This is a genomic window from Bacillus sp. UNC322MFChir4.1 (genome assembly GCF_000746135.1).
Lineage (GTDB): Bacteria > Bacillota > Bacilli > Bacillales > Bacillaceae_G > Bacillus_A.
Genome location: NZ_JQKQ01000013.1, coordinates 1 through 184,811, shown reverse-complemented (window position 1 = coordinate 184,811; position 184,811 = coordinate 1). Strand labels below are relative to the sequence as shown.

The 184,811-nt window shown below is 34.1% G+C and carries 180 protein-coding genes, 1 tRNA gene, 16 pseudogenes, 1 riboswitch and 1 other annotated feature; of the genes and pseudogenes, 95 read left to right on the top strand and 102 right to left on the bottom strand.

Annotated features, from left to right (window positions below; all coding sequences use genetic code 11):
- Both BR72_RS07235 and BR72_RS07230 read right to left on the bottom strand, forming a co-directional pair.
- Nucleotides 1–232 (bottom strand): annotated as a pseudogene (locus BR72_RS07235) (IS5/IS1182 family transposase); the annotation flags it as partial.
- A gap of 648 nt (nt 233–880) precedes the next feature.
- Nucleotides 881–1,837 (bottom strand): DMT family transporter, encoded by a 957-nt coding sequence (locus BR72_RS07230; protein WP_035431434.1) that lies wholly within the window; start codon nt 1,835–1,837, stop codon nt 881–883.
- 486 nt (nt 1,838–2,323) lie between these two features.
- Between BR72_RS07230 and BR72_RS07225 the strand changes: the two genes are divergently transcribed.
- From BR72_RS07225 to BR72_RS07215, 3 genes are all read left to right on the top strand, one after another.
- Nucleotides 2,324–2,394 (top strand) — tRNA-Cys (locus BR72_RS07225).
- A gap of 25 nt (nt 2,395–2,419) precedes the next feature.
- Nucleotides 2,420–3,313, top strand: a complete 894-nt coding sequence (locus tag BR72_RS07220; RefSeq protein ID WP_051957247.1) for an LPD16 domain-containing protein — start codon at nt 2,420–2,422, stop codon at nt 3,311–3,313.
- 217 nt (nt 3,314–3,530) lie between these two features.
- On the top strand, nt 3,531–4,682 hold the full coding sequence (locus BR72_RS07215) for a cysteine desulfurase family protein (protein WP_035431432.1): 1,152 nt from the start codon (nt 3,531–3,533) through the stop codon (nt 4,680–4,682).
- A 326-nt stretch (nt 4,683–5,008) separates the two neighbouring features.
- Here BR72_RS07215 and BR72_RS07210 read toward each other — a convergent pair whose 3' ends face one another.
- Together BR72_RS07210 and BR72_RS07205 are read right to left on the bottom strand one after the other, a co-directional pair.
- Nucleotides 5,009–5,491 carry an SMI1/KNR4 family protein gene (locus tag BR72_RS07210; protein ID WP_035431430.1) on the bottom strand — a complete coding sequence of 161 codons (483 nt, stop codon included), beginning with the start codon at nt 5,489–5,491 and terminating at the stop codon, nt 5,009–5,011.
- Between the two features lie 347 nt (nt 5,492–5,838).
- Nucleotides 5,839–6,225 carry a hypothetical protein gene (locus BR72_RS07205; protein WP_035431428.1) on the bottom strand — a complete coding sequence of 129 codons (387 nt, stop codon included), beginning with the start codon at nt 6,223–6,225 and terminating at the stop codon, nt 5,839–5,841.
- A gap of 241 nt (nt 6,226–6,466) precedes the next feature.
- Between BR72_RS07205 and BR72_RS07200 the strand changes: the two genes are divergently transcribed.
- The 6 genes and pseudogenes from BR72_RS07200 to BR72_RS27010 form a co-directional block, all read left to right on the top strand.
- Entirely contained in the window at nt 6,467–6,856 is a 390-nt protein-coding gene (locus tag BR72_RS07200) for an immunity 22 family protein (protein ID WP_035431425.1), read from the top strand.
- Between the two features lie 22 nt (nt 6,857–6,878).
- Nucleotides 6,879–7,097: a bacteriocin immunity protein gene (locus BR72_RS07195; protein WP_156107912.1), complete on the top strand. Its 219-nt coding sequence runs from the start codon at nt 6,879–6,881 to the stop codon at nt 7,095–7,097.
- A gap of 65 nt (nt 7,098–7,162) precedes the next feature.
- Nucleotides 7,163–7,894, top strand: a complete 732-nt coding sequence (locus tag BR72_RS07190) for a DUF4261 domain-containing protein (RefSeq protein WP_035431423.1) — start codon at nt 7,163–7,165, stop codon at nt 7,892–7,894.
- A gap of 49 nt (nt 7,895–7,943) precedes the next feature.
- Nucleotides 7,944–8,558 carry an immunity protein Imm33 domain-containing protein gene (locus BR72_RS07185; RefSeq protein WP_035431421.1) on the top strand — a complete coding sequence of 205 codons (615 nt, stop codon included), beginning with the start codon at nt 7,944–7,946 and terminating at the stop codon, nt 8,556–8,558.
- Between the two features lie 435 nt (nt 8,559–8,993).
- Complete coding sequence (locus BR72_RS07180) at nt 8,994–9,536, top strand: DinB family protein (protein ID WP_197059927.1); 543 nt, start codon at nt 8,994–8,996, stop codon at nt 9,534–9,536.
- Between the two features lie 30 nt (nt 9,537–9,566).
- Nucleotides 9,567–9,698: pseudogene (locus tag BR72_RS27010) on the top strand (IS3-like element ISBce13 family transposase); the annotation flags it as partial.
- 318 nt (nt 9,699–10,016) lie between these two features.
- On the opposite strand, the gene BR72_RS26305 reads toward BR72_RS27010, so the two are convergent.
- Nucleotides 10,017–10,235 carry a DUF8189 domain-containing protein gene (locus tag BR72_RS26305; protein ID WP_141771610.1) on the bottom strand — a complete coding sequence of 73 codons (219 nt, stop codon included), beginning with the start codon at nt 10,233–10,235 and terminating at the stop codon, nt 10,017–10,019.
- Nucleotides 10,236–10,564: 329 nt separating this feature from the next.
- Between BR72_RS26305 and mtnN the strand changes: the two genes are divergently transcribed.
- The 19 genes and pseudogenes from mtnN to BR72_RS27610 form a co-directional block, all read left to right on the top strand.
- Nucleotides 10,565–11,269 carry a 5'-methylthioadenosine/S-adenosylhomocysteine nucleosidase gene (gene mtnN, locus BR72_RS07170; RefSeq protein WP_035431419.1) on the top strand — a complete coding sequence of 235 codons (705 nt, stop codon included), beginning with the start codon at nt 10,565–10,567 and terminating at the stop codon, nt 11,267–11,269.
- Nucleotides 11,270–11,338: 69 nt separating this feature from the next.
- Entirely contained in the window at nt 11,339–11,737 is a 399-nt protein-coding gene (locus tag BR72_RS07165) for a DUF3221 domain-containing protein (protein WP_035431417.1), read from the top strand.
- 18 nt (nt 11,738–11,755) lie between these two features.
- Entirely contained in the window at nt 11,756–12,340 is a 585-nt protein-coding gene (locus tag BR72_RS07160; protein WP_035431414.1) for a GrpB family protein, read from the top strand.
- 216 nt (nt 12,341–12,556) lie between these two features.
- Nucleotides 12,557–13,069 (top strand): DUF6933 domain-containing protein, encoded by a 513-nt coding sequence (locus BR72_RS07155; RefSeq protein ID WP_035431475.1) that lies wholly within the window; start codon nt 12,557–12,559, stop codon nt 13,067–13,069.
- A 196-nt stretch (nt 13,070–13,265) separates the two neighbouring features.
- Complete coding sequence (gene murB, locus BR72_RS07150; protein WP_035431411.1) at nt 13,266–14,189, top strand: UDP-N-acetylmuramate dehydrogenase; 924 nt, start codon at nt 13,266–13,268, stop codon at nt 14,187–14,189.
- Nucleotides 14,190–14,475: 286 nt separating this feature from the next.
- Nucleotides 14,476–14,988, top strand: coding sequence for a cysteine hydrolase family protein (locus BR72_RS07145; RefSeq protein WP_035431409.1), 513 nt, complete (start codon nt 14,476–14,478; stop codon nt 14,986–14,988).
- A 484-nt stretch (nt 14,989–15,472) separates the two neighbouring features.
- A complete protein-coding gene (locus tag BR72_RS07140) occupies nt 15,473–16,108 on the top strand; it encodes an NAD(P)-dependent oxidoreductase (protein ID WP_035431407.1) in 636 nt (211 codons plus the stop codon).
- A 73-nt stretch (nt 16,109–16,181) separates the two neighbouring features.
- The gene (locus tag BR72_RS07135; RefSeq protein WP_035431405.1) at nt 16,182–16,430 is read left to right on the top strand and encodes a hypothetical protein; all 249 of its coding nucleotides are present in this window, start codon (nt 16,182–16,184) and stop codon (nt 16,428–16,430) included.
- A 15-nt stretch (nt 16,431–16,445) separates the two neighbouring features.
- Nucleotides 16,446–18,140: a M3 family oligoendopeptidase gene (locus BR72_RS07130; RefSeq protein WP_035431403.1), complete on the top strand. Its 1,695-nt coding sequence runs from the start codon at nt 16,446–16,448 to the stop codon at nt 18,138–18,140.
- A gap of 35 nt (nt 18,141–18,175) precedes the next feature.
- A complete protein-coding gene (locus BR72_RS07125; RefSeq protein WP_035431401.1) occupies nt 18,176–18,595 on the top strand; it encodes a DUF5412 domain-containing protein in 420 nt (139 codons plus the stop codon).
- Between the two features lie 756 nt (nt 18,596–19,351).
- Nucleotides 19,352–19,948: a hypothetical protein gene (locus tag BR72_RS07120; RefSeq protein ID WP_035431399.1), complete on the top strand. Its 597-nt coding sequence runs from the start codon at nt 19,352–19,354 to the stop codon at nt 19,946–19,948.
- 429 nt (nt 19,949–20,377) lie between these two features.
- A complete protein-coding gene (locus BR72_RS07115) occupies nt 20,378–21,196 on the top strand; it encodes an alpha/beta fold hydrolase (RefSeq protein ID WP_371261865.1) in 819 nt (272 codons plus the stop codon).
- 407 nt (nt 21,197–21,603) lie between these two features.
- Complete coding sequence (gene tnpA / locus BR72_RS07110; RefSeq protein ID WP_035431394.1) at nt 21,604–21,933, top strand: IS66 family insertion sequence element accessory protein TnpA; 330 nt, start codon at nt 21,604–21,606, stop codon at nt 21,931–21,933.
- Nucleotides 21,885–22,082, top strand: a pseudogene (locus tag BR72_RS25395) (transposase domain-containing protein); the annotation flags it as partial. The gene tnpA and the pseudogene BR72_RS25395, both read left to right, overlap by 49 nt.
- A gap of 48 nt (nt 22,083–22,130) precedes the next feature.
- A pseudogene (locus BR72_RS07105) lies at nt 22,131–22,367 on the top strand (FAS1-like dehydratase domain-containing protein); the annotation flags it as partial.
- Between the two features lie 187 nt (nt 22,368–22,554).
- Nucleotides 22,555–23,148, top strand: coding sequence for a MarR family winged helix-turn-helix transcriptional regulator (locus BR72_RS07100; RefSeq protein ID WP_371261863.1), 594 nt, complete (start codon nt 22,555–22,557; stop codon nt 23,146–23,148).
- Between the two features lie 131 nt (nt 23,149–23,279).
- Nucleotides 23,280–23,780 (top strand): hypothetical protein, encoded by a 501-nt coding sequence (locus tag BR72_RS07095; protein WP_156107911.1) that lies wholly within the window; start codon nt 23,280–23,282, stop codon nt 23,778–23,780.
- The gene (locus BR72_RS07090) at nt 23,777–24,643 is read left to right on the top strand and encodes an SDR family oxidoreductase (RefSeq protein ID WP_035431392.1); all 867 of its coding nucleotides are present in this window, start codon (nt 23,777–23,779) and stop codon (nt 24,641–24,643) included. Before BR72_RS07095 ends, BR72_RS07090 begins: the two co-directional genes overlap by 4 nt.
- Before the next feature lie 155 nt (nt 24,644–24,798).
- Nucleotides 24,799–24,936, top strand: a pseudogene (locus BR72_RS27610) (IS3 family transposase); the annotation flags it as partial.
- A 252-nt stretch (nt 24,937–25,188) separates the two neighbouring features.
- Here the strand turns inward: BR72_RS27610 and BR72_RS25385 are convergent.
- Together BR72_RS25385 and BR72_RS27605 are read right to left on the bottom strand one after the other, a co-directional pair.
- Nucleotides 25,189–25,344: a hypothetical protein gene (locus tag BR72_RS25385; protein ID WP_197059926.1), complete on the bottom strand. Its 156-nt coding sequence runs from the start codon at nt 25,342–25,344 to the stop codon at nt 25,189–25,191.
- 128 nt (nt 25,345–25,472) lie between these two features.
- Nucleotides 25,473–25,586: pseudogene (locus BR72_RS27605) on the bottom strand (GNAT family N-acetyltransferase); the annotation flags it as partial.
- A 385-nt stretch (nt 25,587–25,971) separates the two neighbouring features.
- On the opposite strand from BR72_RS27605, the gene BR72_RS07085 reads away from it, so the two are divergent.
- Both BR72_RS07085 and BR72_RS07080 read left to right on the top strand, forming a co-directional pair.
- The gene (locus BR72_RS07085) at nt 25,972–27,003 is read left to right on the top strand and encodes an alpha/beta hydrolase (protein ID WP_035431390.1); all 1,032 of its coding nucleotides are present in this window, start codon (nt 25,972–25,974) and stop codon (nt 27,001–27,003) included.
- A gap of 105 nt (nt 27,004–27,108) precedes the next feature.
- Entirely contained in the window at nt 27,109–27,933 is an 825-nt protein-coding gene (locus BR72_RS07080) for a VanW family protein (protein WP_035431388.1), read from the top strand.
- 520 nt (nt 27,934–28,453) lie between these two features.
- On the opposite strand, the pseudogene BR72_RS07070 reads toward BR72_RS07080, so the two are convergent.
- Nucleotides 28,454–29,157, bottom strand: a pseudogene (locus BR72_RS07070) (DNA alkylation repair protein).
- A gap of 119 nt (nt 29,158–29,276) precedes the next feature.
- Here BR72_RS07070 and BR72_RS07065 point away from each other — a divergent pair.
- From BR72_RS07065 to BR72_RS07050, 4 genes are read left to right on the top strand one after another with little or no spacing between them, the layout of a single operon-like run.
- On the top strand, nt 29,277–29,606 hold the full coding sequence (locus tag BR72_RS07065) for a PadR family transcriptional regulator (RefSeq protein WP_035431384.1): 330 nt from the start codon (nt 29,277–29,279) through the stop codon (nt 29,604–29,606).
- Nucleotides 29,599–29,913: a DUF1048 domain-containing protein gene (locus BR72_RS07060; protein ID WP_035431382.1), complete on the top strand. Its 315-nt coding sequence runs from the start codon at nt 29,599–29,601 to the stop codon at nt 29,911–29,913. The genes BR72_RS07065 and BR72_RS07060 overlap by 8 nt, the downstream gene beginning before the upstream one ends.
- Before the next feature lie 11 nt (nt 29,914–29,924).
- Nucleotides 29,925–30,848, top strand: coding sequence for an ABC transporter ATP-binding protein (locus BR72_RS07055; RefSeq protein WP_035431380.1), 924 nt, complete (start codon nt 29,925–29,927; stop codon nt 30,846–30,848).
- Nucleotides 30,848–31,615 carry an ABC transporter permease gene (locus tag BR72_RS07050; protein WP_090996516.1) on the top strand — a complete coding sequence of 256 codons (768 nt, stop codon included), beginning with the start codon at nt 30,848–30,850 and terminating at the stop codon, nt 31,613–31,615. The genes BR72_RS07055 and BR72_RS07050 overlap by 1 nt, the downstream gene beginning before the upstream one ends.
- 411 nt (nt 31,616–32,026) lie before the next feature.
- Here the strand turns inward: BR72_RS07050 and BR72_RS07045 are convergent.
- Nucleotides 32,027–33,052: pseudogene (locus BR72_RS07045) on the bottom strand (M14 family metallopeptidase).
- Between the two features lie 641 nt (nt 33,053–33,693).
- Between BR72_RS07045 and BR72_RS26300 the strand changes: the two are divergent.
- The 3 genes and pseudogenes from BR72_RS26300 to BR72_RS07035 form a co-directional block, all read left to right on the top strand.
- Nucleotides 33,694–33,833: pseudogene (locus BR72_RS26300) on the top strand (transcriptional regulator); the annotation flags it as partial.
- Nucleotides 33,834–34,261: 428 nt separating this feature from the next.
- A complete protein-coding gene (locus BR72_RS07040) occupies nt 34,262–34,639 on the top strand; it encodes a hypothetical protein (protein WP_035431467.1) in 378 nt (125 codons plus the stop codon).
- A 116-nt stretch (nt 34,640–34,755) separates the two neighbouring features.
- A complete protein-coding gene (locus BR72_RS07035) occupies nt 34,756–35,025 on the top strand; it encodes a hypothetical protein (protein WP_035431378.1) in 270 nt (89 codons plus the stop codon).
- 375 nt (nt 35,026–35,400) lie between these two features.
- Here BR72_RS07035 and BR72_RS07030 read toward each other — a convergent pair whose 3' ends face one another.
- Nucleotides 35,401–35,841: an Lrp/AsnC family transcriptional regulator gene (locus BR72_RS07030; RefSeq protein ID WP_035431376.1), complete on the bottom strand. Its 441-nt coding sequence runs from the start codon at nt 35,839–35,841 to the stop codon at nt 35,401–35,403.
- A gap of 121 nt (nt 35,842–35,962) precedes the next feature.
- Here BR72_RS07030 and BR72_RS07025 point away from each other — a divergent pair, with 121 nt between their 5' ends.
- Entirely contained in the window at nt 35,963–36,376 is a 414-nt protein-coding gene (locus tag BR72_RS07025) for a carboxymuconolactone decarboxylase family protein (RefSeq protein ID WP_035431374.1), read from the top strand.
- 74 nt (nt 36,377–36,450) lie between these two features.
- On the opposite strand, the gene BR72_RS07020 is transcribed toward BR72_RS07025, so the two are convergent.
- Complete coding sequence (locus BR72_RS07020; protein WP_035431372.1) at nt 36,451–37,383, bottom strand: DMT family transporter; 933 nt, start codon at nt 37,381–37,383, stop codon at nt 36,451–36,453.
- A gap of 129 nt (nt 37,384–37,512) precedes the next feature.
- Between BR72_RS07020 and BR72_RS07015 the strand changes: the two genes are divergently transcribed.
- The gene (locus BR72_RS07015; RefSeq protein WP_035431370.1) at nt 37,513–38,856 is read left to right on the top strand and encodes an aminotransferase-like domain-containing protein; all 1,344 of its coding nucleotides are present in this window, start codon (nt 37,513–37,515) and stop codon (nt 38,854–38,856) included.
- Nucleotides 38,857–39,059: 203 nt separating this feature from the next.
- Here the strand turns inward: BR72_RS07015 and BR72_RS25380 are convergent, their stop codons facing one another.
- The gene (locus BR72_RS25380) at nt 39,060–39,200 is read right to left on the bottom strand and encodes a YjcZ family sporulation protein (protein ID WP_081904810.1); all 141 of its coding nucleotides are present in this window, start codon (nt 39,198–39,200) and stop codon (nt 39,060–39,062) included.
- A 331-nt stretch (nt 39,201–39,531) separates the two neighbouring features.
- On the bottom strand, nt 39,532–40,461 hold the full coding sequence (locus BR72_RS07010; protein WP_035431368.1) for a GNAT family N-acetyltransferase: 930 nt from the start codon (nt 40,459–40,461) through the stop codon (nt 39,532–39,534).
- Nucleotides 40,462–40,813: 352 nt separating this feature from the next.
- Here BR72_RS07010 and BR72_RS07005 point away from each other — a divergent pair, with 352 nt between their 5' ends.
- From BR72_RS07005 to BR72_RS27005, 3 genes are all read left to right on the top strand, one after another.
- Nucleotides 40,814–41,371: an isochorismatase family protein gene (locus BR72_RS07005; RefSeq protein WP_035431366.1), complete on the top strand. Its 558-nt coding sequence runs from the start codon at nt 40,814–40,816 to the stop codon at nt 41,369–41,371.
- A gap of 164 nt (nt 41,372–41,535) precedes the next feature.
- Entirely contained in the window at nt 41,536–42,012 is a 477-nt protein-coding gene (locus BR72_RS07000; protein ID WP_035431364.1) for a DinB family protein, read from the top strand.
- Between the two features lie 46 nt (nt 42,013–42,058).
- Complete coding sequence (locus tag BR72_RS27005; protein ID WP_231559681.1) at nt 42,059–42,487, top strand: hypothetical protein; 429 nt, start codon at nt 42,059–42,061, stop codon at nt 42,485–42,487.
- Between the two features lie 92 nt (nt 42,488–42,579).
- On the opposite strand, the gene BR72_RS06990 is transcribed toward BR72_RS27005, so the two are convergent.
- The 5 genes from BR72_RS06990 to BR72_RS06970 form a co-directional block, all read right to left on the bottom strand.
- Entirely contained in the window at nt 42,580–44,808 is a 2,229-nt protein-coding gene (locus tag BR72_RS06990; RefSeq protein ID WP_035431362.1) for a transglutaminase TgpA family protein, read from the bottom strand.
- Complete coding sequence (locus tag BR72_RS06985) at nt 44,805–46,019, bottom strand: DUF58 domain-containing protein (RefSeq protein WP_035431360.1); 1,215 nt, start codon at nt 46,017–46,019, stop codon at nt 44,805–44,807. Before BR72_RS06985 ends, BR72_RS06990 begins: the two co-directional genes overlap by 4 nt.
- Complete coding sequence (locus BR72_RS06980; protein WP_035431358.1) at nt 46,019–46,981, bottom strand: AAA family ATPase; 963 nt, start codon at nt 46,979–46,981, stop codon at nt 46,019–46,021. The genes BR72_RS06985 and BR72_RS06980 overlap by 1 nt, the downstream gene beginning before the upstream one ends.
- A 437-nt stretch (nt 46,982–47,418) precedes the next feature.
- On the bottom strand, nt 47,419–48,786 hold the full coding sequence (locus tag BR72_RS06975; RefSeq protein ID WP_035431356.1) for an alanine/glycine:cation symporter family protein: 1,368 nt from the start codon (nt 48,784–48,786) through the stop codon (nt 47,419–47,421).
- 107 nt (nt 48,787–48,893) lie between these two features.
- Nucleotides 48,894–49,014, bottom strand: a riboswitch (glycine riboswitch).
- A gap of 196 nt (nt 49,015–49,210) precedes the next feature.
- On the bottom strand, nt 49,211–49,663 hold the full coding sequence (locus BR72_RS06970; RefSeq protein ID WP_035431354.1) for a PH domain-containing protein: 453 nt from the start codon (nt 49,661–49,663) through the stop codon (nt 49,211–49,213).
- 227 nt (nt 49,664–49,890) lie between these two features.
- Here BR72_RS06970 and BR72_RS06965 point away from each other — a divergent pair, with 227 nt between their 5' ends.
- From BR72_RS06965 to BR72_RS06950, 4 genes are all read left to right on the top strand, one after another.
- Nucleotides 49,891–50,769, top strand: coding sequence for an SDR family oxidoreductase (locus BR72_RS06965; RefSeq protein ID WP_035431352.1), 879 nt, complete (start codon nt 49,891–49,893; stop codon nt 50,767–50,769).
- Between the two features lie 192 nt (nt 50,770–50,961).
- Nucleotides 50,962–51,381 carry an SRPBCC family protein gene (locus BR72_RS06960; RefSeq protein ID WP_035431349.1) on the top strand — a complete coding sequence of 140 codons (420 nt, stop codon included), beginning with the start codon at nt 50,962–50,964 and terminating at the stop codon, nt 51,379–51,381.
- Nucleotides 51,382–51,753: an ArsR/SmtB family transcription factor gene (locus BR72_RS06955; protein ID WP_035431347.1), complete on the top strand. Its 372-nt coding sequence runs from the start codon at nt 51,382–51,384 to the stop codon at nt 51,751–51,753. It abuts the gene before it with no gap.
- Between the two features lie 140 nt (nt 51,754–51,893).
- The gene (locus tag BR72_RS06950; protein WP_035431345.1) at nt 51,894–52,391 is read left to right on the top strand and encodes a DUF421 domain-containing protein; all 498 of its coding nucleotides are present in this window, start codon (nt 51,894–51,896) and stop codon (nt 52,389–52,391) included.
- Between the two features lie 15 nt (nt 52,392–52,406).
- Here the strand turns inward: BR72_RS06950 and pdxR (BR72_RS06945) are convergent, their stop codons facing one another.
- A complete protein-coding gene (pdxR, locus tag BR72_RS06945) occupies nt 52,407–53,843 on the bottom strand; it encodes a MocR-like pyridoxine biosynthesis transcription factor PdxR (RefSeq protein WP_035431343.1) in 1,437 nt (478 codons plus the stop codon).
- 148 nt (nt 53,844–53,991) lie between these two features.
- On the opposite strand from pdxR (BR72_RS06945), the gene BR72_RS06940 reads away from it, so the two are divergent.
- The 4 genes from BR72_RS06940 to alr all read left to right on the top strand — a co-directional run bounded on the left by BR72_RS06940 (nt 53,992) and on the right by alr (nt 58,854).
- The gene (locus tag BR72_RS06940) at nt 53,992–54,909 is read left to right on the top strand and encodes a DMT family transporter (RefSeq protein WP_035431341.1); all 918 of its coding nucleotides are present in this window, start codon (nt 53,992–53,994) and stop codon (nt 54,907–54,909) included.
- A 350-nt stretch (nt 54,910–55,259) separates the two neighbouring features.
- Nucleotides 55,260–56,717: a MocR-like pyridoxine biosynthesis transcription factor PdxR gene (pdxR, locus tag BR72_RS06935; RefSeq protein ID WP_035431339.1), complete on the top strand. Its 1,458-nt coding sequence runs from the start codon at nt 55,260–55,262 to the stop codon at nt 56,715–56,717.
- Nucleotides 56,714–57,628: a D-alanine--D-alanine ligase gene (locus tag BR72_RS06930; RefSeq protein ID WP_035431338.1), complete on the top strand. Its 915-nt coding sequence runs from the start codon at nt 56,714–56,716 to the stop codon at nt 57,626–57,628. Before pdxR (BR72_RS06935) ends, BR72_RS06930 begins: the two co-directional genes overlap by 4 nt.
- 47 nt (nt 57,629–57,675) lie before the next feature.
- Nucleotides 57,676–58,854 (top strand): alanine racemase, encoded by a 1,179-nt coding sequence (alr, locus tag BR72_RS06925; protein WP_035431337.1) that lies wholly within the window; start codon nt 57,676–57,678, stop codon nt 58,852–58,854.
- Nucleotides 58,855–58,885: 31 nt separating this feature from the next.
- Here alr and BR72_RS06920 read toward each other — a convergent pair whose 3' ends face one another.
- The gene (locus tag BR72_RS06920) at nt 58,886–59,989 is read right to left on the bottom strand and encodes a sensor histidine kinase (protein ID WP_035431335.1); all 1,104 of its coding nucleotides are present in this window, start codon (nt 59,987–59,989) and stop codon (nt 58,886–58,888) included.
- Nucleotides 59,980–60,699, bottom strand: a complete 720-nt coding sequence (locus tag BR72_RS06915; RefSeq protein ID WP_035431333.1) for a response regulator transcription factor — start codon at nt 60,697–60,699, stop codon at nt 59,980–59,982. Before BR72_RS06915 ends, BR72_RS06920 begins: the two co-directional genes overlap by 10 nt.
- Before the next feature lie 163 nt (nt 60,700–60,862).
- Here BR72_RS06915 and BR72_RS06910 point away from each other — a divergent pair, with 163 nt between their 5' ends.
- From BR72_RS06910 to BR72_RS06900, 3 genes are read left to right on the top strand one after another with little or no spacing between them, the layout of a single operon-like run.
- Nucleotides 60,863–61,786: an ABC transporter ATP-binding protein gene (locus BR72_RS06910; protein ID WP_035431332.1), complete on the top strand. Its 924-nt coding sequence runs from the start codon at nt 60,863–60,865 to the stop codon at nt 61,784–61,786.
- Nucleotides 61,779–62,483, top strand: a complete 705-nt coding sequence (locus BR72_RS06905; protein WP_035431330.1) for an ABC transporter permease — start codon at nt 61,779–61,781, stop codon at nt 62,481–62,483. The genes BR72_RS06910 and BR72_RS06905 overlap by 8 nt, the downstream gene beginning before the upstream one ends.
- Nucleotides 62,484–62,536: 53 nt before the next feature.
- Nucleotides 62,537–63,403, top strand: a complete 867-nt coding sequence (locus BR72_RS06900) for a DUF4097 family beta strand repeat-containing protein (RefSeq protein WP_035431327.1) — start codon at nt 62,537–62,539, stop codon at nt 63,401–63,403.
- Between the two features lie 189 nt (nt 63,404–63,592).
- Here BR72_RS06900 and BR72_RS24895 read toward each other — a convergent pair whose 3' ends face one another.
- The 4 genes from BR72_RS24895 to secY all read right to left on the bottom strand — a co-directional run bounded on the left by BR72_RS24895 (nt 63,593) and on the right by secY (nt 68,112).
- On the bottom strand, nt 63,593–64,444 hold the full coding sequence (locus BR72_RS24895) for a creatininase family protein (RefSeq protein WP_051957243.1): 852 nt from the start codon (nt 64,442–64,444) through the stop codon (nt 63,593–63,595).
- Between the two features lie 452 nt (nt 64,445–64,896).
- Nucleotides 64,897–65,457, bottom strand: a complete 561-nt coding sequence (locus BR72_RS06890) for a hypothetical protein (RefSeq protein ID WP_035431325.1) — start codon at nt 65,455–65,457, stop codon at nt 64,897–64,899.
- A gap of 332 nt (nt 65,458–65,789) precedes the next feature.
- Entirely contained in the window at nt 65,790–66,341 is a 552-nt protein-coding gene (locus BR72_RS06885; protein ID WP_035431323.1) for a nucleoside/nucleotide kinase family protein, read from the bottom strand.
- A gap of 466 nt (nt 66,342–66,807) precedes the next feature.
- Complete coding sequence (secY, locus tag BR72_RS06880) at nt 66,808–68,112, bottom strand: preprotein translocase subunit SecY (RefSeq protein WP_035431321.1); 1,305 nt, start codon at nt 68,110–68,112, stop codon at nt 66,808–66,810.
- Nucleotides 68,113–68,407: 295 nt separating this feature from the next.
- Here secY and BR72_RS06875 point away from each other — a divergent pair, with 295 nt between their 5' ends.
- The 4 genes from BR72_RS06875 (at nt 68,408) to BR72_RS06860 (ending at nt 73,877) form a co-directional block, all read left to right on the top strand.
- Complete coding sequence (locus BR72_RS06875) at nt 68,408–69,886, top strand: amidase family protein (RefSeq protein ID WP_035431320.1); 1,479 nt, start codon at nt 68,408–68,410, stop codon at nt 69,884–69,886.
- 61 nt (nt 69,887–69,947) lie between these two features.
- Entirely contained in the window at nt 69,948–71,165 is a 1,218-nt protein-coding gene (locus BR72_RS06870) for a MerR family transcriptional regulator (RefSeq protein WP_035431318.1), read from the top strand.
- A gap of 117 nt (nt 71,166–71,282) precedes the next feature.
- A complete protein-coding gene (locus tag BR72_RS06865; RefSeq protein ID WP_035431317.1) occupies nt 71,283–72,578 on the top strand; it encodes an MFS transporter in 1,296 nt (431 codons plus the stop codon).
- A 171-nt stretch (nt 72,579–72,749) separates the two neighbouring features.
- On the top strand, nt 72,750–73,877 hold the full coding sequence (locus BR72_RS06860) for an NAD(P)/FAD-dependent oxidoreductase (RefSeq protein ID WP_035431316.1): 1,128 nt from the start codon (nt 72,750–72,752) through the stop codon (nt 73,875–73,877).
- A 645-nt stretch (nt 73,878–74,522) separates the two neighbouring features.
- Here the strand turns inward: BR72_RS06860 and proC are convergent.
- Nucleotides 74,523–75,341 (bottom strand): pyrroline-5-carboxylate reductase, encoded by an 819-nt coding sequence (gene proC, locus BR72_RS06855; RefSeq protein ID WP_035431315.1) that lies wholly within the window; start codon nt 75,339–75,341, stop codon nt 74,523–74,525.
- Nucleotides 75,342–75,611: 270 nt separating this feature from the next.
- Nucleotides 75,612–75,822 (top strand) — a binding site (T-box leader).
- Between the two features lie 171 nt (nt 75,823–75,993).
- Here proC and proB point away from each other — a divergent pair.
- The 3 genes from proB to BR72_RS06840 all read left to right on the top strand — a co-directional run bounded on the left by proB (nt 75,994) and on the right by BR72_RS06840 (nt 79,077).
- On the top strand, nt 75,994–77,097 hold the full coding sequence (gene proB / locus BR72_RS06850; protein ID WP_035431312.1) for a glutamate 5-kinase: 1,104 nt from the start codon (nt 75,994–75,996) through the stop codon (nt 77,095–77,097).
- A gap of 129 nt (nt 77,098–77,226) precedes the next feature.
- The gene (locus BR72_RS06845) at nt 77,227–78,474 is read left to right on the top strand and encodes a glutamate-5-semialdehyde dehydrogenase (RefSeq protein ID WP_035431310.1); all 1,248 of its coding nucleotides are present in this window, start codon (nt 77,227–77,229) and stop codon (nt 78,472–78,474) included.
- Between the two features lie 228 nt (nt 78,475–78,702).
- Complete coding sequence (locus BR72_RS06840; protein WP_035431308.1) at nt 78,703–79,077, top strand: nucleotide excision repair endonuclease; 375 nt, start codon at nt 78,703–78,705, stop codon at nt 79,075–79,077.
- A gap of 404 nt (nt 79,078–79,481) precedes the next feature.
- On the opposite strand, the gene BR72_RS06835 is transcribed toward BR72_RS06840, so the two are convergent.
- Nucleotides 79,482–79,748: a hypothetical protein gene (locus BR72_RS06835; RefSeq protein ID WP_035431306.1), complete on the bottom strand. Its 267-nt coding sequence runs from the start codon at nt 79,746–79,748 to the stop codon at nt 79,482–79,484.
- A 206-nt stretch (nt 79,749–79,954) separates the two neighbouring features.
- On the opposite strand from BR72_RS06835, the gene BR72_RS06830 reads away from it, so the two are divergent.
- The 5 genes from BR72_RS06830 (at nt 79,955) to BR72_RS06810 (ending at nt 84,398) form a co-directional block, all read left to right on the top strand.
- Nucleotides 79,955–80,734: an undecaprenyl-diphosphate phosphatase gene (locus BR72_RS06830; protein WP_035431305.1), complete on the top strand. Its 780-nt coding sequence runs from the start codon at nt 79,955–79,957 to the stop codon at nt 80,732–80,734.
- A 227-nt stretch (nt 80,735–80,961) separates the two neighbouring features.
- Entirely contained in the window at nt 80,962–82,281 is a 1,320-nt protein-coding gene (locus BR72_RS06825) for an NAD(P)/FAD-dependent oxidoreductase (protein WP_035431302.1), read from the top strand.
- A gap of 77 nt (nt 82,282–82,358) precedes the next feature.
- The gene (locus BR72_RS06820; RefSeq protein ID WP_035431300.1) at nt 82,359–82,859 is read left to right on the top strand and encodes a GNAT family N-acetyltransferase; all 501 of its coding nucleotides are present in this window, start codon (nt 82,359–82,361) and stop codon (nt 82,857–82,859) included.
- A gap of 24 nt (nt 82,860–82,883) precedes the next feature.
- Nucleotides 82,884–83,402, top strand: a complete 519-nt coding sequence (locus BR72_RS06815; protein ID WP_035431298.1) for a YfiT family bacillithiol transferase — start codon at nt 82,884–82,886, stop codon at nt 83,400–83,402.
- Nucleotides 83,403–83,528: 126 nt separating this feature from the next.
- On the top strand, nt 83,529–84,398 hold the full coding sequence (locus BR72_RS06810) for a pentapeptide repeat-containing protein (RefSeq protein ID WP_231559680.1): 870 nt from the start codon (nt 83,529–83,531) through the stop codon (nt 84,396–84,398).
- Between the two features lie 78 nt (nt 84,399–84,476).
- On the opposite strand, the gene BR72_RS06805 is transcribed toward BR72_RS06810, so the two are convergent.
- Entirely contained in the window at nt 84,477–85,670 is a 1,194-nt protein-coding gene (locus tag BR72_RS06805) for a bacillibactin exporter BcbE (protein ID WP_051957242.1), read from the bottom strand.
- Between the two features lie 300 nt (nt 85,671–85,970).
- On the opposite strand from BR72_RS06805, the gene BR72_RS06800 reads away from it, so the two are divergent.
- Nucleotides 85,971–87,644, top strand: coding sequence for a ribonuclease J (locus BR72_RS06800; RefSeq protein ID WP_035431293.1), 1,674 nt, complete (start codon nt 85,971–85,973; stop codon nt 87,642–87,644).
- Between the two features lie 174 nt (nt 87,645–87,818).
- Here the strand turns inward: BR72_RS06800 and BR72_RS06795 are convergent, their stop codons facing one another.
- Entirely contained in the window at nt 87,819–88,196 is a 378-nt protein-coding gene (locus BR72_RS06795; protein WP_035431290.1) for a PH domain-containing protein, read from the bottom strand.
- Between the two features lie 434 nt (nt 88,197–88,630).
- Between BR72_RS06795 and BR72_RS06785 the strand changes: the two genes are divergently transcribed.
- The 5 genes from BR72_RS06785 to BR72_RS27000 all read left to right on the top strand — a co-directional run bounded on the left by BR72_RS06785 (nt 88,631) and on the right by BR72_RS27000 (nt 92,497).
- On the top strand, nt 88,631–89,479 hold the full coding sequence (locus BR72_RS06785; protein WP_035431288.1) for a patatin-like phospholipase family protein: 849 nt from the start codon (nt 88,631–88,633) through the stop codon (nt 89,477–89,479).
- A 215-nt stretch (nt 89,480–89,694) separates the two neighbouring features.
- The gene (locus tag BR72_RS06780) at nt 89,695–90,141 is read left to right on the top strand and encodes an NUDIX domain-containing protein (protein WP_035431286.1); all 447 of its coding nucleotides are present in this window, start codon (nt 89,695–89,697) and stop codon (nt 90,139–90,141) included.
- Nucleotides 90,142–90,174: 33 nt separating this feature from the next.
- On the top strand, nt 90,175–90,660 hold the full coding sequence (locus BR72_RS06775; protein ID WP_035431284.1) for a dihydrofolate reductase: 486 nt from the start codon (nt 90,175–90,177) through the stop codon (nt 90,658–90,660).
- 208 nt (nt 90,661–90,868) lie between these two features.
- Nucleotides 90,869–92,062 (top strand): alpha/beta hydrolase, encoded by a 1,194-nt coding sequence (locus BR72_RS06770; protein WP_035431281.1) that lies wholly within the window; start codon nt 90,869–90,871, stop codon nt 92,060–92,062.
- A 21-nt stretch (nt 92,063–92,083) separates the two neighbouring features.
- On the top strand, nt 92,084–92,497 hold the full coding sequence (locus BR72_RS27000; protein WP_035431278.1) for a DnaJ family domain-containing protein: 414 nt from the start codon (nt 92,084–92,086) through the stop codon (nt 92,495–92,497).
- 2,020 nt (nt 92,498–94,517) lie between these two features.
- Here BR72_RS27000 and BR72_RS06755 read toward each other — a convergent pair.
- The 6 genes and pseudogenes from BR72_RS06755 to spoIIP form a co-directional block, all read right to left on the bottom strand.
- A complete protein-coding gene (locus BR72_RS06755; RefSeq protein ID WP_035431275.1) occupies nt 94,518–94,937 on the bottom strand; it encodes a hypothetical protein in 420 nt (139 codons plus the stop codon).
- A 21-nt stretch (nt 94,938–94,958) separates the two neighbouring features.
- Nucleotides 94,959–95,195, bottom strand: coding sequence for a hypothetical protein (locus BR72_RS06750; protein WP_035431273.1), 237 nt, complete (start codon nt 95,193–95,195; stop codon nt 94,959–94,961).
- Nucleotides 95,196–95,205: 10 nt separating this feature from the next.
- Nucleotides 95,206–96,405 carry an iron-containing alcohol dehydrogenase gene (locus BR72_RS06745; RefSeq protein ID WP_035431270.1) on the bottom strand — a complete coding sequence of 400 codons (1,200 nt, stop codon included), beginning with the start codon at nt 96,403–96,405 and terminating at the stop codon, nt 95,206–95,208.
- Nucleotides 96,406–96,738: 333 nt separating this feature from the next.
- On the bottom strand, nt 96,739–97,116 hold the full coding sequence (locus tag BR72_RS27600) for a DUF7018 domain-containing (lipo)protein (protein WP_442852842.1): 378 nt from the start codon (nt 97,114–97,116) through the stop codon (nt 96,739–96,741).
- A 68-nt stretch (nt 97,117–97,184) separates the two neighbouring features.
- Nucleotides 97,185–98,114, bottom strand: coding sequence for a DUF3994 domain-containing protein (locus BR72_RS06740; protein ID WP_035431268.1), 930 nt, complete (start codon nt 98,112–98,114; stop codon nt 97,185–97,187).
- Between the two features lie 32 nt (nt 98,115–98,146).
- A pseudogene (gene spoIIP / locus BR72_RS06735) lies at nt 98,147–98,970 on the bottom strand (stage II sporulation protein P).
- Between the two features lie 984 nt (nt 98,971–99,954).
- Here spoIIP and BR72_RS06730 point away from each other — a divergent pair.
- On the top strand, nt 99,955–100,881 hold the full coding sequence (locus tag BR72_RS06730; RefSeq protein WP_035431266.1) for a serine hydrolase domain-containing protein: 927 nt from the start codon (nt 99,955–99,957) through the stop codon (nt 100,879–100,881).
- A 313-nt stretch (nt 100,882–101,194) separates the two neighbouring features.
- Here the strand turns inward: BR72_RS06730 and BR72_RS06720 are convergent, their stop codons facing one another.
- Together BR72_RS06720 and BR72_RS06715 are read right to left on the bottom strand one after the other, a co-directional pair.
- Entirely contained in the window at nt 101,195–102,226 is a 1,032-nt protein-coding gene (locus BR72_RS06720; protein ID WP_051957249.1) for a hypothetical protein, read from the bottom strand.
- A gap of 93 nt (nt 102,227–102,319) precedes the next feature.
- Nucleotides 102,320–102,826 (bottom strand): DUF1648 domain-containing protein, encoded by a 507-nt coding sequence (locus BR72_RS06715; RefSeq protein WP_035431263.1) that lies wholly within the window; start codon nt 102,824–102,826, stop codon nt 102,320–102,322.
- 149 nt (nt 102,827–102,975) lie between these two features.
- On the opposite strand from BR72_RS06715, the gene BR72_RS26290 reads away from it, so the two are divergent.
- Complete coding sequence (locus BR72_RS26290) at nt 102,976–103,140, top strand: hypothetical protein (protein WP_156107908.1); 165 nt, start codon at nt 102,976–102,978, stop codon at nt 103,138–103,140.
- A gap of 81 nt (nt 103,141–103,221) precedes the next feature.
- On the opposite strand, the gene coaW is transcribed toward BR72_RS26290, so the two are convergent.
- The 6 genes from coaW to BR72_RS06685 all read right to left on the bottom strand — a co-directional run bounded on the left by coaW (nt 103,222) and on the right by BR72_RS06685 (nt 109,307).
- Nucleotides 103,222–104,046 carry a type II pantothenate kinase gene (gene coaW / locus BR72_RS06710; RefSeq protein WP_035431261.1) on the bottom strand — a complete coding sequence of 275 codons (825 nt, stop codon included), beginning with the start codon at nt 104,044–104,046 and terminating at the stop codon, nt 103,222–103,224.
- A 324-nt stretch (nt 104,047–104,370) separates the two neighbouring features.
- The gene (gene nadE, locus BR72_RS06705; RefSeq protein WP_035431259.1) at nt 104,371–105,192 is read right to left on the bottom strand and encodes an ammonia-dependent NAD(+) synthetase; all 822 of its coding nucleotides are present in this window, start codon (nt 105,190–105,192) and stop codon (nt 104,371–104,373) included.
- Between the two features lie 53 nt (nt 105,193–105,245).
- Complete coding sequence (nadD, locus tag BR72_RS06700; protein WP_035431256.1) at nt 105,246–105,947, bottom strand: nicotinate (nicotinamide) nucleotide adenylyltransferase; 702 nt, start codon at nt 105,945–105,947, stop codon at nt 105,246–105,248.
- Nucleotides 105,934–107,412 carry a nicotinate phosphoribosyltransferase gene (locus BR72_RS06695; protein WP_035431253.1) on the bottom strand — a complete coding sequence of 493 codons (1,479 nt, stop codon included), beginning with the start codon at nt 107,410–107,412 and terminating at the stop codon, nt 105,934–105,936. Before BR72_RS06695 ends, nadD begins: the two co-directional genes overlap by 14 nt.
- Nucleotides 107,413–107,500: 88 nt before the next feature.
- Entirely contained in the window at nt 107,501–108,277 is a 777-nt protein-coding gene (locus BR72_RS06690) for an NUDIX domain-containing protein (protein WP_035431248.1), read from the bottom strand.
- A 148-nt stretch (nt 108,278–108,425) separates the two neighbouring features.
- Complete coding sequence (locus tag BR72_RS06685) at nt 108,426–109,307, bottom strand: GNAT family N-acetyltransferase (RefSeq protein ID WP_035431245.1); 882 nt, start codon at nt 109,305–109,307, stop codon at nt 108,426–108,428.
- Between the two features lie 366 nt (nt 109,308–109,673).
- On the opposite strand from BR72_RS06685, the gene BR72_RS06680 reads away from it, so the two are divergent.
- Together BR72_RS06680 and BR72_RS06675 are read left to right on the top strand one after the other, a co-directional pair.
- Nucleotides 109,674–111,053, top strand: coding sequence for an aldehyde dehydrogenase (locus BR72_RS06680; protein ID WP_035431243.1), 1,380 nt, complete (start codon nt 109,674–109,676; stop codon nt 111,051–111,053).
- A 185-nt stretch (nt 111,054–111,238) separates the two neighbouring features.
- Nucleotides 111,239–111,808, top strand: a complete 570-nt coding sequence (locus tag BR72_RS06675; protein WP_035431240.1) for a hypothetical protein — start codon at nt 111,239–111,241, stop codon at nt 111,806–111,808.
- 102 nt (nt 111,809–111,910) lie between these two features.
- Here BR72_RS06675 and BR72_RS06670 read toward each other — a convergent pair whose 3' ends face one another.
- The 3 genes from BR72_RS06670 to murQ all read right to left on the bottom strand — a co-directional run bounded on the left by BR72_RS06670 (nt 111,911) and on the right by murQ (nt 115,223).
- Nucleotides 111,911–112,753 carry a CBF family alpha/beta fold macrolide esterase gene (locus tag BR72_RS06670; protein ID WP_035431238.1) on the bottom strand — a complete coding sequence of 281 codons (843 nt, stop codon included), beginning with the start codon at nt 112,751–112,753 and terminating at the stop codon, nt 111,911–111,913.
- Between the two features lie 144 nt (nt 112,754–112,897).
- A complete protein-coding gene (locus BR72_RS06665) occupies nt 112,898–114,316 on the bottom strand; it encodes a PTS transporter subunit EIIC (protein ID WP_081904808.1) in 1,419 nt (472 codons plus the stop codon).
- 19 nt (nt 114,317–114,335) lie between these two features.
- Nucleotides 114,336–115,223 (bottom strand): N-acetylmuramic acid 6-phosphate etherase, encoded by an 888-nt coding sequence (murQ, locus tag BR72_RS06660; protein WP_035431233.1) that lies wholly within the window; start codon nt 115,221–115,223, stop codon nt 114,336–114,338.
- A gap of 394 nt (nt 115,224–115,617) precedes the next feature.
- Here murQ and BR72_RS06655 point away from each other — a divergent pair, with 394 nt between their 5' ends.
- Complete coding sequence (locus BR72_RS06655; RefSeq protein ID WP_231559679.1) at nt 115,618–116,673, top strand: hypothetical protein; 1,056 nt, start codon at nt 115,618–115,620, stop codon at nt 116,671–116,673.
- Nucleotides 116,674–117,168: 495 nt separating this feature from the next.
- On the opposite strand, the gene BR72_RS06650 is transcribed toward BR72_RS06655, so the two are convergent.
- Nucleotides 117,169–118,380 (bottom strand): helix-turn-helix domain-containing protein, encoded by a 1,212-nt coding sequence (locus tag BR72_RS06650; RefSeq protein WP_231559678.1) that lies wholly within the window; start codon nt 118,378–118,380, stop codon nt 117,169–117,171.
- Nucleotides 118,381–118,531: 151 nt separating this feature from the next.
- Here BR72_RS06650 and BR72_RS06645 point away from each other — a divergent pair, with 151 nt between their 5' ends.
- A complete protein-coding gene (locus tag BR72_RS06645) occupies nt 118,532–119,302 on the top strand; it encodes an alpha/beta fold hydrolase (protein WP_035431228.1) in 771 nt (256 codons plus the stop codon).
- Nucleotides 119,303–119,506: 204 nt separating this feature from the next.
- Here BR72_RS06645 and BR72_RS26995 read toward each other — a convergent pair.
- The 7 genes and pseudogenes from BR72_RS26995 to BR72_RS06625 form a co-directional block, all read right to left on the bottom strand.
- Nucleotides 119,507–119,721, bottom strand: a pseudogene (locus tag BR72_RS26995) (IS4 family transposase); the annotation flags it as partial.
- A gap of 156 nt (nt 119,722–119,877) precedes the next feature.
- Nucleotides 119,878–120,210 carry an RICIN domain-containing protein gene (locus BR72_RS06640; protein ID WP_156107907.1) on the bottom strand — a complete coding sequence of 111 codons (333 nt, stop codon included), beginning with the start codon at nt 120,208–120,210 and terminating at the stop codon, nt 119,878–119,880.
- A gap of 151 nt (nt 120,211–120,361) precedes the next feature.
- Complete coding sequence (locus BR72_RS06635) at nt 120,362–121,021, bottom strand: protein kinase family protein (protein WP_035431222.1); 660 nt, start codon at nt 121,019–121,021, stop codon at nt 120,362–120,364.
- A 99-nt stretch (nt 121,022–121,120) separates the two neighbouring features.
- Nucleotides 121,121–121,318: pseudogene (locus BR72_RS26990) on the bottom strand (recombinase family protein); the annotation flags it as partial.
- 126 nt (nt 121,319–121,444) lie between these two features.
- A complete protein-coding gene (locus BR72_RS06630; RefSeq protein WP_035431220.1) occupies nt 121,445–122,089 on the bottom strand; it encodes a hypothetical protein in 645 nt (214 codons plus the stop codon).
- Nucleotides 122,090–122,116: 27 nt separating this feature from the next.
- Nucleotides 122,117–122,395: a dihydrofolate reductase gene (locus tag BR72_RS25370; RefSeq protein ID WP_081904815.1), complete on the bottom strand. Its 279-nt coding sequence runs from the start codon at nt 122,393–122,395 to the stop codon at nt 122,117–122,119.
- Nucleotides 122,283–123,170: a YwqG family protein gene (locus tag BR72_RS06625; protein ID WP_035431218.1), complete on the bottom strand. Its 888-nt coding sequence runs from the start codon at nt 123,168–123,170 to the stop codon at nt 122,283–122,285. Before BR72_RS06625 ends, BR72_RS25370 begins: the two co-directional genes overlap by 113 nt.
- Nucleotides 123,171–123,460: 290 nt before the next feature.
- On the opposite strand from BR72_RS06625, the gene BR72_RS06620 reads away from it, so the two are divergent.
- Both BR72_RS06620 and BR72_RS06615 read left to right on the top strand, forming a co-directional pair.
- On the top strand, nt 123,461–123,898 hold the full coding sequence (locus BR72_RS06620) for a DUF5065 family protein (protein ID WP_035431215.1): 438 nt from the start codon (nt 123,461–123,463) through the stop codon (nt 123,896–123,898).
- A 101-nt stretch (nt 123,899–123,999) separates the two neighbouring features.
- Nucleotides 124,000–124,527 carry a hypothetical protein gene (locus BR72_RS06615; RefSeq protein ID WP_035431213.1) on the top strand — a complete coding sequence of 176 codons (528 nt, stop codon included), beginning with the start codon at nt 124,000–124,002 and terminating at the stop codon, nt 124,525–124,527.
- 292 nt (nt 124,528–124,819) lie between these two features.
- Here the strand turns inward: BR72_RS06615 and BR72_RS06610 are convergent, their stop codons facing one another.
- The 6 genes from BR72_RS06610 to BR72_RS27325 all read right to left on the bottom strand — a co-directional run bounded on the left by BR72_RS06610 (nt 124,820) and on the right by BR72_RS27325 (nt 131,004).
- On the bottom strand, nt 124,820–125,608 hold the full coding sequence (locus BR72_RS06610) for a hypothetical protein (protein WP_035431210.1): 789 nt from the start codon (nt 125,606–125,608) through the stop codon (nt 124,820–124,822).
- Nucleotides 125,609–125,685: 77 nt separating this feature from the next.
- Entirely contained in the window at nt 125,686–126,504 is an 819-nt protein-coding gene (locus BR72_RS06605) for a DUF2785 domain-containing protein (protein ID WP_035431208.1), read from the bottom strand.
- 295 nt (nt 126,505–126,799) lie between these two features.
- Nucleotides 126,800–128,002: an L-lactate MFS transporter gene (locus BR72_RS06600; RefSeq protein ID WP_035431205.1), complete on the bottom strand. Its 1,203-nt coding sequence runs from the start codon at nt 128,000–128,002 to the stop codon at nt 126,800–126,802.
- A gap of 617 nt (nt 128,003–128,619) precedes the next feature.
- Nucleotides 128,620–129,621, bottom strand: a complete 1,002-nt coding sequence (locus BR72_RS06595; protein ID WP_035431450.1) for a serine hydrolase domain-containing protein — start codon at nt 129,619–129,621, stop codon at nt 128,620–128,622.
- Nucleotides 129,622–129,793: 172 nt separating this feature from the next.
- The gene (gene speD / locus BR72_RS06590; protein WP_035431202.1) at nt 129,794–130,630 is read right to left on the bottom strand and encodes an adenosylmethionine decarboxylase; all 837 of its coding nucleotides are present in this window, start codon (nt 130,628–130,630) and stop codon (nt 129,794–129,796) included.
- A 248-nt stretch (nt 130,631–130,878) separates the two neighbouring features.
- On the bottom strand, nt 130,879–131,004 hold the full coding sequence (locus BR72_RS27325) for a hypothetical protein (RefSeq protein ID WP_269320423.1): 126 nt from the start codon (nt 131,002–131,004) through the stop codon (nt 130,879–130,881).
- Between the two features lie 155 nt (nt 131,005–131,159).
- Between BR72_RS27325 and BR72_RS26675 the strand changes: the two genes are divergently transcribed.
- The gene (locus tag BR72_RS26675; protein WP_197059925.1) at nt 131,160–131,312 is read left to right on the top strand and encodes a hypothetical protein; all 153 of its coding nucleotides are present in this window, start codon (nt 131,160–131,162) and stop codon (nt 131,310–131,312) included.
- 5 nt (nt 131,313–131,317) lie between these two features.
- Nucleotides 131,318–131,641, top strand: coding sequence for a hypothetical protein (locus tag BR72_RS06585; RefSeq protein ID WP_035431448.1), 324 nt, complete (start codon nt 131,318–131,320; stop codon nt 131,639–131,641).
- Nucleotides 131,642–131,789: 148 nt separating this feature from the next.
- Here the strand turns inward: BR72_RS06585 and BR72_RS27595 are convergent, their stop codons facing one another.
- Nucleotides 131,790–131,897 carry a hypothetical protein gene (locus BR72_RS27595; RefSeq protein ID WP_442852841.1) on the bottom strand — a complete coding sequence of 36 codons (108 nt, stop codon included), beginning with the start codon at nt 131,895–131,897 and terminating at the stop codon, nt 131,790–131,792.
- Nucleotides 131,898–132,316: 419 nt separating this feature from the next.
- On the opposite strand from BR72_RS27595, the gene BR72_RS26280 reads away from it, so the two are divergent.
- Nucleotides 132,317–132,532, top strand: a complete 216-nt coding sequence (locus BR72_RS26280; RefSeq protein WP_141771609.1) for a hypothetical protein — start codon at nt 132,317–132,319, stop codon at nt 132,530–132,532.
- A gap of 95 nt (nt 132,533–132,627) precedes the next feature.
- Here the strand turns inward: BR72_RS26280 and BR72_RS26670 are convergent, their stop codons facing one another.
- The 7 genes from BR72_RS26670 to BR72_RS06550 all read right to left on the bottom strand — a co-directional run bounded on the left by BR72_RS26670 (nt 132,628) and on the right by BR72_RS06550 (nt 141,023).
- Complete coding sequence (locus tag BR72_RS26670) at nt 132,628–132,771, bottom strand: hypothetical protein (protein WP_035431200.1); 144 nt, start codon at nt 132,769–132,771, stop codon at nt 132,628–132,630.
- Nucleotides 132,772–132,996: 225 nt separating this feature from the next.
- Nucleotides 132,997–134,568, bottom strand: a complete 1,572-nt coding sequence (locus BR72_RS06575) for a SagB family peptide dehydrogenase (RefSeq protein ID WP_035431197.1) — start codon at nt 134,566–134,568, stop codon at nt 132,997–132,999.
- A gap of 22 nt (nt 134,569–134,590) precedes the next feature.
- Nucleotides 134,591–136,534: a TOMM precursor leader peptide-binding protein gene (locus BR72_RS06570; RefSeq protein WP_035431194.1), complete on the bottom strand. Its 1,944-nt coding sequence runs from the start codon at nt 136,532–136,534 to the stop codon at nt 134,591–134,593.
- Nucleotides 136,531–138,456, bottom strand: a complete 1,926-nt coding sequence (locus BR72_RS06565) for a putative thiazole-containing bacteriocin maturation protein (protein ID WP_035431191.1) — start codon at nt 138,454–138,456, stop codon at nt 136,531–136,533. Before BR72_RS06565 ends, BR72_RS06570 begins: the two co-directional genes overlap by 4 nt.
- 186 nt (nt 138,457–138,642) lie before the next feature.
- Complete coding sequence (locus tag BR72_RS25365) at nt 138,643–138,936, bottom strand: heterocycloanthracin/sonorensin family bacteriocin (RefSeq protein ID WP_081904806.1); 294 nt, start codon at nt 138,934–138,936, stop codon at nt 138,643–138,645.
- A gap of 346 nt (nt 138,937–139,282) precedes the next feature.
- Nucleotides 139,283–139,714 carry a GNAT family N-acetyltransferase gene (locus tag BR72_RS06555; protein ID WP_035431186.1) on the bottom strand — a complete coding sequence of 144 codons (432 nt, stop codon included), beginning with the start codon at nt 139,712–139,714 and terminating at the stop codon, nt 139,283–139,285.
- A gap of 85 nt (nt 139,715–139,799) precedes the next feature.
- Nucleotides 139,800–141,023, bottom strand: coding sequence for an MFS transporter (locus BR72_RS06550; RefSeq protein ID WP_035431184.1), 1,224 nt, complete (start codon nt 141,021–141,023; stop codon nt 139,800–139,802).
- A 590-nt stretch (nt 141,024–141,613) separates the two neighbouring features.
- Here BR72_RS06550 and BR72_RS06545 point away from each other — a divergent pair.
- The gene (locus tag BR72_RS06545) at nt 141,614–142,318 is read left to right on the top strand and encodes a hypothetical protein (protein WP_035431183.1); all 705 of its coding nucleotides are present in this window, start codon (nt 141,614–141,616) and stop codon (nt 142,316–142,318) included.
- A 45-nt stretch (nt 142,319–142,363) separates the two neighbouring features.
- Here the strand turns inward: BR72_RS06545 and BR72_RS06540 are convergent, their stop codons facing one another.
- The 8 genes from BR72_RS06540 to BR72_RS06505 form a co-directional block, all read right to left on the bottom strand.
- On the bottom strand, nt 142,364–142,870 hold the full coding sequence (locus tag BR72_RS06540; protein WP_035431181.1) for a DUF3189 family protein: 507 nt from the start codon (nt 142,868–142,870) through the stop codon (nt 142,364–142,366).
- Between the two features lie 90 nt (nt 142,871–142,960).
- On the bottom strand, nt 142,961–143,560 hold the full coding sequence (locus BR72_RS06535; protein ID WP_035431179.1) for an undecaprenyl-diphosphatase: 600 nt from the start codon (nt 143,558–143,560) through the stop codon (nt 142,961–142,963).
- 182 nt (nt 143,561–143,742) lie between these two features.
- Nucleotides 143,743–145,164 carry a sensor histidine kinase gene (locus BR72_RS06530; RefSeq protein WP_035431177.1) on the bottom strand — a complete coding sequence of 474 codons (1,422 nt, stop codon included), beginning with the start codon at nt 145,162–145,164 and terminating at the stop codon, nt 143,743–143,745.
- The gene (locus BR72_RS06525) at nt 145,161–145,835 is read right to left on the bottom strand and encodes a response regulator transcription factor (protein ID WP_035431176.1); all 675 of its coding nucleotides are present in this window, start codon (nt 145,833–145,835) and stop codon (nt 145,161–145,163) included. The genes BR72_RS06530 and BR72_RS06525 overlap by 4 nt, the downstream gene beginning before the upstream one ends.
- Nucleotides 145,836–145,846: 11 nt before the next feature.
- A complete protein-coding gene (locus tag BR72_RS06520) occupies nt 145,847–146,377 on the bottom strand; it encodes a hypothetical protein (RefSeq protein WP_035431174.1) in 531 nt (176 codons plus the stop codon).
- 420 nt (nt 146,378–146,797) lie between these two features.
- Nucleotides 146,798–147,868, bottom strand: a complete 1,071-nt coding sequence (locus BR72_RS06515; protein ID WP_035431173.1) for a CHAP domain-containing protein — start codon at nt 147,866–147,868, stop codon at nt 146,798–146,800.
- A 499-nt stretch (nt 147,869–148,367) separates the two neighbouring features.
- A complete protein-coding gene (locus tag BR72_RS06510) occupies nt 148,368–150,104 on the bottom strand; it encodes a PAS domain-containing sensor histidine kinase (protein ID WP_035431172.1) in 1,737 nt (578 codons plus the stop codon).
- Nucleotides 150,105–150,656: 552 nt separating this feature from the next.
- On the bottom strand, nt 150,657–151,511 hold the full coding sequence (locus BR72_RS06505) for a Cof-type HAD-IIB family hydrolase (protein WP_035431170.1): 855 nt from the start codon (nt 151,509–151,511) through the stop codon (nt 150,657–150,659).
- Between the two features lie 466 nt (nt 151,512–151,977).
- On the opposite strand from BR72_RS06505, the gene BR72_RS06500 reads away from it, so the two are divergent.
- The gene (locus BR72_RS06500; protein ID WP_035431168.1) at nt 151,978–153,210 is read left to right on the top strand and encodes a cytochrome P450 family protein; all 1,233 of its coding nucleotides are present in this window, start codon (nt 151,978–151,980) and stop codon (nt 153,208–153,210) included.
- A gap of 285 nt (nt 153,211–153,495) precedes the next feature.
- Here BR72_RS06500 and BR72_RS06495 read toward each other — a convergent pair whose 3' ends face one another.
- The 6 genes from BR72_RS06495 to BR72_RS06475 form a co-directional block, all read right to left on the bottom strand.
- The gene (locus BR72_RS06495) at nt 153,496–154,191 is read right to left on the bottom strand and encodes a YqeB family protein (RefSeq protein WP_051957241.1); all 696 of its coding nucleotides are present in this window, start codon (nt 154,189–154,191) and stop codon (nt 153,496–153,498) included.
- Between the two features lie 317 nt (nt 154,192–154,508).
- Nucleotides 154,509–155,102 (bottom strand): TetR/AcrR family transcriptional regulator, encoded by a 594-nt coding sequence (locus tag BR72_RS06490; RefSeq protein WP_035431167.1) that lies wholly within the window; start codon nt 155,100–155,102, stop codon nt 154,509–154,511.
- A 564-nt stretch (nt 155,103–155,666) separates the two neighbouring features.
- On the bottom strand, nt 155,667–155,822 hold the full coding sequence (locus BR72_RS25355) for a DUF1540 domain-containing protein (protein WP_081904805.1): 156 nt from the start codon (nt 155,820–155,822) through the stop codon (nt 155,667–155,669).
- 71 nt (nt 155,823–155,893) lie between these two features.
- Nucleotides 155,894–157,117: a cytochrome P450 family protein gene (locus BR72_RS06485; protein ID WP_035431164.1), complete on the bottom strand. Its 1,224-nt coding sequence runs from the start codon at nt 157,115–157,117 to the stop codon at nt 155,894–155,896.
- A 173-nt stretch (nt 157,118–157,290) separates the two neighbouring features.
- Nucleotides 157,291–157,644 (bottom strand): hypothetical protein, encoded by a 354-nt coding sequence (locus tag BR72_RS06480; RefSeq protein ID WP_035431162.1) that lies wholly within the window; start codon nt 157,642–157,644, stop codon nt 157,291–157,293.
- A 20-nt stretch (nt 157,645–157,664) separates the two neighbouring features.
- On the bottom strand, nt 157,665–158,459 hold the full coding sequence (locus BR72_RS06475; RefSeq protein WP_035431159.1) for a DUF817 domain-containing protein: 795 nt from the start codon (nt 158,457–158,459) through the stop codon (nt 157,665–157,667).
- A gap of 178 nt (nt 158,460–158,637) precedes the next feature.
- Here BR72_RS06475 and BR72_RS06470 point away from each other — a divergent pair, with 178 nt between their 5' ends.
- Nucleotides 158,638–159,480 carry a CPBP family glutamic-type intramembrane protease gene (locus BR72_RS06470; RefSeq protein WP_035431157.1) on the top strand — a complete coding sequence of 281 codons (843 nt, stop codon included), beginning with the start codon at nt 158,638–158,640 and terminating at the stop codon, nt 159,478–159,480.
- 183 nt (nt 159,481–159,663) lie between these two features.
- On the opposite strand, the gene BR72_RS06465 is transcribed toward BR72_RS06470, so the two are convergent.
- From BR72_RS06465 to sleB, 9 genes are all read right to left on the bottom strand, one after another.
- Nucleotides 159,664–160,560, bottom strand: coding sequence for a DUF1835 domain-containing protein (locus BR72_RS06465; protein ID WP_051957240.1), 897 nt, complete (start codon nt 160,558–160,560; stop codon nt 159,664–159,666).
- A gap of 139 nt (nt 160,561–160,699) precedes the next feature.
- Nucleotides 160,700–161,155 (bottom strand): DUF6155 family protein, encoded by a 456-nt coding sequence (locus BR72_RS06460; RefSeq protein ID WP_231559677.1) that lies wholly within the window; start codon nt 161,153–161,155, stop codon nt 160,700–160,702.
- A 220-nt stretch (nt 161,156–161,375) separates the two neighbouring features.
- Nucleotides 161,376–162,512 carry a hypothetical protein gene (locus tag BR72_RS06455; RefSeq protein ID WP_035431154.1) on the bottom strand — a complete coding sequence of 379 codons (1,137 nt, stop codon included), beginning with the start codon at nt 162,510–162,512 and terminating at the stop codon, nt 161,376–161,378.
- Nucleotides 162,513–162,722: 210 nt separating this feature from the next.
- Nucleotides 162,723–163,481, bottom strand: a complete 759-nt coding sequence (locus BR72_RS06450) for a DUF3959 family protein (protein WP_035431151.1) — start codon at nt 163,479–163,481, stop codon at nt 162,723–162,725.
- 215 nt (nt 163,482–163,696) lie between these two features.
- Nucleotides 163,697–164,719 carry a homoserine dehydrogenase gene (locus tag BR72_RS06445; RefSeq protein WP_035431147.1) on the bottom strand — a complete coding sequence of 341 codons (1,023 nt, stop codon included), beginning with the start codon at nt 164,717–164,719 and terminating at the stop codon, nt 163,697–163,699.
- Between the two features lie 25 nt (nt 164,720–164,744).
- The gene (locus tag BR72_RS06440) at nt 164,745–165,236 is read right to left on the bottom strand and encodes a GNAT family N-acetyltransferase (protein ID WP_420482271.1); all 492 of its coding nucleotides are present in this window, start codon (nt 165,234–165,236) and stop codon (nt 164,745–164,747) included.
- Nucleotides 165,237–165,864: 628 nt separating this feature from the next.
- Complete coding sequence (locus tag BR72_RS06435; RefSeq protein ID WP_035431144.1) at nt 165,865–166,470, bottom strand: YhcN/YlaJ family sporulation lipoprotein; 606 nt, start codon at nt 166,468–166,470, stop codon at nt 165,865–165,867.
- Between the two features lie 18 nt (nt 166,471–166,488).
- Nucleotides 166,489–167,829, bottom strand: a complete 1,341-nt coding sequence (gene ypeB, locus BR72_RS06430; protein WP_035431142.1) for a germination protein YpeB — start codon at nt 167,827–167,829, stop codon at nt 166,489–166,491.
- An 18-nt stretch (nt 167,830–167,847) separates the two neighbouring features.
- Entirely contained in the window at nt 167,848–168,615 is a 768-nt protein-coding gene (gene sleB / locus BR72_RS06425) for a spore cortex-lytic enzyme (RefSeq protein WP_035431139.1), read from the bottom strand.
- A gap of 292 nt (nt 168,616–168,907) precedes the next feature.
- On the opposite strand from sleB, the gene BR72_RS06420 reads away from it, so the two are divergent.
- Complete coding sequence (locus BR72_RS06420) at nt 168,908–169,243, top strand: YqzG/YhdC family protein (protein ID WP_035431136.1); 336 nt, start codon at nt 168,908–168,910, stop codon at nt 169,241–169,243.
- A gap of 183 nt (nt 169,244–169,426) precedes the next feature.
- Here BR72_RS06420 and BR72_RS06415 read toward each other — a convergent pair whose 3' ends face one another.
- Complete coding sequence (locus tag BR72_RS06415; RefSeq protein WP_081904804.1) at nt 169,427–170,350, bottom strand: serine hydrolase domain-containing protein; 924 nt, start codon at nt 170,348–170,350, stop codon at nt 169,427–169,429.
- An 889-nt stretch (nt 170,351–171,239) separates the two neighbouring features.
- On the opposite strand from BR72_RS06415, the gene BR72_RS06405 reads away from it, so the two are divergent.
- From BR72_RS06405 to BR72_RS25350, 3 genes are all read left to right on the top strand, one after another.
- Complete coding sequence (locus BR72_RS06405; protein WP_035431128.1) at nt 171,240–171,440, top strand: hypothetical protein; 201 nt, start codon at nt 171,240–171,242, stop codon at nt 171,438–171,440.
- Nucleotides 171,441–171,453: 13 nt separating this feature from the next.
- A complete protein-coding gene (locus BR72_RS06400; protein WP_035431126.1) occupies nt 171,454–171,906 on the top strand; it encodes a spore coat protein in 453 nt (150 codons plus the stop codon).
- A 137-nt stretch (nt 171,907–172,043) separates the two neighbouring features.
- Nucleotides 172,044–173,185 (top strand): IS3 family transposase gene (locus BR72_RS25350; protein ID WP_156107906.1). Its coding sequence is split into 2 segments (ribosomal slippage): nt 172,044–172,278 and nt 172,278–173,185, totalling 1,143 coding nucleotides; the frame shifts between segments, so codons are not numbered across the junction.
- Nucleotides 173,186–173,224: 39 nt separating this feature from the next.
- Here the strand turns inward: BR72_RS25350 and BR72_RS06385 are convergent.
- The 4 genes and pseudogenes from BR72_RS06385 to BR72_RS06370 form a co-directional block, all read right to left on the bottom strand.
- A pseudogene (locus tag BR72_RS06385) lies at nt 173,225–173,401 on the bottom strand (ribonuclease J); the annotation flags it as partial.
- Between the two features lie 153 nt (nt 173,402–173,554).
- Nucleotides 173,555–174,583, bottom strand: coding sequence for a spore photoproduct lyase (gene splB, locus BR72_RS06380; RefSeq protein WP_035431118.1), 1,029 nt, complete (start codon nt 174,581–174,583; stop codon nt 173,555–173,557).
- Nucleotides 174,580–174,843 carry a transcriptional regulator SplA domain-containing protein gene (locus BR72_RS06375; protein ID WP_035431117.1) on the bottom strand — a complete coding sequence of 88 codons (264 nt, stop codon included), beginning with the start codon at nt 174,841–174,843 and terminating at the stop codon, nt 174,580–174,582. Before BR72_RS06375 ends, splB begins: the two co-directional genes overlap by 4 nt.
- Before the next feature lie 213 nt (nt 174,844–175,056).
- Nucleotides 175,057–175,269: an alpha/beta-type small acid-soluble spore protein gene (locus BR72_RS06370; RefSeq protein WP_035431114.1), complete on the bottom strand. Its 213-nt coding sequence runs from the start codon at nt 175,267–175,269 to the stop codon at nt 175,057–175,059.
- A gap of 284 nt (nt 175,270–175,553) precedes the next feature.
- On the opposite strand from BR72_RS06370, the pseudogene BR72_RS06365 reads away from it, so the two are divergent.
- Nucleotides 175,554–176,049: pseudogene (locus BR72_RS06365) on the top strand (YndM family protein).
- A 35-nt stretch (nt 176,050–176,084) separates the two neighbouring features.
- On the opposite strand, the gene BR72_RS06360 reads toward BR72_RS06365, so the two are convergent.
- Nucleotides 176,085–176,600 (bottom strand): DUF3231 family protein, encoded by a 516-nt coding sequence (locus BR72_RS06360; protein ID WP_035431111.1) that lies wholly within the window; start codon nt 176,598–176,600, stop codon nt 176,085–176,087.
- A 313-nt stretch (nt 176,601–176,913) separates the two neighbouring features.
- Nucleotides 176,914–177,126, bottom strand: a complete 213-nt coding sequence (locus tag BR72_RS06355; protein ID WP_035431108.1) for an alpha/beta-type small acid-soluble spore protein — start codon at nt 177,124–177,126, stop codon at nt 176,914–176,916.
- 282 nt (nt 177,127–177,408) lie between these two features.
- Here BR72_RS06355 and BR72_RS06350 point away from each other — a divergent pair, with 282 nt between their 5' ends.
- Nucleotides 177,409–178,542 carry a zinc-dependent alcohol dehydrogenase gene (locus tag BR72_RS06350; RefSeq protein ID WP_035431105.1) on the top strand — a complete coding sequence of 378 codons (1,134 nt, stop codon included), beginning with the start codon at nt 177,409–177,411 and terminating at the stop codon, nt 178,540–178,542.
- A gap of 99 nt (nt 178,543–178,641) precedes the next feature.
- Here BR72_RS06350 and BR72_RS06345 read toward each other — a convergent pair.
- Nucleotides 178,642–179,190 (bottom strand): annotated as a pseudogene (locus BR72_RS06345) (spore coat protein).
- 132 nt (nt 179,191–179,322) lie between these two features.
- Here BR72_RS06345 and BR72_RS06340 point away from each other — a divergent pair.
- Nucleotides 179,323–179,724, top strand: a pseudogene (locus tag BR72_RS06340) (Ku protein); the annotation flags it as partial.
- A 22-nt stretch (nt 179,725–179,746) separates the two neighbouring features.
- Here the strand turns inward: BR72_RS06340 and kynA are convergent.
- Genes kynA through kynU form a run of 3 tightly spaced genes read right to left on the bottom strand, consistent with a single transcriptional unit; the run spans nt 179,747 to nt 182,542 of the window.
- Nucleotides 179,747–180,586: a tryptophan 2,3-dioxygenase gene (gene kynA / locus BR72_RS06335; protein ID WP_035431103.1), complete on the bottom strand. Its 840-nt coding sequence runs from the start codon at nt 180,584–180,586 to the stop codon at nt 179,747–179,749.
- Nucleotides 180,587–180,623: 37 nt separating this feature from the next.
- Nucleotides 180,624–181,253, bottom strand: a complete 630-nt coding sequence (gene kynB, locus BR72_RS06330) for an arylformamidase (protein ID WP_035431099.1) — start codon at nt 181,251–181,253, stop codon at nt 180,624–180,626.
- A gap of 2 nt (nt 181,254–181,255) precedes the next feature.
- Nucleotides 181,256–182,542 carry a kynureninase gene (kynU, locus tag BR72_RS06325; RefSeq protein WP_035431096.1) on the bottom strand — a complete coding sequence of 429 codons (1,287 nt, stop codon included), beginning with the start codon at nt 182,540–182,542 and terminating at the stop codon, nt 181,256–181,258.
- Between the two features lie 161 nt (nt 182,543–182,703).
- On the opposite strand from kynU, the gene BR72_RS06320 reads away from it, so the two are divergent.
- The 3 genes from BR72_RS06320 to BR72_RS06310 form a co-directional block, all read left to right on the top strand.
- Nucleotides 182,704–183,315 carry a TetR/AcrR family transcriptional regulator gene (locus BR72_RS06320; protein ID WP_035431093.1) on the top strand — a complete coding sequence of 204 codons (612 nt, stop codon included), beginning with the start codon at nt 182,704–182,706 and terminating at the stop codon, nt 183,313–183,315.
- A 249-nt stretch (nt 183,316–183,564) separates the two neighbouring features.
- Entirely contained in the window at nt 183,565–184,404 is an 840-nt protein-coding gene (locus tag BR72_RS06315; protein WP_035431090.1) for an oxidoreductase, read from the top strand.
- Between the two features lie 187 nt (nt 184,405–184,591).
- On the top strand, nt 184,592–184,811 hold a 220-nt coding region (locus BR72_RS06310), incomplete at its 3' end, for a transposase (protein WP_035431086.1).

The following is a 184,811-nucleotide window of genomic DNA, read 5'->3' as shown; positions in this document are numbered from 1 at the left end:
CATCTACATCGGATAAATCAAAAATGGATTTCAACAATAAATATTTGAACATACGAACGGGCGGCACTGCATTGCGACCGTTATCGAGACAATATTTATTCTTTAATTCCTCTAACACAAAAGAAAAATCAACCATTTCATTAAATTGACGAAGCATATTATCTTTTGGCACGACGATATCGTAAATCGCCATGAATGGGCTAAGGTTAAGAGGTTGTTGTTTTGAAATCATCCGAGACACCACCTAGAGTTAGTACAACCATTATACATAAAAAAAGTGAAAGCTTCCTCGATTTCATCGGGGAAGCTTTCACTTTTTGAACTATGAGGACTTTTTCAGTGGCCTCGTCGGGGGCGTGGGTGTCCTGCGATTCTGAGCAAGCCGCTTCCGCTTTTTTAGGGAAGATAGATAGGTAGGGGATAACTGCCCGTAAAAGCCCGATTGGGCGGGCTAACCATCAGTGGGAGATGAAAAAACTCTCCACTGATGGAAATTTCACTTTATGACGATAAAGATAAAGAAGGAGAAAATTTCAAAATAGAGCGAGTTGTAGCTTTGAAATAAAGTTTCTTCAAAAATACCTCGCAAACTGTAAATCAGGAGTTTGTATTTGATACTTCTACAATACATACGAATCCTCATACAAACGAAGAGGATGAAATTAACGTCGAGGTAACTTTGAGATGAAATCCAAAAGTATTTATTTAATAAAATTAAGAAGCATAACTTCGCATTTTATGCAGGTTTATGCTTCTTTTTATGCAAGAATGTGTTTTTCAAAAGTTATGTAAAAAAGACTCTTGTTATTGTTTTTAAATTCTTATTGAAGATATCGCGTATTAAGTGGGTATAAATTTGTCATTTAATTTGCATTCAAACTCATGCATCAGAACTCATATTTTCGTTCCTGCTTTTTGGAAATATTTCATTACTTGTAACTGTACTTTTACTTGAAGAGTTCGTAATCACAAAAATCCCCCCCATAACCAATAGCATACCGAAAATATGATACCAGAAAAGAGGTTCATGTAAGATAAGGGCTGATAAAACGACGGTGCTTATCGGCATTAAAGCAGTAAATACTGCTGCGGTTCCCGCTGATACTACTTCTAATCCTTGGTTCATTAATAGAACTGCTAGCACAGTAATTACAATCCCTGTATATAGTACTAGCGACCATATCAATGGAGAGACAATAAAAAAGTTAAAATGTAAGGACTGATACATTGCCAAAGGCAAAAATAATACGGCGCCTGTCAAACTCATAATTGTCGTTATTGTTAAAGGTCTTAAAGATGTGGAAATTAATTTTCCAAATGAAAAGAAAACTGCTTCTCCAATAACAGCGCAAAAGATTAGTATATTTCCTATTAATGAATGGGAGTTTTCATTAAAATTTAAAAACTGTCCAAAAACATTAATAGATAATGTACCTAAAATGGTTAAAAGAATTCCTCCTATTTTATGAATTCCTAGTTTTTCTTTTAGAAAAAAATAAGAGATTAAAGCCATTATTGCAGGTGTACAACTCATAATAATGCCGCTGTCTAAAGCTGTTGTTTTTCTTAGTCCATATAACGTGCATATGCTAAATAAGAACACACCTATAAAACTTTGAAGAAAAAATATGATGTAATCCTTTTTTACGAGTTTCGGCATTTTTTCTCCTTTATATAAAAATAAAGGAAGTAGTATGAGGCAAGCAATTAATAATCTAAGCTCAGAAGCAATAAATATGGGAAGTTCTTTAATAATGAATTTATTAACAACCACAAAGCTTCCAATTGCAATCATTGCAAATGAAATTTGAATATAAGCAAGTGTTTGTTTAGACATAAAGAATTCCTTTCTTAATAAATTTTCACTATTAAGGATTTTTATTTGTAATGTTGCTTGTTGTTGTTTTGATATTTAACTGTTTACATACGATTAAATTATTTTTGGATTTCTATAAGTTGGAAAATTCTTTCGCGTATATAAACCAAAAATTTCTAAAAATCATAACTAACCGTAGCATAATATAGCTTAGATTTGCAAAATAAAAAGTTGAATATAATTTGAGAAATTTATCCAGAGTAATTACTCATAAAACAGAAAAAATGTTATGTGGTTATATTTTTAAAAAAACTCCTATTTTAGAATCGTATGTATATCCCTTTGTTTTATTTGAATGCTTTTATTTTCAATAGATTTTCTAGGTATTCACTTTAATGTTGAGAAAAATAATTATATTCAAAATATTTATTGACGATTCGTTTTACTAATAATACCATTAACAACGTGATAGGCAAGTTTCAAATTGGCAGCTAAACTTTATGAAATGGCAGTGTAGCCAAGTGGTAAGGCATAGGTCTGCAAAACCTAATTCCTTGGTTCAAATCCAAGCACTGCCTCTATCCATTTTAAGGGGGATAACATATGTCAAATTCAATTCATGTAAAAAAGAAAGGAATTCATCAATTAGTTGCATCAGAAGAAGAAATGATCAAATTAATCAGTGAAGAATTAAAAAATACCACTCAAGAAAAATTAGTAATTATGTCAGGACATTTTATGCTTTTCTTTAATGAAGAAACGAATAACTTAACTCCTGGAATTACCGAAGAGCAGAAAACAGACGTAATGAAAGAGAGAATTTCACGCAGAGTAGGTATATTCCCTATGTATACTTGGGATATTGGAATTCAGTTAGGGGAGCAATTTTATGAACAATTTAAAGACATTAAATTCCTGTTATTAATTAATGATTGGCAATATGTCCCTTCTACAAATGCAAGTGTTAGCGATCTTCGTAAAGAATTTTATGAAAGATATACAGAAATTCCAGAGGCTTACGTTACAAGTTTAGAAAAGAGTAAGTATTTTAATCAACAAAGTATTTTGTCTAGCCGAAAAAATCCAATCTTTTTTCCGGAAACTTGGCTTAAATATAGATTTCAAAAAAGCGCTAGTAAGCTAGTAAAAGAAGGAAAATTAGAAAAAAGAATGTTAAATGATCAAGACAATCAATCTGAAGTATCGTTTTTAGATGAAGATGGAAATTATAAAACATTAATTAGTTGCGGTGTAACTGGATGTGCAGGAGAAATTACAGAAATGATTGCTGAGGTATATAAGGCAGGTTATAGAGCATTGTTGTTATTCGCGCCTGGGGAGTGTTACCAGCCAGTACGTACAGGGATTGAAATTGCTCTTAATCTATATAATTTAACAGGTATGAAAGTTATCGTTGCAGATCCGGGAGGAAGCGGTGAAATGTCCAAGGAAGAAATCTATGAAAAGCCTATTAATTTCTCTGTGTTTTCTTCTTAATAAAGTGAAACTTTAATCAGTGGGGGTTTTCTTCATCCCCCACTGATTATTAGCCCTCACCAATCGGGCTTTTACGGGCAGTTTATCTCCCGCCTAATTTCTTAAGAAAAGCGGAAACGCCGGAGATTCTAGCCGCTAGAGCTGGACAATGCTTTTGCTGAATTTTGAGGCGGGAGTATTACTGCCCGTTAATGCGGGATAAAGGAGGACAATGTTTATGAGACAAGTGTACTTAGATTATGCTGCTACCACTCCATGTCATAATAAAGTGGTTGAAGTGATGGAGAAGTACATGAAAACAGAATTTGCAAATCCATCGTCTCAGCATGTGATGGGAAAAAAAGCACAGTATGCAGTTGATCAAGCGAAAAGTAAAATTGCCACTTCTATTGGTGCCGATAAAGAAGAAATAATATTTACTTCAGGTGCAACAGAAAGTAATAACTTGGCATTATTAGGAGCCATTGATTATTATGAACAAGAACCGGTAAATGTAATTCTCTCTCCTATAGATCATAAATCGATTCTAGGAGTCGGAAAAGAGTTACAAAGAAGAGGGATTATCGTAAAATATGTGGATATTAATCGTGATGGAACGATTTGTTTAGATTCATTGCGATACTTGTTAGATGATCATACAAGAGTTGTTAGTTTTGCATATGTTAATTCTGAAATTGGGACAATTCAGCCTATCAATGAAATCTCTGCTCTGTGCAGAAAGTATAAAACATTGATACATGTAGATGCTGTTCAAGCTTTTGGAAAAATACCAATCGATGTAAAAAAATTAGATATCGATGCTCTATCATTATCGGGACATAAAATCTATGGACCAAAAGGCATAGGCGTTTTATATGTAAATGGACACAAACAGAAAGACTTCCGGCCTTTACTATTTGGTGGTGAACAAACATATTTACGCAGTGGGACATTACCGACTTCACTAATAGCTGGTCTGGGAGCAGCAAGTGATATTGCTATATTAGAACTAGAAGAAAATTATGAAAAGGTAAAGAGATTAAGAACAATTGTTGTAAAGCGAATTCAACAAGAAATACCTCATTCTTGCGTAAATGTATGCATGGAAAATAGTATACCTCATATTATAAATATAATGATTCCAAACATTAGTTCAGAAACACTTATAGCAGGTATGAGAACTGTTTCTATCTCTTCAGGATCTGCTTGTAACTCAAGTAGTTTAGAACCGTCATATGTGTTACAAGAGATTGGATTAACAAAAGAAGAAGCAAATAGTTCCATTCGTATATCAATTAGTCCATATTTAAGTGAAGAAGAAGTCTTGTACGCTGTTGATGAGATTGTAGCGAAGATTAACGATATTTATTGTGTACAACAGGGTTTTTAATAATACTATCAATGAGACTACGTTCTCAAAATAAAAAAGGAAGATTCCTTATGAAGTAAGGTTCTTCCTTTTTATTTGCTACAGATAATAGTACGTTATTTTAACCTTACCTGTATATAATTAAAAAAGAGAGATAAAGTGAAACTTTAATCAGTGGGGGTTTTCTTCATCCCCCACTGATTATTAGTTGAACCAATCGGGCTTTTACGGGCAGTTTATCTCCCACCTAACTTCTTTGCTTTCGCTGAATTTTGAGGTGGGAGTATTACTGCCCGTTAATGCGGGATAAAACTCTAATCAGGGTATATTATTTTACTAACCCACTCCTAATAACATTCTCCCTGTGCCACAATCATTCTATCTAACCAGGTTTGAAAATCACATCGAAAATCAATTAATTCAATACCATTTAACATCATATATTTATCATTATTTTGTTGGCATCTTGCATTACTTATTACAATATATCCTCGATCTGGACAATTACCAATAGGATACCTATCTCCATGTAACTCTTTATCATAGCGTTTTAGAATTTCCATAAGCGAATAAAAATGAAATGCAGTTCCATATTCGTAAGAAAAGAAATAAGCTCCGTTATGCAATAATAAAAATTCTTTATAATCATTTGGCACAATCCAACCTGTTTCACGAATGAATGTATGTATTTCTTCCTGTGTGGCTGGTTCATTAAACGTACATTCAGCAGTATAATAATATCCGTTAAAAGATTGAACCACTATTTCGTCTTTTTCATTTAAACGACTTTTTAATGTATCAAGTGTATTTTTAACACTATACTCTTTCAAATTTTTACCTCCTTTCCTTTATTATAAAAATACTATTCATCACTTGGGTCAATATCTTTTGAGCTTTTATCATAGTATCCAGCAAACCATCCAGATATCTTACTATGTTCCGCTTCAGGAATTGGTAAAAAAATTATCTATATCATTTGTACCACCAAATTCTCTAGGTTTTATATGATGCATTTGTTTGTAACCAGGAATTTTCCCATCCCATATATAGTTTGGATTACCATATTTATAAATTCTCTTATTGCAGTGCCGCTTTCTGTGCCTCCGTACACAACTCTTTTATCAGCAGGTACTAGAACCCAATCAGTTCTAAGTCCATCAGATGCTTTTTTCTTAGATCATGGATCTTGGTAATCAGGCAATGGCCTTCCTGATCTATTCACTGCAACATAAGGTTCTGACCAATTAGTTGTTGCTGGGTTTTTAAAATCAGTTGTATAATATGCTACAGCTTGTCCAAAATAACTCCAAAATTTAGTTTCAGCTGGCACCTCTTCGAATTTTGAATTTCCTACACGAATTTCGGGGCCTGTCCATATAACACCTAAATTATCAAAGATATTATCGTGATACCAATGTCCAAAATAAGGATATGCAAAGTCTGTTACAATACTACATAAAGATTTCTTGATAAAATTCAAAATTGAGATTTTTTTATTTCTGGTAATATTTACATTATGAAAAAACCTCTTGGGAATAAAATGCTTTTTGAGCGAAAAATTCAATTATTCAATAAGTTTTTCCTAATAATAGGAATGTTTGCTTTGATAAATAGGAAATGAATTATATTAAAATTGACATGTTTGAAATGGAAGAATTATATCCGATTGATAAAAAAGATAAAAAATGTTAAAAGTGTACTTGTATTATAGGAAGTGTTATAGCGCTACAGAAATAGCGATTATGTTCGTTTACGCGAGAGAAGAAGTTTTTATACGATGGATAGTATGGATAAGGAGAGACGGTATGGAATATAAAGGGATGGCTTCGTTATGGCTTGGAACGAGTCAATCATTTAATCAGCTTCAAGAATATGTTGATACGGAATATACAGAAGATGGAGATAGTATAGATTCAAAATTTGGAGTCAATTTCGGTTTTGGTTACTATGATGAAGATAATATAGAAATTATGTTTTATGAGGAACCTAAAATACATATAGAAGAGATTTTACAGGATTTCTCTTATAGTGAGATTATTATTCCGAGATTTAAAGATTTAATGAAAAAGGTAAATGTAGGGGACAGTACGAATTCTGTTATATTACTGTATGATTTTCGTTACGATGCAGAGAGAGTAAAAGATACATATGAGGATCTAGAATTTATATTTGTTGGTGCTGTATCTTATTATTAATAGCTTTGAGGTGTTGAACAATGTGGAAAGTAAAATGAACAAAGAGGAACTTATTGAACTTGTAAAAAAGATCTATAATCTTGATTTACCAGAAACAGAACATAGCGAATATGTGAATGAATTCAATAATAGCGGTGTTCCACATCCGGCACCTAGTGATTTAATATTTTGGAATGATATAGAATTAACACCTGAAGAAGTAGTAGAAAGTGCATTAAGTTATAAGAAAGAAAAAGAATAACTGAAACAATTGGATAAGAAATTGTACTTGTTTTTATATGAGGCTGTGGGTAGGGGGAGAATGAGATGGAAAGTTCAAAAGTTGTATTATGTATACCTGGTTTATGGAAGAATAGAAGTGAACTTATTGAAGCGATTGTAAGAAAAAGCGAGGGATATATGTTCGCTGGGAATTATATTAGTAAACTAGGGGATCCGAGTATGTTTTTTGAAGTTGATATATATGAGCATGATGAACGAGTAGCAGAAGCTTTTGAAATTGCTGGATACAATTCATTTACTGAGGAAGACCTTGATTTTATTAGAAAACATTCTTTAACTCTGTATTTAATTGGGGATGGAGGTTCGATTGAAAAGATAAGAAAGTTAGTTGATGCTGCAAATGCACTTGTAAAATCTGGAGGACTTGGCGTGAAGGTTGAATCTTCAGGTACTGCAAATACAATTGAAAACTGGAATCGTATGTATCATACAGATGATGCGGTAGAATTATTTCAAGCTTTTGTGACAGTGATTGAAGAAGATGATTTTTACTATACATGTGGTATGCATTGCTTTGGGCTCCCGGATGTAATTACTTTTAAAGATCAAATAACGCCGCAATATGCTCAAGAATTAATGAACGTTTTTTGTTTGTATAATCTCATTGAAAAGCCTAGCCTAACGGATTATTCTACATTCAGCCTAGATGAAAATAATCCTCATTTTATATTGCAACATACGGAGTGTAGACATTTTGCAGAAGATGAACTGTTTTATAATCAGTATGGAATTTGGGCTTTAGTAAAAAAAGAGTAGTATAAAATGATTACGTATATTGCAGATAAATGAGTACAGGAGAACGTAAATGGAAAAGTTTATTAAAAATATCGGGGATAAAACTTTCATTACTCAGGCAGAAGAGTATTTAGCGGTGCAGGTAGAGGGGTTATTTCATTTTCTATCTGAGGTAGAAAATGATCGATTAATAGATGGGTTTTCTATGCAAGTTGGGTGGTCGATTTACTTTCTTGATCAAAGGGAAGATGGATATCATATTATTGTACATGATTATACAAAGAATCCATTTGAAGATATGACGGATGATTTAACAATTTCTTTATGGATTCTATTGAAACAAGTTCGTTGTGTAAAGCAATTAAAAGTTGAAGGGGAATTGCTGCGTTTTTGTGACAAAATTGTCGCTGCAAAAAATGTATTGCAGTTAGATGATATTTACTTAGAGAGAACAAAAAATTGTGAAACAGGTGACTCCGGTTGGTATATAGGCCCTGTTAATGATGAGGACAATACAGAAGAGTTAGAAGCGTTTTATGCATATGAACTTTTAAAGTTGAGGCCTTCTATTGTTCAAGTTTTAACATTGCCTGCTGAATACCTTGTAGTATTTGAAAAAGATCAAATAAAAGCAATTTTAGATGAAAATGATATTAATATTTGGGATGAAGTTGTCGATGTGTAATCTAGTATAGAAAATGGAAGCTATCATGTTACTACTCTTGGTACAGGGCGAATAGACGATAAAATATTAACTTTAAAACTACATTAGGATTTAGAAGACTCGTACACTTGTAAGAGTCTTTTTATTTATTATTGTACGAAATCATAATGAAAATCTTTAAGTAGAAATAACTTTATTATAAAACGACAGCATACCATAATTGAATTATGGAATGTTATAATTTAGGAGAATATGGTTTCATGATCTTACCATTTAAGTAAGAATTCAAATAGAGAGGTGAGTAGATGATGATTTCGTAAACGATCCAAATAATTTAGTAGTATGTGATTTTAATACAGTAGCCTAAATTGAACCAGTAATAGTAATATTGCTAAAGTTGAATTGTATTATCGTAGAGCAAAAGCTTTCATTTCATTTTAAGTGAGGTGGGGATTAATGATTTTAGATTTAAAAGGTGAATCCCAAATGGACCCTATTGTAGGTATGCTTTATTCTGTTGTAGATGGTAATTATAAGCGGTTAATATCCATTGTTGCAGGTATGTCACAGGAAGAATTAGATTATAAGGGGCCAAATCAGAAATATAACAGTACAGCACAATTAATAAGGCATTTGACATATGTAGATCTTAATTGGGCTTTTAGGATTAAAGGTGAGCTAGTACCAAAGCTTTTTGAAGATAAGTACGGACCTATGTTGGATAAAAATAATGAAATTCCATTGATTTATGGGGTTTCATTGGAAAGAATTCTATCGGATTATGATGAGGTATTCAACATGTTTAAATCTATTTGCTTACAGTTAACTGACAAACAATTGAATAAACTAGTTAATTATGAAAATGGAGAAACAGCAACTATCCGATGGGGCATTTGGCATATAGCAGATCATAATAGATATCATCAGGCTCACATTAATCAACTTCGCAAATGGTATAAAGAGGAGAAAGAGGGAATGATTAAGGAGCAAGTTTACTAAAATGCCATTAATTAGAAGGGAAAAGAAGCATACAACATACAATATGTCATGTTTGAAAAAGTAAATCTAGCACTATTTTCATACATTGAGGAATTTTATAACCGTAAGCGAATCCTTAGTAGCATTGGTTATAAAATTCCCCAAGCAATAGAAGTAGGTTAGATTTAACTATTTTGTGTCCGGAAAATTGGCTTAAAGGCAGTTTTCAACACTCATGTTACTTAAAAGTTAGACATACGCATGCAACAATTGATTATTGGTTCCACGTGCAAAACAATCGATGTAATCATATGTCCGAGAAACAGCTGCTGGGCTAGAGGCAATAATGGGACCACCAATTTCTTGCCACTCGGGCCACCATTGCCCATCCCAATGCCTAGTCCGTAATTTATTATCGCCTCCGCGCCCAAAAACATATAGTGAATCTCGTCCCCAGGACGAGATTGCGGGTGCACCGATGATAAAACCTCCAAGATCTTTTCAATCACTCCACCCATAACGATCAAAAGATTTATGATACACATGACCATCCATTCCACGTACAACACAGTCGATTAAATTTTCTGCCCGAGAAACAGCTGCTGGACCGGCGGAAAGGGTACCACCAAGATCTTCCCAGTCGCTCCAACTTGAACCATTCCTATACTTATGCCACAAATGATTATCGGTTCCGCGCCCAAAAACTTCTAGGTTGTTCATATGCTTGGACGTGACCGCAGGTGCATCAATGATAACTCCACCAAGGTCTTCCCATTGCCAGGTGACTCGCTGACTACTATTTCTGTAGTTCGATTTGGTTAGATAATATGGATATGATGCTGTTGGTTCAAAGAAATTTTGTCTTTTCAACGTTCATCACTTTTAATATCAAAATAGCTTGAAGGATTCATTTTGTTTATTGGTGGGCCCGCCCTGTCAATAAACAAAAAATAATTATAACATTAAAAAACATAATTAAATTATCGTTAACTATATTTCGGATATGTGCTACATTTAAGAAAAGAAAAAGTAGGAAAGGACTTATATCCATGAACCGAATTGCTATCGTGGCAGCATGGGAACCAGAGCTTACGTATTTACATAAATATTATCCAAGCTATCGGAAAGAAAAACGAGCAGCTTGGGAATTTCATTTTCATAATCTGAACGGCATTGAATTGATTTCTGTCATTACTGGAGTCGGGAAAGTACAATGTGCAAGCTGTGTTCAGCTTTTGATTAGTGAATTTCAACCTGAGCAGCTATTTATGACCGGAATTTGCGGCAGTTTATCAAACAAGGTGAAAAATGGTGATATTATTGTCGCTACTAAAGTGATGCAACATGATGTTACAGGAGCAGGAACGGGGATGGATCCGTTTGATTTGTATACAGGCAGAGCAGCAAGTATTCAACCTTCTAAACAATTGATAAAAGAAATGAAAAAGTTGCAATTAGTTTACAACTCTCATTATGGGACATTCGTTTCGGGTGACCAGCGTATTCGTAGTTCAGAAACGAGGGAACTACTTCAAACAGTATACGGAGCCCTTGCGGTCGATCAAGAAATTGCTGCATTTTCTTACGTTTGTTATGTGAATGAAAAACCATTTCTTTGCTTAAAAGCTGCTTCAGATCAAGCAAATGATAAAACAGTAGAAGAACAAAAAGTGTTCAAAATGTTAGCTTGTGAGAAGGCATGCGAATATATAGTTGCATTTTTACTGCATGTTACAAAAGAAATGAAAGTGTAGGGATTACACTTATAGTATTCCAACTATTTGTTAATAAGTTTTTTAGAAAAGTCATTTTGGGTGATGAAGATGAAAAATAGTATAAATTTTGTTGGTATAATTATAGTTTTTTTAATTATTTTCATGATTGTTTTAACATGGAAAATAGATACAAATAGTGAATTAACAAGATCTACAATGAAAACAAGTAATAGTGCAGTTTCTAAAGGGATAGATGGTTATATTTTACTTAAGGGAGATACCGTTTATTTCATTGAAGAGAAACATATAAAAGATGCTTACGATAGAAAACATTTGGAAGAACGATTAAAAAGAAAAATTCCCGCTGACGCTATTTTACACTTTAATAATGCAAGTATAGAAAAGGGATTACAAACAGGTGATAAAGTGGAAATATGGTATAGTGAAATACTTGAATCTTATCCTGCGAAGATACAGGTTACAAAGATAGAAAAGATTCAGGATTAAGAGATGGAGGATTGCATAGTGGGGAAGAGTTTATCAGAAATGTCACTTGAGGAATTGTGGGAACTATTTCCGATTATACTGAAGAAACATAATCCAATATGGAAAGATTGGTATTTACAAGAAGAAAAATTGCTTAGCGCTATAATTGGTAATCAATATATCGAACGAATAAATCATATAGGGAGTACTTCTGTTAACGGATTATTAGCAAAGCCAACGATAGATATTTTGCTTGAAATAACAGAAGACTGCGATTTGAAATTTTTAGTTAGTATGTTGGGGAAAAACGGATATATTATGGAAAAGCAATCACAAAAGCCAGCACCTCATATGATGTTTATGAAAGGTTATAACGAAAATGGATTTGCTGAAAAAGTATTTCATATTCATGTTCGGTATATAGGTAATTGGAATGAATTGTATTTTAGAGATTATTTACAACTACATAAAGATGTTGCCAAAGAATATGGTAACTTGAAAATGAGCTTAATAGATAAATATAAACATAACAGAGACGGATATACGGAAGCAAAAACAGAGTTTGTTAACAAATATACTGAAATTGCAAAAACGGAATTTAAAAATAAATATAATCCGAGCTAATGAACATTTTGTTTCAAATCAAGTTTTTTGATAAGTCTTTGATTACCTGATGAAGAATTCATTAAGTTACTGATTGTGACTTTTTGTTCACTTTTATTTCAAAGCTACAGTTACAAAAAGTGTATAATTTAAGAACAAACCAAATAGAAGTAATGGTTTTTTCACAGAATAAAGATGAAAAATAAAAAATTAATTTTAAAAAAGAATGAGGAATATATGCAACTAATCCAATGTACAAAAAAATTAGCTGATGAAATGAAAATAAAAGTACAGAAAGTAGATGCTGCTGATTTCAACCCACTATATTGTTGGCATGCGAATCTTTTTAAGATTGGCCGAAAAAAATGTGTAATGATTATGAATAATGCTACAAGATATCACTTTGTTATTTACGGGGTATTAAAGAAAGACTTGCAAAACTTAGATCTTTTATTTAAGAAGAATTTAACAACAATCTTATTATTAGATGGAATCGAACCTGAGATAATTGAACAATACTTAAATCAAGATTCAACTGTACAATATGCTGCAACAAATAATCGCAGTATTATTTCACAAATAAATGAGTCTATTTTCGCTGTAGATCATTATTTTTATCATGAATTAGTAGAAAAAAAGGAAGAGTTTATAGATTTAGCGGCAATGAATCAATGGCTGAACGATCAAATTATGCTGAAGTTACCGAAGTATCCAGTTGAAATGATGAGAGAGGCACTTGTAGTAAGATAGAAGTTATCCTATAAATTTGCAATACATTCAAAGAAGAGTTTACAGTATATCCACTGAAAAAATTGATTATTTTCACAAAATAGTTAGGCCTTTCCTAACCACGAACTATTGTTTGAATCTTTTCAAAAATAATACATTAGTCTTTTTGAAAAGAAATGCATTATAATGGATAAGACAGATTCTAGGTAAAGAGGTTATGGAAATGGACAAAGTATACAACGATTTATTGAATATATTAGATAATACTAAAATTAAAAAAGACGAACCGTTAAAAAAGTACACTTTCACTAAAACGGGTGGAAATGCGGATTATTTTGTTTTGCCTACTACGTATGAAGAGGTACAAGAAGTAATAAAATATGCAAGTCAAAATAATATCGATTTTACTATTTTAGGTAATGGTTCAAACTTAATTATTAAAGACGGCGGCATTAGAGGGATTGTACTGAATTTAACTAAATTAACTAATATCGCATTGAAAGATAATAAGATCATTGTTCAAAGCGGAGCAACTATTATTGATACTTCTAGATTTGCATTGGAAAATCATCTAACTGGTTTAGAATTTGCTTGTGGCATTCCAGGAACAGTTGGCGGAGCAGTATATATGAATGCAGGAGCATATGGTGGCGAAGTATCACATGTGATTGAAAGTGTATTAGTGTTAACTAGAAATGGCGAAATTCTGAATTTAACTAAAAATGACTTAGAATTAGAATACAGAAACAGTTCTATTTCTAGAGAAGGATATCTTGTGTTAGAAGCAACATTTGCTTTACAAGAAGGTGAATACAATATAATCAAAGAAAAGATGGATGAATTGACATTTTTGCGTGAATCAAAACAACCATTAGAATATCCTTCTTGTGGCAGTGTATTTAAACGTCCTCCAGGAATGTTTGCTGGTAAGTTAATACAAGATAGTGGATTGCAAGGAAAACAAATAGGTGGTGCCCAAGTATCTACTAAGCATGCTGGATTTATGGTGAATGTAGATGAAGCTACAGCAAGTGATTATGTAAACCTTATCCGATATGTGCAGGAAACGGTAAAATCTAAATTTAACGTAGAATTAGAAACTGAAGTTAAGATTATTGGAGAAGATTTAAAATCTAATTAGTAAACGTCTCTAGAAATGTTTTGGTAACTCGTGATAAAAAAGGCTAATTATGTACGAATAATAACGTAATTAAAAAATAATAAAATTATTTAACAAATAAAATAGTTATTTAAAAAGATGATATGAAATTGGATATTCATATCATCTTTTTATGTTGTCTAGTATACTGAATGTAAGGTTTTTGATTTTTTGTATTTTTCTACAATTTATTACGAAATAAGAGTGTATAATACATTCTCAAATGATAGAATTATTAACATACTGTAAAATGAAAGAGGTAAAAATAATGGAGACTTGTGCAGATGTTTTAATTGTTATCGATTTACAAAATGGTGTATGTTACAGTGGAGATCATTTATTTGATTTACAAAATTTACTCACTAAAGTAAATAATAGAATTACTTTATATAGAAAATTACATAAACCGATTATTTTTGTTCAACATTGTGATGAAGAATTAGTACCTGAAGAAGAACCATGGGCTATTAATGCCAATCTAGATGTTCAAGAGCTAGATTTTTTTGTAAGGAAGATACATGCAAATTCTTTTTACAAAACGAACTTAAAAAATCTTTTAGACCAATTAGCTGTACAGCGTATTGAATTTTGCGGTGCCCAAACAGAATACTGTATGGATGCTACAATTAAATTTGCTCATGGATTGGGATACGAAAATTTCATGGTACAGAAAGCAACTTCTACTTTGAATAATCCATTTATGTCTGCAAAAGAGACGATTGATTTTTATGAAAATATATGGAACCATAGATTTTTAAAATTGATAGGAGATGAATCTTAGAATGAACGATTGTATAAAGTGAAACTTTAATCAGTGGGGGTTTTCTTCATCCCCCACTGATTATTAGTTGAACCAATCGGGCTTTTACGGGCAGTTTATCTCCCACCTAACTTCTGAACGAGCCGCTAGAGCTGGACAATGCTTTCGCCGAACTTTGAGGGGGGAGTATTACTGCCCGTTAATGCGGGATAAAAATCGTAAAACGAGGATTCATCAGTGAAAATTAAACATCTTTATTCTTTTTATACACAAATTATTAATTAAAGAAGTACGTAAGAAATAGGAACAAATTAACTTAGGGTACTTGCTTATCTTGAGTGGTACATTAGTTACGATTTTATCGAATTTTGCTTTAAGAAGTGAGATATTACATTGTCAAGTTGGCAAAATGAAAAGTGTGCAACAAGAAGAGAGATACGAATGTATGTCTCTTTTCTTTATATACAATAGAGTATTTAAAACAAAAAGGGGATTGATTTGTTACATGCAAAAGCAAAATAAAATTGCAGTAATTGGTGGAGCTGGGAAAGCAGGCCGATACGTTGTGGAAAAAGCTTTAGAAGCAGGTTATCAAGTTCGAGTTCTGACAAGAAATCCAAAACAATTTAAGGCGTTTTATAAACATGTTGAAATTATAAAAGGTGATGTGAGAGATGTAGAAGTGATTCGAACTTTATTTAATGGTTGCCATACAGTAATTAGTACTCTAGGTAAACCGAAGAAAGAGTCATTCATTTTTAGCAGTGCAACCAATAATATTCTTACTGTAATGAATGAGTTACATATTTTAAGATATATTGTGGTCTCTGGTGGATCAGTCGATGTACCAGGAGATAAAAAGAGTTTTCTAAATAAAATGGGAGCAAGGATGTTTCGAATTCTTTTTCCAAATATGATGAAAGACAAGTATAAAGAGTTAAATCTGTTGTTAGAAAGTAACCTTGATTGGACATTTGTCCGTTTACCATTTGTAGTGGAAGGAGTAGCCACTGGTAGCATAAAAGAGAGTTTAAGAGATATTCCTGGTTTGAAGATTTATAATAGTGATATTGCTGATTTTCTTATTAAGCAAATTGCTAGTCCTTTATATATAAGAAAATGTCCTTTTATTGCGAATTAATGTGAACTGTATATTTTTGTATCTTCTTATATCCTTTTATTGTAAAATTTTATTAAGGATGGGAGGAATATATATGAAATTTGAAGATAATAGAGAACTAGGCATTCGGTTAGGTGCATTACTAGTGACAGAAGATCATAGATATTTGGTGATTAAGAAAAATGATCATTATTCTCTGCTTAATGTGGAAACGATGGAGTGCAGCATATTAGAAGTCGCTTTAGAGTATATTGAAGAAGTGATGGCAGAGGATTTGCAGGAAACAGTGAAGCATATTATTCCTGCTGAGCATTTGAAACTTGTTGCGAACAATATCGTATGAAAGGGTGTCTTACACATGGTTAATACTGAATATTTCGTTATTGGAGATTTGGAAACGCTACAAAAACAATTTGAAGATTTATTACAAACAGAGATTCAATGTAGCGGGGAACTTGAAGAGTGGTTGAAGCGACAGTCGCGGCTTTTAGATGAAGTAGAAGAACAACTTAAACAACATTATATTCAATTTCAGTGTAACACTGATAACAAGCAAGCAAAAGAAGCTTTTGACTTTGATCAAAAGCATGTGCAGCCATTAGTGAAACGCTACAAAAGTTTACTAAACAATAAATACTATGAATCTCCATTCCGTATGGAGCTAGATCCTGAATTTTTTAGTTTGTTGAATAAAAAAATAGAAAATACGATTAGTTTGTTCAGTGAAAAAAATATAGTTTTAGAAATTGAAGAGGATGAGTTAGTGACGAAGTATTTTGAGATTACAGGTAACTTAACTGTAATGTGGGAAGGTAAAGAAAAGTCATTAAGCGACATGCGGGTGTATGTTCAAAATCCTGATCGTACGGTTAGAAAAAATGCAATGACTCTTATTCATGAAAGTATGTTATCCGTTGAAGATGATCTTCAAATCATAATGGATAAGTTAATTGTACTACGGCATCAAAAAGCTCAAAACGTTGGTTTGCAAAATTATCGCGATTATATGTTTAAAAAATATGAACGGTTTGATTATACGGCAGCGGATTGTCTTGAGTTAACAGAAGCAATGCGTCAATATGTTGTTCCGTTACAGAAGAAGCTTCAAGAAAAACAACAAAAAATATTGGGATTACATACTTTTAGACCTTGGGATATTAGAGCAGTTCCAATAAACGAGGAACCTTTACAACCAGTACAAAATGTAAACGAGTTAGTAAAAGGGTGTTTTCATATTTTAGAAAATGTTGATTCTCATTTTTCGGCATTACTACATGAAATGAAAGAAAAAAATCTCTTAGATTTAGAAAGTCGTAAAGGAAAAGCCCCAGGAGGTTTTTGTGAATCCTTACCTGCTTCAAAACAATCGTTTATTTTCATGAATTGTTGTAACACACAAGATGATGTCGTGGTACTGTTACATGAAATGGGTCATTGTATTCATCATGAACTTATGAAAGACATTGAACTAGAGCCATATCGAAATGTCCCAATGGAATCAGCAGAATTAGCCAGTACAACAATGGAACTCCTAACGATGGATTATTGGAATACATTTTACCCAGATCAAGAAGATTTCAAAAGAGCAAAGCGTGAGCAACTCCGATTGATGATACAATACTTACCTATAATTACTGTAGTCGATCAATTCCAGCATTGGATGTACGAAAATCCAAACCATACACATGCGGAAAGAAGAAGGAAATTCAAAGAACTAGCAAGAACATATGACTCTAACCTTGTGAATTGGGAAGGGTATGAAAATTGGCTAGAGACAAATTGGTTGTCTATTTTACATATTTTTGAGGTTCCATTCTACTACATTGAGTATGCAATTGCACAAATAGGCGCTCTGCAAATGTACAAGCAATATAAAGAAAATCCAAAACAAACTTTCATTCATTATAAAGAAGCGCTATCTTTAGGTAGTACAAAATCAGTAAAAGAAGTATATGAAGCGGCAGGTATTCGTTTTGACTTTTCGGCGCAAACAATTAAAGAGTTGATGGAGTTTGTGAAGAAAGAGTTGGAGTTACTTGAGGAAGAGGAATAAGGTGCAAGGGATTTGGACAAGTAGTTACGGGGGAAATGGTGTATTCAATAAGGAGGACATACTGTGACTACCAACTTAATAAAAAAGAAAAGTGGGAAAAGGCATTACAAATATTTCTTTTTGGTAGCCTATTATTTGTTGGCCTTATTGGATATGGGGTATATTGGGCGTTTTTTGATATGAATAGATTGCCAACTGGGGATTATCTTACAGAAAAAACATCTCCAGATGGAAACTACACTTTAAAAACTTACCTTACAAATGGGGGAGCCACGACTTCATTTGCTATAAGAGGCGAATTAGTATTTAACAACAGAAAAAATAAAGCGAAAAATATCTATTGGAACTATCGTGAGGAGACTGCAGATATTGAATGGATAGATAACGATACTGTAATTATTAACGGAAAAACCCTACATGTCCCTAATGAAAAATTTGATTTCAGAAATCAATAGTTAGATAGCTATTTTACTAGAACTAACTAATTCTATATACATATAAGTTAAAAAATGGCATAAAATCCCCTTTCTTATTAAAGGAAGGGGAGAGCATTTGGCCGTGTTTAGAAGCGGTCAGGGGCTATTCCATCACATGCGAAGTTGAAAATAAAAGGGGGATGCGAGTACAGGTTATGTTGTATTCTGCATAGCAGCGACTTATATGACGGAAAATTAATATAGATTTATATAATTGAGACCTCTTACTTGAGGTCTTTTTTATGAACTTCTTAACAAGTCAATTGTAATATGATTGGATTTTTAACACTTTAAAAATGCATTGTCTCTACCTTTTCATCAAATGTTTTATTGTTTCCTTATTCAAGCTAATAGAACCAATATAGGCAAGTTCCTATCCTTTGAAAAAGTTCCATCTAGCTCTTTAAGTGACTGTGAAATATATTATCGCGCTGCATATGATATTTCTCTTTTCTCCACTTGAAAAAGATCTTCATTGTATTAGAGGCTTTCTTATACTCTTTTTAAGGTTAGGGAAGTGTTAGCAATACCATATTTTGATGTGGAATAAAATATTAACAGAGGCTGACACATTCATCATAACACTGTTAATAATGTGATTTTTTTCTAAAAATTAAATAGAAAACAACGAATATTCTGCGTTTTATTTCTAAAAATTAATAATATTTACAAAATTACAAAAACAACTTACATTTTAGTTGTACCAAAAAATCCAAGCTAAGAGGAGATGGTTGTATGTTCAAGAAGTTAGTAGTAGGAGCACTAGCAGCTGGTTTTGCATTAACTGGAGGGTTGGGAACGATATCAGCAAGTGCGGAAAAAGATAATACGATTAAATCTTTCGACTATGTAACTGTAGATGAAAAGAATGTAGATTCCGTGGCTAAATTGAATAATAAGTTCAACGAAGACATAAAAGTAACTATGGTTCTGCCTAAACAGAATAAAAATGGAGATTGGCTAGCATATGGGTTTACGAGCAGAGAAACATTGGAAGCTTTCATCGAAAAAGATAAACAAAGACTTAAAAATCAAATAAACCCTCTAGGTAGCGGCCCTGGAAGTACCGATTTCTATGAGCATGCAAATAAAGGTGGACAATATATTTATTGGAGTTCTGGCTTTAAAAACTTACCTTCTAGCTGGAATGACAGAATTTCTTCCATAAGTACGGCATCACCTTCTGCAAGTTATTCGACTACGCTATGGGAGCATACTTCAACTCAAGGGTATGGCAAAGGAGTCTTATTTAGACACTCCGATTGGTATGGTAAAACTGCAAATCTAGCTGCGGATTGGAACGATATAACTTCAGCAATTGAAATCAAGTAAGAGATTTCAATTGATCAGGTGAATAAGTTTCAGAATCACTATTCTCTCATCGATTTAGAAGAAATGAGAGAATAGTGATTTTTTTGTACAATAACAAACTACCTGGTAAAGGCCTGCGCTAAATTTTTTTGTTTCTTCTGGAACATTTTTTCTAAGCATTCAATTGGAATTTCCTTAATGTTGTAAATCCACAGTTTCTAGATAGTGACTCTAATAAAAAAATAAAATAGCTTCTCAGAAAACTTTTTACAAGTAAGCATTTAATAGGAAGTATATAGTAATCACATAATTATATTATGTGAACTTCATTCAGAATGAAAAGAGATATAAGTTTTAACTAACAATAAGAATCATAAGATTAATTGCTTGGAAATAATTAGCCTTTATCTTATTATAGTATTAAAAATATTGAGATTTTCGAGGTGGATAATTATGGAGTGCTTAATAGGGGATGTCAAAGTTCATTATGAAATTTATGGTTCTGGGAAACCGATAATCATGCTTCATGGTTTTACTCCTGATCATAGACTAATGTCAGGTTGTATGGAGCCTGTTTTTTCACAAAGAGAAGGTTGGAAACGAATTTATATCGATTTGCCGGGTATGGGAAAAACGGAGGGACACGCATCTATTCAAAACTCAGATGGAATGTTAGATCTTGTTTTAAAATTTATAGATACAATTATTCCAGATGAATCTTTTTTAATCGCAGGTGAATCGTACGGAGGTTACATAACTAGAGGTGTTATATCTAAAAGAAAGGAAAAAATAGATGGCGTTGCATTTATTTGTCCACTGATTATTCCGGATGCAAGTATGAGGCAGGTTCCACCGCATACGGTTATTTACCGAGATAATAAATTTTTATCTCAGTTAAATACGGAGGAACGTGAAAATTTCAGTTCGAAATTTGTTGTGCTTAACGAATATAATTGGCAGCGCTATCTTGAAGAGATTATTGCAGGTATTAAGTTAGCAGATGAGGCCTTTTTAACAAAAATATTGAAGCAATATGCTTTTTCGTTTGAGGTGGATAGCCAGATATCGCTGTATGAAAAACCAAGCCTTTTTTTATTGGGTAAACAGGATTCCGTAACAGGCTATAGAGACGCTTGGAATCTGCTTGATAAATATCCACGAGCCACTTTTGCAGTTTTAGATAAAGCAGGACATAACTTGCAGATCGAGCAAGATGCTTTATTTCATTCGCTAATAAATGAATGGTTAGATAGAGTAGAAGAAAAGTGATTATAGAAAGACTTATATATAAGTCCAACTTGACTTTCCAACAGACAATTCGTCGCCATGCAAAGCAAAAAGTAACCTGCTACTTTTTTTCTCTTTGTTTGAATATCGCATGTGGAAGAAAACGGAACTGACCGCTTCTACGCATAGCCAGACACTCTCTACCATATAAAAAGAAAAGGGTTTTATGTCAGGTTTTTAATTTGGATTTATATATAATTAAAGGATACGGGATATAACATATTATCCATGATTAATATGTTATATCCTGTTACTAAGATTTTAGTGCGTTTACTTGATAAAGAGGTATCATCGATGCGAATCTACGTAAACGTCAAATATTCCCCACCTACTATTTGTAAATAACCCATGAGATAATCTCCTTACATACTTTATATGGAGGTTTTTTTATGAAAAGACACCGATTAAAGAAAGAATGGGAAACTTATATTCAAGACTATAAAAACAGTGGATTATCAAAAGTTCCCTGGTGTCAAAAACAGAACCTACCGGTTCATCGGCTATATTACTGGCTGCAAAAATTATCGCCTGAAACGGAAGCGCAAAATGTAAATGAGCGTGTGAATTGGCTTTCTATGAATGTCCCTGACGTAGAAGAAAACATACATGCTACGATTCGAATTCACATGCAAGAAGCAACCATTGAATTAGATACGCCTTTTACTCCGCAAGTGCGATCATGTATAGTGTGGTGGAAATCGCAAAAGAGAACAATCTAAGTCCCTATCATTATCTTCGTTATTTGTTTGAAACACTTCCCAACATCAATTTAAACAATAAAGAAGAAATTGATAAAGTCTTGCCGTGGTCAAAGGATTTACCATCTAGCTGTAGAGTGCCGAAAAAAAGTGAAGCAAACAAAAAATAACTCCAAAATCAACTTCTATTGTATATTTTGGAGTTACTTGACGTTTACTTATTAACTGCAAGTATAGGAACGAAAATTGGTGGTGATGTAAATTACATCGCAAGAGAAATGGTAACTGAATTTATTCGACCTGTTTTTACTGGAGATACCATTACATGCGAAATAACTCTTACAAATGTTGAACAAATGGAAGGTTTTAAAAAGGTAGAAATAAAGTCAGTATATCGCAATCAAAATGGGAAAGAAGTAATGCTAGGGTCAAGTTATGGAATCATTCGAGACTGAACATTTTAAAATTGAAAATATGTTAATAAAATTTGTTGACATAAAAAATGATTAGGTGCCATACTATATATAATTATAATGCGGGCTAGTAAAGCTAGCCTATTTTCATCACTATATAATTAACTCCCTAATTATGTGTACTAAAAGTAACTGCTTAACGATTTAAAAGAAGAAAGAAGGTACATACATGAGCAATATGAAAGATTCGGAAAAAACGGAAGATGTTTATGTTGTTCCGCCTGCTGTTTCCGATACTAAAGTAATAAATTACAATGATGCGGTTCCTACACTTATACAATCTAAGCGTCAAATTGATCGTTATAATTTAGATATTGACGCCCAAGCTGTTCTCGTTGCGGTTAGGCTAATGGCAGCAGGAACTAAGCTTGGACATGCTACGGAGATTCATTTCTCTAGATTTGGTTTATCAACAGGACGCTATCGTTTACTGGCAGACCTTGAAGATAACGAAGGAGAAGCGTTACCTTCGCAATTAGCTGAACATTTAGGTGTGACACGTGCTACAGTGACAGGTCTAATTGATACCCTTGAGCGAGATGGCCTCGTATCCCGTCGACCTAGCTCAAAAGATGGGCGTCAAAAATCGGTCATTTTAACGGAGCAAGGAGCGAAGAAGCTTCGTGAAATGGCTCCAGAGCATTTCGCAAGGCTAGAAGCTATGGTCGGCTTACTTAGTATCGAGGAGCGCAGTGTATTTCTTGACCTGCTTGGCCGAGTGACAGAAGGCATCTCAGCACTTACGGATGAACTAGACGAATAGAAGAAACTTATGAACAACAGCTAAAAAGGGCTAGTAAAGCTAGCCTATTTTCATTCTCATATGGTTAGGTTCCTAATTATATGATATGAATAGATTGCTAAATGATTTCAAAAAAGAAAGGAGGTGAATATATGAGGGACATGAAATATCTGGATAAAACAGAAGGTGTATATGCTATTACGAATGTGGATTCCAATGTAAAGCCTTTTGTATTGTGGCGTGAAGTGTTGATGGCTTATGTTGCCCCTGCCATCATGGCAGGGATTGGGGGATTGATCACTGCCGACAAGGGTCTACAGATTGGGGCACTAACAACGATTGGAGGAACATCAGCCATAGTAGCCTGGATGTTTGGCCTTTGGTTACGAAGCCGAGGGATTCATAATCGCTGGATTATCGGTGCAAATCACTTAGTTGTTGTGGGGATTTTTACTTTGATAGGGACTATGTTTGGACTGTTCGCTGCGTGGTCGGCATCTTGTTTACTAGGGCCGTTTAATCATTTTATTTGGTTCGATCGGGTATGGATTGATTTTCCGCTATCTGCAATGATTGCGAGCACAATCATAACATGGCGATGGCGTCTTAATGTTAAAAAAATTTTTGTATTCAAAGGAGAGGATAGAAAATGATTGTCATTATTGGGGCATCGGGTACAATTGGTAGAGCACTTTTGAAACGTTTAGTTAATTTTGGTGTTCCTGTTCGAGCGCTGAGCAGGGATCCTGAGAAGGTATTTATGCAGATTGGCGATTTAGACCAGTCACTTATTGAAATCGTATCGGCTGATGCAACTGATCCTGAATCGCTGCGCCGTGCGTTTACAGGAGCAAGCCAGCTCTTCCTTGCGATGTCCAACAGTCCAAGACAAATTGAATTAGAGACTTCTATTATTCATATTGCCACGGAAGTCGGAATAGAGCACATCGTAAAGATATCCAGTCCAGTTTTTGACCGAAATGCTCCAGTGGCAGTAGCAGGTTGGCATCATGAAATTGAGAGAATTTTGTTCGAATCGGGTATTAAGCATACGGTGTTACGCCCGTATGCGTTTATGCAGAACTTACTGCGCTTCGCACCGACAATTATAGCCCAGAATGTTTTCTATGGTTCCATGGATGATATCGCATGTAACTTCATTGATTGCCGAGATATTGCAGATGTTGCTGCCGAAGCTTTGACTAACAGTAGGGTAACTGGCAAAGTATACACACTTACCGGTTCTGAGATATTCAGCTATCCACAGATTGCAAGTAAACTATCCGTTCTGCTGGGGAGGCCAATTCGCTATATCAACATGGATTCTCAAGTATTACGACGCAATCTAATCGAACATGAACATATGCCTCCTTGGCTCGCAAATCATATTGTGGAAATTCAGGCTATGTCGGTGGCGCTACCGGAAAAACCTATGGACACTGTGAAGCATTTGCTTGGTAGAGAGCCCCGCACGCTAGACGATTTTCTGTGTGAGTATGTAGAAAACTTCCGGTAATGGCGGAGTTTACCGAACCAAATAAAGAATTTTTTCTGAAAAGTTGTCGATGGCATTCAACCTTTTGGAATAATGAAAAAATAACACTGGTTATAACAGTATTATAGTCGGAATAATCTTTTAAACCTGCATTTTATCAACACGAAGAATTCTATACCCAAAAAAGGGTACGCCTTACAAATTCTATTGTACTAGAAAAAGTGAATGATTTCATGCATTATTATAATTACATGCGACCGTTTAAAAAATTAAACTACCTGTCCCCGATTGAGTATCGGGAACAGGTAGCATAGGTGTTTTATTCCTGTCTCACATCAGTGGTCCAGTTCATCGTAGACACCTCTTATATGTCGTGACAACTACTACGTTAAAACTTACGAGTTTGTACGAGTTCATTAATTTAATATACAATCCATGTGTTTATATTCGTCGCCCCGTAAAATGTCATTTCGCCTAAGCTCGTACTTCGTTTTCTATTCTATTATAATTGTATCTATTATCTTTCTTGATTAATTATCTTTTATATGTTAATTACCTTATTCTGATTAGTTATTATCATTTGTATATGAATATTCCGACTCCATTTTAGACCAATCTTCAATATTGCTTCCATCCTTAGTTAATTCAGCAATTAATTTTTTATCTCCGAATTTATCGCCTGTTATAATTTCCTCAGAATTATTCAATACATCATCTTTCACCAATGATTCTTTATATTTTTAATACAAATATGAGTCAGATGCAGAACCTTCTTCAACATTTCTAGCTTTCCCTACCCCCTTAGTTTCACTCTTAACAGCATCGACATTCCCGTTCACGAATCTACAACGTTAAGGATAATACGTTCCATTCTTACTTTCATTTCATCTAGTGAACTAGGATAACCTAAATCTGGCATTAAATCTGTAAATTGTTTGATGTCATCAGAATTATATTTTCTTATCTTATCTCCACTAAAGATCCCCTCCACATTTTTTCTCTAATTGTATCATTTTCAATAATTACAGGACCTTTAATCCACAAATAAAGGTTTGCTTACACAATGTTTTATTTGTGTTTTTGAGATAAAGCCACGGTTTGTATAAAAGATGCGACGTATGTGAAAATATTGTGATACTTTTTCCTTAGGTATTTATTTTTTAAAGGAACATGGCAACTATTTCCAAAAAGCAGTAATCTTTTTGTTGGATGTTAATGGGAAATTTTATAGATAATGTAACCTATTTTTGTTTCAACTATGTTAAAGTAAAGAGGGAGAAAATCCTATGAATAAAGGTAATAAATTACTTTAACCAAGACTAATAAATACATTAAGAAGGAAGGGGCATATGAAAAGTATAATAAAATTAATAAAATTTGTCGGATTAATTGTTTTAACAGTATTAATCATAGCACTTTTTTTCCCAACATGGACTTCACATATAAAAGGTAATAACAGTATAAGTGTATTAGAACAAGTAGAGATAAATGGAAGTAGTCATGAAATTATGATACGTGGCAAAGTTAAGGATAATCCAGTTATTATTTTTGTACATGGAGGACCTGGATGTTCAGAAATACCGTATGCCGATAAGTACCAAGACTTATTGGAAAACAATTTTACGGTTGTAAATTACGATCAAAGAGCATCTGGAAAATCATATCACTTTTTTGAGGACTATTCTAATCTTTCAGCAGACTTACTGGTGAAGGACTTATTGGCCATGACGGATTATATATCGGAACGATTTGGAAAAGAAAAGGTAATTTTAATTGGTCATTCTTATGGTACATATATTGGAATGCAAGCTGCTTATAAAGCTCCTGAAAAATTTGAAGCATATATTGGTATTGGACAAATGAGTGATACCGTAGAAAGCGAGATTGACAGTTTGAACTACACCATTAATCAGGCTCAAAATAATGGTAATACGGATGATGTTTTATATTTACAAGGGTTAACTGAAAAAATCAAAAATGGCGATACATTTACCCCGCGAAATTATGTTAACAAATATGGTGGGGGTTCAAGGCTTATTGACAATCCTGATGGTAATAACATAGGTATGTTGTTTAGTAATGAGTATAACTTATTAGATGTAATTCGTTATAACTATGGAGTATCCTATTCGCAAAACAGTTTGTTAAAGGAAGTTTTAAATAAACCATTACCTACATTAGTAACAAAACTTGAAATACCGTGCTATTTTATCATGGGTAAATATGATTATATGACTTCCTCTAATGCAGCAAAAAAATATTTGGATATAGTTGAAGCTGATAAAAAAGAATTTATTCCTTTTGAAAAATCAGCTCATTATCCACAATTTGAAGAGAAGGAAAAGTTTAATAAATGGATGTGCGATACATTTATTAAATAGATACACCTATTATTCTATATGATTATCAGCCAACAAGGACAGACGAACATCCAAATTTTAAATTTAATAAATAGATGAATAATGTATAAAGGAGCTCTACTCTCAATGGCAAGAAAATTATTAACACAAAGATTTCCTCTTTTAATTCCTATTAGAATCAGACAACGTAGGCTGTTTAAAAAAATAAGTGACGGTCTTGCAGGTCATAAGTTTTCAAAAACATTTGAGAAAAATCCATTACCTTACAGGATTTATAAACATAAATCTTTGCTTATTAGAAAATTAGGTGATACGGATATGCAGCTGCAATATAACAAAATTACCAATCTGAAGCTAGCAATCTCCAAAATAAATCAGGTTGTAATTAAACCGGGAGAAACATTTTCATTTTGGCATCTTGTTGGAAATGCCAGTGAAAAGGCTGGATATAAAGAAGGAATTATTTTAATGAATGGCGAAGCGATAAAGGGAATAGGTGGAGGCCTCTGTCAGTTAGGAAATCTTCTCTACTGGATGTTTCTTCATTCAGAGTTGGAAACAGTGGAAAGATATCGTCATAGTTTCGATCCATTCCCAGACTATGGACGTGTGATTCCATTTGGAACAGGTGCTACTTTGATGAATGGTATTATTGATCTTAAATTGAGAAACAATTCAAATATTACCTATCAAGTTAATCTACATCTTGACGAAGAATACATATACGGAGAAATTAGAGCATCCCAGTATCCTCCATATAAGTATTCTATTGTTGAAGAAGATCATCGTTTTGTAAAAAAAGCAGATGGGCAAGTATATAGGCAAAATAAAATTTATAAAAAAATAGTTGATCGTGTCACAGGTAATTTAGTTGGCAAAGAGCTAGTCATGGAAAATGATTGCTTAGTAAAATATGAAGTAGATGATCAGAAAATTGTGGGTTCTTTATAGATAACGTTTTTTACTCTTCTAAAGATATTTGAAAAAACTGGATAAGTAATTTTAAAATAAAAGCCTCTAAGGCAAAAAATATGATTGAAATGGACTTTTCATTTACTCAGCTACATATGTATCAACTTGAAGTACCTATGATAATAGGTGCTTTTTATTATGTAGAATTTACATAATAAATGTGGGTTTATTAAAATAAACATTCAAGGTTGGTGGACTAACTTACAATAATGAAATGTAAGGGAAATGAACTTCTACATTGAAACAAAAGGGTTAAACTAACATTATAAGAATCGACTAAAAGATAAGGAGTGAGCACATGGTTTGGTTAACATTAATACTCGCATATGGAATGTTTTTATTATATTGTGTTCGCACTCTGAAGAAATGGACGAGTCTTTGGTATTGTGACGAAACAAACGAAGACAATCTAGATAAAATATTTGCCCGTCAGTTCAGTAACTTCAACAAAAAGAGTGTTAATCCTTCTTGGATCAACACCCCAATACTAAGCTAATTTTTAACATCTTACATATTTACGTTTGAAACCAATCCGCCCTCTATCAATTTCTTTATGAATACTTTCGTAAGCATTTAGGAAACTGCTTTTTTTCTTGTCCCGTTTTACTTCTACTGTACCTATTTCCTTTGCGCTCTCGACTGCCTTTTCATGTAGCGGCAAATATGAAATCCCTACGGTGTATAGAAAATTATTTATAGCGGATTTCGTTCGTTCTGGCGAATCATGAATCGTATTTTTCACAATTTCAACCATATTGGAAATTTTGCTTTCGGAAAATTCATTGTCTAGGCGATTCCCTAAAAGCCAGCAGTAGCAACTCCAGCCGGCTGACGTTCTCAGCTCGTCACCGCTTGCAATCCATTTATCAGCAACGTCTTGTGCAAAATCTGATTCTGCTAAAGTTACTGCCACCACAAAATCAGACAGCATATAAAAATACGCCCCATCCATCCAACGATCAAAATCCGACTCACTCATAGCTTTTGGGTCTGCAATAATGCCTGCAAAGTACATTGCATCATAGTTACCTGTGGAATATAGTTCTTCAGCTAAACGTTGATTTATTTTTATTTTCTTTGCGATTGGTTTCATTGCACCTGTAGCTACGCCAAAAAGCGGCTCCTGCGCACCATTGGATATGTATATTTTTTTCGTTCCTTACCGAGGGCTTCAAGCTCCTGCATAACTGTTTCGAATTCCATAGTTTTGCACTTCCTTCCATACTTTAATTATAACTAAAAAAATAATAATTCACACATAAACTACTCCGTAATACTATATAGTAGTACTAAGTAATGCTAAGTAGATGCGAGGAGGAAATATGAAGGATTTAACTGAAATGCTTAAGGGAGTTCTTGAAGGAGTTGTACTTCAAAAGATTCAAACAGGTGAAACCTATGGGTATGAAATAACTAGGTATCTAAATGAGTTAGGTTTTGATGATATTGTGGAAGGAACTGTCTATACCATTCTTGTTCGAATAGAGAAAAAAGGACTCGTGAAGATTGAGAAGAAAAAATCTGAGCTTGGACCCGCGAGAAAATTCTACACACTAAATGCGAAAGGAGAACAAGAATTAAATGATTTTTGGCAACGCTGGTCATTTTTAGAAGAAAAAATGAATGAAATAAAGGAGCAAAAAAATGATTAAAAAAATGATTCAAGAAAAACGGGAATTTCGTGCATATCAAAAAAGAGTGAATGAATTACCTGGAGAATACAAAAAGGCTATGAAAGCAATTGAAAATTATATGTGGAACTTTGCTAAGGGATCAGGCATGTTGGAGCTATTAAAGAATATATTAGAGATGTTCGAGAATAGTGCCAGTGATGGATTAAGCGTACGAGATGTAGTAGGAAATGATATAGCAGAATTTGCAGACTCATTCCTAGCCGAGTTTCCAGAAGAAACATGGATTGACAAATTAAGAAAGAAATTAAGAGATTCTATTGAATAAAGGAGCGAGCCATGAATCCAACTGTGCTTGAAATCAAAAATGTAAAAAAGAGTTTTAAAGGGAATGAGGTTTTAAAAGATGTCAGTATCACTGTGAAGCAAGGCTCCATTTATGCCTTATTAGGGGCGAACGGTGCTGGGAAAAGTACCCTACTAAAAATTGTTACGGGGCTACTTAATAGTGATGGCGGCAAGGTGACCATTCATGATATTAATGTTGCTGACAATCCTATGGCGGTAAAAAAGTTATTTAGTTTTAGTTCACAGAATACCACAGTTGACGGTGTTCTTACTGGATATGAAAATCTTCATTTGATTGCAAAACTGCGACATGAACAAAATCCTAAAAAAGCTGTAGAAAGCCTGTTAGATAAGTTTGATCTGACTGAAGCCAAAGATAAAGCAGTTTCAACGTATTCAGGAGGAATGCGACGCCGCCTTGACTTAGCAATGAGTTTAGTTGGGAATCCAAAATTCATTTTTCTAGATGAACCTACCACAGGATTGGACCCTAAAAGCAGACAGGATCTTTGGGATACGATTAAAGAAATGAAGTCGCAAGGGAAAACAATTTTCTTAACGACCCAATATTTAGAGGAAGCAGATTATTTAGCCGATCAAATAGGTTTTTTACGTGAAGGTAAAATTGTTGCAGGAGGGCCCCCAGATGAAATGAAACGTATTGCTGGAGCAGATAAATTACTACTTGTATTTAATCGAAATCAAGACGCTGAGAAAGCTTTAAAACTTTTAGAATCATATTCTCCTGTAAAAAGAGTAGATTATGAGATTTCCATTGATTTAACAGAGGAGATAACAACAACTTTAAACGTATTAAATGCCCTCACAACTGAAAATATTGAACTCAAGACCTTCAAAATGATAACCTCAACCCTTGATGATGTATTTATTACCCTTACGAAAGGAAGAAAATAATGCAAATCATACAGAGTTTTGGAGATACATTAGCACTTGCCAATAGAATTATTAAACATAATATGCGAAGTATCGACACGCTTATTACCGTTATTGCTATGCCAGTTATGATGTTATTAGGAATAGTTTATATATTTGGAGGAGCCATCCAAATTCAAGGAGTGTCTCAAGAGGATTATATAAATTATGTGCTTCCTGGAATCTTATTAATGACGATTGCCAGCGGATCAGCTTATACTTCATTACGAATTAACTTAGATAAAACATCAGGGATGTTTGACAGATTTAAGTCAATGCCTATATCAAAATCATCCGTATTAGGTGGCCACGTTTTAGCTTCTGTTATCTTTATGTCAGTTTCTATAATTGCAGTTTTAATAGTAGGTTTTTTAGCTGGATTTAGAAGTAATGCGACATTTTCTGAATGGCTTCTTGTAGGATTTTTAATTATTCTTTTTTCTCTTACATTAACATGGCTTTCAGTACCTTTTGCGTTGGCCGCCGGAAGTATTGAAGGAGCCAGTTCCTTCTCTTACATCTTACTGATGATGCTTTTTGTCAGTTCTGCATTTGTGCCTGTCGATGGAATGCCAAAGTTAGTTCGTCTCTTCGCAGAAAATCAACCAATGACGCCAATTATTCAAGCAATAAGAAATCTACTTCAATCACATGCTGCTGGAAATGATTTATGGATTTCAATTGGTTGGATGGTACTAATCATAATAATTTCATATATTTTTGGAATGAAAGTTTATAAGAGAGTATAAGTAATTAATAATATGTATTTCAATTTTTGTGGATTTGAAATAAAGTCGTACCGGTTATAAAAAAGATGTACTGTTTTGAAATTATCAAGACATAAATTCAAAAAAACTTAAAATATAAGGGGTCCAGCATATTATTTATGCATAATATGTTTGGCCCCTTATTCTTTGATGATGATTTTGAAACTGAATTTGCATTGTATTTTTCTTTATTTGGATATAAGTAAATAAAGCCCCATAAATGTTCGTTTATGGGACCTATTAGATAGAATTCAACACTAAAAAAGTATCTAAAAACATGAAATATCAATATACTTTAAATTGAGTATTGGGGTCTGTGTAGCAATGGAACCAAATCACGCAACAAGTATTTACATTTTGTTGAATCTTCTCTTTGTTTATTTATGCGTTATTTTAGATAGTGTAACAAAGCTCTGTCATTGCAGCATTTACATCTTTTATAATGAGTAACATTTCCTCGTAGGGTGGGATAAATTCTTGACCAAATTCTATTGTAAAAGCATAAACTTTACTTTTATTTGAATCAATAATATGACGACTATAGGCGTAATCTTCCGAAGTTGCTGACGTTGCATATAGTTCTATTCCTTGTTGAACATTATAAGACTTACCACGTACAGCATGAAGAGCGTTATTCATTTGTGTGGCCAAATTGACTAAAGTATTTTGGTCTATACTAGATATATATTCTCGATACTCTGTATCGTTTGCTATTCCACGTTTTCCGTCAAAAATTGGATTATGGAAGTTTTGGTTCGGATCCGTTTCTTGATTATCATCGTCACCCTAAGGACATAATATCATTCCCCCATGACTATGGATATCCACATAATATTGAATATTAGGGTAAGTATCTAAGAGATACTTCACATTTTTTGTTTCAGGTTCCGAAAAAGGTACTGTGCCTTTATAAATCTCTTTTGCTGGATCATTCGATGTTCCGATTCCACTATTCCAGAGAAAATCAAAGTTCCGATTGATATCTACTCCTAAATTCTGACCACCTGTACTTGTATTTGGATTTCGATTTTTTCGCCACATTGTCTCTGCTGTCTGTGAATAATTTTTCCCATCTGGGTTTACATCAGGAAATACAAAAATGTCAAGTTTCTCCATAAAATTACGAATTTGGTCAAATGTATATGTTTTGTTCCCAAAGGTAAGTGGAGTGTGAGATTGATAAGCTGTAATTAACTGCCGTAAAAAGTTGATACATATATCGGAACCGCCCCATTCTCTGGCGTGCACACTACCTGTAAACAAAACTCCCGTTCTATTTGAATTGGTTCCAGCTTTTAAACATATAGCATGTGAAGTACGTCCTTCCCATGTTTGATTAGGAAGTTTAATCAAGGTTACTAAGTTTGGAAATTGGTTGGCTAGTTGTTTGAGTACAGTTTCTATCTCGTCTACTGTCATATAGCCTCCACGAACTGTTTCCGCTTCTGACATGAGATTAGAAGTAGCAAATCGATTGCCAGAAGATATTTCTTTTTTTCTGTCCTTGGTAATGGTATTCAAATCATCAATAACTTCTATGTGATAACCAGCCTGTTTGACTTTATCAATTTGATTATCTGTTAGAATTCCGGGGACTTCATAGGAATCCGTGTCTATTTTCTTCGCTACACGATATTGTAAATCTAAATTGAATTTTTTTAACAAGAGTAATTTTTCGTGTGAATTACCACGTATACGAACAGAATATAAATTCATATATTCATCTCCTAATTACATTTTTGATACAGAAAATAATTTACGTATGTAGTATAGACATTGATTAGACTCAAAAAAACATCCAATATATGTAATTTTAACAGAAATTATTTATATTCCACTACAAAATTCCACCCCTGTTAATTATAAAAAATTTCTGCGCTACATTATGTTGTTTGTAATTAACAGGGGGTGTTTTCGTTAGAAGATGATATGTACAAAAATTAAAACATTAGGTGACCGTCGATTTTTTAAGGTCTAGGAAAAAATTGGGTTGAAAAAGGAACAATGATGGTGTAAAATTACACTGAACAATACGCAAGTTACTTTTTAGGGGAGGGGAAGTGAATAAGGAGCTTATAATCGAAATCATTTCAACGAAAATAAAGTTAATTCGTACTGAAAAAGGTATACGCAGGATAAAATGGATGAAGTTCTCGGCATTTCAAAGAAAAAGCTTGTTCAAATCGAGAAGGGGAATACATAGATAAAAATATTTTATTAATGTTGTTAACTCTGACCTTATTATTAGGATGTGCTTATTTTATCCCAAAAACTTTTGCTAGGGATATAGGAAAAACAACTGCTAAAGATACATGAAAAGTAAATGGAATTATGTAAAAATAAATAATTACATATGAAGTACATTCCTAACATACCTACATTAGGAGGGTTTTCCCTTTCTTTGAGCGTACAGTAATGATTACATGTAGCATAATCTGTCACTCAATTAACCTGTTGTACGTTGGAAGGTGTGGAAACACCACTCTTGCTCTTAAACGGACTATGTTATGCAATTAAAAAGTCCTATTGTTCCTATGAAGTAGGATGCAGCGCTTTGTCTTATTATTATGTATCATTTAACAATTTCCGAAATACAATTTATCAACTAGAAGGAGATTATATATGTACATCTTGAGTCTACTTTGGATTTTCTTTATGCCTATTCTCGTATTATGTGGAATTTTCGGTGGGATTTTCCTAATTGTTACAGGGATTAAATATCGTAAATTATTCTCGGTTATAATGGGATTACTTACTCTTTCCTTTGTTGTGCTACCTTTTGTTTTTTGGGGTATGGGGATTGATGGAGAAAAAATTATTTCTATTCCAACCATTCTATACTGGATCCTATTCTCTTTAACAGGGTTATTAGCAGGATTCAATGGACTACAGGCAAAAATTAAAAGCATACGCAATATGGGATTTATTATTTTTACTACTGGAATATTAGGGGCTATTTTCTATTATTTAATGTCAGTATCTCATGATTCATTTTATATCAATTAGTTTTTTCTAAACTCATATCATCTACTACTTAATAAATATAATTAAAGAAAGTTGTAGCGTTATAAATACAAATAATGTATTACAACATAACGTTAATAAATGGAAAGAAGGATATTATGGAAGTTATTGAGCCAATAGACCCTTTTATTATGCAGTTGGTCATTATTCCACTGATAGTCATTGGATTAGGTGTTTTAGCATCTGTTCTTGTAAAAAAGATATTTATTGGCCCTTTAATAACATTATTTTTAAATGCTTTATATGAAATTTGGTATTTCAAACACTATTATCCTGAAAATGGATTTTTTTTGTCCTCTTGGAATATTATATTCCCTGTAATTTCATTAGTGATTTCTGGGGTTGCAGCAGCAATTCGAAACGAATAGACAAAATTAGGCTCTGTTGCAAAGTTTGAAAAAAATATAAACAGATTGGCAAATGAGGAAAAAGGATTAGGAGTATGTCTAGGTCAATTAAACCTAAACATACTCCTATATTTCTTAATGTACAATGCCTAATAGCGAATTATAGTACTCATCAACTTGTGAATGGCATAATAAAATAGATTTAGACACCCTTGCCACATTAATCCCATCGATAGATTCTTGCAATTTTATTACTATCTGAGAAGCATAATTGAAGTTGTGCTTAAATTGAAACAAAAAAACACATTTTTTCGTTTTGGGGTCGGTCTATTTTCTTAGCTTGATGGTGATGTAACGCTACTCCGTATTAAACTTTATTAATTTTTAGGCAGATGTTTAGTCGGTATTTATTCGTAAATTTGTTTGAATCGGTGAAAAAATAAAATGTGTAACAGTATGTGCAATTGGATTTACATTATCAATGAATTCCTCAGCTTGGGCGAAATTTTCAAATTGCATTTTTAACATATAACAAGCATTTCCTGCTATACGATAACAAAATTCTACGTTTGGAAGTTTCTCTATATAATTTTTAAATGATTTATAGTCTCCATTTTTAACCGTTGCTTCTATGATACATTGGATAGGTAAACCTAATTTCTCATAATCAACTTCTAAAGTATATCTTTTTATTATTCCAAATGATTCCATTTGTCTTACTCGTTCTGTTACGGAAGGTGAAGATAAATTAATTCTTCTGCCAATTTCACTCATTGATAACCGACTATTTTTATGTAATTCATCTATTATTTTTCTATCAATATTATCTATTTTCATTTTTAAAATAAATCCTCTTTTTTCGTTAATTATTTAAAATATTTTTCGTTAATTCGTTATTGATTTAATGTAATTTAATGATTTTATTTTCTATTATTAATATAACAAGGGGGGATTTTAAATGGCAAGAATTATTGAATCAAATTTCGGAGAAACACCATTTCAGAGACTGTTAGGGCATAACATAGAAGTGATGAAAGGGTGGTCTCAATTAGGAGATGTATTAGAAAAGGAGGGATTGCTATCTGTTGAGTTAAAGGAACAAGTAAGGAGAACGTTAGCACAAAGTAATGGTTGTGAGTATTGTAAAGCAAAAGGAAAACCTGAGTTTGATAAGTTTAATGAAAAAATATCTATGGCCGTAGGATTCGCAGAGGTATTTTTGAAGCAAAAGGGAGATATATCGAATGCAACTTTTGATATTTTGAGGGAATATTTTAGTGAAGATGAATTAAGTGAGCTTTGTGCATTTATTGCTTTTACGACTGCTTCGCAATATTTTGGAGCGATACTTAAATTAGAGGCACAAGAGTAGTTATAAAATAATGAATAGAGCAGCTAACATCGTTGAAAGCCTGTTTTGATTAAAGTCAAAACAGGCTTTTTCTTCTACAAACTAACATTTTTCTTCTTCGCGGACACAAATTTTTCATCTAAAAAATTTGTACCTAATACGCCGAGAATAATCATGATCGCTCCAATAATATGGTAATATGCGATCTCTTCATGTAAGAAGATTACACCAGCGAACATTGTAATTAAAGTAGACATATTGCTAAATACACTCATTTTTGATGCTTCTACAATGGATAAAGCATAATTTGATAAGAATGCTGTTAAGAGTGAGGATAGAATTCCTAAATATAAAATGGAAGCGAGAAATAACGGGCTTGTAAAGGGTTTAAAATATAGATGCATAGTTCCAGTTGCAATATGGTTCCCGATTGATAATGTATTAAAACAAATAAATCCAATTACAGTCATCATATACGTTACATCAATTAATCGAATTTGTTTTGTCATTTTTCGTGCTAGAACGTTATAACCAGCTGACGATAATGCTGATAGGAGAATCAGTATAACACCGGTAAAACTAGTAATATGAGAGCCTAGTCCTTTCATCGCAAAAATATAAATGACCCCAGATACGGATAAAAGAAGCGAAATCTTTTGCCAAATTGTTGTTCGCTCTTTTAAAAAGTAAGAGGCGCATACCATTGTGAAAATTGGAATGGTTGCTTGAATAATTCCTGCTTCCGAAGAAGATGTATACACTAATCCAAATGCTTGAAATGTAAAGAATAGTGCTGGATAAAAAATGGCAACAGGTAAAATAGAAAGCATATTTTTAAGTGTAACATTTAATTTGATAAAACCGAATAGTACTGGAATTGATGCGGTTAGAAAAGAAATAGTAAACCGATGAGCTAATGTATCTAGCGGCCCTGTAATGGTAAGGGTTAATTTTACAAACATAAATGAAAAACCAATAATAGATGTATAAAGAATTGCAGCGGCGTATGCTTTTTTTGTTTGAGTCATAGTCACACCTCGTATCATCAATTTTCTTACTGACCAGTATATGTAAATGGTAATGTTTTCTTGTGGGTGCTACAATACAAATATATACAATCTGTACCGGTACAAAAATATTAGGAGAGGGGTGTAAACGTGTATAAGTATGTAATTATTTTTAATGATTTAGAAAAGTTAATTCAAATTGGTGAATTTAAAGAAGGCGATAAATTACCTTCTATTCGCTCTTTAAGTGCCCGCTATCAATGCACGAAAAGTACCATTATTCGTGCCCTTCAAGAGTTAGAAAAAAGACATTTGATATACTCCGTTTTGAAAAGCGGATACTATGTTGTGAAAAAAACAAATGAAAATCATGCTAGGCATAGTAGTGTCATAGACTTTGCATCATCTGCACCTGATCCAGATATTTTTCCGTATTTAGATTTCCAGCATTGTATAAACAAAGCAATTGATACATATAAAAATGACTTGTTTATTTACGGGACTCCGAAAGGTTTGCCATCGTTAATTCGAATTGTTCAAAGACAACTAACAAACTATCAAGTATTTACGAATGAAGAAAATATTATTATAACATCAGGTGTGCAGCAGGCATTATCTTTGTTAACTTCTATTCCATTTCCAAATAAAAAGAAAACAATTCTAATTGAACAGCCCAGTTATCATTTGCTTATCGAATATTTAGAAACGCATGGTATACCTGTAATTGGTATCGAACGATCAGCCGAAGGAATCAACTTGATCGAATTAGAATATATATTTAAAACAGAAGATATTAAATTCTTTTATACAATGCCGAGATTTCAAAATCCATTAGGAACATCGTATTCTAAGAAAGAAAAGGAAGCTATCGTCCGTTTAGCAAAGAAGTATGATGTTTTTATTGTGGAGGATGATTATTTGGCAGATTTAGAAAGAGATGCTAAAGCAGATCCAATGTATAGTTATGATGATTCCGCCCATGTTATTTATTTGAAAAGTTACTCTAAAGTTATTTTTCCTGGGCTCCGCGTTGGTGTTGCTGTTATACCTGATTGTTTAACTGAAAGTTTCTTAACATATAAAAAATTACAAGATATTGATAGCTCGATGATTTCACAAGCAGCTCTAGAAATTTACATAAAAAGCGGGATGTTTGAACGGCATAAGCAAAAAATTCGTGCTTCCTATTATGAAAGATCCAAGAGGCTAGCTGCTTCTTTGAAAGAATGGAATAGTATGAACAAACAGCTGTTTCAATATCATGATGCCAATTTGCCGTGTGTGCATACCCACATCATTTTAAATAAGAAGGTTATCGTTCAACCGCTTATCCGAAAGTTGCTACAGAATAAAGTATTAGTAGATTCGATTGAGAAAAATTATTTATCTTCGTTTCCAAAAGAAAAAATATTGAAGTTGAATGTGTCGAATGTAAAAACAGAATGGATTGAAGAGGGAATATGTAAAATTATCGATGAAATGAAACGTATATAATTCAGAGGCAGGCTTATTTTAACTTTTTTACTAAACAATTTGGTTAATAAAGCTATTTTATCAATGTAGAGTTTGAACTCAAAAGACATCAAAAATGAGCGTACAGCAAATCGCTCTTTTTATTTCAATATTTCATTTTGTAGCGAAGGGAGGGCGAAGATACTAGACAAATAAATAAAGACACTCGAATTGAGTGCCTTCTCTTAGCAGCATCCGTATCCGTATCCGCCACCGCCATAACCGCCGCCCCAACAAGAGCAACCGATTATGATTAATAAGATAAATAACACAATTAGTAAGGCGAATCCACCCCGGAAGCCTCCACAACCACCGTCAAAACCCATACTACATTCCTCCTTTTGATAAGGAAACAAACAATAAGAGTCAAACTTGAAATAACACAGCGGATTTACATTACATTATGTGTTGTGGAGTTAAAGAGTGCATGTACATTGTCAATTGGAAATCGGCTTATTAAACAAAACAATTCTTTTAAACACCGTGAATCAAGTGTAATACAAAAAGAGTAAGATTACGTGTTCATTGATTGGAAATCTTTTAGTACGTTTTTTAACGTTTATAACATACTAAAAAATATAGGATTAATGTAATACGGTAAAGGAATAAATGAGATACCGCCAGTGAAACGGAAAAACCGCATGCTTCATTAATTGATTACTTTCTATATACTCGATTATACAATTCAAGAAGATCTGCAACAGGGATATTATTTATCTTCATACCTGTTATATCACTATGCTGTATTTCCACGTTCCTAAGATTACTATGAGTGATTTTACTACCTTTAAGATTGCATCTATTAAACGTAATTGGATTATCTTCATCTTCAAGATTTGTATCAGCGAAGCGAACCCCATCTAAAGTCACTAAAGCCATTTCGCTGTTAGAAAAATTTAAATCAGCAAATAATGTGTTTCTAAAATTTATATTGTGAAACTTTGAATGACTAAGATTACAGTTATTAATATGGCTGCTCATCATGTTACTGTTGCTAAAAGAACTCCCTTTTAGAGTTACTTGATAACACTCTGTCTTAGCCATATTACAGTTTTCATATTGGGTATCTGAAATATCCTTATTTTCAATTAAGTGTTCTACTTTCACTGAAGCGTCTATTCTCTTTATGTAACAATATTCATCTTCTGTTTTAAAGGTTGCTTTATATCCCACTTTTTCATAAAAGTAATGGTTTTTGATTTGTCTACTAGATGTTTCAAGATCCCAAGTTCTCACATTTGAAAACTCTTTTTCTATTAAAGTTATGACTTTTGATCCTATGCCTTTCCCTTGATAGCTAGGATCTACAAAAATACGGTCTATTCGCCCGAAAGACTGACCTGAAATCGTGACAATAATTCCACCCACAATCGTTTCGTTGTATATAATTTTGAAGCAATTTAACTCCTTGATCATATACTTAGTCATTTCAATTGAAGCATATCCTGGTGGTTGAATGTTATAGTCCGTTATGCGCCCTTTGTCTGGGAGCCATTTTTTTGCTTCTTCATTAAAGGTCTTTTTTGATATCTCTGTTAATGTTTCAGCTTCTATAATAGATGCTTTCTTAATCCTTATTGTTGCCATTTAAACGTCCCCTTTAGAATAAAGTAAATTACTTCCTCTTCCTCATATTACCATAAAAAGATATACTTTGGTTTTTAGTTGGTCTGATTGGATCGTTTAAACATCCTGTTTCTATTTTTATTGAGTATAAATTATGCTATGTAAAAATTACTAAAAATTATTTATGAACGAAACCAAACATCAAGATAATTTAGTCATTGTATTATGGGCGCATATTTTTATTGAAAAAGAGGATTTTTTAGTTCGATAACGAAATGAGATTAACAGATAAAGGGGGCGATATTATGAATATTACAGTGAAGAAAGTTATGGAAAACATGTGTAAAAATTATTAAGAAAAGGGGTTTTTCTATTGAAACAAGCTTTGCTTATTATTGATGTACAACAAGAATTAGTTGATGGTAATAATGAAACAAAAAGTGTGTTTAATAAAGAAGTATTATTAGATAACATTAATTTAGTTGTTAATAAGGCATTAGAGTCACACACTTTAATTGTCTTTATTAGGGATAAGGATGTTGCTGAAGGAAAAGGTCCCGGGTTTCAAATACACCCGAAAATAAATGTACCGGTAGATGCAAAGATATTTGATAAAGCAGCTACAAATGCCTTTTATGATACACCATTAATGGATTATTTAAAAGAAAACGAGATTGAACATCTTGTTATGATGGGATGTAAAACAGAACATTGTATTGACACGGCGGTTAGAACTGCAACGGTGAATCATTTTGACGTAACTTTAGTTGGGGATGGCCATTCAACGACAGATTCTTCAATTCTATCTGCTGAAAAGATAATCAGTCATCACAATAAAATACTTCATGGTCATTACAATGTTGATAATTTTTCTGTTGTTCGGACTACCGAAGAGGATTTGTTTCAACCAAATCATGACACTTACCGCTAAGTAGCCATTCATTCATTTAACTTGAAAAGTGCGACAAAAATTATTGATTTCTGGCAAACAGGCGTTATTGTTATAGTTTTAAATATGGTGAAGTAAAACATGTATAACCCTGTTCTAAAATTAGAACGGGATTATACGTGTTTAAGACAAAGGAGAAGAGAATTTTGAAAAATTCAACTCATTCTGTTATTGGGGAACTAAATCAGTTAATCGCTTTTGTTAATTCATTAGATGTAGTAAGTGAAAAGATATTTTTTAGTCCTATTTACGAAGGGAAATGGTCACCGGCTGCAATTATCGCTCATTTCATGTATTGGGATCGATATATATTAGAAGAACGCTTTGAGGGAATGATGAATGGGGAGTTACTTCAAAAATCTAACATGAATGTAGACAATATGAACAGATTGGCAAAGGAGTATGCACATTCAGGAATTAATAAGGTACAACTAATTCAAGAGGTCTGTAAAACAAGACAAAGATTATTTGATTTGTTAGTAGATAGAAATTTAGGGATTACTTTCAAAATAGGGTCAAATGAAATGACAGTAAATGAATATTTCAAAGGAATGGTGGAACATGACAACCATCATATTAAGCAAATTATGGAGTTTTTAAAACTTGTAGGAAATAAAATATAGTTATTATTATTGATGAAGTTAATGATAATGAAACATGAGGGGAAATATGAGTAAAAAAAGAAAAAGAAAACAAAAGAAATATAATCAAAGGCAGAAGAAAATTAGAATGCAAAAAATGGCCTCGGAAACCAATTCGTATAATAGAATAAAAAGATTGATAGCTAAAATAATATATGGAGTAATAGCAGCGTGTATATGGAGTGTGTTATTTATAGAAATTAAACCTACTAGTTTTTTGGATTCGATGCTGCTTTTTCTAGTAATGATAGTATTGTTATTTCTATATTTAGCATTGTTTGTACTGTTCGAGGAGGAAGATCGGATTAATAAGCAGACGAACAGAAGAAAAAAATCAAGAAATAGTTCTTCAGATTCATCGTGGGGATTTGGGGACAATGATAATAGGTGTGATAGTAGCAGTGATAGCGGATGTGGTAGTTCCGGAGATGGTGGGGGAGATGGCGGAGGAGATTAGAAGTTAGCTATCTCTCCACTATGTTAACTTAAAAAGAATGCCTCAAAGAACATAGTCTTTGAGGCATTTTCTTTCAACTCACTTTATCAAAGTTAAATCACTACATCGAAGTCAGTTGATTTCGGCTGAGAGGCCGATTTTTTCATAAGTACTTCCCATAAGTGTACAGATTTTTCCCACTCGGCTGTGGCATGCTCTTTTTGATACATGTCTTTTTCATAACTGAGAGTTAGTTGTTGCATATCAGTCGAGTTGTAAAGTATGTCGATGCGCAGTGCGTACTCTCGTAATGTTTGACTTTCATTACGGGGAATACCGATTCTTGCAAATTGTTTTAAAAGTGCATTGTAGGCTTTCGGATATACTGTATCACTTTTTCGGTATTTATAGAAATGGATTATAAAAAATGTAATCCATTTCATTCTAATAATAAAGAGAATATATCCCAGGATACTAATCGGTATCGCAAGGAGGAATACGTACCACCAAGAAAATCCATTATTAGAATTTGTGATTTTTTTAGTAGAGACTACATCTGTATCTTCTATTAAACTTTTGAGCCTTGCCTCATTGTTCCGCTTCTGTATTTGCCCGTTGTTAGAATTAGTTTCTTCCCTATTTTGTGAAGTAGATGCAGGAGTATTATTAATAAAATTATAGGGATTGGTAAATCCTTTTGTTGGTTCGAACGGAATCCATCCGTATCCCGGAAAGTATACTTCGACCCAAGAGTGTGCGTTATTGTTTGCAATTAAATAAACGTTATCACCTTCTAAGCCGGTAAATGTATTGTCAAGAGTTCCTTCTGTATAGCCTTTTACCCAACGAGCGGGAATCGAGGCGGCACGAAGTAAGACGATCATGGACGTCGAAAAATTATTACAGTAGCCGCTTTTTGTATCGAAAAGAAATTGATCTACATAATCTTGACCTTTAGCAGGCACCTTGACATTCATTGTTTCGTATACAAATGAATTGTTTGTGAAGTAATTTTCGATAGCTAATACTTTATCATATCGATTATCTCTATCATTGGTAAGGGTGGCAGCCAAGTCCTTTACTCGCTGTGGTAATGATTCGGGAAGTTGTGTGTACTTTGTTAGGAAGTAAGAACTTGTTTCATGACCTTCATTCGGTTTTACAGCTTTTAAATCTTCTATAGAAAACTGCGGAGTTTCATATGTTACTTTATACGAATTTATAGCAGTAGGAGAGTCTCCGTTAAACGTATAAATTTTTTCTGACAACGAGTCAACTCTGTATGATACATCAGTAGCAGCCTCAACTGATAGTAAACCTGCCGGATAAATTAGATGAGGGTAACTTTTTTGTATTGTAATTGATGCTGTAGATACTTCTGTTTTTGTATTTTGTTCATACCATTTCACGACGTCATTCTTCTTTTGAAAAGAAAGCTTTTTGGGATTTTCCGAAACTTCCCAGCCTTTTCCTGTATAAAAATCTTTTGTTTCCACTCTCCAATATTGTTTGTTTTGCGTTTGCGCTGTAAAAACAACTGTATTATCTGGCTGAAATGGCCCACCTAATTGCGAGTCATTTAAACCGTATCCGATTTTAGAAATTTCTTGTTTTTTACTGTCTTCTGATGTGTTGAATTTCAAAAAATTTAACGGATTGGTCCATTGAGGACCGAATTTTGGAGCAAAGTATGCAACAGATGTTGATAATACAATAAATATCGCAAGAGGTCTAAGTAATTTTGTGAGATGTCTATCATAATGTTGTAATTGTTCACTTGCCTTTATCCGTTCAATTTGCAAAAGGCTCAGCATAAAAAAGCCGATGACAACCGTACGAATAATCGCATATTTTGAGTTGTATAAATAGAAGTTATGAAAAGTCGAGATATAAATGATAGTCACAAATAGAAATAACAACCCACGTTTTTTATGAATCATCCAATAAGAGATGAGTGAAGATAAAAACCAAAATGATAGAAAAAATAACAATGTCGGGAAAACTGGAGAAATATCCAGTAAATTACCTTGAAAAAATAGAGACGTGTTTTGAGAAATATCAGTAAAGAATGCTGTCAGCCAAGATGGATTAAAAAAAGCTTTTTTATAATATAGAGAATTAATGATGATGAAGATTGTTACAATCTTCATCGGGATTTTCCATTTTATTTGAAAAAAAGAGAGAGTGAAGCAAATCCCTATAAATATTACAAAAATATCTAATCTACCTACATTTGTAATACCTATAAGCGGTCTTACCCACTCTAGTAAAAGAAGAAATCCGCATATATGTATAAAGAGTCTACTCATGTTCCGTTGATTTTCCGCTTGAAATATTGTCATTTGCTCACCTCAAAAAACACGTTCGTATAATGGTTTTCATGAACCACTTTTACAATTATTTTTCGTTTTTGTAGAGTTTCTAGCATACTTAGTTCTCGATGTGAAAGTTGGTTTGCTTTTTCTTTTACGACAAACACCATTAATTTTCTATTTCTTATTGCTGCACAATCAGCCGCTTTTTGAATATCGGGAGAAAGATCACTTGTTACAAGTAAAATTGTGATTGGCTGATACATTTTTCTTAATTCCATTTCTACACTTTTAGAGAACGGGAATATGCTGTCTGCTTGTACTTTCGCTAAATGACAAAAGATTTGTTGCAATTGAATATCTCCATTATCTAAGGGGAAAATCGTTCGCTCTTTGCCGACAGACACAAATGAGGCTGGTGAATTTTGCTTTAGAACAGCCTTCACAATCGAGGCGGTAAACGAAACGACTGATTCGAATAGAGGAGATGGAGTTCTGTCCATAAATATCATGATATTATTGCTACGCTGTTGCTCAAACTCTTTTGTCATAATATTATTTGTTCGTGCAGTTGTTTTCCAATCAATCCAAGAAAAACGATCACCAGGTATATAGTCTCTGACACCGACAGAGACTGTAGAGTCCTTTGCTAAATGTATATTTGCTGAAAGTGCTCCTTGTTCGAAATTATTTTCTAATTGTCGATACTTTATATCTACATATCGAGGATAGACTAAAAACGTATCAGAAACTGAAAAAGTTGTTTCTATTTTAGTAATACCAAATAGATCGCCTGTTTTTATACGTACGCTCGAAAAAGTGTGCTCTCCTCTAGGAATTGTGTCAATGACATATTGACACGAAATATGGCGCTTAAATCCAGGGAAGAGAATTACCTTATTCGCCTTTGTTTGTTTACAACTTGTAAAGTGTGGTGGTAGTTCATCTTCCACAATTAAATAAAGGATAGGAAAAGGAAGTTTTCTTTTTAGTGTAATCGTGCTTAAGAATGCTTCACCGGCCATGTATTCCTTTTGATTTGTTATTCGACTCACTTCAACGTCCCGTAATGCAAAGAAGGGAAGTAGTAATGAATAAAGGCAGAAAGGAATTGTACTGTAAAACAAAAACCAGCTTACAAAACCTCCCTGCAGCATGGCATACACAAATGTTAAGACAAGGCAGAAAGGGATTAGTAATAACTTTGCAACATGATAAACTGTTTCTAGTAGTCGTTTCATCAAAAATTCATCGTCCTTTGAGTTGGAACAGTGGTTCGAGCAACGATTTTTGCGATGATTTTTTCTCCCGTTATACCTTCAAATTTCGCTTCCATTTTTAAAATGAGTCTGTGAGCTAAAACGTAAGGAGCTAAAAATTTTACATCGTCTGGAATAACATAATTTCTGCCATGGATGAATGCATAAGCTTGTGAAGCTTTCATTAAAGCGATTGAGCCGCGTGGACTAGCACCTAGCTGTATAGAACTATAAGAACGAGTCTGATTAACAAGCTTTACAATGTAATGTTTAATTGATTTGTCTATGCTTACGTCCTGTACACATTGTTGTAAATTTAGTAATTCCTCTATTGTAGTAATAGCTTGTAAACGAGAGAGTGGATTTGCTTTTTGCATACGGTTCAAAATTTCAAATTCTTCTTCAGGTGTAGGATAGCCCATTTTTAACTTCAACAAGAAACGATCGAGCTGAGCTTCCGGTAAAGGATATGTTCCTTCATATTCGACCGGATTTTGCGTAGCCATTACAAAGAAAGGTTTTGGTAACGGTCTTGTGATGCCATCTATTGTGATATTGCCTTCCTCCATGCTTTCAAGTAAGGCAGATTGTGTCTTCGGTGATGTGCGATTAATTTCATCAGCAAGCACAAAATTCCCCATAATTGGTCCAGGTTTAAATTCAAATTGCAGTTCTTTTGGATTATAAATAGAAACACCTGTTACATCTGACGGCAGTAAATCAGGTGTGAATTGAATTCGCTTGTAATCGGCATCGATTGATTTAGAAAGAGCCCGTACTAGCATTGTTTTCCCGACACCGGGAACATCTTCTAATAATACATGACCTTCAGCTAAGAGAGCTGTCAAGGCTAGGATCGTTTCTTTTCGCTTTCCGACCATTAATGTTTCAATATTGTTGATTATTTTTTCTACAATGGGATGTAGTGAATCAAGCTGCGTCATCGGAATCCTCCTAATTTTATTATCGTTTTCTAGTTCATTCACTTTGATAGGTAGAATGTATGTTAATAATTTATCCAAAGTAAGAATCGGTTCCTTCGTTTTATTTCAGTAGAATAGTAATCTCGGAGGTAATCAGTATTTGTAATGTTGAGGGATTTAATTCTTACTATTATATTAAGTATAAATTGAAAGAGCACCTTCATTTTTGTTATGTGAAAGCCTCTGACTATGCATGGCAGTAACTTATGTGTCGAAAAATCAAAATGAATTTATATACTGTATACTTCTAGGTTATTTAGGGAAATCCTACTCTTAAAATTAAAAAAATTCAGTCTTTATTTTCTAGGTTAGATAGAGATGAATATTTTTTCGGTAAAGCCTTCGATTTAAAGAAAAAGGCTGTATAGTATTCCATCACTATACAGCCTTTTTCCAATTTAACTTGCGATCCTATTGTTGGAATTGTTTGTTTTTTCTACTTGTAAAAACCGCTTTGTTTCTGAAACAACAATCCCGCTTAATCCAATTAGCCCAATTAAATTAGGAATTGCCATTAGTCCATTTGCAATATCAGAAAATGTCCAAACGAGACCTAATTTTAAGTTTGCTCCAAACATGATTATACTGATAAAAATGAGACGATAGTAACGAACCGCATTATGGCCAAATAAATATTCAACGCATTTCTCGCCATAATATGACCAACCTAACATTGTTGAATATGCAAATAAAATAATCGCAATACCAAGGATTATACTTCCGGCGCTTCCAAATACAGTTTGAAATGCAAACGTCGTTGCTTCAACACCTGTTTTACCAGAATTCCAAGCACCTGTTGTAATAAGTACTAAACCAGTGATAGTACATACGACAAATGTATCAAGAAAAGTTCCCGTCATAGATACGAGTGCTTGTTTAGCGGGGGAATCAGTCTTTGCTGCTGCGGCAGCAATCGGTGCACTTCCAAGTCCGGCTTCGTTTGCGAACACACCTCGTGCCATCCCGATTTGAATAGCGGAAGCAACGGTTGCTCCGGCAAAGCCTCCAGCAGCTGCAGTGCCATGAAAAGCACCTGAGAAAATGAGCTGGAATGCTGTAGGAATTTGATCTATATGATAAAAAATAATAATAAGTCCAGCGATGATATAAAAGAAAGCTTTAATTGGAACAAAAAAACCAGTCACTTTTCCAATTTTTTTAACTCCGCCTAAAATAACAACTGCGATGAAAAGAGCCATTCCGATTCCTGTTACGACAGGGGATACGGAAAAATTAATTTTCATGGCCTCAGCCACTGAATTCGATTGAACCATATTTCCGATTCCAAATGAAGCTGTTGTTCCGAAAATAGCAAATAATGTAGCAAGCCATTTCTTTCCTAATCCATGTTCTAAATAATACATCGGACCACCAGAGTACTCCCCGTTAGTGCCATGCATGCGATATTTAACGGCAAGAATCGCTTCAGAATATTTTGTTGCCATTCCAAACAAGGCGGTAATCCACATCCAAAACACTGCACCAGGTCCCCCGATAGACACGGCGGTTGCAACGCCAGCTATATTGCCCATCCCGATAGTAGCAGACATGGCGGTCATTAACGCTTGGAAATGGCTAATATCTCCTTTAGATGAGTTGTCCTCTGATTTTCTGAATGCTAGCTTATGAGCATATAATAGTTTGGTAAATTGTAGGCCTCGTAGACGTACTGTAAGGAGGATTCCTGTCCCAACAAGCAGCACGAGTGTCGGCAGCCCCCATACGTAATGATTGATTACTTCTAATACTTGATTCACTGTTTCCATCTTTACTCTCCTTTAGAAAAAATAAAAAACCATTTCATGTAAACGAAATGGTCTCTGGAGATACAAGGAATAGAAAAATAAACCGATTCGGGAATCGGTATTTTCTGTCGCTTGTCTCTGTCCTTTTACCTGAGAGATTATCCGCTGTAATGGCGGATTTGCTCCTTCGGTGCCCTGTTTCCTTCATGTTGCTATGCAACAGAAGGGAGTCTCTCCAGAGATTCGTCCCCATACAGTTCTACTTGAATACAAGACCTGAGAGTTTCAAAGCTGTCCGACCAGCTTTTTGCCCCATCGGTAGATCAAAAGATCTTCTCCTGTATGGTTCATCCGAATGCTATGAAATTAACATGAGTAATTATAGTCATGGATTATATGGTAAGTCAAGAAAGAAATTTCTGTGTAAGAGTAACTACATTTTGAATTAGTGCTGTTTCATTTTACTATTTTGTAAATGCGGACACTTAGCAAGGATAGTTTGTATGAACAGTTCTTCATTTTCTGGTGACAATTTAACACTGCCAAGCAAAGCTTTTGGATAGTGGATTTCTACACCGTGAAATGCAGCTGCTAGGCGAAAACCGATAAGCATATCATCAGTTGGATGAACCCCTGTAATATTTTCATAGGGAACATTACAATAAAAAGGACCACATCTTGCATATAAACTCTTTTCTCGTAATTCATAACGAATGCCGAAAATAATCCATAGCATAAATAAATCAAATATTAAAATGAAACTAGGAATGATAAGCCAATCAACAGAGTTCAATGTTTTATCTAACAAAAGTGGAAGAGAGAGGAGTGTATTAGATAACAGGATAGTTCCAATCATCATATACCAATATCCTCGGTCTCGTCTTATTTTCCAATTCATTACACCACTTCCTTTATTGTGTGAGATGTTCTCCTAACAGAATTGAGGAATATTTTATTCATATACAAATATTACCACATTTCCGTGTGTATATTAAGAATATATTATTTTTATAGAAAAATAATGAAAATAAAGTAGTTTATGTTGAATTTAAATGGCAGAATGAAGAAGAAAGGGACTCGTTCTTGAAATGAAATGTAAGTAAATAATATGTAAAGGAGAAATATATGAAACCATTACAAGGGAAAGTTGCAGTAGTAGCAGGTGGAACACGCGGTGCTGGTAGAGGCATTGCGATGATGCTCGGTGAAGCTGGTGCTACTGTTTATGTGACAGGAAGAAGTACAAAAGGAAACTTATCATCAATGGGAAGAACGGAGACGATCGAAGAAACGGCTGAACTTGTAACGAAACAAGGTGGAAAAGGAATTGCTGTTCGCGTTGATCATACTGTGAAAGAAGAGGTTGAAGCTTTATTTGTAAAAATTGAAAAAGAGCAAAATGGACAGTTAGATATTTTAGTGAATGATGTATGGGGAGGCGATCCACTGACAGAGTGGAATGTCCCATTTTGGGAACATAATTTAGATAATGGAATTCAAATGCAAACAACCGCTGTACATTCTCATATTATAACAAGTCATTACGGTATCCCGCTTATGGTAAAAAATAAGAAAGGGCTCGTTATTGAGATTACAGATGGTGTTGATTACGAATATCGAGGGAATATGTTTTATAGCCTCGCTAAAATTTCCACAATTCATTTAGCTCAGGCAATGGCAAGAGACTTAGCTCCCTACAACATCACATCTGTTGCAGTAAGCCCCGGATTTTTACGCTCTGAAGCGATGTTAGATATATTCGGTGTGACCGAAAGTAATTGGCAAGAAGGAGCAAAAAAAGATCCGCATTTTATTGCATCAGAAACACCATTTTTTATTGGAAGAGCAATTGCCGCTTTAGCGAGCGATTCTAATGTTCATAAGAAAACGGGAAAAGCACTTAGTTCGTGGGGATTAGCAAGAGAATATAAATTTAAAGATATAGATGGAAGACAGCCTGACTGGGGAAAATATTTTGAAGAACATGTAAAACATACTTTATAAAGAGTTTTGATGAATGTAGGAAAGAATAAACATAAATTGTGTTTATTCTGTTTTATAGTTATTACATTCCGTTTTCGATATTTACAGGATTATAAGATTAATGAACATTGACATGTAACCAAAAGGTGTTATATTATATTGAAGTGAAACCAAAAGGTTGTATTTTGAAATTAAGAAAGAAGGAAAAGTAATATGAATACATTACAAGATATTAAGCAAACAATCGTGCTAGAAGCGCCTATTCAAAAAGTATGGGATACAGTATCAACTGCAGAAGGTATTGCATTATGGTTTATGCCAAATGATTTTCAACCAAAAGTAGGACATGAATTTCATATCCAATCTCCTTTTGGACCATCTCCATGTAAAGTATTAGAATTTGATGCTCCTCATCATCTTTCATTTGCATGGGATACAGATGGCTGGATCGTTTCATTCATTTTAAAAGATTTAGGCGATAAGACTGAATTTACACTTATTCATGGTGGCTGGAAAGAGCCTGACTTTATCCTTCCAAAGCCGAATGAGAAAAGTTCTGTTATTCGTGAGAATATGGCATTTGGTTGGATGGCCATCGTGAACGAAAAACTTAAAAAGGTTATTGAAGGCTAAATGTCTCCATCAGCTGAAAATTACGATGTATTCCAAGCGATTGCTGATCCAACTCGTAGAGAAGTACTTCGATTACTGGCTGAAAAAGAATTGCCTATTTCAGAAATAACATCTCATTTTCCGATTAGTCGAACAGCTGTTACAAAACATCTTCACATTCTTTCAGAGGCGAAGTTAGTTAGTGGAAAGAAGGTAGGAAGAGAAAAAATTTATCAGCTGCAACCAGAGCCTTTAAGAGAATTAAAGCAGTGGCTCTCGTTTTACGAACAATTTTGGAATAATAAACTCTCCATTTTGAAACATGTAGTTGAAAATGGGGAGAATAGTGTCTTGAAAATTGTTGAAACAAAATTGAATAGACAAGAGGAATAAAATCATTTTCTTCTATATGAAAAAGAGTATGTTTGGAACAATTCGTTTTGAACATACTCTTTTTCAATTGATAAACACGATTAAAATTAATTTGAAGATGGTAATACTGTGTATAAATTGCTGTAAAAGGAATGGACTATATGAATATTGTTCTTGAAAGCATGATATTAATTGTTACAGGTGTTATCGTTTTAAAATTTGCGGGAAGTAAGTCTCTTAGTCAAATGTCAAGAGCTGAAATTATTGTCATTGTAGGTATTGGACGCATTATAGTAGAACCGGTGTTAAGTAAGAAGGTAGGGACAACAATATTAACCGCGTGTACATTTTCTATTGTTTTACTGATCATTCATTATTTAGAAGTGAAATCACGAAAAGTGGAACGATTTCTAGATGGTAACAAGATTGTTATTATAAAAGATGGAAAAATCTTAAAGAATAACTTAAGCCGCGCTAAACTGACAGAGCAGCAATTATATATGCATTTACGGGTACAAGGAATTCATGACATTCAAACTTTACAGCAAGCAACTGCAGAACCAAACGGGCGCATTGGTTATCAATTAACCGCTCAAGCACAGCCGGTTACACGTGAAGTGTTGGAAAGGGTACTGCGGCAATATATTTCTAAAGAATAAGGAGTATTAATGTGTCTATTTTTGAAAATCTAAAATTATTTCATGTAGCTTTTGTAGTCCAACAATTAAATCTTGATTATTTAGCATGGAGTAACTGATACGCATATATTCGTGTTTCGGTTCATGAACAAAGCAAGCTGCTCCGGGTAAAAAAGAAATGTCAGCTTCATTTGCTTTTTTTAGTAATGTAAATGAATTCATTGAATTCGGAAGGGAAATCCATAAATTAAAGCCGCCTTTTGGTATTTGAAAATGAATTATACCTTTTAAGGAAGCAAGTATTTCTATTGTAGTATCACGACGTATTTGTAAGGCAGTTCGTAGTTTTGCTATATGATTCTTCATTCTTTCTGTCCGTAAAAAAGGTAAAATAGCTTTTTGCGTTAACTGCGGACTTCCTATATCCATTAATGCTTTTGTGGCATATAACCAATCAAATACAGGTCCTTCGGCTAGAATTGCTGCAATACGAATCCCAGGTGCTAACGTTTTGCTAAATCCTTTTAAATAAATCACATGACCATTTGTGTCGAAATATTTAAGGGGAGGCGGAAGTTTAACATCATCAAAATAAATCTCACTAAAAGAGTCATCTTCTATAATAAAAAAGTGATAAAGTTCTGCTAACTCTATAAGTTCTTTTCGTCTTTGTTCACTCATTAATATCCCAGTAGGGTTATGAAAGGCAGGATTTACGTATAACAAAACTGGTTTATTCTTTTGACATACCTCATCTAATAAATCAGAACGGATGCCTTGTTCATCAAGCACAATGGAAATAACGTTGATTCCTTTGTTAACAAACACATCAATGGCTGCACCGTAGCACGGACTTTCTACAATTACCGTGTCCCCTGGTTTTAATAATGTTTGAGTGATTAAATCAATTCCTTGCTGGGCACCACTTGTAATTAATAAATAAACAGGATCAGCGTTCAATCCTTGATAGTCTTTTAAATATGTGCAAATTTCCATGCGAAGCTCTTCATCACCTTGTACAGGTCCGTATGTGGCTAAAATCATTTTGTCTTCGTCTAATATTTTTTGCATTTCGCCTGATAGAAACGGATTAGGTAAAAGGCGTGGGTAGAGAATGGCCTGAGAAAAATCATAATACTTTTTGTGGCGATTGATGATATATTGAGATCTTATTACATTAACAGCTTTCATATGTTGCCAGTCATAAGGAGCATGTATGTTTAGAGGCGTATTTCTTTTTCCTTTTATGTAAACCCCTTTTCCTGGTTGTATGTATACATAACCTTTTGACTCAAGATGTTTATATGCTTTACGAACCGTCAATATACTTATTTTTAAATCCTCTGCCATGGTACGTAGAGAAGGGAGAGCGTCTCCATCCGCTAACATGCCACCTTGAATACGCTGAACGATTTGCTCGCATATTTGCTGGTAGAACGGTATATTAGATTCTTTTCGGAGTACAATCTTCATTATCTCACCTAATCTTCTTTTTATTTTCATTTAAACTGAAAAAAACTTTATAATCAACATAAAATACATACAACTGTTATATAGCTTGATGTACTGTTATACACTGTTTCCTCTATACTCACTTCAAGAATGAAAAGGGGGAAGCAGCATGGTTATTTTTAATTATCTTCTTATTTGTGTCATTTTTGGGACGACATTTTTAACAATTAAAATAGGGATTGTAGCAGGGGCTCCGCCGCTTTTTTCAGCGGGTATTCGTTTCTTTCTCGCAGGCATAATTGTCATCATGTTTTTTATCGTGAAACAGAAGCAAGTCATACCATACCTTTTAACAAAAAGAATTATATTTGCTGGATTTTGTCTTACATTTATGACTTTTGCCACATTATATTGGGCAGAGCAGTACATCTCATCAGGATTAGCAGCTGTTCTTTCGGCTACAGGCCCAATGATGATTTTATTGCTTCAAACGAAACGAACGAAAATGAAATTGAGAAGGGAACAACTTTTTGCCCTTATACTTGCTCTTATAGGAGTTGTATGCATTTCTTTACCAGGGTTACAACAGCAATTTTCTTATACTTGGAGCATTGCTTGCCTTGTTATATTAGTAGGAGAATTTTTCTACGGAATGGGCACTATTCATTCAAAGGAAATTTTAGCAGATTTACTAGATGTCTCGCCATTTTTGATTAATGGTATTCAAATGTTATATGGAGGTCTATTACTAATTGTTTGTTCTCTCTTATTAGAACATCCGAATTTATCTGTCTTAACTACATGGAGCGTTCAATGGCCAATTCTGTATTTAATATTTATAGGTTCAATAGGTGGGCATGGCCTATACTATTGGCTATTATCCAAAACCAATCCTGTATTTCCATCTACTTGGCTTTATGTTTCGCCATTAATCGCTGTTATAATAGGCTATATGTTTTTAGATGAACCAATCAAACCAGTGATGGGAATTGGAGCTTTCTTCATATTAATCGGTGTTTTTATGGCGAATCGATCCACACTTGAGTTGTATTGGAAACATGGAAAGCTATTGAAAAAAGAGATGTAAGGTTTTTATATTTCATTCTTAAAAATGAAAGGACGTTTTCAGACTTATTGTCTGATTGACGTCCTTTTTTCGGTAAGAAAATATTGAATGCTGTCCCATTTTAAGGTCCGCTTTTGACAGAGATTGTCCCATCTACTAATGTATTATTTATAATGAAGATTGATAATTAAAAAGTCTTAATTATTATTGGATAAGAAGCTGAAGTGAATTCAAACTTGCAACATTCTTCATTACAAAGTGGTATGAATGGTACTTTAGACCACCATACCACTGGTTAAAGAAAATACATACGTTGTGGACCTTTTGAGATAGATATAGTTATGTAAAAATGATAACAAGGGGGCAAGGAAGTGTTTAATGATTTTAAAATTATGGATGATCGTCCTGTGTATGTTCAATTAAAAGATTATTTAAAAAAGATGATTATGAAAGGACACTTACTGGAGCATCAAAAGCTTCCATCTACCCGAGAACTTAGTAAATTATTATCGGTCAGCAGAAATACTGTTCTGACTGCTTACGCGGATTTAGAGCAAGCTGGTCTAATATATGCAATAAAGGGAAAAGGAAATTTTGTAGGAGAAATTGAAACGTCCAAAACTCCATCCATCGAACTAAACTGGAAAGAAAAGATAAATGAAGCTACTTTGCTAGCTGATGAATTAGATTTAATGAAGCACGGCGTTCGTTGGGAAAAAGGTATGATTTCCTTCAATAGCATCGCTCCGGACGAAAAGCTGTTTGATGTTGAAAATTTTAAACGGGCTTTTCTGACTCGAATGTCTATTGAAGGAGACATCGTATTGAACTACGGATATGCCAAAGGCTATAAACCTCTAATTGATTACCTTCTTCACTATATGGAAATGAAAGGAGTAGACATTTCCAATAAAGATATTCTTATTACGAATGGATTCACCGAGGGCTTGGATATTTTATTGTCTTCTTTAGCTAAAAAATCTAGACGTATTATTTGTGAAAACCCTACTCATCATGCGGCACTAAAACTTTTTCGTTTACATGGATTTGATATACACGGGATAGAAATGAAGGATGATGGTATTGATATTGATCAAGTTGAGAAAAGCTTATCCGAAACGGACTTTGATTTTGCATACTTAATCCCGTCTTATCACAATCCGACTGGGATTGTCACATCCTCGGAAAAAAGAACTGAGATTATGAAACTTTTTTCAAAATATCGAATTCCTATCGTGGAGGATGGGTTTAATGAGGAATTACGTTATTCAGGTTCTCATTTAGCTCCTTTAATGACTTTTGCTGGACCTGGCAACAATGTTGTCTATATTAGCAGTTTTTCAAAAATTCTTTTTCCAGGGTTACGTGTTGGATGGATTTTAGCAGATAAGGAATTAATCCACTGTTTGGAAAGTGTGAAAAGGGCGCGAACGATTCATACATCAACACTGGATCAGGCAGTGCTTTATCAATATTTACATGATGGTTATTTCGAAAAATATTTAAAAAAGGCGAGGTCAGTTTATAAGAAAAAATATGAGCTAGCCGTTCATACTTGCAATCAATATATTCCTTTTAAAAGAATGACTGGAAATGGTGGACTACATCTTTTTATAGAATTAGAAAAAGGACTGGATTCACGTATGCTTTTGAAAAAATGCTATCAAAAGGGAGTTGTTTTTTCTCCAGGAGATGTTTTTTACTCAGATGGAGGAGGAAGTAATACATTTCGATTAGGATTCTCGCGGTTAAAAGAAGAGGATATTGTTCATGGAATTAAAATAATTGGTGATACCTTAAAAAATGAAAATTGGGAGTTGGAAAAATGAAAGTTGGCGTGATTATGGGAGGCGTATCTTCCGAAAGACAAGTGTCCCTCATGACTGGGGAAGAAATGATTGCACATTTGGATAATAGTAAGTACGAAGTTGTTCCTATTAGACTTAATGACAAAAAAGAGCTTGTTGAAAAGATAAGCAACCTTGATATTGCGCTGTTAGCACTTCATGGAAAATACGGAGAAGACGGCACGATTCAAGGTACACTAGAAACTCTCGGCGTTCCATATACCGGAAGTAACATGCTATCAAGCGGTATTTGTATGGATAAAAATATGTCAAAAAAAATGATTCGTTATGAGGGTATTCAAACACCGGATTGGCTTCATATTTCAAATATGGAAGATCTTCAACTTGAAGAAATAGACAAAATGGGATATCCATTAGTTGTAAAACCAAATTCAGGTGGTTCTAGTGTAGGAGTAAAAATCGTATATGATAAGGATGCTTTATTATCCTCGCTTGTGGAGGTATTCAAATGGGATTCTGAAATTGTAATTGAAAAATATATAAAGGGCGAAGAAATTACTTGTTCCATTTTGGACGGAAAACTTTTACCGATTATTTCAATTCAACATACGGCAGAGTTTTTTGACTATCATGCAAAATACGATGATGCGGCTACGATTGAAGAGATTGTGGAACTTCCAGTCACAACTCAAAAACGTGTCGCTGAGGCTGCAATGGCATGCTATAAGGCATTAAAATGCAGTGTTTATGCTCGAGTTGATATGATTATAAAAGATGGAATCCCATATGTCATGGAAGTGAATACATTGCCAGGGATGACAAAAAATAGCTTACTACCAAAAAGCGCTCAAGCGGTGGGAATCTCTTATAGCAAGCTATTGGATATGATTATTGAAGTCTCTTTACAGACTAGGAGAAACGAAGGTTTTTAAACTAGAAATAGAATGGAAAGCAACTATTGAGTTAGGAGTTTAGACCGATGAGTTCGAGATATGGAAGAGATACAATTGTTGAAGTGAATTTAGATGCTGTAAAACATAATGTGAGTGAATTTAAAAAGCGTGTGAACGATGAAAATATTACAATGATGGCAGCTGTCAAAGCGAATGGGTATGGCCATGGAGCAGTTCAAGTGGCGAAAGCAGCAATTGAAGCAGGAATTCATCAACTTGCTGTTGCATTTGTAGATGAAGGAATTGAACTGCGCGAGGCAGGAGTGACTGTACCGATTTTAGTTTTAGGCTATACGTCGGTTGAAGCTGTTAAAGATGCTATTGAGTATAATATCATGATAACGGTATATAGAATAGAGGATTTAAAGGGTATCAATGATATTGCTAATCAGCTTGAAAAGAGCGCACGCATTCAAGTGAAAATCGATACAGGAATGAGCCGTATTGGTCTACAAGAAGATGAAGTCTTGCTGTTTTTAGAAGAACTAAAAAACATGAAACATATAGAAGTAGAAGGTATGTTTACACATTACTCTACAGCTGATGAAGCTGATAAAACATATACAAATATGCAAACGGGTTTATTTGAGCAAGCTGTAAATACAGCAAAAGAGCTAGGAATTCATCTTCCTTATATTCACAGTTCAAACAGTGCTGGATCAATGGAGCTTGGTAATACGTTTCAAAATATGGTTCGTGTTGGAATTGGTATTTATGGTATGTATCCTTCAAAAGAGGTAGATCATACAGCCGTGTCTTTAAAGCCTGCATTATCATTAAAGTCGAAAGTAGCTCATATTAAGCAAGCGAAAAAAAATCGTGGTGTAAGTTACGGGAATAAGTATGTAACAACGGGTGAGGAATGGATTGTGACTGTACCAATTGGATATGCGGATGGTTACAATCGTCAATTATCAAATAAAGGATATGCATTGATTAACGGAATTCGTGTGCCTGTTCTTGGCCGTGTTTGTATGGATCAATTAATGTTGGATGTTACAAAGGCAATGCCTGTACATGTTGGTGATGAAGTGGTTTTTTATGGAAGTCAAGGCAAGGAATCGCTTAATGTAGATGAGATTGCAGATACATTAGGTACGATTAACTATGAGGTTACTTGTATGTTAAGTAGAAGGATACCTCGTATTTATATAAAAGATGATAAGCCAATTGAAATAATAAACGAACTACGAAAAAGTCTATAATACAGATAAGGACGTCTTAAGACATGTTGTCTTATGGACGTCCTTTTTTCGGTAATACAATATTGAATGATGTACCTTCCGAAAGTTCGCTTTCGACAGAAATTGTGCCATTATGAGCAAGTACAAGTTTATAGACAATCGCCATTCCAAGTCCAGTACCTTCAGAGGAAGAATCAGTTGTTGTTCCACGGTAATATTGTTGAAAAAGATTTTCTAGCATATGAGAGGACATGCCAACGCCATTGTCCATAATATGGATTACTACATTTTTGTCATCGTCAGAAAGTGTTGTGTATATATCGGTGTGTTCAGGATTGTGTAAAATTGAATTCATTAAAATGTTTTGTAAGATACGCTGCATAAATTTATAATCAAATTCAGCGTGAATGACATGTGTTTTCGTTTTAAAATGAAGACTATAGTTCGTCGCTTGTGGATCGTGACTAATATCGGCAACAACTCGTTTTGTAAATTCAACTAAATCTTGATTCGCCTTATTTAACGGTAACTTACCTTCAGTACAATTTAATTGTAAGACGAGGCTTAAATCTTGAATTAATTCTTCCATATGTTTTCCTTTATCATCAATTTCTTGGATAAAAGATTGAACCTCTTCTTTTGACCACTCATACTGATCATTTAATAAAAGTGCCGAATATCCCTTAATATATGTTAGTGGTGTTTTTAAATCATGCGAAATACCAGCAATCCATTCTTGTTTGGCGTTCTCTATTTTTTCTCTTTCTATTTCAGAAGCTTGTAATTTTCCAGCTAATATTTGGAGCTGTTGAAGTACCTCTTGATATAGTAGATAACGCTTACGAAGTTTTCCTTTTCGTGTATAAACCCTTTGCAAATCTATAGGTTGCTTATAGTTTTCTTGTGAGAGTTGATGGATCCAAGTCATTATGAATCCAATTGGACCACCAAAATACCATCCAAATAAGACAATACAAATAATTGTACTAATAACAAAAATCCCGGCTACAAACAAACCTTCAGTGTTTTCATTAACAATGATACCGAACAGCGGAAGAATACCTTCAACAATAATGACAATGCAAAAACCGGTTACAAGCATCCAAAGAATAAGTCCTATTGCTAAATGGAATGTAAATCGAGTTTTTATTCGCATATAAGTGCCTCATTTGGAGGAATAAATTTATAGCCAATTCCTCGTAAATTTACAATGATTTTTGGTTTGCGTGTATCATCCCCAAGTTTTTTTCGCAGTTTGGATATATGGATCGTGACGGTTTTTTCTTCTCCAAAAACATCGTTTCCCCATACAAATTCGTAAAGCTGAGCAGTCGTGAAAATACGATTCGGATTTTTGCAAAAGAAATGTAGTAATTCCAGTTCTTTTGCTGTGCATTCTACCGAATGATTTTTAACTGTTAATGTCGCAGATTCAGGATTAAAAGTGAAGTAGTCATAATTGTATAAAGTACTTTGTTGTTGTGAACTCTCATACATTTTTTGACGACGAAGGATGACTTTAATTCGAGCTATTACTTCTAAAGGATTAAAAGGTTTTGTAATATAATCATCTCCGCCTATTCCTAAACCGGTCAATTTATCGAAGTCAGTTGAGCGCGCACTAATAAAAATGATGGGTGTACTTGTATTTTTTCGAATTTCCGTACATAGTTCAAATCCACTTATATCTGGGAGCATGATATCAAGCAAAATAATATCATATACATTTTCTTTGATACGTTGCAGCGCATCTTTGCCTGTTGAGGTAGTTTCTATATGAATGAAATTCTCTTTCCTTAGTATTATTTCTAATAATTTCAATATACCAACTTCATCATCTATTACTAATATTTTTGCAGATTCCATTTCAAATTCCCCTCATTTCAAATTCATCATATCAATTTATTTTCTGTAGATGTGTATCCTAATAAAAAAATATTACAAGCATTTTCCATAGAGTTTACTTTGATTTTACTTTCATTCGTTATGCTTATTTTAACATATCGATATAAAGTAGGAGGGACAATGAGTGGAAACTATTATTAAAATTAACAAATTAAGTAAGTCGTTTAAGGGAACTGAAACGGTTTCTAATGTCAATATGAAAATTAACAGAGGAGAAATTTATGGTTTTCTAGGACCAAATGGGGCTGGAAAAACAACTATTATGAAGATGATCTTAAATTTAGTAAAACCATCTTCAGGTGAAATCATTGTATTAAATCAGCCTGTTTTACCAACATCTTATCAATATTTAGAAAAAATAGGCAGCATCATTGAATACCCAGTGTTTTATGATCGGTTAACAGCAAAGGGAAATTTAGACTTTCACTGTGAATACATCGGATATCATGATAAAAGAGCGGTGGGGGAAGTTTTAGAAATTGTTGGACTTAAAGAGGTGGCAAATAAAAAAATTCATGAATTTTCTTTAGGGATGAAGCAACGATTAGGGATTGCGCGGGCAATTGTTACGAAACCAGAAATTTTAATTCTTGATGAACCTATCAATGGACTTGATCCAATTGGTATTAAAGACATTCGAGAGCTCTTATTACATTTAAAAAAGGAATATAGAATTACCATTTTAATTTCAAGTCATATTGTCTCAGAAATTGAATCTATTGCAGATACTATAGGCATTATTAATCAGGGTGAATTATTAAAAGAAGTAAAAATGGAAGAGATCAGAAAAGAAAATATCGAATATCTTGAAATTGAAGTAGACAATTTGAAGAAAACGACACAGGTGTTGGAAGGTAAATTGGGAATTAAAAAGTATGAAATAGTGAACCAAAATACGATTCTGATTTTTGAACAAGCCATTTCTCAATATCAAATCAATAAAGAATTGATATTGGATGAAGTCATAGTAAAGAGAATTGAAAGAAAACAACACAATTTAGAAGAGTACTTTTTAAACCTTATTAATGGAGGCGGTCAACATGTTTAAACTTATGAAACTAGAATGGAAAAAACATCTCTTATCCAGCTATTTTAAAGGACTAGCGATTTGTATTGTAGGAATTTTCGTTGCTGTCGGTCTTATGGCAGTGGGTTCTAAAGGTGAGAGTGAACAAATGTTTCCAGATTATGCCGGATTTATGACTTTAACGAATACTCTTATTCGAATAACATTTATAATTTTTTCAAGTGTAATTTTGTCGCGTTTAGTAATTGATGAATATAAAAGCAAAACGATTCAATTCGTGTTTACCTATCCACTACAACGGAAAAAATTACTTCCAGCTAAATTATCAATTGTATTTGCATTTTGCTTTTTTAGCATAATTTTCACTACTTTTATTATCAGTATGTTAACTTTTTTCTTAAACCTAATTATAGGATTCTTCGAAACACCTGTTAGTATGAATGAAATAATTGCTACAATTCCAACTACTATTATTCATGCATTTATGATGGCGGGAGTAAGTTTGATTCCTTTATATTTTGGTATGAGAAAAAAATCAACAGCTACAACAATTACCTCAGCTGTATTAATGAGCTTTTTAATAAACTCAACTGTTACAAATAACGGTAGTTCGACTAGTTTATTCGAATTTATTGGAGTACCAATTGCATTCTGTCTACTCGGTCTATTAATAGGCTACCTATCTTATTATAAAATTGACGAAATTGATGTTGCTTAAATAAAAAAGAGATGGAATAATACTCAAATTCAGTAAGGGATGGCGAATAAAAATTGAAAAAAATGATACTAACTTGCACTGCATTAATTGTAACTGGAGGATTAATTTTTAGTTTTAAAGAAGTAAGAGGAAAGAGTTTTGAAAAAGAAAACTCCTTAGATGCAGATAGTATTGAAGAAATAGAGATAAACAACGAATCTTGGGATATTGAGTTCAAAAATACGAAATCAAAAAAAATAACAATCGAAGTTAAAGGAAAACAAAAGGACAAGAAAAGAGATCCTGTAACAATTAATAATGATGGAAAGAAAATAAAAATTAATCAGAAAGACCAAAAGGGAATACTTGAAGGATTCAGTTTTGGGAAGAAAGGTACTATCTATATTTCTATCCCAAAGAATGAAATAGATACAATTACATTAAATAATAGTTTCGGTGATATAAAAATGAATGATGTAGCCACTAAAAATATTGTAATTTCAAATGACTCTGGTGCTGAAAAAATTGAAGGACTGTCAGCAGATAACGGTAAATTCACATCAAAAGATGGGGAATTAAGTTTGAAGGATAGTTCGTTACAGGAATTAACAGTAGCTTCTACTACTGGTGATAATTATATTTCAAATGTGACTAGTCCTAGAATAAAAGTTACCTCAACAGATGGTGAAATATCAATTAAAAATGCAAAAGAAGAAAAATCATTGTTTGTAGAAACAAAATCAGGAGATATCGCTGTATCTTATAAAGAATCTCCAACTTCATTAATGCTTACTGTTAATAGTCTTTCATCTGATACAACAGTTAATCTAGGGAGTTTTAAGAAAAAAAGGGATACTGAAAAATCAAAAGAAGGAACCATTGGTGATGCAGCGAATAAATTAGAGGTTTTAAGTAAAGAAGGAACTATAAAGATAAATTAACATATTTGCTGATTTGAAATAAAGCTTGGCTCAAAAGATTAATTGTATTTGGAAACAAACAATAAGAACCCATTTTGAACAAATTTTTAAATGGGTTCTTATTGTTCAAATCATATTTAAGTTTTATAAAAAAGTTCGATCATTTTCTTTGTTCTTTTTTGTTGAACTTACATTACAATGATAAAAAAATTAAACTTCTTTTTTTGCCTGTATTCTTAGATAATGAAGTAACTCCCTTGATGCAAACTCAACAAACCCGCTGATAAAATCTAATTTATCCTCTGCTAAAAAGGGAGTATAACCTTGAGGATTTCCAACATAACCTTTGGGAGCAATCGATTTAGTTCTTTCGCCTCCTTTTTGCCACTCTTCCTGATCTTCCTTACTTAATAGCCTAGGGGATAGTTCCTTGATTTTTTCTTTTCTCACCAAATCGGGAAAATATTTTAGGAATCGTGCTGTCCCCTGCGCTCCTGCGTGAAAATCTGGATAGTGAGGAGGGGGCTCGAACGAACCAAAGGAAAAATCGATATCAAAAATCAAAAATTCTTCTTGATCTTTTGTGATCCCTAGCTGATTCGCTAACAAATTAGCAATAACCGAACGAACATCAATATTTAGTGTTTGCCTTGTCTTTCTAATTGCTCCTATCAGCGCATCACCATGCTGTTGATCTCCGTGTATATCAACGACAAATATATGCTTTGCTCCCCATCTGAATAGGGATTCCCACATATCGAATAAGACTGCATGTACGGTTTCCTTTCTTGATGTAAAAGAACCGGGAAATGCACCCGTAACATGATTTACACCAAAATAATAAGGAGGTGCTATTATAGCTGGAATGTTCTCTTTTTCTAATCTTTTCTTTATATAACGACAAATATAATGGCTCTCGTAAATATCTACCCCCGTAGGTAAGTGGGGCCCTTGTTGTTCAATTACACCAGTCGGTGACAGCACCACTGCACCTTTTTGTAATGCCTCTTCAATTTCTAGCCATGTCATATCAGCAACAGTATCTTTGAAAATAGAATACATGAATCTACCCCATTTCATATATTTGAATTAAGTTATTCAATTTGTAGGCTGTAATTAAGGGGAATAACTTAATTATATAGTTAGAAATTCACCTTCTATAATCATTATTCCTTTTGCATACCTTGTTCTGTTAATATTCAATTAGAAAAGAAAAATTTCGTATTAAATCTGAAATAAAACGAAAAACATGTATTTGCAGTTAGAGAGATTATATCTAATATGAGAACGGATGACGAAAAACTTAAGTTTGCAGCTGACCATTATGAAAAGATTTTTCGATCCATTAAGAATATTCTCTATTATCGTTTTGGGGAAGAATGTGTTTCTTAACTTGATAGCGATGTGGCGGGAACCCTAAATCAGCATCTCCAAAACAAGGAGACGTGCAGAATTAAAAAGAACAGACTTTTCTTTTTTGAAAAGTCTGTTCGGAAATAAATAAATTTAAGTAATTACCATCCAAGCCAAACAGTACCTTGGTGCCATGAACCATCTGTATTTACTAGAGTTACAACATAGTTTCCTGCTTTCATAGGACCAAAGTAGTTATAAACATAATTGCCACCACTCATTGGTCCTCCTGTTACAGTATGGGTTACGGTGTTTCCTGATGATAAACTTTTTACTACAACTTTAAAATTAAAATTTTTATTGTTTTGAATAGCTACTCCAATAGTTCCGTTGGCTGCTACAGATACAGTTTTTTGCACTTGAATTGATGTAGAAAAATTATACTTACCGGAATATCCCCAATCAAATGCTGTAGCTGCTTTTTCTCCAATAAGATTATTTTTATCAGAAAAATTTGGTGCAAATGGTCTTTCGGCTTCATTTGTATTTTCAACTATACTTTCAATTCTATCTGAAATATACTGTTGGTTTTCTGAATAAGCTGTTTCAGTTGCTTTATTCGGAGAACTCACAGGTTGTACTGTATCAGCTGATGCTGCACCAATCCCCCCAGTTAATGCAATACCTGTCGCTAATGCCCCGACTACTAATTTCTTGAACATAAAAAATCCCCCTTTAATAGTTTTGTAACTTATACCCCAAATGTATCATCTTTTTAAAAAAAGTAAATATTTAGAATTTATAGAAATATTTATTTCATTATTAGAAATATTCAGTCTTAATTTTATCAAAATTTATTGAAAAAATATTCATTCATAAATTACTGTAAAATAATAAAATTTTCGTTTTGGGGACACTTTAAATTACTAGCTTGATGGGCATGTGGCGGTACCTCTTATAATAACTTTTCCCTCTTTATTTTCTGCATGATTCCATTCAACTTGTATTTCGAATGTTCCATCTGTAGCGTTGGAATAAAGTTTGATAATATATGCTATAAAGCTCTATCTCTTATTTCCTTTATGATAAACTCAACAATTTTATCAGGAGAAAATGTTCCGTCTATTACAGCATCTGAATTGGGTTTTATTGTAGTTTCCATTTCTAAATAAGCTATTCTTCCATACTTCAGATAAAAACTTAAATCATTGTGTATTTCTGTCATTGTATTATTTTTGTAATCCCTAATTAAACGTCTGGCCATTGCTATGTCTAAAGGAGTGTCAATATAAATTGAAAGATCAATAAGTTTTTTCATTCTATCATTCTTATATGAGAACGGATAGTCAAGCAATATGTATGAGGGTGCTTCCTTAGAATTTATTAAATAATCAATATCAGAGAGCATAGGTTCCAAATTCCATTGGTTATAATCAGATCCTTCTTTCACCCAATTAATTAAATCTTCTGGTGAATCTTCAAAGTCATAATCATCAAAGAACAATTCTTTTGAATTCTTCAATTTATGGCTTAATTTCTTTGTTATTGTAGTTTTTCCTCCACCAGACACAGCTGCAATTGAAATGATTTTTGGCCTTATTGTCATTATAAAAACCTCCTATCTATCTGTATAACTCCTTAATCTTACCCAAGTGCTTAAAACAAATATTTCAAAATTATGGAGTTATCTCAAATTTTTTATTTTATTAAAGAGACACTTACCATACTTAGGAAAAGCGCCCTCAATAAGCCTTACTTCATTAAATGGCCCGATTGTTGAATAGAATGACGCACATTTTTTAAAACAACTTTATTATCACTTTACAAAATTCGCGTTTTGTTGACGGTCATGGAGAAATTTCATATAAAAGATCATGAATGGAAATAAAAACAGCTTTTGACCCATTTGAACCCCATGAAGCGCTAATTGTATGATAACTAGAAGAAAAGGATGATACATTTTAAATCGAAACAGGGAAAGATTTGAAAAAGAGATATAAGGGAGATTACAAAAGAAACCCTCTTATATATCGATGTTTCTTACGATAAATAAGAGGGTTTTGTATAAAATGTTAATTCACTTTCTTAATAAATCCTTTATAGTGACGTTTCACAAGCTGGCTTTCTAACGTTTTCATCGTTTCTAGTGCAACACCGACGATAATGAGTAAGCTTGTCCCGCCAATTTGAGCAGAAGCTGGCAGGTCAGAAATTTTTGTGAATATAATCGGCAAAATAGAGATTGACCCTAAAAAGATTGCGCCGATAAAAGTTAATCGATATAAGATTTTTGTTACATATTTCTCTGTCATGATTCCTGGGCGAATGCCTGGAACATACCCATTTTGCTTCTTCAAGTTTTCAGCCATTTGTTCAGGGTTTACTTGAACGAACGCATAAAAATATGTAAATGCAATAATGAGTCCAAGGTATAAGCACATTCCAATTGGGTGCCCAGAATCAAAATTTGTATTGATCCATTTGGACACTGCAGAGCTTGGAAATAGCTGCGCAATTGTTCGCGGCGTCATTAAAAATGCGGAAGCAAAGATAACAGGGATGACACCTGCACTATTTACCTTAAGAGGTAAGTGTGTATTTTTTGCTCCTTGATACGGAGTGTTCCCATTAGAAGCTTTTGCATATTGAATAGGAATTTTCCGATTTGCTTGTTGTATGTAAATGACACCAACGATGATAGCTAAAACAACTAAAATAATTAATGCAATTTTTATAATATGCATAAAGAGTTGATCTCCAGCACTATGAATTTGTTGTAAGTATATTTGATTCATAATACTTGGAATTCCTGCCACAAGCCCGGCAAAAATAATAATTGAAATTCCGTTACCGACTCCATTTGCTGTAATTTGTTCGCCTAGCCACATTAAAAATGCAGTACCAGCAGTTAATACGGTAGCAATTAATAAGTAGGTTTTCCAACCTGGATCCGTTATTAATTGTCCACTTGCCATATTGTTAAAGCCAATAGACATTCCTATCGACTGAATGAATGCAAGAACAATTGTAAAGTAGCGGGTAAATTGAGCTGATTTTTTACGGCCCATTTCACCTTGCTTTGCCCACTCTGCAAATTTAGGAACGACATCCATCTGTAATAACTGCACGATGATGGAAGCTGTAATATACGGTGTAATGCCTACTGCGAAAATTGAAAAGTTTTGTAAGGCACCTCCGCCAAATACATTGAGCATTCCTAAAATATTTGTTTGATCATGTAGTTTTAATACCTCAGCATTAGTATGAGGAACTGGAATGAATGTGCCAATCCGAAAAACGATTAACATCGCTAAAGTAAAAAGGATTTTGCTCCTGATCTCAGTTACTCTCATAAAGTTTGAAATTGTACGAAACATCATTTCGCCTCCTATTTGTTTACCAGTTATGTAAAGTAAAACTAGCTTTTATATCCTCACGTATAAACTGTAAACCTCCTTCCGATTAAAATTCATTATGACAAATGGATTTTCAAACAGTTTACGGATATAAAATAGAGAGATGTTTATGTTTTCGTAACAACTTGTTAACCATAATATAACTATAAAACAAATATTTGTACAGAGGGAAGGATAAAAAGATACATACAAGGGATTGTTACTAGATTATAGATGAAATAAATTGTTATAATTTTCTTAAAAAGGGGTTCACTTTATGGAATTTCAGTTATCTAATATAGATGGGGAAGAGTTAACGATTGCAAAGATTCAAGAAGCAATGGAAGCTGGTAAGTTAACATCAAGAGAACTTGTTATGTATTATTTGTATCGAATTGCAAAGTATGATAAAGCAGGACCTAATATAAACGCTATACTTGAAATGAATCCGGATGTGATTTTCCTTGCTGAATCATTGGATTATGAGCGAAAGAAAAAAGAAAAACGAGGACCTCTTCATGGGATTCCAGTTTTATTGAAAGATAATATAGAAACAGGAGATAAAATGCATACAAGTGCTGGTATGCTTGCTTTAGAAAATCATGTGAGTCAAAAAGATGCGTTTCTAGTGAAAAAGCTTCGAGACGCAGGAGCTATTATTTTAGGAAAAACGAATATGACAGAATTAGCTAATGGCATGTCTCTAAAAATGTGGGCTGGATATAGCGCAAGAGGAGGTCAAACTTTGAATCCTTATGGTCCTGGAGAATTTTTTGTAGGTGGGTCCAGTTCTGGTTCCGCTGCTGCAGTTGCTGCAAACTTTACAGTATTATCAGTTGGTACAGAGACTGATGCCTCTATTTTAAGTCCAGCAATACAAAATTCAGTAGTTGGTATTAAACCGACTGTTGGACTTATTAGTAGATCTGGCATCATTCCGTTTACGTATTCACAAGATACCGCAGGGCCCATTGCTCGAACTGTAGAAGATGCTGCGCTTTTATTAAGTGTACTGAGCGGCAAAGATGAACTAGACCCAGCAACTTATCGCTGTGAAGAAGATGCTGTACAAGATTATACGGCATTTTTAGATAAGAGTGGGTTAAAGGGAGCGCGCATTGGTGTGTTTCAGCAAGTTTCTGAGGAGAATTTTCTACCAGGTGAGTTCGATGAAAAATTATTCTTTAATGTAATTCACATTCTAAAAAAAGAGGGAGCAGAAGTCATAGAGAATATTGAAATTCCTTCTTTTCATAGAAAATGGAGTTATGAAGTGCCAACGTATGAGATAAAACATAGTTTAGGAAATTATTTGTATCAACTACCATCACAGGCTCCTGTTCATAATGATCATGAATTAATAGAATTTAATAATAAACTTGGTGATACAGCATTAAAGTACGGACAAAATATGCTTGAATATAGAGAGTCTTTACCAAATACATTAAGTAATTCGGAATACATAATGGCGAGATTAGAAGATCTTTATTATTCACAAAATGAAGGAATAGATTTTGCGCTTCAAACATATAATCTAGATGCCATTTTATTCCCCGCCTATGCCGGAGCTACTCTTTCTGCAAAAGCAGGTTATCCATCAATTGCTTTACCAGCAGGATATATGGAAAACGGGCGTCCATTTGGCATTACTTTTGCTGGAACGGCATTTACTGAAGGGACTTTAATTAAGATTGCTTATGCTTTTGAGCAAGCAACAAGATTTCGGAAACCTCCTAGTTTTATAGAGAAAATATAGTTGTTTTTGATGTAAGAAAAGCAGAACTGATGAATAAAAAATATGTACGGGTAGTGATATAGTGAAGATTGGTAAATTTGGAGAAGTCAATAAATTAAGTATCGATACAATTAGGCATTATATGGACTTAGGATTGATTGTACCTGAAAAGAAGGGCGGGCATTATTTTTTTGATGAGCGCTGTCAAAATGATTTAGAGACTATTTTAGAATTTAAAGGGATGGGCTTTAGTTTAAACGAGATTAAACAATTTTTTCTATATAAAAATTTTGGGGAACTTACGGATTATGAACATGATTCGTACTATCAATCTTTATTTATGGATAAATATAAGCGGGTTGAGCAGGAAATAAATAATTTAGTAGAAATAAAGGACAATTTAAAGACGAAATTAGATGAAATATCAGCGAAATCTAAAGGTTCAAGATTAATGACGGGAATTGATTTAAAAGTACTTGATTTGCTGAAATGTTTAAGGTGTAGCGAAAAACTTATTATTCAAGATGGGATCATTCATAGAAATCAAATTATGGAAGGAAAGTTAATTTGCGATTGTGGTGAAGAATATCTTGTTGAATCAGGTATTTTAAAGGTTGGTAATTCATGTCAAGCAACTACTAGCCCCCATCTTGAAGAATTTGTCCTTGAATATATACATGAAACTGATCCAGCTTATTTGGAAAATATCCAAAAAGTTGGAGGATGGTCAAAGAGGAAACTCGGTCAATTAGACTTAAATAATAAAGTATTACTTGAGTTAGGATCCGGAGTTGGTTTTTTTCTGCGAAATATTTTTCGGGATTTACCGGAAAGTTGCTTGTATATTGCTGTTGATCGCAACTTAGAGCGGCATCGACTTTTAAAAGGTGTATTAGAGAGAACAGGTTTAAAGAGAAACATGCTCTTTATTTGCGCTGATTTCTTACATATACCTTTACAGGATCACTCTGTCGATGTCGTGATTGATTATTCAGGTACTAGTAATTACAGCTTCGAACATGAGGAGTTTTTGCTTCGTGAAGTGGATTTTCTATTCAAGCCTAATTGTTACATATTGGGATCATATATTGCTTTTAAAAATTTTAGCATCAAAAGCAAAATCGAAGCTAGATTTAGAGACAACTTTATAGCTAGAAAAATTAAGGAAAACATCAACGGTTTAGAGTATATAGCTCTTGAGGAAAGGACTTCAAAATATATTGATAGAGGTGGAAAGTACGAAAATTTCTTTGTGCAGGGGGAAGAAATTTATTCATATTCATTTTTTGGTAAAAGATAGGGTTAACCCTATCTTTTTTCATTTTCCTTTAAAAATTTATGGATTATACCTATTGCTATTGGGTTCACTCGGCAGCTTAACCTTATTGTATAAAAAGTTAAGTGAGGTGGAGGATTAATGGAAGCACTACAAATGAGTGTAAGTAATGAAAAGAACAAAAAAGAAATGAAAAACCTATTTCTTTATTCTACAGGAAAAACTGTATCGATATTTGGTACAGCTATTTATAACTTTGCGTTAGGATTATACGTTTTAAAGCAGACGGGCTCGGCATTAAGCTTTGCAGTTACTCTTATATTAGGAATTATTCCGATGGTTATCATCAATCCGTTTGCTGGGGTGATTGTGGATAAGGTCAATAAAAAGACGTTAGTCGTTTGTATGGATCTTCTTAGCGGAATCTTGTTGGTTTCGGTTTATATATTATGTATGAAATATGAATTGAATTTACTCATCATTTACGTCACTACCTTCCTTTTGACGGTGTTTACTACTTTCTTTGGAATAGGTTTAGAAGCTGCGAAGCCAAACATTGTATCTGAAAAAATGTTGATGAATATTAATTCCATTGGTAAAATAATCGACTCAATCTCTTCAATTATGGGACCTATGTTAGGCGGAATTGTTTTTGCAATCTTTGATATGAGAACTTTTATTATCATAAATGGAATTTCTTTTATCCTTTCCGGACTATCGATGATGTTTATTCATTTTAAGCTTTTTAATTCCCAATCAGATAAAGATCATTCGGCTGAGAAAATTCATTTGATTAGAGATATAAAAGATGGATTTAACTTTCTATTTGAAAGAAAGAGTATTAAAAGCATGTTTATGATCTTAATATTAATTAATTTTTTTCTCGGCTTTTCTGTGACTGTTCCATTACCGTATATGATTAATACAGTCCTAAAGCTAGGGTCAAAAGAGTTTGGTATGATCCAAGGGGCTTTTCCAGTGGGGATGATTCTAGGAGCTTTATTGGTAAAGAAAATTACAGAAAGAATTTCCTATTCCATTCTTTTAAAATATATTAGCATTGCTTTATCGATTCTTATGATTTTATTAGGAGTTCCAGTTATGCTGAAAAGCTTACAATTGAACTCTATCGTTTTTACCTGTTATTTCATTGCTGTCTTGTTCTTGTTTGGGTTGTTCATAGCGCTAATTGATATCCCTCTCGCTTATTTTATGCAAAAAGAGATTCCAGATGAATATAGAGGTAGAGTACTAAGCATTGGCATTAGTATCGCGAAAATCATGCTTCCTATAGCGATGATTTCATCAGGAGCTCTATTAAATATTCTTCCTTCTTATGTCATGCCTATTGCAGGAGGCGTGTTATTCTTTCTATTAAATGTGCGTTCAATGAATAAGGAGAACTTTGAACTAACTTCAAAAAATATAAGTGTTTAATTTGTTATAGCGCGGATTATTGCGTAATAAAAGCAGCGTTATAGTTGAAAAAAACTCCTCTTCCAGTATACTGAATAAAGAAATTTATCTTAAAGGTAAAAGTGTGTTTGATCATTTATAGATCAAATTTCTGAAACGTATAAAAGAATGAAAAAGGAAAAGGTGTTATTAATGAAAACGTATATTGTAGTTGGGGCTGGGATTCTCGGAACATCTACTGCCTATCATCTTGCAAAAGAAGGAGCTCGTGTTACATTGGTTGATCGTCAAGATTTAGGGCAGGCAACGGATGCAGCAGCAGGAATTGTCTGTCCTTGGCTATCACAGCGCCGGAACAAAGCTTGGTATCAAATGGCGAAAGGTGGAGCTCGTTACTATGCTTCTTTAATTGAACAATTAGAAGCAGATGGTGAAACAGATACTGGTTATAAACGTGTAGGTGCAATTAGTCTCCATACAGAAGAGAAAAAATTAGATCAGATGGAGGAACGAGCGTATAAACGACGTGATGATGCTCCGGAGATTGGGGAAATTACACGTTTATCACCAGCTGAAACAAAAGAGCTTTTCCCACCATTATCAGTAGAATATAGTGCTGTATATATTAGCGGTGCTGCGCGTGTGAACGGTAGAGCACTTCGTCAGGCTCTTGTAAATGCAGCAAAGAAACATGGTGCTGTATATATGAAAGGAAATGCATCATTAGTTCATGAAGACAATCGAGTTATTGGTATTGAAGTAAATGGTGAAACGTTAACAGCTGACCAGGTAATTATAACTGCGGGTGCGTGGGCAAATGAGTTATTACAACCTCTTGGCGTTAATTTCTTAGTTACATTCCAGAAAGCGCAAATTGTTCATCTTCATGTACCAGACGTGAATACAGACAATTGGCCAGTTGTAATGCCGCCAAATGACCAATATATTCTTGCTTTTGAAGGTGGCCGTGTAGTAGTAGGCGCAACGCATGAAAATGACACTGGATTTGATTACAGAGTAACAGCCGGTGGATTACATGAAGTTTTTGATAAAGCACTATCTGTTGCTCCTGGTTTATCGAATAGCACGATGATGGAAACGAGAGTTGGATATAGACCGTTTACACCAGGATTTCTACCGGTAATTGGTGAATTACCTAACTTTGAAGGCATACTCGTTGCCAATGGACTTGGAGCTTCTGGGTTAACGGCAGGACCTTTTCTAGGTTCTGAACTTGCGAAACTTGCTCTTGGAGAACCGACTGAGCTGGATCTTAGTTATTATGATGTGGCAGGGGCAATTGAACAACTAAAGAATTAGAGAATACATATAGGGATAGCGCTACATGCCCATCAGCCTAAAAAATAAAATAATTGTAACGACTCAGCCATACATTTCATTTAGAAGTTTGGTAAGGGGTAATATTCCAGTGAAAATACGCTTACCTAGAGAAAGTTATTTTCGTTTTTCAGCATATAGATTGCTGCCATGAAGATAAAGTGAAATTTTCATCAGTGACGCTTTTCTCACTGATGGAAAGCTCTCACCAATCGGGCTTTTACGGGCAGTTGCCCCCATCTATCTTCTTCGTTTTTCTCTCAATCTTGAAGTTGGGGGCTTACTGTTTGTTAATGCGGGATAAAAACGGACCTACACCTAGGAGGCCACTGAAAAAGGAGTCCATCACCTACTATATACAGGTGATGGACTCCTTTTCACTTTCAATATACTGATAAAATATGTCTTATTTTTTCGAAACAATCACTTTTTCAGTGCCTCCACACCTTGCTGCTTTTCTTTGTTTTAAAACTTTGCGCGTGACAGGAAAAGGCCTTGACCGCTCCTATACATAGCCAGTCCTTCTCGACCATTTAAAAAAATGCTTTTCTGCCTTTTTTCATAGAATGACTGAGTAGTTACAAAATTTAAAGTGATGGATGTAACGGTACCCCTAAACGTAGTTTCTTACTTATTAGTTAAACTGGACATTTCAACAGATTTTTGTGTACAACGTTTCATAGCTGAAATGATAGCTGTTCGTAAGCCTTTTTCCTCTAATGTTGCTACAGCTTCTATTGTCGTTCCACCTGGAGAACAAACCATATCTTTAAGTGTGCCTGGATGTATTCCTGTTTCAAGTACCATTTTTGCAGAACCTAATACAGCTTGAGCTGCGAACTTATATGCTTGAGTTCTTGGCATACCATCTAGTACAGCCGCATCTGCCATGGCTTCTATAAACATATATACATATGCTGGAGAAGAACCACTTACAGATGTTACAACATCCATTAATTTTTCATTTACGATCTCTGTTTGGCCAAAACTATTAAATATATTTAGTATGTCTTCTAGATCTTTTTCTGTAACCATTTCATTCGCACATAACGCAGACATTCCTTCTCCGACAAGAGCAGGTGTATTTGGCATTACTCTAACAACTTTTAACTTTTTGCCGAAAGCATTCTCAGTACTCTTAATACTTTTTCCAGCAGCAATCGTTACGACTATTACATCGTTTTTTATCTGCTCTTTTATTTGGTTAATTACTGATGAGTATAGGTCTGGTTTGATTGATAAAATTAAAATATCAGCATTGTTAGCTACTTCATTGTTGTCAGTAGTTGTAGTTATGTCATATTTTTCACTAGCATTTTTTAAATGAATGACACTTATATCTGAACAAATTATCTTATCTGAAGAAACTATATTTTTGTTAATCATTCCACCTATCATAGCGATACCCATATTTCCGCATCCGATGAATCCTATTTGTTTGTTCATAATAACTCGCTCTTGCTCCTTTTATTATAAATTTTATTGGCTTGAAATTATTATTCTGAAAAAATAATATCCCGTACAGAAGAAATAAACATTATAAACTATATCGAGAGTAGTATAAAAAAACATTTTAAGAGAGTACGTTACTTTTTGCAATACAAAAAATATATAGAAATTACTTATTAACCGGAATTAAACTTGTCACCTTCCTTACTTTTTAAATATCTCTTGACATAAAAATGCGTTATATTGCATACTATATAAAAATTAAAGTGAAAATCGTTGAAGGGAACTAGTACATATATCTTCTTACGTAAGAGAGTGGAATTCGCAGGCTGAAAGATTCCTCGTATAGAAATTATCGAACCTATCCCTGAGTCCTAGACGAAAGTTTAGGCGTATGCCTGCGTTACAGGCGACAAGCGGATATAGATTTATATCAATGAAGGTGGTACCGCGGAACAATGACCGTTTCGTCCTTTTTTTAAGGACGGGGCGGTCTTTTTTATTTGGCTCTTTATTGCGAGATAGGCATCATTAGTGAGGGGTTCTTTGCTGCAAAGTGCACGTGGTAGAAGAATCGTTTGTCTCCATTTGAAAAAAAGAAGTAGCACAATTCACAAAAAATTTTTATTTTAGACTAGGAGGTACAAAAGTGAAAAAACAACGAATAGTCGTAAAAATTGGAAGCAGTTCCTTAGCAGCAAATCATGGCGGTATCTCTAGCGAACAGCTTTCAGATCACGTCGCCGCATTGGCAAGGCTGAAGCAGGAAGGACATGAAATCGTGCTGATTACATCTGGGGCCGTCGCCGCAGGTTTTTCCGCTCTCGGGTACCCCGGCCGACCTGTGACAATTAAGGGGAAGCAGGCTGCCGCCGCTGTCGGACAAAGTCTTTTGATGCAGGCGTATACGGAGGAATTCCGCAAATATGAGATTGTTACCGCGCAGCTTCTGCTGACAAGAAGCGATTTTTCCAGAAAAGAACAATACAGCAATGCCTACGCCACTTTATCGGAGCTACTAAACCGCTCCGCTCTTCCTATAATCAACGAAAACGATTCCATTTCTTTGGAGGAGCTGACGTTTGGTGATAATGACATGCTGTCAGCTTTAGTAAGCGGGCTTGTCTCGGCGGATATGCTTATGATTTTTACGGATGTGAACGGTTTGTATGACCAGAACCCCCAGAAAAATCCGGATGCGAAAAAGTATTACTTTCTACCTGAAGTTACGGAAGAAATCACTTTTCTTGCTGGAGATGCTGGTTCAAAACTTGGTACCGGCGGCATGAAATCGAAAATCGATGCAGCAAAGACGGCACTATCTCTCGGTGTGAGTGTATTCATCGGAACCGGACGTGGACAAGAGAAATTTTTAGATGTGTTGAAGGGGAAAGGTGATGGAACGTATATCGGCAATGCGCCTCAAAAAGTGATCAAGATGAACAAACAATGGATCGCGCTTCATTCGCTTGTCAGCGGACAAATTGAAGTGGATGCCGGAGCAGCCACTGCCATCATTCAGCGTGGAAAAAGTCTTCTGCCTGCCGGTGTTACTGATGTGCTTGGGATCTTTCAAGCCGGCGAAGTAGTGGAGGTCATCACACAAGAGGGACGCGTAATAGGGAAAGGACAGTGCAGATATAGTACAGAGGAATTGCGAGAACTAAAAGGTATGCAGAGCCACGACATTCAAGCGCGAGGTGAAAGGCATAGCTACGAGGTCATTCATAGGGATAATTGGATTTCATTTTAAGAATAGAGAGATGGATCGTTCAAGTGAAGAATAATCTATGCAGGAGAGTCGTGGATGGTAGTGTCTAGTTGGCGGAGTTGGACACGTATCAAATTTTATACTTTTTATCTCTAAAAGGAGGAAACGAAAATGAATGAAGTGTTAGCAAAGGGACAAAAAGCGAAACAGATTGCAGGAGAGCTTGTGACCAAATCGACGGATGAAAAAAATAAGGCACTGGCGGCTGTCGCTGAGCAATTGATAGTAGAGACATCTTATATTTTGGAGGAGAACAAACGGGATATCGAACAAGGGAAAGCGAAAGGAATGTCCGCTTCTCTTCTTGACCGCCTCATGCTGAATGAGCAGCGCATTATTGATATGACAGAGGGTATTCGGCAGCTGATTGATCTATGCGATCCTGTCGGAGAATGTGTAGCTGCATGGGAACGGCCGAACGGATTGTCTATTCAAGAAATGCGCGTGCCGCTTGGTGTTGTCGGAATGATTTACGAGGCGCGGCCGAACGTGACGGTAGATGCGGCTACAATTTGCTTGAAAACAGGTAACGCAGTGATCCTGCGTGGTAGTTCTTCCGCTTCTTATTCCAACAAAGCCATCGTCGCTGTCATTCATCGTGCGCTCAAACAAACGAGCTTACCTCCAGAAAGCGTCCAGCTCATTGAAGATAATTCACGAGACAGCGCAAAGCAGCTGTTTACATTGAACGAGTACTTGGATGTTCTTATTCCAAGAGGTGGCAAGCAACTGATTGATACTGTAGTGAGAGAAGCGTCTGTTCCTGTATTGGAAACAGGTGCGGGAAATTGTCACATGTTCATTGATGAAACAGCGGAAAAACAGATGGCATTCGATATGATCGTAAACGCTAAAACACAGCGTCCTTCTGTATGTAATGCGATTGAAGCAATTATACTTCATGAAAATTGGGCGCAGCGATTTGGTGCCGAGCTGTTTTCTTTTTTGAAGGGAAGAGGAGTGGAACTGCGCGGAGATAAGAAAGCACTAGCAATTGATTCTTCTCTTATACCCGCCTCAGAAGGAGACTGGGAAACAGAGTTTTTATCTCTTACGTTGGCAGTCAGAATCGTTTCCTCTGTTGAAGAAGCAATTCGCCACATCAATACTTATGGCTCCATGCATTCCGAAGCGATCATTACAGAGAACGAGGAAAATGTCAGCAAATTTTTCACATCCGTCGATGCCGCAGCGCTCTATCATAATGCTTCGACACGCTTTACTGACGGTTTTGAATTTGGCTTCGGCGCAGAAATTGGTATCAGCACGCAAAAGCTGCACGCTCGTGGACCGATGGGACTACCTGCATTGACTTCCACAAAATATGTGATTCGTGGGAATGGGCAGATTCGGGAATAAGAAGTAGAAGGACATTTGCAAAGCTCCTCTTGTTGTATTTTCGCTTTTAGTTTCTATCACTTTTTTCGTATTAAAGTGGTTTCTAAAAAACTCAAACTTAGCTTGATGGACATGGGGGGCACGACATGTCCATCACCTTAAGAATTTTTTTGTTTTAACTTGTAATGGTTTTTTTTACATAATTGTGATACTATTTTCCTTTATAACAAAAAAAGGACGTGACATATAGTGATTAAAATTGAAATACCAGCACCAAACGTTACGATTACACAGCGCAAACAAGTAATTAAAGGTGATGAACCGATAATTACTCCAATTAATGGATTTATTGATTTTCACATGATTCCAAGAGATAAAGGCGGCATTTTTATGTTTTTTGATATAAATGATGAGCTTCTGTTTGTTGGAAAAGCACGTAAATTACGTCAAAGAATTAAAAAACATTTTGAAGATAATGTTTCACCAATGAAAGCATATAGAGATGAAGTATATCGAATTGATGCATGTATCGTAGAAGATCCGATGGAACGTGAAATTTACGAAACTTATATTATCAATGAGTTACAAGCGAAATATAATGTAGATAAAGTATTTTTTAAATAAAATGGGCTCAACCTTATGCTAACGGGTTCTCTTGGTGGGGACAAAACGGTAAAATAATATATAAAAAATGACCTGCTCGAATTATCGTGTAGGTCATTTTTTATTGATATATATCCATTTGTTTAGATGATTATTTCAATGTGATTCTTGTTTTTTTAGAGGAATGAATTTTCATGCTCACTATTTGTGAGTTTCAACCAGGAGAGATTCTTTGTGAACAAGAGCAAATGGCAAAGGGCAAATTACGGTTGCATATTTATTGTAGATATTAAATTTCCTAAGGGATTAAATTGTATTATACATTTTAATCCCTTAGGAAAAAGCATATGAATGTTTTTGTGTCAGTACTTTGGTATGTCAACACAGAACTAGACAATTTGTTCGAATTTGAACTTGATCTTTTATTATTTATTTTTCAAAATTCCATTAAGTTTTTTTCGATAATATTTTTGATAACTATCTTTATTAATTTTTTTTATATTAAATTTACCAATACTTCGTCTTACTTTTAAATCATATATTATAAGATGAGCATTCTTTTCATCTTTATATAAATCTTTAAACCATTCATATTTCTTCAATTCATTTATGTTTCTAGTTACGTCTTCTTCACTTGGTTTAAAAAAAGGAAGATATATAGAAAAGTTAAGTATATCTAATAAAAACCACAAATTTATTTCAACTCCTTATAAAGTTAAGCAATCATTTTTTATTCTTTTTTAATACCAATACACATATATTAACTTATTCTTCAAAAAGAAAGAAAGTCCTACCAATTATTATTACCTTATTGAGAATCTATTAAAACTGGATAACTTCACATAACCAAAAAAATACAAACATATACTGGTACAAGCAAACTTGAAAGGAGACAATCATGAATTGGTTAGAAGCCTTTATTTTAGGAATTATTCAAGGATTAACGGAATTTTTGCCAATTAGCAGTACTGGTCATTTGTATTTAGGGAGACACCTTTTTGGTTTAGATGAGGCAGGTCTTTTTTTAGATACGATGCTTCATATAGGGACGTTAATAGCAGTTTTTATTTACTATAAAAAAGAATTTCTGTATTTAATCAAAAATCCATTCTCAAAGTTAACGTATTTATTAATGATCGGAACAATTCCTGCAGTGGTAATTGGTTTATTGTTTAAAGATTTCTTTGAAGAAATTTCAAAAACGGGTATTACAGTCGGATGGGAATTTTTAGTGACGGGTTTATTCTTATACATGGCAGAGAAACAAAAAAGCGGACGGAAGAAGATGGACGATATTACATATAAAGACGCATTTATTATCGGTTCATTTCAAGCTGTTGCGATTTTCCCTGCAATTTCAAGGTCGGGGATGACGATTGTTGCTGCGTTATGGAGAAAGTTAGACCGTGAAACAGCAGCTTATTTCTCCTTTTTATTATCGACACCTGCAATTGTTGGAGCAATTATTTTACAGTCATTTGATGTTTTCCAAGGGAAAGCTGAAGCAATTTCTAATACGTCACTTATCGTTGGTACGCTATCGGCAGCGTTTTTTGGATATATTGCAGTTACCTGGATGATTCAATATTTAAAACATCATTCTCTTAAAATGTTTGCGTATTATGTATGGGCTCTTGGCATTTTAATTCTTACTTTACAATTTTCTGGTGTCTTTTAAGGGTGAAAGATTATGAAAAAATATGAGCGTTTATTTTATGGAGGATTTTTGCCGGAATTGTCTATGGATTAATTACGTACGCAGTCCTCGTTATGAAGGATAAAAATGAATGAATACATCACTGAAAATCAAAATCTTGTATTATCGTTATGATACAGGATTTTTTTAGTTTGTTATAAGTTTTAACATACATAGTAAAATAGGTGAAAAATTCAGGAGGGATTGTTTTGGAGACTGCAATTGTAATCGGAGGAAGCATTGCTGGAAAACTTGCTGCAAAAGCTTTATCACATTATTTTCAGCAAGTAATCGTTTTAGAAATGGGAGAAGAATGGACAGAAAAGACTCCTAGAAAGAGAGTTCCGCAAAGTTATCATCCCCATGTTTTATTAAAGGGTGGAGAAGAAGCAATTGAGAAATTATTTCCTGGCATTTCGGAGCAATTAATTGAAGATGGAAGTATTGTAAATAACTTTACGGGGGATTTAAGGTGGCATCATTTTGGTTTATGGAAGAAACCTTTTGTTGGAGAATTGAAAATGGTCCAACAGAGTCGGCCGATGCTCGAGTGGCATTTGCAAAGAAGAATCAGTGAAGTTACTAATATTAGCACGAAATATGAAACAAAGGTGAAACAATTGCTAATAGATCAGCAGCAGAACAAAATTCTCGGAGTGAAAATACAATGTTTGAAAACAGGAAAAGAAGAGGAACTTCATGTAAATGTAGTTGTTGATGCAAGCGGATTTGGTTCTAAAAATATAGATTGGTTACAAACACATGGTATAGGGGTGAAAGAAGAAAAAGTATGGATTCAGTTATTTTATGCAACGAAATTAGTTTGTCTAAAGCATAAAGAACGTCCTGACTGGTGTAATTTACTTGTTTCTCCTAGTTTTCCAGAAAACCCATATGGTGCATTTATTCAAACCATTGAAGATAATCGTTATTTAGTTACGTTTAGTGGTTACGCCAATGAGACTGCACCACAAACTGATAAAGAATTTCTTATCTTTGCACATAAATTACCTATTCCAGATGTGCTTGGTTTTCTTACACAAGCAGAATCGATTACAGATATAAAAATACATAAGATTCCTTGTCAAGTGCGGCGACGTTTTGATTTAGCGAGAAATATTCCCGAAGGTTTCTTAGTCATTGGAGATGCTCATTGCCGTTTTGATCCTGTGTTTGGGCAAGGAATTTCTGTCGCGGCAATGGAAGCAGTAGAATTACAGTTATGCCTGCAGCAAGGAAATCCGCTAGAAAAAGGATTTACTAGAAAATTTTATAAGCGAATAGCCAAGATTATTGCAACGCCATGGGATATGACTACTACAGAATCATCTCGTCATCCAAAGATTAAAGGAAGTAAACCTATTATGCAGCCTTTTCAACAGTGGTATACGAAAAAAATATATCAACTTTCCGCAAGCAATTCAGAAGTTTATATTCGATTAGTTCGAGTTATGAATCTCATTCGTGGCCCTTTACACCTTTTTCATCCAAAAGTATTGTTTGCTGTATTTACAAATCGAAGGAAATAGACTTTCACTAGCAGGATTTTATGAATAAATAGCAAAATGTATATAGTTGATAGATTTTGAAAAGGGATGATTAGCGTATGGAACTCTATATAGAAAAGTTAAAGGAACAAGATGCAGAAGAATTATTTGCTTTTGAATGTAGTAACAGAGATTTCTTTGAAAAGACGGTGCCAAGCCGCGGTGAGGATTACTATATATTTGAAACGTTTCAAAAGATATTTTATGAATTATTGCAAGAGCAATTTGAAGGTATTTCATATTTTCATCTCATAAGGAATCATGAAGGAACAATTGTTGGTCGAATTAATTTAGTAGACATTGAGAAAGATAAAGAATTGGGTTATCTTGGATATAGAATAGGAGAAAAATATGTTGGAAGAGGTATTGCTACTAAAAGTGTAAAACTCCTTTTAGAGGAAGCTGAAAATTATCACGTTACGGAAATTCATGCGAAAACAACAATGGATAATATTGCTTCTCAAAAAGTATTAGAAAAGAGTTATTTTTCACGTATTCCAATGGATACAAACATAGATCAAACTGATTTTATTCATTATGTTTGGAAATATACTAATTAATACAAAAAGGAGAAGGATACATTTATGGACTTACGTTACCCGATTGGTCATTTCACTTATGATGAAACGGTTACACAAGAAACGATTGAAAATTGGATAAGACAAATTGAAGACCTTCCAAATGAATTAACGCAGGCAATAAAAGATTTAGATGAAAATCAGCTAGAAACGCCATATCGTCCTGATGGATGGACAGTGCGTCAAGTTGTTCATCACATTGCCGATAGTCATATGAATAGTTATATTCGTTTTAAATTGGCGCTGACAGAACATAATCCAACGATAAAACCATATATGGAAGAGAAATGGGCAGATCTTCCGGATTCTGAACTTCCAGTAGATATATCTTTAGCACTTTTAGAATCGTTACATAAGAGATGGGTTACTTTGCTAAAAGCAATGAAATCTAGTGATTTTGAAAAGACGTTCCATCACCCTGAATCAGGGGCTAATAAATTAGATGTAACGATTGGGCTTTATGCATGGCACGGCCGGCATCATACAGCACACATTACTTCTCTTCGTAATCGATTAGGATGGTAATAGTTAAAGAGACTGTAAATTAGTCATTTGGAATTTTTTATACTATAACGATTGTGGTAACCAATTGAAGCAAAAGTGTAGGTATTCATTCATGTAAGACACATGGAAACAAAGGGGATGCACACATTGTTTGAGAAACATAATGATCCAAATATAAAGCATGATATTCGTTTTCATAGTTTGCGCGCTGACTGCGAAAATTGTTTCGGTTTATGTTGCGTTGCACTGCCTTTTGCTGCTTCCGCAGATTTTGCAATTGATAAAGACGGTGGAACGCCATGCAAAAACCTTAAATTGGATTTTCGGTGCGGTATTCATAAAAATCTTAGAGAAAAAGGGTTTAAGGGATGTACAGTTTTTGAATGTTTCGGAGCAGGTCAAAAGGTTTCACAAGTGACTTTTGAGGGCGTTGATTGGAAAGAAAGTACCGATACGAAAAAGAAAATGTTTGCTGTGTTCCCGATAATGCAGCAACTTCATGAAATGCTCTCGTATTTGACGGAAGCTTTAAAGTTGGAAGCGACCCATTCGATTCACAGCGAGCTGAGACGTGCGCTTGACGAACTGGAACGACTTTCGCAACTTAGTCCTGATTTCCTTTTAGAACTAAATGTTCCGTCACACCGAACGAATGTAAATGAGTTACTTTTACAGACAAGTGAACTCGTGTGGATGGAATCACGACGCCAGCGTAAGGGTTCTCAAAAAAACAAGCGAATCAATCATCGAAGTGCTATTCTAATGGGCGCTAATCTTAAAGGAGTAGACTTTAGAGGAGCTAATTTAAGGGGAGCGTACTTGATTGCTGCTAACCTTCGCGGTGCAGATTTGCGAGCAGCTGACTTAATCGGTGCGGATTTACGAGATGCTGATCTTAGTGGAGCAGATCTCACAGGAAGTATCTTTCTTACTCAAGTGCAGATTAACTCGGCAAAGGGAGATGCTCGTACAAAATTACCTCGTATGCTTACTCGTCCAGCGCATTGGTCTAATTAAGACAAATAAACGAATTGAACAAATGAAAACGAGGATATAAATAACCAAAGCTCCGTTTCACAGCGGAACTTTGGTTATTTAATTATGTTCCGGTTTAATAAATTTAAGAGCTAATATAGCTCCTAAAAGAGCAAGGGAAATGGAAAGATAGAAGATATAATTATCTGGTCCCTTCATTAATAAAGCAAATAAAGGCGGACCAGCCGCTACACCTACAAAACGCATCGAACTATAAAGAGATGTGATAGATCCCCTTTGTTCTTTTTCTACACCTTCTGTTACTAAAGCATCTAGGCTTGGAAGAGCCACTCCGATTCCGATACCACTTATCACAAGACTAATGATAATAATATAAATACTTTTAAAGAATATCGGAATTGTTAATGTTATTCCTAATAAGAAAAATCCAATACATATACACCATTTCATAACACCTTTTTTATCTCCAATCTTTTTTCCCGTTATATAAGAAGTAAGGGAGAGAGAAGCTAAAGGAATTGCTAGTACAAGACCTTTCCACACGCCTTCTAAGTGATAGCGTTTTTCTAAAAGTGAGGACAAATAAAAAAGAATACCAAATAAAATAAACATTATAATGCCACCCAGTAAAAAAATAGGAAGTAGCCAACGTCCTTTTTCCATTAAGATACCTTTTACATTTTTTAAAAAGACTTTTAATGGAGGTGCTTCTTTAGTGTGTTCCGGTGGTTTAACAAGAAATATAATTAAAACAATTGAAACGATGCACAAAATAGGGATAAACCAAAAAGGCAGAAACCAGACAAATGAAGCTAATAAAGAGCCTAAAATTGGGCTTAAAACTTTCCCTAATGTATTGGATGTTTCCACGAGTCCTAGACCAGAACTGACTTGTTCTTCATCTTGAAACATATCACCTACACAGGGAATAACAACAGGCATGGCACCAGCTGAACCAATTCCTTGAATGATTCTTCCGATTAAAATCCACGTATAAGGATTGTCTACCTTCCATGATACCCAACCAGTAAGAGCGCCCCCAATAGCTGCTATAAATAGGCTAGGAATAATTACTTTTTTTCTTCCCCATTTATCAGACAAATATCCAGCTACAGGAATCAAAACAATAGCGACGATGGAATAAATGGTAATAATAAGAGATACTTGTAAGTCAGTAATATTCAATTTTTTTTCGATTAATGGAAGGACTGGAATTAACATGGAGTTTCCAAGTGTCATAACTAATGGCACAGATGAAAGAGCCCATAAACTCCATTTGTCCTTTCGATCTATATTTATAAGTACTCACTCCTTAATCAAATGCATGTAGTCTTTAAAAATCTACACATGTGCTGCAAAAATAAATGATTCAATTTAATTAAAATTATTTACCTTTTATTAAATCTGTATGCAAATTGTTGGTTTGAAATAAAAACTCATTATTTAAGCTTTTTCAAACAGTTCATCTGATTAATTAACAAAAGAAAAGTCAATTATTGATTCACGATAAATTAGAATAACATTGACTTAGTTGGGTTAATCATAATAAGGAAATCCGTATTTTTTATAACGTGTAAAAGGAGGATTTTGATTTTGGATACAGCAGAAAATACACTATCTATTTTTGCTTTAGGTGGTGTAAATGAAATAGGAAAAAATATGTATGTAGTACAATACGCAGATGATATCGTCATAATTGATTGTGGTTCGAAATTCCCTGATGAAAGTTTATTAGGAATTGATTTAATTATCCCAGATATTACATACTTGCAGGAAAATAAAGATAAGGTCCGAGCATTAGTTGTAACTCATGGACACGAAGATCATATTGGCGGTATACCATATTTATTAAAACAATTGAATGTACCAATTTATGCAACACGTTTAACGCTAGGTTTAATTGAAGTTAAATTAAAAGAACATGGATTAAAACACGTAACTGATTTATTTGTTATTGACTCTGAATCGTTAATTGAACTTGGCCAAATAAGCCTGTCTTTTTTCAAAACGAATCACAGCATTCCCGATTGTCTTGGCATTGCTTTTCATACACCTGAAGGTACGGTGGTGCATACAGGAGACTTTAAGTTTGATTTGACTCCTATTAATAATCAATATCCTGATATTCATAAAATGGCGAAAATAGGCGAAAGCGGTGTTTTAGCTTTACTATCTGAAAGTACAAATGCAGAGCGCTCTGGATTTACTCCGTCGGAACGGTTGGTAGGTAACCATATTGAAGAAGCATTTTTCAAAGCTTCTAGAAAAGTTATACTTTCTACCTTTGCTTCTAATGTTAATCGCGTACAACAAGTGGTAGATGCTGCTATTAAAACAAATCGAAAGCTTGCTTTGCTCGGAAGGAGTATGGTAAACGTCGTAACAGTTGCATTAGAACAAGGATATTTGAATATTCCAGAGGGAATGTTAATTGAAGCGCATGAAATTAATCAAATGGAGCCAGAAAAGGTAGCGATTCTTTGTACGGGTAGCCAAGGTGAGCCGATGGCCGCTTTAGCCCGTTTAGCTAGCGGAAGTTATAGACAGGTAGATATCCTTCCCGAAGATACGGTTATTATCGCTGCGACTCCTATACCAGGAAATGAACGTAGTGTATCACGAATTGTAGACAACTTATTTTTATTAGGGGCTAATGTGATTTATGGATCAGGGAGTTCAACAGGGATGCACGTTTCTGGACACGCTTATCAAGAAGAACTAAAGTTAATGCTTACATTAATGAAACCGAAATATTTCATTCCAATTCATGGTGAATTTAGAATGTTGCATCATCATCGTCTTTTAGCGGAATCTGTCGGTGTTGAGAAAGACAACATTTATGTTATGAATAACGGGGATGTTGTTGACATAAGAAATCAAGTGGCTTATCAAACTAGACGAATACCTGCAGGAAATGTATATGTAGATGGATTAGGTATTGGAGATGTCGGAAATATTATTTTGCGTGACCGCAAACAGCTTGCTGAGGACGGTATGCTTGTTATAGTCATAACTCTTAGTAAAACAGAGGGGAAAATGATTTCTAGTCCAGACATTATTTCACGTGGATTTGTATATATGCGTGATTCGGAAGACTTCATGAAGAAAATTAATCAATTAGTTACAACAACCATCCACAATTTACAAAAGAAGGACATTAACAATTGGAATGTTGTAAAAAAGCAGACAAGAGAAACACTTGGGCGATTTTTATACGAACAGACAAAAAGAAAACCGATGATTCTGCCGATAATCATTGAAGTTTAGACGAAATTAAGTAGTGTAATTTTATTTCACTTAAAGGGATAGATTAAGATGATGGAATACAAAAACAGACTATCATAGAAAAGTCTGTTTTTGTATTTTTAATCAAATATATTGTATGTTGTTCCAAAAATAACGGGGTTAATACTTTTTGTTTTGTATAAAAATACAAAAACGTTATTTCGTTGTATATGCTACGAGCGCCTTTTGAATGCTGTAAATACTATCGTCTTTTCTAAATTCTTTCGTAATCGGAGTAGACATACTTGATACCCAAATTTTTAATTCAGCATCTAAATCAAAGTGACCAGCTGTTTCGATGCTAAATTGTGTAATACTTTTATATGGAATAGAATGATATTCCGTTTTTTTACCAGTCATACCTTGCTTATCTACTAAAATCAGACGACGATTTGTAAATACGATTAAATCGCGAATTAATTTATAAGCGTGTTCTACTTGCTCATCGTCTAACATAATCGCTTGTAGATCACGTTCTACGCTACTTATATCTGCATCAGATGCATTTCCTAAAAAACCGCTAAATAAACTCATTATGAATTCCTCCTTTAGGAATAATCAATTCTTATTTTACCATGCTGTTTTATATGGAGAGAAGATACACTTCTTACTTTTTTGTATAAGGTTTTATACGAAAAGACAATATTATTACCAGTTTAATTCTCCAACATAAGGTTGAATAAATTTTCCGGAACTCTCTTGTTCATTGTTTAAAATCCATAAATATATATTATTCGCCCCTTGAAATGAAGGTGTATCAGCGTCATGTGCAGCCATTGCTGTTTTTAGTTGTCCAGGGTGAATTGCAGTAACTGAGATGCCCCAGTTATTAATACTTTCATTTTATATGCCTCCTAGTAAGGGTATAAGATAAATTTCTACCTGCGCACAGTATTTCCTTTATCTCTGCGAGTCATTGTTTGGTACAATATGAAAATACAAAAACTTATAAATTAGAGGGAAAATACATGAACAATGTTGGGCTAGTTTTAGAAGGCGGAGGAATGAAAGGGCTTTATACAGCAGGTGTATTAGAATTTTTTATGGAACAAAATTTATATTTTCCGTATGTAATTGGTGTTTCAGCAGGAGCTTGTATGGCTGCTACGTATTTATCACGTCAAAAAGGACGAAATAAGAAAGTAAATACAGAACTTGTAAGTGATCCACGCTACATCTCATTTCGAAATTTTTTACGAAAACGTGAATTGTTTGGCATGGATTTTTTATTTGATGAAGTACCTAATAAAATTGTACCATTTGACTTTCAAACGTTTCATGATGGAGCAGAACAGTTTGTTATTGGTACAACGGATTGTGAAACAGGAGAAGCTATGTATTACAATAAGCATGAACATGGAGATGATATTTTAAAAATTATCCGTGCATCAAGTTCTGTGCCATTCATTGCGCCGGTAGTTCAATATGATAATAAAAAGCTACTTGATGGAGGAATAACTGATCCAATTCCAATTCAGAAAGCGCAGGATGATGGATATCAAAAAAATGTTGTAATTATGACAAAGCCAGCAGGATATAAAAAAGAGTCTAATAAGCTTTCTTCCATTGCAAAATGGTTATACAGGCATTATCCAAATGTAGCAGATCGTCTTACTCAGCATTCTGAAATATATAACAATGCTATATCGTATCTTTACTCAAAAGGACAAAAAGAAAATTTCTTTGTCATACAACCAAGTGTGCAATTACCTGTAAGTGGTTTGGAGCGTAATCAAGAAAGATTAGTGCATTTATATGAACTTGGTTATAACGATGCGAAAAATCAATTTGAGCAGTTGAAAGAATGGCTTAAATAAGCTGTGAATGAAAGAACGTTTGAAATATGAGTTAGTAGCAGACGTAATGTTACAAAGGTGAAGGTGATTATTGTTCAATCTAATTTCATTTACCGTATTTTTACAACAAAAAAATAAATCTTTATCAAGATATACATCTATATGCAACTGAAAAAGGAATTTGACTACTCATATTAGAATTTAGTATCTGCTGTGTAAAAAAGGAGGACTATGATATGAAAACTCAATTTCACCACATTGTAAGAGGAATACTTATAAAAGACGGAAAACTTTTAGTAGCACATTATAAAGGGCATCATTGTTTTTTACCAGGAGGACACATTGAATTAGGTGAATCAGTTGAAAATGCACTTATACGCGAATGGAAAGAAGAAATAGGTACTTCTTGTTCAATCGAAAAATTTCTTGGTGTGATTGAAAATCAGTGGAGAGACGGAGACACTTTGCATTATGAAATTAATCATGTATTCAAAGTAAATAGTGAACAATTGAAAGTGGAAACACCTCCTAAATCTAGGGAATCTCATCTGGATTTTCATTGGATTGCACCTACTGAAGAAAATTTAAAAAGATATAATGTAATGCCGGAAAGTGCCGTGCAAATATTAATGAAAAAAGTTCAAGAACATGATATAGAAACATGTTGGGTTAGCACACTTTAATTTTTGATTTAAATCCGTAAAGGCGATGAGAACATGATAATATACGCAATGGTTGCTGTAGGGGAAAATAATGTAATTGGAAAAGATAACGATCTTCCTTGGAGACTCCCGAATGATTGGGCATATTTGAGACGAATTACTATGGGACATTCTATCATTCTAGGAAGAAAGAATTATGAATCAATAGGAAAACCTTTAGATGGACGTAAAAACATCGTCCTAACAACAAATAAAGACTTTAAAGCTGAAGGCTGTCATATAGCTTATTCGATCGAAGACGCTCTTTCTAAATGTGAAGGAGAAGAAGTATTTATTCTTGGGGGAGAAGAGATCTATCGACAATTCCTTCCTTACACTCAAAAGTTGTACATAACTAAGATTCACGCTCCTTTTGAAGGAGATCGTTTTTTCCCAACGATTGATTATTTGTCGTGGAAAGAATTATCAGTCGAAAAAGGAATAAAAGACGAAAAGAACCATTATGATTATTACTTTCATGTATTTGAGAAAATAAAATGATTTCGTGAAGAACTATCGATAATTAGGGGTATGTTAAAAAAGGTGTTTTCTAGACAGGAAAACACCTTTTTAAATACTTTATTCTATATAGACCTAAATATAAATTTTGTTCACAAAATAGACACTATACACACAGTAAATAACAAGGGAACAATCAATCTATTATTGAAGTAAGTATTGAGTTAGAAAGAGAAAAGGGAGGTAAAAGATGAAGGAACTAACGAGTCCGATTATGCATGATTTGGCGAAGCGGTTAAACCAAGGGAACCATTATGCTCTTACATTGTTTTTAAAGAGCATAAAAAAACATGAAACACCTATTGTGGAGACTTGTCCAATTGATGATGAGTACAATCTTGTTACATATATTTGGTTAGGTGATGAACAAACCGAAAATGCATATGTATTTGGAAGTTTTCCTGGTTGGGATATAGAAGCGAATGAAATGGATAAGCTCTTACATACAAACATATGGTTTAAAACGTTTCGAACGAAAGAAACGTTTGCTTCGACGTATTATTTTTCTATTAATGATAACTTTGAACAAAATTGGGTAAAACGAAGTGAAAATTATAAGCATGATCCATTGAATTCTAAAATATTTGGGCATGAAGCAGAACCAATGTCTTTTTTAGAATTAGGCCTATCAACGCAAAGTGATAAAACAAAGCAACAAACTCACATTCCAAAAGGAAAAGTAGAAACGCATCAGTTCTATAGTTCAATTTTAAAGAATGAACGACAAATTTGGATATATACTCCACATAATTACTCACCTGAACAATCTTCTTATGACCTTCTTATCATGTTTGATGGCAAATCTATGCTGCAGACGTTATCAGCAGCTGCAACACTAGATCATCTTATACATACAAAAGAAATTCCTCCGTGTATTCTAATTGGTATTGATCATGTAGATCGATTTACAGAACTCACATTTTATAAGGAAATGAATATGTTTTTAACAAAAGAACTACTTCCTTGGATTCAAGAAAGATATCACGTTCATGCAGATCCATATCATACAACAATTGGTGGATTCAGTCTTGGTGGTTTAGCAGCTTTTTATGCAGCGTTGCAATATCCAGATATCTTTGGAAATGTTTTATCGATGTCTGGCTCTGTACATCGGAAAAAAGAAAACTACAATGGAGCACACCATTGGATTGAAAATCAATTTAAAAGAAGCAGCAGATTACCATTACAAATTTATATGAGTGCCGGGCAGTTAGAAAATAAACCATTGTTAGAAGCAAATAGAAGGTTATCACAAGTACTTAAAGAAAAAGGATATCAAAGTACCTATACTGAATTCCTTGGTGGTCATGATGTACTGTGGTGGCACAAACAGCTTGCTGATGGATTAGTAGCCTTACAACAATTAAAAATACCTATGAAATAATAAAAAGGGAGGAGAAAACATATGAAAGATCGAGAAAAAGAATTAGATAAAGCATTAAAGAAACAAGAAATTTTAGCTAAAGATGAGAAAGTATGGTCATATACGTACGAAGATCATATTAGTTCGATTATTAAAAGATCGCAAAAAGAAGGCGTATTTGATGACTTAGTAGGAAAAGGAAAACCACTGCAAATTGATAAAAATTTATCTTATAATCCAGAAAAACAACTATATAAAACAATGAAAGATAATCATATTTTGCCGGGGTGGATTGAGCTTTCGAAAGAGATTGATACCTTAAAGGAGAAGTTGCATACATGCACGGATAAGGAAGAAGCTAGTGCATTGATTGAATTGATTAATAAAAAGATTCATGAGTACAATTTAACTTGTCCGCCGTCAGCACAAAAAATGAAAATAAGTAAACCGAGTTAATATCTTCGGAAAAAATGTTTTAGCATGGTTAGCTAAATTTGATACAGTTCTTGATAGAAGAGAATTACCTGATTGAATGTAAAATTAGTTCCAGATTTGACATAGCATGATTACAGTTAAAATAGTATGAAAAGGAAGATACTATGAACCTATGGAGCAAATGAAGGAGATGATTATACTGAAAATCTTTTTCTATTTCATACTCATTTTGTTATTTCTTCTGGTTGATTACTATTGGTTAGATATAGATACCAAAAGATGGGGATGGTTTAAGAATAGAAGTAAAAAGCAAAAAACAATCTTTTTTACCGTAATTCTTCTTTTAACTTTCATAGGATACATACTTATTGATGCTAAATACTTTAAAATCTGACACCTTTAAAAGTGCTTTTATGTACAGAAACACCTAGAAAAGTAAAAAATAAATTTCAAATTGCTAAAAAGATTACAATAGTAACCATAAAAATTACAAAGAAATTGACATTGAAAATCTCCCGAAAAATAATAAGGGGGATTTTTGTTTTATATTATAAAAATATTATGTTAACTAAAAGTTGTGAATTGAATAAAAGAAAGATAGGTTAGAGTCGAATTATAAAGAATTTTTATATACAGCAAGTTTCTGTGTATATTTAAAAAGTAAGATATTAATGAATATAAAATAAAACGAAATTTCATAAATGAAATTTCTAGTGTGATTCAATATAAACTATGACTGTGTAATGATTTAAAATAAAATTTCTGCGGCTGGATGTAATGAATTGTTGTGTATAGATTTTTAGCGTTTATTTAAATTATTTATGAAGTTTTAAACCGGTATGTAAATATGTTGTAGATTGTTTCAAAAATCTCTGTTTCATCTCAAAATGTATAGTTTACTTAGTTATAGAGATAGAAAACAATTTTATTTTACAACTGCCCATAATTTATATTATGTTAACTAACAAAAAGGAATAAACTAAAATAAAGTTAGTATTTAGTAAGTTAAATCCTTCTACCCTTTCGATGTTAAAATGCCAATTCTTTTTGTGCATTTGCTGTTTAAGTTTGATACAGTAACTCAGAGAAAAAGATCAGCACACTAATAACGTGCCGATCTTTTTTTGCTAAAGTAGAAATTTTTAATCTAGAATCGTATTAAGTGTGTTTTTTAATCCATTCATGTATAAAGTTGCTGTCGTCTGAAGTAAAGGAAAAATCTCCATAACGGATTTTTTCGTACAATCCTACTATTTCATGTGAACAACCAATACGTGTAAACCACTGTTGAATAGTTTCATAGGAACGTCTTTGTTTGGATGGTGGTAGCTGTCGTCCCATGTCACTAATTCAGCACGTATAGGATTATTAGGCACCCAATCGGTTTTTATCTTTGCAGAGGTTGATGGAGTTGATTTGGGAGGGATTTTTTCTCATCTATTGTACCTTGTTGTAATTGCTTTTTATTTGCCCCTTTTTTAATGCCGAATCCATTTGTTTTTGTTGTTGATAAGAATATTTTAAGATTTCCCCCTTAATGTTTTACGTCTGTTGCTCCCACATAAGACTTTTCATAGTCCCATCTCTACGGTATCTAGTTATTGCTACAATGATAGAACCAGTGAAACCTAAACACCACATGAAGATATCCATGTTTATCTACCCCTTTATGAGCCTAACACACCTGTACGGTTTATGTTTATACTACCAAAGTAGGCTAGTGCTATTAAACTATACCCCGTTAAAGCTAAACGACCTAGGCTGTCTTGTTTCTTTTTGTTTAGGTTTCCTATGATTATAAGTAGTAATCCTACCACTATTAGAAATAGTAAACATAATACTAACAAGTCTTTCACCTCTCAACTTGTTTCTTAGATTGATGAGAACATAAAACCCATTACAATAACAAAAATCATTAGTAGCTAACCAATTAATCCTAAACAACCTATACCGAAACCGTTTAGTCTTGTTACTCGTTCTACTGCAACAAATAGTAAACCTACTACAAACAATACACATAACATGAATATAGGCATGTCTTCTACCCCTCTCTTACATTATTTAATACAGTCTGCACTTCAAATTTCGTTAACATACAATCAATTGTGAAGTGTGCTTCAAGTGGCTCATAGTCTATATGTATAATTAGCTTTTGACCCAATAGTTCCAGTTTTGTTATGATTGACTGTAACTCATCAAACTTGTTAACATAAAAACTACATAGGTTATCTCCCAATCTCTTCTGTAAATAGACGTAACCATCGTCTCTACGCTCGTTTGAATGTGTAATACTCTTAAGTTTGAAGTCTAAGATGGGAGTATGCAGTTTACCTGGTATATACTTACCTAAGAAGATTGAACCTAAAGTTACACCAGGAGTATAATCATAGTGGAATGGTACTTCTATCGGTTCTTTGTTTAGAATGCTGTGTTGGATGTTATTATCGTTTGATGAAATCAAAGTCTATCTACCCCTCTTTTATTATTTACCACCAAAAATGAAGTCTTTTACATCTTCATAGCCGTTTTCTAAGATTGTCTCTGCTAAACGAATGTCAAAGCGAATACCGTCATCTTTCTCATCGTCTTTTAACAGTTGAGTTGCTTCATCGTACTCTAAACCCATAACTTCTACCATGTTTAACTGTGCTTGTCTGTTACCTTCCGTTGCAACTACTATGCTTGTTGCTTGTTTTAAAGCTAATTTGTCTTTACCCATTGTAACATTTCTATTCTTTTATCATTTGATAAAGCTGAACCATGTCTACTTTTGAAAAAATTTTGGGAACGGGATAGAGCGGATTTGCCTCTTTTAAAGCCCGGTTTACCATAACAGGAATATCTTTATCAAGAATGCAGCTGACCTTTTTGGGTATACTCATGTCTTCACTGAGTTTCTTTATTGCTTCTATAAACTTTTTTGACTTTTGTTCATCGGTGTCTGATGAATTACTGATCCCAATTAAATCCGCTAGTTCAGCTAACGGTTTATATGCTGATTTTCCATAATACTCCAAAACATAAGGCAAGATTATAGCATTAGCTAACCCATGAGGAACGGAATAAAATCCTCCTAATGTATGTGCAATAGCATGAACATATCCAACATATGCGCGGGTAAACGCTACACCGGCTAAATATGACGCTTTCTGCATGTTTTTGCGTGCATTAATATTTGAACCATTTATATAGGATTCATAAAGGTTATTAAATATCAATTGAACCGCCTCTCTACTGTTCTGTTTTGTTTCTTCTGTATTACTTTTTCCAATGTATGCCTCAACCGCATGTGTCAAAGCGTCCATTCCAGTAGTTGAAGTTATATGAGGAGGTAGTTTAACGGTAAGCATTGGATCCAGTACAGCTAATTGCGGGATAAGTGCATGATCGTTAATTGCATACTTTTCATGTGTCTCACTATTAGATACAACAGTAGCGACTGTAGCCTCACTTCCTGTACCTGATGTTGTAGGGATCGCGAATAAGGGTGGAATCTTTTTTCTGACCTTTAAAACCCCTTTCATTTCAGAAATACTTTTTTTCGGTCTAGCAACACGCGCCCCGACCGCTTTTGCACAATCAATCGGTGATCCACCACCAAATGCAATGATACCTTGACACTTACTTTCGTGGTAAAGAGATAGTGCATCTTCAATATTATAAATTGTAGGGTTTGAAACGGTTTTATCATAAATAAAATATTTTACTCCTGCCTCTTTTAGTTGTTTAAGAAATTCATCTAATAATCCAATTGACGTAATCCCCTTGTCTGTCACTATTAACACTCTATCGATATTGTTGCTATTTAAATGAATTGGAAGTTTACTCAAGCTATTTTCTCCAGTTAATAATTGAGGTTCACGCCAAGGTAAAAAGTGGGAAACCAACTTAAACGTGTTTTGATATAATCTACAATACAACTTGTACATATTAAGACCTACCTTTCCTTTTTTCATAAGTATTAAGATACATAGCTATAAATGTAGTAGCAAGAAGACCACAAATATGCTGCGCTCTCCCGCGTTAAGAAGAATGAACCGTCTTATTATCTATATTTTTTCTTTTAAGATGATCTTTTTACTTTTGTATTCATCTGCTGATTACTAGGAGTATATTTCCGTAAAAAAGGAGAATGGATTCAGAAGGTTTTTCAATACTTATAAGTCTGTTAAATCAACGGCTGCTTCTGGATTCATTTGTTCTATGGTTTTTATCGATTTGTTTTCCATTCTTTTTCTAAAAGTGGTAAGTCTAATAAACCCTCATTTTGAATGTGTTAGTTCATTTTTCAGTTCTTTGTGAACTACACCCCAGTACTCGTCTCCTTCTTCAGTGAGTTGGTATGCTGTTTTACCATCTTCCTTAGGAGATGACTTCTTTCCTGTACGAACGTCTTTTATTAATGAGAATGCTTTCTTATACTTTACCATCGCTTTTTCAATAACCTTTTGTTGGTCTACATGTTCACTAGGTGGGTCAATTGCTAAAAACTTATCAGTTACCTTATCGAATCTTTCGATACCATCTAAGACATCCTGGTTTGTTTTCTTACCATTATAGTATCCTGCTGCAATATCAGCGAAACTTTTAAATTCTTTGTCTAACTCTTCACCTAAGTCTACTACATATACTTCCTTAATAAAAAGGGACTAGGTTTCTACACCTAATCCCTTTACTTTCTTATATTACTGTTTCATGAAGCGATACATTATTTATGCTTTACATTTCTAGTTGTAGTTTCTGGTCCACCGTTGTATAGTTGTAAAAAGTTTTCATTGTAGTTTTGTACCATATAAAATATGTTTCTCTTTTTATGGCTAACGAATACCCAGTTTGTTACTTGTTTTGTGATATGAAGTTTTAACATCACACTTTCTCTATCATATTCCCACGTACCTTCTATTATGTTTCTCTTACTTGGATAGTCGTCTTCTGTGTACATCTCAAACGTCTTAGGATTCCCGTCTTTTAATACAAATGTTGTTATAAACTTATCTTTGCGTATGATACCCCAATTCCCTACTAACTCTGTACCATCTACTATGTCTTTCTTCATTTTTTCATAGTCTATTACATTTTCTGTTTTCGTATTTTTAAAGTCCTCAGAGTCTAGATAACCACCTTTTGTCATTGTAATTTCTGTCTTCAACTCATTATATACGGTAGTCCAATAACCATCACCGTCTTGTAAATAAGGTTTCATTTTTTCAAGGACTTCTCTACTTATCTCTTTATCGTTTACCTTGTCTTGCGAATACAAGTCTCTAACAATAGAGAATGCTGTTCTATAAGATGAGGTTGATTTCTTTATATTCTTCTGTATGTCTTCGTATTTATTAGGAGGGTCAATAGAATCAAATTTCGTTAAAACTTTATCTACCCTTTTTAACTCATCTAACACTTTTTTACTTGATTGCTTGTTCTTTACTGTTGGAATAAAAGTCTCATATGCTTTTGTAAATTCAGTACCTAAATCTAATACGTATTCAGCGTATTCTTCTTCTGAAACCCTTACTTTTTGATTCCCTTTTTCGTTTACTTCAGTCTTTGTTTCTTTTGAAGTCTTATTTTCTACCCCACAACTACTTAATAATATCATTACGGGTATTGCAAAACCTACAAGTTTCTTCACTTTCACAACTTACACCCCTTTAATCAATCAGTCTCTCCTTATCCGTTCACCTTTTCATTTTGCCAATATTGCTCACTAATGATCTCGGCTAGTGCTTCAACAGAGTTGTTTAGTTCTTCCATAGTGTTATCTACCCCACCGATTTCAATTAGCAATGAATTAGAGGATAAATCTTGATTATATACACCATTACCATTGTAATAGTACTTTGGAAATATCCCTCTACTGATACCTGTATATTTCTGCTCTAAAGCAGTGTTTATTTTCTTTACCAATTCCATATTTTGTTGCTTATTTTTATTTTCCATACCTACTATAAAAACAATCTTGCATATGACTTACCATTTATTATTTTTGTTGTTTGCTTCTTACGGGCATCATCACGATGTAGATCAATTAAGTACTTAATATCTTTATTTTGAGCTAAAGTAGCTTGTACAATTTGCCGAGATCCTTTGTAAGCTGTTTCCCAATTCAATCCTTTTGTAGCTAGATACTCACTCATATTGGTTGAATCGTGCACTACAGGAATGTTCTTTGCTTCTAAAAGTTCTTTTAGTTTATTTCCTAATAACGACACATTAACTTCAGGACTAGAGGCTTCGTTTAGTTTCGTTGCACCAGGAATTAATGGTAAAAATGATTCCCAACTATGCGAATGATAAACTAATACAGAGTGCGTTCCTTTAGGTGATGAGGTTTTATTTTCAGTTGTGGGGTGCTTTTTTAGTTCATCCAGTTTGCTAGTATCAACTTCTCGTTTTTTTGTAATGTCTTCCATGGGAATACTAGATTCATTTGGGATATTAGTGAAATCTGTCCCTTCTCCGGCCACTAAAATTCCAGAGTAGTATTTTGACATTCCAGGAATTTCTCGACTAACTAAAGTTCGAATATCTTGTAGTTTTATATCACTTATTGAAGAAAACAACAATGAGTCAAACGAATCTCTCTTGTTTTCTAAAAAGTAATCATGAGCAAAGTATCTATTTTCGGATTCAAATGCATGCATATAACCATTGAGAGAAAACTTACCTAACCACTGGTTTATATAATAAAATTTAAAACTTTGCAGGCTTGTAGCAATAATAATAGCAAGAATAGTAGATAATAAGACGGATAATATAAGCAAAGTTATGATTTTATTCATTTTGACAGTCTTTATAAATATAGAATTTCTTTTCATTTTCTCCTCCCTTCTAGAAAATAAATATGCTAGAATGTGGGAAAAAGACTAGTTCTCTTTTAAAGACGGAGAATTTAAAAGAAATTTGTCCTTTTATCTAAGTTTTTAATTGCTTGTTGTATAGGGTTTTTATGTTCATTATATATTGTTTTATTTTTAAGTATCATACAAAGTCTTGCTTCTCCAAAGAATGAAACTTACTGCTTTATTTCTTTGCAGCATTCTTTTTGACCATAAAATATAATTTTACTATTATGTTTTTTGGTGATTATTTCCATGAAAATGGTACAGCTAGAAGGATTTCAAAATTTTGAATCGAAGACATTAATTAATACATATGGATTGGAGTGATAACAATGATGAATATTAATAACACTTTCACATTGAAAATAGAGGTAGATACTTTATAAAGGGAGGAACGTTATTTGCTACGTACGTCTGAAACTACACAAAAACTTTTTGATGATTGGGCGCGAACAATGGAAGATGCGAAACAACGAATTTTGATAACATTGGTATGAAGTGTGTGAAGCATTACATTTAAACAAGTTATCACTAATGTTATAATTTATCTATTTCAATACATTTAAAACTACTCATAAGTAGGATTATACGAATTAAGGATTGTTAAGAAATATATATTTAATGGAGAGAGTTACAATGAATAATGAAATATTGAATGATTTGATTTTATCTGTAAATAGTAAGAATCTTCATGTTCTGAATGTAGTTGTTAGGAAAAATGGAAATATAATTGCAAAACATGATTTTGAAGAAGAAAAGCCTGCTCTTTTATATTCAGTAAGCAAAACATTTACATCAATGGCAGTCGGTATTGCCATTAGAGAGGGTTACTTTAAAATTAATGACCATGTTATAGATTTTTTCTCAGATATACAACATGATCCAATGAATGAATACCTAAAAGAGATGACTATTCATGATTTGCTTTGCATGGGAACTGGACATGCAGAATGCCCAGTTATGAAGGCTGATTGGAGTAGTGGTCAGGAATGGGATATTTCACAATTATTCTTTGATGAACCGATTGTATTTAAACCAGGTACTCATTTTACATATAACAATGCCGCAACCTATATGCTTTCCAAAATAATAAGTATTACTACAGGAAGTAACTTGGATGAATACTTAGATAGAAGAATATTTAAACATTTAGACATACCAAAACCTAAATGGGATACATGTCCAAAAGGAATTCCACAGGGATTCTCAGGTTTATATTTAACAGCAGAACAATTATCCAGATTTGGGCAATTAATTCTCGATAAAGGTGTCTGGAAAGGTAAGCAACTGATTCCTTCAAGTTACATTGAACAAGCAACATCTGTCCAAATAAAGACCAACGATTTTAATCCTTATTTTGCTACGGCAGACCATCATCAAGGATACGGCTATCAAATATGGATGAACTCTTGCTCTCATTCATATCGCATGGATGGTTTATATGGTCAATATGTTGTAATGCTGCCAGATAAAAATGCAGTTATAACATATATTTCAAATGAACCACAAAATATGGTGAGTGTTCTTGAACTTACATGGGAGACATTAATCGATAAACTATAATCTTATCGAGGATTATGTGTTGTTATGTTAATACGCATTCTTCTTATTACATGTAACAAAGATATTTTCTTGTTCAAGTAAACAAGCTTTGAGTAATGAAAAAAGCCTAATTTCTTCGCATTAAATTGAGAAATTAGGCTTTTTAATATTGAAATTTCCTTAACGTTGTAAATTCGCATTTTCCTGACGCTACCCCATTTTGGTATTTTTAATTGCACTTTGCTACTTTCCAATTTAACTACCTCCATATTATATGAATAGTCTTATCCTTCATAAATACAATGGTCTATTTAATATGTACTCAACATTTTTGTTACTGTAAAACCAAATATGTTTGATTTTCTTGATCGAGCTTTTTTATTATGTCATTTTTAATTAATTCATCAGTTACTTTTGTATAGAAAAAGTGATACCACCATATAAAAAACTCTTCATATGTTATTTCTTTAGCGTAAGAACTTGATAAGTAATATCTTTTCAGATACTGTTCATTTTCCTGAAATAAAGTGATAAGATCTTCGCTAATTGTACTAGCAATCTCATCTAGTATTATTAAGTCAGCTGTTTTGAATAATGGGGTCATAGGTTTTGAGTCCTTGTGTAATCCTACTTTTTCATAGAATAAATGAAGTGGTACATCTATTTGTGTGTTCGAAGAAACAAATTTTTGAACTAGTTGTTTTTTAAATTGATTAACATCGAGTACGGGCTGTTGAAAGTATTCTTCTAACATCTCTTTATTAGCAGTTATTAGATTAGTTGTTGTATATCTTTTATTTCCATAGAGACAAATTCGAATTTCACCTAAGTCTAAATAATGATTTCCATATATCCCAAAAGCTTCTTCGTTTATTTTTTCTTTTTCTTGAATGGAATAGTAATACCTTTTATTGTTTCTAAGAGGTCGCTCACTTTTTAAATAATTATTCTCCACATTATTGATTTGTCCAAAATCCAATAAAATACCGCTATATAGTAAGAGACTGCAAGTTTCTATGGATAATTGTTTAAATGTATCAATTTTTTGGCAAAGAGTAATAATTTGTTTTGAATGTTTTTCAATGATTTGAAGTGTTTGTGTAATTAGAGGCTCGCATAGATTATATAACTCCTTTCCTTCATGAGCTGTTATTATCATACATGCAGGAAAATAACTACCTTTTCTTTCTTTTAATAACCCTTCTTTCAATAATGTGTTGATATGTTGATCTAGCTCTTTTGTAGTCCAATTCATTTCTTTCTTTACACTCTGTATGTCTATGCCTGAACGGATCATTATAAGTAGATAATGGAGTCGTGATTCAGATATATTAATACTTGGAAAGTTGTCTCCAGATGAAATCATTTTTATTTCATAATCCGTATGTGTTATTTTCTCTTGAGAATAAATATGAGATGACACTTTATTTCCCCCTTTCTTAGTAATACTTTGATTTTCTTATAAAATTTTTCTCTGTTTTATAATACCTAATACAATAGGAATACCTAAACCGCTAATTGTAAGCGGTAAAAACCATTTTCCAAAACCGCTACCCCAACCCAATCCAATAAAAGTAGATTCAAATACAATGAAAGAAAAGATAATTAAACAGATGTTTTTTAATTGATTAATTATTTTTCGACTTATTAAATAAAACTGTCTTGCATTTGATTCATTAAATCTTTCAGGATAATTATGTGATTCTGGGTGTTTTTCTAAAATTTTCATTAATAATATAATAAATAATCCAATACCAGGTAAAATTAATAATTGCCATTTTGAATCCATTCGATCCACTTCACCAAGCCCATTAAAATGTGTAGGTACTTTTTCAGGTAATTGATTCCAAACAGATATTAAGAAGATTATAGAACCGATATAAAATAAAAAACCTATTATGTCCCAAATCCATTCACTTTTTGTTTTTGGAATCTTAATTTTAGGCCTATCTAGCATATTTAACATATAATCACTCCCTTACATAATCATAGCATTTTTATTAAAAAAGCCTGTAATATTCAAAAAAATATAAGAATGGAATAATAAGAAAAAATGAAATATAATATTGCCTCTAACATGGGCATACTACACTTATTCTAATTAGGAGGTGCTCCATGAAAAATCAATCGAACGACTCTCATCGCAATGGAGATGAGAGATTCAACACAGCTGGACCTACTACTGATGAAGCAACTACGGGTTATGTTCGGGCGAAAGATACTTCTCAGTCCAAAGGGGAATCTAGCAGCGAATTATCAAGTAAAAAAGATGTTCTATAGTTATTAATGAATTTTTTAGTGGATGTTATAGAAAGATTTATGCAAAAAGCATGGTAATTTACCATGCTTTTTCGGTGCGTTTTATGAACTAGTTTTACTTAATAATGCACCGATAGCACCGCTAAATCCAGGATCTTTAAAGAAAATAGGATTTTTATTGTTCTGTAGTGTATAACCGCTTATGATATCTTTTAACGGTTCATTACTTGATAAAGTAGATCCGATATAAACAATATTATCTATGCTTTGCGCCTCTGCAATTTGAAGACTTAAAGTTGTAATAACCTCTCCAACAAGCCCTTGAACAGTTGCGATTAAATCTGATTTATTATTAACCCCTTTACTAATAGCGGCATTTCCAAAGTTACTGGCAGTTAGATCTCCATCAATAGGAGATTTTATTTCGTTATAAATATCACTAACTTTTATATCTAAGTTTGTCCTAGAACCAGTTTTTGAATATTTTACGATTTCATCAAAATTTTCGATACCAGTTAATAGTGTAGACAACCCTTTCAATGTGCCACCACCTATTCCAGTTCCGCCTATACGATTGTATGTATTTCCGAACATTATATGTATGGAAGTACCTGTTCCAATATTGGCAACTACATAATTCTCAAGGGAATAATTACTTTTATGCAGTAGATAATTAACCCCTCTACATGTAGCATCGAACTCTAGAATATAATGAATATACTGTTTCCCTAAAATAAGCTTTTTTAACTGTTCAGCTTTGCCGCCAGTAATACATATTTCATTTTTAAAATCGTTCGTATTCATCCACCTTGCTACTTTTTCAAGTTCATTGGAAGAAAATTGATGAAGTTGTAATTCATTATCTTTATCAAAATAAGCAATTTTGGTTAATGTGCCTCCAACATCGATACCGACAGTTCCTTGCATTTGTTCACTCGCTCCTTATTTAGATTCATTCGTGTGCTTACTATAAGATACTTTCCTGTATATTAGATTTTCATTTGGGCTTTCTTTATTATTTTACTTTATTTTGGGAATTTTTCCAATTTTGAATGTTATACATACCATACTTTCTATTTTGAGCTACTAGAATTACATTGAAATAAAAGTATGGAGATAACATGAATATATACAAACAAAAAGAATGCACATATTAGATGTATCTATATGCGCATTCTTTATTGGGCTTGTTATTGAATTAATCTATCTCATTAATAAAGAAGTATTATTTACTTCATACTATTGTTTTTATTATTTCCACCAATCATCAAACATAGTTGTAGGAAGTTGTCGTTTATGTTCTGTAACTAAATATCGTTTTTCAATTGCTTCTGCTACTTCTTTAGATACTTGCTTACCTTCTAAATAATCATCTAGTTCTTCATAAGAAATTCCTAACTCTGTTTCATCTGCTTGTTGTGGTTTATTATCTAATAAATCAGCCGTTGGAACTTTTAAATACAATCTTTCAGAAGCACCTAAAGCTTTTAATAGTTCTCTTCCTTGTCTTTTTGTTAATCCAGATAACGGAAGAATGTCGGCACCACCATCTCCGTATTTCGTGTAGAAACCTGTAATAGCTTCTGCTGCGTGGTCTGTACCGATTACAAGTAGACCATTTTGCCCACCAACTGCGTATTGTGAAATCATTCGAACTCGTGCTTTTACATTTCCTTTATTGAAATCTGTAAGCTCTTCTTTTGCATCTTTTTCATATTGCTCTGCGAAAGCGTCTACTGTAGTTTTAATATCAAGTGCAAGTTCTTCATCTGCTTGAATGAATTGTAATGCTGCTTGTGCATCATCTTCATCTTTTTGAACTCCGTACGGTAGGCGAATAGCTACAAATTTTACATTATGTCCTTCGGTTCTCAATTCTTCTACCGCTAGTTGAGCGAGTCTTCCAGCCAATGTTGAATCTTGACCACCGCTAATTCCTAAAACGAATCCTTTTGCTCCTGTTTTAAGTACATACTCCTTTAAAAAATCGACTCTTTTTCGAATTTCTTGATTAGGTTCAATGACTGCTGACACATTTAAGTCTGACATGATTTTTTGTTGTAAATTTGTCATTTCAAAATCTTCCCTTTCAGTTTTTTTGCGTTTTATATGATATGTAATCTCTATTATTGATACAAACCTCGTTCTTTAATGTAATAGTAGCAGCTATCCGGAAGTAGGTAACGCGGTTCACCGCCCTTAGAAAATTCTTCGCGTATATATGTAGAGCTAATTTCCATAGCTAATCCTTTATCGATTAATTGAAACCTACCATCGTCATAATTACGAAGGAGAGCAGATCGACTAATCGTTTGGAGCATATCGATACCATTGCGAGCCATAACGATAAAATTATTTTCACTAATCAATTCTTTATCCATCTTCCATTTTCCATCAGCGATATCTACTAAAAGGTCTGCACCCATGATAAAGAATAATTCCGCTTCTTTAAATATAGTCCTAAAATGCTTCATTGTATAGTATGTATAATGTTCGCCTGGTAATACGTTTAATTCATGAGTGTCCAGAATGAACTTCGGGTTATCTTGTATGGCTAAACTAATCATCTTAGTACGATGATCCCCGGTCGTCTTTATTTTCTTATCAATGCGCATGTTTGTAGAAGGTAAAAAGATAATGTAATCTAGTTTTTTACGATGCGCTACAGTTGAAGCAGTCCACAAATGAACATTTGTAATGGGATCAAATGATGAACCGTATATCCCAATTCGTCGCCCTTTTTTAAACAGCTCACTAATATCTTTTTCTGGATTCAATTTTTGAAGATACTCCATACTTTTCGTTGATTCGATTTCATTTATTTTCATTTTCAATCATCTCCGCAACTTTTTGTTTTACTTCCTCAATATTCTTCATTTTGTTGTCCCAACACTTTTGACTAAGGTCCATAGGATATTCTTCTGGATTTAATCCACGTTTATATTCATCCCAAAGTAAATCTAAGTTTTCTTTTGTGAATTGCTGGATTTCCTGCAGTGATGGAGATTGATATACACATTCACCCTCTAAGAAAATATCGTGATGCAGCTCTTTAGCCTCAAAGTTAGTTACAAATTTACTAATGAATGTATGCGTTGGATGAAACATTTTTAATCGATCTTTTTCAGCTGGTTTTTCTGTCTCTAACGCGATGTAATCTCCTTCTGATTTTTTGTTTATCGTATTAATAATACGGTACACTTTCTTAAGACCCGGAGTAGTTACTTTTTCTGGATTGGAACTGATTTTAATTGTATCCACCATTTCACCGTTCTTATCTTCGATGGAAACAAGTTTGTAAACGGCCCCAAGTGCAGGAGAATCAAATGCTGTAATTAATTTTGTTCCAATTCCCCAAATATCAATTTTCGCTCCTTGTGATTTTAAATGAGTGATCGTTTTTTCGTCTAAATCATTAGATGCAATAATTTTTGTTTCTGTATATCCGGCAGCATCTAACATTTTTCTTGCTTCTTTAGATAAATAAGCTAAATCTCCACTATCTAATCGAATTCCCTTAAAGTTAATTTGATCGCCGAGTTCTTTGGCAACTTTAATAGCATTTGGTACCCCTGATTTTAATGTATCATAAGTGTCTACTAAAAATACGCAATCCTTATGTCTACGAGCGTATTTATGAAAAGCTGTGTATTCATCGCGGTATGCTTGAACCATTGCATGTGCATGTGTACCAACTACGGGAATTCCAAACAATTTCCCAGCACGTACATTAGATGTAGCTTCAAAACCACCGATATATGCAGCTCTTGTACCCCAAATCGCTGCATCCATTTCATGAGCCCGGCGAGTTCCAAATTCCATTGCAGTTTGTTCTCCTACTACTTGTTTCATCCGCGAAGCTTTCGTTGCAATCAATGTTTGGTAATTTACAATGTTTAGAATAGCTGTTTCAATGAGTTGGGCTTCTACTAAAGGTGCCTCTATTCGAAGTATTGGTTCATTCCCAAAAACTAATTCTCCTTCTTTCATTGAGCGGACAGTTCCGGTAAACTTTATCCCTTTTAAAAACTTCAAAAAATCCTCTTGATACCCTAATTCATCGCGAAGATATGCAATATCACTTTCAGTAAATCGGAAATTTTTTAAGTAATGTATGATTCTTTCTAAACCAGCGAAGACAGCGTACCCATTTCCGAATGGAAGTTTTCGAAAGAATACCTCAAATACAGCTTTACGATTATGCATTTTATCTTCCCAGTACGTTTCCGCCATATTTATTTGATAAAGATCAGTATGTAGTGCTAAGCTATCATCTGTATATGTATGATTCATTATAAATTCCTCCCGGTATGTAAACATATATTTTATTCTCGATAATATTTAACAATTAACAAATTGTTAAATATTTATTTTAAAAAAATTAATATCTAGCCGTGTATATTGGTTGTACTATGTCCATCTCTACAAAACGATATAATTGTGCGGACTTTTTCGATGTTCGTTGAGTCGTTTGACCCGTAATTTCTTGAATAAACGGCAACGTTTTTATTTTTCTCGCGAATGCCTGTCCACTCTTAATTGCTGGATCCTCAGTAACAGTTAACAATACGGCTTGTAACTCAGAATATGTGAAACTCTTTGGTAAGAAGTTTTTTGCGACAGTTGTTTGAAGTAAATCAATTGTAATGACTTTGATTGCTTCACTTATGATCTGATAATGATCAAAAGCTAAATCTAATTTCAAGACTTCATCAATTGAAAATAATGTAACTTCTGCAGCATCGTCATTTGCTTGACGTTTTTCTAAATAATACTCTGGTACAATCGCATAATGGGCGTTAGAAATAATCCAACCACGTGGATCACGGCCAGGTTTATCATATACACCATAATGCTTAATATGTATACCTTCTACACCTGTTTCTTCCTCTAACTCTCGCTTTGCTGCTTCAAACGCTGTTTCATCCTCCTGTACAAAGCCGCCAGGTAACGCCCATTTCCCTGCTTCAATATTAGGTTTTCCTTCTGCATTTGTTAATGCCCGTTTTATCAGCATTAATTTCAGAGCCATAACAGGAGGTTTATGTTCTTCTTTTTCTTCAGTAACAATAGTAAATACTGCAATATCTGATGTATATCCATCAGGTGTGTGATATTTTTTTACATCATATTGTTTTAGAGCTTCTTGGTTTGACATTTGTCCCCCTCCTAAACGGTTAGTATTTCTCTTTACGTATTTCTTTCTTCTTAATAATTAACAATACGTTAATTATTAATTACAATTATGCACGAATTATTTTTAATTGTCCATAAAAACTTTAAAAAAATTCTGTTCAGTTACAACTCTATGCTTGAGACGTGATTGGATGCTTTATATGTATAGGAAAGTCCTCATTACTAGCGGATTTTACAAATAATACTTCACTTCCATTAAAGATACTACTTTCTATTTGAATATTTTCATAGTCTGGGGTGTAATGAAATACTATTTTTTTCGTAGAATGATCAGCAATTTTTGTTAAAATGTGCTGAATTTCAAGTCCTCTTTTACTAACAATATCAAAAATATGAATTTGTTCTAGTTCTCTTTTAAATATAACAATCACATCTTCAGGTTCAAGATAGTAAATATCATGAGGAAAAACATGTAGACAGTAAAACATAAATATGTGTTGTGCATTTTTTGTGCTAAATATTTGAGAAACAGGAACTCTTTTGGTTGCAAATTCATATATGAAATGTCTATCTTTTATGTTAGTTATATCTAATTTATGAATATTTGTATTTAAACTCTCTTTTAAAGAGAAATCCATTGAAAATTCATATTCATTAACTGCTTTGAAACCAAATTTCGGATAAAAATCTAAGACATTTTTATTTGCGAATAGATATATAAAATCATAGGTTCCATCGTATTCTTCTAAAACTTTATTCATTAAAGCAGCCGAAAGCCCTTGATTTCGATAATTTGGATGTGTCATAACGGTGCCAATTTGTATGGCCTTCTTGTTTTTACCATCTATCACTAAGTCAAGAACGTTAACTGAAACATTAGCTATTACTGTGTCTTCATGAACATAAGAAAAAGGAATATATCGATTATTCCAGAATCCTTTTAGATAATACTCCTCAAAGCTTATACCGAATATATTATTAGTAAGTTCACAATAACTTTTTCTAAGAGCTTCATTATGCTTATAATCTTTTATAAAATATAGTTGACTCATTTAATCGTTCTCCCTTTATTTTGTTATCTTTATTATAGCAAGGAAATTAATACTTAAAGGGATAAATATTCCATGTAATTGTAAACGCTCCTTTTCAGCAATCATTATCAATTTCCCACTTACATAACTGACACCAGTAAATTTAAATTTCGTTTTATAAGCATCACACTCCTTGTATATTAACTGCTTTTTAAGAATATAATTTCAATACGTATTATTAGAAATTTATTGCATGTTTTAAAGCTTCTTTTTTATAGGGAATACATAACTTTGGTAGATCGCATGGTCTAAGATGAATTAATGAGTACTATCTCAATTGATGTACATAGTATGTAAATATTTTCTTTTTATTGGAGGGATTCCATAATGGTTGATAATATACAACAAATAATTCAAGAACATAGACAATTTTTCCATAATGATCATACAAGAAGTTTTCACTTCCGTCTTGAACAGCTTAAAAAACTAAAAAACTCTATTCAAAAATATGAAAATCAAGTGCTGAGCGCATTATATCAAGATTTACACAAAAGCGAGTTTGAATCATATGCTGCAGAAATTGGTTTCGCATATAACAGTATCAACTTTATAATGAAATACCTAAAACAGTGGATGAAACCTCAAAAAGTAAAAACACCTATTCACTTTTTCCCTTCCAAAAGCTACATAATAAAAGAACCATATGGTACAGTGCTCATTGTTGGACCTTTTAATTATCCATTTCAATCATTAATTGAACCTCTTATTGGGGCAATTGCAGCAGGGAATTGTGTAGTTCTCAAGCCTTCAGAAAATGCACCAAACGTTTCAGCTATAATGAACAAAATAATAAGTGAAACGTTTGATAAGCAATATATTCGTGTAATTGAAGGAGACAGAGACACAACTTCTTTATTGATTCATGCACCATTTGACCATATCTTTTTTACTGGTAGCGTTCCAGTTGGAAAAATTGTCATGGAAGCTGCGGCGAAAAACCTTGTACCAGTAACATTAGAACTTGGTGGAAAAGGGCCAGCTATTGTCGATGAAACAGCTAACCTCGATATAGCAGCCAAACGTATTATCTGGGGAAAATTCATAAATGCTGGGCAATCTTGTATAGCGCCTGATTACGTTATTGCACACAGATCTATCAAGGGAAAACTGATTTCAAAAATGAAGGAAGTTATCACAAGTTTTTATGGATCAGATGTATCAAAAAGCAATGATTATGGTCGAATTGTAAATGAGAGACAGTTTGATAGACTTCTTTCTATATTAGAACAAGACCAAAATCATATACTATTTGGTGGGAATTCATCTAGAGGTCATTTATATATTGAACCGACACTTCTTGAAGTAAAATCATGGGATGATGCAGCTATGAAAGAAGAAATTTTCGGACCAATTTTACCAATTATGGAGTACAGTAATTTAGATGGGGTCATTCACATGATTAACAACTATCCCAAACCGTTAGCTTTATATGTGTTTACTGAAAGTAAAAATGTTGAAAGACAAGTATTAGGACGAGTTTCTTTTGGAGGAGGATGCGTCAATGATACAATGTCACACATGGCTAATCTCCATTTGCCTTTTGGTGGAGTAGGAAGTGCAGGGTTCGGTGCCTATCATGGCAAACATAGTTTTGATACTTTTACACATCATAAAAGCATTTTAAAGAAAAGCTCAAAGGTAGACTTTGGATTGGTATTTCCACCGTACAGGAACAAAATTAAAATTCTGCGAAAGATTTTTAAGTAATAGATCGTTGATTTTTGGATTTTAGGGAGTCCGGTTACAGGGGAAAAGCCAATCTCTAAAACAAGAACTTTATGGCATATTGAGAAAGAAATATAATACATCGCCTGATTCTTATTCAGACGGTATCCCTATTTTAAGATAATCTGTAACTTCTTATCTAAGTACAAACGAAAAAGGAGAATGCTATGTATTGGCTTAGCGTTTTGTCACAAGAGTCATATAAACTTCACGATTATTTTAAAACATTTTCTTATTCTAAAAAACTCGTGCTCACTGCCATTTTTTCCGCACTTGCAGCGATCCTGCAGTCAACCGGAAACCTTCTTCCAGGGATCGGATATCTCATTAGTCCTTTTGCTACTGCTCCTATTTTAATTTGTACTATTGTATCGATTCCCTTTGGAATTCAAAGTTATGTTTTAACCTTTCTTTTACTGGTTCTGATCCAACCCGGTGAATCTTTTGTTTTTCCGTTCACAACAGGAATAGTAGGTTTAGGAATTGGATTATCTCTTTTTAGTTTAAAAAGACGAATCAACATTATCGTTTTTACATCATTCTTATTGCTAGGTGGAATCTGTTTCCTTCTCTATATTCTCCAATTCCCTGTTTTAGGTCCAGTCGTCAGTACATCAATTTCATTAAAAATCATAGGATATATTTATATTTTTTCTTTTGTGTACAGCTGGATATGGGTGGAATTGAGCCGGGTATTCTTTAAGAAATGTTATAAACTGATAGGAATAAATAGATAACGAGTAAAGCCGACCTCCTTAATATTGTGATGGTCGGCTTATATATTTAAACCATTTCCTCAAGATTCATTGAGAGCCATTAAAATTATTAACTACATCTTTTCATTGGGAACCAAATTTTACAATTGATTCTATCATTTGTTCCCAATCTTCACTATGAATCTCATGCCCTGATCCTTCAAGAGTCACTAATTCAGCATGGGGAATGGCTTTCGCAAGAGCAAGTCCATGCTCGTATGGCAGAGCTGGATCTTCTGTTCCGTGAATAATGAGTACCGGTATGCTGATTTCTCTCATCCTATCGTAATAATCACCTCCACCTTGCAACATGGCATGATTAAATCTACTTGGAAGTTGTTTAGCGCGGATCACTTCTCTTTTCGCCAGTTTATATATTCTTTCCCTCTCATAAGGTTTGGAACCGGCTAAAGTTTTCCATACACCCGCAATATAGGAAACAGCCGCTTCTTGATTTGACCAATCTACTGAAGTACTCTTTGCATGGTAATTTAGGATATTCTCATCCATCGGAGGAAGTTTTTCCATCTCAGTCCCGAACACACTTGATGCAATTAAAGTAAGCGTAAATATACGATTCGGATATCTCAGGGCAAGAATTTGACCAATCAAACCACCTAAAGACATTCCAACGACATGAGCTCGCTTTATGGAATAAGCATCCAGGACTCCAACTGCATCAGTAGCCATGTCTAATATTGTGTAGTTGGAAGTACCAGGTTCATAAGTAGTCGATCTCCCGAGATCACGATGATCGTATCGAATGACAAATCTTCCTTGATCAGCGAGGCGGAGACAGAAGTCCTCATCCCACCAATCTAATGAAGACATAGCTCCCATGATTAAAAGTACAGCAGGGTCCTTAGGATTTCCAAAACTTTCTGTACAAATCTCTACTTTATTTATTTTCAGTATTCGTTCAACCATGTTCCCCCTCCTTTAACATTAATTACCTACTATTATAAGATATCAGGATGTATTAGGTCATGTATGTTAGCTTTTAAATATTTCTCAAATTTTATTAATCATGAAGACTCTGAACCGCTTGTTTTGTCTTCTTTTTAAGATATATTATTCTTGTTCCATCATCGCTTCCTTTGGTACACCGAAGAAATAGGTTACGATAAACCCACCGACGTATCCTGCAAATAATCCAATGACGTATTTCCACCATACTCCACCAGCAATCAAAGGAATTAATGCTAGACCAGATGGTCCGATCGTAATTGTACCAACGTTACTAAGTAATCCGATGACTGCTCCTCCAATACCTCCACCGATACATGCGGTGATAAAAGGATGGCCTAATGGTAATGTGACACCGTAAATTAATGGTTCCCCAATGCCAAGAATTCCTACTGGGAGTGAACCTTTGATTACATTTGTTAAAGATTTATTTTTACGACAGCGAATCCATAATGCGATTGCTGCTCCAACTTGCCCAGCCCCTGCCATCGAAAGAATAGGAAGTAATTGTGTCATACCTGTTGAATTGATCATTTCAATATGAATTGGTATTAATATTTGATGTAATCCTAACATAACAAGTGGTAAGAATGTTGCGCCAAGTACAAATCCAGCAAATGCACCACCGCGTAATAATACCCAATTGATAGCATCAATTAAGTTATTCGAAACGAAACCTGCTAATGGCATGAGTAAGAAAATTGTTACAAGCCCTACTATTAATAATGAAATTGTAGGTGTCACAATCATATCAATTGCATCGGGAATCACTTTACGTAATTTCTTTTCTACAAATGCTAAGATCCAAACAGCCAATAATACACCAATAACTCCACCTTGTCCTGGTGATAACGGCTGACCAGTAAAGATATTAAGAATTGGATGTTCTGACGTCATGCCAGTTAAAAGTGTAATACCACCGATTACTCCGCCAAGTGCTGGCGTTGCATCGAATTCTTTTGCCGCATTAATGCCGACATAAATTACTAAATAACTAAATAGTGCATTTTTAATCACATTTAAAACTGTTACGTATTGTCCCCAAGTTTCTTTGTCTAAATTTCCAGCAGTAATATTATTTAATAGGATAGAAGCAATACCAGCAATTAACCCTACTCCAACGAATGCTGGTATAAGAGGAATGAAAATGCTTCCAACTTTTCTTAAAAATTTTTTAAAAGGTGTATGATTCTTTTTCTTTAATTCTGCCTTAATTTCTGCACCTTTTGCTTGTAGTTCTTCTGCAGAAGAAGCTTTTGAAGAACCACCTTTTCTCTCTGCTAATAAAATACCGAATTGTTCTGCTACTTTTGTTACAACACCTGGTCCAAGAATAATTTGGTATGTTTCATCATCAACAGTACCAAGAACCCCATCAATCTTTTTTAATACTTCGCCATTAATTAAATTACGATCTACAGGTGTAACACGAAGACGTGTCATACAGTTTGTATATGCTGAAACATTGTCATTACCGCCAACCGCATCCAAAATTTGAGATGCCATGCTATGATATTTATTCATCATGTCTCCCTCTTTTCGGTTATTTTATTGCTTGTCTAACAAATCCTTGCGTTTCTGCTAATTTCTGTATTGTTTCTTCTTTCGAAATTCCTGTTAAAATCATTACAATTGCAATTTTAGGCTTATGATCTGCTTTTACTAAGTAGGTTTCAGCTGTTTCATAATCGCAAGATGTTGCTTCCATCACGATAAGCTTTGCGCGCTCAACTAACTTTTCATTTGTTAATTGAACATCAACCATTAAATTCCCATACACTTTCCCGATTCCTACCATAGAAGCTGTTGAAAGCATATTACAAATTAATTTTTGTGATGTGCCTGCTTTTAAACGGGTGGAACCAGTTAATATTTCTGGTCCGTTTACTACTTCAATGGCAATGGTTGCAACTTTTCCTACTGCCGAGCCTTTGTTACAACATATTGCGACTGTTTGTGTCCCAATTGAATTGGCATATTCTAATCCACCAATAACGTATGGAGTTCGACCACTCGCTGCAATTCCTACTACAATATCTTTGTTTGTTAAATTAATATTTTTTAAGTCTTGAATACCTAATTCTCTACTGTCTTCTGCACCTTCTACTGCTTTCATGAAGGCTTTTTCACCGCCAGCGATTAATCCGATTACTTCTTCTGAATCTGTTCCGAATGTTGGAGGACATTCAACCGCATCTAACAAACCAATACGTCCGCTCGTTCCAGCTCCTATATATATGAAGCGGCCGCCTTTTCTTTTTGCTGTAACAATCGCTTTCACTGCCTTAGTGATTTGTGGAAGTTCTTGTTTCACTGCTTCTGCGACTTTTGCATCTTCTTCATTCATGATTGTTAAAAGTTCAATTGTTGACATTTCGTCTAAATTCATTGTTTTTTTATTGCGTGTTTCAGTTATTAAATGTTCTAGCATATTCATCACCCTCATTTATTTTGAAATATATCAAATAGTATTCATGCACTCGATGATGTTTCATCTTCTCCATGAATACTATTTATTTTATATTGCTATGCCAAACGCTTAAAAAAGAGTCTTAAATTGTTATTTCTCGCAAATTGTAAATAATCTTGATGTTATTAGATCCGATGTACTAATGAAGCACCTTGATGTAATAAAGGAAAATGGGATATGAGTCCCTGCTATGCCGGAACCGAAAAATAATTTTTTAATTTAACGAGAGATTACTTGGACAAGAAAAAAATGGTAAAATCGACAAAGAACTTTATGGGAGGTGAACCAATTAAAAGGATTATTCCATCTTGGAGTATTCGTATTTTAATAAGAAAGTAGCTTTAAGGAGGGTGAAATGGAACCGAAAATAAATATCAATCATTCAGCACATTTTTCTTGGCTGTCACGCTGGCCGCAATGGACCGGGTATGCTGCAGCTATATGGTCTCTACTATACGGGTTACTCGGGCTGTATTGGTTATTTGGAGGAACTAGATTTCCTTTTGGTAAAAGCGATTTACGTGGAAAAATGATGGGCTCGTTTTTATCAGATCTTAATGTAGAGGTCGGAGGAACAGTCATTGCCACTGCTGGATTAGTGGGAACAGTGGTAGCTTTTGCGATGATAAGTACATGGGGACGCCGAATTCCTATTGTGATATTGCTCTCTTTTGCATGGATAAAGAGTGTTACGCTTGTATTGATAGTTCCCGATGCTCGAATTGTGCAGAACTTTGCTTATTTATTTTTGCTTCATTTCGATCTGATTGACTGGAGAGTTGCTAATCAAGTCTTTTGTATAGTGGGCGGCTTCATATGGGGTGCTTCTGCTTTAGTGTACTTTCGTCTCACACGGAATGCTTGTGTCAACTGCGGCAGGAAGGACGTTTCTGAAGGATCATCAGCAAAATCTGCTGCTCCTCAGTGGGGAAAGTGGTTTACCTACCTAGCGGTCATTTTGGCGTTTCCATATGGTATCGTCCGCTGGGCATGGGCCCTAGGTATTCCATTGGGGACAAATAACATAGCAATAGTTGGGAATGAAGACATTGTAATAACTGAAGCCATCTTAGGAGGGTTATGTATTGGCGGTGGAATCCTAACCCTAGGGCTTATTCAGAGATGGGGAGAAATTTTTCCACGTTGGTGTTTATTTCTAGCAGGTAAACAAATTCCAATCTGGATTGTAGTAGCTCCTGCCACGTTTATTTCGGCTATAATCACAATAACAGGTCTGAAGCTTAGTCCCTCAATCATATATATGATGGTTAATGGTACAATCACTATCGAAAATTGGGGAAAACTTGTTCCCTTTTTATCCTGGCTGCCTTGGGGAATATCACTAGGGATCGCAATTCTGGCCTATTATTTAAGAAGACGCGGTCGATGTAAGCATTGTGGTAAACTTTAGTACTCATCGTTTTTCTACCAGGACTCCATGGAGCGTTAATATAGATAATACCAAAGAATAAGTTTAGATTATAACTAATCCTAGAATAATTACTATTTTGTGATTCAATCGAGATACGTGTAAAACTAGGTCATAACAATACATTTATTTCATTTGACTGCTTATATCGGCTCTATAAGATGATTTGAACATTCTGATACCAACTGTATTATTATGGACGTTAAAATTCATTACAAGCTAATCTGAAGTGTCGATTTTTTATACATCTGTACGATTTTTCGTTCAAATGTATAAATATAGAAAAAGTATCCTTTATAGTGTAAGGATACTTTTTTATTCTTGCTATGTTAGGTCCCACCACATGCCCATCAAGCTAAAATTTTGAGACACTTATGAGAGTTCAGCTCATTTTTTTCTTTTTGCGGTAGTCGCTTTTCTTAAATTGGAATTCTCTTCTTTATTTCCTATAAATTGTTCATTTTTTCGGAAATACTATTATAAGTTTTTATTCACTAACTCTAAGGTGCTACTTATAAAAGCTTGATAAGGCGTTTTGGGTAGCGAATCTATTTTACTAGCTGCTCTCTGAGCATAGATAAGTGCTTCCTCTACTCTTCCAAGTTGCAAAAGACAATTTGCCCTATATGCATCTGCAGTGTAGAGAATACATAATTCAAGTGGGTAAATAATCGTATTTGGCAGCTTGAATTGCTCAAATGCTTCAAGAGCTTCTTTTACATACCCTTTTCCTAATAATGCTTTCCCTTTTTCAAGATAATAATAGTCACTTCCGATATTCCCCTTTACTAGGGTAGCAAACCTATCTAAGTAATAAAGGGCCTGTTCATAATTCTTTGATGTTTGATTATGGTAATGTGCTTGAAGTAACAGTGTAAAACCTAGAGACTCATCATTTTCACTAAAAATAGCAAACTGTTCTGACTTCTTGATAAAATAAGCATAATCATTTTCATTGTTATGAATAAGGGCTTGGAACGCTGCAATTCGAAAAATATTATCCATCTTATAAAAGATCATTTTCCTCTTGGATAGTTCAATTAATTGATTAAGCTTACTCTTTCCTGCTTTATAGTCACCTATCCCAAAGAGTAAAACCATTTCAACGTAATTTGCTTCTATTTCAACGACCATATCGATCACTGTTGCTTTTTCATGATACTCTTTTCTTATATTTCGCAACATTATTAGGGCATTATAATAATTCTCCTCTTTTGCATGGTATTCCACTATATGCACTTTAGCAGCTACACAGTGACTATAGAGAGATAACCGTTCATAGATCGCTATTGCTTGTTCTATCAACATTTCTCCACGTTTTTTCTCGGATTTCACAATTACCCTTCCAGAAATTTCTAATATCCTAGCAGATTCAAATGAAATGGGAAACTGTTGGTCCAACATGTCTTGTGTCAAATTAATTATCTGTTCATCATTATTTTTTTCAAACGCTTCTTCTACCTTATTAAATAAGTCCTTTAGCCCATCGGATGTAGGGCTTCCTAACAAATATTGGGGATCGCAGCCCAACTGGTGCGCGATAAATTTTAAACTATCCATCGAAGGGTTCGAGTGCCCATTTTCAATCATGCTTAACATCCCTTTTGACATTTTATTACCAGCTAACTCTACAAGTGTCATACCTCTTTCTATTCTTAATTTATTTATTCGTTTTCCTAACTCATTCATATTCAACATCCTTTGTAATTCAATTTACTAGTTCAATTATATTAAACCTTAGCTTGAAAAGAAAATCAGTACATGTTACGATAAGTTCAATTAAATTGAACTTACTTAATTTGGATTTTCAAATGGATAAAACAAAGAATGGGGATTAGATATGAGTGAATTTATTGTGAATGAAATAGGACAAAAACAAGATATAGGCGGTATTGAATTATACTATGAATTGTTAGGGAGAAATAATGAAGGTCCAACCCTAGTTTTTGATTCAGGATATGGAGCCACTTTAGAAAGCTGGAATCCTATTAGAGATGACATTTCAAAGTTCTCAAAAATGTTTATTTATGATAGAGCCGGTATTGGCAAAAGTGGAATGAATGAAACCCCTCGCCATAGTCAACAAAGTGTCGAAAATCTACGTATCTTACTTAATAAAGCCGGTATAAAACCTCCATATGTATTAGTTGGGCACTCATTTGGAGGATTAAATACAAGATTATTTGCAAGCACTTATCCAGAGGAAGTAGTAGGAGTAGTTCTCTTAGACTCAACTCATGAGGATCAAAACAGAATATTGCCCTCTTTATTTACAAAAGGGGTTCAGGAGGCTTATTATAATCAATTTACTTTGGAAGGTTCTCTTAATGAGGTGGAAGAAAGTTTAGAACAAGTTCGTACTTCTAAATCACTTGGAAATATTCCACTCATTGTTGTAACAGGAGGTCTGCAACCTTTTCATACGGCAGAATCTATGGCTACTTGGATGAAATTCCAGAGAGAGCTTGCTAACTTGTCAACTAATAAAAAACATATTATTGTTGAAGATGCTGGACACGCAATACATATTGATAAACCTCAAGTTGTTGTTGAGGTAATAAGGGATATATTAGATATAGTGAAAAATAACAATAAACGCTCTACTCTGTAATTTTATGTTGTTGAATCATTATTACGGGCATTAATAATTTAAGTTTAAATTCATGTTAGATATCCTCTTATATTAAACGTATCACCTGTACAATAACGACACATTTAATATAAGAAACGATACTTTTTCTTTCTAAAATAGTAATTGGTTAGCGGAGAAAAGTAGTTTTTCATCCCAAGGGTAATTCTAGGATATGTTTTTCCTATTTTTAAAATATTCGGCTTCAGGATTCTTCCGATAAATCCGAGTGTTTAATTTTAAGCGAGAGATGTAAAAGGATCCTCTCACATCCATTTGATGTAGATCTTTCAACCTAAATCACGTATACATAAATCATCTCTTTGTACCGTTTGCAAACAAGTGGAACTATAGGTTCGGTCATTTTGTGTATCGGGTTCTAAATGAATATGTAAAAATTCATTTACACCTTTTTGAAGGGATTTTTCTACTACGTCATAAATAGCAAAAAGGGACCTGGAATAGATTCCTTTTTGCTATTTTATAATACCTATTTTATCTTCATCATGTTTTCTCTAACCTATAGAATAAGTTTGAAATTTACATAGCATTTGGCATTATGATCTCACTATTAGCGGCCATTTTTGATTATCATTACCGGTTTTCGGGTATGCAGTCACATTCGTTCTATTATCATATGAGCTTTCGGAAACATCTAACACATAATCAGAGAATTGTTCATTTTTCACATAATAGTATTCATCTTCAGCATGTTCAAGTATCCAACCTTGTGAATCTAAACCTTCATCATAAGAGTCAATAAGAGATTTAAGCTTGTTTATGTTCTGCTTCCTAATTGTTTTAAACTCAAACAATTTTACACTGACAATAAGAGCCATCATAGGGTTAATCCTGCATCCGTTAATAAGCAAAAGGTCTGAAATCCTCAATATAACAAAACCTGTATTATAGACTTTTTCGTAGTTCGTTTATTACTTCAATTGGCATTAGGACCGTACATATTAGACATATCTAAAATGTACGGTCCTTTTGTTTACTAGTGGTTCACTTATCTAACCTAAAGATAAGTATGTGGTCCTTTTACAATTTGAATTTCTTTTTAAGCTTCTTATATTTTCTATATGAACGTCTAACAATGTTTAACATGAAATACGGTATTTTAACAGGGAAAGGCAATTTATAAATGAAAGGCAAGTAAAATGTAAAATATGCCTTTTCTAGGTCTCTCCACTTACTATCTTCTTTTGTTTTTAAGAAATCAGATACATCGACTACATATCCTCTTCCGTTTTCCATCATCACATTTTTCCCGTGAACATCACAAGGAGTTAATCCTTGTTCCCTCGCATACTCTAAAGCTTCATTGATATCAAGGATTACCTGCTTAGGAATTTTAATCCCCTTATGAATAGCATCGTATAAGGTAATTTCTTTTAAACGTTTCAATACTATGAAATTTTTCCCTTTATATATAAGCTTCGAATAAGAAGGATGATTTCCGATTCTTCGGTATACTTCTGACTCTTTTTCAATTCCTTCTCCTTCTCGCGCGTAAACTTTCACTACCCAATCATTGTATTCTTTGTGCATAAATACTGCGGCATAATTACCTGTCCCTAAACACTTCCAAAGTCTAGGAATATCTTTAACTACTACAGGCTCGAATTCATCCTCACTTCTTATGCTTACCTCTTTCAATAATTCGTCCTTTATCAATCCCACAAAACTATTTATACTCATCATTTCCACTCCGGTTTTTCTAAAAGGGGTCCCACCCACATTTTAACGAATGTTGGTGCTACCTCAATTACTATCTTAACAAATTAAAATTTTGTCTCTCTATGCTTTCATTCTTTCCTCATACTGTTTAGCAAGTTTATAAAATGAAGATCGTTTGATGTCATACTTTTTCATAGCTCCTACTGCTGTAATTGAACCAGATTTCCATTCTTTATAAGCCTCAATAAATTTTTCTGTTATTTCGACAGGAGGACGTCCTAAATGTTTACCTTGTTTTCTGGCAAAAGCAATTCCTTCAAACAGATTTCTGTAAAGTGAGAAATCGATATTTACAGACGTGGTTTTTTATAGTTTTCTATGTATCTGTAAAGGTATACTTTAAGTTGATGGATGTGTAGCGATCCCCCACCAGTCACTTTTGTATTAACAATTATGCGTAACTTCTAGCTCATTATTAGCATAGATTGTTCCGTAAGTAGCACAAAGTAACATTCCACCACAAACCTCGCTACTCACTTGAAAGTTTATGCTATCTTCATATGTATCTATGCTATTAGCTCTAATTGTATCTACAAGTTTTTTGAAATCAAGAACCGGTAAATATTTCGTTATAATTTCATAGCTTGATAAATGATCTTCATTATTATATGCATTATATTCCTGAATTTCTTTATAAATCGGACTTGGACTATACGGATCATGTTGCAATTGTCCATTTTCATCTTCGAATTTTTTTATTTCTTCTTTAACTATATAATCTGGATAATCTTCACTACCTTCATCTTCATCACCAAATTCCCAAAATGGATATTCTATATCACATAAGTGCGATATAATCCACATTAGAAATTGCTCATTTATAAAACCCACATTTGCTTCTAACTCCTTGAATCTATTACCATAATATTTTGTAGCCTTTTCTATCTTCTCTTCTTGGGACATATCATCCGTCGCCCCTGTTATATCGCATCCATCTAAATTTATAAAAATGCTATTGAATTTACCTAAAACGCCTAAATCAACGGTTTCACTCCAGTAGGCTTCACCATCTCTATCGCTTTTTATCATAATATCCTCCATTCTGCTGCTATCGACTCAAACCCACGTTTCAATTAGCCTTTTACATCCATCTAAAGATTTTCCTATCGACCCATAATTCTTTTTTCCTAGAATTATAGAATGTCCCCTAGTAACTCGTCTTAAATACACCCAGTCATTTGGAAGTTCCCATGGGAAATTATAGGTATTCCTATTATTTGATTTAACTGGAATAAAGAGAACAATAGGTACGATCAAATCGTCTAGCAACCAAATCTTCCTTACGAATAAAGAAGTGCAGTACCCCTGCGTCCCACCAGCAGAAGCCAACGTCATCATCAGTTTCCAGCTCCAACAACATCTGCATATCCGCGACTTCCTGCTTCGCCTTTTCCTTATCACCACCGAAATGTGTCGCGAGCTTCTCCAATGTTTTATCCGTATTATACTCGTATTCTTCACCAGTCAGCAACATCAATGCTGCTTCGTATTCCGAGTCATCATGCTGTCCTATCGGATAACCAAACAGTTGAATAATATCGTCATCTTCTTCGTCTCGAATTTCATAAAGCAAATCATCATAATCATCTAAGGTAACTTTATCACTCTCTATCTGCTCATTATCAATGTAGGCGAAACCTGGTGGCTCCAGTGATGGACGCGCTTTCAATTCATAGCCAACATAAGTAGTTTCCAACGCAGTCTCACTTAGCGGTTCACGACGGACAACAGATAGTACCTCTGTTTCATCAAACCATATAACTCGATGTTCAATATTGTAAGCTGGCTCATCGATTCCAAGAAAAAAAGACAATATCCCTGTCTTTGGCAATAATGCGTTAGCATCGTTCTTCGCCACATCACACATATTCAATTGAACTAAGAAGGTCATTGGTGTCCCATCTGTTGTAAGCGGCCATGCAAATTGTGGAGGCAGATCTGGATCGCCACCAACACGCGAACACCCCGTCTTTGTGTAATCTGTCTCGCCCACTTTTGCACAACGCACCCCGTGCCGCGATGTCTCCATCAAATAGTTTATCGCATGTTCAAAACCATTATCCTTCAATTGCTGCTTCAGCTTAATTCGACTCTGCTCCTGTAATTGCACGCTAATCCTCTCCCTATTCTCTCATCTAAATAAGTGCATCTACAACATATTCTACCATTTCATACGACACTATACACCATCAGATACGTGATAAAATTCACCCCAATAAACCCAATGAAAATGTAAAAAGAAATCCATTATGGTTTTTTTGTATTACTGTAATAAAAATAAATCTTACTTTTTCTGGACAAAAAAACAAAACAACACAATAATTGGAACTATTTACCGTTTAATTATTTTATACTTAACAAGTATTCGAAAAATCATTTTATAGTGGAGGGCAATACAAAATGAAATTAGGTAAATTAGTACTTATTGGAGCATTAACATTCGGAAGTTTTACAGCTATAGAAATGACTATGCTAACAAAACAAGCTTCAGCAGCTACACAAGATAATTTCACTGTTGTTTCTACAGCAAATTCATATTATCAAGGGCAAAGTTTTTTATTCAAAGCTACAAATGATAATCCATATAGCGTATGGTATCAAGTGAGCATTGAAAAATTAGTCAAAGATAAATGGGAATATTATGATGCAGATGGATTCCATTCGGAATTACCTGCCAACACAGATGAAGGTTTTGATATTTGGACCGGTTGGGGTGGACAAATTGTATCCCCTGGTATGTATCGTCTAAAAGTGGAAACAAAACATTCTGATGGAAAAACAGGCGTTTTTTATACTGAACCAATTGAATTAAAGAAAAGCAGTTGGATGGAAGAATAAAGTACGGTTTGGAAATGAAAGCCGTTTTAATAGTAAGGTATATAGCGCCCTACTTCAAATAGCAAGTCTATAGAGAAAACAACAAAGAAATGGGGGTTCAAATGAAAAAAAGTGTAATTACATTTATTACTTTCACCCTTTTTTGTGTGTCTTGTAGCCATAACACAGATAGTTCTAAAGAAATAGAGAGTACTGGTGCTGCAATCGATGATCCATCTTTAAATTCGCCTGAAGGTAAAAAATTAATGGAATTAGGTAAAAGAGCAGACGAAATGGCACTGGAACAAGAAAAGAGGGGATTTTATAGAACAGGAACAATAGAAAGAGGTAAAATTAAAACGGAAGAGAATAGCTTAGGAATTAGACGATGTGAAGGCTTCATAGGTGAAATAGGCCAATTTATGAAAGTAAAGAAAGATGCAAATTGGTCGTTCTCCCTAAATGAAGAAACCCAGAGAGGCATTATAACAGCATACATTATCGATTCTCATGAGAATATTGTTTTACAGTTAAATCATGAACAGAAAGAAAAAGACATTCAGATCCCCCAAGATGATGTGTATCAAGTAAAAATAACTGGTGAAGATTTTAGTGGTAAATTTTTTTTATCATATAGACAAAAATCATAGATGAATGCATGAACTGGGGTTCGACTGAGATACAGGTAATTTCGGGTCACAAGCTTTAGTTTAATTTCTACTCAAATCTGGAACTAAGCCTACATGGAGATTATTTTATTTACACTGCTATGCTAAATACTCAAAAAAGAGTCTTGATAATCAAGACTCCTTTTCGAGTAACAATTTGTATTTCTTTTTATCGGTTATTTTTCATCACGGGAAAATATTTACTAAATTGATAAGTGGACAATAAGCTCTTTAGTTTCTTTTATCCACTTCATTGAGCAAATACTTTTTTTAATCACTTTGACGTAGACTCAAAATGAGCGGCAATAGTTATCGCATCTTCGATAGAACCGCTTGTCTCTATTCCATATAAAGTATTTCCATTTTGCCAATATACACGGTTTTGTTTGTGTCTGTTATCCACCTCAACAACTGCGTAAGAGTTTGGAGTTGGTAATTTTGTTTTTTCCATTTGTTTCACAATAGATTTTGCTATAGGTATATTTTCATCTTTATTTGTCGATGGACTTTTCACAAAAATTGCCCAATGATCCTTAACAAAATTCAAATACATTGTTCCTGCTGCTCCTTCAGTAAAACCTTTAATCCCATTCCCTACATCTATTGCAGTAGGATCATCTTTGCTTGGAACATCTTTTTCGTAATCAGGATTTAATACAAATGTTGAACATAAACTTTTACCGGCTTCTTCCTTTGTCTCATACTGTTTGACAGATAGTTTTGCGATTTGCTTAGCTTGATTAGAATCCGAAAGTGCAGCGGAATCGACAGGGATTGGACTGTTGCTTTCAAAAAATGTAACAGTGTAATTTTTATCTTGCCCTTCTGTGTGTGCAGATAAAGCCTTTTTTTCATTAGACAAAGGGATTTCTGTTGGTAAGAAAATATTTATTTTTGTTTTTGCTTTTAAAGCCGTTTGAGTCGCTGCAAATACATCTTTTTGTTTCGGTGCATGAGACTCTTGTTGTTTTTCTGTTTGATCCTTAGATACAATAGATTCTTTTTTGTCACATGCTCCTAGTAAGAGTAGGGAAACACACATGAATGCTGAAAGTTTTTTCATTTCTTTTACCTCGAGTTTATTAATTTTGTAAAAAATAACATTATGAATTTAATTATAAAGTGACCTCAAAACAAAACCTATGACATTTGTTTTAAAGTCTCTAGTATAGCAACCGTAAACGCAGAGTTTTCTTCTTGTTCTAAAGCTCGGAAATACAAGCTTCTTAAGAAGTTTCTAATGTTTTGTACTAAAATATCATTTCGAGAAGTTGACGCTTCTTCAATTTTTGTAAGGCTATGAAGCCAATTGTTCCATTCTTCTTGAGTTAGGAGATTTTGGTTCCATATAGACGTTACTGCTGTCACTAATCTCTCATCTTCAAAGTTTATGTATACGTAATCATGCAGACGAACCTTATGAAAAATAACAGTTAGGATTCCATGTGAAAATTCGCGATTTCGTATCGTACGAGCTAAAGCGTCTAGCGCATCTGCGGCATGTGCAGTAGAATGAGCCCAGCCTTTTCCATCTACAAAGCCCCTTACATCTTGTTCAAGATATACATATTCAAGAACTTGTTCTGCTACGCTGTAGAGTTGTTCTTCAGATAAGAACGGTTCTTTTTCATGAACAGATAAAATAAGCGGTGGGATTAGAACTGAGAAAGCCCGTTTAAAAACGGAGTCTGTTCCTTTTTCACCGATTTTATAAAACAAATAATCAGGACTTAGCGCCTGCAAGAGTAGGCCGCGTAATTCTTTTTCTCTAAATACTTCACCAGTAATCCATCGCTCAAGCGTACTGTAAATCAATTCATCACGAAACTCTGCATCAGTTGAACCGATATAATCCATCATCCATTGTGCATATGGATATGCGTCCACATCTTCTGGTACAGCGAAATTGTTATTTTTGATTTGTTTCAGTTCTTCTTTCAATTCTTGTTCATCCATCATTGCACTTTCTATCCCCTTTTTAAATTTTTCTATCTCGCTTATATACTACCTTATATTTATCTTGATATACCATCCTCTTTTTATATTTACCCCTTATTATATACGAATTGTATCAACTATTTGCATATAACTGTACCTCTAAAATTAAATTTGATCAATTTATAATTTTTCTAGATATTGCAAATTATATTTTTTTTCAGAAATACATGAGTCCTTCATAAAAAACGAAAAGAATCGACTCTATATGTTAGAGGATTCTCTTCGCTTTAAAACTTGAAATAAGTCCCTTACACAATCAGGCTACTCTGCGATAATTATTTTGTTTTTCTCTTTGCTGATTAGGTGGACCAATAAAAATAGCGATAAAAAATGAAACAACACACAGTGCACCAATTACAATAAAGGTTGGTTTAAATCCACCTAATATTGCACCGATAAAGGCACCTGTGAGTGCTCCTAAACCAAAACCTTGGTAGACGATACCGTAGTTTTTACTATGATTTTTTAGACCGAAGAAATCACCAACAATGGCTGGGAAAATAGTGATATTTCCGCCAAAGCAAAAAGCAACGCTTGCTACACAGGCGAAATAAATCCCATAATTTAAGTCCACAAAACTAAGAGTAAAAACAGATATAGCTATAACGACAAAAGTTGCCGACACAATTTTCAAACGGCTGATTTTATCTGACAACGACCCTAATATAATTCGACCAACAGTATTAAAGATAGCAATCATAGAGACTGCATTGGCTGCTGTTGCTGCACTAAGTCCTACGAGTTGAACACCAATATCCTTTACCATGCTAATTAAGTATAGTCCACTCATACATGATGTGAATAACATGATAAATAATAGATACACTTCTTTTGTGCGAAGCATTTCTCTTGTTGTATAGTCATGACTCTTTGTTTCCTGAACTATATCTTGTTCAGCGGCTTGATGGATAAAACACGCGCCTATAACTATCATAATTGCTACAATTAAGCCCCAGTACAAAAACGCTTGTGATACACCAACTGAATCGATTAGCTTTCCATTAATGAATTTAAAAATTAAACTGCCCGTTCCGTATGCTGAGACAGAAATACCAGAAATCAAACCTTTTCGCTCTGGAAACCACTTTATTAAATTGGAGAGTGTAGTGATATATGCTGTACCATCTGCGTAACCTACAACAACACCTGCTAGCACATAAAGCATTGGTAATGAGGACACTTGCGAGCTAAGCATTAAGCCAATCCCTAGGGATAAACCAGATATAATAATGAGTTTACGAAGTCCCCATTTCTCTTGTAATTTACTCGCAAATAAAGTTGAAAACGCTAAAAAAAAGCTAGTGATTGAGAAGGTTATCGCGACAGCGTTAAGATTCCAGGCGTATTTACTCACTAAAGGCTGATTGAATAAGCTCCATGTATAAATTGTTCCAAGGCCCATTTGGACAATGATTGTACCGAGAATTACGAGCCATGGATTACCAGATGAATGTTTCATTACGCCCTTCCCTTTCTTTTCCTATTTCAATAATTGTCTTACAATGCTTATTATGTCCACAATGCTTTGTGAGATGCGAATATTGAAATGAAAATAAATGCAGAGTATTACCATCCAAGCTATCATTTGAAACAATAAAAAAACACTTATCGATGAAGTGTCTTTTTATTGTTTCAATATATTTTATTTTTTGGTGGTAAAACTGTATCTTCAATACTTTACCCCGCTATTCGTGGGCAGTAATACTCCCACCTCAAAATTTAGCGAAAGCATTGTCCAGCTCCAGCGGCTAGAATCTTCGGTCGTTTCGTCCCCTCGGACGAGGCAAAAAGCGCCTCTCTGTCAGGGGCGTGGGCGTCCTGCGATTCTGAGCGAGCCGCTTCCGCTTTTCTTAAGAAGTTAGGTGGGAGATAAACTGCCCGTAAAAGCCCGATTGGTGAGGGCTGATAATCAGTGGGGGATGAAGAAAACCCCCACTGATTAAAGTTTCACTTTATGTACATACCGTATGAAACAATCTGATTTTTTAAGACTTCAGATAAATGGTTGCAAATCAACCAGCGTTTTTTCAGATCCCCACTTAATTATGCGTATTCCTTTAAATGATGGGCTGCTGACTAAGCAAATGTATCAGCCACTAAATTGCTAAAGTCTCTTAAATATTGAAGATAATTGGTTCCTCCATAGTTATACCTCTTGTTATACATCTTTGCGACAACGACATTATATTTAGGAATAACTAAAATTGTTGGCCCTGTCACGCCTAATATTTGATAAGATCCTTTTGGAACTCTTTCACCTATTTCATTTTGGAGTGCTGGTGTATTTTGAACAAACCAAAATAATCCGTTTTGTGGTAAATTTGTATTTTTAAAATGAGGAGAATGCAATTGTGTTGCAATTTCAATAACTTCTTCTGGTACAATTTGTTTTCCATTCAAATAGCCCTTATTTAGATGAAGATTTCCCCAATAAGCAAATTCTCTAGCAGAGACAAAAAGATTCGATTCTGTCCCGTCATCTGATTTACCTAACTTACTTCCAGCTTCTTCTTCAGGATTTATGACTACTTTTACTAAGTTGTCATGATCTGTTATTTGCCAAGCCGTTTCTGTAAAACCTGCGGGTATAAAGACTCGTTCTTTCAGTAATTCCGGAAAACTTTTATTATATAGCTTATAAATTAGCTGCGTCATCATTTCGACATTGATACCTCTGTAAGCCCATCCTTCTCCAGGTTCAAATTCTCGGTACATGATTTTGCTGTCACTCACATTAAGACCGTGCGAATGAGTTACTAAGTGCCTGATGCTTGTTTTACCAAGTAAAGTTTTGTCATACTCTTTAAAGTAATCTACAGCATAATCGTCTAAACTTTTTATTTTCCCTTCATAAAGCGCATAGGCGATCGCAAGTCCTAAATAACTTTTTCTTGCAGAAGCAACGTTAAACTGTGAAGTTGCTGTAATAGGAAAACTATTTTTTGTATTAGAATGAGTTCCGCTATAATGCTCCAATACAACTTTATTATCTTTCATAATATAAAGTGCTGCTGCGGAGCTATGGTTTCGTTCTTTTATATGTTCTACCCATGAAATTATTTGCTCGTATTTTTTCATTTTTATTCCTTTCTTTATTGAATCTATACCCAATTTCAAATTCGACAAAAAATGAAAAATACCTTTCTTCAGTACTATGAGTTCGGATCTTATATACTGAATGATTTTCATATTGAAAAAATAAGAAAGCAGGAGAAGGTTTTCCTGCTTTCTTAGTGATACTTTGGATGTATTATTCAATTGAATTCTCTTCTATTGAGCCATTGTTCATATTCTTCCCATAAAATATTTCGTCCATTTCCAATTTTAATTTCTTTGTAATTTCTTGTTGTTCATCAACAGACAATGTTTCTTGTGTATATCCAAACAAATAGTTATTTAAGTCAAATTTTTTTAGTTTGCATTTTGTGTGAAAAATATGTTCTTGATATACATTAACATCAATCATGTCATACAATTTTTTTACATTCTCTGGGATGTAATTTTGGATGGAATTTATTTCGTGGTCAATAAATAATTTGTTGCCCGTTATATCCCTTGTAAAGCCACGAACTCGGTAATCAATCGTCATTATATCTGTATCGAATGAATGAATTAAATAATTGAGTGCTTTAAGCGGAGAAATTTCTCCGCATGTAGACACATCAATATCTGCTCTAAAAGTGCTGATTCCTTCATCTGGGTGATATTCAGGATATGTATGAACCGTTATATGGCTTTTATCTAACTGTATAACGACTGAACCTGGAAGAGGACCTGGTGATTCGTTAAATGATTCAGTTGGAACTTCTACAACCGGGCCTTCAGAAACTAATATTGTTACGCTCGCTCCTTGTGGGACGTAGTCTTGTTTGGCAACGTTTAATACGTGTGCTCCTATAATATCAGATACATTTTTTAAAATATTTGTTAATCTCTCTGCATTATATTGTTCATCTATGTATTCTATATAAGCTTCTCGTTCTTTTTTTGTTTTTGTATAGCAAATATCATACATGTTAAAACTTAATGATTTTGTAAGATTATTAAATCCGTGCAATTGAATTCTTTGCTCCGGTGTTAGTTTCATGGTGAATCCCCCTCTATTTTATATCCAATTAGGATTTATGCACCTTTTATGATATAGAGTTCCATCCTATAATTTTTTTCATGCATACGTTGTTTACTTAGAATTGTTTACAAATTTTTTCAATGTAACGTTTTGTTTTTACCAAAATACGGTAAGTGAAATTCATTCGTTTTCATGAAACATGCGTTTAAATTTCTATCATTTGAAAAAAGCTTAGAGTCAATTAAATCTAAGCTTTTTTCAATACATTATTTTTTTAAATCTCTTTTTGTTACTTCGCTTCTAATATTTACATCTTTTGAGAACTCTGTATCGTTTTTTAAACTGTTAGGATATTTGTTTTTACGTTCTCGATTATCATTTCTGTTTGTCATAAATGCCCCTCCTTTTGTTAAGGTTTGTACCTATTTTTTACGAAAGGAACCATTTCATACAGGAGAAATTATTATTTCTATTCCATTTTTTGCGAGATCTCTTTTAGAAAGAATACATTTTGATTCGCACATACTATTCATTGGAGGTGACAAATATGGGAAACAATCAAAACCCGTTCACAATAAAGAAACGTAATGCTAATGGACAATATGATAAGGAAGCGCATAGCATTGACAGTCATGGGAATTATGTACCAAATACCCCAACAAATGATGCAATTCTTCGTGCTGAAAGAGCAAAAAAATGACTGTTCTGAAGGCTAAAATATTAGAGTTATTACCGGTATCGGTAAAAAAGCTCCTTCAACAAGAAATGCTAAATGGAAATCGATGTCTTATTGATTTCATAGCAGATGATGCGATTGCTTATGAATTTGAACCAGAACAAGTAGCTCCCTGTATTATGGCAGCTTATTATGTTTACGAATCAACTGCCTACCCAAGCGAAATGGAAGAGGAATGGAAGTTGATGTTAGTTTTTCACGCAGCTATTCGTTCGGCGATGAAGCTTCTGTCTTACGGTAAATATAATGCTAAACGATCTGAAAGTGGATGGATGAGTTATACAAATTTATAAAGTTTCATTTGAAGTAAAAAAGTCCGATTGTAACCGTATTAAGGTTATATCGGACTTACAATAAACATAATTTTGGAAGCAATAATAACGCATTATAAAAATTCAGCTCACTAGCTCCAAATAAAGCGTCAAGTTCCCCATTGATTCTTTACAGCAGCAGAATTACCTCTTTCAGTTTTGTCCACGTCAGCTGGTACAAAATTAAGCTATAGTTTTTTATTAGATCAGGATGATTCGTATCGACACCTCTGTCGATTACACCGACTGTTACTCCTTTTCCTACCCCTCCAATAAATTACCTATATGAATATGTTTTTTACTCCTAACTAAGTAGCTCCAGATTAGCAAATGATCTAGGAGAAATTGTTATTTCAATGCATGCCAAGGAGAACGAGCCTATATATTATTTTTTTTACGCTAGGTAATTTCTTCAACCAAATAATTACTACATACGTTATTTTTTATAAATAGATAACCTGTCCAAGCAAGAGGAGATATCTGTAAATAGAATGGTATGAGAACTACCTTTAAAGATGTAATAAAAAAGATAGCCAACATATTTTGTAGCTTTCTATTCAATATTGTTCTTACAAACGCTACATTATGTGCCTATCTACATATAAAAAGGGGAGATGTACAATCGCTTACGTATTCGAACGATGCATAAATATATGTTTGGAAATTATAATTGCTCCAGGTGCAAATATAGAGCTGTCTATAAGTGACTTCGATACATGTCCATCAGGGGTTATAATTGATGATGACGTAATTATTATTTCGTTACCGTTTGTTGCATGTGTAGAAATTACGATTACTGATGATAACACCATCACGATTGAACTAATTGATTCATTAGCCTTTCTTTCTTTTCCGCCTCCTAATTGGAAATAGTACGTGAAAAGTGTATATAGTGAATAACCACTAACTGCTCAGTAACGAAAAAAGGAACAAAAACGAAATTGTTTTTGTTCCTTTTTTCTACTGTATTAATACTCTATTTCATCATAATCTTTTGGTTGTGGTAGTGGTTGTATATTACTTGCATCTTTTGGATCACTATAAATAGCATTTTCTTCTGTATTTAATTTTTTTATGTTTTGTTTTATATTTTCATTAGGATGTTTGTTCATTTTCGTTATCTCCTTCACATCTTTATAAATGTAGTCATGCCCTATAGTATTCTTTTTACTCTATTGGAGCCATGAAACATGAATTAATATCATTAAATGTAAAAATACGGTAAATGAAATTACTTTGATCTTTGACAACAAAACATTTTCAATCAAATTACATAAAAAAAACTTGAATTCATGCGAATCCAAGCTGTCTCATATTCCTTATAAATTACATGGTTTTTAACTACGCAAATTCCCTCTCAACCAAGGACGCTGACGATGGAAACCAATCGGAATTTGGATAAGACTCGTTTCTTCTTCTGCATCCAACCTATAAAGTTCGTCACACAAATTTACATCGAACCCAAGAAGCGGGTGTCCCCCTAGCCCAAGGCTAGAAGCTACTAACAATAATTTTTGTACAAGGATTCCTGCTTCCATCTGTTGAATACGGTATCCTCTATATCCTAGTTCAGTTTTAAGATGATTTTTATCCCCCACTACATGTAGACATAGCGGCACTTGAAAAAGATTCACATTGTGAAGTGTCATCCCGCTTTGTAGTAAGAATCTATGATCTCCAAGATGTACTTGTCGTAATGTATGAGCATTACTGTCATAATGATAAGCGCCGTTTGGGATACCTTCAACGCCAAATAAACATACGTATATGGAAACACGGGATGCGATTTCTTCATAATTTGAATCTAAATCATTTTGATAGGCAAAAGAATCAGTCACTTCATGCAATAACGTATTCAATTGTTCTTGACTCATTTTCTTAAAAGTAAAATCCATTTCCGGTGAAAATCGATTTTGGCACGCTGCTGTTAAGTCATACGACATTCGCTTTATACGAGGAAGAACTAACGCTTGCCCACCATGCATTCTATTCATTTCACTCTTGATTGTTTGAAATGATTGTGTTGATTCAAGCATAGATGCTTCATTCATTTGAATCAACATCGGATACTCTGCAATCTTTCGTGATCGGACATAGTGATTATGATGAATAATTGGTAATTCTTCACATAATTGAGTGGCGGAGACTTCTATATTCGTATCATCATTTTCATGATTGAACTTTTGGTGTTCAGAATTTATCGATAGAGGGATAACTGCATATACACTCTCCTCTTGTTCCGATAAGCCGAGTAAATGATTGATGGCCCGGTCTAGAAATTGAAAATGCACGCTTGAGTTGAACTGAAATTGTTTTGCTACTTCAAACAATTGTCCGATTAACACGCCTGCATCCAATCCTTGCAAACGATAAGAAAAGTTATGGTACTTAAAGAAATTTTTCCAAAACATTGTCGATACAAAAATAACACCGAAACAAGCGGATGTGTCACAACTATTACCAAGAGTTCGGTCTACATATGAATCAAAGTTCCCTTCTCTTAATAACACTAAGCGGTGGTGTGCTACATCATAGTGATAAATCCCAGCAGGGACATTTTCCATCTTTAAATATATATATAATTCATTTGGATATAAAGCTCCGCCCGAGGGAACAAATCTCCGATACGACTGCATAACATTTACTTCTGGTGTTGGTCCGGTTGACTGATAAAATTGAGTAATCCCAAATACGTACCAGAGAAAATGACCAATTTCGCGAAGGCTTGGTTCTGTTGAAATTTCGAGATTTTCAAGCGTTAATGTTACTTCTGAAGATAACGGAATTCCCGGTAGGTTTTGATAAAGTTTATATGGAAGTGGCCCGTCTTCCCAATCTACCTCCCAAGTTGAAGAGGTTGCTTCGTCAGTATTAAAATGCAAATTGTTCAAAAATGTCTCTAAACTCACCCTTCTCCCTCCTAATCATCACTTACGCGAACGGATGTGGATGTGGATTGAGTTGTTCATGCGTTAGCGATTGCTGCGCATATCCAAGTTTCATTGGCACGTGTAATACCCTATCTAAACCAGTTAAGCGCGTAAGATGGTGCCCAAATGTCATTGGCAACATTCCTGGAATGATTACTTTCACACAATGTAATCCATTTCGCTTTATTTCTGGTGCAGTCTGATCTACTACAATCACATCAAAGTTCAACTGGTGTAACATCTGAAGTATTTCTTTTAAATCATCTGTTAAATCCTCATGTCTTGTTTTCTGCTTGAATGCCTCAGTAAGTGTTTGTACCGGGCGATTTTTATCTAGTAAAAACTGAAACCGTTCTTCTGATTCTGGTAAACCACATACCATCGGATGGTCAGGCATCTGCTTCACAAGGGAAGGATTATGGAACATTTGTACATATTTCTTGCGATTCTCCTCAAATTCTTTATCAAGCGTTAACATCATGCCAGCTAATTCATATATTGCACTTTTCGCCGCTCGCACTGGATCTAAATGTGCCCCAGCTGCACAGATAATATTTAATCCCTCCCTCTTTCTGTTTTTTGCCAGTGCCCAAATGCTTGGAATTCCTTGCTCCATTGTCGAGTTAAACAAATGTATATCATATCCCCCTACTGCACGCACACGTTCTGCCATCAACTGCAACTCTTGATCATCGACAGAAGAAAGATCAAGACGCGGAAGAGGAAGCTCAGCATACCAAGTTAGCAAAAATGAATCGCGCTCAATGACTTCTAAAATGCCATAAAAAACGGCTTCTTCTAAACTGCCACCTAATGCGCAACCATTAGAAGTCTCATAAACAAAACCATCTTTACCACCTAAACTATAATAAGCAAGTAGTTCTGGAACTAAAATGGGACGTTCTTGCAAAAAAGAATAACCCCATACCCAATTCATTGGACGATCTGGATGAAACGGTTTAAACGGAAAATTAGGTTGTATATATTGTTCGTTTGCATGTACACCCACTTCAAGAGGATTAAGTGCTTGATGAGCTATATTACGAAATGTGTCCTTGATGACAGTACGTTTCCCACGCGGTTCTAGCCCGCAATATCGTTCTAATCCTTCTAAAATGGCAGTTAATTCACTAGTTGCATATGAATGGGTACGACCAGCTGTTCCTTCGTCTCCAAAAAGAAGCGGAAGATTTACACTTACCTCGGCAAATGGAGGTGTAAGGTTATACATTTTATCATTTAAAAAACCAGTCTCATAATCTAGATAATCATTGGCCAATACTTTACTTAGTTCAGAGATTGAACGACAACGATAATTATTTATATTAACCTTCGGGCTTGATTGCAATGTAATATTAGCTGAATGTGATGAATCATTAGGCAATTGGCTACAATTTAGGCATAAGGCATGAGGAAGAAAAAAATGATAGGAGCTTTTCAAAGTTTGTAAATTCACGAAACATACGTGACCTTCTAATCGTGCATAATCATCCTGTAAAATGCACTGCACCTCATTTAACAGAAGATGTGTCATCTGTAATATTCCATTATTTGATGCCCATATGTCTCGGGGGCTTTCCTTATTTGTTGTTAGGTTTTGTAATATTCGCCACATCTCTTTCGAATCTTTCCCTGCAAAAGTACGGCGTATATCTGCACATTGAGAACAGCCCGATGTGCCAGGGCGAACGAGCGGACCGATTATTCCTTTTCCAAATGAAACGAAGGCTCGCAGCCAAGGAATATTCGTTGATTGAAGTACACTTTCTGCCTCTGTATGAAATGAAGGATTCCAATTATCATGTAACACAAGAACTAAATCGGTTGTTTCTGGAATTTTCCGATCAAAATCTGTTTGTTGATTGATTTCATACTGTTCAGCTAATTCTTTATATACACGTTTTGCCAATAGTCCTTCTCCAATTATTAAAATGGAAGAGCTCAATAGGATTCCTCCTCTCCCAATAATACTCCATAAATTCCTGCCAATTCCTCTTTCCAGACCTCTTCTAGCGATATTTCAAATACGTAAAGCCGTTTTCCATTTTGTTTTAGTGTCTGCTTTGCAGATTGTAATATTTCTTCATCTGTCAAGTTTTCACAAGAAGAAATGGCGAATTGTAATGGCGTTTTATCTTGTAATAAAACGGATGAATTCTCTATTGTTTGTGATGCGAGGCAATCGCCACAATTTTGTACTTCTATTAGTGCCTGTTGTAATGCTTTCCGTAATGCTATTGTTCTATTAACGCCTACACTTCCGTACCAGCGATTATTCGTACCAATCCAAATAACCGGAAAGTTAAAAATAGCCTCTCCTAAAGCAATTGTAGGTGTTCCTTGCATTGTGGTAAGTGCTTGCAAATAATAGCGGCAGCGTTCATCTTCTACTCCATCTAATTGCAGGGGAGAAACAGCAATTTTTTGTTGTAGTTGTCTCTTACGAAATTCTTCATCCAAGCATTTTTCTAATCCTCTAATTACACATTCTGCAATCGTTTCCCCGGCTCCGATTCCTAGAAAATCTTCATCTTCAGAAAGCTTGGAACGAACGATTCGTGATATATAGGTCTCAACTCCAGCTAATCCAGATTCGTACCTAGCTTCCATATGTGTTAAACCTGTACTAATCATATCTGGTAATAATTCAGCGGGTCCTTCTGACAACGGATCAACTGTTTGAATGCGACATTGAGCCAATGGCAGCTGTTTTAAGTCACCTGCTTCCCAAACATGAAAAATCCCTGCTTCTTTAGATACTAGGGAATTCAAGTTAAGAGTATATTCATTCGATTCATTTATATTTGAGTTTTGTTTCATTCTCGTATTAATATCTTGGACCCATTCGATTTCCATTCTCTCATTTACTAATGGATGAGGAAAAAAGGAGTGCCAGTTTCCTTCTAACGTTTCTGAATTTAGTAAAAAAATTTGATTCGTTTTCGTATCATTTGTTACATCTGTAACCTTTTTGAACAATTCAAATACAATTACATTTGCTAACATCGCTTCAGTTGTAGAAGAAACAGTGTGTACTCCTGAAGTTTTAGGAAATGCAGACTTGTGTATACGGCGCCAAGCTGATTCCCAGCAAGCATCATTTTCTGGGTGTACGAGTGGCCCGGCTAACCCGACTCCTTGCTTAAAAATGGCAGGGATAAAAATCTTTTTTTCTTCTTTACAAATAGCATGAAGAATTTTTAATTCCTCTATGTCTTCTTCTTGTGATACATACAAAATCGCCTGAAATGGCTGCAACGCATCTTTCAAAGCATTTCTTTTTTCATTTTGCAAAAAAATTTCTTCAATCGCTACTTCAGGATCTGTTTCTTGTGCATGCTCTATTAGTTCAATTATTCGTCTTTTATTGGTTGATACTGAATCAGTATTCATCATATAGAATTTCGGTAACCCCGATTCAAGTAGCGCAGAAATGAGGGAAACATAAAAAGAATCCGAACCGATGGCTAATACTTTCGTTTGGCGGTAAGATTGAAAGCGATACGCACCCGAACCGCCGAGGTTATCTAAAAATTCAATTTGAGATGCGTATTTTTCGAGAATACATTCTGGCAATTGGTGTGAATGATCTTGACTTATGTCTGTTGCAAATTCATTTTCATATAGTGTTTCTGCTATTTCAAATACTCGCTTTCGATATGGCTCAGATAAACCATCTGTTAAGCTTCCTAATGTGTATTCTCCGTTGAACATTGGCACCAGTTTTTCAATCCATTGATTAATTGACTTCCCTTCCATACGGAATGAACTTGTATTATTTCTAAAATACACTTCTCCTTTTGGATTAGAGAGAAAAAAGGTATCTCGTTTCATTTTCAAACGCGTAGAAGAGTTTAATTTTGTCATTGTACTCCTCCTTCACTGTTTATTGCATCAAAAACCTTCATCATAACAATTTTATGTATCCTATTTTTTCTTATGTCAAACGAAAAAAAGAAGTGTGATTTATCATACTTATAGAAAAGCGTCACCACAATGAAGATCATGTAGAAACGCTTTTCTTTAAGTAAAGTTTCAATTAAAAAATAGGAATTAAATAAAGCAGAATCCGTCCACGCAGAATCCACCGCCACAACCGCCGCATCCACCACAACCACCGCAACCGCCACAGCCAAAGCAGCCAAAGCAGCCAACACAACGGAATCCACAACGACCGAATCCTCCACAACGGCCACCACCGCCACAACGGCCACAGCCACCGCAACGACGAGTATAGTCGCTATCAATATAATATGGAGAAGGAATTTGACTATCCCAATACACAACATTTCCAGCATTATAGTCATTTAAATTTAACGTTTGAAGTTCTTGTTGAAAATTATTCATTTCATTACCTCCAAGTATATAATTTGCAAGTCATTACGAAAAAACGACTTGTAACAAATGGACGATAGACCATTTTGAATTGCACTCTCCAACAAAGTATGACCTATATCTAGGTATTGTGACTTGTTCAAATGCCTAATTTAGAATTATGTAACTTAGCATAAGCTCTTCTATTTGAAGTCAGCGCTTTTTTCCGTTATCGGCCGCTTTTTGCAATATACCGGCGATTCGACACAGGATAAAGACTTTTCGATAATATTCAACATACAAGTAGTCAATTCGCTGAGCTGAATCATACCGAAAAGTGAAAGGAGCAGACTAAAAAGTGGCCTTTTTAGTCTGCTCCTCATATTTTCATTAACAATGTTTTTATTTCATATTGTTCTAAGCACCAATTATATTTATTTGTAATCTGTTTAGGAACCGAAGCTAAATCTACTACTTCTTGAAATCCATGTTTACTATAAAAAGGTTTTAAGTGCTCAAATGGAATGCAATATACATTTTGAATTTGAAGTTTACGAGATTCTTTAATAAGAAATGCAACGATACTATCAGCAATTTTCTTTCCTCTATAGTCTTCTAACGTATATATCCCACCCATTTCAAAGTTGTTTTCATCAATTTTTACTAATCTTCCTAAGCCAGCTTTTTGACCATAAACATATGCTATTGCAATCTCTTCATTTTCTAAATGTGATGGTACAAAATTAGCCTTTTCATATTGAGAATGAATCCATTGTAAATCATTAGGTTTTGCTTTTTCTATATGTAACATAGGATTGACCTCCATCTATTTCAAAATGTCTTATGGTGTAACATAAAATCCCCCAAAGTTTATAGAACACTTTGGAGGAATATTTTCATTCTATACTTCGATTCATTCTATGTTGCGCCGTATCGTTCGCATTTACTTTTTTTATCGGTAAAAACATTCCAATACATGCAATACATGCACAGCCTGCAAATACAAATGGTAATGACTTTGCAGCTACGAATGATAGTGTTCCGAAAATAATAAGATCTAATATTGAATCTAAAACTGATAGCAATGAAATTGTTGTTGCTCGGACATGGGACGGGATTATGTCATTACTAAGCTGTGAGTAAATTGGATATCGAATTGCACGTACGAACCGTAACATAAAGAATGCTCCTAATATAACCCACAATGTTTCTCCGAAAAACGTTGATAACAGTAAACCGCTAACAGCTAAACCACCTGTTACATTCATTAAAATTGATCGTGAAAATCTGCTAGTCAGCCATCCAATTGAAATGGAAGAAAAATATCCTAGGATAGCAGCTAAAGCATACATAATACCAATTGCAAATACAGGAAGGCCTGCTTTCGTAAACAACGGTTGGTTAAATGTGTCGTATACTGCGCTAGCTGGAATGAACACAAGCGAGACGTTTAAAAACATAATAAGCAATTGCGGTGCTTTACGAATAACCTTTATCCCTTCAATTACTTGTGAAAAAGATTCTTCTCGGTAGGATGATAACTTCTTTGGACTTTTGATGAAAAATAGTAAAGCAAGTTCTACTATATGAAATACTATTCCAAGAACAATTAAAAGTGTAAATTGTTCTTCTCGTAAATCTTTAGCGAAATACGCCCCGAAGATTACGGCGATTAGCATGGAAATGAAACCAGCTGATTGGATTTTTCCCATTGCTTGATCCATTACATGTTGCTCATTGTTTTCTTTTAGTGACTCATAAATTAACGCTTCGTCCGCACCGGAGAAAAATGTAACTGACAAACCGTTCAATAAACTATATAGACAAAACAACCATAGGTTATCTGCGAATAATAAGATAGAAATACTACCAGTTTTTATAATAGAGCCAGTCAAAAATGATAATTTTGCACCGAAGCGATCAGCAAAAACGCCAGCTGGAATTTCCCCAACAAGTACTGCCACGCTCCAGCACATCATGACTATAAATATATTAGCTGCCGTTAAACCCCTTTCCATATAAAATAGTGTCATCACGGGCTGTAAAAAACTAATCGTTCCAAAAAATTGTACCCAAAATAAAATCGAAATGTTATGCGTTGCGATCGTTTGTTTCTTCAATTGTTCTCCTACTTTCCGTTATTCATTTTTCATAATGGATTTAGGACGCAGGAGTGCAATATTACGTTAGTTGATATTCACTCCTCTTCCTACTTTTGAGAATGTTTTTAGTGTTTTTTGCATTGTTTTTCCTCCTTCAATATAGATAGAGTTATTATAACAATTTTCTCAATATTAAAGAAACGTTTTTTAGAATCATGATAAGTTTGTATGAATGTGGAAAGTAGTATATAATAAAATACAATAAACGATTATTTTAGGTATTCCTAAAATAAAGGAGCGATACATATGAACATTACTATTTATTTCGGAAGCCACGAAGATCAAGAAGTGCGTACAATGGATTGCCATTTAGACGTTGAAGATGCAGAAGAATTTGTATCTGTTTCTTAATAAAAATATACATAATATTATGGGATAAGTACTCTTCCCTATTCTAAATTAAGATGCCTTTTTGAGGCATCTTTTTGTTTATTTTGAGGATAAAAACATTTACTTTTCAACGAATAAATAGTAGAATATAAATATAAGAACAAACGTTCGTTTTGTCTCCTCCGCTATTGGGAGGGTACTAGGAAGGATGGATTTCATTGGCTCAAATTAAACGCAGAGGAAGAAAAAAGCATACTCCTACTATTTCAAATACAGGCTTTATTGGCTCTGTGTTTATCGATACATTAGAACTTCAAAAAAAAACATATTACTTTTCTCGTAAACGATTACATATTACGCATCATGTATTAGATGGTCTCGCGCAAGCAACAAGTTCTCTTTTTGCTGAACATGGTGTCACTGCTTACTTATCATGTGCATATTTGCATAAGCAAAAGAAAATTGGATTTATTCTTTCGACGAAACCTTTTAAAGAAACTGAAGGCGTTGCTTATTTTAAAAATTATTTAATTGAAAAGAACTTTTATAACGGAAATATTGAAGAAGAACATTATCAAGAAGTTTTTAATACTGGTTTCATTGGCGTCGTTTTCGCAGACCTTTCAAGTATTGATCGTTTTAATTTTGAATTTGAAATGTCTCTTTTATCAAAGTTAATGAAAGACATGATTATTCCGGTTAAAGAGTTATTTTTACGTAATAAAATTCCAGCATACATTTCAACTGTGGAATTAGAAGATCAACATAAGTTAGGTTTTGTTTTATCCGTAAAGCCATACGATGAACGTGCTGAAGCGGATTTATATTTTGAAATGTATTTAAGAGAACGTGGTTTATATATCGGTGATGAAGAAGATGACATTGATAAGATTGTCATTCGAAAAAAAGTTGAGATTGTATAACAAAAAGGATGGTTAATTTATGATTAGCCATCCTTTTTTGATACATTATTTAAAGTTTTCATTTTCTAAAACTACAACATCTTCGTTTGTTAATCTTCCAGCCTGTTTTGTATAATTTACGAGTCTGATTATATTATCACAAGCTTGTTTTGCACCGATAACTAACAGCGGTACACCAATAAAATCAATTTTTAACCTTCTCGAAAATAAACCACCAAATGTCATAGCAATTGGTACAGTTGGTGATGTGTTAGAAAACACAATTTTTTCATGGTTTTGAAATTTATCTTGTAATAATATACTTAAATTTTTTAAAGCTGGAACTACAACTTTAGATGCACCATGACCGACTGTATAAACAGGATCGCCGTTTTCATCTCTTCCGTGAAAAATAATTTTTCCCATATCGGAAGTTTTTAGTTTATTAAAATAATCTACGTTTAATATTTCATCTTTTGTAAGTTTCCGATCAGTTGGTAGTTTTTTCAAATGATACGCCGCTGCTAATGAAGTTGTATGTGTCCCGCCATAATCGGTATAAATATAAATCATCCTATCATCCTTTAAATTAATGTACATGACTACTATTATGACCAATTATTTGCATTCTAATCTAAAACGAATTTATAAGACGTGGACAATTCAAGTTGTGTGATTGTACTTAGATAGCAATGGAATTCGTTTTGTTATTTTAGCGTAAATCTGAAACACGATACGTGCTAAAGGTTCTACTTTATTTGTATATTTGACAACTAATGCACTTGTTACGAAAGATAAAACAGCTCCACCTATAATATCTGCTGGGTAATGGACACCAACGTATATACGTGAAATACCAACTAGTATAGCCCAAAGCAATGCGATATTTTTCCAAGCTTCTCCACGTAAAATCATTGTAAATGCTATAGAAAATACAAGTACAGCATGATCACTTACAAATGAAGAATCCGCCGCATGTGGTACTAGTTTGTGTACATGATATGTGACGAATGGTCGTGGATGATTATAAAGTGCATGAATCAAAACATTTAAAAGTAGAGCAATACAAACAGAAAGTGCTGTATACAGTACTGTATATTGCTTCCGAATAGCTTCTTCCTTTTGACTGTTGCTAAACCATAAAGAAAACATCAAGATCATTGTAACATAAGGTGCGCTATTTGTAATAAATATCATCACCTTATCCAACAAAGCAGAGGATCCTGCGAAATTATTAATCCAGTGGAATATTGTGTAATTCATATAAGTCTCTCCTTGTTTACATTCAGTACATAATCACCAAGTTTATATCATTAGTGATTACCTATTTCGTTGATTTCCCCAGTATACACTAGCAATATGAAATGCTCTTTAATTTTTTCTCATCTTTTTCTCATTTTTCTTCGTTATGCTAAGTCCACAAATAAAAGCGAGAAGTATATAATCTACTTCTCGCTTTTAAGACAATTAAACAATAAGGTAACAGTCGACCCTTCTTGTTCTTTGCTGTTTATTATAATATGTCCATTGTACTTTTCTACAAGGCGCTTTGCGATGGAAAGTCCTAATCCATTTCCGCCTTGTTTTCGACTTCTTGCTTTGTCGACTCGGTAAAAACGATTTAGTACATATGGTAAATCAGACTCTGGTATTCCGACTCCTCGATCTGTAATGGTGATCTTAATTTTTTCTTCTTCTACCGCGCTTTGCAAGCAAATGTATTTTTCATGTTCTTTTGTATATTTGATCGCATTATCAACTATAATGACTAAAATTTGTTCAAGGTAAGAAGCAGGAATAGAAACACATGCATGATTCGCGTGTAATTGTCTATCAAAGTGAAAGTCCGCATGCAGCAATTCGAAATTTTGTATAACTTGTTCTATTACTGAATCTGCATGTACAGGCTCGGCTGCGATAGAATACATTTGTTCTGATTCTGCTCGGGATAATTCTAACAACTCTGATACAAGCTTATTCAGACGATCTACTTCTTTTAAACTAGAATCTAACGATTTTTGTAAGATTGCAGGGTCATTTTTTCCCCAACGATTTAACATAGAGAGATGTCCTTGTATAATCGCAAGTGGTGTACGTAATTCATGCGATGCATCTTCAACAAATTGTTTTTGTTGTACAAAGGATGTTTCTAAGTTGTCCATTAGCTCATTAAAAAGCAATCCGAGCTTGGCAAATTCATCATTGTTTTCGTGAATTGGTACCCTTTCTTTTAATCCGTTTGTCTTAATTTTATTCATCGTATCTGTAATAGCTTGCACACTTAGTAGAAGTTGCTTCGCAAGAATGGTACCGCCTAAAAAGCTAAGTAGCAATCCGCCGATACCAGCAGCTATCATAACGAGAAAAATAAGCTTCATTAAATGATCAAAAGCTTCAAAATTTTGTCCAACTTCAATTGTACCAGTAAAAGTATGGGTTGTAATCGGTGTGCGCTGTACAAATATTCTATCTTCATAATGCCTTGTCATAGAAGTTTCAGATTCATTGACGTATTTGGGCACAACTAAATTCGGATTAAAGTCACGTGAAACAGTAACCAGTATCTTTCCTTTTGCATCCAAAATTCGAATCATTTGATGTTTATCATTTATAGTTGAAAGAAAATCCTTGCTGTTTTCAATCGTATCTGCGGAAAAACTTGCATTACCATTCTTAAAATAAGCTTCAATTTCTGTTACTTGCCTGTTTATTTGTTTTTTTTCATAATCAAGCGTCCAGTGGTCAATAATGACATATTGAAAAATACTATATAAAGAAAATAAGACAAATAATAATGTGCTGGACCATAGTGTTAATTTCCACTTTACAGGTAAGTTTCGGATGCGATTTTTAATTTGGTTCATCATCGCATCACATATCCTACGCCTCTGACAGTTTGAATATAGTTTTCTTTGTCATGGCTATTCAATTTATTACGTAAATAACGAACATATACGTCTACTATATTCGTCTCTACGACTGCATTGTATCCCCAGACTTGCTCTAAAAGCATGTCTCTTGTCAAAACGCGATTAACATTTTTCATAAACATCATAAGTAACTCAAATTCTTTATTTGTTAACTCAATTATCTCTGCTGTTTTGTGTAAGGTTCGAGACTCTACATCAAGTTCTAAATCTTTAAATCTTAAAAGAAGTTTATTTTTATGCTCTTCTTTTTGATTTCGTCTCAAAATCACACGCATTCTTGCTAATAGTTCTTCAATGGCAAAAGGCTTTGGTAAATAATCATCTGCACCGCTATCTAATCCGGTTACACGATCCATAATACTATCACGAGCTGTTAACATAATAATCGGTGTTTCCTTTGTTGCACGTAATCGGCGACATACTTCTATTCCATTAAGACTTGGAAGCATTAAATCAAGAAGAATGATGTCATAATTATGTTCAAGAGCCGTTTCTAACCCTTTTCTTCCATCATACACAACGTCTACTGCATATCCTTCATACTTTAGTTCTAACTCTAAAAATTCCGCTAAACTTTCTTCATCTTCAATAATTAAAATACGTTGCAATATTTTCACTCCTATACAACAAGGTGAACAAGTAATCCAATTCCAAATATAATAGCCACAATTTGATGAGCTTTACGATACGTTACATATTTTTTCTTATCTTTCAGTCTGTCTAAAAGTATACCAGCTATGACAAGAAAAATTAATCCTATTAAAGTGAAAATGCCACTATAAATAAGAGTCATATGACGGCTACCTACTATTAAAAAATATATCCCATGACTAACAGAAACCGCAAAAACCGCATACCCGATAAACATATGATACCGCTTTAATAACATATAAAGTTCTTTTGTGTATTTGGCAACTATTACTTTCCTCTTATGCAAAAACAACCAAATATTACGAAATAACCATAAGGAACCTGCTGCAATTGCTCCATATTCTGCGAGGGATCCAAGATTTTTATTCAGACCTTTTAATGCTATTTGATTCCCTAACATAAAATCCAAAACTAACATTGTAACACCAAATGCAATAATACAAGTCCCTATAATTTTTATGGACAGATGAAAAATTTGATTTAATAAATTTTTTGACAATTCAATCCCCCCTCCTTCAGTAATTATGGAAAGTGATTGTTCGTTTATATTCTAGCCATAAAAATGGAAAAGACGATGAAAGGAAGATTAAAATTAGATGAGAAAATGCATAATCAGTTCTTAAAGAAGGGGTACAGACACGAATCGAAAAAAACACGTTAAGTAAATTTCGATATAGAAACCAATGATTTTAAAAATGTTAATACCATCTTTTTGACATAAGACCCACGCTAAGCTATTTTTCAGAGGTTAAAAACCTTGATTTTTCTACAGTAAATAGAAAAATCAGAGTTTTATATTCCTTTCTTCATTTTGAATATTTTGTATTTTTAAATAATTATTTTTTTCTAACGCTCGTTAGTTTGATAAGAAGGGAGAAATATCAAACTTACATATTAATAAACTATTGGTGCACAGAATTTAAATGATAGGATTATAGTCACCATCGAAATGAAATTCGTATTCATTGTCGATTCGAATATAGCCTAGAATGTTGCGATCCCTACACCTACGAAATACGCTTGAATAGTTCTCATTATCTCCGTTCCCTTCTGCGACAAGAATTTCCTGGTCTTCGCGATCAAGGACAATTCCAATATGGTCGTGAGAATTATTTGATAAAAGTTTTTCATAAATAACTATATCGCCGCGTTGTGGTCTAAAGTTCTGGTCATCATAATAAAAAAATCCAGTTTCGGGCAGTAGAGCCCACTCAAATATAGCACCTACACCAGCTAGTCGATAATTACCGTTTGGATAACGTATCGGCAGCAAAATTCCTGCCTGCATACAGCAATGGTATACGAATGCTGCACACCAATTCCCTTGGAGTACTTTATATATATCTGGATCAGGCCAATAATGGCAAATTTCCGTATACAGTTTATTTTCCGGAATACCAATAATGTTTTGACTTGCTAGTTCTTCTGAAATATCGGCCAACAAGCTTCGTTTATCATTTTCGTTTTTTGTAATCTTTTCATTATGATTGGTTGGAACTACTTCTTCAAATTGGTCCTTTGGAATGGATAATTCACCAAATACATTATGAAATCTTTGAACATCCATATGAGATACGGTGTGATCCAAGTTCTGAAAGAAATTATTGAGCATAATAGCATCTTTGATTAATTCATCGTATGGACCGTGGACTTTCCCACGCTGATTCTGGTAGAATATTGCCTGAAGAATGGTAAGTTGTTCATCCTTAGAAAAAATATTTAAATCTCTTATGATAGGTCTAACGGTTTCAGCGCTATTAATACCCGGAAAATAACTGATACCAGTTTTATAGAAATAATAGTTGTGAAGCAAACCTGTGATAGCCGCAATTTCTGTTTCTAATCCTCTCTTCATTGCAAGCATCGAAGCGAAAGATGATACTCCATTAAGTTGAGCATAAGCTTTTTGCCTGTTAACTCCGCTGTCCAAATCAAGTATTTCATTAACAAGTACACGAATACTTTCAAGCCTGTGTCTTGAACTTTTCACAGCTTATCCCACTCCTATTCCACTTTATTTCTTGACCAAAATTGACCTTTGGTTTAAGTACAAATTTTCACAATCTCACATTAATTTTAGCACAACATCCATTTTTATTTTGGCTAATAGCACTTTAATGGCCATCTAGAGGGAGAAATAAAGCCTAGTTATTCACTTCTGATAAATTAAATTTTATCGTAGGCTAGCTTTTTTTTTTTTGGTGACGTGATTTCTTAACTTGATGGTGATGGGGCAACTTGATTTCTTAGCTTGATGGACATGGGTCTGTACCCCAGGAAGAAATAGAGTTCGAAAATATGTAAGTATCCTGGCATGGACAAAAATTAGAGGAGTTAATTATAAGTATTGTTTTACATCACTTGCACATGTTTTTTCTCTTTGTTTTAAATCCCGAATGTGGCAGGTGGCAGGAAAAGGCGCTGACCACTTCAATACACGGCCATACGCTCTCGTCCTCCCTTAAAAAAGTGATTTTTATGTCGTTTTTTTAATTTGCATTTATATAAGTTTGAGAAATTGGTAAGTAGATTTTCACTGAAGTCCCTACTCCAACCTTACTCGTTATAAAAATTCTGCCTTGATGACGTTCAATAATTTTATAACTAATCATTAAGCCAATTCCTGTCCCTTTTTCTTTTGTGCTATAAAAAGGTTCTCCAAGTTTTATAATTCTTTCTTCCGGAATACCTACTCCCTCATCGGAAATACAAATCATTACCTCAGTATCGCTTGTCTTCTTGGCAGTAATTATGATCTTTCCTCCGTTTGGCATTGCTTCAATAGAATTTTGTAGAACGTTTATAAATACTTGTTTTAACTGTTTTTCGCAACAATCTATATATAAGAATTGAGGATCCGTTTGGAATGTGATATGAATATTTGTCATAATTGCCTTTGTGTTAATTAATGACACAACATTTTCTAATATAAAACAAAGGTTCTTTTTTTCAAAAGAAATAATTTCCGGTTTTGCAATCGATAAAAACTCATGAATAATAGATTCAATGCGTTCAATTTCAGAAATCATAAGTGGAAAATAATCTGTATCATTACTCATTTGAATTTGTAGTAATTGTATAAATCCTTTAATGACAGTTAACGGATTTCGTACTTCGTGTGCAACTCCTGCAGCAAGTTGACTAACTGCGGCTAATGTATCTGATTTATTCAATAGTTCAGCTGTCTTTTTTCGTTCTGTAATATCACGAACAAGAATCATAATTGTATCTGTTAAAAGCGGTAAACATCGTGCTTCAAAATAATACACACTATCATGCATCGGTAAGGAGTAGTCTACAACTTCTATAGAATTATTTTCTTGTACCTTTATAATTGCTTCATGTAATTGCTCGGCAGCATCAGAAGGTAAAACCTCTTGAAAACTTTTGCCCATAAATTGTTCAGTAGGCATATAAAATTTCTCTGAACAACCAGCCTTATAATCAAAAATTATTCCATCTAGATCTATTAAAAAGCATAAATCTGGAAGTGCTTTAAAGATTAGTTCTAACTCTGAGGATTTTTGGATGAGCTCTTCTTCAATCTTTTTTCGATGTGTAATATCGACACCAATTGCCCAGTGGCTATACCCAGGAACAGGGAATTCTTCTGATAGATTTGACCACATAATCGTTTTCTTATCACCATTTTTACAAGTAAGCGTCATTTCCCAATCACGAAAGTTTTTACCACGAACGAAAAATTCATTTAGCGCTTGATTTCGATATCCTTCATCAGGATAAAGCAGTTCTAATGCGTGAGGATTGTTAACAATTTCAGCTGCACTATACCCTGTTACGAGTTCACATTCTCGATTCCATATCGAAAACGTACCTTCTTCAGCAAATGCATCAACCATCACAGGCATGTTTTGTAAAATAGTATATAAATTTTCAGTAGGTATTGATCGCTTCTTTTGAAGTTGTTGCAATTTATTCATTCCTATATTAGTCATAAGTGCTACAAGAGATTTGAAATATATTGTACAAGAATCAATATGATCTTGTGGAGAAAAAATGATAAAATCACCAATAGCGTGTTCATTGATTATAATCGGGATATGAATTTTTGTATGTAAATTTGTGTCATTGGATTGTGTGCCGTAATGAAATATTGTCTCTTGATCGCAATCAAGAAGCTGATGTGAAATATGTGTTAAAAAATAAAATTGTTCTGCCATTGTTTGTATTTCTTGTATATCAATAAGTTCTGTAAGCCGATACATATCCGCCAACTCCTATATCTGTAATTCACATGTATATATTGATTTTTCAATTGTGTTTAATTTGTAAATTTACTCAACTTTTCCATTATACGAATTAAATTCATCAAGGTACATAGAAAAATAGTGTGATTTAGGAATTTTTTTATTTTTCAATACGATAGAGAAGAAAAGTGGATAAAAACACACAAAAAAGAACAAATTTCGACATATTTTGTTCTTTTTTGCGTGTTTCACTATATATTCATTTTAACTTTTCGACATCTTTGTCTAGCTCTGCCTCCTAAACAGTCGGCTCCACTTTTCTTTATAAGTCGCTGCTATGCAGAATACGACATGACCTGCACTCCCTGCTTTCTCCTTTTGTTTTAAACCTTGTATGTGGTAGAAAAAGGCCTTGCCCGCCTACAAAGAAAGAGGGTTTTTATGTCGTTTTTTCATTTGCATTTATATAGTATGAAGTTTAAATAATTGAGCTTATAAGAACAATTTTCTGCTCATATCTTCTTTGCTTTTTTAACACTTTTAGGCCGTGGTCTAAATAGCAAATTAAGTTCATCCAATAACATAATAGCGAAGTGCATGAGCAACACCGTGATCATTATTTGAAAGTGTTTTGTAACGACAAAGTACTTGAATCTCTTCCACTGCATTCCCCATTGCAATTGATATATTTGCCTTTTCCATCATAGACATATCATTTAAACCATCACCGATTGCAACGGTGTGTTCTTTTAATATTCCTAAATGATTTGCTAGTGTATATAAGCCGTTCCCTTTTTGAGCATGAATATGATTTATCTCTAGATTGTGCCAGTAAGATGCCGTAATCGATAGCTCCTCGTTATCTATGAATTGCTTCTTTAATAATTTTAATTTTTCCCTTTGATACGAGAATGGGAGAATTTTATGAATATGAACTGGCTCTGAAAATAGCGGTTTGCAACTTTCGATTGTTTTCGTTTCAGTATGCTGTAAATATAATGCTGCGATTTGTTTCAGTTCTTCTTCATCAACATGCATATCCGAGTTAATGATAAAATCCATCTCAAGTTGAATGATTTTTTCTCCGTATTCTGGAATATATACACCTTGATCTGTATACAATTGGTAAGATATATTTTTTTCTTCTAAATAATCAACGATTTCTTCTGCATGTCCATTTGTAATTGGATATCGTTGCAACATTTCATTATCCAAATACAAAATCGCACCATTTTCTGCAATAATTGGACATTGTAAATTTGTTTCTTCCAAAAGCTTTTGAACATCTGTCATAGAGCGCCCTGTACAAATAGCTACAACATGCCCTTTTTCTTGACACTCCTTAATAGCTGCTATATTTTCTTCACTAATTACTTTCTTTGATGTAAGAAGCGTTCCATCTAAATCAATTGCGATAAGTTTCATCACTGTCTCCTACTTTCGTTTCTATATATGCGATAAATGATATCGTTCTCATGTGCAACATATTAGTTATAATGTATGAAACGCATTTCAGGTCAAGAGAAAACATTTATCCCGCATTAACGGGCAGTAAGACCCCCACCTCAAGGTTAAGAGAGAAACGAAGAAGATAGGTGGGGGATAACTGCCCGTAAAAGCCCGATTGGTTCAACTAACCATCAGTGGGGGATGAAGAAAACCCCCACTGATGGAAGTTTCACTTTATTGGGATTCAGCCAAGATACGTGTTTGCTTTTTCTCCTATTTAAGTTGAAAAAGAAGGAATTGTTTTCTTTGCTCTTGAAAAGAAATATAGTCATTTGATTACATCTAAGAATTCGCTGAATCGTTTTACGGTCATAGAGCTGTACGTTAAAGAGGAGTATGAACGCCATATTATTCACTAGTTATACTGACAAGGAGGAAACGAATGAAAAAAATCACTATTGGCGATTTTAACTCGCCGGAAACTATGCGTAATCCGATTATGTTCTATAAAAACCTCATCGAGCAACAAGAGCGTCTTTTTTACCTTGATGACTTTTATGGCATGGGAGGGGCATGGGTCGCATTGCACTATGATGATGTTGTTACTATACTAAAAGACCCCCGTTTCCTCAAAGATTTGCGAAAATTCACACCGCCCCATGATAAGCAGACATCCATTGAGGAGAATACATCTGTGAGTAAATTGTTTGAATGGATGATGAATATGCCAAATATGCTTACGGTAGATCCTCCTGATCATACGCGCCTACGTCGGCTAGTCTCTAAAGCCTTTACACCGTGTATAATCGAGAACCTTCGTCCCCGTATTCAGCAAATTGCCGACGAATTGTTGGCTGCTGTACAGGAACAAGGAAAGATGGATATTATTGTGGATTTTGCTTATCCTCTCCCTCTTATTGTCATTTCAGAGATGCTCGGGATTCCCGCAGCTGATCGAAACCAGTTTCGCGAATGGACACAAGAACTCATGAACGCTGCTCTGGACCCTCGTCAGGTGACTGCAGTTACTGCAACACTCGAAAAGTTTATTCATTACATCGAAGTTTTGCTGAACGAAAAGCGCCTAAATCCTGATGATGATTTGATGAGCGCACTAGTTCAAGCGCAAGAGCAAGAAGACAAATTAAGTAAGAACGAGCTTCTTTCGACAATCTGGCTGCTCATTATTGCCGGACATGAAACGACAGTCAATCTAATCGGTAATGGCGTACTGGCGTTGCTTCAACATCCTGAACAAATGAATTTACTGCGGCATAATCCTTCCCTACTCCCTTCCGCCGTCGACGAACTATTGCGCTATGCTGGTCCAATTATGATTGCTAACCGTTTTGCTGGTGAAGATATGATAATACATGGAAAAAAGATTCGCAAAGGCGAATTAGTTCTGTTCTCTCTAGCTGCCGCAAATATTGATCCACAGAAATTCCCTTCTCCAGAAACATTGAATATTACACGGAAGGAAAATAATCATTTAGCATTTGGCACTGGTATACACCACTGTTTGGGAGCTCCGCTAGCGCGTCTAGAAGGACAAATTGCATTTGGGACATTGTTACAGCGGTTTCCTAAGCTTCGCCTAGCAATCGAACCGGATCAACTGATTTATAACTATAGCAAATTCCGTTCTCTTGCAAATCTACCAGTGGTTTTCTAACCTGTGATGCGACATTAGTACCCATGATGGTCGAATTAGCTATTGGATTGGAATAAAGATGGATCGAAAGCATCATATACATGTTGATTTCAACTAAAAGGAACAGAACTCATTTTGAACAAATATTGATTAAAATGAGTTCTGTTCTTTGTTATATAGATGTGCTTTTTATGAAAGAGTTTGATTATATCAGAATGTTGGATTGGTGAACTTTGAAATAAAGTTTGTTACTACTCAATTTTCTAAGGCGTGTAGAAGCCCGTCTTACCTAAAGTGAATTAAATATTAAATATCATCATTAGCATTTTGGGCAAGTCTCACGTACTGACCATTTCTTTCATCTCTAATGACAGCTCCTAACTGAGCTAAATCTTCTCGTAGATATTTGATATCTGCCTTTTTCTTTTCTTTCAATGCACGATCTCTAGCATAAAGTAATACATTCATTTTTTCGGGAAAATCAGTATGTCCTAAAACCCATCGCTGATATTGGCTACCAAATGGATCAGTCTCATTCCATGGATATTGGTACTTATTAAAAGCTTCTCGTACAGTATCCTTCTTCACATCAATTACTTCTCTATATAATTCGTTACTCTTTTGTCCAAGAATAATTAAATGCTTATTTTCTATATAGATTGCTAGAATGTCCTGTTTCTCAATGACATCTATTTTTTCTCCAAATTTTAATTGTAAATTATTGTAGGAAATTGTGACTTCGAGACTCTCATTTAAAATAATAAAGCCTACTAATAAACCTGCTATTGTTCCAATAACGGTGGCAACACTTGAAACCCATAAGCTGTTAAAGAATGTAATGAGTAAAATTAACTTTTCCATTGGAACTACTGGAAGTTTTAGTATCCAGTTGGCAATGATGGGAAGAAACCAACCAATCAAACCACCTAATATCATGGGCACTAAAACAATAATTGCTTTTTCGAACTTACTATGTCCAAGAAATGTTTCTCTCTCTATCATAATACCTATCCTTCCTATTAGATTCGTTATAAACAATATTTTGTAATGATATAAATCCATTTTAATTTTTCGACATCTTTGTCTAGCTCTACCTCATAAACAATCGGCTCCGCTTTTCTTTATGATCCAGCTCCAGCGGCTATGCAGAATCCAACATGACCGCTACTTGCTTTCTCCCTTTGTTTGAAACCTCGCATGTGGCAGGAGAAGGCCCTGACCGCTTCTATGCACGGCCAGATGCTCTCGCCCCCTCCTAAAAAGAAAGGGATTTTATGTCGTTTTTTCAACTTGTATATATAAATGATTGTTTGTTTTCATTATTTAACTATTTTCAATATGCTTTTTATCAATTCTTCACTATAATCTTCCAAACTCATTTTATTTTGGGAGGATATCAAAGATTCCGCTATCGAACCTTGAATAATAGTTGCTGTCACTTGAACATTAAAACCTCCAAATTCTTTTGATTCCTGTCCTTGTAAGAGAATTTCTTGTAATAACCCCTTTACTAAACCTTCTTCATCGTCTTCTAGTAAATAATAAGGAATATGATCTGGTGTTCGTGCATTAAAAACTATTTCAATTAAAGCGATATTATTTGTTCGGTTTATAACCTGATAAGCTAAACTTGCTTCGATAAATGCTTTTAATTTTTCTATAGATGTTTGTTTTTGCCCAACCCTTGCATGGATAAATAACCATTCTTTTTCAACTAAATACATTAAAGTATTGTTCATCAAATCTTCTTTACCAGAAAAGTGATAAGAAATTAACCCTGTACTTATGTTTGCTTTTTTTGCTATTTTCGACAAACTTGTACTTACATACCCAACTTCTCTTAAAACTTCAATAGCGGCCTTCATTATTTGTTCTCTTCTTGCTTCTGTTATAAAAGATTGTCTGTCTTCCATAAGAATCACCACCTTATAAATTATTCACCGTTTTTAATTAAACGTTCATTTTTTTGATTGATCGTTCAATTAATTAAATTGTATGATTTTTCCTTTTCATTGTCAAATCTAATTTTATAATGAAATTGCATCTTTAGAACCTTTACGACCACTACAAGGGGTCATCATACTAGAAAAATTGTAAAACTTACTGTGGCAGTGTTCTTCAAGGATCATCACATATTCAGAAAGATAAAACCCAACCATTAATTGAACATTGAATAACGCACAAAACTCCCGAAATGATATGGTGTGTCCTTACAGCTAATGAAATGGTTAAGACATTTCATATTTTCAAATTCAAAACGTAACAAAAACGAACATTTATGCTACATATATTAATGAAAAACATTATTTGATAAAAAATAGATCGATATAGCCTAGTTTTACACGCATCTCAGCTGAACCCCCTTATTGCAGCAAAAATTTTTGTTTTCTTTGTATGTAAAAAAGTATGAAAATGATTGTTATTATCAATAATATACATAAGACAAGGGTAACCAACATTGGGCTACCCTTAAAGACTTAAACTTCTGGTATAAATGTTTTACAATCTGTTTCTTTACTATCAGATGCTTGTTTCCCTGTATGACTTACTACATAAATAGATTCCGCATTGCACTTATTTCCATTTCCCCAATATTGGCAATTGTTTACTTCACAAAGAACATCTTGAGCCATAGTATGACACCTCCTTTTTTGTTTAGTATAAACAGCATCGAGAGGTGTCATACTGTTTCGTAGCCATTCGCCTAGAAAGATAATGGTAATTCTTCTAATGATCGTATTAAATAATTACCACTCCATTTTAAATCTTCTCGTTTTCCTTTTAATTTAAGATTGGGCATACGATGTAATAAAGTAGGAATTGCAATTTTCGCTTCTAAACGAGCAAGCGGTGCACCAAGGCAGAAATGAATACCATGACCAAAAGCGATATGACGGTTATTTTTTCTTGTAATATCAAAAATATGAGCGTTGGGAAATATCTTTTCATCGCGGTTCGCAGAGGCTAAGGAAATAATAACCTCATTTTTCGGATGAATATTTTGACCATGCAATGTAAATGATTCTGCTGCCCAGCGCATAGTCGTTATTTCAACTGGACTGTAAAATCGTAATGACTCCTCAATTGCTGAGTCAATCAAATCTGGATTTTGACGTAGAAGTAGCAATTGATCAGGATGTTCAAGCAATGCTAGAGTCATATTGGTGATTAAATTGACAGTTGTTTCGTGTCCAGCGACGATGAGCAGCATAATCATTGAATTTAATTCCGGGGCACTTAATTTTGTTCCTTCACTTTCTGCTTGTATTAATGCACTCACTAAATCATTTGAAGGATTTTCTCGTTTTTTATCTACTAAATCTCGTAAATAATCAATGAATTCACCTAACTTTTTATCAGTTTCTCGAATAGCTTCTAGTGTATCTGGAGAATCAATAACCGTATGTGACCAAATTCTAAATTTATCTCGGTCTTCTTGAGGGATACCAAGCATCTCGCTAATCACAATAATTGGAAGTGGAAAAGCATAATCATTTACGAGGTTTATAGTGTGCTGATGTTCTATTTTGTCTAATAAAGTATTAGCAATGGCTTGAATGTTATCTTTCAGCTGTAAAATCATCTGCGGGGTAAACGCTTTTTGAACAAGGGATCGTAGGCGACTATGGTCAGGTGGATCAGATCTCAACATATGTTTTCTCAAATACTCTCCATTTTCTAATGTAAAATAGGCCTCAAACTCTTCTTTACTAAATACATTTTTAGCATCCTTCAGTAAACGTGTATCTTTTAATAAACTTACTGCATCTTCATATCTTGTAATAAGCCATGCGTTAGGATATACCTGATAAACAGGATGAGATGCACGTAACTCTTTGTAAATATCATATGCTTCATGCTTAAACGCAGCCGAAGTTAATTGGATCTCAGGTAATGTGTTACGATTCATTTCGTTATTTGAAGACATACCGATAACCTCCACCTTTAGAAATATTTGGTGACCATTGCACCTAATGACCATTATAACGTATTGACTTTTATAAAAGTTGAGAAAATCCCGCCTGAATATTGCCTTTTATATTGAAACAAAAAAAGAAATGTATAAATGTACATCTCTTTTTTGTTGAACTATATGACTTACTACTCTAACTTTATGATGTTAGGAACGGCTTCCCTGTTGTATGTTTTTGTGTATGTATCTCCATCGGGAGTAATAAATTGTAAAGTAATCTTGCCGCAAACACCCGAGTAAAATTGAAACTCTCCTTGTGAATTTGTGACAGCGCGTTCGTTATTAGCAATTGAACCCTCATACACTTTTACACCAGATAGCGGCTTATCCGTATGATCTACCGCAACAGCTTTGATTTGAATAGCACTCGCTCTACAATCTAAATCATTTTCATGACTTATTTTATTATATGCAGCAATCCCTATTACAAAAGTAATTATTACAATACATGTAAAAAAGGCTATTACTCTTCTTCTTTTCAAGACGAATCACCCGCTTTTATTTAGGATGAAGACATACTTTTAGAGGAATTTTTGCTTTTTTTAATTTTAATTTGTTTTAGTTGTGCCACAATCATTATGCTAATGACAACGAGTAAAAACCATGAACTAATTTTTCCAATGTGAACGAGTTTCCACGTTCCATGTTGATTAGGATATTGCCACGCTCCAAAGAAAGTGGCGATATTTTCTGCAATCCAAATGAAAAAACCAATCAAGAAAAATGAAAGAACAAGCGGCATTTTATATGTAACCTCTTGCAAAGAGAAATGTACATAAGTACGAAAAAAAACCACAAATAATAAAGCCGTTAGAACCCAGCGGAAATCATACATAAAGTGATGTGTGAAAAAGTTAAAATAAATCATTGCTCCAAGTAGCATCGTCCATATCGCATTTGGCCACCCTTGAACTTGCAGGTGAAACCTGCGCCATGCCTGACATATATAACTCGCAACACTCGCGTACATGAAGCCGCTATAAAGCGGGACACCCATCACTTTTGTCCACGCCTGCTCAGGATAAGCCCAAGAACCTTGATGTACTTTATATATTTCTAATGCCAGTCCAATAAGGTGGAAAACCGTAATCACTTTGAGCTCATCTTTTGTTTCAAGTCCAGCTTTATACATGCCATATTGAATAAAAAGGCAGACAAGCAAGATGAAATCATAGCGGTATAGACCTGGAATATGGATCACCTTCGAAAGAGCAAGTGTCAAAAAGATGAATACAGGAAAAATGCAGGAAAGAGCTTGTTGATAGCCAAAATAAATTAATTGTCGTAAATATACCATTGTTATTCTCCTCAAAATGTGCATCAATCGTTTGATTTGGTAATCGTAGCGTTTATTCATTATAACCTATTTGTTTTTATGAAGGTTTAGAAAATTAAAGCTTTATATTACTTTTTATATAAGTAATCTTATGTTTAATAGTTGCCAAATATAAAAGACTTATAAGGAGACGTTATGGATGACTGAAACGAGCAAGAATCGATTAAGACCGCGATTGATTTGCTTCATTATAATAACATTGATAAGTGGTTGGCTTGGCGTATTACTTGATTCGCTTCTTAAAGATCAACCCAAAGGTAGTTCTTTAGGAATGGGATTATGGTTAGTTCTTCCGTTTTTAACGGCATTCTTGCTTCGGATAACGGGTCGTGATTGGAAGAATTCTGGGATTAGACTAAATCTAATAGGTAATATAAAATGGTATGCTGTTGGCTTGCTTATCTATCCAATAGTTACCATCATAACCCTTTTAATCGCTTGGTTATTTGGAGTTATTCAAGTTTCTAACTTTGAATCCTCGTTGCCTATTTCTGTGATACTTGTTTCTTTTTTAGGTAATTTTATTAAAAATATTTTTGAAGAGTTTTCATGGCGAGGTTATTTAACTCCTAAACTTATAGAACTTAAGTTAAATGATTGGCTGATATACCTTGTTTCCGGTATTATTTGGGCTTTATGGCATACCGCATATTATTTAGTGTTTTTGCCAGAGGAATACTTTACATCCCTTTCTAGAACGGGTACGATATTATCAGGGTGCGTGCTTATGGTTGCATGGGCTGTTATGTATGTTGAGATTTACAGACTCACAAATTCAGTGTGGCCATGTGTATTAATGCATGCAGCTGAAGATGCGGTTCCAACCCTTTTGATGACAATTAGTGGAGCTATCACACTTACTAAGAATGGCGATATTTGGTTGAACCCTGCAAGCGGAGTAGTTGCGACAGTTTTATTTTTGGGAATAGGTCTGATTCTTAGATCAGTCAGAATCAAAAAAGATCTCAATATTTTCTCATAGACGGTTATGAAACAGCGATTTCTTTCTTTAATAGGTGGTTTTTCATAAAAAACCTTCCCATGTAGTATGTAAGGAGATTATCTCATGGGTTATTTACAAATTGTAGATGGGGAATATTTGACGCGTATTTATATAAAAAGAACAAAAGGAGATGTTGTTATATGCATCCCCTTTTGTTCTCTATCATCTTTCTGGCTGTGCTAATCGTACGCTATAAAATCTCATAGCACGTAAAGATCCTGTCATATGAAAAATCCCTGTTTGTATCAATATTTTCAAGCGATATTCGATAAAAGAATCTCCTACATATTGTTCAAAATGTCCTAAAACTTCTCCGACCAATCGAGCAGATTTATAGAATTGATCTGTAAATCCATCAGTTTCTAAATTTCTAGCACATTGTATAATAAAATTATCGATATAATCTTCTGAAACAGAAACAACACGATTATTCTCCCAAATACGTAAAACGGTGTGCTCTTCTCTTAATGTTTTCCATTCATTTTCAAGTGCTTGTCGCTCTTCTTTTGTTAGAAGAGATGTCTCTTTGTATGCCCCGCGTATTGCTAGTAACTTCTCAGGTGCAATTTCTCCAGTATGGCGCACAGTGTAATCTATGTTTGGTTCGCGGAACAACTTATCAAATCCGTCAGCTGTATTTATAACATATACATTATGAGTCGTATCTTTTAACAAATATAAAACAAAAGTAAGCCCCACATGTTCGTGCGCATTATTTCCTGTCCAAATTGTAATCGGAACGCGAGATGGGATTGCTTGTAATTTTTCTAAAGTGGCTTTCATTTCTGGCAAATATTCCTCGTAATTGTAACCTTCTATTGGCATGTTCTCCTGAAGCCATTGTTGACGCGCTACTTGCCCTGCTTCTTCATCTAAATGAAATAGAGGTCCAACAGAAAGCGTATCTGAAAAGCACAATACATGTTCTTCTTGAATTTTTTCTTTTTTTAAAGCGTGTTTTAGCGATCCTGCTGCAGACTGACCAAAAATGATATGAACATGGTTGCTTTTCGTGATATCAGTTTTTTGTATGTATGGATCGATTAGTTTTTTTTGCATCGTTTCTCCTCTATGAATGTTTTTTATTTGGCATGCTTGGTAGCACCTTTACATTATTCTTCCTCTTCTAACCAAGGGATACAATAATATAACTCACTTAATTCTTCAGGAAATCCCCAAGCGATTTCCACACTATTACTTAAAAGGTCTGATAATCTCTCAGCATAGGGTCTATAGCCTCATCTTCTTCACATAAATCTACTAATTTTGCAAACATAGATAAAATTTTATTATAAAATTTTTCACCTATGTCTCCATAAGATCTTGTAAAATCTACACCCATTTCTACATAATACAGCATTAAATCAATCGTTCTAATTGGATCTTCTGTTGTTTTTTGAAAGCTGAGAATCATTTTTTCTAAATCAGCTAGTCTTAATTTTGGTAAACTACGCTCTGGGAAAAATTCATTTTCAATTTTCTTTCGCAATTGTTTATGTAACTCTTCGTTCACTTCATCACCTAAAAATCTGCTGGATAAATATTGTTGTACTTCTTTATTCATCTTAAATAAATCAACAATTAGCGTAATTAATTCTGTCTGGTTATATTCTTTTAATTCTTTTTTTAGCGTCGGGATTTTTATTTTTTGCAAAAGTGACCACTCCTTTGTTTATATTATCTAGTAAGCAAAAAAATCCTCTTCTTATATTAAAAAGAAAGCCCCTTGGATTGTAAAAAAACGATTTGAAATCAATGAAATTAAAGATCTAACTAAAAAGAATTTATTACTGCTTAAAAATATACAAAATAGGTATACTATCGTTTACATAAAAAAGCGTACATCTAATCGTAAAGACGTACGCTTTTTTACATTATTTCCCCATCAAAAACCAAGCCGGTTTATGCTTTGTCGTCCGATTTCCTTTCGCCACATAGCGAAAATAAATTTTATATTCTTTTAGAGGGAATAAAATTTCGTTAAGCTCCCAATCGCCGATGATCCATAATGCTCCGCCGCGATCGCGCTTATCTATCACTTCAATATTTTGTTTTTTCAGATATGTCATAAGATCAAATTGCGTTGTTCCTGCCTGCTCTTGCTGTACATCTTGTTTGGATGTTATTTCATTTTTCTTGTTTGTTTTCGTTTTTGATTTTCCATTTATTACGTATGAACCAAATAAAAACCAAGCTGCTTTTCCTTCCGTTACCTGGTTTCCTTTTGCCGTATAACGAAAGAATATTTCCTTCTCTTTTAATGGGAATAAAATTGCATTTAATTCCCAGCCGCCAAGCACCCATACTGTACCTCCAAATTCACGTTTGTCAATTACATCTAAATTGTGCTTTTGAAGGTATGGAATTAAATCAAAAGTTGTATCAAGTACCGGTTCTGTTTTCTCTTCATTTGAAGTAACAACTTTTGTTTCTTCTTGATTTTTGAGAACGACATTAAGCATTTCTTGCTGCTGCATCATTCCAAATACTTCTTGTATCGTTGTTTGAATGGATGTTTCAATAGCTTTTTCCACTGTTTTACTTAATAATTCTGTTAATTCATCGTTATAAATCTCTGATGTCTGTTGCGGCATCTCTGGAGCTTGATAGTCTGGAGCTTGAAAGTTTACATCGCCATATGACTCTATAAACCAAACTGCGATTTTAAAAACAATTCGATACACTCGGATTGAATCTACCATACTTCCGTATTGGGCATCATGAGCAGCCTTATTGCCGATGGAACGGATTAAATCAAAATAACCAAGGAATGTTTTATCGATAATTCCTTCACGAAATAACTTATGTATGCGTTCTACATGCTTTATCTCATATACACTTTGTAAATTTTCTTTATCCCAAATCTCTTTTGCAACAGCTTCTCCAAATTGATGAGCTTTAACAAGTGCTCCATGTGGATCATCGTATACGCTCTTTTCTATGGTATATGCAATCTCGGCTAGATCTGGATACTGCGGTTGTAAAAAGGAGAGTACATAATTATCTTTCATGACGCCCTCCCGTTGTTAATTTTTTCTATATATATAACTATAAAATATTCCCTCCGATTGAACAACGGCTAATTTTAAACAAAAAACGTACTTATAAATTATTTCTTATTCAAATTTTTGATATTTAATAGGTTTATTATACAGCGAAAAAACCCGCAATGCCCTAAAATCCAGACATTACGGGTTTTTATAGTTATACAAGAACATTCTCTATGCATTGTAACGATTTCTTCTTCGTTCCATTCTCGTTTGTCCTTGCGCTGTTCCAACATCATTATGTTGCTCTGTTGGCGTTGCACTGTAAGTTGGTGCTGTTTCTTGATGATTTCGTTCATACGTGCGAGTGTCTCGCTGTTTAGAAGATTTTTTACCGAACTTAAGCATTTTAAATTTTAATCTTGGTAAACTTGGAATGCGAATTTTAAATGTAGGTCTCATTCGATTCTTTTTTTGTTTAAATGTGCTTGTTTTTTCTTGCTTACTATTATCACGATGCAGTGCGTTTGCAAGCAATCCGCCGAGTAAGAAACCTGCCACTAAAATAACTAAATACAAACGTTCTGACGTGAGTAGGTTCATCAATCGCTGAAGAACTGCTAGTGATTGAATTTGTTTTATATCCCAAAGCATTGCGCCCCATAATGCGAGTAATCCTAGCGTAATGGCATATGTACGGAATCGGAATAAAAACGGGATTACAGCAATACATGCAGCAATTTTTGCGTTTGCTATTAAAGAATCGACTGTTATGTATTGATTCCAAATTGCCAGCAAGAGTGTGATAAATGCTGCATAAGCTATCCAGCTACATATTCGTGAATGCATTCGTTTTGCATGATAACTCCCAAAACTAGTTAAAAACAATAACCCGCCTATATATAATGATAATTGTAGCGGCATTTGTTTCATTATACCTGTAACTGGGAACAGGATGCTGAGCACCATTAACAGTACATCAAGTTTTTTCACAATTCTCAATTCCTTTCTGCTTTCTAACTTCTATAGCATAATAGTATTTTTTTGTTTTGTATACATACTTAAAAAATATCTTAATCCTACTTATACCAAAAAGTAAATAAAAAAACATAACGATAATTGACAATAGATTACTACTTTTATATGAGAGTATGACAAATCCCGCTTTTTATAAATAAGCGGGATTTGTTTCATCATTGTATGTAAGATTATATCTTGTCTTTTCGATATAGATTGATCACATCTTTTAAAGCTGCGGCTGCCGCTCCTCTTGGATTGGAAGCTCCGCCAATGGAAGTGACCGATCCCATCGTGTCTGTATAAAAAGTAATTCCTTTTTCGGTTCCGGTCACACTTGCGAGTGAGTGGTTCGAGTCTACTGCAGATGGTTGTACTTCTAGCTGAACTTTACCGTCATCGTCCATGTAAGCTCTTGCTAGTAGTTTGATTTGCTTCCCCTGTTCTTTTGCTTTCTGGATATCTTGTTTTGATACGTTTTCTATTCCTTTCATACTTATATCTTCCAGTGTATATTCTGTATGTAATAAACTATTCGATAGCAATAATAATTTACATGCGCTATCCATTCCGCTTACATCTAATACAAGATTTGTTTCAGCGATTCCTTTTTGCTGCGCTTGTTGCAATGCTTCTTCATATGAAGTGTTGTCTTCATACATTTTTGTTAAAATGTAATTTGTTGTCCCATTTAAGATGCCTTCAACACGCTCAATTTTGCATCCCGCTAGGCTAAACTGACCAATATCTAGTGTAGGTAGTGCAGCGGCTGTTGCACCGCTATAACGAATGCGTACATTTGCAGCTCGAGCTGCTTTATCTATTTCTTTAAACGATGTAACAAGTGCTCCTTTGGAAATAGAGACAATATCCATTCCTTTTTTTATTGCCTCTAATATATATTCTTTTCCAGGCTCTCCATTTTGAAGATTGGTTGGTGTAGACTCGATAAAAACATGCCCCATCATGTTTTCGTTATGAACCGGATGTTGTTCGATATATCTATGTAAAGCTGCTGACCCTTCGCCTTGTTTAAGTAAACTATCAATGTAAAGCCCCTCTGGATGATATACCTTCAAATCGCGTCCAATAATTCCAACAAGGTTTAACTCTAATCCAAATTCTTTTTGAATAAATGACGATTTTTCATGAATTAGTTTTACAAATTCTTTTCCAACGGTGCCATAACCGGCCAGTATTAATTTGATTTGCATAATATCCTCCGCTAACTCTTGCATGTTAATTTTTTAAAGGTAAATTTAAAACCAGCTGCGGTCCAATTTTTCCTATGCGGCGTTGTCCTCTGTCTTCAAATCCAACTTTTATATATAATTTTTGCGCTGGAATATTTCTTTCATTGACTGCCAAAACGATTTCTTCTATATTCGGAAAGTATGACTCTACATAATTTGGTAACAGTTGCAACGCTCGTTTTGCGTATCCGTTTCCTTGTTCAGTGTAATTGATCGAAAATGAAGTGAGTAACAAAGAGTTTTCTTTAGTTGTATATTCTTGCACACGACTTCCTGATTGCAATGAAAAAATACCTACTGGCTTTTCATCAGCTAAAATAACAATTGGATTTCGGGTTGGATCCTGCTTTACTATGTCTAAAAGTTCCATTGGATGTGCAGTAAATTGCACTTGTTCTTCAGGTAACGTATAGGTTTGTAAAGCTGCTTTATATTTCTCTGTATATGGAACGAGTTGAATAGATTGATTCATTTTCATTACATTTATTCCCCCAGTTATAAAACGTATGTTTCCTTTCATACAAAATCATACACTATTTTTAGGAATAAATGAAATTTTCAGTCTTAAATATATGTATTAGTAAAAATAAAATTAACACTTTTATAATCGTTACCGAATTTCCTTTTCCAAATCTATATAAACAAGTTTTTTCAACTACTAAAATGAATATTACCGATGGGAATTACCAGAAAATTATGTTAGCATTTATTACAACAGATCTTTAATTATCCTAAAGTAACAATAAATGATTCAGGAGGTGCTTTTCTTGGATAAAAAAGTAAAAAGGGATTTGATAAAAATTATATCCGTGACTGTTGTAGGTGTCATTCTTATATTATTAATCCCATATCTTTTTAATTATTTTTCCTAACTTGTCTGTTTTTCCATAAACCCAAAATTTTTTCTCAATGAAAAAACATTAGATTACCTATCTATAACATCTACTATAACTTCATTTTTACATTCATGACCTCTTCATATTTTTAATTTTTAACAAAACATTTTCCACTCATCAGTTCATTTCATCGAACTTTCAAATCAAATATCTTGATTATTCTCAAAAAAATCCCCCTCTAGATACTCAAATCCAAAGGGAGATTTTGTTTTATCGTTTTAAATGTTGATTCGATTGGTCAACTTGTTCTTGTTTTAATTCATTTTGTTCGTCTTTTGGTAATTGTTGATTGTTTTCTTTAACTGGATTGGTCTGTTTGTTTTCTAATAAATCATTTGGCACTTGGGGCATCGCTCGTCCTACGATAGCCGCAAGTTCATCGAGAATGCCTTCGCCAGCTTTTCCTTCTTTAATCCGTTTTCCAATTTGTTTTAAACGTTCGTACGTATCTAAATCAGCAACTACAACTGCATTAGAACCTTGTGGATCGTGTTTTAAGCTCTCGGCAACGGAGTATTTAATTGTTTCTACTCTCGTACGGTCTAACTTAGCACCTACATCAATTCCAACAATGGAATATTTACCAAGGACAACAGCTGTTGCATCTCTTACACCAGGTATGTTTGAAGCAATGCTTGCAAGATGATCAGCTTTTGTTTCATCTGTTTTACGTGTATTTTCTTTATATGTTACGTTTCTTGTTGTATTTTGATTTGTATTTGAAGTTGGTTTTGGATTCGCTGTATTATCATTCTTTTTTGTACTGCAACTTGCTAATAGAAGTAAACAGATACAAAAACATAAGGTTTTCCTCAAAGGTGTCACTCCTATTCGTTAGTCAAAAATTTGTTCTACACTTTGTAGTTTTTTCACTTTTTCTTCGATACCACTATTGGCATTAATAAAGATTTGATAAGTGTCTTTCCCAAGTGTTCCTAAAAATTCATAACATAGTACCTCTTTATGCAAGTCATTTACAACGATCGCTTCACGCTCTTCCATAACTTTTAAATTAGGATTAATTTTCTTCCGTGCATCCGAAACCGATAATGTTGGTTTTGGAATTTTTATATCTTTACGAGATGCTAAATAGTCTCTGGCAGAGAAGCCAACAATCGAACCGTCATCAAGCGCAATTTTCATTTGAATGGATTCTGGATATATACGCACGTTGCCCTGATTCGTGACGAATGTGAAAACGCCAATAGAATCGTATTGGGAGCTTTCATATAACTCCATATTTTTGAATTTATTTTGTTTTAAAAAGGAAAGTCCCTTTTCTCCTGCTTCATTTAAGCTAATCTTTTGTTCTTTTACTTCACGGTTGTTCATAACCCAAATTGGAAAACCGCCTTTTTCAGTAATGTCCATATTCGTTTCACTATTTGTCTTATGGTCTTTTACTGTAATGCTATAAAATTTTTCTTTTGCTCCTTTTCCGCTTTTTTCTGCAGAAATCGTTTCATCCCCCTTTAAGCTAAGGAAAGATTTAGCAATATTTAATGCTTGTTCTTTTGAAATATTTGGACCAGATATGTGCATTTCACCCTTTTTTTCTGTCTGCAAACTTGTAAACGTTGGTCCAAAAGGGCTTTGTGAATAAGCATTACTGTTTTTTTCTACTGTTTTAAATCCATCAATAATCGTGTTATCGGCTGGATTTTTATTAGAAGCAAGTGCCAGTTCAACATCCATCCAACGTAAATTGTTTTTTAAGGCTAGATGCTGCACTTTACGCAGTTCATCTTGAATATTCGCAGCATTACTATATAGTTGCTGGAGTGTTTTATATTCCCCGTCATTCAATGGTTCTTTTTCTAAATCACGTATAGCTGTACGGTAACTAAATTCTCCGATATTTGATAGAAATTCTTCTGTTTTATTGAACGGGAGTAACGTTAGTGGTAATTGCCCAATATCAGAATGTGCTTGAGATGTGATGCGCCACACATCCGCTAATGCAGGTGATAATGATGTTCTTGAATTCATTGCTAATGTTGTTCCGATTTTGTCATGTAATATATCGACTTGATAGGCTAAATCATGGAAAGCTCGCTGGTAGTTATTTTCAGCGTGTATTAATACCGCATTTTTTTCTTGGTGCTCTTTATATCCCCAATATCCTGTTCCTACAACTCCGATTGTTAATAAAACAATTAATAAACCTCTAAACATATCTCATCCACCTCCTAACTAGTGACAAAAAATGTGTCTTCCAATTTTCTTAATTTGCGGGCGGCCCCAAATCCATTTACTAGTTGCTGTATCAGGATTAAAGTAATACAATGCTCCTCCAGATGGATCCCATCCGTTAATTGCATCAAGCACGGCTTTTTTTGCTGTTTCATTTGGTGTTAAATTGATCTGGCCGTCTGCAACAGCAGTAAAGGCACGCGGCTCATAAATTACTCCTGCAACTGTGTTCGGAAAATTTGAACTGCTAACACGATTTAAAATAACAGCTGCAACAGCAACTTGTCCGATATAAGGTTCACCTCGCGATTCACCATATACAGCATTTGCCAAGATTTTAATGTCGTTTTGCGAGTATCCATTTGGAACGTTTGTGCCTTTATTTGGTGCTGGTTTATTATTTTGTGATGGTTTATTACCTTGGTTGTTCGCTGTGTTACTTTGTTGCTTTTCGTATTTGGTAGCTTTAACGAGCTTCTGTTTTGTAGCTGTACCAGCAAGTCCATCAACCTTTAATCCGAATTTTTGTTGAAAATTCCGAAGCGCCCAATATGTACCCCACCCAAAGACACCATCTACTTTCCCATTGTAAAACCCAATGTGTTTGAGTCTTGATTGTAGTTCGATTACATCTTCTCCAGAAGCTCCTTTTTGGATAACTTGATTTGAAAAAGCCTTTACCTCTTTCTCATGAACACTACTTACCAACAAAGTAGCCGCCACTGTAATAAGTAGAAGTGGTACTTTGAAGAAAGTCTTACGCTGCATAGTTCAACCTCCTTGAATATGACGATGAATTCAAGGTTATTTTTTGTAAATCTTGCGGTTTTATGTAATGAAGACAAAAAAAGGCACATTCATATGAATATGCCTAAGTGTAAACACTATAAAGTGAAACTTTAATCAGTGAGGGGGGGCTTCCCCACTGATTATTAGTTGAACCAATCGGGCTTTTACGGGCAGTTTATCCCCACCTAACTTCGTTGCCTTTGCTAAATTTTGGGGTGAGAGTATTACTGCCCGTTAATGCGGGATAAAAAATGCGATAAAGGAGCTTATTATGACACGTTTATATACTCGTTTATTTATATGTATCAGCCTTGCCGCAATAGTTTTGTTTATATATACCCCTTTTGCTTCTGTTCATGCGCAGCCTCCATATGCGAAATGGGGAAAAATCGCGGTGCAAATGACGAAAGAAAAATACCCACAAGTTGATATTATTGACTATCTTCATATTGGAAGAAGACCGAAAACAGAAAATATATCAGTGGAAAAATTTAAGCTATGGTTACGTGACAAGAGCGGAAAAGAGTTTGGGGTATTTGTTGATGTAGAGTTTGAAACGAAAACAGAGAAATTCATCAATATTTCTTTTAAAGAAACCCCTAGATAAATACCAACTTGCCGCACATAAAGAAGAAGCATTTTTCAAGGTGAATCAACAAAAATAAAATGAATTCAATTCCATTACTGATGCTTTGGATAGTGTGTAAATACGTAAATCCTGGCTTTAATATCATATGTAATACAATTCCAGTAAACGGTTTTGTTTTTTTACAGAACAAAACCTATCTTTTTAGTGCATCTCTTGCAAATGTTTCACAAACAATTTGAGTGGTACTAAACCTCGTTTCGGCATCTGACTAGTAATAACTGCGGTGAGTTCTAATTGAGGTACGATTAAAATATATTGTCCTCCATATCCCATCGCGAAATATGTATGATATGGCACGTTGAATATATCTCTATCTAATACCCACCAGTGAAATCCGTATGCTCCAATATGTTTATAGGTAGTAAATTGTTTTTGATGCGATTGTTCGATCCAATTTGAAGACACGAGTTGCTGTCCATTCCAATAACCGTTTTGTAGACATAATAGACCGATTTTCAGCATATCTTTAGGTTTCATTTTCATGCCAAAACCACCCACAAAAATGCCTTGTGGATCTTGTTGCCATTCATAGTTCGTAATGTGTAATGGTTCAAATAAATATTTCTCGGCAAACGCTACTGTTGTCATCTCTGTCGCTAATTGCAAAATGTAACTTAATATATGAGAAGAACCAGAATTATAATTCATTTTTGTTCCTGGTTGTTCAATGATCGGTTTATTAAGAATATAGTCAATCCAGTTTTTTGACTCTACAAAATCATTTGGAAAAATAACACCGTCACCGAACTCGTTCCACTCTTCTCCCGTTGTCATCGTTAATAAATGATACATTGTTAGTAATTGCTTTTCTTTTGGCATATTTGGAATCCACTCTACAATGGGTGTATGAATACTATGGATATATCCTTTTTCAATTGCAATGCCAATTAGAATAGAGATAATACTTTTCGTTATGGAATTCATTTTATATACACTTTGTGCACATTTCTCTGTTTTATAATATTCTGTAACGATTTCACCTTGTTGATAAACGAGAAAAGCATTTACCTTTTTCTTTTTCAATGTATGTTCTAATTCTGACAAGTTCAATAGAAACTCCTCCATTACTACTTAGCGCTAATTTGACTTATTATAACGAAATTTAATATGAGAAACAAAAAAAGAGTAGATTTTTTCTACTCTTTTTAGGGGTCCTGACGCATGCCCATCAAGCTAACATCCCATAATACTCCCCAGAACGAAAAACTTGTGCATTTTGCTCGTTTTTATTGTATTGGGCTAACCCATTCTTTTTAGCTTGATAGTGATGTAGTGCTATCCCTAAATGAATTTATTACTTTTCAACAACTTTATTATTCAGTAACATATTGGATTATTTTCTTATACACTTATCATATCTTATCCAAATTAATTTTCTTTTTTTCTTTCGAGCTGTCCAACTCTTTTGTAGTTTTTTCCCTAATCTCCATATCCACATCATGACAAGAACCACATATCCTAATATACACAACGGGTTGATAAAATATAATCCTATTAATTCAATTAACCACTCCACTAAAGACCCTTCAGGATTTATATCTAACGCAAAAAGGTTCCACACAAACCACATTATTGTATTGAACCAAAAACTACGTAGTAATCCTGTATTAAACGTGCCGTTTCTCTTATTTTCTTTTCCTTTTAATAAGTAGGTATTAATTACAAAGGCAATGGCTCTTATAAATACAAACGGAAAAACTTAAACAATAAAGAAGAAATTGATAAAGTCTTGCCGTGGTCAACGGATTTACCGTCTAGATGCAGAGTACCGAAAAAAAGTGAAATAATCTTGTCCGGCTATTAAGACCAACACAAGCCATTATTTACTAAAAAATATTGTAGAAACTTTTTTTAAATGATATTTGTCCAAACCATATTTATTCATATTTCATATGATGATTCTAGTTAGATAATACTAACTAATAATTTAAACCCAATTTGGAGGGATATTGGAATGGATGATTTGAAAAAAATGATTTCTTCAACACTTGATGGAAAACAAAAAAATGAAACATTCAATATAGTACTTTCAGATATTTTAAATAGAAATGGTATAACAGATTCATCTCTAAAAAAATTACCCTCAGAGAAAAAAGCACAAATCAAAAAAATCTTTTCTGAATTACAAAATCAAATTAATAATATTTTAGACTAAAAGGAGAGAGTTTATGTCTGGAGTTTGGTATCCAAACCAAGATAAAAAGTGGAACGCACTAGATTCTTCAAAGCCTCATCCATCATTCTACGACCCAACAATTTCAGAAGAAGCTAAGCAAAAAAATAAAATCTATCAATTATCCGAAGAATATATAGCGATTGTTGATTCCGCTGATGTTCAAGTTACTACAACAGATACAAAAGTGGCACTATCGATTCAAGCCTCATTACAAGCAGCAATTATTGCTATTTTAAGCATATCTATCGCAGATAGCGAAAAAGCTGATAAAATTGCACAAGAGCTTTTTCAAAAATCAGCTATTTCACAAATTAATAAACAACGTACTATTATTAGAAATTCTAGAAATGTTTCAGTAACTACTACAGATACTGATATAGCAGTAAATATTCAAATCCTTCTTCAAATTTTACTAGCTTTATTAGTTAAACTAAACGTTTTATAAAGATAATTTAACTTTCCTAGCAAGGTTGTAAATAAAACACTTCCCTAATTCCCCTCCAATTGGGATAGAGTTAGTATAGTCATATGGACACAACTTAGTTAAGTCCTTACAATGGATTTCAAGGAGGAAGTGTCCGTATGACAAACAAGAAATTTAATGAAGAGTTTAAAAAAATGGTTGTTGAATTATATCATTCGGGACAACCTGTCAAACAATTAAGCAGCGAGTATGACGTATCAGAAGTAACCGTTTATAAATGGATTAAAATATATTCTCCTATTACATCAGTTGATGAAGATGAAATAACACTAGAAGATCTAAAACAGATGAAAAAAGAAATGCTTCGTCTAAAAGAAGAGAATGAAATTTTTAAAAAGGCTATGGCCATATTCGCGAGAAAATAAAAGATACAGAATTACACCAATTTATTGATTGTCAAAAACAAACGTACTCTGTTCACATGATGTGCCAAACTCTTGGAATAGCAAGAAGTTCTTACTACCAATCTCAGCACAAAACAGAGTCAAAGCGTAGTCGTAAAAATAAAGAGTTAACCAAAAAAATGAAACAAATCCATCAATATAGCGAAGAGCGTTACAGTGTACCAAAGATTCATCAAACACTGTTGGAACAAGGTGTACAAGTAAGCATAAAGCGTGTGCAACGGCTCATGAAAAAAGAAAATATTCGTTCTATTATCTTAAAAAAATACAAACCACATTCATCAAAATCAACTGTAGAAGATCGGACAAATCTATTAGAACAGAACTTCTCTACCACGACACTCAATGAAAAGTGGGTAGCGGATATTACCTATATTCACACACAAAAAGATGGTTGGTGTTACCTTGCATCTGTGATGGATTTGTATTCTAAAAAAATTGTTGGGTATTCATTTTCACGAAATATGACAACAGACCTTGTGGTAAAAGCGTTAGAAAACGCTTACTATACACAGAAACCACCAGAAGGTCTCATTCTACATACTGACTTAGGAACACAATATACAAGTCAGGAATTTCAAACCTTACTCGCGAGTTATAAAATCAAACCTTCTTTCAGTAAAAAAGGGTGTCCTTATGATAACGCCTGTATCAAGTCATTTCATGCCACTTTAAAGAAAGAAGAAGTATATCGTACAAAATATGTCATATTTGAACAAGCAAACTTAGCACTATTTCAATACATCGAGGGATGGTATAACCGCAAGAGGATTCATAGTAGCATTGGTTATAAAACTCCCCAAGCAATAGAAGATCTAGCTAAAAAAGTGGCTTAGATTTAACTTTTTTGTGTCCGAAATATTGACTCAAATCCATAAATTATTAATGGTTGTTACAGCTAATTGATTAATTTTCTTCAAAAAATCTTCCGAATCACGTACGTATACAAATCCACGAGAAATTATATCTGGATCAAAAATCATTTTTCTATCTGTTTTACTAAGAGTTATGACTATAACAAGCATACCATCCTCTGAAATCTGTTTACGGTCACTCTTATTAGGGGTCACCTTACATACCCATCAACTTAAGAATTTTATAACGCCCCCAAAACAAAAAAATGTATATTTTCATCTAAAAATATCAATTTTCTCATTTTGGGGTAGTCGCTTTTCTTAGCTTGATGGGCATGCAGCTGTACCTCATTATGTGAAATATTCCAATTTTGCATTTGGAAAGAACTTTTTCATATAAGAATAAAGGTGATTTTTTATATCTTCTTCTTCTTCTTTTTGATAAATATATTTACCAATCCCATATTTCCCCCATTTATATCTTCTTCTCTCTTCATCTAATTCTAATTTTGTCATAGGGTAGTTTTTTTCAATTACCCTCTTAGCAGGCTTTGTAAAACGATGTTGAATAAATTCAAATGTAATATCATCTCTTACATCAAGGGGTAATTCAGCATCGAGACGTTCAAACATATGATAGTAACCGTCCTGCCAACCTTCATGAAGATAGATAGGAGCCACTATGAACCCTAACGGATATCCTGCTCTGGCTACTTTTCCCGCTGCTTCAATTCTTTTAGCTAACGGGGAAGTACCTGGCTCAAAGTTTTTAATAACGTAATCAGCGTTTACACTAAACCGAAATCTTGTTTTCCCATTATGTTTTACATCAAGCAAATGATCCACATGATGAAATTTTGTAACAAATCTCAGCTTTCCATATTCAGATTCTCCAAAATGCTCAATTGCATGTTTAAGAGTATGAGTTAAGTGATCAATTCCTACAATATCTGATGTACACGAAGCTTCAAATCTTGTCAATTCAGGTACGCGGGCCTCCATATATTTGTCAGCAGTTTCTAGAATTTCGTCAACATTTACATAAATTCGGATATACGGCTTGCTTCCCATCGTTGTCTGTAAATAACAATAATGACAATGTCCCATACACCCTGTTGCAAAGGGAATAGCATACTCTGCTGAAGGCTTTGAAGTATCAAATTTCAGTGTTTTTCTAACACCAACGACAAGAGTAGATTTTGCTACTCGATACTTTTGAAAATCGTTTTCGCCTGGCAAGTCTCTCACTTGATTATGGGAAGTAGTATGACGAATTTCAACATCCATATTTGAAAATTTCTCATAAAGCTCTCTCCCTAATGGATAATCTAATGCTTTGGGTTCAAAGTATACAAGTTTAGGCATAAACGGGTTATTCATTCTAACATCCCTTCTGAAACACCCCCATAATAGTAGGTATAGGCTTGGTTTGCCTCTTCTTCAGTAGAATAAACCGCCATCTCATTTGTTAGTGGATAATAAGTTTCATAAAGAAATAATGCTAATTCATTTGGTCTCTCAGGATTATTGACAACTGCTGCAGCTTGTATATTTGCTACGTCCTGAGTGTGGGGGTTTCGATAAAAAATATAAACAATATCTCCAGCATGATAAATATTACTTTCATTAGAAAATTCCATTTTACCACCTTTTCTTTTTATAAAATTCAATGTGCAAAGTTATATATTATAAATTTTTTCCTATAGTGGATAAAAATATGTCTTCTTTTATCAAGAGGAAATTCGATTCTACTAATTACAATCTTTATTTTAAATTCCATTTATAATACAACCTATGAAGCAAATTACTCAATTTATAATAGAAGCATTTTATTTATCCATACATATTTAAAGTTAACGATGAACTCCACCGCCAAGTTGTTGTTCAGCCATTGCCACTAGACGCTTTGTGATTTCACCACCAACAGAACCGTTTGCACGAGCTGTTGCGTCTGCACCAAGTTGTACGCCGAATTCTTGTGCGATTTTATATCTCATTTGATCGATTGCATTCTCAGCACCGTGAACTAATAGTTCGTTACGACTTCCGCTATTATTGTTTGTCATATTGTATCACCTCCTATGTTTTTAATATGATAAAAAGCAATTGAAAATACATATTCCTTTTTTGTTATCAATTTTCCAGTTTATTAAAGCATAAATAATACATATATTTCACAAAATAGTATTGTGTAGGAGAGCGAAATAAAAAGTGTTTGCCATAGGAGTATCATGTATGAAACAGTCCTCCAGAACACGATGAAAATAGGTTGTGCTTTATGAAGGCACAGCCTATTTTTTTATTGAGGAGTTTTCACCTACATAAAAGTTAAAAGAATGGAGAAATACAAATGAAACAGATTGTTGCTTTGTTAATTAAATACACAGCTATTAGTGCTGTATTATTGATGATACTAGGCATTTTCCAAGGTATTTCAATTCCAAGAATATTATTTCTTTCATTGGTAATTACCGGAGGATCTTATTTAATAGGAGATTTATTTATTTTACCTAAGTATGGAAACATGGTGGCTACCATTGTTGATTTGGGTTTGAATTTTGTAGGGATTTGGATATTAACGTATCTTGTAAAAGATATAGTCGTAGCTCGTAATATTGGAGCATCTGCTTTTTTTTGCAGCTTTGCTTATCAGTGTGGCAGAAATATTCTTTCATATCTATATGAAGAAAGTTGTTTTACATGAAGATGAGGATTCACGAAAATCCACTAATATTAGCGATAATAAATATGCTATGGAGACTTCTGACGAGTATGTAGACTGTTTTAAAATAAATAAGGTTCATCTATCTAGAAAAGCGGAGGATGGAACTGATAAATTGAAATAAAAAAGTGGCTGAAAGCCACTTTTTTATTTTTATAATTAGGCTTGTTCAGAATTTCGAACATGTAATGGTGGAGGAACTATCCACCCCTTCTTCTTGCTTAAACGTAGTAAAGTTACTCCTGCTTGCGCTTTCTTCATGTGAAACTGTCCAAAAAGCATGCCTACATCTTCTCGAAGACATTTTCCCATCACTTGACTACAAGTTACTAGTCCTGCTGCAAGACCTGCTGCAACGGTTGCTGCGATTTCAGCATCGTTGATGCGTGCACCAGGAGGAATATCTTCAATAGAAGCAACTGGTCTTTCAGGAGGCGCCGGTGGTAAAGCCACTCCATTTACCTTTAAAAGGGTTTTTAGCTCTTCTATTTCAGGAGTCATATCATTCTCAATTAAGTTTTGTAAAAACTTTTTTAAATCTTCATCACCTGTGTGATTCATAAATACTTGATGTCCGGCAACAGCCCCTTGTGCGGCAAGAAGATAACTCCAAATATCAAATACTTCTCCATAATGTAAAGGTTCATTTTGAGGATTTCCACTTAATACACCCATTTTAAAAAGCCTCCCTTTCGAAAATATCATCATAAGTATATTTTTCAATATTGAAAAGAAATTTTTAAGTATATTTTTTCCTACAAAGAACTTTTTATCATGCATGGGAAACACCTTCCCAACAATCTGTGTTTGTAGTCTAGTAAAGAAATTTGCAAACAAAATACCCAAAGATTATTATGGAAGATTATCAATAATCTTTGAGTGAAAACTTTTTTACTATGAGGATTTATTTTAAAAATAAATCCATATAAGAAATTGGTTTAAATATCTGCTACGACTTATACCAATTCACTCTTATTTATAGTTAAAATTAGCGATTAATTCCACCGCCAAGCTGTTGTTCAGCCATTGCAACTAAACGTTTTGTGATTTCACCACCAACAGAACCGTTTGCACGAGCTGTTGTGTCTGCACCAAGTTGTACACCAAACTCTTGTGCAATTTCATACTTCATCTGATCAATTGCATTCTCAGCGCCTCGAACTACTAATTCATTACGACTTCCGCTATTATTGTTTGCCATATTGTATCACCTCCTATGTTTTTAATATGCTACGAATCATGAAAAAATAATTATCCCTTTTTATGGTAATTTATTTTCTTTTCATTATGAATAAATATGGATTTTCTTCTTAAAATAAGGCTAGGGAAAGAAGGGGTTATGAAATACTTTCATACAATGTTATGTATTCCTCCAGATTTATTTCTAATCTCCCTTTAATAACTAAGAAAATGATTGCTGTAGTCCAAAGAGATAAATATAAAGTATGTTTTGAGAAAATGTTAAAAAAGGAGACATGTAATTATGAAAGCTGTAACCTATCACGGGCCAAATCAAGTACAGGTTAAACAAGTTGAGGATGCGAGATTAGAAAAAAAAGATGATATTCTTGTAAAAATTACTTCCACCGCTATTTGTGGATCTGACTTACATTTATATCAAGGTAACATGCCTTTACCCCAAGGATACATTATTGGGCATGAACCGATGGGAATTGTTGAAGAGGTGGGGCCTGATGTCACTAAAGTAAAAAAAGGAGATCGTGTTGTCATCCCCTTTAATGTTGCTTGCGGGCATTGTTTTTATTGCCAACATGAAATGGAAAGTCAATGTGATAACTCAAATCCTCATTATGATTCTGGTGGATACTTTGGTTATACAGAGAAATTTGGTAACCATCCAGGTGGACAAGCTGAATATTTGAAAGTTCCTTTTGGGAACTTTACTCCCTTTGTTATACCTGAATCATGCGAACTTGAGGATGAATCCCTGCTTTTTTTATCCGATGTTTTACCGACCGCTTATTGGAGTGTAATAAATGCAGGTGTAAAGTCAGGTGACACTGTTATCGTACTTGGCTGTGGACCTGTTGGATTGATGACACAAAAATTTGCTTGGATGAAAGGTGCTAAGCGTGTAATTGCAGTTGATTACTTAGATTATCGGATAAATTATGCAAAAAAGATTAACAATGTTGAGGTATTTGAGTTTACAAAATATCCCGATATGGGAGAACATTTAAAAGAAATTACACATGGTGGAGCAGATGTGGTCATTGATTGTGTAGGCATGGATGGAAAGAAATCCCCTTTGGAATTTCTTGAACAAAAACTAAAATTACAAGGGGGAACTCTCGGCCCTATTCAAATTGCTACAAAAGCCGTACGAAAATATGGAACTGTCCAAATGACAGGTGTTTATGGTGGCAACTATAATGCATTTCCACTCGGTGCATTTTGGGTTAGGAATATTAACCTTAGAATGGGCCAAGCACCTGTCATTCATTTTATGCCTGAACTGTTTGAAAAAATAACAAAAAATGAGTTTGATCCAAAAGAGATTATTACACACAAAATGCCCCTGGAAGAAGCGAGCTACGGTTATCAAATTTTTAATAACCGTGAAGACAATTGTATAAAAGTTATTTTGAAACCTTAAAGCTACATTCCTTTCTAATCGATTATTTTTAATGCTAAAGATAAGATTAAATTCTACTTTATCTAGTACAATTTAATTTACATCTTACTATTTCTTATATTATTGTAACGTCTGATTCACAGGCTGATAAATACTCGCTATAGCTTTTATTTCAGAATCTGGTGCTAGAGATAACGGATAGTAGCCTTTTTTCACCATGTATTGCCAAATATCATACGCATGTCTACTACTATTTAAAAAAGATTTTTCTAAAAAAGATCTCAAATTTGGATTCGCACATTCTAATACAGCTCCAGCATAATTTAATGCAGCTGATTTTTGATTTAAGAGATAGCCCATAGCAATTGCTCGATCATTGGGAGGTTCTCCATTTATACTAGGTGTAACAGATGGATACTGTTCAAGCGGTGCTTTTAAATAAGAAATCAATACTGAATTTAACTTAGAGGGCTGGAAACGCTCAATATCGGGTGTACTTTAATTTTGGACAAATTCTACTTTTAAATTATAGTCTTCAATATGGAGTGGAAAATGATGCTGTAATAATTGTTTTAATTCTAAATCTTGTGTTTGCTGAATGTATGTACTCATCGTATTAATTGTATTGTAACAGCCAGCAATTAATTCACTTAATGTAGCTAATTGCATTTTTAAATCCTGCTTTTCAAAGTATTTTTTAGTCTCTCCCCAAATACAGAAAATATAAGAAATGCATATGAATTTTCTTATTACCTCATAATATATCTATTCATTTTCTTTTTATGAAAGGAGAAGATTTAAATGCATACGGTATGGAAAGGTTCTCTTTCACTTGGATTATTAAACATCAGCATTAAGCTATATAGTGCTGTAGAAGAAAAAGATATTAAATTTTTAAGTCTTCATAAGGAATGTCTTACTCCCATTAAATATAAAAAGATTGCTCCTGATTGTACGGATACTGGAGTAAGTGATGAAGAAGTTGTGAAAGCTTATGAATATGCGCCGCATAAATATATAATTGTTGAAGATAAAGAATTAGAAGCACTACAAAAAAAAGATGAGCCGCGAATAATTCGCATTTCATCTTTTATCCAAAATAATGAGATTGATTCAATTTTTTTCGATCGTTCCTATTTTGTGGGTCCTATCCATGGGAATGAAAATCCCTATTTGTTATTAAAAGAAGCTTTAGAGAAAACTTTTATGCTTATTGTCTAATCGTTTATAGTTTTGTCCGAATAGCCCAAAGCTCTGGGAAAAATGACTGATCAAGCACACGTTTTAAATATGAAACGCCTGAAGAACCGCCAGTACCCATCTTATGACCTATAATACGTTCTACCGTTTTCATATGACGGAAGCGCCACTGTTGCAGCCAATCTTCAATATCGATTAACTTCTCTGCTAATTGATATAAATCCCAGTATTTCTTCACATCTGAGTATACTTCCAACCAAGCTGCTTCTACTGTTGCATCCGCTTCATATGGTTGTGTAATATCACGTTGAAGCACACTTGGATTAATTGGAAACCCTTCTTTAGCAAGCGTTTGAATTGCAACGTCATATAAACTCGGTGTGTGAAACGCCTTATGTAGACGAGTATATAACTCTTCATCTTTTTCATAAATTTTAAGAATATGAGGTGTTTTATAGCCAAGCGCAAATTCAATCATTCGATATTGATAAGATTGAAACCCAGATGCTTGACCAAGTGAATCACGGAATTCAATATATTCCGCAGGGGTAAGCGTCGCAAGAATATCCCACGACTGAATAATTTGCGATTGAATTTTCGAAACGCGCGCAAGCATCTTAAAAGCAGGTGCAAGAGTCCCTTTTTGAATGGACTCAATAGCTGCTTCTAATTCATGTAAAATTAATTTCATCCAAAGTTCACTTGCTTGGTGAATCACGATAAATAACATTTCGTCATGATGATCAGACAGTCGCTTTTGACTCGATAATAAACTATCTAATTGTAAATATTCCCCGTAAGTCATGTTGTTACGAAAATCTGTATGAATGCTCTTTTCCATAATCACTTTTTCATTCTCACTCATATGTGTACATCCTCTCTATGCAGTATATATTTATTTTTTATAATGGTTTTAATACAGCACGCACTGGACTACCGTCTGCATCTGTTAACGAAAGCGGCAGAGCAATCAGTTCGTAATCTCCGTCTTGTACATTTTCTAAAACAACATTTTCTAAAATATGAATACCGTGTTTAAATAACTCATGATGTGCTGCTAATTCTTTGTCATCAAGTGGATCCACAGACGGAACATCCACACCAATTAGACGTACTCCCTTTTCATGAAGATAAGGTACAATGTCCGCACGTAAATACGGAATTACTTCAGGAAATACATGTGAATTTATTTTTGATAAGGTTCGTAATAACAGTCTACTAACCCCCTTCAAATCATACTTTTCAAGTTCTTTAGCTCCGATGCTTTCGTGACCTGTTACATCTATAATTCGCGCAGGACCAACGTAGACGTTAATGTCTAGATCACTTACTTTTTTACCATCATTATCAAAATGAAACGGCGCATCAATATGTGTGCCCGTATGGATACTCATCGAAATTTTCCCAACATTAACGGAGCCGCTTTGCTCTTTTGTCCATGAAACTTCATAGGAAAAAGGTGTATCACCAGGCCAAGTGGCAATATCATTGTTTAGAGGTTGAGAAATATCAATCCACTTGTTTTCTGTCATCTTTATGCCACAACCTCTCGTTTATTTTCAAATTGTTTATACTCCTCTTCTACCATAATTTTCTTCAAAATTTGGACAGCGTTCCATACTTCTTCATACGTATTGTATAAAGCGACAGGAGCTAAACGAATGCCATTTGGTGCACGAAAATCAGGAACAATTCCATTTGCCTTTAATGCTTTGCAAATCCGCGCTGCTTCTTTATGTTCTAAATAAATATGTCCGCCTCGCACGTCATCCTCTAACGGATTACCAAGTGTAAAGTCCATATCTACTAATTCATGTTGTATAAGATTTATCATATAACGTGTAATATGCAATGATTTTTGTCGTAGTCGATCAATGCCCGCTTCTTTAAAAATCTCTAAAGAACCAATCAGCGGTGCAGCACTTAATACGTGCGGTGTTCCAATTTGATAAGCACCGGCATGCTCAGCTGGTGTAAGTTCATGCTCCATATCAAACTGTTTATCTTTTCGAGAACCAAACCAACCTGCTAATCCTGGTAGACGATTGAAATGTTTTTTATTTACGTACAAGCCGCCAACACCGCCAGGTCCAGCATTTAAATATTTATAATTACACCAAACTGCAAAATCAACGTCCCATTCTGCAAAATGATGCGGAATAGAACCGATAGAATGACAAAGATCAAAGCCGATATGAATCCCGCGTTTATGTGCTTCCTCCGTAAGAAGTTTCATATTTAAAATTTGTCCGCTTCGATATAACACAGCTGGAAGTACAATAAGCGCAATATCTTCTGTCATTGCTGCAATGATATCTTCTTCGTTTAACGTTCTTCCATCCCTACTTTTCACTTGAACGAGATGCTCCGTAGCGTCCAATCCTTTCATACGAATTTGGCTTTGCAAAGCATAAATATCAGATGGAAATGTTAATTCATCGGCAAGGATTTTTGTTTTTCCTTCTTTCGGTTCGTAGAACGTAGCGACTACTTGATGTAAATTTGTCGTCGTAGAACCGGTTACAATTACTTCTTCAGGAAAAGCGCCAATTAGAGGAGCACTTAATTCTCCTAACTGTTCAGATAAGAAATACCAAGGATACTGTCCTTCTGTCCAGCCATCAATGCCGAATTGTTTCCATGAATCTAGCAAAGTTAATAAAGATTGCTCAGCTCGTTTAGATAAAAGTCCTAGCGAATTTCCGTCTAAATAAGTGGTTCCTTCTTTTTTATAAAATTCATGTTGAAACGATGCAAGCTCATCGTGGTGATCACATTGACGAGCATACTCATAAGATGGTTCAAATGGTTTTGTGTACATTCTATCACCTTCTCTTAAATTTTCTTTTAATTCTAATTAATAAAAATATATCACCATAACTGACATAGCGTCAATGACATTATGTCAGTTGACAGTATATTACTGTTTCCCCTACAATAAAGTTAATTTTTCTGATATTTCAGTATAAAGGTGTGGTACAAATGGATAAACATACTTTATCGGCGAGACAACGCCGTTCACTAGAAACAAAAAAGAAATTATTATTAGCTAGTCGTCAAGTATTTATAGAACAAGGATTCCAAAAAACAACAATTTCCCAAATTATAAAAAAAGCAGAAACTGGATATGGAACAGCTTACGTATACTTTAAAAATAAAGATGATTTACTGATTGTGTTAATGGACGATGTGATGAACCAATTTTATATGATCGCAGAACGTATCTTTCAACCAGTAACAAAGCAAGAAGCTCAAAGTATGATCCAAAAACAAGTTCATGCATTTTTGCAAATGGCAGAAACTGAGAGACAACTTTTACAAGTTGTTGAAGAGGCAATCGGTACTTCTACAGAAGTTCGGAATAGATGGAACGCTATTCGAGAACGGTTTATTGAACGAATTGTTCAAGACATTACATACTCACAAAACAACGGTTTAGCTCGTAAAGATTTGAATTGTTTTTTAGCAGCAAGAAGTTGGTTCTATGCGAATGAAATGTTTTTATGGGAAATTGTACGAAATGAACGGGAATTTTCTCTCGAAGACATTGTACATACATTAACCGAAATGTATATGGGTGGCCTTTATTCCTAATATGCACCGTATAAAACAGGCCTTTTAAGAGTCTATTCTAGACAATACATTTTCATTTCTCGTAATTCTAGGTTATTACTTATTGAAAAGAACATTTCCCTATTATTTCCCTGGTAAGCGCATATTCTGACATATAAAAAGGATATCCCCTAAAAATCTACTTTTTATATGTAAATAATCTATTGTATTTCCCTTTCCCCTTTCGATATGATGAAATAAAACTGAGTTTTTATAGAAAGCGAGAAATAAATGACAGAAAAAACCGTAATTATTACAGGTTCATCAAGCGGATTTGGACTTCTTACATCATTAGAGTTTGCTAAAAAAGGATATCTTGTCATCGCTACGATGCGAAATGTTGAAAAACAAACAAAATTGCTTGAACAAGCAGCTTTGTTACATATAGAGCGTAATATTAAAATCCATCAACTTGATGTAACTTCCCAAAAGTCTATTGAGAATTTCACATCTTTTATAAACACGCTTGAACGAATAGATATACTGATTAATAATGCTGGCTTCGCAAGCGGTGGTTTTGTAGAGGAAATCCAAATTGAAGAGTATCGTAAACAATTTGAGACTAACGTATTTGGGACCATCGCAGTAACCCAAGCTGTTCTTCCAATTATGAGAAAACAGAAGCATGGAAAAATTATTACTGTTAGCAGCATTAGCGGGAAAATGGGATTCCCTGGCCTCTCTCCTTACGTTGCATCTAAATATGCTCTTGAGGGCTGGAGTGAGGCTCTTCGTCTAGAAGTAAAACCATTTGGAATCAATGTTTCATTAATTGAACCAGGATCATATAACACAAACATTTGGGAAATCGGACAAAAACTTTCAGAAGCTACTTCTGAAGCTGAATCTCCTTACAAAGAATACATGAAAAAAATTGAACAACATATTCATAACGGGAGTGAGAATTTTGGAGATCCGCAAGATGTTGCTAAGAAAATAGTAGCTATTGCACAATCACAGCATCCAAACTTACGTTATCCAATTGGAAAAGGTGTAAAGTTAATGGTGCTATTCAAGAATTTACTGCCGTGGAAATGCTGGGAGTTTCTCGTTTTAAAACGGTTTAAATAATTTGAAAAAAGACAGCTCTTAGTTTGTCTTTTTTCATGCTACCATTTATGGTCGCTGTTATATTTCATTGTTGATTTTTATTACCATAAAAAAAGACCGATAGTGGTATTATCCCCTTTAAGTAGACATTCAAAAAAACCTTCATGATAAGATGAAGGAAAGAATGAAACTTGGAGGGGATTTTTCTATGGCGAAAAAGGGACAACAATTTCAATCCTACACGGAAGAATTTAAGTTAGATGCCGTTAGGGCCTATGTGAATGGGTCCGAAAGTTATCAAAGGCTCTCAGAACGATTAGGTATTCGAAGTTGTACACAATTAAAGGTTTGGGTGAAAAAATGGAAAAATGGTGAACCATTTGATGAACGTAGTAAAGGTAATGCACCGTTTAAAGGACAACCACGTA

What these genes read in the sequence shown, in the direction of transcription:
- BR72_RS07230 (WP_035431434.1), bottom strand. Translation starts at nt 1,837, where the DNA reads ATGTCTAAACAAACACTTGCTTATATTCAAATTTCATTTGCAATGATT.
- BR72_RS07220 (WP_051957247.1), top strand. Translation starts at nt 2,420, where the DNA reads ATGTCAAATTCAATTCATGTAAAAAAGAAAGGAATTCATCAATTAGTT.
- BR72_RS07215 (WP_035431432.1), top strand. Translation starts at nt 3,531, where the DNA reads ATGAGACAAGTGTACTTAGATTATGCTGCTACCACTCCATGTCATAAT.
- BR72_RS07200 (WP_035431425.1), top strand. Translation starts at nt 6,467, where the DNA reads ATGGAATATAAAGGGATGGCTTCGTTATGGCTTGGAACGAGTCAATCA.
- BR72_RS07190 (WP_035431423.1), top strand. Translation starts at nt 7,163, where the DNA reads ATGGAAAGTTCAAAAGTTGTATTATGTATACCTGGTTTATGGAAGAAT.
- BR72_RS07185 (WP_035431421.1), top strand. Translation starts at nt 7,944, where the DNA reads ATGGAAAAGTTTATTAAAAATATCGGGGATAAAACTTTCATTACTCAG.
- BR72_RS07180 (WP_197059927.1), top strand. Translation starts at nt 8,994, where the DNA reads ATGATTTTAGATTTAAAAGGTGAATCCCAAATGGACCCTATTGTAGGT.
- BR72_RS26305 (WP_141771610.1), bottom strand. Translation starts at nt 10,235, where the DNA reads ATGAACAACCTAGAAGTTTTTGGGCGCGGAACCGATAATCATTTGTGG.
- mtnN (WP_035431419.1), top strand. Translation starts at nt 10,565, where the DNA reads ATGAACCGAATTGCTATCGTGGCAGCATGGGAACCAGAGCTTACGTAT.
- BR72_RS07165 (WP_035431417.1), top strand. Translation starts at nt 11,339, where the DNA reads ATGAAAAATAGTATAAATTTTGTTGGTATAATTATAGTTTTTTTAATT.
- BR72_RS07155 (WP_035431475.1), top strand. Translation starts at nt 12,557, where the DNA reads ATGCAACTAATCCAATGTACAAAAAAATTAGCTGATGAAATGAAAATA.
- murB (WP_035431411.1), top strand. Translation starts at nt 13,266, where the DNA reads ATGGAAATGGACAAAGTATACAACGATTTATTGAATATATTAGATAAT.
- BR72_RS07145 (WP_035431409.1), top strand. Translation starts at nt 14,476, where the DNA reads ATGGAGACTTGTGCAGATGTTTTAATTGTTATCGATTTACAAAATGGT.
- BR72_RS07140 (WP_035431407.1), top strand. Translation starts at nt 15,473, where the DNA reads ATGCAAAAGCAAAATAAAATTGCAGTAATTGGTGGAGCTGGGAAAGCA.
- BR72_RS07135 (WP_035431405.1), top strand. Translation starts at nt 16,182, where the DNA reads ATGAAATTTGAAGATAATAGAGAACTAGGCATTCGGTTAGGTGCATTA.
- BR72_RS07130 (WP_035431403.1), top strand. Translation starts at nt 16,446, where the DNA reads ATGGTTAATACTGAATATTTCGTTATTGGAGATTTGGAAACGCTACAA.
- BR72_RS07125 (WP_035431401.1), top strand. Translation starts at nt 18,176, where the DNA reads ATGGTGTATTCAATAAGGAGGACATACTGTGACTACCAACTTAATAAA.
- BR72_RS07120 (WP_035431399.1), top strand. Translation starts at nt 19,352, where the DNA reads ATGTTCAAGAAGTTAGTAGTAGGAGCACTAGCAGCTGGTTTTGCATTA.
- tnpA (WP_035431394.1), top strand. Translation starts at nt 21,604, where the DNA reads ATGAAAAGACACCGATTAAAGAAAGAATGGGAAACTTATATTCAAGAC.
- BR72_RS07100 (WP_371261863.1), top strand. Translation starts at nt 22,555, where the DNA reads ATGAGCAATATGAAAGATTCGGAAAAAACGGAAGATGTTTATGTTGTT.
- BR72_RS07095 (WP_156107911.1), top strand. Translation starts at nt 23,280, where the DNA reads ATGAGGGACATGAAATATCTGGATAAAACAGAAGGTGTATATGCTATT.
- BR72_RS07090 (WP_035431392.1), top strand. Translation starts at nt 23,777, where the DNA reads ATGATTGTCATTATTGGGGCATCGGGTACAATTGGTAGAGCACTTTTG.
- BR72_RS07085 (WP_035431390.1), top strand. Translation starts at nt 25,972, where the DNA reads ATGAAAAGTATAATAAAATTAATAAAATTTGTCGGATTAATTGTTTTA.
- BR72_RS07080 (WP_035431388.1), top strand. Translation starts at nt 27,109, where the DNA reads ATGGCAAGAAAATTATTAACACAAAGATTTCCTCTTTTAATTCCTATT.
- BR72_RS07065 (WP_035431384.1), top strand. Translation starts at nt 29,277, where the DNA reads ATGAAGGATTTAACTGAAATGCTTAAGGGAGTTCTTGAAGGAGTTGTA.
- BR72_RS07060 (WP_035431382.1), top strand. Translation starts at nt 29,599, where the DNA reads ATGATTAAAAAAATGATTCAAGAAAAACGGGAATTTCGTGCATATCAA.
- BR72_RS07055 (WP_035431380.1), top strand. Translation starts at nt 29,925, where the DNA reads ATGAATCCAACTGTGCTTGAAATCAAAAATGTAAAAAAGAGTTTTAAA.
- BR72_RS07050 (WP_090996516.1), top strand. Translation starts at nt 30,848, where the DNA reads ATGCAAATCATACAGAGTTTTGGAGATACATTAGCACTTGCCAATAGA.
- BR72_RS07035 (WP_035431378.1), top strand. Translation starts at nt 34,756, where the DNA reads ATGGAAGTTATTGAGCCAATAGACCCTTTTATTATGCAGTTGGTCATT.
- BR72_RS07030 (WP_035431376.1), bottom strand. Translation starts at nt 35,841, where the DNA reads ATGAAAATAGATAATATTGATAGAAAAATAATAGATGAATTACATAAA.
- BR72_RS07025 (WP_035431374.1), top strand. Translation starts at nt 35,963, where the DNA reads ATGGCAAGAATTATTGAATCAAATTTCGGAGAAACACCATTTCAGAGA.
- BR72_RS07020 (WP_035431372.1), bottom strand. Translation starts at nt 37,383, where the DNA reads ATGACTCAAACAAAAAAAGCATACGCCGCTGCAATTCTTTATACATCT.
- BR72_RS25380 (WP_081904810.1), bottom strand. Translation starts at nt 39,200, where the DNA reads ATGGGTTTTGACGGTGGTTGTGGAGGCTTCCGGGGTGGATTCGCCTTA.
- BR72_RS07010 (WP_035431368.1), bottom strand. Translation starts at nt 40,461, where the DNA reads ATGGCAACAATAAGGATTAAGAAAGCATCTATTATAGAAGCTGAAACA.
- BR72_RS27005 (WP_231559681.1), top strand. Translation starts at nt 42,059, where the DNA reads ATGAGTAAAAAAAGAAAAAGAAAACAAAAGAAATATAATCAAAGGCAG.
- BR72_RS06990 (WP_035431362.1), bottom strand. Translation starts at nt 44,808, where the DNA reads ATGACAATATTTCAAGCGGAAAATCAACGGAACATGAGTAGACTCTTT.
- BR72_RS06985 (WP_035431360.1), bottom strand. Translation starts at nt 46,019, where the DNA reads ATGAAACGACTACTAGAAACAGTTTATCATGTTGCAAAGTTATTACTA.
- BR72_RS06980 (WP_035431358.1), bottom strand. Translation starts at nt 46,981, where the DNA reads ATGACGCAGCTTGATTCACTACATCCCATTGTAGAAAAAATAATCAAC.
- BR72_RS06975 (WP_035431356.1), bottom strand. Translation starts at nt 48,786, where the DNA reads ATGGAAACAGTGAATCAAGTATTAGAAGTAATCAATCATTACGTATGG.
- BR72_RS06970 (WP_035431354.1), bottom strand. Translation starts at nt 49,663, where the DNA reads ATGAATTGGAAAATAAGACGAGACCGAGGATATTGGTATATGATGATT.
- BR72_RS06965 (WP_035431352.1), top strand. Translation starts at nt 49,891, where the DNA reads ATGAAACCATTACAAGGGAAAGTTGCAGTAGTAGCAGGTGGAACACGC.
- BR72_RS06960 (WP_035431349.1), top strand. Translation starts at nt 50,962, where the DNA reads ATGAATACATTACAAGATATTAAGCAAACAATCGTGCTAGAAGCGCCT.
- BR72_RS06955 (WP_035431347.1), top strand. Translation starts at nt 51,382, where the DNA reads ATGTCTCCATCAGCTGAAAATTACGATGTATTCCAAGCGATTGCTGAT.
- BR72_RS06950 (WP_035431345.1), top strand. Translation starts at nt 51,894, where the DNA reads ATGAATATTGTTCTTGAAAGCATGATATTAATTGTTACAGGTGTTATC.
- pdxR (WP_035431343.1), bottom strand. Translation starts at nt 53,843, where the DNA reads ATGAAGATTGTACTCCGAAAAGAATCTAATATACCGTTCTACCAGCAA.
- BR72_RS06940 (WP_035431341.1), top strand. Translation starts at nt 53,992, where the DNA reads ATGGTTATTTTTAATTATCTTCTTATTTGTGTCATTTTTGGGACGACA.
- BR72_RS06930 (WP_035431338.1), top strand. Translation starts at nt 56,714, where the DNA reads ATGAAAGTTGGCGTGATTATGGGAGGCGTATCTTCCGAAAGACAAGTG.
- alr (WP_035431337.1), top strand. Translation starts at nt 57,676, where the DNA reads ATGAGTTCGAGATATGGAAGAGATACAATTGTTGAAGTGAATTTAGAT.
- BR72_RS06920 (WP_035431335.1), bottom strand. Translation starts at nt 59,989, where the DNA reads ATGCGAATAAAAACTCGATTTACATTCCATTTAGCAATAGGACTTATT.
- BR72_RS06915 (WP_035431333.1), bottom strand. Translation starts at nt 60,699, where the DNA reads ATGGAATCTGCAAAAATATTAGTAATAGATGATGAAGTTGGTATATTG.
- BR72_RS06905 (WP_035431330.1), top strand. Translation starts at nt 61,779, where the DNA reads ATGTTTAAACTTATGAAACTAGAATGGAAAAAACATCTCTTATCCAGC.
- BR72_RS24895 (WP_051957243.1), bottom strand. Translation starts at nt 64,444, where the DNA reads ATGTATTCTATTTTCAAAGATACTGTTGCTGATATGACATGGCTAGAA.
- BR72_RS06890 (WP_035431325.1), bottom strand. Translation starts at nt 65,457, where the DNA reads ATGTTCAAGAAATTAGTAGTCGGGGCATTAGCGACAGGTATTGCATTA.
- BR72_RS06885 (WP_035431323.1), bottom strand. Translation starts at nt 66,341, where the DNA reads ATGACAATAAGGCCAAAAATCATTTCAATTGCAGCTGTGTCTGGTGGA.
- secY (WP_035431321.1), bottom strand. Translation starts at nt 68,112, where the DNA reads ATGTTTCGTACAATTTCAAACTTTATGAGAGTAACTGAGATCAGGAGC.
- BR72_RS06875 (WP_035431320.1), top strand. Translation starts at nt 68,408, where the DNA reads ATGGAATTTCAGTTATCTAATATAGATGGGGAAGAGTTAACGATTGCA.
- BR72_RS06865 (WP_035431317.1), top strand. Translation starts at nt 71,283, where the DNA reads ATGGAAGCACTACAAATGAGTGTAAGTAATGAAAAGAACAAAAAAGAA.
- BR72_RS06860 (WP_035431316.1), top strand. Translation starts at nt 72,750, where the DNA reads ATGAAAACGTATATTGTAGTTGGGGCTGGGATTCTCGGAACATCTACT.
- proC (WP_035431315.1), bottom strand. Translation starts at nt 75,341, where the DNA reads ATGAACAAACAAATAGGATTCATCGGATGCGGAAATATGGGTATCGCT.
- BR72_RS06845 (WP_035431310.1), top strand. Translation starts at nt 77,227, where the DNA reads ATGAATGAAGTGTTAGCAAAGGGACAAAAAGCGAAACAGATTGCAGGA.
- BR72_RS06830 (WP_035431305.1), top strand. Translation starts at nt 79,955, where the DNA reads ATGAATTGGTTAGAAGCCTTTATTTTAGGAATTATTCAAGGATTAACG.
- BR72_RS06820 (WP_035431300.1), top strand. Translation starts at nt 82,359, where the DNA reads ATGGAACTCTATATAGAAAAGTTAAAGGAACAAGATGCAGAAGAATTA.
- BR72_RS06815 (WP_035431298.1), top strand. Translation starts at nt 82,884, where the DNA reads ATGGACTTACGTTACCCGATTGGTCATTTCACTTATGATGAAACGGTT.
- BR72_RS06795 (WP_035431290.1), bottom strand. Translation starts at nt 88,196, where the DNA reads ATGAGTTTATTTAGCGGTTTTTTAGGAAATGCATCTGATGCAGATATA.
- BR72_RS06785 (WP_035431288.1), top strand. Translation starts at nt 88,631, where the DNA reads ATGAACAATGTTGGGCTAGTTTTAGAAGGCGGAGGAATGAAAGGGCTT.
- BR72_RS06780 (WP_035431286.1), top strand. Translation starts at nt 89,695, where the DNA reads ATGAAAACTCAATTTCACCACATTGTAAGAGGAATACTTATAAAAGAC.
- BR72_RS06775 (WP_035431284.1), top strand. Translation starts at nt 90,175, where the DNA reads ATGATAATATACGCAATGGTTGCTGTAGGGGAAAATAATGTAATTGGA.
- BR72_RS06770 (WP_035431281.1), top strand. Translation starts at nt 90,869, where the DNA reads ATGAAGGAACTAACGAGTCCGATTATGCATGATTTGGCGAAGCGGTTA.
- BR72_RS27000 (WP_035431278.1), top strand. Translation starts at nt 92,084, where the DNA reads ATGAAAGATCGAGAAAAAGAATTAGATAAAGCATTAAAGAAACAAGAA.
- BR72_RS06750 (WP_035431273.1), bottom strand. Translation starts at nt 95,195, where the DNA reads ATGGGTAAAGACAAATTAGCTTTAAAACAAGCAACAAGCATAGTAGTT.
- BR72_RS06745 (WP_035431270.1), bottom strand. Translation starts at nt 96,405, where the DNA reads ATGTACAAGTTGTATTGTAGATTATATCAAAACACGTTTAAGTTGGTT.
- BR72_RS06730 (WP_035431266.1), top strand. Translation starts at nt 99,955, where the DNA reads ATGAATAATGAAATATTGAATGATTTGATTTTATCTGTAAATAGTAAG.
- BR72_RS06720 (WP_051957249.1), bottom strand. Translation starts at nt 102,226, where the DNA reads ATGATTTCATCTGGAGACAACTTTCCAAGTATTAATATATCTGAATCA.
- BR72_RS06715 (WP_035431263.1), bottom strand. Translation starts at nt 102,826, where the DNA reads ATGTTAAATATGCTAGATAGGCCTAAAATTAAGATTCCAAAAACAAAA.
- BR72_RS26290 (WP_156107908.1), top strand. Translation starts at nt 102,976, where the DNA reads ATGAAAAATCAATCGAACGACTCTCATCGCAATGGAGATGAGAGATTC.
- coaW (WP_035431261.1), bottom strand. Translation starts at nt 104,046, where the DNA reads ATGCAAGGAACTGTCGGTATCGATGTTGGAGGCACATTAACCAAAATT.
- nadE (WP_035431259.1), bottom strand. Translation starts at nt 105,192, where the DNA reads ATGACAAATTTACAACAAAAAATCATGTCAGACTTAAATGTGTCAGCA.
- nadD (WP_035431256.1), bottom strand. Translation starts at nt 105,947, where the DNA reads ATGAAAATAAATGAAATCGAATCAACGAAAAGTATGGAGTATCTTCAA.
- BR72_RS06695 (WP_035431253.1), bottom strand. Translation starts at nt 107,412, where the DNA reads ATGAATCATACATATACAGATGATAGCTTAGCACTACATACTGATCTT.
- BR72_RS06690 (WP_035431248.1), bottom strand. Translation starts at nt 108,277, where the DNA reads ATGTCAAACCAAGAAGCTCTAAAACAATATGATGTAAAAAAATATCAC.
- BR72_RS06685 (WP_035431245.1), bottom strand. Translation starts at nt 109,307, where the DNA reads ATGAGTCAACTATATTTTATAAAAGATTATAAGCATAATGAAGCTCTT.
- BR72_RS06680 (WP_035431243.1), top strand. Translation starts at nt 109,674, where the DNA reads ATGGTTGATAATATACAACAAATAATTCAAGAACATAGACAATTTTTC.
- BR72_RS06675 (WP_035431240.1), top strand. Translation starts at nt 111,239, where the DNA reads ATGTATTGGCTTAGCGTTTTGTCACAAGAGTCATATAAACTTCACGAT.
- BR72_RS06670 (WP_035431238.1), bottom strand. Translation starts at nt 112,753, where the DNA reads ATGGTTGAACGAATACTGAAAATAAATAAAGTAGAGATTTGTACAGAA.
- BR72_RS06665 (WP_081904808.1), bottom strand. Translation starts at nt 114,316, where the DNA reads ATGAATAAATATCATAGCATGGCATCTCAAATTTTGGATGCGGTTGGC.
- murQ (WP_035431233.1), bottom strand. Translation starts at nt 115,223, where the DNA reads ATGCTAGAACATTTAATAACTGAAACACGCAATAAAAAAACAATGAAT.
- BR72_RS06655 (WP_231559679.1), top strand. Translation starts at nt 115,618, where the DNA reads ATGGAACCGAAAATAAATATCAATCATTCAGCACATTTTTCTTGGCTG.
- BR72_RS06650 (WP_231559678.1), bottom strand. Translation starts at nt 118,380, where the DNA reads ATGAATGAGTTAGGAAAACGAATAAATAAATTAAGAATAGAAAGAGGT.
- BR72_RS06645 (WP_035431228.1), top strand. Translation starts at nt 118,532, where the DNA reads ATGAGTGAATTTATTGTGAATGAAATAGGACAAAAACAAGATATAGGC.
- BR72_RS06635 (WP_035431222.1), bottom strand. Translation starts at nt 121,021, where the DNA reads ATGAGTATAAATAGTTTTGTGGGATTGATAAAGGACGAATTATTGAAA.
- BR72_RS06630 (WP_035431220.1), bottom strand. Translation starts at nt 122,089, where the DNA reads ATGATAAAAAGCGATAGAGATGGTGAAGCCTACTGGAGTGAAACCGTT.
- BR72_RS25370 (WP_081904815.1), bottom strand. Translation starts at nt 122,395, where the DNA reads ATGACGTTGGCTTCTGCTGGTGGGACGCAGGGGTACTGCACTTCTTTA.
- BR72_RS06620 (WP_035431215.1), top strand. Translation starts at nt 123,461, where the DNA reads ATGAAATTAGGTAAATTAGTACTTATTGGAGCATTAACATTCGGAAGT.
- BR72_RS06615 (WP_035431213.1), top strand. Translation starts at nt 124,000, where the DNA reads ATGAAAAAAAGTGTAATTACATTTATTACTTTCACCCTTTTTTGTGTG.
- BR72_RS06610 (WP_035431210.1), bottom strand. Translation starts at nt 125,608, where the DNA reads ATGAAAAAACTTTCAGCATTCATGTGTGTTTCCCTACTCTTACTAGGA.
- BR72_RS06605 (WP_035431208.1), bottom strand. Translation starts at nt 126,504, where the DNA reads ATGATGGATGAACAAGAATTGAAAGAAGAACTGAAACAAATCAAAAAT.
- BR72_RS06600 (WP_035431205.1), bottom strand. Translation starts at nt 128,002, where the DNA reads ATGAAACATTCATCTGGTAATCCATGGCTCGTAATTCTCGGTACAATC.
- BR72_RS06595 (WP_035431450.1), bottom strand. Translation starts at nt 129,621, where the DNA reads ATGAAAAAATACGAGCAAATAATTTCATGGGTAGAACATATAAAAGAA.
- speD (WP_035431202.1), bottom strand. Translation starts at nt 130,630, where the DNA reads ATGAAACTAACACCGGAGCAAAGAATTCAATTGCACGGATTTAATAAT.
- BR72_RS27325 (WP_269320423.1), bottom strand. Translation starts at nt 131,004, where the DNA reads ATGACAAACAGAAATGATAATCGAGAACGTAAAAACAAATATCCTAAC.
- BR72_RS26675 (WP_197059925.1), top strand. Translation starts at nt 131,160, where the DNA reads ATGGGAAACAATCAAAACCCGTTCACAATAAAGAAACGTAATGCTAAT.
- BR72_RS26670 (WP_035431200.1), bottom strand. Translation starts at nt 132,771, where the DNA reads ATGAACAAACATCCTAATGAAAATATAAAACAAAACATAAAAAAATTA.
- BR72_RS06565 (WP_035431191.1), bottom strand. Translation starts at nt 138,456, where the DNA reads ATGACAAAATTAAACTCTTCTACGCGTTTGAAAATGAAACGAGATACC.
- BR72_RS25365 (WP_081904806.1), bottom strand. Translation starts at nt 138,936, where the DNA reads ATGAATAATTTTCAACAAGAACTTCAAACGTTAAATTTAAATGACTAT.
- BR72_RS06555 (WP_035431186.1), bottom strand. Translation starts at nt 139,714, where the DNA reads ATGTTACATATAGAAAAAGCAAAACCTAATGATTTACAATGGATTCAT.
- BR72_RS06540 (WP_035431181.1), bottom strand. Translation starts at nt 142,870, where the DNA reads ATGATTTATATTTATACCGATTATGGCGGGACACATACAACTTCATTA.
- BR72_RS06535 (WP_035431179.1), bottom strand. Translation starts at nt 143,560, where the DNA reads ATGAATTACACAATATTCCACTGGATTAATAATTTCGCAGGATCCTCT.
- BR72_RS06530 (WP_035431177.1), bottom strand. Translation starts at nt 145,164, where the DNA reads ATGATGAACCAAATTAAAAATCGCATCCGAAACTTACCTGTAAAGTGG.
- BR72_RS06510 (WP_035431172.1), bottom strand. Translation starts at nt 150,104, where the DNA reads ATGTATCGGCTTACAGAACTTATTGATATACAAGAAATACAAACAATG.
- BR72_RS06505 (WP_035431170.1), bottom strand. Translation starts at nt 151,511, where the DNA reads ATGAAACTTATCGCAATTGATTTAGATGGAACGCTTCTTACATCAAAG.
- BR72_RS06500 (WP_035431168.1), top strand. Translation starts at nt 151,978, where the DNA reads ATGAAAAAAATCACTATTGGCGATTTTAACTCGCCGGAAACTATGCGT.
- BR72_RS06495 (WP_051957241.1), bottom strand. Translation starts at nt 154,191, where the DNA reads ATGATAGAGAGAGAAACATTTCTTGGACATAGTAAGTTCGAAAAAGCA.
- BR72_RS06490 (WP_035431167.1), bottom strand. Translation starts at nt 155,102, where the DNA reads ATGGAAGACAGACAATCTTTTATAACAGAAGCAAGAAGAGAACAAATA.
- BR72_RS25355 (WP_081904805.1), bottom strand. Translation starts at nt 155,822, where the DNA reads ATGGCTCAAGATGTTCTTTGTGAAGTAAACAATTGCCAATATTGGGGA.
- BR72_RS06485 (WP_035431164.1), bottom strand. Translation starts at nt 157,117, where the DNA reads ATGTCTTCAAATAACGAAATGAATCGTAACACATTACCTGAGATCCAA.
- BR72_RS06475 (WP_035431159.1), bottom strand. Translation starts at nt 158,459, where the DNA reads ATGGTATATTTACGACAATTAATTTATTTTGGCTATCAACAAGCTCTT.
- BR72_RS06470 (WP_035431157.1), top strand. Translation starts at nt 158,638, where the DNA reads ATGACTGAAACGAGCAAGAATCGATTAAGACCGCGATTGATTTGCTTC.
- BR72_RS06465 (WP_051957240.1), bottom strand. Translation starts at nt 160,560, where the DNA reads ATGCAAAAAAAACTAATCGATCCATACATACAAAAAACTGATATCACG.
- BR72_RS06455 (WP_035431154.1), bottom strand. Translation starts at nt 162,512, where the DNA reads ATGAAAGATAATTATGTACTCTCCTTTTTACAACCGCAGTATCCAGAT.
- BR72_RS06445 (WP_035431147.1), bottom strand. Translation starts at nt 164,719, where the DNA reads ATGCAAATCAAATTAATACTGGCCGGTTATGGCACCGTTGGAAAAGAA.
- BR72_RS06440 (WP_420482271.1), bottom strand. Translation starts at nt 165,236, where the DNA reads ATGAAAATGAATCAATCTATTCAACTCGTTCCATATACAGAGAAATAT.
- ypeB (WP_035431142.1), bottom strand. Translation starts at nt 167,829, where the DNA reads ATGTTTAGAGGTTTATTAATTGTTTTATTAACAATCGGAGTTGTAGGA.
- sleB (WP_035431139.1), bottom strand. Translation starts at nt 168,615, where the DNA reads ATGCAGCGTAAGACTTTCTTCAAAGTACCACTTCTACTTATTACAGTG.
- BR72_RS06420 (WP_035431136.1), top strand. Translation starts at nt 168,908, where the DNA reads ATGACACGTTTATATACTCGTTTATTTATATGTATCAGCCTTGCCGCA.
- BR72_RS06415 (WP_081904804.1), bottom strand. Translation starts at nt 170,350, where the DNA reads ATGGAGGAGTTTCTATTGAACTTGTCAGAATTAGAACATACATTGAAA.
- BR72_RS06405 (WP_035431128.1), top strand. Translation starts at nt 171,240, where the DNA reads ATGGATGATTTGAAAAAAATGATTTCTTCAACACTTGATGGAAAACAA.
- BR72_RS06400 (WP_035431126.1), top strand. Translation starts at nt 171,454, where the DNA reads ATGTCTGGAGTTTGGTATCCAAACCAAGATAAAAAGTGGAACGCACTA.
- splB (WP_035431118.1), bottom strand. Translation starts at nt 174,583, where the DNA reads ATGAATAACCCGTTTATGCCTAAACTTGTATACTTTGAACCCAAAGCA.
- BR72_RS06375 (WP_035431117.1), bottom strand. Translation starts at nt 174,843, where the DNA reads ATGGAATTTTCTAATGAAAGTAATATTTATCATGCTGGAGATATTGTT.
- BR72_RS06370 (WP_035431114.1), bottom strand. Translation starts at nt 175,269, where the DNA reads ATGACAAACAATAATAGCGGAAGTCGTAACGAACTATTAGTTCACGGT.
- BR72_RS06360 (WP_035431111.1), bottom strand. Translation starts at nt 176,600, where the DNA reads ATGGGTGTATTAAGTGGAAATCCTCAAAATGAACCTTTACATTATGGA.
- BR72_RS06355 (WP_035431108.1), bottom strand. Translation starts at nt 177,126, where the DNA reads ATGGCAAACAATAATAGCGGAAGTCGTAATGAATTAGTAGTTCGAGGC.
- BR72_RS06350 (WP_035431105.1), top strand. Translation starts at nt 177,409, where the DNA reads ATGAAAGCTGTAACCTATCACGGGCCAAATCAAGTACAGGTTAAACAA.
- kynA (WP_035431103.1), bottom strand. Translation starts at nt 180,586, where the DNA reads ATGAGTGAGAATGAAAAAGTGATTATGGAAAAGAGCATTCATACAGAT.
- kynB (WP_035431099.1), bottom strand. Translation starts at nt 181,253, where the DNA reads ATGACAGAAAACAAGTGGATTGATATTTCTCAACCTCTAAACAATGAT.
- kynU (WP_035431096.1), bottom strand. Translation starts at nt 182,542, where the DNA reads ATGTACACAAAACCATTTGAACCATCTTATGAGTATGCTCGTCAATGT.
- BR72_RS06320 (WP_035431093.1), top strand. Translation starts at nt 182,704, where the DNA reads ATGGATAAACATACTTTATCGGCGAGACAACGCCGTTCACTAGAAACA.
- BR72_RS06315 (WP_035431090.1), top strand. Translation starts at nt 183,565, where the DNA reads ATGACAGAAAAAACCGTAATTATTACAGGTTCATCAAGCGGATTTGGA.